The organism is Pedobacter superstes (genome assembly GCF_037622515.1).
Lineage (GTDB): Bacteria > Bacteroidota > Bacteroidia > Sphingobacteriales > Sphingobacteriaceae > Paradesertivirga > Paradesertivirga superstes.
Genome location: NZ_JBBJCN010000004.1, coordinates 173,015 through 403,700, shown reverse-complemented (window position 1 = coordinate 403,700; position 230,686 = coordinate 173,015). Strand labels below are relative to the sequence as shown.

Below are 230,686 nucleotides of genomic sequence, written 5' to 3'. Positions count from 1 at the left end.
AAATCCCTGTGCCGGGATGTACGTAAAGGTTCCGTCTGCCTGAAAATTCAGTGTGCCGGCAGGAGGTAAGGAAACTATAGAGAAGTTTAGATTATCACCATTAGGATCACTGTCGTTTTGTGAAACACTAGCATTTAATGATGTGTTCTTAAGAGTTGTATACGTGTCATTAACAGCAACCGGCGGATAATTAATTGCGCTGATTGTAATACTGGCTGTTGCTGTTGCGCATAAGTTCTGAGCATCGCAGGCCCGGTAATCGAAAGTAGTAGAGCCAACCCATCCTGCATTTGGAGTGAAGGTAAAACCACCATTTGTATTAAAGTTTATCTGACCGTTTTGAGGTTGAGTAACCAGGCTAAACGTTAACACATCTCCGTCAGGATCTGTATCATTTGCAGCTACCGAGTTGGTTAAAAGGACGTCTTTATTACCGTTGAAATTATCGTTAATAGCTACCGGAGTACAGTTACCGGGAAGAATTGTGCCCGATAAAGTTAAGGTGCAGCCTTTGGAATCCGTTACCAGAACCTGGTAATTACCGGCCGCTGCATTCATTAATGCTCCCTGATTCAGTGAAGCAGTGTTGTTCCACTTGTAGGTATAGGGCGCCACTCCTCCGCTAATTGAAGCTGTAATTGAGCCGTCAGCGCTGTTTTTGCAAATAGTTTTGCTTGCCTGAAGAGCTCCTGATAATTTACTGTTTTGAAGGATGGTTATAGATTCGTTCATTTTACAGCCATTTGCATCCGTAATAGTCACTGTGTACGTTCCTGCAGATAAGTTTGTTACGTTTAATCCTGCTTGAACAGGAGAAGTGTTCCATGAATAGGAATAAGGAGCAGTTCCGCCAGAAACGGATATTAAAGCAGTTCCTGTAGCAGAGCCAAAACATTGAACATCGGTTTTAGCAATTGTAGCAGATAGGCCAGCTGTTGGGCCATCGATATTTACTTGCTGAGTTGTTGTGCAGCCTTTGGCGTCTTTAACTATAATCGTGTAACCTCCTTTCATTAGCCCGGTGAATGTTCCGCTTGACTGGAATGTACTACCATCTTTACTGTAAGTATATGGAGCAGTTCCATTTGCTGCGGCAATGCTGACTGTGCCTGTGGCGTCAGAAAAACAAAGAACAGGACTCTGGCTGATTAGCGAGGCTGCTAAAGCAGCAGGTTCGCCAACAGTTATTGAATTGGTTAAGGCAGAGCAATTGTCCGTTGTTGTTAACGTATATATACCGGCAGGAAGATCGTTGACTGAAGCAGTTGTGCCCACTATGGTACCCGAAGCATTTTTCCAGCTGTAACTTACCGACCCCAATGCATTAGTTACCGTTCCGGCTGTCACACTTCCTGTCGAAGAGCCATAACATGAAGCATCTGTTTTAGAAGAAGGAGCAAGCGCTAAAGCTGTAGGTTCTCCGATGGTGACTGAATTACTTAGGGTCGAACAGTCGTCTGTTACGGTTAAATTATAAGTTCCGGCAGGAAGGTTACTAAGGGCTGGAGTATTTCCTACCACGGTTCCTGAAGCATTCTTCCAACTGTAGTTGATTGTTCCCACAGCGTTGCTTACTGTTCCGGCAGTTACAGTTCCTGTTGATGAAGCATTACATAAAGCATCCGTTTTGCTTGACGCGGCGAGTGCTAAAGCAGCAGGTTCAGCGATCGTTACGGTATTCGATATGCCCGAGCAATTATCTGTTACAGTTAAAGTGTAAGTTCCTGCGGAGAGGTTGTTTACCGAAGCAGTAGTTCCTACGAGAGTACCTGAAGCATTTTTCCAGCTGTAGCTGACTGGGCCAACCGCGTTTGTTACCGTTCCTGCGGTTACCGTTCCTGTTGAAGCAGAATGACATAAGGCATCCGTCTTGCTTGAAGCCGTAAGAGCTAAAGCAGCAGGTTCTGAAATTGTCACGGTATTGATTAAAGTATTGCAATTATCTTTAACAGTAAGTGTATAAGTGCCGGCAGGAAGGTTGTTTACATTAGGAGTTGTTCCTACCACCAAGTTTGCTTCATTCTTCCAGCTGTAGGTAACAGTTCCCACAGCATTGCTTACTGCACCTGCAGACACAGTTCCGGTTGAAGTTCCGTTACATAAAGCATCCGTTTTAGAAGAAGGAGCAAGGGTTAAAGCAGCGGGTTCGCCGATTAGAACGGTATTCGTTAATGTGAAGCAGTTGTCTGTTATTGTTAAAGTATAAGTTCCCGCAGGGAGATTATTTACCGAAGCAGTAGTTCCTACGACAGTACCTGAAGCATTCTTCCAGCTGTAGTTGATTGTGCCGACTGCGTTTGTCACTGTTCCCGCACTTACACTTCCTGTTGAAGCAGAATTACATAAAGCATCAGTCTTGCTTGAAGCTGTAAGCATTAAAGCAGCTGGTTCTGCGATTGTAACGGTATTACTTAAGGTAGAGCAGTTGTCTGTCACTGTTAAGGTATAAGTATCCGCAGGAAGATTGTTTACCGAAGCAGTCGTTCCTACCACGGTACCTGAAGCATTCTTCCAGCTGTAGGTGATCGTACCCAAAGCGTTTGTTACTGCACCGGCAGATATACTTCCTGTTGAACTGCCATTGCAGGATGCATCTGTTTTAGAAGAGGCAGCCAGTGTTAAAACAGCAGGCTCAGCAATAGTAACGTTATTGGTCCGGCTGAAGCAGTTGTCGCTTACGGTCAGCGTATAAGTTCCGGCAGGAAGATTAGAAACCGAAGCAGTGGTTCCTACCACGGTATTAGCAGCATTTTTCCAGCTGTAGCTGATTGCACCCACAGCATTGGTTACAGCTCCGGCGGTTACGCTTCCGGTTGAAGAGGCGTTGCAGTTAGCGTCTGTTTTAGAAGAGGCAGCCAGGACTAAAGCAGCAGGCTCGCCGATGGTTACGGTATTGGTTCGGCTGAAGCAGTTGTCTGTTACCGTTAAGGTATAAGTTCCGGCAGGAAGGTTAGATAGGGTTGCAGTAGTTCCTACTTCGGTATTAGCGGCGTTTTTCCAGCTGTAGTTTATTGTGCCCACAGCATTTGTTACGGTTCCTGCTGTAACGCTTCCGGTAGAAGCCGCATTACAGCTTGCATCAGTTTTGCTTGAAGCAGCAAGCACCAGCGCAGCAGGCTGGGCGATGGTAACGGTATTGATTAAGGCAGAGCAGTTGTCGTTTACTGTTAAAGTATAGGTTCCGGCAGGCAGGTTGCTTACTGTAGCCGTCGTTCCCACCACAGTACCGGCGGCATTGGTCCATCTGTAATTTACAGTACCCACGGCATTGCTTATGGTTCCGGCGGTTACGGTTCCGCTTGAAGCGCCATTACATAATGCATCAGTTTTAGAAGGAGCGACCATCGCTAAAGCAGCAGGCTGGCCTATGGTTACGGTATTGCTCAAGCTTGAGCAGTTGTCTGTAACCGTTAGGGTATAGATTCCGGCAGGCAGGTTATTAACGGTAGAGGTGGTTCCCACTATAGCACCTGATTCGTTTTGCCAGTTGTAGTTAACAGTGCCAACAGCATTGCTCACCGCACCGGCGGTAACAGAACCGGTTGCAGCGGCATTACATAAAGCATCTGTTTTAGAAGAAGTCGCCAGAGCCAGTGCAGCGGGTTCTCCAATAGTAACGGTATTGGTTAAGGTGGAACAGTTATCGTTCACAGTCAGGGTATACACACCTGCAGGAAGGTCGCTGACAGTAGCTGTTGTTCCTACAACAGTTCCCGAAGCATTTTTCCAGCTGTAAATAACTGTACCCACGGCGTTTGTTACAATACCCGCAGTTACACTTCCTGTTGAAACGGCATTACATAAAGCATCAGTTTTAGAAGAAGCACCAAGTGTTAAAGCAGAAGGTTCTCCAATTATTACTGAATTTATAGAAGCAGTACAGTTATTAGCATCTATGACTATGAAATTATAAGTGCCTGCAGCAAGAGTGCTGAAGGTACCGTCAGCCTGGAATGGACCATTATTTATGCTATAAGAATATGGAGCCGTCCCAGCATTTCCCTCAACTGTTATCGAACCCGTTTGAGTTCCAAAACAATTAACATCTGTTTTATTTGTTACCGTCGCAAGAAGCAGAGCAGGTTGACTTACATTAATAGTTCCGGTTAGCGGGATACATCCGTTTGCATCGGTAATACTATAAGGAAGGGCCGTTCCAGCTGCAACGTTGTTAAATATTCCGCTTGTATTTGTTTCTCCATTAAAGGTATAAGATATTGGCGCGATTCCACCAGTGGCTGTAAATGTGAGGGTTGCTGTTTCTCCATAACATTTTATCGGAGAAGTAGCAGTTGCGCTGGTTAAAATTATTTCATCAGGTTCAGTGATTGTGACTGATTGCAATGTGCTGCAAGAATTTGCATCCGTAACGGTAACGCTGTAAGTTCCAGCTTTTAAAGCTGTGGCCGTAGCAGTAGTTTGCGCAGGTACGGTATTCCATAAATATGAATAACCGGATCCTGGAGTTCCGCCTGATGCCGTGATAGTGGCGGTAGTAGTGCCTCCGTAACATGTAATAGCCGCACCTTGAGATATGGCAGCGTTGAGAGGAGAGGCCGGACCGGTTATAATTACAGGAATAGTAACAGTACATCCATTGTTATCTTTAACCGTAATGGTATAATTATTAGCTGCAAGACCTGAAAAGGTACCTCCGGCCTGGAAAGTAGTACCATCTTTGCTGAAGGTATACGGTGCCGTTCCGCCGGAAACCGTTACATTAATTTCGCCGTCTGTAAGCTCAGCGCAGCTGATATTCTTTTTAGATACAGCCGATACTATTGGATTCGGTTCGGCAATCACAACATTTTGACTTAGAGAACATCCATTCTGATCAGTTACGGTAACGCGGTAGTCAGTTCCGGAAATGAGTGTGCGATCGGCTGTATAAGGTGCTTTCCCGCCTGTAATGTCTATTATTATGCTGCTTGACGTTGCTGAGCCATTGCACAGAATCGTTGCTGTAGTTATAGAAAGCTGTAAAGCTTCCGGATCCTGTATTACTAAACGATAAGTTGCTGAACAGCCATTCTGGTCAGTAACAGTAAGTATGTGTTCACCAGCAGCTGCGCCTGCGAAAATGGAAGAACCAGGCGTAGGGTTAACCAGACCGTTAAGGCTATACGTATAGCCGGGGGTTCCTCCGGTTGCGGATGCATTTATAGTAGTCGTGCCTCCATGACATAGAATATCAGCTGCTGATGCTGATAGAGCCAACGCAGCGGGCTCTGAAATAGTGACGGAAGATGATATTTGTGTACAGCTATTGGCATCTGTTACAGTTACGATATAAATGCCTGCAGAAAGTGCGTTTTGCTGAGGTGCTGAAATTGGATTTCCGTTTTTTGTCCAGGCATAATTATAGCCAGGGGTTCCGCCGCTGGTTATCATAGATACAGCTCCGTCGGATCCGCCGTTACAGGTTACGTCATGGGTCTTTGTTAAAGTAACTGCCAGTTCTGTAGGCTCGGTAATAGTAACGGTATTTGTTAATGCAGAGCAGTTGTCACTTACGGTCAGCGTATAAGTTCCGGCAGGAAGATTAGAAACCGAAGCAGTGGTTCCTACCACGGTATTAGCAGCATTTTTCCAGCTGTAGCTGATTGCACCCACAGCATTGGTTACAGCTCCGGCGGTTACGCTTCCGGTTGAAGAGGCGTTGCAGTTAGCGTCTGTTTTAGAAGAGGCAGCCAGGACTAAAGCAGCAGGCTCGCCGATGGTTACGGTATTGGTTCGGCTGAAGCAGTTGTCTGTTACCGTTAAGGTATAAGTTCCGGCAGGAAGGTTAGATAGGGTTGCAGTAGTTCCTACTTCGGTATTAGCGGCGTTTTTCCAGCTGTAGTTTATTGTGCCCACAGCATTTGTTACGGTTCCTGCTGTAACGCTTCCGGTAGAAGCCGCATTACAGCTTGCATCAGTTTTGCTTGAAGCAGCAAGCACCAGCGCAGCAGGCTGGGCGATGGTAACGGTATTGATTAAGGCAGAGCAGTTGTCGTTTACTGTTAAAGTATAGGTTCCGGCAGGCAGGTTGCTTACTGTAGCCGTCGTTCCCACCACAGTACCGGCGGCATTGGTCCATCTGTAATTTACAGTACCCACGGCATTGCTTACGGTTCCGGCGGTTACGGTTCCGCTTGAAGCGCCATTACATAATGCATCAGTTTTAGAAGGAGCGACCATCGCTAAAGCAGCAGGCTGGCCTATGGTTACGGTATTGCTCAAGCTTGAGCAGTTGTCTGTAACCGTTAGGGTATAGATTCCGGCAGGCAGGTTATTAACGGTAGAGGTGGTTCCCACTATAGCACCTGATTCGTTTTGCCAGTTGTAGTTAACAGTGCCAACAGCATTGCTCACCGCACCGGCGGTAACAGAACCGGTTGCAGCGGCATTACATAAAGCATCTGTTTTAGAAGAAGTCGCCAGAGCCAGTGCAGCGGGTTCTCCAATAGTAACGGTATTGGTTAAGGTGGAACAGTTATCGTTCACAGTCAGGGTATACACACCTGCAGGAAGGCCGCTGACAGTAGCTGTAGTTCCTACAACAGTTCCCGAAGCATTTTTCCAGCTGTAAATAACTGTACCTATGGCATTGCTTACTGTTCCTGCTGTTATGGTTCCATCATTTCCACCGCGACAGGTTACATCAGTTTTAGAGTAAACTGCCAGGTCTAAGGCAGCAGGTTCAGCAATGGTAACTGTATTCGTTAGGGTAGAGCAGTTGTCTGTTACAGTTAAAGTATAAGTGCCCGCAGGGAGGTTGCTTATCGAAGCCGTGGTACCTACAATAGCGTTGGCAGCATTTTTCCAGCTGAAGCTAACTGGTCCAACAGCGTTGGTCACAGTTCCGGCGGTAATTGTTCCATTACTGGCACCGTGGCATAAAGCGTCCGTTTTAATTGAGGAAGAAAGAACTAAAGCAGCAGGTTCAGCAATGGTTACTGTATTGGATAAACTCGAACAATTGTCAGTTACGGTTAAAGTATATGTTCCTGCAGGAAGGTTGTTCACTGTAGAGCTAGTTCCTACCACAGTTCCCGAAGCATTTTTCCAGCTATAAATGAGTGTACCAACAGCATTTGTCACCGCTCCGGCAGTAACACTTCCGGTTGAAGCAGCATTACATAAAGCATCAGTTTTGCTTGACGCTCCAAGATTTAAGGCAGGAGGCTCAGCGATGCTAACAGTATTAATTAAAGTACTGCAATTATCGTTAACAGTAAGTGTATAAGTGCCGGCCGGCAGATTGGTTACCGTAGCAGTAGAGCCCACTACGGTACCCGAAGAATTTGTCCAGCTGTAACTGATTGCACCAACAGCATTGCTTACTGCTCCAGCGCTTACAATACCGGTTGAAGTAGCATTACATGAGGCATCCGTTTTGCCTGAAGGGGCAAGAGCCAAAGCTGCAGGTTCTCCGATTGTTACTGAATTGCTTAGGGTAGAACAGTCATCGTTGATTGTTAGCGTATAAGTTCCGGCAGGAAGGTTGCCGACTGCGGGACTTGTTCCTACCACAGTACCTGAAGCATTTGTCCATCTGTAGTGAATTGTGCCAACCGAGTTTGTTACTGCCCCTGCAGTTACGCTTCCTGTCGAAGCAGAATTACATAAAGCGTCTGTTTTAGAAGAAGTGGCAAGAGCTAAAGCAGCCGGCTCACCTATAGTAACTGTATTATTTAAGCTGGAGCAATTGTCTGTTACGGTTAAAGTGTAAGTTCCGGCAGGAAGACCATTAACCGAAGCTGTAGATCCCACCACGGTACCTGAAGCATTCTTCCAGCGGTAACTGATTACCCCGACAGCGTTGGTTACCGCACCCGCGGTTACACTTCCTGTTGAAGTTGCGTTACAGCTTGCGTCCGTCTTAAAAGAAGAGGCCAGCGCTAATGCAGCAGGTTCATCGATTGTAACTGAATTGGATAGGGTAGAACAGTTATCCGTTACCGTTAAGGTATAGGTCCCGGCGGGAAGGTTAATTAGAGTCGCAGTAGTTCCCACAACAGTATTGGCAGCATTCTTCCAGCTGTAGCTGATTGTACCAACAGCGTTAGTCACATTTCCTGCAGTCACACTTCCGGTTGAAGTGCCATTGCATGAAGCATCTGTTTTGCCTGAAGCAGCCAGCGATAAAGCAGCCGGTTCGCCAATAGTAACCGAGTTGGTCAGTGTAGAGCAGTCATCCGTTACAGTTAAAGTATAAGTTCCTGCTGGAAGGTTACTTACAGTAGCAGTGGTTCCTACGACAGTATTAGCAGCATTTTTCCAGCTGTAAATGATTGTACCGACAGCGTTTGTCACTGCCCCTGCGGTCACGCTTCCTGTCGAAGCAGCATTGCATAAAGCATCAGTTTTTGAAGAGGCAGCAAGAGCTAGTGCGGCCGGCTCAGCAATGGTGACGGTATTGGTTAAAGCAGAGCAATTGTCATTGGCGGTTAGCGTATAAGTGCCTGCAGGGAGGTTACTTACCGAAGCCGTGGTACCTACAATAGTGTTAGCAGCATTTTTCCAGCTGTAGTTTACGGTGCCCAATGCATTCGTTACTGCCCCTGCGGTTACACTTCCGGTCGAAGTGGCATTACATAAAGCATCAGTTTTAGAAGAGGGGGCAAGCGCCAAAGCTGCGGGTTCATCGATTGTTACTGAATTGTTCTGGGTAGAGCAGTTATCATTAACTGATAATGTATAAGTTCCGGCAGGAAGGTTATTTACCGTAGCTGTAGTTCCTACCACAGTACCCGAAGCATTCGTCCAGCTGTAATTTATTGTGCCAACAGCATTTGTAACCGTGCCGGCGGTCACGCTTCCTGTTGAAGCAGCATTACATAAAGCATCAGTTTTAGAAGAAACAGCAAGGGTTAAAGCGGCTGGCTGCTCTATTATTATTTCCTGATTTATGGTGCAGTTATTAGCGTCTTTTACATGAATATTGTATGTTCCTGCAGGAAGGTTTAAGAATGTTCCGTTGTTTTGGAAATTTATTCCGTCTTTGCTGAATGTATATGGTGCTGTACCATTTCTTCCTTCAATAGTTACTGCTCCGGTTTGAGTTCCAAAACAAGTAGCGTCTGTCACATCTGTCACCAAAGCCAGAAGTAAAGCCGGTTCTGTTACATCAATGGTTCCTGTTACCGGAGTACATCCGTTTGCATCTGTTATGCTGTAAGACAGGCCGGTTCCGGCCGCAACATTATTAAATATTCCGCTTGTATTGGTTTCTCCATTAAATGTATAGGATAATGGGGCAATTCCTCCCGCGGCAGCAAGCGTTACCGTAGCTTTTTCTCCAAAACATTTTATTGGAATGCTAACAGCAGCACTGGTTAAGCTTATCAGATCAGGTTGGGTGATAGTAATTGATTCTGTTTGCGTACATCCATTTGCATCTGCAACAGTGACGCTATAGGTTCCGGCTTTTAAACCTGTGGCGGTTGCCGCCGTCTGGGCGGGTAGGGTATTCCATAAATAAGAGTAACCTGATTCCATTGTTCCTCCCGAAGCAGTTACGGTAGCGGTAGTTGTACCCCCATTGCAGGTAATGGCAGTTCCCTGGGTTAAAGCTGCACTTAACGTAGATACAGGACTGCTTAATGTTACAGGAATTTCGACAGTGCAACCGTTGGCATCTTTAACCGTGACAGTATAATTCCCCACCGCTAAATTTCCAAACACTCCTGATGAGTTTGAGAAGTTCACGGCATCTAAGCTATAAGTGTACGGTCCGGTTCCACCGCTTACCTCTATATTGATTTTTCCGTCAGTAAGACCAAAACAGCTGATGTTTTCCTTAGATACTTCTACCAACATTGGATTGGGTTCAATGATGACAATGTCCTGGCTGGAAGTACATCCGCTCTGATCTGTTACCGTAACCCGGTAAGTGGTTCCTGATAGTAGAACATTAGTCACCGTATAAGGAGCGGTACCTCCGCTCACATTAACAACAATACTGTTTGAAGAACTTGATCCACTACAAAGGATCGGATTGGTTGTGATGGTAAACTGAAGTGCTTCCGGTTCCTGTATAACCAGTCGGTAAGTTGCAGTACAGCCATTCAAATCGCTTACTTTAACGGTATGTTCGCCTGCGGTTATTCCGCTAAAATTTGCCGAAGCCTGGTATGATCCGCCGTCAATGCTGTAGGTATAAGCTGCTGTTCCGCCAGTGGCAGATGCTGTTACTGTTGTAGTACCTCCGGTACATGCAATGTCTGCGGCAGAAGCAGATGCTATTAAAACTGCAGGTTCAGAAACAGTGATGGAATTAGATACTTCTGTACATCCGTTATTGTCTGTTACCGTAACCACATACACACCTGCAGTCAGCATATTCAAATCCGGAGAGGCGATAGCATTTCCATCTTTTGTCCATGAGTAGGTATAACCGGGTGTTCCTCCGTTGGCGGTAACAGTTATTGTTCCATCGTTTCCTCCGTTACAGCCTACATCTTTTGTTTTTACAGCTGAAATCGTCAGAGCTGCCGACGGTTCACCGATTGTAATGGTTTGGGTTACAGGGGTACACGTATTTGCATCGGTTACTGTTACCTCGTATGTTCCCGCTGACAGGGCATTTAGGTCGGGTGAACTTATTGTAACGCCATTTTTTTTCCATATATAGGAATAAGCAGGTGTCCCGCCGCTTACGATTAATTGAATAATGCCTGTACTGGATCCAAAACATGAGGCATCTGTTTTATTATAAGAGACACTTAATTGCGAAGGCTGGTTGATCTGAACGCTAATTGGATAAGTACAGCCCCTGGCATCGGTAACAGTTGCTGTATATAATCCGGATGCTAAATTAGATCTGTTGGCAGAGGTTGCTCCATCGTTCCATAGATAGGAATACGGCGATGTTCCTCCGCTTACTGTTAAGGTGATCGACCCATTCGTTCCATTATAGCAGGTAACATTCTGTTGCGTTGCAGTTGCTAACAGCGGTGCAGAAGGCTGGGTAATTGTTATATCTGTACTTATAGTTGTACAAGCATTCATATCGATAACCTTTACCGAATATGTGCCGGCTGAAAGACCACTTAAGTTTTGAGAAGTTGCGCCGTTAGACCACTCGTAAAAATACGATCCGGATCCGCCTGTCGCGGAAATGGTTATAGTACCTGAGTTGTCACCAAAGCAATTAATGTCGGTTTTTTGGGTTAGGGTAACGCTGATTGGAGTTGGATCAGTAATTGTAACCGAGCCCTGGGATGAAACACAATTGTTTGCATCAGTTACAACAACTGTATAAGTTCCTGCAAGTAGATTAGTTATTTCTGAACTTGTCTGGCCATTAGACCATAAATAAGTGTAAGGAGCTGTTCCCCCAGTTACCATTACGTCTGCTGATCCGATGTTTTGGCCGGGACAAAGATTGTTGGTCTGGCTAATACTTAAAGAAAGATTGGGAGGCGCAAAGATTCTGGAGTTGAAATTATAAGTACATCCTTTTGAATCAATTATTTGTCCAGAATAAATTGCAGCTCCAAGTGAAGTTCTGATATTTGTCTCTTCGCCAGTTGACCATTTTACGGTATACGGCCCTGTTCCGCCCGAAGGGGTTACGGTGATTTTACCCGTTTGAGCACCAAAACATTTAACATCCTCTGTTACTATGCTCGCGCTGATTGGGGAAGCGGGTTGGTTAATGGTAAATGATTGAGTGCTTTGGCAATTTTTAGAATCAATTACAGTAACCTCATAATTCCCTGCTGTAAGATTGGATACGTCTTCCGTTACCTGGCCATTTGACCAGACATATCGATAAGGTGCTGTTCCGCCACTAACTGAAAGGTTAACTGCTCCGGTATTTCCGCCAAAACAATCCACTGGTGTTAAAGTGCCCAATATGGTAACGGCCTGAGCAGGTTCACTGATAACTATGCCCGTAATGGGGAAAGTACATCCATTTGCATCAGTGATTGTTACCGAATACGTTCCGGCAGGAAGCGTGTTTAAATTCGATGTTGTTGAACTATTCGACCACAAATAAGTATATGGTGCGGTTCCGCCGTTTCCACTAATGCTAATCGAGCCATCGGTTTCCCCAGAACAGCTAACGTTTGTAGTTGCAGCGGCGAAGTTCATTGCCGCCGCCGGCTGATTGATGGTGATAGTTAAACTTGCCTGGCAACCTTTACTGTCTGTGATGATCGCAGAAAAAGGACCGGCAGGCAGACTGCTGATATCCAGGTTCGCTGAAATCGTATTTCCCAGATAAGTATACGGCGCAGTACCTCCGCTAATTTCAATGCTTACTGATCCTGTTTGTGCACCAAAACAATTTATATCAACTTGTGTCGACGTAAGAGTTAGGGCGGCAGGCTGAGTTAAAGTTACGGATTTAAAAGCTGTACAACCGGCCGCATCTGTTACTGTGACATTATAAGTTCCGGCCGCCAGCCCTGTGCGATTGCTTAAATTATTCGATCCGGAAGGGAGATCTGCCCATGCATATGTGTAAGTGCCTGTTCCGCCGGTAGTAACTAAGCTTATCTGCCCGTCATTAGCGTTGTTGCAAGTAATATTTACAGCAGTTGGAGTAATAACCAGGGGTGCGGGAGCTGTTATTTCAAATCCTAAGGTTTTTTGGCATAAATGCGCATCAGTTACGGTTAAAGTATATAAGCCAGCCGAAAGATTACTGATGTCTTTTGTAGTCGCACCATTGGACCATGAATAGGAATAATTAACGGTGCCTCCGCTAACATTCACTGATATCGAACCATCTGATCCCTGATTACATGTTACATTTTGTAATGCAGACTGGGTAATCGATAAAGGCGTTGCAGGCTGAGTAATATCTACAACCAGGGAGTTTAATTCGCATCCTGTATTATCAAGAATTTTGATGGTGTAAGTTCCTGCAATCAGGTTATTACGAGTGGATACGTTTAAAGATGCATTATCGCTCCATAGGTATGTATAAGGTCCGTTACCTCCGGAAACAGTTATGTTTATACTGCCTGTATTATCTCCATAGCAGTTAACATTTATATGTGTCGATTCAATGATAATAGGAGGTTCCACAGAATAAGGAACTACTTTCGTTTTCACACAACCATAAAAATCAGTAACTGTAAGCAGTGATGAAGTTGCGTCTATGGGTGAATATGACTTTATATAAGGTGTTGTTCCTCCGCTGATATCAATACTTATACTCGTTGTCGGATCAGCCCCGGCGCAAATGATATCAATTTGTCTTACATCTATAACTATCGGCTGAGGATCATTTAAAACAATATTTTTTATAATAGAACATCCGCTCTGATCAGTAACTGTTACCTGATAGGTACCCGCAGTCAATGCGTTCAGATCAGATGATGAAATCGCAGAACCATTTTTAGTCCAACTGTAAGTATATGGGCCCACACCACCTGTTGTTGGGGTTAATGTTATCGAACCGTTTGTTCCGCCAACGCATGTTGGGTTAACAGATGTAAACGTCGATTGAATTTGGGTGGGTTGAGAAACGCTTAGTGTTAGTGTCTGAACACATCCTTTAGCGTCCGTAACAGTCACTGTATAGGTTCCGGCGGTAAGATTGTTGATGTCTTGACTGAAGTTTCCATTCGACCAATTGTAAGTATAAGGGCTGGTTCCTCCTGTAACTGAGATATCAATACTGCCTGTATTACCGCTAAAACAGCTAACATTTGTTACATTACCCGTAACACTGATTGCTGAAGCCGGTTGTGATACATTAACTGTTAGATTTTTTGTACAGCCTTTTGAATCGGTTACCGTAACCGTATAAGCTCCGGCCGGCAAATTAGTAAGATCCTGAGATGTTGACGCGTTCGTCCACGAATAGGTATAAGGTGCTGCTCCGCCGCTTACCGACAAATTTATAGCTCCTGTGCTTGAGCCAAAACATGTCACATCGGTTGTGGCACTTGTTAAGATTATTTCAGGAGTTTGAGTCAGAGTTACGCTTGTACTTGTTGTACATCCTTTAGAATCTGTTACGGTTACTGAATATGTTCCTGCGGGTAAAGCTGAGAGATCTTCATTCGTTGACGTATAGCCTGAAGAGATGTTTGTCCATGCATACGTAAAGGGTGCCGAACCACCACTAACAGTTAAATTAATGGCTCCTGTACTGCTCCCAAAACAGTTAAGATTCGTTTGAGACGCAGACAAAGAGATAGCAGCAGGTTGGGTGATACCGATGATTTTAACAGCTGTACATCCTTTGCTGTCTGTTACGGTTACATTGTAAGTACCAGCAGTTAGGCCTGAAATACTGCTTGCTGTAGATCCTGTGTTCCAAAGGTAAGTATAAGGAGCTGTTCCTCCCGAAGGAGCTAGGGCAATGGAACCATCACTATTACCGGCACAGCTCAAATTTACAGAAGTGGGAGTTATAGTAATTGGTAAAGGCTGATTTACTACAATGCTCGAGGTAGAAGAGCAGTTTTTATTATCAGTTACAGTAACTGTATAGGTTCCTGCAGTTAGGTTTGACAGGTCCTGAACGGTGGAGCCATTAGACCAAGTATAAGAATAGGGTGCCGTTCCACCAGAAACTGACAAATCAATTGCGCCCGTATTACCTCCGAAACAGCTGACAGAAGTGATTGTATTGGATAAGACAATAGCCGCGGGAGGAACAAGACTTATTGTTTTAGTGCTGGTACAACCTTTTGAATCCGTTACAACCACTGTGTAATTTCCAGCTACTAATCCTGTTTGATTCTTTGACACGGAGCCGTTAGACCAGCTATATGTATACGGACTTGTACCTCCGGAAACGGTTAAATTAATTGTTCCGTCACTGTTGTCGAAACAGGTTGGATTGGTCGTGATTTCTGAGAGAGAAATAGCTGTAGGCTGAGCAATATTTACGGAGGCGTTAGCCGAGCATCCCTTTGAATCTGTAACAGTTACACTGTATGAACCAGTAGAAAGGTTTGAAATATTTTGCGTGCTTGCGCCGTTGCTCCAGGAGTAGGTGTAAGGGGCGGTCCCGCCAGTAATTCCCAATGCAACAGAACCATTGGTTAAGCCGAAACAGCTTATATCTGTCTTTGAAGCAGATACAGCAAGTACGGATGGTTGGGTAATCGTAATGGTTTTTGTTTGGGAGCACAAGTTCGCATCGGTAAGGGTAACCGTATAGGAGCCAGCAGCCAGATTATTAACTGTAGCCGAGCCATTTGTTACCGTAAATGGAACTGTATTTCCGTTAACTGTATATGATCCTGTATAGGAACCTGCACCGCCGGTTCCGCTAACGGTGAAACTTCCGTTTGACTGGTTAAAACAACTAACATTTGTTTGGGATGTTATTTGGGTTGTGAAAGAGGAAAGGATAAAAACATTGTCTATTACCGCTCCGCAAGAGGGGCCGTTTGAAGATGGATCGGTAAATACAATAGTAACAGAAGTTACCCCGACCGGCGTACGAAAACTTATTGCACCGGTTAAAGTTCCACCGCCATTAGTAGCGTTAAAATCAACTAATCCTAAGCTGGTAGTACCATTAAATGCCTGAACCCTGAAGTTTGTTTGCGCATTTGCATTGCAACCGGCTAACAGACTATAGTTAAACGAAAGAGTGTAAGTTGAATCAGATGTTAAATTGGAAAGAGTTTGTTTAAGAGAATAATTTAGAGTTCGTTTAATATGGGCCCCGGTACTTCCGTTTGCGCTCACTATTTTTATAAAATCAGTTTGAGTAGCGGGGCTAAAACTCCCGATAGAGTTATACTGACCGACGGCAAGTGATGAAAAATCACCGGAAGTCACTGCATTATTGCATTGAGCTTTTCCTTTAAGCTGCAAACCGGTTAATAAAACGAATAGAACAATAGTTATTTTCCCACCAAAAAATAGGGCGCTTTGGGCCCGCTGACGGGTGGGCTTCAAAATGGAAAGAAAGGTTAATAAATTAAAGTAAAAAATTCCCATAGAGCGCGTAACTGCGATCTTTATACGGATGCTTATGGTTAAAAGTTATTTTAAAAGCAAATATTATTAGATCTGGGAAAATACCGGTGTGTAGACTAATATGTGAATTTTGTCAGGAAAGCGGGTTTTACTTAATATTTTTTAACCGGCTTATACTTACCTTATCTGTGACGCTGTATATTTAGAGTTTAATTAAATTCATTCTGAGTCAATCCAACTCGCGTAGTATTAGATTGATAAAGCAGTATTTTTGATGGTTCACTACAAAACAACTATATCTTTGTTAAACAAGAATGCTCAACTAATATATCATGAAAACAAGTCTTTTAATTTTAGCGGTTCTTTTAACCGGTGCTGGTAGTACGACACAAGCTCAAATAATTCCAAATTTCGACTTTGGTTTAAAAGCAGGAGTCAATCTCTCAAAGCTCTCTAAGCAAAATGGTTTTAGCAGTGATAATCGTGCTGGGTATCTTGCCGGGATCTGGGCCAGAGCCGGAGCTATGGGCTTGCACCTGCAGCCTGAATTATACTATACCGTTAAGACCGTCGATGTTAAAGACGACAATGGGCAAACCGGAAGTGTAGATTTTACCAGTGTAGATTTACCTATACTAGTTGGCACAAAAATAGGAGCTGTGGGAATAGGGGGTAGACTTAATACCGGACCGGTCATCTCATTTGTAATTAACGAGGAACAGTCTTTTAGTAACGCAGTTAGTGATGCTTCAAAATTTAATTACAAAAATCAGGCAGTGGCGTGGCAATTTGGTGCCGGATTGGATATTAGAAAAATTTCACTCGATTTACGCTATGAACATGGTTTAAGCAAAATCAGTCGGGCTGGGTACCAAGATACTAAATTGAGACTTTTTAATTTTAGCCTGGGATACAAGTTGTACTAAACTCTTTTTCTCAATATTTTCCTGATGAAAGTAAAGTCAAATAATGTTTGATTAGAATATTTTTCTCAAAAAGATATACGAATCAAACAAAAAAAGAAACCTCATTGTTAATATGTAACTTTTTCACAAAGTTTTACAAGAGAAAAGTTTTTTTGTATAAAAAACCTATCTTGCTATTGCACGATTGTAAAAGGTATCTATATAAATTTATAGAAAATTGAGGGAAGAAAATTCTTGCATTTATTGCTCATTTAAAGGCTCATATCCCTTATCTTGGCGGATATGCCTTTCTGTTTTTTTTCGTGATTACCTTACTGCCCGTATCTTTCCAAATCGGATATCGGGCAATTTTAGCCATTTAGTACCGTTTGTCCTTAAGTTTTAAATTTCCCTGTATGGAACAAGATTACCTAGAAACCATAGTCGAAAAACCCGGAAAAAAGTCATCAGTAACAGATGATGAAACTCTCGATCTCAAAGAATTGTTAAAAGTTCTGTCTCAAGTTAAAAATGGAAAACTGAGTGTTAGAATTCCAATAACACAGGCAGGTATAAGCGGAAAAATTTGCGAAGTGATCAATGATATTATTGACATTAATGAGCGCTTGGTTAATGAAATATGTACTGCCGAAAAAACAATTGGTCAGAAGGGTAACCTCTCCAAAAGAGTAGAACTTCCGGATTTTAAGGGTGAATATGCAGTAGGTGTTAAATCACTGAATAACCTAATTACGGATTTAACTTATCCTACATTAGAAATTGCGGGCTTGATTAACTCGGTTGCTAATGGTAACCTATCCAAAGAAATTCCTTTAGAAATTAATGGACAACCTTTAAAAGGCGAGTTCTTGCGTATTGCGAAAGAGTCTAATGGAATGGTCTCACAACTTCGTCTTTTTACCCAGGAAGTAACCCGGGTTGCCAGGCAGGTAGGATCAGAAGGACAATTAGGAGAACAGGCGAAAATTAAAGGTGTTGCCGGTGTGTGGGAAGAATTAACGGATTCTGTAAACCAGATGGCTGGTAATTTAACAGCACAGGTACGTAATATAGCGACGGTGACAACGGCGGTAGCAAAAGGCGATTTATCCAGAAAGATTACGGTGGAGGCGAAGGGTGAGATTCTCGAGCTTAAAAATACCATTAATACGATGGTGGATCAGCTGAACTCTTTCTCATCTGAGGTAACCCGTGTGGCGCTCGAAGTAGGTACAGAAGGTAAGCTGGGTGGCCAGGCCAAAGTTACCGGAGTTGCTGGAACGTGGAAAGATTTAACAGATTCTGTAAACAGGATGGCAGGTAACCTGACATCACAGGTACGTAATATCGCGGGTGTAACAACTGCGGTAGCCAATGGTGACCTTTCCAAAAAAATCACCGTAGATGTAAAAGGAGAGATGCTTGAGCTGAAGAAAACCATAAACACGATGGTGGATCAGCTGAACTCCTTTGCTTCCGAGGTAACTCGTGTGGCACTTGAAGTAGGCACAGAGGGTAAACTGGGAGGTCAGGCTAAGGTAAAAGGTGTTGGTGGGGTTTGGAAAGATCTGACAGACTCTGTAAACCAGATGGGTAGTAACCTTACCGATCAGGTGCGGAACATTGCAGGTGTGACTACGGCGGTAGCGAAGGGTGATTTGTCCAGGAAGATAACGGTGGATGCAAAAGGTGAGCTCCTGGAGTTGAAAAACACTATCAATACAATGGTGGATCAGCTGAATTCATTCTCCTCCGAGGTAACCCGTGTGGCGAGAGAGGTGGGTTCGGAAGGTCAGCTTGGTGGACAGGCAAACGTGCCCGGTGTAGGTGGTACCTGGAAGGATTTAACGGATTCGGTAAATCAGATGGCCGGTAACTTAACCGGACAGGTGCGAAACATCGCAGAGGTAACAACTGCGGTGGCCAAGGGTGACCTTTCCAAAAAAATCACGGTGGACGTACGAGGGGAGATGCTCGAGCTGAAAAACACGATCAATACGATGGTGGATCAGCTAAACTCTTTCGGTTCGGAGGTAACCCGTGTGGCAAGAGAGGTAGGTTCTGAAGGGCAGCTTGGAGGTCAGGCGAATGTACCGGGAGTAGGTGGTACCTGGAAAGATTTAACAGATTCGGTAAATAAGATGGCCGATAACTTAACATCCCAGGTGCGTAACATAGCGGAGGTAACTACAGCGGTAGCAAAGGGTGACCTTTCAAGAAAGATTACAGTAAACGCCAAAGGCGAGCTTTTGGAGCTGAAAAACACTATCAATACGATGGTGGATCAGCTTCGTGGATTTGCCTCTGAGGTAACCCGTGTGGCACGTGAGGTGGGTTCTGAAGGGCAGCTGGGAGGTCAGGCGAATGTACCGGGCGTGGATGGAACATGGAAGGACTTAACGGATAGTGTAAATAAAATGGCCGGTAATTTAACGGCACAGTTAAGAAATATAGCGGATGTATCTATCGCGGTAGCTAATGGAGATTTATCCAAAAAAATTACGGTCGATGTACGGGGCGAGATTCTTCAGTTGAAAGAAACTATTAATACAATGGTGGATCAGTTGAGAGGTTTTGCTTCTGAGGTAACCCGTGTGGCCAGGGAGGTAGGTACAGATGGTAACCTGGGTGGACAGGCTTTTGTACCGGGTGTTGCCGGAACATGGAAAGATTTAACAGACTCTGTAAACCAGATGTCGTCGAACCTTACATCGCAGGTACGTAACATTGCCGAGGTAACTAAAGCGGTAGCATCTGGTGACCTTTCAAAAACGGTGGTAATTGACGTAAAAGGGGAAATGATGGATTTGAAGAACACCATTAACACGATGGTGGATCAGCTGAACTCATTTGCCTCTGAGGTAACCCGTGTGGCGAGAGAGGTAGGAACGGAAGGTAAATTGGGTGGTCAGGCTCACGTAAAAGGTGTGGGTGGAACCTGGAAAGATTTAACGGATTCGGTAAACCAGATGGCTTCTAACCTGACAGGACAGATTCGTGGTATTTCAAAAGTAGCGACCGGTATTGCAAAAGGTAACCTGAAGCAACGTTTATCGATTAATGCTTTAGGTGAGGTAGCTCAGTTAACAGATACGATCAATGAGATGATTGATACACTGGCCGTATTTGCCGAGCAGGTAACCACAGTGGCCCGTGAGGTGGGTGTGCAGGGTCGATTGGGTGGACAGGCGAGTGTACCAGGGGCATCCGGAACCTGGAAAGATTTGACAGAGAACGTAAACCAGCTGGCAGAAAACTTAACGGTACAGGTACGTTCAATTTCTGAGGTTGCATCGGCGGTAACCAAGGGTGACTTAACGCGAACCATTCGTGTGGACGCAAAAGGCGAGCTTGAGGCATTAAAGGATACGATCAACCAGATGATCGCCAACCTTAAAGGCACAACATTACGTAATCATGAACAGGATTGGCTGAAATCTAACCTTGCAAAATTTGCCCAGATGCTTCAGGGCCAGCGTGATAGAAATGCCGTGGCAAATAAAGTATTGTCGGAACTGGCGGAATTGGTTAACGCGCGCTACGGAGCATTTTATATTCTTGAACAAACAGAGGCAAAGGTTGAGCCTAAACTCATATTATTTGCAGGATATGCACAGGATAGCAGAAAAATAATCAATACAGAATTTTTATTGAGTGAAGGCTTAGTCGGTCAGTGTGCTAATGATAAAGAGCGTATTCTCCTGACAAATGTACCGGTAGATTATCTCCAGATAAATTCAGGTATAGGAAGTGCGGCTCCATCAGCCCTGGTTATTCTTCCTGTTCTGTTTGAAAACAATGTGAAAGCGGTAATTGAGCTGGCATCATTTGATAACTTTAGTCCAACTCACTTAGATTTCCTGGATCAGTTAACTGAAAGTATTGGTATCGTATTAAATAATATTGAAACGAATACCCGTACAGAGGAACTTCTTTCGCAGTCTCAATCTCTTTCCGGAGATTTAAAGGCACAACAGGAAGAATTAAGACGGGCAAATGATGAGCTTCATGATAAGGCACAACTTCTTGAAAAACAAAAAGAAGAGGTGGAGCAGATTAACAAGGAAGTTGAAGAGGCACGGCGCTCTCTGGAGGAAAAAGCAGAACAGCTAACTTTAACTTCCAAATATAAATCAGAGTTCCTGGCAAACATGTCGCATGAGTTAAGAACCCCTCTGAACAGTTTATTGATTCTTGCTCAACAACTATTTGAAAACCACGAAGGTAATTTGAGTGAAAAACAAATCAGGTATGCTAAAACAATTCACTCTTGCGGTGATGACTTAATTCAGTTGATCAATGATATTCTGGATTTGTCGAAAATTGAATCCGGAGTTATCTCGGCCGATATTATGCCGGTTAGTTTTAGAGAGATAGCATCTTTTGTGGAATCAACATTTAAGCCTATTTCTGAAACCAAGAATCTTAATTTCGAAATTGATGTTGATCCTTCGCTTCCTGAAATAATGGAAACAGATATTCAGCGATTGAATCAGATCTTAAAGAATTTGCTTTCTAATGCCTTTAAATTCACTGAAAAAGGGAGCATCAGATTAAAAATTCAGCGACCTAAAGCGACTCAAAAAAATCCCTTGCAGAGTATAGGGGATGTTATAGCATTTTCAATTGAAGATTCTGGTATCGGTATCTCTAAAAAAACACAGGGAATTATTTTTGAAGCATTCCAGCAAGCCGAAGGTTCGACAAGCCGTAAGTACGGAGGTACCGGTCTTGGGCTTTCTATTAGCAAGGGATTTGCCGAATTACTTGGCGGTACAATAGTTGTTGAAAGCGAACTTGGAAAAGGCAGTACATTTACTTTGTATCTGCCGCTCAGATATCAGGAAGGAACAAAAGCTATAGCAGAACATTCCAAGCCATATTTGGCAGCAGTAAATAAGGCCAATATGACCGCTGAGATTATTGAACCAATGATTGATGACGACAGGCACAATATTCAGTCGGAAGACAGAGTGATCCTGGTTATTGAAGATGATTTACGGTTCACTAAAATTATGATCGATAAGGCGCATGATTTTGGGTTGAAAGCCATTGTGGCCATTAACTATCTTGAGATCTTTGATAGCATTCAGAACTATCATCCTATCGCTATTACTTTAGATGTAAATATGCCTGAATCGAATGGCTGGAAAATCTTAAAGCTTCTTAAAACGGATTTAAATCTTCGTCACATTCCTATACATTTAGTTTCTGGTGAGGATAATAAGGCTTTAGCCATGAAAAATGGTGCCAAGAGTTTCCAGTTAAAACCTCTGTCAAATAAATCACTTGATGAATTGATTTCAATAATCATTTCGTTCGAAGAATCAAAAATTAAAAAAGTTCTTATAGTAGAGGAGGATAAAGAGGAGCTTGAGCGACTATCAGAACTTATTAAAAATGAAGTGATCTCAACAAGAGCGGTTTCGTCAGTAAAAGAAGGAATGGAAATACTCAAAAATGAGACGTTTGATTGTATCATTATTGATTACGCTTTGGCGGATGCAAAATTACTCCCTAATTACTTGAATTTGAGTAAGAATAATCAAACTTCTATAATCATATATGCCGATAAAGAGTTTAGCCAGGAAGAGTTAATAACGCTTAAGAGATTAAATTATAAATCAATAAGTAAGAGCCCTGATTCCTATGTTGATTTGCTTGATGAAACATTGCAAATGCTTCATGTAGAAACCAGAATGCTTCCTGCAGATAAATTCAAACTGATTCAGGCTGCAAAATATACCGGCGATATACTTGACGGCAAAAAAGTTTTGGTAGTTGATGATGATGTTAGAAACCTGTTTGCGCTGACGGCAGCTTTCGAAAGGTCAAGGCTTGAGGTAATTACTGCCGAAAGCGGTAGAGAGGCACTGGAATTACTCAATGCGAATAAAGATATTGACATTGTGTTGATGGATATTATGATGCCGGAGATGGACGGGTATGAAACCATACAGTGGATAAGAAAGGAAAGCCGTCATAAGCAGTTACCTATAATTGCGGTTACTGCAAAGGCTATGATTGGCGACCGTCAAAAATGTATCGCTTCAGGGGCTTCGGATTATATAACGAAGCCAGTTAAGACACCACAATTACTTTCTTTAATGAGAGTCTGGTTAGTTTAATTAAATTTAACTGGAATAAATTATTCATTGATAAAATTAAAACAGAATATAAGTGGCTGATGAAACTACAATAAAAATTCTTCTGGTTGATGACAGGGAAGATAACCTGATGTCGATGGAGATTGTACTGGAGAATCAAGGCTATACATTTTATAAAGCAACTTCAGGAAAAGACGCTCTAAAAATTCTCCTGAAAGAGGATGATTTTTCCTTGATCCTTTTAGATGTAAGAATGCCTATTATGGATGGGTACGAGACCGCCGAGCTCATATATCAAAGAGAAAAGCTCCGGCTGGTACCCATCATATTTATTACGGGTCAGGATTACGAAGAAGCTGCAATGTTTAAAGGTTACCAGGCTGGTGCGGTCGATTATATACGGAAACCTTTTAGTCCTCAAATACTTCGCTCAAAAGTTGCTGTATTTGCAGAACTTCATCGAAAAAATCAGCTTTTAAGTAAGCAGGAAGAAAAGCTCAGGATAATTAATGAAGATTTAATGCGTCTGAATTCTGAGCTTGAAAATCGGGTTAAGGAGCGGACATTGCAGCTTGAAACTTTAAACTCAGAACTGAAGGATCTAAACCTTTCCAAAGACAAATTTCTGTCGGTAATTTCCCATGATTTACGTAATCCTGCAACAGCTCTCATTGCCACATCAGAAAAGCTAACCAGGGATATAGAAAAATTACAAGTCTCTGATATTAAAAATTTATCAAATATCATTCATAGAACGGCTCATAAAATTGTGCAGCAATTAAACGAATTGGTAGACTGGGCAAAGAAACAACGCGAAAAAACCAGCTTTAATCCGAGGAGGATTAATTTGGTTATGGGTATGAATGATTCTTTGGACTTACTTAAGACCATTGCCGCTCAAAAGGAGATTGATCTTGTAAATAATGTTGTTAATGAACTTTATGTACATGCAGATTCATTAATGCTCCGTTCAATTGTTCAAAATTTGGTTACTAATGCAATAAAGTACACGCCACAGAAGGGCTCTATCACTATAAGTGCTGCCAAGATTGAAAAAATGGTGGAAATATGTATTGCCGATACTGGTATTGGAATAAATGCCGACGCCATGGAACATCTTTTTAATGAAGATAACACATCTTCAAAAGGCACGAATAATGAACATGGTACAGGCTTAGGTTTAATTCTGGTTAAAGATTTTGTTACGCAGCATGGCGGAACGATAAGTGTAGAAAGTGATGAAAAAAACGGTACTTGTTTTAGGTTTACAATTCCTGCTTTTTTATATCAGGATGCACACTCCATTGAGGCATAGGTATTGAATGAAACTTGCGGCACAGATTTTTCTTGGCTTCTCGATTGTTATTGGAATATCATTAACAGACTCCTACGTAAATTACAATCTATCTCACAAGGTTAACAGAAATACAGAGTTCCTTGCCAATTCTGAAGCTGTCATCCGAAATTCAAGTAAGCTCCATAAAGGAATCATTGAAATGCAAAGTGCTTTCAGAGGCTATCTTTTGACCTCTGATAAAACCTTTCTTGACTCGTATTATCTGGGATCTAAAGAATTGCCCTCACTTTTTGAAGAACAGGGAAGATTAGTAGCAAATTTTAAAGGGCAGTCTGCAAAACTCGATTCAATTCGAATTCTTCATAACAGATGGATCAGATACAGTACTTTGTTAATTGACGCCAAGGAATCTTCAATTAATGAGCCTTCGTCAACCTTATACACTGAATTGTTTGAAACTAAATTACGCAAACAGGTAGGAAAGAATCTTAATGATCAGATAAGCGAAATATTCAAACAGTTTGACAGGTCTGAGTACAGGGTCAGAGAACTAAGAAGAAATGCACTTACTGCTTCTATTGAACAAACCAGAACATTCTCCACCATTTTTATATTTTTTACTGTGATTATCGGTATTATCAGTACACTTTATATTGTTCACTTAATTACTAAACGGATTGCTTTAATGGTAAATCTGGCTAATAATATTTCTAATGGACAATTCGCTATAGTAAAGGACAATAAAAATGATGAATTAACGAGTTTGTCGGTTTCTTTAAATTCAATGTCCGAAACACTTAGCAAGAATATTAATGAACTCGAAAAGAGGAACAAGGAATTAAACCAGTTTGCGTATGTAGTTTCTCATGATTTAAAGGCCCCCATTCGCGGTATTTATAATGTAATACAATGGATAGAGGAGGATTTAGGGAACGAAGTTTCTTCTCAAATGCGGAAGTACCTGAACATTATTCCGGAGCGGATAAAAAGAATGGAAGATCTCATTCATGGCTTATTGGATTATGCGCGTATCGGCCGGGAGAAACCATTAAAAGAGAAAGTTGATGTTCAGATTTTAATAGGAGACATTATAGAGCTTATTGTACCCGAAGAATTTAGGGTTGAAATGTTTAATCTCCCCGTTTTAATAACTGAAAAGATCCGGTTGGAACAAGTTTTTAGTAATTTAATTAGTAATGCTGTAAAGTATTCTCAAGCAAACAAACACATTGTTGTAAGCTGTAGTGAACTTGAAAACAATTATGAGTTTAGTGTTCAGGATAATGGCATAGGAGTAGATCCTCAGTTTCATAATAAAATTTTTGAGATTTTTCAAACTTTACGTGAGAAGCACGCTAAAGAAAGTACCGGAATTGGATTATCGATAGTGAAAAAAATAATCGATGATCAACATTGCACGATTAAGGTAAGTTCTGAGCCTGGAAAGGGTTCGAAATTCACATTTACATGGCCAAAAACTTAAATATGAATTCAAAAAATGTTATTCTGCTAGTTGATGATGATGAGTTGGATGTTATAAGTGTTCAGAGATCATTAAAAAAGCTGGATGAAGAGTATGAGCTTTATACAGCCTATAATGGTATTGAAGCACTTGGAATTTTAAGAGGAATTGAAAATTCTGCGAAGCTAAATCAATTGCCTGATGTGATTTTACTGGATTTAAATATGCCTAAAATGAACGGGATTGAATTTTTAAGAGTTCTAAGGGCAGATGAAAGATTAAAGAATATTAAAGTATTTGTAATGACAACATCCGGCGAGGAAGCTGACAGAAGAGCCACAGAGCAACTGGGTATTTCCGGCTACCTCATAAAACCTCTCAATTTTAATAATAATTCCAAAAGAACTGATTCTATGGATGGCTTTGTTCAGTTTCACCTGCGTAAAATATTAGCGTCTAAGCAATTGTAACTAATTTACACTCCAATAGAAAGAGGCTGGCTCATAAGTTGACTTGTATTAAAAATCAGTATGAGATTATTAACATTGATCCCTTTCGGTTATATCAATAACAATAAGGCTAAAAACATTAAAATATCAATAAAAAAAGAGGCTGAATCACTTATGATACAGCCTCTTTTTTTATTGTTTACGAGACAATTTTCTTACACTGCTAGTTCATCAATATAGTCAGCCAGTCTTGGTAAATAGATTATATTGCTTTGTTGTCCAAGCTCCGCAGACCAAAAACTTCCAGCCAGCTTAAAAATTCTGAATAACTGGTTGGATTCATGCAAAAGAAAAAATTCAATCCACTGAGTGATATTCATCTTTCCTAAAACAGAATGAGTACCGACACGTGAAAAGTTTTCATCGGGTAACGATTCAATTTTAGCTATGATATCACTGCGTAAGCGATAAAGTTCATGAAGTAAAGTACCGGTAGATTTTGCACACGTAAAGTGAAATTCCGAATCAGCATCGGGTTTATAGACTTCAAAAAACGGATTTACTTCTTCCATCATTTTAACCAACCTGCTTAGGAAAATATGATGATACCTGGTGAGATAAGATATGGTCTCGTGAATAGAAAATTTATCCGAGCTTAGTCGTGTATAAATTGCTTCAGGCGGAAGATCATCTATATAGCATTTTAACGATTTGTGCTGATGACACAGCCGTTCAACTGTATGCGGATTAAGATTCATATCAGCAAGTTTGTTTTGGGTCGGTTCGTTAGATAACATAAAACATTGATATTTATTTATTCATTTCATGAATAATGCCAAAATACCATAAGGGTATTAAGTAAATGATATGTTAAAGTTAATATAGGATATAAGGTTCCAAAGGTTTATTAATCAGGTATTTAAATAAATATAGCAAAAAAAAAGAATACGGCAAGAATTAAATTGAATATTCAGTATGTCTGTTCAAGCCTTCAAAATACATTAAAACAGACAGTTTTACTAGAAACTATTTAGTCCAGAATTTCGCTCATACCCACTAAAAGATATTTAGCGGTGGCGGGGTTTGTAGCAAGTGGAACGTTGTGCACATCGCAAATACGGAGTAACATTTGAACATCTGGTTCGTGCGGATGTTTACCCAGGGCATCACGGAAAAAAATAATTCCCGCTAACTGACCTTCGGCAGCCATTGATGCAATCTGTGCATCACCCCCTTTAGGGCCACTTAATTTTAGATCAACGTTTAATCCTGTCCGTTGTATATGTGAGCCTGTTGTCCCGGTTGCTACCAGATTAAATTCTTTAAGTATTTCAATATGATCTTTAACAAAAGCCACCATCTCGGCTTTCATTCCATCATGAGCAATTAATGCGAGGGTTTTAACTGACATAATAATTTATTTAAAAAAAATATAGCCTATAAATATAGCAGCAATTAATCCAACAAAATCGGCTATTAAACCGCAGGCAATGGCATAGCGTGTTCTTTTAATTCCAACAGACCCGAAATATACCGCTAATACATAAAAAGTTGTTTCCGTAGAGCCTTGTATAATACAGGCTAAGCGTCCTTGAAAGGAATCAGCACCATAGGTTTTCATCACATCAATCATTAATCCCCTTGCACCTCCACCACTAAGCGTCTTCATTAAACCAACAGGTAAAGCCGGAACAAATGCTGTATCTAAGCCAGCGGCAGCAACTACCGAAGCAATTCCATTAACAATGAAATCCATACACCCCGTTGTTCTGAAAGCGCTGATTGCTACTAAAATTGCAATTAAGAAGGGGATAATCATAACCGCTGTGCTAAAGCCTTCTTTGGCTCCGTCAATAAAGGCTTCGTAAACATTTAACTTCTTGATCGCCCCGTACACTATAAAAAGAATAATGATGGAAAAAATCACGATTCCTCCCAGAAGGCCGGTAGTCGCTTCCATATCTGCTGGAGAAAGGCCTCTCAAAGAATAATATAAGGCGAGCATAATGCCAATAAAGATGGCAATGAATACCAATACAGGTAGTTTGAAAAGATTTATTTTCTGATACATAGCAACTGCTATCATACCCGTTATAAATGATATAAATGTTCCGATAAGCGACGGAATAAAGATATCTGCGGGATTGGCTGCTCCATTCGCCATTCGCAATGCGATAACAGAAGTTGGGATTAGTGTTAAGCCGGCTGTGTTTAACACCAGGAACATAATCATTGCATTACTTGCAGTTTCCTTTTCTGGATTTAACTCTTGTAATTCCTGCATCGCTTTTAAGCCCAGGGGAGTTGCCGCATTGTCAAGCCCCAGCATATTAGCAGAAAAATTCATTATAACTGAGCCATTTGCCGGATGACCTTTAGGAATTTCAGGGAACAATTTGCTGAAAAAAGGGCTGGCTGCCCTGGCAAAAAGACTTATCATACCTGCACGTTCACCAATTTTCATGATACCAAGCCAAAAGGTCATAATTCCGATTAAGCCTAACGATATTTCGGCCCCTGTTTTTGCGCTGTCAAACATTCCTGTGGTAACTGCAGAGAATATGGCGGTATCACCCAGAAAGATGAGCTTGCCTAAAGCAACAATAAAAGCTATGATGAAGAAGGCAATCCAAATATAATTTAAAGCCATTTTAAAAGTTATATCAAAATTTGTGCGGCTGAATTTACATTTTTTTAATGTAAATCAACTTTTAAAGAAAAAAGCAACCTGATTTAAATCCATAAAAAAACCGGCCTTGTGCCGGTTTCTTATTTTATTTCTTTTTCGGAGCTTTTACAGCGGGCTTCGCAGGTAACTCTTTAGCAGGAGCCTGTTTTTGTCTCATATAATCTTCCATTCTTTGCTGGAATTTGGATTTTTTATCTGCGTTTGGCTTTTTCTTATTCTCCTGGATTTGAGAATGTATCTTTTCGTCATTAACAAATTGTTTAATAATGAATTGCTGTGCAAATGTCAGCATATTGGCCAGGAAGTAATAGTAATTTAAACCAGCCGGATAACTGTTAAGTACCCCAAAGAATATAATAGGTGTAATATACCCAATATACTTCATTTGTCCGGTTGCCCCGGAAATCTGATTGTTGTAATAGGTATAAATTAATGTGGAAATTGTCATTAATAAACACATCAAACTGATGTGATTTATACCTATTAATGGAATCCTGGGAAAACTAATTATAGAATCGTAGGTAGATAAATCCCCCATCCATAGAAAACTCTGGTGCCTCAGTTCAAAAAGGTTGGGGAAAAAGAAGAAGAATGCCATGATAATCGGCATTTGTAAAAGCATTGGGATACAGCCTCCTAAAGGATTTACACCTGCTTTTTTATAAAGCTTCATATATTCCTGTTGAAGAAGGGTAGGGTTATCTTCACCAACTTTAGTTTTGATCTCTTCCATCTCTGGTTTAAGCACCCGCATCTTGGCCATTGACAGGTAAGATTTGTACGTTAAAGGAGTTAAGGCTACCTTTAATATAATGGTAAGAGCTAATATAATTAAACCATAACTCCAGTTAAATCTTTCGAGTGAGTTAAATATCGGAAGCACAGCATAGCGGTTAATCCATTTTAATGGGCCCCAGCCCAGATCTATCTGTTGCTCAAGATCGTAGCCCTGATCATTTAAAATCTTAAATTTATTAGGGCCAAAGAAAAATTCTAAAGGATAAATATTGTTATTCTGACTATTTACCGGCAATTGCATATTTGCCGTAATGGTTTTTAAAACACCTGGTTCTGTGGAATTTACTACAGATAAATTTACTTTATCAAACCCGTTTTTAGCAATAAGTACATTAGAGAAAAAGTGTTGTTTAAAAGAAACCCATCTTACTTTTCCTTCTTCGCCTAATTCTTTTTTCTCATCCTTATCCAAGCCAATATGTTTTGGCTCATTATCATCATATTTGAAATAAGCACCAGAATAGCGTGTTCTTTCACTTTCAAGATCCTTTTCTTTCTGAGTTAAAGTGGCAGACCAGTTTAAATTAATGTGTTGCCCCTGGGGTAAAACCGATTGTAATCCGGAAGTGACAATAGTTAATCCTACTTTATAGCTATCGCCTTTTAATGAATAGATATAATCAATAAATTGATTTTGAGAGTAAGCTAATCTCATTGTAACAGAACCGGAATCTGATTTTGATACGCTTAACTTTTGTAACGAAGGACTAAAGTATAGTGTGCTGGTATTTATTGCCGATCCGGCCGCATTAAAAGTTAACCCGAAATTAGTCTGATTTGCATTAAACATAATCAAAGGTTTATTCTGATATGTTTTATGTTCTTTAAGTTCTACAGATTCAATGCCTCCGCCTTTTGAACCAATAATAACTATTAAGTGCTCATTCTCTAACGTAACTTTCTGATCAGAACCGCTATGTGCGGCGCCAAAAGGGCCTTTAAGAATAGTTGAATCAACTACAGGTACTATTGCAGCTGAAGCAGCTGGAGTTTGTGTTTTCGCAGCAGGTTTTGCTGATTTTGATTGTGCTATAGAATCCTGAACAAATTTTTCTCTCTTAACTTCTTGCTCAGAGGGCTGTAATAAATACATCGATCCAACAAGAATAACTAAGATTAAAAAAAGTCCGGTAAAAGTATTTCTATCCATTATAAGTATATGCTCTTTCTAAAAAACTATTTTTTTCTCGCCTGAGCCAGCGAAGCGGCGACAAAGTTAACAAAAAGTGGATGGGGATTTGCCACTGTTGATTTTAATTCTGGGTGAAATTGACCGGCAACAAAGAAAGGGTGGTTTTTCAGTTCGATTATTTCTACAAGGTTGTTTTCCGGGTTTATTCCCGAAGCAAGCATTCCGGCTTTTTCATAATCATTCAGATAGTCGTTGTTAAATTCATAACGGTGACGATGTCTTTCTGTAATGGTTGTTTTACCGTAAATAGCAGCAGCTTTTGTTCCTTTTTTTATTTCACAGGTATATGCACCTAAGCGCATCGTTCCTCCTTTATTAATAACCTTTTTCTGCTCCTCCATCATAGAAATAACCGGATGCGAAGTATTTTCATCCATCTCCATGCTATGGGCATCAGTGTATCCCAAGACATTTCTGCCATACTCAATTACAGCGCATTGCATCCCAAGACAGATTCCAAAGAATGGAATATTATTCTCTCTTACATGTTGGATGGCAGTAATTTTGCCATCAATGCCCCGGTTACCAAATCCTGGAGCCACTAATAATCCATTTAATCCCTGAAGTTTTTCTGCGACATTTTCGGGGGTTATGCTTTCCGAATGAATAGAATGCACTTTCACTTTACATTCATTTCTTGCACCTGCGTGTATAAACGATTCAAGAATTGATTTGTATGCATCCTGAAGCTCGACATATTTTCCTACCAGGCCAATATGCACTTCGGAAGTAGGATTTTTCAGGCGGCCCAGAAAATCTTTCCAGTTTTCCAAATTTGGTTCAAGCTTATGCGGAAGCTTAAGTTTGGTAAGAACAGTTTTATCCAGTTGTTCCTTAAGCATTAGTAAAGGAACGTCATAAATAGTAGAAGCATCGATCGATTCGACTACAGCATTAATATTAACGTTACAGAACAAGGCTATTTTTCTGCGAATATCCTGTGATAAATGATGTTCTGTACGGCAAACCAAAATATCTGGCTGAATTCCGTATTCAAGGAGTGTTTTAACCGAGTGCTGCGTAGGTTTTGTTTTTAATTCGCCTGCAGCAGCCAGGTAAGGAATTAAAGTTAGATGGATTACAAGGGAATTATTATAACCTATTTCCCATCTGAATTGTCGAACCGCCTCGATATATGGCAACGATTCAATGTCACCAACTGTGCCACCGAGTTCTGTAATAACGATATCATATTCGCCATTTTCTCCCAGTATGCGAATATTTCGTTTTATCTCATCCGTAATATGCGGAACTACCTGAACTGTTTTTCCCAGGTATGCGCCTTCACGCTCCTTGTTAATTACATTCTGATAAATACGCCCGGTAGTAATATTGTTCGATTGTGAAGTGGGGGCATTTAAAAAACGCTCGTAGTGACCAAGGTCAAGATCGGTTTCGGCTCCATCTTCGGTTACAAAACATTCGCCGTGCTCATAAGGATTTAAAGTTCCCGGATCAATATTAATGTACGGGTCGAATTTTTGAATAGTAACCCGGTAGCCACGGGCTTGCAGAAGTTTTGCTAATGATGCGGAAATAATCCCTTTTCCTAACGACGAGGTAACGCCGCCCGTAACAAAAATATACTTAGTCATGAATGATGGAATTTTTATGAATTTGCCTTCCCGAAAGGAAGAAAAAACAATCTATTTGTACGGGATTCAAAGGTAAGAAAAATCTCTTCTCCTTTATACAATGTGGAGATTAATTTATTTGTGAAAAAATTGTGGTCCGTAAATTAAACCCTTTGGCTATTATTACCATCATTCATCAAAACTTTTACCTTTGTCCTTCTTTTTATAAAATCGCTTATAAACAATGGTATCATACAACCGCTTTACATTAGATAATGGCCTCAAGGTTATCGTTCACGAGGATTTTACCACCCCTATGGCCGTAGTTAATATTTTATATGATGTTGGCGCCCGCGACGAAAATCCCGAACAAACCGGCTTTGCGCATTTATTTGAGCATTTAATGTTTGGCGGGTCTGTGAATATCCCGTCTTACGATGAACCTTTACAACGTGTTGGAGGAGAGAACAATGCCTTTACGAGTAATGACATCACTAATTATTACATTACTCTTCCTGCTGTAAATCTTGAAACTGCCTTTTGGCTTGAAAGCGACAGGATGTTAAGCCTTGCCTTTTCAGAAAAAAGCCTTGAAGTTCAGAAGAACGTGGTGTGCGAAGAATTCAAACAGCGCTATTTAAATCAGCCTTACGGCGATGTTTGGCTCAAATTACGGCCTATTGTTTACAAGGCACATCCTTACAGATGGGCTACCATTGGCAAAGAACTTTCGCATATTGAGAATGCAAAAATGGAAGATGTTAAGGCCTTTTTCAATAAATTCTACAACCCTTCAAATGCAATTATGGTTGTAGGCGGGGCGGTTACAACTGCCGAGGTAAAAATACTTGCCGAAAAATGGTTCGGGAGTATTCCCTCAACAGACAAACCCGTGAGGTCCTTGCCGGTCGAACCTAAGCAGCTTGCAGAACATCGCGAAATAATTAAGGCAGACGTTCCCTTAAATGCCATTTATACGGTATTTCACTGCCCGGCACGTAATGAACAGGGATATTATGAAACTGATTTAATATCAGACCTTTTATCTAGGGGAAACGCATCCAGGCTTCACATTAACTTAATTAAAAATAAGAAACTTTTCAGCGAAATTAATGCGCATTCTACAGGGAGTCTTGATCCGGGCTTATTTATAATCGAAGGCAAGCCCGTTAAAGGGGTCTCGATGGAGGATGCAGAGGCTGCATTATGGGAGGAGATAGAGAGTCTGAAAACCAGTTTGATAGCAGATGACGAGTTGACCAAAGTGAAAAATAAAATTGAATCCACTATGGTTTTTTCTGAAATGAGCTTGCTGGATAAGGCAATGAATCTTGCGATTTTCGAGCTTCTCGGAGATGCATCTTTATTGAATAAAGAAACAGACAGATACATGACAGTGTCTGCAGAAGATATTAAAAACCGGGCAAACAGTATTTTCCGTAAAGAAAATTCAACTACACTTTATTATTTAGCAAACTAATGGTCGACAGAACTTTAGCACCAGCATTCAGACAAGTTGAACAAATTCAACTAATTAAAGCCGAGCCTTATGTTTTGGACAATAATTTAAAGCTATATGTTATCAATGGCGGAGAACAGGAACTTATTCGTATTGAACTCATATTTAAAAATGTAAACTGGAACCCTTCCAAGCCTTTACAGGCATATACTGTAAATTCTATGCTGGTTGAGGGTACTGATAAATTAAATGCCCAGCAGATTGCAGAAAAAATAGATTATTATGGTGCTTTTCTCCAGGTAGATTATAATTACGATTACTCTTCGGTTACCCTTTATACTCTCACAAAACATCTTGAGGCAACTCTCCCGGTTGTTAAGGCAATTGTTACTGGTTCGGCTTTTTCCGAAACCGAATTGGAAACATTTAAAATTAATCAAAAGCAGAAGCTCATGGTTAGCCTGGAAAAAAATGATTACCTCGGCAGGCGTTTGTTTAATAATGCTTTGTTTGGTGATACCATTTACGGATACAAAACAGATGTGTTTGATTATGACAGGCTGGATAGAACTCAACTTTTGGAATACTTTGAATCGGCCTATCAGCCATCTAACTGCACTGTAATTGCCTCCGGAAAGATTGATGATAATTCAACCAGTTTATTAAATAAGTTTTTCGGTACAGATTGGGATTCAGGTTCTGATGTAACAGAGAATGTGTTTTCTTTTACGGCAGAAAAAGGTAAAGAACATTATTTCGAACGCCCTGATGCCTTGCAGTCGGCTATTCGGCTGGGCGGATTGTCGGTAAACCGAAGCCATGCAGATTTTCCTGGTTTACAAGTGTTAAATACTGTGCTTGGCGGATATTTCAGCTCCAGGCTAATGTCTAATATCCGGGAAGATAAGGGATATACTTATGGAATTGGTTCGGCCATTGTGTCTCTGAAAAATGCCGGATATTTTGTAATTGGATCCGAAGTTGGTGCCGAGGTTTGCACTGATGCTGTTAATGAGATTGAAAAAGAAATAAAAATTCTTCAGACAGAACTTATTTCCCGGGAGGAATTGGAGCTGGTTCGCAATTACATGATGGGATCGCTGCTGGGAAGTCTTGAAAACGCTTTGTCGCACGCCGATAAGTTTAAGAATATTCTCTTTTCGGGATTAACATATGAATACTATAATCAATATATTGATGTTGTGAGAACCATTTCTGCTGAGGAATTACAACAACTTGCAATTAAGTATTTTGATTTCAGTGATCTGGAAAAGGTCATTGTAGGAAAAAAATAATTTTCAGAGACAGGTAAGTTTTTTTACCTGTTTATGTAGATTTTAACCCATAAGTAGCGGTTTATGGTGCGATACACGAAGAATTTGTTATTGAAAAGTAGTCTGTAATTATCAGACTGCTTTTAAGAATTATCATTAGCATTTTCGGATTGTGGCTTACATTTATTTTCGCTAGCTTTGCCCGGCAAATAACACCAATATTTGCTATGCATCTTGATCCCGAAAAATTCGTTGCTGAAGGTCTTACTTACGACGATGTTCTATTAATACCGGCTTATTCTGAAATTTTACCCAGAGAGGTTGATACAAGTACATTTCTGACAAAAAAAATCCGGTTAAATGTTCCGATAGTTTCTGCCGCGATGGATACAGTAACTGAGTCTGAGCTCGCAATTGCTATTGCCCAGGCGGGTGGAATAGGTTTTTTACATAAAAACATGAGTATTTTGCTTCAGGCCGAAGAGGTTAGAAAAGTAAAACGTTCTGAAAGCGGTATGATACAGGATCCTGTTACTTTACATGAAGGTGCATTAATAAGCGATGCTTTCAAAATCATGAAAGATTTCAGTATTGGAGGCATCCCGGTGATTAATGCCGAGAATGTATTGGTGGGAATTATTACCAATCGCGATTTACGCTTTCAAAAAGACATGCGGCGTCCTGTCCATGAGGTAATGACCAAAGAAAACCTGATTACCGCACCAGCGGGAACAACGTTAATCCAGGCTGAAGAAATTCTGCAGGATTACAAAATCGAAAAGTTACCGGTTGTAAATCAGGAAGGAAAGTTGGTTGGTTTAATTACGTTTAAAGACATTCAAAAGGTTAAAAACTATCCAAAAGCTTGTAAAGATGAGCATGGGCGCTTGCGTGTTGGTGCAGCTGTTGGTGTAACTGCAGATACATTGGAAAGAGTTGATGCCCTGGTTAAGGCAGGTGTTGATGTGATTGCGATGGATACTGCGCATGGACATTCTTTAGGAGTTATCAATAAAATAAAGGAAGTAAAATCTAAATATCCCGATCTTCAGGTTATTGCCGGAAATGTAGCTACAGGTGAAGGAGCGAAAGCTTTGGCCGATGCGGGTGCTGATGGTGTAAAGGTTGGGATTGGTCCGGGTTCTATCTGTACAACCCGTGTTATTGCCGGAGTTGGCGTACCTCAGTTATATGCGGTGTACGAATGTGCCAAGGCTTTGCGTGGAACAGGAGTGCCCGTAATTGCTGATGGCGGTATTAAACATACAGGTGATATTCCTAAAGCGATCGCAGCGGGCGCAAATGCGATTATGGCAGGTTCTTTATTTGCAGGCGTAGAGGAATCTCCTGGCGAAACCATTATTTACGAAGGTCGAAAGTTTAAATCTTACCGGGGAATGGGCTCTATAGAAGCAATGGAACAGGGTTCAAAAGATCGTTACTTTCAGGATGTTGAAGATGATATCAAGAAATTGGTACCAGAAGGTATTGTCGGTCGGGTTCCCTACAAAGGATCTATTGCGGAAGTAATGTATCAGTACATCGGTGGTTTAAGGGCCAGTATGGGCTATTGCGGAGCGGCAACTATAGAAGATCTGCAAAACGCCCGCTTTGTCCGGATTACAGCTGCAGGTATGAGGGAAAGTCATCCGCATGATATTACTATCACAAAAGAAGCGCCGAATTATTCAAGATAGAATTAATTTATCACCCCGGTATACTTAAATTGATATCGGGTAATTAGCCGATATCATATCTTATCGGTTAATTACCCGATATTTTTATTTATCGGCTAATTGCCCGATATTTTTATTTATCGGTTAATTACCCGATAATTGTTTCTATTATAAGAATAGTATGGTAGGGATTATAACCGGTGATATCGTCAATTCAAGAAACTCTTCTCCGAAAGCATGGTTATCTGCATTGAAAAAAGCATTAACAACAGTAGGAGAGGAGAAAACCTGGGAAATTTTCCGGGGTGATAGTTTTCAGATGCAGTCCGCCCCCGAGGAAGCTCTATTGAAGTCCATTTATTTAAAGGCATGTATAAAAACGATAAAAAATCTTGATGTGAGAATCGCCATTGGTATTGGTGAAAAGGAATTTTCTCCAAACAAGATTTCAGAATCCAGCGGTGAAGCATTTATTTATTCCGGTGAGAAATTGGACGAATTAAAAGAGGAACGCATCACTTTGGCTATAAGAACCCCCTGGAAAGACTTCGATTATGAAATGAATATATCCATTAGGTTAGCTTTAATAGCTATGGATAACTGGAGTCAAATTTCAGCCGAGATGGTTAAATTGTCTATTGAACATCGCAGTGTATCTCAAAAAGAATTAGCAGAGTTCGCCAATAAATCCCAATCTACGGTAAGTGAAGCATTAAAAAGGGCACGATTTTATGATATCATGGAACTCGATGCTTTATACAGAAAAAAAATAAGCGGTATAATTTAGTCTTATGGATATTCTATTGGTTAAACTTCTTATCGCACATATTCTGGGCGACTTTTTCTTGCAGCCGGATAAATGGGTTAAAGAAAAAGAGGTTAAAAAGCTACGATCACAAAAACTATATCTTCATACTGTAATTCACGGTTTATTGATTTTATTGCTGGTATGGAACCTGAGTCTCTGGCCGCAGGCACTAGTTCTAATGATAGTTCATGGAATCATAGATGCAGCAAAGCTATTGTTTCAAAAAGAAAAAAGTAAGCGACTGTGGTTTTTCGCAGATCAGGTATTACATCTGACTTCAATATTTATCATTTGGTATTTCACTACAACACCCCAATTTAAATTAAGCTTTTTAAATAACCCTGTTTTTTGGACTAATGTGGCTGCGATTTTAATGCTTACATTTCCTTCCTCAATTATTATTCGTGTATTGATTGCTAAATGGACTCCAAATACAAGCACAACGATCACTAATACTGCAGAAACATCCCTGCAAAGTGCCGGGAAATACATTGGCATAATGGAGCGCCTACTGGTGTTTGTATTCATTTATACTAACCATTTTGACGCCATTGGTTTTCTGATAGCTGCCAAATCAATATTCAGGTTTGGCGATTTAAAAGAAGCAAATGACCTTAAGCTAACTGAATATGTCTTGATCGGGACATTTTTAAGCTTCGGAATTGCGGTTTTTATCTCACTGATAGTAAGTAATATATCTTAGAATTTTCAGCTATTTAATTTTTTTGTAAAAAATGTTGCATACGTTAAAATATTCCCGTTATTTAGCCTACTAATTCTATAGACTATATTAATATGATAGACTTTACTTTTTCTTCTCCTAAAACGAATTGTTGTTGCTGGCACAAATCATAAACCAAAACAAAGAATTCACACCTCAAAACAATTAAAATGGAAATTTTTACAAAATCACTTAAGTCATTTTTTAAAAGCAGTTTACCGCTTTTAATATTATTACAATATTCATCCTCTTTTTCTCAGGGGAATAATTTCATTATCGTATCGGGCACTATTGTGCAGCAAAATACTAAAGAGCCTTTATCGCAGGTAAACGTACAGGTTAAAGGAAGCCTTGCAGGTGCGTCTACAAATAATAAGGGAGAGTTTAAACTCCAAACCAAGGCAACCTATCCGTTTACTCTGGTATTTACCAGTGTAGGTTTTGAACCTCAGGAGTTTAATGTAACAAGCCCGCAATCTAAATTGAATATCGCTCTGGTAACCCAAACCGTGTTAGCGAAAGAAGTAGTTGTTACAGCATCTCGTGTCGCAGAAAGCATTTTAAGATCGCCCGTAGCTATAGAAAAACTAGATATCAGGGCAATCAGAGAGAGCCCAGCGCCTACATTTTACGATGCGCTTGAAAACGTAAAAGGTGTACAGATGACTACCTCCAGCTTAACTTTTAAGGTGCCCAATACACGTGGTTTTAATATTCCGAATAATTTCCGGTTTATGCAACTGGTTGATGGTGTTGATATGCAAGCTGCAACTCTTGGCGTTCCTCTTGGAAATGCAATCGGACCAACTGAACTGGATATCGCCAGCGTCGAGATTACTCCCGGAGCTGCTTCTGCTCTATATGGGATGAACGCAATTAATGGTATGTCTAACCTGCTTACTAAAAGTCCATTTAACTATCAGGGATTGAGTTTATATCAAAGAACAGGATTAAACCATACTGACGGTACAGATAATAAAGCAAGTGTATTGACAGAATCTGCAATTCGGTATGCGAAAGCGTTTAACAATAAATTGGCATTTAAAATTAATGCAAGTTACATGCAGGGTACAGACTGGAGATCAAACACTCGTTTGGATCAAAATCCAAATAATTTAAAAAGTGCTAACCCTGCTTTTACAGAATTAAACGGTGATAATAATGTCGTGTTTGATGGATGGAATAAATATGGTGATGATGCACTTGCCGGTAGCAATACCGTGTCTATAACAGGATTAACTATTCCTGGTAAAACTGGCCCCCAAACATTAACCGTAGCCCGCACAGGATATTACGAGGTCGATCTGGTTGATCCGAAAGTAGATAATCTAAAGTTCGATGCTGCTCTTCATTATCGCCTGAATGATCATAATGAACTATCCTATTCTTACCGTGTAGGCAAAATGGACGGGGTTTTTCAAAGGGGGAATAAAATTAAGCTGGATAATGTAATTGTGCAAAATCATAAATTAGAACTTAAAGGGAGCAATTACCTGGTTCGGGGATATATATCAACTGAAAATACCGGCGATTCTTATAATGTAAAGCCTCTTGCAGATAATCTTGACATTGCAAGCGGTGGAAGCGGAAGTGTTTGGGGAGCTAAATTTAAGAGCTCTCTTCAGTCTCACCTAAACGAAGGTATTGATCTGGCAACAGCAACCAAAATAGCCAGGCAGGATGCGGATGCAAGTAGGGTAGTTCCAGGTACGGCCGCATTCAACGAATTAAAAAACACTATAACCGGAATCAATAACTGGGATATTAAATCTAGTCTGATCCCTGACGCACCTGCTTCAGGTGGCGCGGCCTTAGTTCAGAAAAGCCGTATGTATCATGCCGAAGCCCAGTGGGATCTATCTTCAAAAGTAAAAGTGTTTGATTTGCTTTTGGGAGCAGACGGACGTATTTACGAAGTAATTCCAGATGGAAATAACTTTGTTGATTTTTCACGCTCTATATCAGAAAGAAATTCTCCTTTATCTGACGGAAGTTTCGGAGATAACGTTTACTACAAAAAACTGGGAGGTTTTTCTCAGGTAACCAAAACCTTTTTCCAGGATAAACTAAAATTATTTGGGTCATTACGTTTCGACTATAACCCTGAATTTGATCCTAAATTTACTCCCCGCTTAGCCGCAGTTTATACCCCGGTTCCAAATAATAACTTCCGTTTTACTTTTCAACAGGGATTCCGTTTTCCTGCATTGTTTGAGGCACTATCTTATGTGAATAACGGAAGAGTAAAACGCGTCGGAAGTTTATCTTATATCAATGAAGGCCTGGGTTATTTAGACAATAGCTATACTCAGTCATCGGTAACTAACTTTAATGCAGCAGTTAGAGCGGCAGGAAATACAGATGCAGCGGGATTGGCCAACAGGGATTTACTGCAGATTGCGAATTTACCAAAGGCACGCCCCGAGAAAATAACATCCTTTGAAATTGGGTACAAAAGCATATTATTCAATAATAAGTTAGTACTTGATATAGATGCATACACTAATCAATATGATGGCTTTCTTGGACAAGTTCAGGTTTTTGTTCCAAAAGGAGAAACCATCGGTTCTGATGCCGCTGTTATTGCTATGATTGACAGAAACCGCGATGCAACTACTGCAAGTGGTTCCAATTCGGCGAGTAAAGGCCAGGATCGTTATCGTGTATATACCAATGCAAAGAATAATTACAATAATTTTGGATCTGCATTAGGTGCAACATATAACTTCTATCATAAATACACTATTTCGGGTAATGTTAGTTTTAACAAAATTAAGGCTAATGAAACTAATGATATTTTCGTTACAGGCTTTAACACTCCCGAATGGTCCACTAATGTTTCTTTAGGCAATAGAGAAGTGGTTAAAAATGTAGGATTTAGTGCCGTATATAAATGGCAAAAAGAATTTTTATGGGAAAGCCCGCTGGTTACAGGTACAATTTCTGCAATTAATACAGTAGATGCACAAGTAACCTATAAAATACCGAAACAAAAAGCTAGCGTTAAGGTCGGTGGTACCAATATTTTTAATAAACGGTTTTTACAATATGCCGGAGGGCCTTCAATTGGAGGAATTTACTATGTTGCATTAACTATTGAAGGTCTGTTGCAAAAATAATTTTGTCTGCTTATGAAAAATAGTTTCGGTTAGTTTGTTTGAAGGAGGCTTGGGAAGGCCTCCTTTTTAAATGCGCAATCCAGAGGGATATAAAAGGAACTAAACTAAAAAGGGTTAAGCGAATTAATTTGCTTAGTTTTTAATTAAGATAATGGAACATACCAGACGATATACACTTTCCGAACTAATGCTTTATTTCCTTAAACTTGGCACCTGGGGTTTTGGGGGGCCGGTTGCTCTGGTAGGATATATGCACCGTGACCTGGTGGAAAATAAGAAATGGTTGACCGAAGAGGAGTATAAGGAAGGGCTCGCACTTGCTCAGCTAGCCCCTGGTCCGCTTGCCGCTCAACTGGGCATATATATAGGATTTGTCCATTATGGTTTAATAGGAGCCACACTCGCAGGCCTCGCATTTGTAATTCCGTCTTTTATAATGGTAGTCTTATTAGGGATGGCCTACAAACTTTACAGTGGGATTCCCTGGATGCAGGCTATCTTTTACGGAGTCGGAGCTTCTGTAATAGGGATTATTGCAATGAGCGCCTATAAGCTTACCATAAAATCGATTAGCGCCCTGGAGGTACGTGCTATCAGGTCAAAATGGCTCTTATGGGTCTTTTATATTGTCGGAATTATAGTTACAGTAATTACCGAAAGAGAAGAGATATTTTTATTTATCGGTGCCGGGCTAATTTATATGTTAGTTAAAGCAACACCAGAATGGATAAAACGTCCCCGAACAGCTTCATCCATCATACTGGCAGGCTTAGGTTTTTGGCAATATGATGGCCAGACATTGAAAGATATCGCTCTGTTCTTTGCCAAAGCCGGGGCCTTTGTATTCGGTAGTGGTCTTGCTATCGTTCCATTCCTTCATGCAGGGGTTGTGGAAGAATTTGGATGGCTAACTGAACATCAGTTTTTGGATGCCGTTGCAGTTGCTATGATAACACCCGGACCTGTGGTAATAACAGTGGGATTCATCGGCTACCTGGTGGCTGGTTTTCCAGGTGCACTTGTTGCAGCTGCCGCCACATTTTTGCCCTGTTATATCTTTACTGTAGCTATGGCACCTTCCTTTAGAAAGATAGCTAAGAATGAAAGTATCAGAGCATTTGTAGACGGAATTACCGCTGTAGTAATTGGTGCTCTGGTAGGCTCTGTGATAGTTATAGGTATGCGCGCTATAATAGATATTCCTACTGCTCTTATTGCAATAATATCAGTGCTTTCTTTGATGTATATTAAGAAACTTCAGGAACCATATATTATTCTGATCGCTGCAATTGCAGGTATGATAATTAAAGGTTTTTAGAATTTGTTAATTCTCTTTTGATTAAATATCCTTTACCTCGTTAAAGGATATTTATGTTACTTTATAATATCAAACTTTCCTTTATGGATATTGGATTTAACAGAAACGAGGATATTAATAAACGGGACCTTTTTGACCTTAAGGATCGACTTAAAACCATATATGCTGGCGGAGGGGAAAAAGCCGCTGCTAAACAGAAAGACAAGGGTAAGCTTTTAGCCCGGGAGAGGATCTCATATCTTATTGATGAAGATCGTCCATGGCTGGAGATCGGTGCACTTGTTGCTGAGGGGATGTATAAAGAATACGGCGGATGTCCTTCAGGAGGTGTAATTACTGGAATTGGCTATGTATCCGGCAGGCAATGTGTTATAGTGGCTAACGATGCTACTGTTAAAGCAGGGGCATGGTTTCCTATTTCTGCTAAAAAAAATCTTCGTGCTCAGGAAATAGCTATCGAAAATCGTCTGCCGATTATTTATTTGGTCGACTCGGCTGGTGTATTCTTGCCTTTACAGGATGAAATTTTTCCTGATAAAGAGCACTTTGGAAGAATATTCAGAAATAACGCAGTAATGAGCAGCGAAGGAATTGTTCAGATATCAGCTATTATGGGTTCCTGCGTAGCCGGAGGCGCCTATTTACCTGTAATGAGCGATGAAGCGATGATAGTAGATGGCACAGGTTCTGTTTTCTTAGCCGGAAGCTATCTTGTTAAATCGGCAATCGGTGAAGATGTAGATAATGAAACACTTGGAGGTGCATCTACTCATTGCGAAATATCAGGTGTTACCGATTATAAACATCCTCATGATAAAGCCTGTCTCGATTCCATAAAAAATATTATGAATAAACTTGGCTCTCCTTTGAACGCTGGTTTTGATAGAATTCAAGCTTCAGGTCCCGCTAAAGAACCTCTTGATATTTATGGTTTACTTCCTGAGAATCGTGAAAAACCCTACGATATGCTGGAAATTATTCATCGCCTTGTAGATAATTCTGATTTTGAAGAATATAAACAGCTATATGGCCAAAGTATAATCTGTGGATTAGGCAGAATTGATGGGTGGGCTGTTGGAATTGTCGCGAATCAACGAAAGGTTATAAAATCTAAAAAGGGGGAGATGCAGTTTGGGGGAGTAATTTATTCTGATTCTGCTGACAAGGCGAGCCGTTTTATAATGAACTGCAATCAAAAAAAGATTCCCCTGGTTTTCTTGCAGGATGTTACTGGATTTATGGTTGGCAGTCGTTCTGAGCAAGGTGGAATTATTAAAGATGGCGCTAAAATGGTAAATGCAGTTGCTAATTCGGTAGTTCCGAAATTTACCATTATAATCGGGAACTCGTATGGCGCCGGAAATTACGCCATGTGCGGTAAAGCGTATGATCCACGTTTGATTTTTGCCTGGCCCTCAGCTAAAATAGCTGTCATGGGAGGTTCTCAGGCAGCAAAAACTCTTTTGCAAATTCAGGAATCATTTTTAAAAGCTAAAGGAGAAACTATAACTCCCGAAAAGGAAGCTCAATTATTAAAGGAAATAACGGATAGATATAATGAGCAAACCACGCCCTACTATGCTGCGGCCAGATTGTGGGTTGATGGGATAATAGATCCCCTCGAAACAAGAAATGTGATTTCTATGGGAATTGAGGCCGCTAATCAATCTCCAATAACTAAACGCTTTAACGTAGGGATTATTCAGACTTAATTTAGGTGGTTTGTACTTTTTGTAATCAAAATTCGTTCTTTGCGTATGAGATTGATGGGTTGGACGATTTTGATTTTATGCATTTCATTTTTTCAGGTTCAGGCCCAAAAAATTTCATTCTCAGAAAAAAGAAACTCTTCCTTAACGTATGTTAAGGGCAATGATTTTGAAGGGGTCGTTTTTTCGAAAGACTTTGTTTTTCCTTTTCAGTCCAATGAATCGGGCGACAAAAGATTCACTCCCACAATTGTAGAAATTGAGGCTGCAGAACAGCTTCTTCTAAAAGAAATCAAAACCGTGAATGCTGTTCAGAAAAATCAGGGTGGCGACTGTGGGCCTGTTATTCATGATAATCTAAAGCAGTTCGCCCGGCAATATTTTGGATATTATACTCCTTCAGGAGAAAAAGTGGTATTTATAAGTTGTTTATTGAAAGCAAATTATATGTCCTTATCTAAAGAAGTTCCCAATTGGCTTAAAGGGGCTGTTTATGTGCTTAATGGAGGCAGTAATTATTGGCAGGTTCAGGCCAATCTCAACAGGTCTACACTATTCGGCTTAGATGTGAATGGTCTTGATAGATCCGCCTCACGTTAAATTGAATTTATACTGATAAATGTCTGTTGTCTGTAAACGTTCAAAGCATTAGATTTGTCTCCTTGAATTTAAATCAAATGTCAGAAGTAACAGAACACGTTCATTGTCTTATTATTGGTTCAGGTCCGGCCGGATATACCGCAGCAGTCTATGCCGCACGTGCCGATTTGAAACCTGTTTTATATACCGGAATTGTTCCCGGAGGTCAGCTCACTCAAACTACAGATGTCGAGAATTTTCCGGGTTATCCAGAAGGGATTTTAGGACCTGAAATGATGGAAGATTTTCGCAGGCAAGCCGAGCGTTTTGGAACAGATATTCGTTTTGGATACATTACCTCTGTTGATTTTACAGGGCCTGTTCACAAAGTTATAGTTGATGAACATAAAACCATTACAGCAGATACTGTAATTATAGCTACCGGTGCATCAGCGAAATGGCTTGGACTGGAAAGTGAGCAAAAATATAATGGTTTCGGTGTTTCAGCCTGTGCAGTATGCGATGGGTTCTTTTTTAAGGGACAGGATGTTGCAATTGTCGGAGCTGGTGATACCGCAGCTGAAGAGGCAACTTACCTTGCTAAATTATGTAAGAAAGTGCATTTACTTGTTCGTCGTGATGAATTCAGGGCATCAAAAACAATGGTACACAGGGTATTAAATACTCCAAATATCGAAGTCCATTACAATACTGAAACCAAGGAGATTATTGGCAACGGACAAACTGTAACCGGTATAAAAGTATTTAATAATCAAACGAGTGAAGAAAGTCTGATTGATATTACAGGATTTTTTGTTGCTATTGGTCATAAGCCAAATACTGATATTTTTAAAGAGTGGCTGGAAATGGATGATACCGGTTATTTAATTACTAAATCAGGAACTACACAAACTAACATTGAAGGGGTTTTTGCCTGTGGCGATGCCCAGGATAAAATATATCGTCAGGCAGTTACTGCTGCGGGTACAGGCTGTATGGCTGCTTTAGAGGCCGAACGTTACCTTGCGGCTAAAGAACATGCTATGGCTGAGTAAAATACTCAAACATTTAATTTGATTTGATGTTCACCTTTCAAACAATCATTGTTATGGGAAAAGGAGATATCAAAAGCAAAAAAGGTAAAATTACCAACGGATCATTCGGAAAGCGCCGTCCTCATAAGGTAGCCAAGAAAACCGAAACGATTCAGAAACAAAAAACTGAAAGTGCCTAAACGGCACTTTTTTCGTTTATAGAATATGATAAGCAAAATTCTTAAGCTTCGCACAGCAATCATTCTCAGTATTTCCATCGCGACAATACTGTTTATGATATTTATGTTTTTCTACATAAGAAATCAGTTTTTTGTGACCCGAACGGAGATCACTGAAGATGTAATGATTGAAAAAATCACCAATATGGGGAAACTTGAATTAATAAAATATTCCATGAAAGACGTTATTGAGAAGAAAGTAACGAGAACTCTTTTTCCGGATAAGAGAATTCTTTTTGTTGCTGTTGGAGAAGTAGTGGGATGTATTGACCTTACAAAAGTTGCGAAAGATGATATTGTATCTACGCGGGATTCAGTTACAGTTTTTCTTCCTAATCCTGAAATCTGTTATTCTAAACTCGATCACCAACGATCTAAAGTTTATGAATTATCCGGAGTGTGGTCGCCTAACGACAGGCAGAAAATGATTGAGGATATTTACAAGCTTGCAGAGCAGAAGATACTTCAGAATGCAAAAGAGATGGATGTTCTGGGCAAGACAAAAGAGAATGCTACAATCATATTTAAACCAATTTTGGAGAATATTTCAGGTAAAAGGGTTGGCATTCAGTTTAAATAGTTGAGTTTGGCCTAACGGAAAATAGGTATCAGCACAATATCGATAAAGATTTTATCTGTTTAAAATGTTTTTGACCATGCTTCGCCGAAGTAAATGAAAGGGTGTTTGAAAAATGACAGAAAACATTACATTTGGATAAAGTGATGCTATCCGTAAGAAAAGGAACGCATAATATGAAAATCCGGTATCGTTGTTAGTTATAAAATTGAATACCGGATAAATATTGTTTAACCGATTATTCACTAATAATGAAAAAAATTATTGTTTTCGCTTCAGTTACCTTATCAGTGCTAAGTTCATGCAGTTCGGAGGAACCCAAAAAAGCGGAATCATCTATTACGAAGGTGGTTTTGCCTCAACCTTTCCGCTATCAAAAATCAATTGAGGTAACACCTGGATTAACCTTTGATGTGTTGAGCTGGGGGCGGGGTGCAGAGCATATTGGTCAATATATTATTCTTCGTTCCGATTCTTCTAATGCGAAATATAGCACTATTTCCGAAGAGCTTGAAGGTGACATTACTGACGTGTGGAATATGGATCTGGATTCAGATGGAAATCCGGAAATATTTATTCAGGCAAAAGGCCAGGATAAAGATTCCTATTTTAAATTGTATGTGCATGAATTTTCCGAAAGCGGTTCCTCTCAGGAGCTCAAATTCCCTGAATTAACCTCGGCTACAAAGAAGAAATACAGGGGTAAAGACTCTGTTTATACAAAGAATGGGAACCTTTTTAGAGAGTTTCCGCTATATGATGAGAAAGATACTGCGGGAACTAAGCCTGTTGATAAAAAGGTGCTGGAGTATACATTAAGGGGAAATACGTTTGATATACATGAAATAAAAGAAGAAGGAAAAAAGAAACCCTGATTTTTGCTTCACTTTTTTGTAAACTGCTTCTCCAGTCTTTCTAAATTTTCAACCATTTCATTCAACTTTTCCTGTTCTTTACGGATGTAAGTTCTCATTAGAAACCAACAAATAACAAACCATACAACAGTTGCCATCACACCAATAAGGGTTTGCCAGAAGGGAGAGCTGAAATATATTTCAATAAAATACAGGCCAAAAGCTATTCCTATAAAAACGCTGTAAAAAGTATATTTAAGAGTATTAAATCTATAACGTTTAAGACCATATTGCTTTAAATAAGTTATATATTCTTCCGGGTGTTTTAGCAAGTGTTCAGAATTAGAGATACTTCTATAGTCCTTTATTTGTACGAACAGGTAATAGAGACAACACAAAAGGAAAATTAAAAGAGATAGATGTGTGGTCCACATTATTGATTGAATACTGACCCAGATTAAGGAAAACAGAACAATAGCAGCAAGGATTCCAATAATTTCGAACAATAACTTATTTGAAAAGCTGTTTTTTGATTTTCTTATACCCTTAAGAATATCCTCATAGCTAAGCCTGGGAACAATAATCTGACCGTGCCATATATCTTTCAGTGCATCAAAATCTTTCATAACGGTTATATATTTCAGTCAGTTTGTTTTTAATCCGATGTATTTTAACCCGTAAATTTCCTTCCGAAACACCAGAAATCAGAGCAATTTCAGAATATGAAATTTCGTCCAAAACCATCGAAATAATAATTCTTTCAGTTTCTTCTAATTGAGAAATACATTTATATAATAAAGCTACCTGTTCATTTTTTTCGGATAATTCTTCACCTTTTGTTTCAATAATGGCGTCTGTAAGTTCGTCTTTAGCCTGACGTTTTTCTACTCTCAACCAGGACAGGCAGGTATTTACAGCTATGCGATAAATCCATGTAGAAATCATAGCCTGATTACGGAACTTTTCCAGGTTTTGCCAAACTTTCATAAAAGTTTCCTGCATTAAGTCGTTTGCGGCATCATCATCGCCGGTGTAACCATAGCACAAATGATAAATTTTCTTTGAGTTTGACTTAAAGATTTCTTTAAAAAGAGCTTCTTTATCCATTATCCAGATTTTAGATGAGGTTTTAAAGTATCTGTTACAGTCGAAAATCGTTTTTATTGAAAAACCGCACTTTATTATCTGCCTCTTCAATTAATTGATTATAGGCAGCGCCGTAATCAAATTGAAGATCTTCATGGAGTTTAGGAAGTATGCGTCTTATTTTTTCTATCTGGCGGCTAAAAATTGTTTGGAGAGGTTTATGGGAAGAACGGGTGTCGGCGTATTCTAAAAAACAGGTTCCGAACCATAGCAATAACTCTGTTTCAACCTCCTTTGAGCCTGTATATTTTGCGTGCTTGGCCAGTAATCGAACTATTTTCCGAACTTCTTTAGTGCTTGTATAAGACGACTTGTTTAAATTTTGAAAATTAATCAGCAGTGTAGATTTAACTTCTTCGGCATAATTAAGTGGGTTATCTGCATCATAAAGCAAATAGCTCAATAATTCTTTATTGTCTTTTTTATATTTGGCCAGCCTCAAACAAATTTCTGTTAAAGCCTCGGTATTAAGCGACCTCAATTCCTTTTTTATGTCACTTAATTTTTCTACTCTCATTAATCTGATTTGGTGGGTAAATCTAATTATTTACATTTGTTCAATTCATTAAAATTCTCTATGAAGTTAAAACAAGCAGGATATGCTGCTATAATTACAGTTTTTATTGCTGCACTTCTTACTTTTTTTAACTCGTTTAGCATCCTTCCTGTTTCACCTGTTGCATTATCTTTTTCGAGATGGCTGGTTATTGCGGCTTTGATATTGTTCGGGATAAAAAAGAATTCACTTACTTCCTGGATATTGATCTCAATGGTCATCGGTGCAGAAATTGGTCATGATTATCCTGAAATAGGAATAAAGCTGCAGGTACTTAGCAAGGTGTTTTTGAAAATGATTAAAACGATTGTGGCTCCTCTGCTTTTTGCTACCCTGGTTTATGGTATAGCCGGTCATGCAGATTTAAAGCAGGTGGGCCGTATGGGGTGGAAGGCGATTCTTTATTTCGAGGTAGTTACTACAATTGCGTTGTTTATAGGACTGGCAGCAATCAATATTTCTCAGGCAGGGGCCGGAATTAAAATGCCTCCCGCCTCACAGGAAGTTTTACCAAATGTGCCTCCTCAATCTTTCAATGATATAATCCTTCACATTTTTCCTGAGAATATCGCAAAATCTATCTCGGAAGGGCAAATTTTACAGATAGTGGTATTCAGTATTCTTTTTGGAATTGCATTGGCGATGGTAAGGGAAGATAAGCGTTTACCAATGCTCAGAGCAACAGAAAGTCTTTCTGAAGTTATGTTTAAATTTACAAATATCGTGATGTATTTCGCACCGATAGGAGTAGGAGCAGCCATTGCTTATACGGTTGGCCATATGGGGTTGGGCATTTTAGTTAACCTGTTTCAGTTGCTTGCAACTTTGTATGTAGCCCTGACAGTGTTCCTGCTAGGAGTATTATTACCGATCGGGCTTATTGTTGGTGTGCCAATTAAAAAGTTCCTTCAGGCCATTGCAGGCCCTGTTTCAATCGCTTTTGCAACCACAAGTTCTGAAGCAGCATTGCCACGTGCTATGGAGAATCTTGAAAAACTGGGTGTGCCCCGAAAAATTGTCGCCTTTGTGATGCCAACAGGGTATAGCTTTAATTTGGACGGAACAACTTTATATCTTTCACTTGCATCAATTTTTGTAGCTCAGGCAGCAGGCATGAATCTTTCCATTCCACAGCAACTTGTTATTGTCTTTACGTTAATGTTAACAAGTAAAGGGGTAGCCGGTGTTCCGAGGGCATCTCTGGTGATCTTATTAGGAACAGCTGCGTCTTTTGGTATGCCTTCGTGGCCCATCTTTATTATTCTTGGAATAGATGAGTTAATGGATATGGCCCGCACATCTGTAAATGTAATTGGCAATTGCCTTGCAACCGTTGTTGTCGCGAAATGGGAAAAAGAATTTAATCCAACAGAAGAAATCATTGAATAGAGGTGAGTTAATACTTCTTTAATCCATCCAATCATTTCATAATCTATTATTAATAACACATGTCGAATAAATCAAAGAAAATCTTCTTAGCATTAAGTATCATAATTCCTTTTCTCATCTATTGCTTCTATTACTATGGAATGATGGTGAAGAATGCTCCATATAAATTTTCAGAATTTGAATCCTTGACTTTTAAATATGGCCTGGGAGACAGCCTCATTAATCAGTACAATTCTAAAACAGCTATCTACCAATATGTAAATGAGCAGGATTCATTGATCAAAAAAAAGGTAAAACTAACAAAAGATGATTTATTAGTTCTTCATCGCAGGGCAGCGCAATTAGGTTTTTGGAATTTCCCTTCCGAAATCGTTAATAAAGGCGAACCATTAAAAAATACTCCTCATTATTATATAGAATTGACTTATAAAAGAAAGAGTAAAGCTGTGCTTTTTGATTTAGATTACAAGGGTGATCCTAAACTAAAGGATGCGGTGCGCAGACTGATTGAAGAGATAAGCAATACTATTAATGATGCTGAAGACAGGTTGCCTAAATAGAAATTTCATCAAAATATAGCGTTTTGCCCCGAAACGTTAAGTTAATGTTAAGCCCAAATAATCATTAGGTTAAATCAGTATTTCGGGCAATCATTCGATTAACATTAAATGTATTTTCGCGACATATTAATGTTATAATGAAAATTTTTAAAGCAGTTTTAATTACTTTGTTTTTGATAATAACTTCAGAAACATATTCTTATGAATTAGTTAGCGATACTGGAAAAGCGCATACCGATACTCTAAAAGGCAAAGCGGAAAAGCCGGAAGCTAAAAAAACAGAATGGTATCAAAGGATAAATTTAAGAGGATACGCTCAATTAAGGTATAACCGCTTATTGGAAACCAATCCGGATTTACAGTGTGAGCAGTGCGACAAATCCTGGGGGGGAGATGGTGGTTTTTTTCTGCGCCGACTTCGATTGGTTCTTTCCGGACAAATTACCGATCGTTTATATATTTATATTCAACCAGATTTTGCTTCAAGCCCAGATGGTACTAACAATCATTTTGGCCAGATAAGGGATGCCTATTTCGATTTAGGGTTGGATTCTAAAAATGAATTCAGGCTTCGTTTCGGCCAAAGTAAAGTTCCATACGGATTTGAGAATATGCAGTCAAGCCAGAATCGGCTTCCTCTTGATCGAAATGATGCTTTAAACAGTGCCGTAAGCAACGAGCGGGATTTAGGAGTATTTTTTTACTGGGCACCTGAAAAGATACGTGAACGGTTTTCTTACCTGGTTAGTTCTGGTTTAAAGGGATCCGGAGATTACGGGGTTTTTGCATTTGGAGCATTTAATGGTCAAACAGCGAATAAAAACGAAGCAAATGATCAGCCACATATTGTCAGCCGCTTCACCTATCCAATGCAAATAGGAAAGCAGATTATTGAGCCTTCAATCCAGGCATATACCGGAAAATATGTGGTCACCTCAATCACCAGTGGTGTTAGCGCGAATCCAAAAGGGGAGTACAAAGACCAGAGGGCAGCTGCAAGTTTTGTTCTTTATCCGCAGCCATTTGGATTGCAGATGGAATACAATATAGGCACCGGACCTGAATACAACACGGTTACAAACACTATTGAGCAGAAACGACTTCAGGGGGGCTACGTACTTGCTTCTTATGCTTTAAAATTTAATAAGCAGGTAGTGTTCCCTTTTGTTCGTTACTTCCGTTATGATGGTGGTAAAAAATTCGAGCGCGATGCAAGGACGTATAGAGTAAGGGACTTTGAAATTGGCACAGAATGGCAGCCGGTCAAAAATTTTGAGGTAGTAACCATGTATACTATTTCTAAAAGAAGATTTGAAGATGCAGTAAAGCCTTTGAATGATCAGGAAGGAAGGCTTTTAAGAATACAGGTGCAATTTAATTATTAGCAACCAAAAGAATAATTGTTAAAATAAAAAGCCATTCGTTTGTAGCGAATGGCTTTTTTATTTTATAAAACTTTTAAGTTTCTAAGACTTTATAGGTTTTTCTATTACTCAAAATATTCTTTCATCCTTTCAAAAAAGCTTTTTTCATGCTTTCCTGGTTGAGGACGGAAATTGGGTGATTCCTGCAATTTTTCCATTAAATCACGTTCTTCTCTCGAAAGAGCTTTTGGGGTCCAGATATTTACATAAACCAATTGATCGCCACGGTGATAGGAATTTACTTCAGGAACTCCTTTACCCTTCAATCTCAGGATTTTTCCTCCCTGAGTACCTGGTTCAATCTTGATTTTAGCTTTACCATCAATCGTAGGAACTTCAACACTAGCGCCTAAAGTAGCATCAACGAAGCTAATATGTAAATCATAAACAACATTATTTCCTTCGCGTTGAAGCGTTTCGTGAGAAATTTCTTCAATTAATATGATAAGGTCTCCGGGTACGCCTCCTCTCGGAGCTGCATTTCCTTTACCTCCCATAGAGAGTTGCATCCCTTCACTTACACCTGCAGGAATATTAATTGTAATTGTTTCTTCGCCTCTTACAATTCCATCGCCATGACAAACAGTACACTTGGAAGTAATTTGTGTGCCTTCGCCGTTACAAGTAGGACAGGTGCTAGTGGTTTGCATCTGACCAAGAATAGTGTTGGTTACTCTGCGTACTGACCCTGAACCACCGCAAGTAGAGCATGTGTGGAAAGAAGAGCGGTCTTTGGCTCCGCTGCCGTCACAAGTTGAACAAACTACCTGCTTGTTAACTTTGATTTTCTTTTCAGCTCCTTTTGCAATCTCTTCAAGAGTTAATTTAACTTTAATCCTTAAATTGCTTCCGCGTGCAACGCGTTTTCCGCCCCTTGACTGGCCGCCTCCAAAAAAGCTTTCGAATGGACTGCCGCCGCCGAATACATCTCCAAACTGGCTGAAGATGTCTTCCATATTCATATGGCCTCCTCCGTAACTACCGGCACCTTGAGTTCCTGCATGACCAAACTGATCATACCGCTGTTTTTTCTCCGGATTACTTAAAATTTCATAAGCTTCGGCTGCTTCCTTAAACATTTCCTCAGCTTCTTTGTCTCCCGGATTTTTGTCTGGATGATATTTTATAGCCTGTTTACGATAAGCTTTTTTTATCTCATCGGCACTGGAACTCTTTGTAATACCCAGTATATCGTAATAATCTCTTTTAGCCATTTTTTTTATAATGATTGAAGGAATGAATTACTGAAGGAATGAATATTAAATCTCTCATTCTTTCTTTCTCTCCTTTAATCCTTTTTTATGCGCCTACAACTACTTTTGCAAACCGTATCACTTTGTCATGTAAATAATATCCTTTTTCAACTTCATCAATAACTTTTCCTTTTAAATCATTGGAAGGAGCAGGGATATTGGTAATAGCTTCATGGAGTTCTGGATCAAAAACCGTCCCCACGGATTCCATTTCTTTTAATCCTTTTTGAGTTAAAATACTTTTAAGTTTATTTTGAACCAGGACGATTCCTTCTTTAACTGCTGAAACGTCAGACGCCGTCTCCATGGACTTTAATGCCCTGTCAAAGTCATCAACAACTGGCAGTAAACTCGATAGAACGTCTTTCCCTGCAGTTTGAAGCAGCTCTATACGCTCTTTATTTGTACGTCTTTTATAATTATCAAATTCTGCGTACAGGCGTAAATATTTATTGTTAGCTTCTGTCAGATCAGTTTTAAGCTTATCTTCCTGTGAGGCTTGCTGATCTTCAACATCGCTTGCAGGTATATTTTCAGAATTACCACCATCGCCCTGATGACTTAGTATTTCGCTTACCTGTTCTAATTCCTGTTCAATTTCTGATTTTGCTTCGTTATTTTCGTTCATAACTTCTTGTTCCTGGTTTTTCTTCTTGTTTTTCAACATATCTGAAAACTTCATAATAATGGGGTTAGACAAATTTTTTGCCAATTAAATAAAACAGCCAAGCTGTCAGTGATTTGATTGCTACTTAAAACAATTTGACGTATGTAGTAAGATTTAAACGATTTTGACATCTTCTATGACCTTCCCATCTTCACATTTTATAATGCGCGAGGGGAAAGTTCGGATCAATTGGTATGCATGCGTGGCCATTAGAACTGCCGTGCCCGAACGGCTGATTTCTTTCAGAAGAAGCATAATTTCTTCTGCCGTGTCGGGGTCAAGATTTCCAGTCGGTTCATCGGCAAGAATTATTTCCGGATCATTGAGTAATGCACGTGCAATCACGACGCGTTGCTGCTCTCCCCCTGATATTTCATGAGGCATTTTTTTGATTTTTGAACGCAGGCCTACTTTTTCTAATACATCTTTAATCCTGTCAGAAATTAAACCTTTATCTTTCCAGCCCGTTGCATGCATAACAAAACGAAGATTATCTTCTATGGTACGATCGGTTAATAACTGGAAATCCTGAAAAACAATACCGAGTTTCCTTCTCAAATAAGGAACATCTCTTTCGGTAAGTTTTTTTAAATCGTATCCTCCCGCATGTCCTTCGCCAGATGAAATATGAAGATCGCCATAAATGATTTTTAATAAGCTGCTTTTACCAGATCCGGTTTGGCCGATAAGAAACACAAACTCACCTTTATCAATCTTTAGGTTCACATTAGAAAGAACCAGGTGTTTTTGCTGGTAGACGTCAACATTTTCAAGTTTTATTACTGTATTACCAATCATATTAAAGCTCTAATTTTAAAATCTGACCAAATGGTAGGTCCTTAACAAGGTTCATGATGTATTCAGTTTTTTCTCCCAACCCAATTTTTTCAAGAGATTTATCTGGCCTGTCTACTCTGAAATAGGCCAATAAAGTAAATTTATCGTCTCTTAACTGTACGTAATCAGGAATTCTTGCAACACCTTTCACCTTTATGATGTACATAACGCCAAAGTTAGAATTTTCTATGGTTTTCGCCTGCGTTGTTTATAAACTCAGTAAAAATTCAATAGTATTTACTCCATCTGCATAATCCCAAAGTTTTGGCTTCTGACTTTCGCCAAAACCTACCTGCTGGTTGCTGACATTTAGTTTTGATTTAGAAACGATGCATTGTATTTGTTCTGAATGTAACAGAATTAATGCTTCAGCGGATTCAAGTTTATCGTACTCTTCATAATATAAAACCGCCAGGGGAGAGGCCAGTCGTTCATCTTTTTTTACAAGCAGGAAACCATTATCGAAATGCTTTTCCCTGTTTATCAGATAAATAGATTTATTGTATTCGTAATTATTACAGTATTTATTATGATTTACAATATTTTTATAAGTTTCAACTGATTCGAAAAACGTTGTGAAATCATAATCATTTGGAACAAAAACCTTTGATATATTTCTGCATCCCATGCCAAAAAAATCAAAAACGTCATGTCCTAGTAAGTGTAATTCATCTCTTGTTTCCTCTCCGGTTAATACTGCAATGCTATTACGGTTCTTGCGAATAATATGCGGGACTTTCCCAAAGTAATATTCAAAATATCGGGAAGTATTATTACTTCCTGTAGCGATTACAGCATCAAATCCTTCGAGTCTCTCAATGAAATTTATCTGATTTTTAAATTCGGGCTCAAATTCGATCAGTTTATTAACCAAATGAGGAATCAAATCCTTATCCTGTGAAGATGATTTAATTAAAGCAATATGTCCTGAAGCCATCACAGATAAAATATCATGGAAACCTACCATAGGAATATTTCCTGCTAAAACAAGACCGATTTTTTTTGGGGTAAAATTTCCCTGCTGATTCTTTACGTCGTCCATCCATGTATCCAAATCCTCCGCGTTTAGCATATGAGAAATGCCGTTTATAGCTTTTCTTGTTTCTTCCGGAGTAAACCAGGCATTTGAGTAATGTGCATTGCTTATAAGGGTTTTAAGATGCTCATCAGGGTTTTGCAAATAATTTCCTAAATGTTTAAATGCTGCTTTTCGTTGTTCTTGTGTCAAAATGGAAGTCCTTAAAATAAAATCAACAGATTGTATTATATTTGCATTGTTTTGCATGCGTTAACAATTGCAAAATTACGGTTAAGAAATAGAATTTTAGAACATGGCGATAATAATAACAGACGAATGCATTAACTGCGGAGCTTGTGAGCCTGAATGCCCTAATAATGCTATTTATGATGCAGGGGCTGCATGGCGTTTTTCCGAAGGGACAGCTTTACGCGGAATAATAGATTTTGGTGATGGTACAACATTAAATGCTGAAGAGGCTCAAGCAGCAATTTCAGAGGAATTTTATTATATAGTTTCAGATAAATGTACAGAATGTAAAGGTTTTCATGATGAACCTCAATGTGCTGCTGTTTGTCCGGTGGATTGCTGCATTGATGATGTGGACGTACGCGAGACTGAAGAAGAATTACTTGCCAAAAAAGCCTGGCTTCACGCAGAGGATTAATAGAAAGAAAAAATTTGTTAAAGAGCGGCTTCGGTCGCTCTTTTTTTTATAAAAGCTTAATCATCAGATGTAAACTATACATCTGATGATTAGTTTCGTGTTTTATAAAAAAATGCGGTTCTATTTTTTTTCTGCCTCAGCATCCTTGTTTGGAATAATCAGAACCGGGCATTTTGCCTTTCTGACAACTTTTTCAGCTACGCTTCCGGAAATAAAGTGGTCAAATCCAGTTCTGCCATGTGTGCCTAAAATAATGATATCGGCATTCCATTCATCCGCGGTTGCCAAAATTTCGTCTTTAGGATGTCCAATTTTGTGAAACGTGAAAACGGTGATATCATCTCCAATGGAATCAGCAATTTTATTCAAAAGTTTTTTACTTGCGTCTTCCTGGGCATGAACCATTTCAGGCATCATAATGGGTGGTTCGTTAAGCAAAGGATCTGCAACATAAGGAGTAGCTACCGGAAGTTCATTCACATGCAATAATGCAATTTCGGATCCAAGTTTTTTAGCTAAATCAACACCATAACTGGTTGCACGCTCAGAATACTGGCTGTCTTCAACCGCGATTAAAATTTTTTGAATTTGATTAAAGGTTTTCATTATTTGGACGGGTGATTTGATATACTGAATGGATAACTTTCATATGCATTAAAACAATAAAGTAAAAGCTAAGTTTTTTTATTTCCTGAATCTAATCAATTTTCTTTGATTTGTATCCAAATGAATAAATACGGGATTTGTAATCTTTCTATTGTGCCCATCAGGGCAGATGCCTCTGATAAGAGCGAGATTTTATCACAGTTACTATTTGGCGAGTGTTTCGAGATTCTGCAGTTCACTGAAAAATGGACCTTAATTAAAAACTGCTTTGATGATTATCAGGGCTGGATTGACAGCAAACAATATATTTTCTCAAAACAATGTTTAATTGAATCGGGTGAATCCAGCACAATTCTTGGTTTAAATGTAAATCACGAGGTCATTAAATTATCTACGGGAGAAAAACTCCATTTAGCAGCGGGTTCTAGCCTTCCCGAAATGCTAAATAAAAAATTCTTTTTGGGTACAGAAGAATATCGATTGCAATCTGACTCAATACTTTCTACCGATATAAAATTTGAAAGCGCTGTTGTCGAATACGCAAAGTTTTTCCTTAGTGCTCCATATCTATGGGGAGGTAAATCAATTTTTGGGATAGATTGCTCGGGTTTAACCCAGATAGTTTTTAAAATGTGTGGTAAAAAACTTTACCGTGATGCATGGCAACAGGCAGAACAGGGCGAAGTAGTAAATTTCTTACAAGAAGCTAAAGCTGGAGATCTGGCTTTTTTTGATAATGCTGAGGGTAAGGTAGTGCATGTAGGGATAATGCTGGATGATCAGCATATTATTCATGCTTCAGGAAGAGTGAAAATTGATCCGATTGACGGTCAGGGGATTTATAGCCTGGATCTGAAAAAACATACACATAAACTGAGGATTATTAAAAGAGTATGAGTTGAAATATGAATTTAAGGCCTCCTCGGGGGGCTTATGTATTAAAATTTCACATCCCAGACCATTACCCTTGTATCATCACTTACGGAAACTAAAAATTCCGTAGACCGCTCCCAGCAAATCTTATTAACGGAGTGGCTGTGAGCTTCCATTCCTTTCTCACGACTAATCACTTTCTTCAGCTTAAAAGTTTCCGCATCCCAAAGTTTTATGCTTTTATCCCTGCTGCAAGTAGCGAAATAAGGTTTTGTGGGATGAAATTGAATGTCGTAAATAGCAAACATATGGGCTGCGAAATTTTCTTTCATCGAGAAGTCGCTCAGATTCCAAACGATTAATTTTGCGTCTCTGCTTCCGGATAATAAATATTTACCATCTGGTGAAAAACTAAGTGAGGTAATGGGTAAGGTATGTTGATTTAATTCGGTGATTACTGAATAATCGTCCAGGTTGTAAATCCGGATACTATTGTCTTTGCATCCAAAAGCCGCTAATTTTTCATCCTTGCTTATGGCTATACACCGAACGGTAAGTTCTGAAACATTAAAATTATATAAGAGTTTATGTGTTGTTAAATCTACAACCGAAATACTTCCGTCTTCAGAAGCAGCTAAGAGCTCTTTTTTAGAATTAACCGAAACCAGTTCAAAAATGGGTAATTTATGATAATCTAACTGAACGCTTATCTTTTGTTCAGTAAAGCTGAATAGGCTGATCAGTCCACTTCTTTCACCCACAGCTAGAACAGGTGAACAGTCAGGAGCATGTAATGAATAAACAGAACTTTTAACAGGCATCAATACCTTAATAAATGCCATGTTATTAAGACTCCATTCAACAACCCCTTTGTCATTCCCTCCGGTAAATATTATTCCGGGTTTCCGGGAAGGTTCAAGGGCGTAAACCGGATTTTGGTGCCCGGATAATAAGGCTGCTTGCTTAACCTCAACCATTATTTACTGATGTCTATTCTCAAGATTTTTTGCGATGGTTTCCAGGCTTATATTTTTCTCTCTTAGAAGAACAAGTAAATGGAAAAGGAGATCAGAAGATTCATTGATAAAATCCTGTTCGGTTTCATTGAGAGCGGCAATCACGGTTTCAACACCCTCTTCGCCAACTTTTTGGGCGATTTTATTCAGACCTTTAGCGTGCAGCCGGTTTACATATGAGCCTTCTACCGGATTATCGTATCGGTCTTTAACAATGCCTTCAAGTTTAAAAATAAAATTCTGATTGTATGTTGTATTAAAACAACTCCTTGAACCTGTGTGGCAGGTTGGACCTATAGGTTTTGCTTTAATCAGTAAAGTGTCGTTATCGCAGTCGATACTGATGTTTTTTACTAAAAGAAAGTTACCGCTTTCTTCACCTTTTGTCCACAAACGGTTTTTCGTGCGTGAAAAGAAAGTTACCTTTCCCTCTGCGCTGGTTTTATTGAATGCTTCTTCATTCATGTATCCCAACATAAGCACCTCTAACGTTTGCTCATCCTGTATTACAACCGGGACTAATCCGTCGGATTTTGAAAAATCAATAGTCATTATAGCCTTACCTCAATATTAGATTTTCTTAACTCTTCTTTCAGCGAAGGTATAAGGATTTCCCCGTAATGGAAAACTGAAGCAGCAAGAGCCGCATCAACATCAGTTTTCTGAAATACATCAATAAAATGCTGAACATTACCTGCTCCGCCAGATGCAATCAAGGGGATGGAAATTGCATCGTTTATGTTTTTTAAAAGTGAAATATCAAATCCCGCTTTTGTTCCGTCGTGATCCATGGATGTTAGCAGAATTTCACCGGCGCCCCGCTCTTCAGCTTCTTTAATCCACTTCTCTGTTTCAAACTCGGTTGCGATACGTCCGCCATTTAAATGGACCAGATTTCTGCCTTCCACAAATTTTGTATCTACCGCAACGACCACAAATTGTTTTCCAAAAGCTGCAGCTAGTTCATCAATAAAATCGGGATTTCTAACAGCAGCAGAGTTTATAGAAATTTTATCAGCACCGGCGTTCAGAAGAATTTCGGCGTCTGAAATCTCATTTATACCTCCACCGATGGTAAATGGGATGTTGATCTGGCGGGCAACTGATTTAACCAGTTCAACCATTGTTTTTCGGCGTTCGTGAGTTGCAGTAATATCAAGAAATACTAATTCATCAGCACCTTGCTGAGAATATTGCCAGGCAAGTTCTACAGGATCACCAGCATCGCGCAGATCAACAAAGTTTACACCTTTAACAGTACGGCCGTCTTTGACATCAAGACAGGGGATAATACGTTTAGCTAAGCCCCCCCGACCCGCTGAAGGGGGAGATTGTAAAGCGGCTGGAACTATATTCAACACGTGAAGTATTTCTTAAATATTTGGTCAATTGTAAGACTTCAGAGACCCTAGTTTAAATCTTAATTTTGACCTGATTGAATTCTATGTGGTTTTTAGAACGATATCAATGATTTTAAATTCCAATCTTTAATTTCTTCAATTGAAATCCGGTTTTCATAAATCGCTTTACCAACAACACAAGCTTCAACTTTGATATCATTTAATGCTTCAATGTCGGCCATTGAACTTATTCCGCCCGATGCTATAAGTTTTATAAATGGAGAGTGGTCTAATAATTTCTGATATAATTCGATACCGGCTCCGCCAAGTTTACCGTCCTTATTAATGTCTGTGCATAAAAACCGAAAAAAACCCAGATTAAGGCAACGATCCACGTAATCTCTTAGTTTAATGGGTGAACTTTCCATCCATCCGGAGTATTTTATTACTTCATCCAGTACGTCAATCGCTACTACTATCTGGTCAGAACACTGTTCTTTTCCGCATAGTGTCTCACTTAAAGAAGGCAAGAAATCCGGATTCGTTAATGCCTGTGTTCCAACTATAACCCGATGGATACCTGCATCAATAAGTTCTTTAACTTTTTCTATACTTCTTACTCCACCACCGTATTGAACTTTCATTTCAGTTTTTCGGATGATATTAAAGAGGTATTCCTGGTTGCTAAAATCACCTTTAGCTCCATTAAGATCGATGATATGAACAAACTCGGTACCGTTAGACTGGTACTTTTCAATCATTTCTTCAAGTGTAACGTCGTAAAGTGTGGCCTGATCGTAATCGCCTTCTCTCAAACGAACAACTTTTTTGTCAAGAATGTCAATTGCCGGAATTATGTACATGGTTTTCTTTAATTAATGAAAAGTTTTTTAATATCTGTTCGCCAGCTTCTCCAGATTTTTCCGGATGAAACTGAACGCCGTAATAATTGTCTTTTTTTAAGGCGGCTGAAAATCTAATTCCATAGTCGGCCGAAGCTATTGTAAAATTAGGATTAAATTCTATAAAATAGGAATGTACAAAATAGAAATAGGTATCCTTATTTAATCCCTTAAATAATTCATTATCAATTGATGAGTTAACTTTGTTCCAACCCGTATGAGGTACTTTAAGTTTTAAATTTTCTGAAAAAAGGCAGGTTTTTACCGGGGCAATGCCAAGAAGTGTAGAATTTCCTTCTTCAGAAAATTCTGTAAGTAATTGCATGCCCACGCAAATGCCTAAAACAGGTTTTTTAGTGGCCAGAATTTTTTCTACCATACCACTCTCCTTAAGCTTTTGCATAGCAGCTCCGGCATGACCGACACCTGGAATAATATACCTTTCAAATTTTTCAAATTCTTCAGGTGAATCAATCATCCGGTAAGCTATATTTTGCCTGTCGAGAGCCGCAGTTAAAGAAAATATATTACCAGCACCGTAATTAACAATGCCAATTGTATTTTGCGTCTCGGTATCCTGATTCTTTTGCATCTATAAAAGCCCCTTGGTACTTGGTAACTGCATATTATTTACATCACGTTTTGCGGCCATTTTTATTGCTTTAGCGAAAGCTTTAAAAATAGCTTCTATTTTATGATGCTCATTCTGGCCTTCCGCCTTAATATTCAGGTTTGATTTTGAAGCATCACTAAATGATTTAAAGAAGTGATAAAACATCTCGGTAGGCATTTCACCAACTTTTTCCCGTTTAAAATCAGCATCCCAAACAATCCAGTTTCTTCCGCCAAAATCTATTGCAGCCTGAGCCAGGCAATCGTCCATAGGTAAACAAAAACCATAACGTTCAATGCCGCGTTTATCACCAAATGCTTTGGCAATAGCTTCTCCTAAAGCGATTCCTGTATCTTCTATTGTATGATGTTCATCGATATGCAAATCTCCTTCAGCTTTGATCTCTAAATCTATACTGCCGTGGCGGGCAATTTGTTCGAGCATGTGATCAAAGAAGTGCAAACCGGTTGAAATTTTCGCATCACCTTTTCCATCAAGGTTTAATTTAATATAAATATCGGTTTCCTTAGTGGTACGCTGATGCTCTACTTCTCGTTTTCCAACTTTTAAGAATTCGTAAATATCTTTCCAGTTGGTAGTATCTAAAACTATAAACTCTTTTAAATCGTGTTTTTGTTCTGCAATTTCATCAGCTCCTAAATTATCATCCTGTTTGATCCATATGGCTTTTGAGCCCAGATTTTTTGCTAGAGCAACGTCTGTGATCCTGTCTCCTAATACGAATGAATTTGCCAGGTCATACTTTTCTGTATCAAAGTAATGAGTAAGTAAAGCTGTACCCGGTTTGCGGGTTGGAGCATTCTCGTGTGAGAAGGTTTTGTCAATAATAATTTCAGAAAATTGAATGCCTTCTCCTTTAAACGTATCAATGATGAAGTTTTGTACAGCCCAGAAATTTTCTTCAGGATGAGAGTCTGTACCCAAACCATCCTGATTGGTCACCATTACCAAATCGTAATCAAGTTCTTCGACGATTTTAGTCAGATACTTAAAAACCTGAGGATAGAATTTTAATTTTTCAAATGAATCTACCTGGTAATCTTCAGGTTCAAGACATAGCGTTCCGTCGCGGTCTATGAATAGTATTTTTTTCATCCTTGAAAGGATTTTAAAGCGTCAATTAATTTTTCATTTTCATCGGGTTTTCCGACAGTAATTCGCAGGCTGCCTTCACACAATTCAATTTTAGAACGGTCGCGTACGATTATTCCTCTCTCAACCAAATAATTATAAATGCCCTTTGGGTTAGTAGTTTTCACCAGGACAAAGTTAGCGTCTGATGGATAAATTTTAAGCACAAAAGGAAGTTTTGATAATTTATTCACCAGCTCTTCGCGTTGCTCAATAGTTTCCTTTATCCAGGTATTTACCTGTTCGATGTTATTTAAGGCTTCTAAAGCTAATTGTTGTGATGCCTGGTTAATATTATAAGGTGGCTTAACACGATTAAAAACTTCAATGATTTCTTCGCTGGCAAAAGCCATCCCGATACGCAAGCCAGCTAAACCCCAGGCTTTAGAAAGTGTTTGTAAAACAACAAGGTTGCTGTATTCAGTCAGTTCCTGTATAAAAGTTTTCTGGCGCGAATAATTAATGTATGCTTCATCAATTATAACTAATCCGTTAAAATTAGCCAGAATGGTTTCAATATCTTCTCTGTTGATCGAATTAGCTGTTGGGTTGTTAGGAGAGCATATGAAAATCAGCTTCGTGTTTTCGTCTATTGCAGCGGCTATTTCTTCCAGATTTAATTGATAATCGGGAGTCAAAGGCACTTTTTTAATAGCAATATCATTTATATTGGCCGATACCTCGTACATGCCATAAGTAGGAGGGACTGTAATAACATTATCAATTCCCGGGCGGCAAAAGGCCCTGAAAAGAATATCTATTGCTTCATCGCTGCCATTTCCTAAAAAAATATTATGCGGTGGCACGCCTTTTATTTCACTTAGACGATTTTTGACCGCTATTTGCAATGGGTCTGGATAACGGTTAAATGGTGTAGGGATTGGTGATCCGTAACTATTTTCATTTGCATCTAAAAATACAGATGCTTCGCCTTTGAACTCATCTCTTGCAGAGGAGTAAGGAACAAGATTTTTTATATTTTCTCTTAAGAGATTATTTAAGTTGAATTCCATTGTTTTAAGCAATTTTTCATGCTGAAATGTTTCAGCATCTGGCACTTTCAGTTGTTATAGCGATCCTGAAACAAGTTCAGGATGACTTACCCTACGACTGTCCATTAACTAGCAGTGACTGTAATCTAACACTTATCGCATTTTTATGCGCCTGGAGTCCTTCAAGCTCTGCCAGAATTTCTACAGTATTTCCGATGTTTTTAACGCCTTGCGGCGAAAGATGCTGAAAAGTGATTTTTTTAACGAATGAATCAACCGAAACGCCCGAATACGAGCGTGCATATGCACTGGTTGGTAAAGTATGGTTTGTGCCCGAAGCGTAATCACCAGCACTTTCCGGCGTTAAATTTCCCAGAAATACAGAACCAGCGTTTCTTATTTGAGAAGTTAGAGATTGCCAGTTATTGGTTGCTAATATGAGATGTTCAGGAGCATATTGATTACTAAATGCCATTGCTTCCGATAGATCAGAAACTAAAACCGCATAAGAATTTGCAATTGCTTTTGCAGCGATTTCTTTACGTGGTAATACAGCCAATTGTTTTTCAAGCTCAATAATAGTTTGAAAAATGACGTCCTGAGATGTAGCTACCAGAACGGCTTGCGAATCAGCTCCGTGCTCAGCCTGTGCTAAAAGATCAGCCGCAACAAAAACAGGGTTTGCCGTTTCATCAGCAATAACTAACACCTCTGACGGACCGGCTGGCATATCTATAGCAGTCTGTGTTGTAGATTGAATTATGGTTTTTGCCTTTGTTACATATTGATTGCCCGGGCCAAATATTTTGTCAACTTTAGTTATTGATTCGGTGCCGTAAGCCATGGCAGCAACAGCTTGCGCACCGCCAACCATGTAAATTTTTTCAACCTCAAGTAGTTGGGCTACATAAGCAATATAACAATTAATTAAAGGCTGACCTTCTGTTTTCTGAGGAGGAGAGCAAACAACCAGTTCTTTACAGCCGGCAATTTTTGCAGGTATGCCCAGCATCAAAAAAGTACTGGGTAAGACAGCCGTCCCACCAGGGATATATAAACCTACTTTTTCGATAGCACGGGTTTCGCGCCAGCAATCAACGCCTGGCATAGTTTCAACTTTTGCCTCGGAGATTAGCTGGCTCTCGTGAAATTTCTTTATATTTTGATAAGCGGTATTGATCGCCTGTTTTTGAGATTCCCCGATTGTATTAGCGATAGAGCTTATTTCTTCTTTATTTATAAAGATGCGATTGAGCTTTACACCGTCAAACTTGTCAGCAAATGCAAATAAAGCTTTATCGCCATTGAGTTTTACCTCAGATAGGATAGAAAGAACACGATCTTCAATAGTATTATCCTCGTCGGTATTCCGGGAAGTTAAACCTTGAATTTGTGATCCAGATAATTCTTTGAATTTGTGAATTTTAAGCATAGCTAAATTTCTGGCAGTCTGAAAATAATTCCCTGAGGGCCTCTTATTATAAAATTATCTTCTCAATCGGCATTACCACAATTCCTTCAGCCCCGGCAGCTTTTAACTGACTTATTTTGCTCCAGAAATCTTTCTCTGGTATTACAGTATGAACGGCTACCCAACCTTCTTCGGCTAAAGGTACAACAGTAGGACTTTTAATCCCGGGAAGCAATGATTTGATTACTTCAATGTTTTTACGTTCGATATTCAGAACTACATATTTGGTTTCTTTGGCACGAAGGACAGATTGAACCCGGTCGATCAGTTCAACAATCAGCGGATTACTTTCTTCTCCTTTGCGGCCAATTAAAACCGCTTCAGAATACATTACGTCACCGAAAGGTTTTAAACCGTTGCTTATTAAAGTGCCGCCCGTTGAAACTAAATCGCAAATAGCGTCGCTTAAACCCAGTCCGGGCGCAATCTCCACAGATCCTGAAATTGTTCTGATATCAGACTTTACATTATGAGTAGCCAGAAACTTTTCTAAAATAACCGGGTAAGATGTAGCGATCGATTTCCCGTTTAAATCAGAAATAGCCCTGATTTCAGAATTATTAGGTATTGCAAGTTTTAGTGAGCATTTTCCAAAACCTAACTTTTGTAAATAAGCAACGTCAACTTCTGTTTCGTTAATTACGTTTTCACCAACAATTCCTAAATCAGCAATTCCATCCTGAACGTATTCCGGAATATCATCATCTCTTAAAAAGAGAATTTCTAACGGGAAATTTGATACTGGTGATATTAAAGAGCTTTTATAGTTTTCGAAGCTTAAACCGCAGTTTTTAAGAAGCTCAACAGATTTTTCGTTTAATCTACCCGATTTCTGGATAGCTATTTTGAGTGTTTTCAATTGTTATATTTTTATTAATCAGACCAACAAATTATTTCGGTAAAAACAGTTTCACGTAGAAACATACATATCATATCTCGCCATGATGGCGATGGTGAAAATGAATGTGATGTGTTAAAACTGTTACCATAATTTGGATTCCTGATTAAATCGGGAGCCGCAAATATACATATACCTGTTAAAAATTAAAATTTAAACCATTGCTTGTTGTGATTTTATCGAAAGATTGCTCACTAATACAATGATTTCGACACAAGTGAATTGAATAGGGATTCGTAGATCACTACATAACCTTAAAGGATTTAAAACCTTATAGGTTGGTTTAACCACAATGTTTTTAGTTTTGCGGAAATGATTGATGCTGTAATAATTGGCGGAGGTGCCTGCGGATTAATGTGTGCTGTTCAGGCAGGCTTTTTAGGAAAACAGGTATTAGTACTAGAGAAAGGTGAAAAGCCGGGTGCAAAAATATTGATCTCTGGCGGGGGAAGGTGTAATTACACCAATATGTATAGTACGCCGTCAAATTTTATATCTCAAAACGAACATTTCAGTAAATCTGCATTTTCGCAATGGACTGTAGAGGACACAATAAGCTTTTTTGAAACTTATGGCATTATCGGGCAGGAAAAAACTTTAGGGCAATTATTCCCCGTAAGTAATAAGGCGAAAGATGTTGTAGATATCTTTACCACTTTATGCAAAGATTTTGGTCAGGAAATCAGATGTAATTGCGAAGTTAAACGAATTGATAAAGCTGACGAAGGATTTGTAATTGATTATGAGCAGAAGGGTAAAGTCCAGCAGTTAAGAGCATTAAATGTGGTGATCGCTTCGGGTGGTTTACCCATTCAGAAAATGGGGGCGAGTGATTTCGGATTAAAAGTTGCCAGGCAGTTCGGATTAAAGATCATTGAAACGGCACCAGCCCTGGTTCCTTTAAGTGTTACCGGAAAAGATGCAGAATGGTTTTCCAATCTTGCGGGAAATAGTATCTTTTGTCGTGTAAGCAATGAAAAAATAAGTTTTGAGGAAAATATACTCTTTACACACTGGGGTTTAAGCGGACCTGCGATCCTGCAGATATCATCATATTGGCGACCGGGAGAAGAAATTAGTATTGATATGCTTCCCAATCAATCCATTAGCTCAGTTATAGACGAAGAACGTTTGCAAAACGGCAGGAAGTCTTTACTAACTATAATGTCGGGCTTATATACCAGAAAATTTGCGGAAGCCTTAGGGAAATATCTGCCTGTCGATAAAAATATTGCCTCTTTAACCAAACAGGATTTGGAAACCATCAGGGCTTTTATCCATGAATTTAAGGTTAAACCTGCAGGTGATAAAGGGTATGACAGGGCCGAGGTAATGCGGGGAGGGGTGGCTACAGATGAGCTGTCGTCTAAAACTCTTGAAGCCAAAAAAGTGCCTGGCTTATTCTTTGGAGGAGAGTGTGTTGATGTAACCGGATGGCTCGGAGGATATAATTTTCAATGGGCCTGGGCCAGTGGTTTTGTTATAGCCCAAAGCCTGTAGTCAAACATACATCAATATCAAGTGTTAGAATATAAAAGATTATGAATAAATTCTTACTTAGTATACTGGCAATTTCAATTTTTTCGGGATGTAACGCATTAAAACCAGAAACAGTACAATTGAAATTAGATGGTCCCGATTGGCAACTTACAATGATCGACCATAAAAATGTAGTTGCAAATGGTCGTGCATATTTAGTGTTTGACGGTGAAGATCTGGAGGTTAAAGGTAAAGCGTTTTGCAACAGCATAAGCGCAGATTACGAACGGATGGGAGATAGCCAAATCGTTTTTCAGGAAATAGTATCTACTAAAATGTATTGTGATGGAGTTATGGATCTTGAAAATCAGATGGTTACCAATTTAAGGAAAGTAAAACGTTTTGAGATAAGAAATGGAATGCTTTATTTGTCAGATTCAGATAAAGTGCTGCTAACCTTTAAAAAGTAATTATCTTCTCTTTCCTTTAGCGGGTGACACTGCTTTACCTCTGGAAGCTTTTGATGTATTTTTGGCGCTTGTGTTATTTTTACCGGCGCCTTTAATTTTACCTGATTTCTCCTTAGCTTTTTGACCCGCGGTTGGTCTTGCCCTCGAATAGGATTTTGTGGGTGGCGGCGTATTTTGCCGCTCTTTTTTTAAAGTTGGATTAGAAGATTTATCGTTTTTTGATTTGGCAGGCTCCTGCGTGGAACTGGAATTTTTAATCATTTTAAAAATTCCGGACATTTCCTGTTCTGTTAATTCTCTCCATTCGCCGACAGGTAAACCTTTTAAGCTAATGTTCATAATACGCGTACGTTCAAGTTTGGTAACTTCATAACCAAAAAATTCGCACATCCGGCGTATCTGCCGGTTCATTCCCTGAATTAAAATTATTTTGAATACAAATGGAGATTCTTTAGTTACAGTACATTTTTTGGTCATTACTCCCAAAATGGGAACACCCGAAGACATTGAATCTATAAATTCGTTGGTAATCGGTTTGTTAACAGTTACCAGGTATTCTTTTTCATGATTATTTCCTGCTCTTAATATTTTGTTTACAATGTCTCCGTTACTCGTTAAAAATATTAATCCCTGCGAATCTTTATCTAATCTTCCAATAGGGAAAATTCTCTCACTATGATTTACATAGTCAACTATATTGTTTTTTGTACTCGCCTCGCTAGTACTTGTTACACCAACTGGCTTATTAAAAGCTATAAAAATAGCGTCTTCCTCTTTTCTTGGTTCGATAGCATTGCCGTTAACAACTACACGGTCGGCAGGTAAAACCTGATCACCTATTTTAGCCCGTTTACCATTGATAAATACATTTCCGTTTTCAATGAATTTGTCGGCCTGGCGTCTTGAACAGATACCACTTTCACTAATGTATTTATTTAAGCGTGTTGAGTTGAGTGACATTTTTAAAGGATATGATAACGCTCTTAACCAAATTTCAAGCGTATTAGCACTGCAAAGTTAACAATGCTATATTTCAAAACGGAAAATATAATATTATTAAGCTGTAAGTCTGTATAAACATTAAAGAGTATTGGTGGTTAACTAAAATACATCATTATGACTATACCTTTAAATACAAGCGTCTTAGGCTACCTTATTGAAAAAGGCTATTATTTTGTTCTGGCCAAAAACGAGGAAAACGATGAAACAGGAATTTTAACCATAACTCTTTTTCCGATACGAGAGAAACCTGTAGTTGAAAACTTACCTCATGGTTTCGAAACGTACTATCATATAACCCAGGAACCAATGCAAATGGCTTGTGGTATCGATAATTCTACAATAGTGGTGATTGATGTGCCTTTGGATGAAAATATGCCTGATTTAATGCCTGCTGATGTTCTGGAAGATAATACCTTTCGGTTAAGTGAAGATTTTTACAAGCAGGTGGTTGAAAGTTTAGAAGAATATGCCGTTATAACTACCGATAAATTGGGAGATGTAAGCAGCTGGAATAAAGGAGCCGAAAGACTTTTAGGTTATTCTGAAGAGGAGATATTAGGGAAAAAGGCTCATGTTTTTTTTACTGAGAAGGATCAGGAGAGTAAAGAACCCGAGAAAGAGCTAGAAATGGCAATAAAAAATGGTAAGGCTATTGATGAGCGTTATCATGTTCGTAAAGATAAGTCTGTGTTTTGGGGAAGTGGTCTGGTTTTTCCACTGTTTGACACGCATAATGTTCACAGAGGGTTTACAAAAATTATGAGAAACCTGGAAGAAAGAAAAGATGCGGAAAGACACCGGCCTCAAACACGATTATAAATTTTATTCTGGTTTTAACTTCCAGCGTTTGTGCGACCAAATCCAGTATTGAGGCTCTTTTTGAATCATCTGTTCCAGGTATTTTACATGTGCCTCTGTAATTTCACGATCAGCGGTAGCTTTCGGCTCATTTACCAGAGGTATAAATTCACAGCTGTAATGACCGCGTTTTACTACTTTTACATCGCAAAAAACAACAGGATAATTATATGATTTGGCGAGTTTTTCTATGCCTTGAAAAACCGCCGTTGGCTGATTTAAGAAGCTTGTAAAAATATGCGAATCACTTTTTACAGGCGTTTGATCGCTAATAATAATAGATACCGTTGGTTCTTTCCTATAAGATAATATCTCCCGGAAAGATTTTTTCATTGGGATCAATTTCGCACTAAAGCGGGACCGGACTTTTTTGATAAACCGTTCAAATAATTCATTTGATAAAGGTTTATACACAATCAGAATTTTCTTATCTGTGATTAGGCCCACATTACTGGCCATCTCCCAATTTCCGTAATGACCGGCAACCGCAATTACACTTTTATTATTCTTAAAATACTCATCCAGTAATTCCGGGTTCAGGAATTTGAATCTTTCCATCGCTTCGGCTTTGGAAATACTAATCATTTTAACAGATTCAATAATTAAATCGCATAGAAATTTATAGTACTGAATAGTTATTTTTTTCCTCTCCGCTGAATCCTTTTCAGGAAACGCGTTATTCAGGTTTTCGTCTACAACAATTCGACGATACTTCATGATATGAAAAAGAACTATGAATAGAGCATCTGAAAGGACGTATAATACATTTAATGGCAAAAAAGATAGAAGTTTTAATCCAAATATTCCCAATCGGGTAAGCATGGCCAAATCTAAGAAAAAATGAGCTTTGCATTGATCAGATATGCAAAGTATACCTGTTAATTAAACTTCCAGTAAAAAGTAGGCCGATCCGTAACCTTCTCTAATTAAAAGAGGCTTAGCTACATTGTATACATGTACCCCACCAGAAGTTTCACCCTTAAAGGTGCCTATATGCGCGTGACCATGGAATGCAACCTCTACACCCCTTCGGCTTAAAGGTTCTGCCAGGCGCGAGGATCCCAGAAATGGAAATATAGCTTCCGATTCGCCAATAACTGTATCGCGGATTGGGGAATAGTGCAAAATGGCGATTTTTTTGATGTTTGGATTTTCATCTAAACGAGCCAAGGCTCTGTCGAGATGCAAGGCTTCATCAACTGCTTCCTGAACAAAAGATTTCATAGCTCCTTCACCAAACATCGAAAGCATATGATTGTCGAACCCTCCGCCAAAACCTTTAACCCCCGCAAAGCCTACATTACCGATAATAATAGCTTCTCCGTCTAAAATATGTACATTTTCATTCTGAAGTATGCTCCTGATAAGCTTATGCCTGCCTTTTTCGAAATCGTGATTTCCTAACACTGCAACAACCGGTATGCTGCATGAATTTAATTCTTCGGATAAGACCTGTGCCTCCTGTTCATCGCCGGTATCCGTTAAATCGCCGGCAATTACCAGTACATCGGCATGTTTTGAAATATCTTTAAAATACTCAACCCATTTGCCTTTATCTGTTTCCTTAACGTGTATGTCTGCTACAGCCGCGATCCTTGTACGTTTTATTTCTTCCTCCATAACTTATACTGTTTTGATGGTAGTAACTTTGTAATCCCATTCCTTAATGTCGATCATGTATTGAGTTTGGTCAATAACCGGACCACGGCATACTCTTTCGAGAGGCGAGGGCAAGTCATATTGCAAATGTGCTCTGCTCATCAATTCATCAAAAATCCATTTCGGAATGATATCATGAAAATCGGCTGGGTATACAAATTGAAAGTTAATTATTTGTGATAACAGCAAGTGCCAGTGCGGATCTAAACGGGCTAACAGACGTTTCCAGTCAAGTTTTTTTCCATGTTTTAATATAATGTGGTTTATATCAGCTCCGTCAAATCTCTCCCTGTTTTGTACATAAATTTTGCACCAGATTAGGTCTTCGGCTGATAAAAACTTAACAGGCATCCCGGCAAATTCGCCTTTTGAAGCGTGCTTGTACCAGGTGTCGTCTACAGTACAAATGTTATTAACGGTGTCGAAAATTACATCAATAAAGTAGTCACCTTTAAAGATTTTTGCCAGCCATCTCACATCAAACAATTCGATCCGGTACCCCTTTTCCGCAAAAAACTTCAGGATCAGGGAGTATTCATTTGGTTTGCAAAAAATATCCAGGTCTTTTGTATCTCTGTAAATTCCTGTATAGTGCGACATTGCGAAACCTCCACCCAACATATAATTAGTTCCGCATTCTTTTAGTAATTCAAGTGCTTCTCTATAAAAGACACGTGCTTCTTTCTTCTGTTCGTCTGTTTCTATCATATTTCTTCCTGCGAAAACAAGTAAGTAATAAACTTTAAAATGAAACTTCTGTTTTACTGATGCGGAAGCAAATGGTAAAGAATTGTTCTTTGTTGTTACCTTTAGGTTGTAAAATAACACTATGGATTTTGGAAAAGTACCTGTAACCGAACTTGATAAAATAGATTTTAGTTTTCCTCGGGGATTCGGAACTCACAACGGCTGTTTTAAAACAAGCTGTAAAGCCTGAACTACCAGACCTGTATGTTGGCTGTGCAAAATGGGGACGGAAAGAATGGGTTGGTTTGATTTATACTGAAAAAACAAAAGAAGTCAGGTTTTTAAACATTTTAACAGTATTGAACTAAATGCGGTTTTTTACCAGGTGCCTAAAACTGATCAGATCATAGCCTGGAAAGACAAAGCTGCCGGGGAAGGGAAGGACTTTAAATTTTTTCCAAAGATTTCCAGGACAATCAGTCATATCCGCAGGTAAAAAAACGCTGAAGAAGATACATCCCGATATCTTGAAAATATTTCGGAGTTTGGTGAATACCTGGGCCCGTGCTTTTTGCAATTGAGTGATAATTTTGGCCCCAAAAACTTCGATGTTTTAAAAAATTACTTAGAGCAATTGCCCCATGATTTTGATTTGTTTGTTGAAGTGCGTCACACCGAATGGTACAGTGACCTTGCAGCAAGAAAAGATCTTTTCGAGTTGCTGCATAAGGTTAAAAAGGGCGCGGTGATTACCGATGCCTCGGGAAGAAGAGATTGCGTTCATATGGAACTCCCAACACCTTATGCCTTTATTCGTTTTGTAGGTAATGGTTTGGATCCGACAGATTATAGCCGGATTGATGAATGGGTTAAACGATTGGCTGACTGGACGGAGAAAGGCTTGAATTCGATCTGTTTTTTCCTTCATCAGCACGATGAAAAAGACACACCCATCCTTGCCGATTATACTTTCAGAAAATTGAATGAAAGATTGGGGACAAGTTTGCCAGAGTCTAAATTCATCTCGGGGTCAGATTCTCTTTTTTAGTGAAAGAATATTTTTCTTTAAAACTTAAAGCTGTTAGTTTAGTAGATATTAATACTTACCTAAATAATTAAAATCATGAGCTTACGATTAGGCGACACCGCACCAAATTTTAAGGCGCAGACCTCTAAAGGGGAAATAGACTTTTATGAATATCTTGGAGACAGCTGGGCTGTTCTATTTTCTCATCCGGCAGATTATACTCCCGTTTGTACTACTGAATTAGGACGCACTGCGTCATTAAATGAGGAATTTGAAAAACGAAATGTGAAAGTCCTGGCTTTAAGCGTTGATCCGCTCGACAAACATCAGGGTTGGATACAGGATATTAATGAAACACAAGGGGTGGAAGTTAATTTCCCAATTATTGCAGATGAAGATAGAAGAGTATCGGGTTTGTATGATATGATCCATCCGAATGCTTCTGAAACAGCCACTGTGCGTTCTTTATTCATTATAAGTCCTGATAAGAAAATAAAATTGATGATTTCCTATCCGGCATCAACAGGAAGAAATTTTGTTGAGATTTTAAGGGTAATTGATTCACTTCAATTGACTGCTAACTATGGTGTAGCTACACCAGCTGACTGGAAAGACGGTGAAGATGTGGTTGTAACGCCAGCTATCAAAACTGAGGATATTCCGGCAAGGTTCCCCAAAGGACACAGGATTGTAAAACCATATTTACGCTACACTCCCCAGCCTAATAAATAATAGCATCATTTTGAAAAGCAGATAATTTAGATTGTCTGCTTTTTTTTTTTGAGTCTGCCGGTTTTACTTCCATCCTGAATTAGGCTTCTGTTTTGATTGTACGATCCAAAGTGTAAACCATTCTGTTCAAACCTGTCGGAAATATTTATGTTATGCAAATATGGAAGCACAAGGTATTATGAATAAAATAGCTGTCAGTCAAGGTGACATTACCGCACTGAGTGTTGATGCCATTGTAAATGCCGCCAATTCCTCATTAATGGGTGGAGGAGGTGTTGACGGAGCTATACATCGAGCAGGAGGACCGAAAATTCTTGAGGAATGCAAAGAGATAATTGCCCGTCAAGGGACTTGCCCTCCGGGTGAGGCTGTAATCACTACAGGCGGGAATCTTTCGGCCAAATATGTAATCCATACAGTGGGTCCGATTTGGCAGGGCGGCAACCATCAGGAAGCCGAGAAATTAAGTAACTGTTATCGAAATTCTCTTGAAATGGCAGTTAAGCATGAGCTCTTCACGATAGCTTTCCCCAATATAAGCACCGGAGTTTTTGGCTATCCCAAACCGGATGCGGCAAAAATTGCAGTTAACACAGTTAAAGACTTCTTATTGAAGGATGATACTATTGAAAAAGTATACTTTGTGTGTTTTGATGAAGAGAATTATAAGCTCTATATTGACTTATTAAATTAATCAGTTAATCCGCTAACACCTCCGGAAACAACAAACTTCATTGCCGCGCTTGCGGTCATGTTTAAAGGTTTTATTCTTTCAGATTTAACAATAACTAACTGACCCGCAAATGAATAGGCAAATGGTAGATAAACCGCTACTTCGCCTGCAAGTCTTATTTTATTAAGATTTTTATGTGTTACAAAGCCCACCTGTTTAAGTCCGGAATCGTTAAGCTCAACTAAAACCGGTTCACTGAATTTCTTTTCGTCGCCAACGAAGGCCTCTGTGAAATCTTTGATAGAAGAGTAAAAAAAGCTTAAAAGCGGTATTTTTTTTATCCATCGGCTAAACCAGGCCTTAATCGGATCCGTAATAAAATTAGTAACGATAATTCCAGCAATAAAAATGATGACAACAACTGTTAAAATTCCTAATCCGGGAATATAAACAGGCTTGCCCTGAGCGTCCACTCCAATCGCATTACTCAGGTTTAATGCGTTATCAACAGATGATATTATCCAATAGATCAGAAAAATAGCGGCACCTAAAGGCACAACAACCAATACTCCTTTAAAAAAGTAATTCAATAAAACCCTGGCAATATTTCTCATTATTCTGCAAAGGTATTAATGAAGACGGATAAATGGGAATTTCTTTGACTACTCATAGAAATATACTCTTTTTACCCGTTCTGAGATACCGGTTAATATTTCGTAAGGGATGGTATCAATTTGCCTGGCTATATCTTCCACTTTAATTATGTCATTAAATACAATCACTTCGTCGCCTTCATTGGCGTGCACACCTGTAATATCCAGCATGCACATATCCATACAGATATTACCGATTGTTGGTACCTCTACACCATTTACAAGCATTTTTCCATTTCCATTTCCAAGTTTCCTGCTGTAGCCGTCCGCGTAACCGATTTTTACAGTGGCTACTTTTCCTCCATTCGGTAGTACACCTTTTCTATTGTAACCTACAGTATCACCTGGTGCAAGTTCTTTAATTTGCGAGATGCTGGTTTTTAATGTAGTAACTGTTTGTAATGGAGACTTTTTATTTTGAAAAAAATTATCGATCCCGTAAAGGCCGATGCCAAGACGGACCATGTCAAATTGCGCTTCAGGGATCCGGCTGATGGCTGAAGTATTGGCGATGTGGCGCAGGAAGTTATAACCCACTGATTTTTCAATTCTGGCAGTAATTTCTTTAAATAAAGAAATTTGCTGTTCTGTAAAATCATCCATATGCGGATCTTCACTTGCAACAAGATGTGAGAAAACGCTTTTTATTTTTATGGCGGGGCAGTTTTCAATTTCTTTCAGTAATCGCTCAATATCAGCAGGTGAAAATCCCAGTCGGTGCATCCCCGTATCAAGTTTTATATGGACCGGATAACTTTCCTGATTTTTGCGATTCAGGGCTTCTATAAAATCTTTAAGCACACGGAAACTATAAATTTCAGGTTCTAAAGTATGCTCTACCATAACATCAAACGCCATCGAGTCGGGGTTCATCACCATGATTGGTAATGTTATTCCGGCTTTTCTAAGTGTCACACCTTCATCCGCATAAGCAACAGCCAGCCAGTCTATTTTGTTAAACTGCAACAGGTTAGCTATTTCAAAGCTGCCGCTTCCGTATGAAAAGGCTTTTACCATTACCATTAGTTTAACGCCTTTTTTAAGGTGTGACTTATAATGATTCAGATTATACTCGAGCGCATTTAAATTAATTTCGAGCATAGTTTCGTGTACTTTTTTAGTTAGTAAAGTACTTACCTGCTCGAAGCCGAATGCCCTCGCACCTTTAATTAAAATTGTTTCATTGTTTAGTTTTAAAGTATCGAGGTTATTAATCAGGTCATCAGTATCCTTAAAAAAAGATTTTTCAATAACGAATTTATCAGCATGCTTCCTGATTTCTTCTCCCACACCAATAAAACGGTCCACTTCCTTGTTTTTCAGAAGTTTGCCTACCTGTTCATATAGAGTGTCAGAATCAATTCCGGCTTCAGGAATATCGGACAATATTAAGGAACGTTTTAAATGTTGGTTTTGCTGTTTCAGAAAATCAAGGGCAATAGCTAAGGAGGAGATATCTGAACTATAAGAATCATCAATAATCGAACAATTATTAATGCCAGCTTTTAACTCCAAACGCATTTTTATTGGATGAAGTTTTTCCAGTCTGAGATCGGCATCCTGGGGTAAATACCCCAGGGCTAAAATAGTGGCCCAGCAACAAATTGCATTTTCTACAGACGCGGCATCTATAAACGGAATAGCACACTGCACATCCCGGTTTTGGTACTTACCTCTTATAAAAAGATATTTATCCTCCAGAATCTCATCGTCAATAAGCATTAAATCAGCTTCTTCATCCCATGACCAGGTAAATTTCTCTTTCCCGGGGATTTCACCGGTATAGCCTTTCAGATATTTTGGTGAGTAAATAAACAGGTCTGTATTTGCGAATAGTAAAAGCTTTTCTCTGATTTTTTCTTCCCTGTCGGCGAAACCCTCGTTATGCGCTTCTCCAATATTTGTTAAAAGTCCTATTGTGGGCTGGATAACCCGCGCAAGGTTGATCATTTCTCCTGTGTGTGAAACGCCTGCTTCGAATATTGCCATCGAATGATCTTCATTCATTTCCCAGACAGAAAGAGGCACTCCGATTTGGGAATTATAACTTTTGGGGCTGCGAACAATGTTTTTTTCTGGCGCAAGCAATTGATAAAGCCATTCTTTGACAATCGTTTTTCCGTTGCTGCCTGTTATTGCTATTACAGGATATTCAAATTGTTTTCTATGCCAGGCAGTTAGGAGTTGCATTGCCTGAAGGGTATCATGTACAATCAGAATATTGGCGTCGGGGTGATTTTTTAAAACTGCAGAATCTTCAGAGATTACGAAATTCCTGATTCCCTGGTCATATACTTCCTGCAGGTATTCATGCCCGTCTCTTCGACCTTTTAAAGCAAAAAATAAAGCATGTTCCATGTCGGTTAACTTGCGACTGTCGAAAACCAAGGTGCGGATGTTTGCTTCCGGATGGTTCAGAACTCCTTCTGCATTAATTACTTCCTTAATTTCTTTTACCGGGTATAGCGTGTGCGACATATCGCACTAATTTCTATAAATTTTTAGGATTTGAATGATATTTTTACGAATTGATACAGAAAAATATGGACCCCGAAAAAGCACAAAATAAAGTATTGGATAAAAGGACTGCCCAATCCAGGCTGGAAAATTATTGTGCTTACCAGGAGCGTTCCCAGCAGGAGGTAAGGGATAAGCTTTACAGCTATGGTTTGCATTCTTCTGATGTGGAAGATGTGTTGTGTGACTTGATAAGTGCTAACTTTTTAAACGAGGAAAGATTCGCGAATGCTTATGCATTAGGGAAGTTCAGAATTAAACATTGGGGCAGATTGAAAATTAAGCAGGGACTCAAATTTAAGAGGGTGGGGGATAATCTGATAAAAAAAGCATTAAATCAGATTAATGATGATGATTATCAACAGACCTTAAGTGATCTGTTAGAGAAAAAGAATGCTTTGCTAAAAGAAACCGATACTTTTAAACGACGTCAAAAGCTGGTTTTGTACGGAATATCGAAGGGTTATGAAAAAGACCTGATATTTGATTGCCTGAATTCCAGTGGCTTATTAGAAAAATGAAAAAAAACTTCATTATTCTATTGACAAAGATGCTTTTCTGTCTATATTTGCACTCACAAAAAACGGTAATCATTTCTTAAAAAAGATCGACGAAACGTTAAATGTAAATACCAATGCGAAAGTAGCTCAGTTGGTAGAGCACGACCTTGCCAAGGTCGGGGTCGCGAGTTCGAATCTCGTCTTTCGCTCCAAATCCCTTTCTACCAGGAAGGGATTTAGTTTTGAGAACCTTCTCAAAACATGCTGAAGTGGTGGAACTGGTAGACACGCAGGACTTAAAATCCTGTGACCCTTAAAGGTCGTGCGGGTTCGATTCCCGCCTTCAGTACAAAAAGCACGCAGGTACCGAGTTACTTGCGTGCTTTTTTCGTTTATTCCATTCTCCCCAACTTTTCCGCTTGTGCCGGATTGTATCGTAAAAGAGCTTGGAGCGAGCGACACCCTCACTTCTGCAATTGACTTTATGATTTTGCAATCTAAAGCGAAATAAATTTCTTGAAACAACCTAATACGTTAATAAACTATTAAATTGGCTCTATATTAAATCATCATGGCAAAGGAAACATTCGACGTAAAAGTGATATTAGCTTCTGAAGAACGAATTTTAAGGATTCAATCTCATCAGAACGAGGACGATGATACTTTATTTTCAGTATCAGCAGGTAGCGAAACGCTGGGTGTACTTCAGAATGGGAAAGACGGATGGGAGTGGAGAGAAGGCGCGAGATCTCCGGAAGAAGCGAATGCCATCGGATGTGAGATAGACGCTCATTTCTATCAGTAACATCTGCAGAAGCTTTCATCGCTAAAATTAAACTTTTCTGTAGAGTAAATGCTCAGGCCCTGCTAGCATACTTTGTCATGTCGAGAGCAGCGAGGCATCTTACCTTCAAATCAAAAGATTTCTCCTGTCGTTGAAATGGGAAGGGCGGGCCAAGAGCTTAAACGATTCTGTCTTCATTTTTATGAAGAAAACGTTAATATGAATAAGAGCGAAAACCGGATTGTCTATTGGTTAAAAAAAAATCCAATTGCTGGCTTTATAACTATCACGTTCTTCATCTCATACGTAATAGGCATTCCATTCAATATGTTCACTTCAGGCATATTAGGAAATGGTGGTGAAGTGTCGTCTCATGTATTGCCAAGAATAATTACCGTTTATGCGCCGGGATTAACTGCCATCATAATGACGGTAACTTTATCTGGAAGAGATGGTTTAAGTTCTTTGTTAAGGAAACTTCGACCAGAGATAAAGCATGTTCTTTGGTGGTTTATTATACCTGTAATATTCAGCTTTATTACCTTTTATTCCTATTTTTTGGGTGGTCAGTCTTCGGAACATATACTTGATGTGTTAGATAAGGACTGGCAAGTGCTATTTATTCATTTCTTTGGACAATTGTTAACTGTCGGTGTGGGTGAAGAACTTGGCTGGAGAGCCTGGTTATTACCTCGACTGCTAGAAAAGGGAAATGTCGCATTCGCAGTAATCTCAATGATTATTATCTGGGGCTTATGGCATTTCCCAATTCTGTTTAACGGGTATAAAGTGGTATTGCCATGGATAATTCTGTTAATCTCCCTCGGTTTTATACTCACGTGGTTATGGTACAAAGCAAAAGGAAATATTTTTGTTTTGGCCATTGCTCATGCTTCAGTTAACTCTCCTATAGATTTCATGGAAAATAGGCTATTAAGCATTAGAGCAGATCATGAGCCTCTTTTTACAGGTTGGTCTGTACTAAGCCTGGCTTATCTTTTAATTGCTTTTACTATTATGATTTCTAATCCCAAATTTTTATCTGAATATATCAGGAAGGAAAGTACGGATAAAAATTTGCCAAATTTATAACCTGAATTACATGCTCAAACCAGCGCGGGGAAGCGCAAAGATGCTACGCTTTGCTAGCTCGTTTGTCCTGTCCAGAGCAGCGAGACATCTAATCTTTATATTCGACAAGTTTCTCCTTTCGTGGAAAATGACAATGCCGCTTGCTTTTTCTGTCCGCAGAGACGCTGAACCTTAAATCTACCTTTAGATTTACAATAACAAAATATCACTGAATATTAGCTACTGGTAGCCATCAGGTATAACCAGGAGTTAAGAGCCTATTATGAACGTAAACTATACCATGAAAAGAAGAACAAGATGTGTGTAATTAAAGCTAATTTTTGCTTGTGTAAAACAGGATAGAAAATATGAAAAAAATAATCTCAAATTAGTTGCTTGACTCATAGAAATCGGACAGTGAGTGCCTTTTTTATTTTTTTCAGTGGTTTGTCCCACAGACCATCTATATCTATATCATTTGTTTACTAATTCCGATGATCGCTAATCAAATTATTCTTTATCAAAATCGGCCACTGACCGGCCTTTGATCACCACCGGATCTGCACCGTATCTGCTTCGTATCTGAACCGAGAAATCTCGGAGCAGATAGCGTGGTGATTCGGTGCTGATAGGCAACATATAGCGGCCATATCAGAACATGGGTAGACCATGGGTAGAACATTGGAGTTCGGGCGATGAACTCTTTCTCGGTGTTCTGTGTCCCACTTTGCTTTACGGTGATGAATGACAAGGTTTTTTTTATTCCTGTTTTAACTTGTCACATTCTAACTATACACTCGATTGCATGTCGATATTATCGATAAAATGCTATTTTCAGAGGGTTTAGAGATCCATCCCTCTATAATTTCTATCCATTTTATCACAGATACCATTTGGCTAGGTTTAAAACCAATTTGAGCCGAGGTATGCCGATAGACTTTTTTATAGCGCAAAAAAAAACGTCTGAATACGTGTTTTAAAGTCATTTTGCAGGATTCTATGTTAACCAATGCAAAACGGAAACGAAATCAATTCATGTTTTTATGGAGTAACCCGAATCGCAGGTACGGATGGGAATAAATTATAAATTTGGTTAGTAGTTCGCAGGGGCTTTAAACTGGTTCCTGATTCCATTATTAATTAAATAAAGAATATTTTAGCAATTACTTACTCCTTTTACTAACCCGGGACTCCCAGATCAGGATTAAAGACCGATAGATAGATATAAACAAAAAAAACAGCCATTATTATAATCTTTCTATCATGCTACTGGCATGGGTATTAGTGATATGCTCAGGCAGCCTTGCGCTGGGGCAAACAACGAATATCAAAAATGATATCTTCTGGGACACACGTGACGGCATGCCGATCAATAGCCAGGGGGAGGTATTTTCAAATTTGCTGATCCGGCAACCGGAACAAAAAAGTATTATTGGCAAGGTGTTCATTATGCAGAGGTTGACAGCTATCGCGCCGATCCATCGATCACCCGTAACAATTCCAGTACGTTTGAATCAGTGCTTGTTATAGCTCTACCGACCTGCTAAATTGGAATTTTGAAGGGGATGTTCTCCGGCCCTTATTTATTTCCTCTTTGGTTACGATATAAGCCACACCCAAGCGGCGTACCCAGGTTGTTAGGGAAGAACCTAAGGGATGGAACTATTCGTTTTTCAATCATTCATTGGAAACCAAATCCACACGGCTTTTTAATAAAAAGCTCTTTTAACCGAGCCGGATTAACCTGACGAATTGCCCGATCAGCATTAATTTAAAATTCCTCTGATTCTGACCAAGTTATCACAAATCAGCTGAAGCGATCCATATTTCCCGTTTTGATTTAATCAGAAAAGGGACCTTAATTTCGCTTAACCTGCTTTGAACATCTTCAAATTCCTCATCAGAGTTTAAGGTCAGGCGGTCATTCGGTTTGAAGGAGCTCTTCAGATCTCCGTAAATGGAAAACTCGATAAATTCAGGATAGGAATATCTTGTTGGGGTTAATTTCATACGTACTACCAAAGGAAATAAATGATAAATTGTTTTAGGTAGCAGGTCAAGTATCTTATTAATCCATCCCAGGCAGAAGATGTTAAACTTTTCCCACTAGAATATTGTTGCCTTATTAATAGTCTGAAAGCAGTAAATTCAGTGGTACATCTGCTAAGAATGTTGAAGATAACTTAAGAAAATAACCTATGAGCCTGGAGAAATATGTCGGAAAAAGGGATTTTAAGAAAACCTCCGAACCAAAAGCCGGAAAGAGCAGAGATAAAGAGAAACTTCTTTTTGTAATTCAGAAACATGATGCGTCCAGGTTGCATTACGATTTCCGGCTGGAGATGGAAGGCGTATTAAAAAGCTGGGCAGTTCCAAAAGGACCCTCAACCGACCCTAAAACCAAGCGGCTTGCAATGATGGTCGAGGATCATCCGTTCGATTACAAAAATTTTGAAGGCATTATTCCTGAGGGCGAATATGGAGGAGGTACGGTAATTGTATGGGACGAGGGTACCTACGAACCTATCGAAGCGATCAAGGGAAAAAAAGCTCAGGAAAAGCACTTATTACAACAACTGAAATCAGGGTCTTTAAAAATTAAGCTGCATGGTCAAAAGCTTCAGGGTGAGTTTGCTCTGGTGAAGACTCATGGTATGGGTGAAAACGGCTGGCTGCTGATTAAGCATAAGGACGAATACGCATCTATGGAAGATATTACCAAACTCGACAAATCAGTGTTGTCTGGTAAAACCATCGAAACGATGGAAAAAACCAGTGAGAAGGTTTGGCAAAACGGGCATGAGGAAGATTTGAAGGCGTCAGAAAAAAAAGGTAAAAAAAAAGCCCTGAAGGAAACTGAGGAAGCACTGGAGGAATTAACAGAAGATGAAGAAACAAAAGAGTTTGATTTAGAATCACTACTTAAGCAGGCACCGAAATCTAAAGCGCCGGCAGACATCAAGCCCATGAAAGCTACGCTGGTGGATGAGCCTTTTGACGACCCCGACTGGCTCTATGAAGTAAAATGGGATGGGTACCGTGCCATTGCTGTGATAGATAAAAATGGTGCTGAATTAATCTCCCGCAACAACATCACCTTCACTAAATATTATCCCCTCAACAATCTGCTAAAAGACTGGAAGATTAATGCGGTTATTGATGGGGAAATTCTGGTGCTTAATGATAAAGGAATTTCAGATTTTGGAGCCTTGCAAAACTGGCGTAGTGAAGCAGACGGCAACCTGGTATACTATGTCTTCGACATTTTATGGTACGAAGGCAAGAACCTGATGGGATTACCTTTGATTCAGAGACTGGCGATTCTAAAGGAAATTCTTCCTACGGATGACGACCGGATACGACAAAGTAAAGTCTTCGCGACTAATGGAACTGAGTTTTTTAATGCCGCTGAGAGAATAGGCCTGGAAGGTATTATAGCTAAAAAAGCCGACAGCGTATATACCTCCGATCTGCGTTCGAAAGAGTGGCTAAAAATTAAGGTACAAAGACGACAAGAAGCCATTATTGCAGGGTTTACCAAAAATTCAGGCACCAATAAATCTTTTAGTGCCCTGGTTCTTGCCGTTTATGATCAGGATGGCCTGCGATATGTGGGCAAGGTTGGAACAGGCTTTTCCGAAAGTTTGCAAAAGGAAATGATGGCTCAATTCAAGCCGCTGATTACAGATAAAAGCCCTTTTGAAGTAGAACCCGACGTAGACAAACCATCCCGTTTCAGACCACAGCGATTAGGCGCTAAACCCACGTGGCTAAAACCTGAGCTTGTTTGCGAAGTAGCCTTTGCAGAAGTTACCACCGAAGGCATTTTTCGGCAGGCCTCATTTAAAGGATTGCGTAACGATAAAAAAGCTAAAGAAGTAGTCCTGGAAACCCCTAAAGATACTGCCGAGGTGGTGGAGGCTGCAAACTCAGAAGAGCATGAAACTTCGGCGAAGCCCGTTAAGCCACCTAAAAATACAGATCGTAAAACACTTCTTAATCCCACTGATGAAACTCAGGTACGTAAGATTTGCGGACACGACCTTAAGTTTACCAACTTAAGCAAGGTGTACTGGCCCGAAGAAGGTATCACCAAGCGGGATATGTTCAACTACTATTACCAGGTAGCTGAATATATCTTACCCTACCTTAAGGACCGCCCCATGTCGCTGAACCGCTTTCCCAACGGAATAAGCGGTAAAAGCTTTTATCAAAAAGATGTAAAAGGAAAAGCTCCCGAATGGGTCACTAAAACATTTCCCTATACCACCAGCGATGGTGAGCATAAGGAATACCTGGTCGGTTCCGATGAATCGTATCTGTTATGGATGGCCAGCTTAGGTTGCATAGAAATGAATCCCTGGTTCAGCAGGGTGCAATCGCCGGATAACCCTGATTATTGCGTAATAGATCTTGACCCGGATAAGAATACTTTTGAGCAGGTAATTGAAGCTGCACAGGAAGTTAAAAAGGTTCTGGATGCTATTGATGTGCCAAGCTACCCGAAAACATCGGGATCAACAGGCATTCATATTTATATCCCGCTGGAAGCAAAATATAGCTATGATCAATCACAGATGTTTGCACGGCTTATTGTGAATCTGGTTCATAAACAAATCCCTGACTACACCAGCCTCGAACGCATGATCGCAAACAGGAAAGGGAAAATGTATCTGGATTTCTTGCAGAACAGGCCGGGTGCTACAATCGCTGGTCCATATTCGTTAAGACCGAAGCCCGGGGCTACTGTGTCGATGCCACTGCATTGGGATGAAGTTAAGGCAGGTTTGACCATGAAAGATTTTACTATTTTTAATTCAATAGCCCGTTTAAAAGTTGAAGGTGATTTATTTAAGGGGGTGCTGGGGAAGGGGATTGATTTAGAGAAAGTAATTAATAAGGCGAAGAGTGTTTTTGGCTAGTTATTTTAAACCCTGTTTTAAGGAATGTGAGAAAATAAATGTTTATAGTAATATTTTTTTTATTTTAATTTATTTGGTATCAGTATCTGAGATATAAAGCGGCTCATCATCTGAAAAAGTTTTTAACTAAACCGCCACATTACATGCCCATTCAGCGGTATGATGTGCCCGATAGAAGCCGCACGGGTAAATTTATCCGGCGCTATTGGGAATCTGGACATACACTGGTATGCGATGATCAGGGGAAATGCAATACATCATTCAACTGGCTACTAATGTTACCGAGAAAGTGCTTGCTGAATTTGCCACGGAAGAGGCTAAGATTGAGCATCAGCAAACGCCCCCAATTCATCCAGTAAGAGGTATGTACGGTGGATCTGCGAGATTCTATCTTTTAAAAATGTAGCAATATTCCCCTTTCCCGGAATATTGCCACAAGAATATTATTAATTATTATTCTTTATCTCTTCCTAAGGTTCTGTCGAGTTCGATTTTTGCTGACTGGTAATTGAAAACCGCTTCCAGGTAGTTCGATTGAGCGGTAGTTAAAGCCAGTTCTGCATCTATTAGTTCAAGCCGCGAGGCCACACCACGTTCATAGCGGTATTTAGTAATCGAATAACTTTGTGACGCTGTTTCTGATACATTTTGTTGTGTTTGTATTCGTTTTGAAGTTTCGTTCAAAGCTGTAATAATTTGTTTTACTTCTGTTTTAAGAAGTTCGCGGGCATTCTCATAAATCAAATTGCTTTGCTTGTATTCAATTTTTGCCTGCCTGAGCTTGGCTGTATTGGTAAAGCCCGTAAATAGAGGAACAGCTATTTGTGCGCCAACATACACAACCGGCGGATATTTTGAACTTCCATACCTGAAACTATTTGTTTGTGTTTGCACAAGGTATTGACTCAGGAAGTTTACAGACGGCAACTTTGCAGCACTTGCCGCAGCTATTTGTTGTTTGCTTATATCCTGATTAAGCTCCAGTATTTTTATATCCTGTCTTTGAACAAGAGATAGATTATATGCTTTTATTTCATCAAGGATAATATCTGCATGGTTGTAGGCAAGAGTGTCTTTTAATTCTAATTCTGATGAAGGATCAGCACCCATTAAGATGTTTAACTGCTGTTTACTTATCGCAATTGCGTCCAAAATTCTTAGAATATCCGGCTCTAAGTTTTTGTATGAGGTATAAGCTCTAAGTGTATCTACTCTCAGAGCTCTTCCCTGCACTAACAATGAACGTGAATCGTCCAGTGCTTTTTTATTTCGGGCAATACTTTCTCTTTGCAGGTTAAGGCGTTTTTCAAGAACCAAAATTCTTAAATAACTTTGTTTAACCTGTGCAGCCAGGTCAGTCTCATTATATTTAAATCGCTGGCGGCTTTGCTCTTCCAGCAATTTGCTTTTTTTGATTTCAGGAAAAGTAACAGGATTGAATAAAGGTTGTAAAAGCGAAACGCCGGCTTGCGCCTGATCTTCACCACCAAACCTTCCGTACCCGATAGAATTAGTATTGTTTGTTTCCCCAAAACCAAAAAAGATAGGCTTCTGAAAGAAATGATTGATTTGTCCTCCAAGTTCTATAGAAGGGAGAAGCCTTCCTTTGCTAATAATTGTCTGTTGCCTTGCGGTTTCAATACTTAAAGAATCTACAGAAAGCTGCCTGTTTTGCAATCGTGCCCTTCTCAAAGCCTCTTTTAAGTCAACCGATGGAGTTTGGGCTTCTGCTATTGTAGTAATGAGCACAATTATCAGCAGAAGCAGCCATGAGGTAATATGCGCAATGTTCTCTTTTTTCATTAGAATATTTTTTAGTGGATATGAAGCTGACATGAGCTTATCCATCCCGGTTTGTGAGCGGTAAGCTCATGCAGGTTTCTTTGTTTTGATGTTTAGATATCAGAAAGTCTCAAAAGTCATTCTTGTCATGTTGAGCCTGTCGAAAGATTGTTGCTACGAAGTCCGAAAGTCTTCGACAAGCTCAGCCTGACGTTATGATGATTATTTGGGTGAATTTGAGACATCTTAGTAATTTTAATAAGCTGATGCAGTTAAAGGAATTATTTCTTCCACTTTTTGCTCTGCATGTTTGGGTACGGGTATTGAGAAATAAGAATAGATTGCCGGGATAACATACAGTGTTAATATTCCTGCGAAGGTTAAACCGCCAACAACGACTATTCCTAACGATTGCCGGCTTCCTGATGAAGTTCCCAGTGATAATGCGATGGGTAATGTTCCGAAGATCATAGCCAGGGTAGTCATTAAAATCGGCCGAAAGCGAGATACTGCCGCATTTTTGGCTGCCTCCAGGACAGTCAATCCCTCTTCTTTACTTTGATTGGCAAATTCCACAATCAGGATGCCATTCTTAGTGATTAATCCAATGAGCATAATAATGCCTATCTGACTAAATATATTGATCGATTGTCCAGTAACCCACAAGCTTAATAATGCTCCGGTTAAAGCCATCGGCACAGTCAATAAAATAGTAAAGGGGTCTATTAAACTTTCAAACTGGGCAGCCAGAACCAGATAAATCAGGATAATAGCAAAGATGAAAGCAAAAATCAAACTGGAGCTGCTTTCAGCAAAGTCACGGCTTTGGCCGGCAAGTGCAGTATTAAAAACCTTTCGGAAGCACTTGAGCGGTGATATTGTCCATTTCCGCAATTGCTTCACCTAAGCTTACTCCCGGGACAGGGGTAGCAGAAATAGTAGCGCTGTATGTTTGATTGTATCGATATATAGCGGGTGGACTAATACCCTCCTTTAGTTTAACCAGGTTATCCAATGATACCATTTCACCATTACCAGCTTTTAGAGATAGCGATTTTAGATCATAAGGAGCAGATCTGTCCTTACGGTCAAGTTGCCCGATTACCTCATATTGACGGTCATTGTAAATAAAATACCCATATCTGCGGCTGCTAAGAGCGAGCTGCAAAGTTTTTCCAATTTCTTGTGTGGATATACCCATTTGCGCTGCCCGGTTTCGATCGATTGTTAAACTCATTTCCGGACGGTTAACCTTAAAATCAGGATTGGGGAAAGCCAGTTTTTTACTTGAATATACTGAACCCATTAATTTGGGCATCACATCGACCAGGCTTTTTAAATCAGGTGCCTGTACCACATATTCAACAGGTTGTGAACCACTAAAGCCCCCAATGGTTGGTATCTGGATCGGAATACACAGTACATTTCTAAATCTGCCGGAAGCGGCTACTGAGGGAAATTTTTATTTGACATTTTTATAACATCGGTAGTCATCAGATTTTTAGGGGATGGCTGAAGCTCTGTGATTAAGGATTGAATCAGTTACTCTTCTGATTCTGCTTCTACCAGTCTTTTCTCTATACGCGTATCAGGAATGATCCACATTATCGCAACAATAATATAAATTGAAAGACTGACCCATGCATTTATTAAGGCAATTAACATAGCCGATAGATAAAGCAAGATTGAAACTTTTCCTTTAATATCTATGCCGATAGCTTTATTCAACATGGATTCTGCACCATGATGCTTGATTAATAATTTAGAAAGTATGGTATAGGCAACAGCATTCATGAAAAGGATAAGGCCATACAGGGCAACCGGCCATTTGGTGAAATGATTTTCACCCATCCAGCCTGTAACAAAAGGAATTAAAGAAAGCCAAAAAAGCAGGTGCATATTTGCCCACAAGATTTTACCGTTAATTGTTTTCGAAGCCTGCATCATATGATGGTGATTATTCCAATAAATCCCAATGTAAATGAAGCTGAGGACATAACTTACAAAAACCGGAAATAATGGTTTTAGTCCTTCAATAGAATCGTTGTGGGGGATTTTCAGCTCAAGTACCATAATAGTTATAATAATCGCAATTACACCATCGCTAAATGCTTCTAATCTTCCTTTTTTCATTTGAATATATTTTTCCTTTTAGTGGTTGTGAACCAGCCTGCTTTGCGGGCCGTGCCTGCATAAGCCTGCGCGAAAAACAGGCGGGCTTATCCTCTTCTATTTATGAACGATAAGCACCTGCAGCTTTCATAAAACCGAAAGTAATAATTTCTTTTATTCCTGTAAGAACCAAGTTCACGATACAATCTGCTATTCACCCGGCGAGAAATCTAACGTTTTATTCAATAAGTTCTCTCCGTCATCGTGATGACAATTGCCTCAATTTGGGATTCTTATTTGAAAATGAATTTTATATTTGAAAATGTTTGAAGAAATAGACCAGCATATTAGCCGTTGCGCTCCTATAAACCATCAGGAATTAGAAGTTTTTCATTCAAGGCTCAAAAACAGATCGTTTCGAAAGAAAACATTGCTATTACAACAAGGTGAGATTTGCAAGTTTGAAGCTTACATAGTAAAAGGGTGTGTAAAAAAATATTATATAGATCAGAATGGAGATGAAGTGATTTTACAGTTCGCGGTTGAAGACTGGTGGATTAGTGACATCGGCAGCTTTAATGAACAAAAAGCATCGAATCTGTTTATCGAAACAATAGAAGATACCGAACTACTTATTATAGATTTTGAGAGCAAAGAAAGACTTTACCAGGAGATCCCGGGGCTTGAGCGTGTGTTTCGTATTATGTTGCAACGAGCATACTCTGTATTAGAAAGCCGCTTTTATTCAACTGTTTCACATTCGGCAGAAGCACGCTATCTGGAGTTTATCAAGAAATATCCATCCATTCCCCAAAGAGTACCCCAACAACAAATCGCATCTTATCTTGGAATTACTCCTGAATCATTAAGCCGCATAAAAACACAAATTCTCAAGAAGAAGTAAGTTCTTATCCTATATCAAGAGCGAGGTTTCCCGAACCTCGTATTTTTGTTAAACAATTATAAGACACAATAATTTTAATAAGAATAAGATGGAAGATAGAATATTAGGACTTCATCACATCACAGCGATAGCAGGTGAAGCAAAACGCAATTATGATTTTTATACAGATATATTAGGCTTACGTCTGATTAAAAAAACTGTGAATTTCGATGATCCCTATACTTATCATTTTTACTATGGTGATAAAGTAGGTACACCGGGGGCTATTTTAACATTTTTCCCGATGGAAGGGATTCAGTCTGGCAGAAGGGGCACCCGCCAGGTAACTGAAATAGGATATTCTGTACCAGAAAATAGTCTGGATTTCTGGTTAAACAGATTTGAAAAACGTAACGTTATCTACAATAAGGTGTCTGAAAAATTTGGCGAGCAATACCTTACCTTTTTAGACCCTGATGGTTTAAAGTTTGAACTGACCGTTTCCAAAACACCGGACAATCGTTTGCCTTGGGAAACTCAAGAAATTTCTGCTGAATATGCAACAAAGGGATTCCATAATATCACCATTAATACTAATAAACTTCAGCCTACTGCCGATGTGCTGACAAATATATTTGGTTACAAATTATTGGAAACTCATGTAAACCGGTACCGGTTTGTAACAGACGCGGTAGATAATGCCAATATCGTAGATGTGGTGGAAGTTCCGGGAGAAGGTGTAGGTCATGTGGCAGGAGGATCCGTTCATCACGTAGCATTTAGAGTTCAGAACGAAGAGGTGTTGATGAAATTCAGAGACAAAGTTTTGGAAGCCGGCCTTCATATTACAGAGAAGATTGACAGGAATTATTTTTATTCTTTATACTTCCGCGAACCTGGCGGCGTGTTATTTGAAATAGCTACAGACAATCCAGGTTTTGCTACAGACGAATCTGTAGAAGAATTAGGATCAGGCTTAAAATTGCCTGCACAATACGAAGGTCACCGAAAAGAAATTACTGAACGTTTAGCCATATTAGATTAATACGATGTACAGTCATAGCAAGCAAACAGAAGAGAGCGGGCTTCCGCTGAAACAAGCAAATAAAGCTATCATTATGCTTCACGGAAGAGGTGCAAGCGCTGAAAGCATCAGTTCTTTAGCTGACTACCTTAATCTGGAGGACGCGGCTATTTTTGCACCAACAGCGACGAATAACAGCTGGTATCCTTATAGTTTTATGGCTCCGGTTGAGAATAATCAACCGGCTTTAAGCTCAGCGCTAGAACTAATTGATACCCTGGTTAAAGACATCATTTCACAAGGAATTCCGCTTCATAAAATCTTTTTTTTAGGATTTTCACAGGGAGCCTGTTTGGCACTTGAATATGTAAGCAGGCATGCAACTGCTTATGGCGGGGTAATTGCTTATACCGGTGGGTTGATAGGAGAGCATTTGAACAGAGAAAATTATACAGGTGATTTTGCACATACACCCATTCTTATCACTACCGGAGACCCGGATCCGCATGTTCCTCTGTCCAGGGTAGAAGAAACCGTTGAAATTTTAGAGGAAATGCATGCGGAAGTTTCTTTAAGGGTATACAAAGGACGCATGCATACCATACAGCAGGAAGAAATTAAACTCGCAAATCAATTAATTCTGGTATAAATGAAGTACGGAGAAGTCGAACTGATTAACAATATTGAACGGCATAATTTCGAATTGTTCATAGATGGAAAGCGTTCTTTTATTGATTATAAGATGAAAGGTGATAAAGTTTATTTGTTGCATACAGAAGTTCCGAAAGAGCTGAATGGTAAGGGTATTGCGGCTGCATTAGTCGAAAAAACCCTTGTTTATCTTGAGTCGAATAAATTGCAATTGGTTCCTTACTGTGTATATGTGCAGGCGTTTCTTAAACGGCATCCTGAATGGAATCGTTTACTTGCTGAAAGGGAGCACTGATTATGGAAGAATTTATCATCACCAGAATATATGCTGATAACAATGGCGATACACATTTTGAAGATATAGATGTGCCTTTAACCTCTGCCGGACCCATCGGATATTTATCAGGGAAGTTTCCGGTTAAGGATCTGATATTCCGGCAAGTGCTGCCCGATTATGATTATGAATTTCATACGGCTCCCGACAGGCAGTTTATTATTCTCTTAGACGGCGAGATTGAGATAGAAACATCTTTAGGAGAAAAGCGAAGATTTGCCGCCGGTGATGTGCTTCAGCTAGAAGATGTAACGGGCAAAGGTCACAGAACCCGTAATTTGAAGCCAATACTACGGCGATCGGTTTTCATTACTTTTTAAATTTACTGTTGGTATTTCGACATTATCTGAGATTTCAATCAGGTTCTTCTTGTGTTCTTATAGATTAATTGTATTTTAGACAATTGTAAATAAACCGTTCCACCCTAACCGATTTCTTAGTTTTAGAAAGATGCCGAATGCTTTCCTTTTGTAACAACAGGAGGAGTGTATCAGAGCCATCGAAACAATTAATCAGACAAGCGTGTGAAAAGATCTTTTAACAATTGATAAAATCATGAATAAGAATTTATTTCTGCTGAGTTTTTGTGTAGTTTTTGTGACGGCAGCATATGCTCAAAAACCCACATTGAAAACATTTCCCTTAAGTTCAGTTAAATTACTTCAGGGGCCATTTAAGGAGGCTCAGCAGACCGATTTAAAATATATTCTTGAGCTGAATCCTGACCGTTTGCTGTCTCCTTTTTTAAGAGAGGCCGGGATAGAACCCAAAGGAGTTTCATATGGTAACTGGGAAAATACTGGATTAGACGGGCATGTAGGCGGACATTATTTATCGGCTTTGTCTTTAATGTATGCCTCTACAGGAGATAAGCAATTAAATGAGCGATTAAATTACATGCTTACATGGCTTGATAAATGTCAGCAAAAAAATGGAAACGGTTATGTGGGCGGTATACCCGGAGGAAAAGTTCTTTGGGATGATATTTCAAAAGGGAAGATTAAAGCAGGAAGTTTCTCATTAAATGATAAATGGGTACCCTGGTATAATATTCATAAGTTATATGCCGGATTGGTCGATGCATACAGATTAACCGGGAACCTAATGGCTAAAAAACTTCTTATTAATCTTTCCGACTGGTGTGTTAATCTCACCGCCAATTTATCGGATACTCAGATACAACAGATGCTTCGGAGTGAGCACGGGGGTATGAATGAAGTTTTTGCAGATGTGACTGAAATAACCGGCGAAAAGAAATATTTAGAGCTAGCCCGGAAATTTTCTCATAAAGCTATACTTAATCCTCTTTTACATAATACCGATTCATTAAATGGCATCCATGCAAATACTCAAATCCCCAAAGTGATCGGGTTTATGCGTGTGGCCCAGGTTGCAGGAGATAAAGACTGGGCGGGAGCTGCGAATTTTTTCTGGAATACAGTTGTAAACAACAGGACCATTTCAATTGGGGGCAACAGCGTAAGGGAGCACTTTAATCCGTCAAACGATTTTACATCCATGCTGGAATCGAGGGAAGGGCCAGAAACCTGTAATAGTTATAATATGCTTAAGTTAAGCAAGCATCTTTTTTTATCAGATCCAAGTGCAAAGTTCATCGATTATTATGAACGCACGACTTACAACCATATACTTTCATCTCAGCATCCCGAGGGAGGATTGGTGTATTTCACACCGATCAGACCCAATCATTACCGTGTTTATTCTTCTCCGCAGGAATCGTTCTGGTGCTGTGTAGGGTCCGGAATCGAAAACCATGGAAAGTATGGTGAATTAATTTATGCCCATGATCAGAAAAACCTGTATGTGAATTTATATGTTCCTTCCACGCTTAATTGGGCAGAGAAAGGTATTAACGTTACGCAAAGCACAACTTTTCCTTATGAAGAGAAATCTACTCTAAAGTTAGCGATGAAGAGGCCCTCCAGGTTTGCTATTAAATTTAGAAGTCCGTCCTGGTTAAATGGAAAAATGAAGATAATGGTCAATAATCAGGCAGTTAAGGTACAGCCAGATGCGAACTCTTATATATCCATTGACAGAACCTGGAAATCGGGTGATGCAATAACAGTTCATCTTCCGATGGAAACAATAACTGAATCGCTTCCTGATAAATCAAACTGGCTTTCATTCGTTCACGGGCCAATTGTGTTGGCCGCAGCAACTGGAGATGAGGGATTAACAGGTTTAAAAGCGGATGGAAGCAGAATGGGGCATATCGCAAGCGGTCCACTGGTGCCCTTAGAAGAAGCGCCACTGCTTGTGATTGACAATTCTAAGATTTCGGATGTTGTAAAACCCCTTAATACTCAAACACTTACTTACACTGCCTCTGAATTGATTTATCAGCAGAAATACAAGCACCTTAAATTAGTGCCATTCTATAAAATTCATGACTCCAGGTATGTTTTATACTGGCCTTTTACTACAGCCTCAGATCTGCCAAAAGTTCAGAAAGAATTTAAGGATAAAGAAGAAGCGAAGTTAAAGTTAGAGGCCTTAACTGTGGATGTAATAAATCCGGGAGAACAGCAACCAGAATCGGACCATAATTTTAAAGGTGAAAAAACGGAAACAGGCTTATTCAAAGAACAGCATTTTAGAAATGGAGCAGGATGGTTCAGTTATGAGTTAAGAAATTCTGAAGGGTTGGGAAACAAAATCCGCATTACTTATTTTGGACGAGAGCGTAATAAAAGTTTTAACATTTATATCAATAACATGTTATTGTCTGAAGTAAAGACTGATGGTTCAAAAGGAGATACTTTTTATACGGTAGATTATGAACTTCCTTCTCAACTTAAAAGTTCGAAATCTTTGACGATAAAATTTCAGGCGAATGCACCCTCAACCATATCTAATATCTATGAAGTGAGGTTAATGAAGTAACGCTTATGTTTTGTGTCGGTTGTAGTCTCTCAGACACAAAACATAAAAGTAAAACCTGTATTATCCCTCTTAATTCGGATATATTGATCAAAGAAACCAGTCGCTTCTTGCATACTTTCTATGAAAATATCCTATAACAGATGGAAAGGATTCTATAAAAAGCATCTTTCTTGGTTCCTTATATTTGACATTTGGCCTGGCCTGCATTTCATTGTTTTGTAGGTTACACGTAATGAACCAATTACTTTCTAACCATTTAAGTACGAGTTATATCTATGTCAGCAACGGCTTTTACTTATACTTTAAGGACGGATATCAAAGCTGAGGATAGGGTCGTAAGTGCTGATAAAGCGTTTGAGACTTTATTTAAAGATTATTATGTAAAGCTCTCTTTCTTTGCTAATAAGTTTGTGAATGATCTGCAAGTTTCAGAAGAAATCGTATCCGATACTTTTGCTTATTTGTGGGAACATCGGGGACAAATGGATGTTAGTACTTCTGTCAATGCATATTTATACAGGATGGTTCAAAACCGATGTCTGAATTATTTGAAACATAAGAAGGTCGAAAGTGAATATGTGAACTACCTGGCCAAACACAACATGTTGTCAGAAATTCCTGCCGTTGTGAGAAATCCCTGCCTTGAAAAAGAGTTAGAAGAGCAAGTTTATAAAGCTGTTGAGGAATTACCTGAAAAGTGCAGAGAGGTTTTTAAATTAAGCAGGTTTGAACATCTGCAAAATAAAGAAATTGCTCGAAAACTGAATATCTCTCAAAAAACTGTCGAACGTCATATGACTATCGCGCTTGAAAAGATGCGTCATTATTTAAAACACCTGTTTATATTTCTCGCCGTTTTGACGTCTTTTTAAAATAAATAAATTTTTTTTTGGGGGTTCTCTCCATCTTAATTGTCTTATATCTGTTCACATGAAGGAGGATATTAAAAATTCATTAATTAAATATATTACTGGGCAGGCGGATGAAACTGAATCTGCCGAAGTAAGGGAATGGATTAAAAGCACTCCCGGGAATGAAGAGAATTACTTTCAGCTTTATGAGGCCTGGCATAACAGTTTATACGCAAATAAGGAAATATTTGATGTTGATGATGCCTACGAAACCTTTCTTCATAGAATTGCTGGAAAGAAACCACTTTATAAACGGCTGAGTTTCTGGACAAGACTTTCTTCGGCGGCCATTATTATTTTAATGTGTTCAATAGGATATTTTCAGTACAATAAATTCAAAAGATCAGAAATTTTAGTTGCACTGGAAGTTCCAAAAGGTATGACTAAAAAAATAATATTGCCGGATGGAAGTATAGTTTGGGTAAATGCCGGAAGCCAGATTTCTTATTCAAAAGATTTTGGGAAACAAAACAGGACAATATTTTTAAAAGGGGAAGCATATTTCGATATCGCGAAAAGTGACACAGAAATTCCTTTTCTGGTTAAAGCGGGCATTTATACTATAAGGGATATAGGTACCGTATTTAATGTTAAAGCCTATCCCGATGAATTATTTGAAACTACTGTGGTTGAAGGAAAAGTCTCTGTTGAAGGAAAATTAACGGAAGGATCGGACGAGGAGGGAAAAGTGTTCCTGGATGTTAACCAGGTATTGAAAATTAACAGGATAAGTAACACAAATAAGAAGAAGGATTTAGATCTGGAACCTTTAAAAGTAGTACAAATCGAAAACTCCCAGATAAACGAATATAATGGTTGGAAGGAAGACCTATTGATATTTGACGGAGATACATTTGAGGAAATAGCTAAGATTCTGGAAAGAAGATATAATGTCAGTATCGTATTTGCTGATGATGAATTTAAAAAAATTCAGTACTCAGGAACCTTTAAAAAATTAGAAAATATATCTAAAGTCTTTAATGTTATAAAAGAGACAACTCCACTTGAGTACAACCTGGCTAATGGTGTAATCATTATAAAAAAACCTAACTAAACTAATTAAGGATAAACTTAAAACTATATAATATGCCATAGAAAATTTCCGATAATAAAAAACCGGGATGCGCTAACACCCCGGAGTTTCTGAATTAAATAGCTAATACCCATAGCTTGGGGAAGCGTAGTATTAACTAGTATAATAAACCAAATTTATGATTTTTTTGTGTAGAAATTCTCTATTCGCTGTTCCTATTGGGCGAACAATTTTAAGAGCTATGAAGCTTACAACTATTTTGATCTTTTTCGGTGTAATGCAGATTCATGCTGCAGGGTATTCGCAGAATTCATTTACAATGAATGAGGCGAATACAACGGTAAAAGAAATGCTTAAGAAAATTGAGCAAAGCAGTGACTATACCGTTTTTTACAGGCATGATCAGATAAAACTTAATCAAAGGATCAAGGTTTTTGCAGAAGAAGCATCAATAGAAACGATAATGAAACAGGTGCTTCAAAACCAGCCGCTTACGTTTGAGGTTATTGATCAAATGATTGTTATTAAGTCTGTTAATGACAAAAATTCTTTAGTGGATTACACTATCTCGGGAACGGTGAAAGATGAACAGGGTGAAACCCTGCCTGGGGCAAGTGTAAAGTTGAAAGGAACTAATTTAGGCGTTTCGACGGATGTTAATGGTGCTTTTTCATTAAATGTTCCCGGTAATGAACCTGTTGTATTGGTTGTTAGTTATTTGGGCTTTAAACAACAGGAAGTTAGTGTGGGACCGAATCAAAGCCGCGTGGATATTCGCCTTCAGGCAGATGCCGCTTCTCTTGAAGAAGTTGTAGTAATTGGATACGGAACAGTTAAAAAGCGCGATTTGACAGGGTCTGTAGCATCGGTTAAGGCGGAAGATATTACCCGTGTTCCTACACACAACGCTGCGGAAGCAATACAGGGAAGAATTGCGGGAGCTGATATTACACGGTCTTCGGGCGTACCTGGTGCTAGTACAAACATTACCATTAGAGGAAATAAATCCATTGCCACCAGGGATGAACTGGCCAGCAGAAACGGCCCTTTATATATTATTGATGGCTTTCAGGGCGGCGATATATCAACCTTGAATCCGAATGACATCGAATCCATTGACGTCTTAAAAGATGCCTCATCAACAGCTATATATGGTGCTCAGGGAGCAAATGGTGTTGTAATCGTAACTACCAAAAAAGGAGTTGCAGGAAAAACCCGGGTGAATTATAATGCTTATTACGGCGTAAATAATTATCGGTTCCCGGATTTGAGAACTGGTGATGAATATTTACAACTAAGAAGAGAAGCGGGAAGAACTACAGGTATTTGGACGAGTCCGGCGAATGATGATAAAATATTTACCGAAACTGGCGAATTAAGTGCTTATCAAAATGGCCAATGGATCGATTGGTATGATCTGCTTCAACGCAATGGTGCTCAGCAAAGTCATTCTTTAACCTTAAACGGCGGAACGGAGAAAACCAGAATTGTTGGCTCAATAGGATATTTTGGTGAAACCGGAATGTTGCGAAACAGTGATTTTAACCGCTATAACGGTCGCTTTAACGTGGATCAGATCATAAATAAATGGGCGAAGGCTGGGGTTCAAACCCAGGTTACGTATTCAAAGCAAAATCTCCGAAACGACCCCTTAAGTCAGGCCATGTCTGTTAGTCCCTTGGGCACGGCATATGACGATAACGGCGAGGTTGATTTGTATCCGCTATTAGTAGCCGGACAAAGAGGGGGAAATATAAGTCCTTTAGCTGACGAGGCAACAGAATTTGTAGCAAGAAATAATACGTTGGCCACTAATATCATTGCGAATGGATTTGTTGAACTAAGTCCTTTAAAGGGTCTTTCTTTCAAGTCTAATTTTGGCACCAACTTCCTTTTTAATAAAAATGGAATGTTCAATGATAAAGAATCCTTGCAGCGGTATACAACCGGAATTTCTCAGGCATCTGTTAGAAATCGTTTTAACCGGTTTATAAACTGGGACAATGTTTTGACCTACAATAAGCTAATACAAGATCATTCTGTTACACTGACAGGTATTACAAGTTACCTTCAGAGTGATGGAGATATGACTTTTGCTCAAGGCATTAACCAGGTATTGTCCTCTCAGTTGTTTTATAACCTTGGTTCGACCAGTGCAGATGCGGGAGCAAGAACTATAAATTCAGAATATGTGGGCTGGAATAATATGGCCTATGCCGGAAGACTGAATTATAGCTATAAAGGCAAATATCTGCTAACGGTTTCAGGTCGTTTCGACGGATCCTCCCGTTTATCCGAAGGTAAAAAGTGGGATTTCTTTCCATCAGCGGCAATTGGCTGGAATTTAAGCGATGAAGCTTTCTTTACTTCCCTCAAGTCGACGGTATCTAATCTTAAATTAAGAGCCAGTTATGGAGTTTCAGGAAACTATAACATTGCACCTTACGGAACACAAAGCTTACTTGTTCCGTTTAACAGAATGGGCTTTGGAGATGTTGCTGCCCCTGCATATTTATTTGAAGGAACAGTTGCTAATGAAGCTTTAGGGTGGGAGAAATCTGCCGCTACAAATATCGGTTTAGATGTGGCATTTCTTAATAACAGAGTGAGTGCAACACTTGATTTTTATAACACGATTACTTCAGATATTCTTCTTCCTAGAGACTTGCCTTTATCATCTGGTGTTACCAGGATTTATGAAAATATAGGTGAAACACAGAATAAGGGAATTGAACTGGCAATCAACTCAACAAATATCCAGTCAAAGGATTTTAGGTGGTCTTCAACTCTTACTTATTCAAGAAATAAAGAGGAGATTACCAAATTAATCAACGGGACAAATATTATAGCAGCCTCAGGTACAGAAGAGAATTCTTTATTGCTTGGTCATCCTATAAGTTCGTTCTATACTTATCAAAAACTTGGCATTTGGCAGACTGACGAAGAGGCAGAGGCCGCAAGATATAAAGCTGGCAGCACAACATTTAAGCCTGGAGATATAAAGTTGGCAGACTTAAACGGCGACATGATATTGGATGCTAAAGATTATACATATGTAGGCTCTACTGTACCAAAATGGGTGGGAGGTTTTCAAAATACGTTAAGCTATAAGGCTTTTGATTTGAATTTATTTCTTGTTGCAAGAATTGGCCAAACCATAGACGCAGAATTTCTGGGCCGTTATAATCCATCAGGAACTGGTAACAGTCCTGCGATGCTTAATTACTGGACTCCTGAAAATCCTTCAAACGACTTTCCTCGTCCACGTTGGGGAGCCGCACTGAATACCTATACAGGATATCAATCGCTTACCTATGTAGATGGCTCATATGTAAAGCTTCGGAATGTAACGCTTGGCTATACACTTCCTCAAAGCATTACCAATAAGATCTCTGCCGGAAAGGTCAGATTGTATGCAACAGGATCAAATCTGTTTACAATCACAAAAAACGATTTAATTAAAGATTATGATCCTGAAAGAGGTGGCGCAGAATCGTCGCCTTTAAGCAGACAGTTTGTTATTGGACTTAATTTTGATTTGTAATTATTAGATATTAGTCATGAAACATATTATATATATATATACAGGATGTCTTTTTACAGTGCTCATCGCAGGATTTACATCTTGCAGGAAGCTGGATGAATATAATCCGTCCGGAGCTACAGCTGATGCTGCCTGGAATACTCCACAGGGTTTCGTTACCCTCGTAAATGCTGCATATTCGGATCAGCGAAACTGGTATGGGAAAGAGGATGGAATATTTATGAGCGAAAGTGGTACTGACCTTTGGTTTAACAGGGAAAAAAACACCTACGCCCAGCAACTTACTAAATATGTTAACCTCACTCCATTGCAAGGGAATCCGGTAAGGGCAACCTGGACCAATCTCTGGAAAGGAATTAATCTTTGTAATGCAGGGTTAGAGCGAATTGGTGATGCGGGTTTTACTAATGCAACTGAACGGAACAGACGTGAAGGTGAGTTACGTTTTCTAAGAGCTTTTTACTATTGGCATATCGTAGAAACCTGGGGGGGAGTGATGTTACGTACCACTGAAACTAAGGAACCAGAATTAACAGCTACCAGAAGTTCAGTAAATGATTTTTATCAATTAATATTTTCCGATCTGGAATTTGCTGCCGCAAATCTTCCCTTGCAACAGGATTGGGGAAATGAATATAGCAGAGCCAGCAAAAAGTCTGCGCTTGGTTTTTTAGCCCGGGCAAATTTGTCAAGAGCTTATTATTCTTTAGCTGCTGGAAACAAGCCTGAAGCGGATGTCTATTTCGCCAAGGCCAGAGATTTAGCAAAAGAAGTGATAAGCAGAAAATCTGAATTTGGAATTGATTTATGGGCTACACCTGCAGATTTGTGGAATCCTGCGAATAACAAAAGAAACAAAGAGGCATTATATACTATAAGTATATCTTCTAACATAGGATTGAATATAGAAGATAATGCTAACCGTGTGTTCATGACATTCCAAACACCTTACACCGGAGATTTAAAACCCGCCTTAGAATATAGCCTCGCATACGGTTACGATAATGAGCGCCGTTTAATGCCAACCTTAACTTTGCTCGATTATTTTGATGAAAGCAAAGATGCACGCTATGCTGCCTCTTTTCAAGAAATATGGATAGCAAATACTTCTCAGAACTTTACATGGACCTCTGCAAACATTGCAAAGTTTCAAAAAAGCGCGGCTTTAACCGGTAGAGTAATAGTAACTGGGCGTGATACTTCCTTATATATTACTAAAAAACGTATTACTAATGAAGCCCAACGCCCATACGTCGTAATTGACCGGGACAGTATTTACGCTGCAAATGGCTCTATTAGAGCAGGAACAAGAGATTACATTAATTTTAAAAAGTTTATGGACCCAAATAGGGCAACTCCAATCTCTAGAGTAGGAACCAGAGATATTTTGGTGATGCGTTTAGCTGAAATGTATCTCATTGCTGCAGAAGCAGAATATCAATTAGCTAATCCTAATGAGGCGGCAATATTAATAAACGTCTTAAGAACTCGTGCTGCATTGCCTGGAAAAGTTGCAGATATGCAAATTACCGGGGCTACCCTAACTTCAGGAGGAATTGATTTTATCTTAGAGGAGAGGGCCAGGGAGTTATGTGGCGAATACGTTAGATGGTTTGATGTAAAACGAATTAAATATGGGAATAACGGTCAGGATTTCGTGGATTTCATCAGAACCAAAAACTCCGACATCACAGACGTGCAGCCTTTTCATCGTTTAAGACCTATTCGTCAGGAAGAATTAAACTCCCTCCTAAACGGGGCGGAGTTCGGAAATAATCCGGGATATAATTGATCTAATATCTGAATTTAAAATAGAACGGGGAGGGTTTCAGTCCTTTCCCGTTTTTTATTGTTCAGGATTATCCGATTTTGTAACGGTTTAGTTGCATTTTTCGCTAATATCCTATAGTACTTTGAGAAAATGTTACAGAGAATCAGGTTGCTTTAATTCTAAATTTGATATCTAACCATAATACCCAATCACACGCACAATTTTCTAAGCAGAAGATTAGATGAAAAAAATTACGCCCTTTGTTTTGACCTTGATTAGCATCGTGTTTTTTGCTATTCCATCAGCCGAGTCTGTCGAAAAAGTCAAGAATATCACGATAGTTATCCCTTTAAACAGCCATAGCCGATTAATATTCGGAGCAGAAAATCTGAGCAAAGCGTTAAAAGAAATAGGAATTAAAGCGACCGTGCTTCAGCAGAACCAGCTTCCTAAAACATCCGGGGTTATTGTTGTGGGATTAGCCGGCAGCGACTTAATTAAAAAATCGGCATCGGCGTACAAACTTACCTTAAATGCCAATTCGGGTAAAGAGGGCTTTGCAATCGCATCAGCAAAGAATACAATCATAGCCGGAACAGATGCATCAGGTGCTTTGTACGGATGCATTGAACTTGCGGAGCGTATTAAATCTGAGGGGAAGCTTCCTGATAATCTTAATGTTTCTGATAAACCAGAAATGGTTCTTCGCGGTACCTGTATCGGGCTTCAAAAACCATATTATCTTCCGGGCAGAACAGTGTACGAATATCCATATACTCCCGAAACTTTTCCCTGGTTTTACGATAAACAACACTGGACAAAATACCTGGATATGATGGTAGAAAACCGTTATAACTCTTTGTATTTGTGGAACGGACATCCATTTGCATCCCTGGTAAAACTTAAAGATTATCCCTATGCTGTAGAAGTAGATGATGCTACCTTTAAAAAGAATGAAGAAATGTTCCGCTTTCTTACAGAAGAGGCAGACAAACGTGGTATCTGGGTGATCCAGATGTTCTATAATATTATCGTGTCCAAACCTTTTGCTGAAAAGCATAATATAAAAACTCAGGAAAGAAACAGGCCAATTGTTCCTTTAATCGCAGATTATACCCGTAAATCAATCGCTGCTTTTGTAGAGAAATATCCCAACGTAGGTTTACTTATTACCTTAGGTGAAGCCATGGAAGGTGCGGGGCAGGATGATGTGGATTGGTTTACGAAAACTATTATTCCGGGTGTTAAGGATGGCCTAAAGGCATTGGGGCAAACCAATGAACCTCCGATCGTTCTCCGTGCCCATGACTCGGATGCTCCCCGGGTCATGAAAGATGCTTTGCCGCTTTATAAAAACCTATACACAATGGCAAAGTACAATGGTGAGGCTCTTACAACCTATACTCCCCGTGGAAAATGGGCCGAGCTGCATAGAAGTTTAAGCAGAATTGGAACTGTACATATTCAGAATGTCCATATACTGGCTAATCTTGAGCCTTTTCGCTACAGTTCGCCGGATTTTATTCAAAAATCTGTTCAAGCCATGCACAATGTTTATGAAGCAAACGGACTTCATTTGTATCCCCAGGCATCATATTGGGATTGGCCATATACCGCAGATAAAACTAAAGAACGCTTATTGCAGGTCGAACGCGACTGGATGTGGTATAAAACATGGGCGAGATATGCCTGGAAAGCTAATCGCGACAGAAATGAAGAGGTTAATTACTGGGGTAATTCTCTGGCGCAAACATTTGGTTTAAATGCAGATCAGGGTAAACAAGTGCTTGCCGCCCAGGAAGAGGCAGGAGAAATTTCGCCAAAATTATTAAGAAGATACGGAATTACTGATGGTAATCGCCAAACCCTGACTTTAGGAATGTTGATGACTCAACTGATTAATCCCTTCCGTTACGGTTTGTTTACAATGCTTTACGAGTCGGAAGCGCCGGAAGGTGAAATGATTATAGAGTATGCTGAAAAGGAAGCTAAACATGAAAAGCATATTGGAGAAACACCCATACAGGTTGCAGAGGAAGTAGTAATTCATGGAAGGAAAGCCGTGGAAGCCATTGAAAAAGCTGCCCCTTTTGTCACAAAAAATAAAGACGAGTTCGAACGCTTGAAAAATGATATGTATTGTTATAATGCAATGGCAAATTATTATTCAGATAAGGCGAAGGCGGCTGTCGCTGTTTTACGATTTAAATATTCTGATGATGTAAGCGATTTAGACAAGGCCCTTCCATTTCTTGAAAGCAGTGTTAAGCACTATGCCGAACTGGTGAAATTTACCAAAGATTCCTATTTATATGCGAATAGCATGCAAACCTCTCAACGCAAAATTCCAATGCGCGGAGTTGATGCTACCTATATCAACTGGTATGAAATGCTTCCGGTTTTTGAGAAGGAACTTAATACTTTTAAGAAGAGTATTGATTCATTAAAAACTAACAAGGCTGCAGGCAATAACAAGAAAATGCCTTTTAAAAATGCTGATGTTAAACTCTTAAGTAAAACAGGATCATTTTATACCCTGTCTCCGAACCAATCTGTTTTTGCCGACTCAGTTGTGAAGTTGAGTGATGTTGCCGTTGAACTCCAGGGATTAAAAGCAATACGTTTTGTTAAAGCTCAGCAGTTAAAATCAGGTACAAGTCTGAAATTTTCGACTTCAAAGCCTGTTAAATTATTGGTTGGATATTTTAAGGCGCAGGAAACTGCTTTTGCGAAAGCTCCCGAATTGGAAACCGATGCCAGTGCCAATGATTATGGACAGGGGGAAATAAAGATTTCAAATGCTTTGCTAGCTGGAAAATTACCCACAGTAAATGTTCACTCATATTCGTTTAAAGAAGGAACACATACCTTAAACCTTCCAAAAGGAGCATTGCTTATTTTGGGTTTTATTGATGGAAACCAGGAAGTAAAAATTTATAATGCAGGTTTAGGTGCATACGGAAAGGAAATCGACTGGTTATTTGAATGATAAATTTGATTCTAAAGTATATTAGCAATGAATTATAAATATATAAGTGTAGTTTTTATATCGATCTTACAATTTAATATAGGATTTTCTCAAAGTCAGAAGGTATTAAAAACGGAAGATCTGAGTAGGTATGTATCCGAGTTTAACACCCAGGATAAAGAGGAGGCGGTTATTAATCTTGTTCCAAACGCTCAATCATTTGAATGGCTTTCAGCCAATATCCCTTTGTTTGACTGTCCGGATTCTGCCATAGAAAAAATATATTATTTCCGTTGGTGGTCTTACCGGAAGCATATCAAACAAACTCCCGAAGGGCACGTCATTACCGAATTTATTACACCTGCCAATCATGCAGGAAAATATAATGCGATAAGCAGCGGGTTAGGGCACCAGATAAACGAAGGTCGATGGCTGCACAATCAGAAGTATATTAAAGATTACATTAATTTTTGGTTCTATATCGACCCTAAGCATAAGGTTCAACGCTTTCATGCATTCAGCAGCTGGGTACAGGATGCTGTTTACGACCATTATAAAGTTGCTCTTGATAAACCTTTTCTTGCGAATCTTTTGCCGGAGCTTGATGCCGATTATCGCAAATGGGAGCTGGAGAAGCAACTTCCAAATCAGATGTTTTATCAATTCGATGTGCGTGATGCGATGGAAGAATCTATTAGCGGATCCCGGAAGGATAAGAATATCAGGCCAACGATAAATAGTTATATGTATGGAAACGCAACAGCATTGTCGGAAATGGCTAAAATGTTTAATAACGATACTTTAGAAAGAAGGTATGAGAAAAAGGCTTCATTTTTGAAAAAGGCGGTTCACGAACAATTATGGGACGATTCGGCTTCTTTCTTTAAAGTGCAATACGAAAAAGGTGGATTATGCGATGCCCGGGAGGCTATTGGTTTTATACCCTGGTATTTTGACCTTCCTAAAGACAAAGCTAAATATGCGAAACAATGGGATCAATTGCTTGATAAAAGCGGTTTCAATGCTCCATGGGGATTAACCACGGCTGAAAGGCGTCATCCCCTTTTCAGAACCCACGGTTCTGGTCACGGTTGCGAGTGGGATGGCCCGGTTTGGCCCTATGCAACTACTCAGACACTAAAAGGACTTTCAAATTTGCTTACCAATTACAAGCATAAGGGATCGATGACAAAGCAGGTCTTTTATGATGAACTTCATAAATATGCGATGTCTCATCAAATGAATGGCAAAACTTATATTGGCGAGTACCAGGATGAAAAAACCGGGGAGTGGCTCAAAGGCGATAATCCCCGCAGTAAGTTTTATAACCATTCAGGATTTGCTGATCTGATTATTAATGACCTCGTTGGTTTAAAACCCAGACCTGACAATATTCTTGAAGTTAATCCACTTTTGCCCGACAGTCAATGGGATTGGTTTTGCCTCGATCAGGTATCTTATCACGGAAAAATGCTAACCTTTCTTTGGGATAAGGACGGAACTAAATATGGTAAAGGCAAGGGGTTTAGAGTTTTTGCTGATGGCAAAGAAATCGCTAAGTCTGATAAGTTAAAGAAAATTAAGACCAGGTTGATTTAAGAATGAACCCAATAGGTCTAAAATATTAAACAAAATAGGTTTAAGTGCAGCAAATACATTTTGACATTTGACCTTAGCCAGAGATCTAGAATTAATAAAAAGATCACTCCTGCGTCGAAGTGACAAAACGTTCCGTAGAACTGAACGCAATAAACCCTGTAGAAATAAACAAAAGATAATGAAATTGAACCATTTGAGACTTTTCACAATTGCCGCTTTACTGATTTGCTTTTCCTCAATATCTGCATCAGCTCAAAGCTATTACAATGTGGTAAAATACGGGGCCAAAAATGACAGCACTAAGTTAGCAACCATTGCTATTAAGAAAGCAATAGAAGCCGCATCTAAGGCTGGAGGAGGAACTGTTTATTTTCCGGCAGGTAAATACCTTACCGGTTCCATTCACTTGAAAAGTAATATTACTATTTTAATTGATGCAGGAGCAGAGCTTCATTTTAGCGATAATTTCGATGACTATCTCCCGATGGTTAAGAGCCGCTACGAAGGTGTGGATGTAACCAGCTTTTCGCCCTTGTTCTATGCATATAAAGCAGAAAATATAGCAATAGTTGGAAGAGGGTTAATTGATGGTCATGGCAAAAAATGGTGGAATTTTGTTGAGGGGTATAAGGAAGGCCAGCCGCGCTCTAAATGGCAGCTTATGTTTGATGATCTGAATAAGGACATTCTTTTACCTGATGATCCAAGGCAAATGAAGCGCGGATTTCTTCGTCCTCCTTTTATACAGACCATGTATTGCAAGAATGTTCAGATTGAAGGGATCACTATACAGAATTCACCATTCTGGACTGTTAATCCTCAATTTTCAGAAAATGTGACGATCAACGGGGTCACCATCCTTAATCCTAAGTCGTTTGCTCCAAATACTGATGGAATAAATCCTGAATCCTGCAATAACGTTCATATATCTAACTGCCATATCAGTGTGGGTGATGATTGCATCACGATCAAATCAGGTAAGGATAAACCCGGCCGGGCCATGAATACGCCGGCTGAAAACTATACAATCACTAATTCTACAATGTTATCAGGTCACGGAGGTGTGGTTATTGGCAGTGAGATGTCTGGAGGTGTTAGAAAGATCACCATTTCAAACTGCATTTTCGATGGAACCGATCGTGGTATACGTATTAAATCTGCACGGGGAAGGGGAGGAATTGTTGAAGAGATCAGGGTGGATAACATCGTGATGAAAAATATCAGGGATCAGGCTATTGTACTCGATCTTCAATATGCAAAAACAGATCCTGAGCCGGTTTCGGAACGTACCCCGCAATTCAGAAATATTCATTTCAGCAACATTACTGGTTCAGGTATTAACGAGGCCTGTTTTATTAATGGCCTTGTAGAAATGCCCGTTGAAAATATTACGTTCAATGATATTAACATAGACTCAAAAACAGGATTTAATATTAAAGAAGCCAGAAGAATAGAGTTTCATAATGTACAGGTAAATACAGAAATAGGTCCATCAATAAAGGCTGAGAATGTCAGAATTCTGGAGGTTGATAATGTGAAATCCTTCAGTCCGCACGCAAATGTGCCTGTTTTGGATTTTACAAACGTTGAGGAAGCTTTTATCTACGATTCGTTTTCTCCGGCAGGAACAGATGTGTATTTAAAGCTTAAAGGCGACAAAACCAAAAGCATCACGCTTGATGGAAATAATTTTAGAAACGTTAAAACACCGATTGTGAAGGAAAATGGCGTGACTGAAATTGTTCAGCTTGAGCAGAGGAATATTGTTAGATAATTGAGGCGTCAAATTGTTGACATGATATGAACAGATCTAAGAACTTCCAAGTTGCTTCACAAAACCTCTTGCAATCCGCTCATAGCCGCGGGGGCCTAGTAACTTTTGTCTTGAAACAAAAGTCACCAATGCCGAGCCATAGCGAGTCCATGAACACCAATAAAATAGACAACAAGTGAATAAATTCAAGAACAGAACGAAGCTTCAGCCGCACGGGCAAAGCACCCGGCCCGCCGTTCTGCTCGGGCCAGCGCTCCACCGGATTTCATGCCTATGCAAATCGCCGATCAAATTATGTTAAGCGGTCGGCAGTACACTAACAGCAGCGGATTCCGGTGTTGGTGTCTTCACCCGTACCTTGAAAGCGTTCGGACTGGTTTTATCCAGGCATTAAGTGTCAAACACCTCAAAGGTGTCAGACACTTTTCAATTAATGGAATACTAATATTAACCAGAATAAATGAAATACCTCTTAAGTAAAATTTTTCTCGTTTTCTTAGCTTTCGGCTACGTTCTCGTGTCAAACTCATTTGCTCAGAACCAGGCGTATAAACTCTGGTATACTAAGCCAGCAGAGAAATGGACCGATGCTTTACCAATTGGAAACGGGCGTTTGGGTGCAATGATTTTTGCAGGATTGGAAAGCGACCGTATTCAGTTTAATGAAGAGACTTTATGGACTGGTGAGCCAAGAAATTATCAGAGAGAAGGTGCCGGAAACTACCTTTCAGAGCTAAGGAAATTGCTTTCAGAAGGCAAGCAAAAAGAAGCGGAGGATCTTGCTGCGGAAAAGTTTATGGGCATGAAAAGCACTGAAGGCCAGCGTGAAAAATGGCTTAGCGATATGCGTTCTTTTCAGGGAATGGAAGGTAATCCATCACTTGAAAATTACGACGATAGCAAATGGGAACTTTTTAATGTTCCTACTTATGAGGGTTGGGAAACCCAGGGCTTAGAAATCGATGGTGCTGTGTGGTTTCGCACAACGTTTGAACTTCCGGATAAGTGGTTGGGAAAGGATCTCGTTCTGGATCTGAACCGCATTCGTGATCAGGATTTTACATACGTTAACGGAAAGCTTATCGGATCCACAAACAGCACTGAAGGAAGAAAATACATCGTCCCGAAAGGCTCTTTAAAAAAGGGAAGGAATACTATCGCCATCCAGGTTTTAAACTATTTAGATAAAGGAGGGATTGCGGGATATAAAGATACAACCCGTCACATTGCTGTATATCCGCAGAGTGGTACTATGGCAACAGGGATTTCACTGGTTAAGCCATGGAAGTACAAAATACAAAATGATGAACCACCGGCTGTTGCAAAGTTTCAGGCTGATTATCAGCCCTTCGGTGATGTTTTTTTAAATTTCACAGGAGCAGCTTCAGCAACTAATTACAAACGTCAACTGGATTTAAGTACTGCTGTTTCAACAACCACTTATTCTATTGATGGGGTAAATTATAAACGTGAGTATTTCGTAAGTCAGCCAAACCAGGCTATTGTTATCCATATAAGTGCCGATAAAGCCAAGAGTATCAGTTTTGAAACCTTGCTGAGCAGCCCGCATAAAAACTATGCAACAAGAAAAGTCGATGAAAAAACTCTTGGTCTTTCCCTAAAGGTCAGGAACGGAGCTTTACAGGGTGAAAGCTTACTGCGTGTCGAATCCAAAAATGGAACTGCCCTTGTAGAAAAGGACAGGATTGTTGTAAAAGGAGCAGATGAAGTGACGCTTTATCTTACCGCAGGCACTAATTATGTGAATTATCAGGACGTTTCGGGTAAGCCTCTTTCTTTATGTGAGAATGCTTTGCAAAGTTTAAAAGGGAAAACGTACTTCAAAGTAATGGATGCGCATATTAAAGAATATAGGCAATATTATAATCCATTTTCGATTACTCTGGGAAAAGAGGATAACTCCCTGCCGACAAACGAACGTCTGGCGAAATTTTCTCAATCGAACGATCCTTCGTTTGCGGCCCTTTATGTTCAATACGGTAGATATCTGTTAATCTCAAGTTCAAGACCCGGTACACGCCCTGCAAATCTCCAGGGAATATGGAATGATCTTCTTAGCCCGCCGTGGGGGAGTAAATACACGACAAATATTAATGCGGAAATGAATTACTGGCCTGCGGAACTCTTAAACCTGTCTCCTATGCACCAGCCATTTTTTAAAATGGTCGAAGAATTAGCTGAAACAGGAAAAAAAACCGCAAAAGCACATTATAATGCTTCGGGTTGGGTATTGCATCACAACACGGACGCATGGCGTGGCACGGCTCCGATCAATGCGTCCAATCATGGAATTTGGGTAGGAGGTGCAGGTTGGGTTAGTCAGCATTTATGGGAACATTACCTTTTTACGCAGGATAAAGAATTCTTACGAAACAGGGCTTATCCGATTATGAAGGAGGCCGCTAAGTTTTATGTTGATTTTATGATAAAAGATTCTAAAACCGGCTGGTTAATCAGTACACCTTCTAATTCGCCCGAAAATGGAGGTTTAGTTTCCGGGCCAACGATGGATCACCAAATTATCAGGACATTATTCAATGTAAGCATCCGGGCAAGCGAGATATTAAATACTGATGCCGATTTTCGCGAAACTTTAAAATCTAAAGTCAGTCAGATTGCCCCTAATCAAATTGGTAAGTATGGCCAGCTGCAGGAGTGGCTTGAAGATAAAGATGATACTACAAATAAGCATCGTCATGTGTCTCATTTATGGGGAGTTCATCCCGGAAATGATATAACGTGGGACACAAATCCCGCTGTTATGAATGCGGCAAAGCAGTCGTTAATATACCGTGGTGATGAAGGAACAGGCTGGAGTCTGGCATGGAAAATAAATTTCTGGGCTCGCTTTAAAGATGGCGAACATGCTATGAAGATGGTGAAGATGCTATTACGACCAGCCAGTGGGAACGGTGGTTCTTATGTTAATCTTTTCGATGCGCATCCTCCTTTTCAAATCGATGGAAACTTTGGCGGGGCGGCTGGAATTGGTGAAATGCTGTTGCAGAGCCATACAAAATATATTGATATTCTCCCTGCTTTACCTTCTGATTTTAAAGAAGGAGAGGTTAAAGGTATTTGCGCGAGGGGAGGCTTTGAGCTCAATTTCAAATGGAAAAACGGAACATTAACAGATCTTGAAGTTCTTTCAAAAGCAGGTGAAGATTGTGTGGTACGATATGCAGGTAAGGAAATAAGTATTTCGACTAAAAAAGGGAAGAAGTATAAGTTTAATGGGACACTGAAAAAAATGTAAAAGGAGATGACAGGGGGGGCGAGATGATAAAATGGGCAGTTTAAAGCGCTTTGTTATTTCGACCATCAGGAGAAATCTATAGCGCCCCGTAAAAATCGACTTTTAAAAGTGTCAGACACGTCAAAGGTGTATGACACTCAATACTTAATATACAACGGTAACAATCAACCAAACGATAATGAAGACAATAAGATATATTATACTTCTTTTATTATTTATCTTCACCCAAAACCTTTATTCTCAATCCGGCAGAACTGTTATCTCTCTTGATAACAACTGGCAAACGGTTGCTAACGACAGCAACCAAAATGCATTCAGAGGGTTTGAAAAAACTGCTTTCAAAACCAATAACTGGCAAAATGTAAATGTGCCTCATAGCTGGGATCAGTACGAAGGGTATCGTCGTTTAATGCACGGGAACCGCCATGGCTATTCATGGTACAGAAAAACGTTCAGCACTAATTTAAAGAAAACCGGGAGCCGGTTCTTTTTGTGGTTTGAAGGAGTGGGCTCTTATGCAACCGTGTTTTTAAATGGTAAACAAGTAGGTTATCACGCAGGGGGAAGAACATCGTTTACCTTAGATATTACCAATGCGATCAACCTTGATAATAAACCTAATATTTTAGCAGTTAAAGCCGATCATCCCGCACATATTCAGGATCTTCCATGGGTTTGTGGTGGCTGCTCCACAGAGCGGGGCTTTTCAGAAGGGTCTCAGCCAATGGGGATTTTCAGACCTGTGCATTTAATGGTTACGAAAGACGTTCGGATCGAACCATTCGGTGTGCATATATGGAATGATACCACTGTTACCGAAAAGTCGGCTTTATTGCACCTCAATACTGAAGTTAAGAATTACAGCAATAAAATCAGAACTGTTTTGGTCTCCACCCAAATCTTAAATGATAAAGGAGTAAAAATAGCAGAAGTTCAAACCACGCAAAAGATTATGCCTGGCGCGCTTACTAAAATTTCTCAAAATACCCCTGATTTAAAGAACGTCAGACTTTGGTCTATTAAAGATCCTTACTTATATTCCGTTGTTACTACTGTAAAAGAGAATGGCAAAACTATTGACGAACTTCAAACCCCTTATGGAATTCGCTGGATCAGCTGGCCGATTGGTAAAAAAGATCAGAAGCAGTTTTTCCTAAACGGCAAACCGGTATTTATTAATGGTATTGCCGAATACGAACATTTATTGGGTCAGAGTCACGCCTTTACCGGCGAGCAGGTACGTTCAAGAGTAATGCAAATGAAATCTGCAGGTTTTAACGCTTTCCGCGATGCGCATCAGCCGCATAATCTGCGTTATAATGAGTATTGGGATAAACTGGGCATATTGTGGTGGACCCAAATGGCAGCACATGTCTGGTACGATACACCGGCATTCCGGAAAAATTTTAAAGAACGCTTAGTCGACTGGGTAAGGGAGCGTCGCAACAGTCCGTCTATAGTCCTCTGGGGACTCGAAAATGAAAGTACGCTTCCTGAGGATTTCGCACGTGAATGCACGGAACTAATACGAAGTCTGGATCCGACGGCCTCGTCACAACGTCTGGTAACTACTTGCAATGGCGGCAAAGGAACCGATTGGGATGTGCCTCAGAACTGGACCGGAACCTATGGCGGAGATCCTAAAACTTACGACCAGGATGTAGAACGACAGGTATTGATCGGTGAGTATGGAGCCTGGCGTACACTTGATCTGCATACCGAAGGTCCATTTGTTCAGAACGGTGCTTACAGCGAAGACCGCATGACCCAGTTAATGGAACTGAAGGTGAAGCTTGCTGAATCTGCAAAAGACAAGACAACAGGGCATTTTTTCTGGTTGTTTACGTCCCATGATAATCCGGGAAGGGTTCAGGGTGGTGAAGGATTACGAGAACTGGATCGAATAGGCCCTGTAAACTATAAGGGCTTGTTAACACCATGGGAAGAACCCCTGGATGTATTCTACATGTTCCGCTCCAATTATGCTCCAAAAGAGACCGAACCGATGGTTTACATTGCTTCCCATACATGGCCGGACAGGTGGATCTCAACCGGTAAAAAAGATAGCATAACCGTATATTCTAATTGCGATGAAGTAGAACTGTTTAATGATGTTGATCATTCTTCATTAGGGAAAAGAAAGCGGAGTGGAATAGGCACTCATTTTCAATGGGACGGTGTAAACATTAATTATAATGTGTTATATGCTAAAGGATATGTAAACGGAAAGGTAGTTGCTCAGGATTATATTGTTCTGCACCATTTACCGAGGGCGCCGCATTTTAATGATTTTTTAAAGGATGCTAAGCCCCTGACTGCACCACAATCAGGCTATAATTATTTATACCGAGTTAACTCTGGTGGCCCGGATTATAAAGATGAGAACGGTAATTTGTGGTCAGCAGACCGCCAGCAAAGTGGAAATAATACCTGGGGATCTAATTCATGGACGAAAGATTTTCCCGGCACTCCAGCATTCTACGCCAGTCAGCGTCGAACATATGATCCAATAAAAGGTACGTCAGACTGGAGGCTTTTTCAGGATTTTCGTTACGGATTACATAAACTCAATTATGAATTTCCTGTACCCGATGGCGAATATCTGGTAGAGCTCTATTTCACTGAACCCTGGCTTGGTACAGGGGGAGGAATGGACTGTTCTGCCATGCGACTTTTTGATGTTGCTATAAATAAGCAGGTTGTTATCAAAGATCTTGATATCTGGAAAGAGGCAGGACACGATGTTGCCTTGAAGAAGTCGGTGAAAGTAAAGGTAAAAGGTGGGAAACTTGTAATTGACTTTCCGAATATAAAATCAGGACAGGCAGTTATTTCTGCGATTGCCATCGCCAGCAGAAATAAAGCGATAGTTCCGGCGCCTTCGTCCGGCTCGATTATTGAAAATTTCAGAACGAGCAATAGCTTGTCGGAAAAGTATTCTGTGCAAACATGGATGGGTACAGGTGACAAGCAGTTCGAAAATTCGGAAATTGCATTCACTTCCCTGCCATCGAATCTTTTTGGAGCGGAGTGGATCAGAACATCAACCGGCAAGGCATTAAATGGCACCGAAACATTTAAGGTGAGCGCAGACGCGGATGTTTTTATTGGACTGGGTCAATCCGGCTCCAAAGATCTGTTGGCCGGATATGAAGATACCAAAACTCATATAGCAAATTCCAAAAATCAAAAATTTCAGGTTTTTAGAAAGCGATATTTAAAAGGAGAGCAGGTGAGTTTTGGAAATGTGTTAAAGGGGCAGATGTATATCATAGCAGTTGTACCTGCATCAAATCTCGAACCGGCTCACGATCTTAAAAAAGTAACCTCCTATAAGTCAGTTGAAGCTGCTTTCCTGGGTTCTGGCATAAGTAAAGAAGTGCTTATGGGCAGAGAAAGGGCAATATTCAAAAGGGCTTCCGGCGATGTTCTCGAATTTACTATAAACACAGGCGTGGCCGACACCTATTCTTTAACCGTGAAATATCATAATCCTTTTCAGAAGATTCTAAAAGCTAAGATTGAGGTTTTAGCCGCTGATGGTACGGTTATGAAAAGCCCTGAAATATTCGATATGGCGCCTACCAAAGAAGGCAAATGGAATTACTTTACTACAAATACCGGGACAATGATTAATGCCGGGACTTATAAAGTGAAGCTAAGCTCAGTGGATGCTTCAGGAGTTAGTATAGATGCGTTAGATGTTCAGTAATAAACTTGATACAACGGTACGATAATATCCTACATAAACTCGTCAATATGTGAGAATTTAGAGGCTTTTTTTCCCTCTATATTTATATTACTGAAAGATATTGAGCAATTGATATAATTAGTTATAAACCAATTAAAAATCTTACTAAGTAATTTTAGTAATCGTTAAAGCTTTGCGATCATCCCTCTTGTAAGGAAAATTTTGTGCTCGGTATTTTTTTTTTATTCAGTAAAATCTAGATATAAACCAAACATATGAAACAATCTCTATTCTTTCTTTTTTTGCTGTTATTGCAAATTACAGTCCAGGCTCAAACCCAGGGAAAGGTTTTAAGCGCAGATGACAATTCGCCCCTCCCCGGAGCAACTGTTAAAGTGAAAGGCTCCACGAATTCTGCTGTTACCGATCAGAACGGACTATTTACCATTAGTGCTGTAAAAGGCGACGTCTTAGTGATAAGTTTTATCGGGTACCAGGAAAGAGAACTAAGAGTAGGTGATGAGGGTACCGCATTGACCGTGGCACTTCAACCAGGTGATAATTCTCTAAACGAAGTAGTAGTGGTTGGCTATGGTACCACGAAAAGGCGGGACCTTACAGGCTCTGTTGTGTCGGTAAAGCCTGAGGATATCACCGCCAGGCCGGGCCCGAATCCTATGGAATCATTACAGGGAAGAGTGGCCGGTTTGGATATTACCCGTTCATCAGGGCAGCCCGGAGAGGGAGTCAACCTTCAATTACGTGGTAATAGGTCCATTAAGGCAGACGGAGCACCTTTATTTATCATCAACGGCTTACCCGGAGATTACGCGACGCTTAATCCAAATGATATCGAATCTATCGAGGTATTAAAAGATGCTTCTTCCACTGCTGTCTACGGTTCGGAGGGATCCAACGGAGTAATTATTATTACCACCAAAGGCGGAAAAGCTGGAAAATTGAGTATAGATTTTAATTCCTACTACGGGTATAATGGTTTCTCGACTACCCCAAAAATGAGGACGGGCCAATCCTATTTACAGGCTAAACGCGATGCCTATAGATATACATACGATGCGGCGGCTCAAAAATGGACAACAACCAATGCGCTTTGGCAATCTCCGGCAGATGATGAAAAGATTTTTGGTGCTGCCAGATATCAAACCTTCCAGGAGGGCCAGTTTGTAGATTGGGCAGACGTTTTTTTACGAGATAATGCGGGCACGCAGAATTATAGCCTGGGTGTTTCGGGTGGTAATGATGTGACCAAAGGATATATTTCGTTCAACGTTACAGATGAAAAAGGTCAGTATACTGGAGATCAGTATAAACTATATTCATCCACCATGCGTCTTGACCATAAGATCAGGAAGTGGCTTTCGGTTGGAAGTAACCTTCAGGGCTCGTACGTAGACAGAGACAGAGCTCAGGATAAATTAGAAAACGCATTGGTTACTGATCCCCTAGTGAGACCTTACAAGGCCGATGGATCGCTTAATCCCGACCTGGGCAACAACGTTTACAATCTTCTTCTCAATTATCAGCCCGGCGTTTATGGGAATGTTCAGAACAATACCAGGTTAATGATTAATCCTTATGTAGAACTCAGGCCATTAAAGGGTTTAACTTTCTTGACTCGTGCCAGTGCACAGCTTGGCTATAATAACAGCTATCGTTTTGATGGTATCGGTTCTGTGGCATACACTTATAATAATGCCAATGTTGCCACGGCTCAAATCAATCAGAATCGTAGCCAGGAGTATCGATGGGAGAATATCCTTACCTATAATTTAAGCCTGGCAAATAAACACGATTTTACCTTTACCGGGGTAACTTCCTGGATGCATAGTCAGAATACCAATTCTCAAATGAATCAAAAGAACATCACCTCTAATAACTTCCAATGGTACAATTTCCAGGCGGGCGAGAATTCCACCGGTACATCAAGTTATTTAATGGAAAAAACTTTGGGACTGATGGGGCGTGTAAATTACTCTTTTTTAGGTAAATATCTATTTTCGGCTTCGTGGCGCCGCGACGGGGCCTCAGCTCTATACAGAGAAAACCAATGGGATGACTTTCCAGCAGTGTCTGCAGGATGGAGGATTTCGGACGAAAATTTTATGGCAGGTACGAAAGGTTGGTTGACTAATTTGAAACTTCGTGGAAGTTGGGGTATTACAGGCGCAGCCAGTATTCCTCCTTACAGCTCTGTTCAGAATTTGGAGAGCCAAAACATGGCTTTGGGGGGAACTACTCATCCTATTTATCGCAGCTCACAATTCGTTACTAATGCGGATTTAAGATGGGAGCGGTCGACGAGCACGAATGTGGGTATCGATGCGGGACTTTTCAAAAACCGCATTGATTTAGCATTAGATTATTACAGTACCAACACAGATGGAGTTATTTATAATGTAGGCTTGCCTCAAATTTATGGAGGATATACCCCGGGAGTTGGATATCAAACCTTTGTCAACATAGCTGAAACCAATAATAAGGGTCTGGAACTTACGCTGAATACACGAAATATAGTTTCCAGAAATTTTGAATGGACCTCAGCTATTGCTTTCGGGCGAAATAAAGAGAAAATTGTAAAATTAACCGGAGGGACAGCTAATAATATTACCAACACGGTAACAGGAATTGAAAACCGCGCTGAGGGAAATTACTCACTTACTATTGGTCAACCAGTTGCTTCCTTCCGTAATTTTAAATTAGATGGGGTTTGGCAAATAGGCGAAGAAACTGATGCCGCAGTGTTTGGCAGGCGTCCTGGCGACTTGAAAGTAAATGTTCCGGGCATCACCCGTGTTGGGGCTGGAGTATATGTGAAACAAGCTCCAGATGGTACACAAACCTATTATTATAATAATCTTGCCGAGGCTCAGAAGTATAATTCTGCCCTAACAGCAGCCAATTCAATATACAATGCAGGTAACAATGATTTCCAGATTGTGGGCCATAATAGTCCGGATTGGTCCTTAGGTTTCCAAAACAACTTTAAATACAAAGGCTTTGATCTTGGCGTATATACCTATTTAAGGTGGGGACAAACAATAAACTACAATATGATGGGATGGTATCAGCCGAGCGGATTTGCGATTACTGCCAGTCCATCAAGAACAATTCCAGAACACTTCAACTACTGGACACCAGAAAATCCGTCTAACGATTTCCCGATGATGAATTTCGAAGCAGCGCCTTCAACAATGATAGGATTTTCCGGTCTTAATTATGTTGACGGCTCATTCTTCAAAATCAAAAATATTACCCTGGGTTACACTCTTCCAAAAAATCTAGTTCAAAAGGTTTCTATGCAGAGAATGCGTTTGTATGCTACTGTTACCAATCCCTTGGTGCTTGCAAAAAATGATCTCTTAAAGCAGTATGACCCTGAAATGAATGGTGAGCTGGATTATCCATTAACTAAGCAGGTTGTAGTAGGCTTGAATGTAACATTTTAATAATTAGATGATGAAGCCATGGAATGGGCGAACGACGTGATTTATCATATACCCGTTCGCAGTTCTATGTAAACCAATAAAAAATTAGACACATGAAATTTAACATAACAACAAAGAGAGTTTTATACAGGTGTGGGTTAGGATTACTGATTACACTTTCTGTGCCTTCATGCAAACTGGATGAATTTAACCCTGCTGCTTTATCGGAAGAGAATGTATTGAGAGACTATAGTGGTTTTAAAGCCTATCAATCCAATATTTATTCCAATCTCTGGGGGTCCCTTATAGGGATGCCGTATGGTCTTGTTTCCGAACTCGGAACAGATCTTTGGACATTTCCGGCCAATGGTTCGAGTGTAAGAGAATTAATGGCCTATGAGCAGTTTACGAATAATTCTGCACACGTAAGAAATGTTTGGGATTTTGGTTTTGGGTCGATTAAAGATTGTAACAAAACAATCCAGCTTTCCACTCAGCTAAAGGATGGTAACGCGAATGATATCAAAATCCTGGTAGCAGAAGCGAGGTTGATGAGAGCGTATTACTATTCAGTTTTAGTAACGAATTTTGGAGAGATTCCATTGGTTCTAACAGACGATCCTGTTAAGAATTTACGTCCAACACGTGCAAAAGTTCCTGAAATTTATGCTCAAATCGTGTCAGACTTGAAAGCTGCGGCAGCAGATCTGCCTGTAACGCCGTTTGAAAACAATCCTCAGCGGGTAACCAAGAAAGCTGCACTTGGTCTTCTTGCCCGTGTATATGCCCAGGGAGGTGGAGAAGGGCTGACTGAAGAAGGCAAATCGTATTGGCTCCGTGCAAAAGAAGTGGCAGAAGATTTAATTATCAATAAAGCTACATATGGCGCGATGTTATATCCTGACTTTGCTCAGGTTTTTGCCTCTACCAATAACAGAAATAATTCCGAGGCTTTATTTACTGCTTATGGCTTAAACCCGTATGACCCCTCATATAACGTAGCCACAAGTAACACCAAACCCAATCTCTATCTTCATTTTTATCCTAAGTTCGATGATGCATTTGGAACTACTGATTTATTCAAAAGAAGTGTCAACTCAAATACTTCTAATGCGTATTACGGACGTTTAAACCAGGCGTTTGTTGCACCTACGAAATATTTGGTCAATTGCTTTAATGCGACGTATGATAAACGATGGGAGAATACATTTGCAACTGCGTTCACAAATTATTCGTCGGAGCAGGCTCTTGCCAGTCTTGGTTCAACCGTCGCTCCCGCTCCTGCGAGAGTAACATATAGTGCCGCAACCGTCACACTTACCGCTGCAATGTGTACCAAATATGGTATCGATCCCTCTCATATAGGAAAAAAGATATATCCGTATATTGATGTAAACGCCCAATTGGCTCCCTCGTTTGCTACCTGGCAATACATTCCAAAGGTATGGCCTAAAGGTGTTTATACCGGTGCGATTGCAGCTTTGCAGTCTGTTGCAAATGCTAACTTGCATCCTTATCCGCTGGCCCCCGACGAAGACAGATTCTTTGCATATTTGAGCAAGGAACCACTTAGCGCCGCAGACAAACAAGCGCGCCGCTATGTAACGGTGAATATTGATGATTTGTTCGATCCTTCAGATCCTACAGGTGGCACGTACAAAACGAATAATCCAAATAACGGATTAAAACCTTCAGGCATAGCCACTCTTTTTCCGGCAATGATAAAATTCAACCACAATTTCGACGGCGGCTGGCTGGGTGGCAATTTCCAGCAAAAGCTAGGTAATATTATAGTGATGCGTATGGCGGAGGTTTATTTAATTGCTGCCGAGGCCACTCTACGTTCAGGCGGAACAGGAACCGCAGCTGCGGCGCATTTAAACGTATTGCGTCAACGTGCCGTACGGACTCCTGCAGACTTTACGACAGGAACAGGTATGCAGTTAACTACAGCAACTATGAACGATGTTTTTGATGAATATACCCGTGAACTTTGCGGTGAGTTTAACCGCTGGGCCCTATTAAAACGTCATAGAGCCTTCGAGACCCGTTTAGCCTCTTATAATTCCAGGGCTGCTGCAAGTTTTATTCCTTCCAGACATTATAACAGGCCTATTCCGTTTAATTTCCTGAATACTATTCAGAATGCAGATGAATTTGGAAATAATGGATACTAGTGAGAAATAGTTTTCATCAAAATCCAGGTATTAACCAGGACTTTTGAACCTTTACCATAAAAGCTATAGTGATCCACTATAGCTTTTATCATTTGTACCTAAGGTAATATCATATAGTACCTGGAGAAAATGCTACAAAAATAAATGCCTGGCCCATAGCATATTTGTTTAACTAATTATTCTATAAGCCAAATAATCATTCATGAACAACCTGCCCATTTTTGATCTTGCAGTTATTGTAATATACCTGTTGGCAATGGTGCTGGTCGGATTTTATTTTTCAAGAACCAATAAAAATTCACAGCAGTTTACCAAAGCCTCCGGAACTATCCCGGGTTGGGCTATCGGTATGTCAATCTACGCTACTTTTTTAAGCAGCAATACCTTCCTCGGTGTGCCCGGAAAAGCATTTGGTGCAAACTGGAATGCTTTTGTATTTAGTATTTCCATGCCACTGGCTGCCTGGGTAGCATCTAAATATTTTGTTCCTTTTTATAGAAATACAGGCGAAATTTCAGCATATACCCATCTGGAACATCGTTTTGGTGCCTGGGCAAGAACTTATGCTGTAGTTTGTTTCCTGTTAACCCAACTTGCAAGAATGGGCTCCATTTTCTTTGGAATAGCTTTGAGTTTACAGGCCTTGACGGGTTATTCAATGCAAATGATCATGATAACTATGGGAGTCGTAATTATCATTTATACGGTACTGGGAGGTATAGAAGCTGTTATTTGGACAGAAGTTGTTCAGGCTGTAGTAAAAACTTTCGGGGCTGTCCTTATTCTTTATCTTATTGTTACTGAAATGCCTGGCGGTGTTTCAAAAATCATAGAAATAGGAGAGGTGAACGGGAAGTTTAGCCTTGGAAGCTTTTCTCCTGATTTTACACAAGCATCTTTTTGGGTTGTACTTTTATACGGATTCTTTATCAACCTGAATAATTTTGGTATGGACCAGAATTACATTCAGCGTTATCATACAGCCACCTCAGGTAAAGCCGCAGCTAAATCAATCTGGTTATGTGTATGGTTGTACGTACCGGCTTCCTTATTGTTTTTTGTTATAGGATCTTCGTTATTCGCTTATTACCAGCAGCATCCCGAATTAATCGAAACGATAAAATACCAGGTTGCTGTAGAAAGGGCAGGACTTGGCGCTTCTGCGACACAAATTTCTGGTATTGCCGCCGGTTTACAGCCTGCTGATTATGGAGATAAAGTGATGCCGCATTTTATGGTTACTAAAATACCTGCCGGACTGGTCGGGCTAATCGTATCCGCAATACTTTCTGCAGCTATGAGTACAATAAGTTCTGGTATGAATGCATCAGCGACGGTTTTTTCAGTTGATATCTATAAACGGTATTTTAAGCCTGAAATCACCGAAAAGCAAACACTTCGCTTACTGCATTTGGCTACTGTGGTATTTGGTTTATTGGGTCTGATAGCGGGTATCGCTATGATAGGCGTGAAAAGTATTTTAGACGTATGGTGGGAACTTTCAGGAATATTTGCGGCGGGTATGCTCGGCCTCTTCCTGTTAGGGATTATCAGTAAACAAACAAAAAATCATGAAGCCTTGACCGCTACCATCATTGGTATCCTGGTTATTTTATGGATGACTTTTTCCAATAGTATTCCGTTGGAATATGAGTTTCTTAAAAGTCCTCTTCATAAAAATATGATTATTGTTATTGGTACCCTGACTATTTTTCTTGCCGGACTTTTCCTGACCAGGATCAGAAAAGCATCCATGGTAAACTTATAGGACATTATTATCTATTATAAAATATTATCATCATTATAAAATGGAAATGACACAAAAAGGCTTTATTCCGGTAATGCTAACCCCTTTTAAAGACAATGGAAGTATTGATTTTGATACGCTGACCAGGCTGACAGAAGTTTACTTAAAAGCTGGAGCAAAAGGCCTGTTTGCCAATTGCCTTTCCAGTGAAATGTTCGAGTTAAGCGGTGAGGAAAGGATTGATATCATTAAGCATGTGATAACGGTTGCCGGTGGCTCTGTTCCTGTAGTTGCAACTGGTACATTTGGGGGTTCCATACAAGAACAGGCAGATTTTGTTAATAAAGTGAATGATACCGGCACTGCTGCGGTAATTCTGCTAAATGGCTTGTTGGCTGAAGAACAGGAATCGGATGAGGTGTTTAACGATAGAGTTTTCCAGTTATTAGATCTTACACCAAATGTACCGCTTGGTTTTTATGAATGCCCGGTTCCATATAAAAGGCTTTTATCGCCTAAGCAACTGGAGAGTTTTGTTGCAACCGGCAGGGTTATTTACCATAAAGATACTTCCCTTGATATCGATCAAATTAAAGAAAAGCTTGCTCTGACAAAAGGCCGCGAGTTTGGATTATACGACGCTTACATGGGGCATGCTGTTCAATCATTGAAAGCAGGATCGGCAGGTTTATCGTGTATTCAGGGTAATTATTTCCCGGAATTAATTGTTTGGCTCTGTGATAATTACAATAAGGCAGAATTGCAGACTGAGGTGGATATGGTTCAACTATTTCTGATTGAGAACATGGATGTGATGCACAATGTATATCCGATTGTCTCTAAATATTTTCTGCAAAAAAGAGGCCTTAATATATCAACTTTTACACGCCGGAATGTGGGTGAATTTACGTCCGTTATTAAGTCTCAGGTGGATGATTTGTATGTTAACTACAAACGATTACAGGAAGAGCTGGATTTTAATCCAGCGTTGTATTAACAATTGTTAACCTCAGCCTCTCCCGAAAGAGAGGGGTTTTGGTTTTTTAAACTATCGCTTTTTACTTTTTACTTTTCCCTTTTTAAGCTACATTCTGCTTTATCTTATTTAGGTATTTCCTTTTATATTCTAATGGTGTAATACCCGTTACTTTTTTAAAGTGGCGATAAAAATTTGATACATTGTTAAAGCCACAATCAAAACAGATTACTTCAGTAGGAAGTTTATCTTCAACCAAAGCTCTGCAGGCATGACTGATACGTATTTCTATTAAAAAGTCATAATACGTCTTCTTTGTCATTAACTTAAAATACCTGCAAAATGATGTTACACTAAGATTGCTTATTGAAGAGATCTCTTCCAGTGTAATGTCCTTTTTATAATTAGTCAATGTATAATTACAAACTTTGTTTAAGCGTAAAGTATCCGTTTCATTGGACTGATAAAAAGAACTTTGACCCGATACAATTGTTTTAAATTCTACTGTTTCGGCCAGGGTTTTCAAAATCTGCAGCAGAACGATGATTTTATCCAGGTTTGTTGCTTTAAGGGCATCTTTCATTAATCCGGCCAGCTTTTGTTTGGTTTTCCCGGTAATCACCATTCCGCTTTTAGCTTTCTCGAACAACATTGGCAGCAGGTAAGCTTCCGGCAGGTGAAGAAGATATTTCCCCAGGCAGTCGGGCAAAAAATGTATTACTATTACTTCTATCTCATGATCGGGGCTGTTTTGAAAGTACTGATCTGTACAGCGCCAGGTATGGGGTAAGTTTTCGCCCAGCAAAACAAGGTCTCCGGGTGAATAGTTGCTGATGTTGTTACCTATAAACCGTACACCTTCTCCCTTTATTACATAGTGTAGCTCCAGTTCCGGATGGTAATGCCATATACCGACAAAGTTTGGTTTCTTATCATGACGAATACTGAAAGAGCTTTCAAGCTTTACAGGAACTTTATGAAAAAGTGGTTTCATACATATGTGTTAAATAATCCTCTGGCTTACAAATGAATACATCATCAACTGGCTTATACTGTTCCTTGCTGACCCTGAAAAATTGAGCCAGCCTGCCAATAAAAGTAAAAATAGTTAAAAAAAACATCGAATGCTAATATCCTACACTAAGTTGATAAAAATCAGCAGAATTAGCTGTGCCTCAATTGTCACATTTGTAAGGGCTTAAATAAAAATAATCCCATTTATAAACTACAAACGTCCCACTTTTAAATTAGGGGTACAGCAAAGCAAATGTTACAAATCTTAAATAACAGGTATTTGGAATTATTGTCATGAGTAAATCTTACCAGAACGAAGTATTAATTATTGCAAGCGGAGATTTAAGACTTTCAGCCAATCAAAGTTGCTGGGCCGCACAGGAGGAAATGGAAAACCAGTTAAGGGGAGCATTGGAAAAGCAGGGATGGACAGTTAAACGGGCGCATTCATTCGATAGTGAAAAGAACCATGGGTTTATTGATTCTCAGAAAATGGGGATGGAGGTTTTTAGAAATATTGATAAGAAGCAGCCTTTAATTGTAGCGGAAAGTGTTTGGCAATATTCTCATCACGTTTTAGCGGGATTAACTACACATGAAGGACCTATTCTTACTGTAGCTAACTGGAGCGGCCAATGGCCCGGTTTGGTTGGGATGTTAAACTTAAATGGCTGTCTGACAAAAGCGAATGTTAATTATAGCACGCTTTGGAGCAAGAACTTTGATGATGATTTTTTTACGGATGGATTAAAGCAATGGCTGGAAACCGGCCGCATTAAACATGATAAAAGTCATGTGAAAAGCTTTGATCTAACTAAAATACCATACGAGGATGAGCAGAAAGGAAGGGCTTTCGGTAAGCGTTTAAAGGAGAATAAGGCCATCATGGGTGTATTTGATGAAGGCTGTATGGGAATGTACAATGCAATTATTCCTGACGAATTACTACATAAAACCGGAATATTTAAAGAAAGATTAAGTCAATCGGCCCTATATGCATCTATGAAAACCGTCGAGGACAGCGAATCCAGAAAGATTCTGGATTGGCTGCTTCAGAAGGGAATGACATTTAACTGGGGGAATAATCCGGAAACAGATCTTACTGAGGCACAAACCCTCGAGCAATGTAAAATGTATATAGCTGCCACCAGAATTGCGGATGAATTTGGCTGCGATACTATTGGCATTCAATATCAGCAGGGCCTTAAAGATCTTACTGTAGCAAGCGATCTTGTTGAAGGATTATTGAATAACCAGGATCGTCCTCCGGTTTATTCCGAATCAGGCAAAGAATTATATGCTGGTGAAGCCTTACCTCATTTTAATGAAGTGGATGAATGCGCAGGTTTAGATGCCTTGCTCACATATCATTTATGGAAAGAAATGGGTATGGAAGGAGAGAATACGCTTCATGATATCCGCTGGGGCGAGAATTTTAAGATAAACGGCACCGATGAATTTGTGTGGGTATTTCTGATTTCTGGCGCCGCACCTGCTGCACATTTTATCGGTGGATATAAAGGGGCATCCAGTGACAGGCAACCACCGATGTTTTTCCGTTTAGGCGGCGGTACACTTAAAGGAATAAGTAAGCCAGGTCATATCGTATGGAGCAGAGTTTACGTTAAAGATAATATCCTTCAATGTGATATGGGTGTAGGAGAGGCAGTTGAGCTCCCCGAGGCTGAAACCCAAAGACGCTGGAAAGAAACAACCACGCAATGGCCTATTATGCATGCCGTATTGAAAGGAGTGAGCAGGGATCAGATGATGGCAAGGCATCAGGCAAATCATATACACGTAGTTTACACGAGCGATGAGGCTGCAGCGCATAAAGCTTGCAGGATCAAAGCCGCTGCGTTGGCAGAATTGGGCCTGCAAGTTCATTTCTGTGGTGATATAAACCTAAATAATTAACTTTTATAATCTATGAAATTAGCTTTCAAAACAGTATTGATTTATTCTGTAATCAGTACTTTATTCTCAGTTACTGTATGGGCACAGCAAAATCTGGATGATAGCAAGGCTTATAAAAAGGTAGTAACAGAACGCGCAGATAAAATTGTTGTAAATCTGGGCATCACAGAAGCTGATAAAACTGCTAAAGTACGTGATATAATTGCGCAGCAATATATTGATCTGAATGAAATTCACGACACCCGAAATAATGCTATTAAAAACTTAAAGGAGATAAATAAGGAGAATAAAGAAAAGGCAGAACCAGCTATAAAGCGCCTCGAGGAAAAAGCCGATAAAAAGCTGAAAAAACTTCACAAAAAATATATAGCAAAGCTAAATAAGAACTTATCAGCTGAACAGGTTGAGAAGGTTAAAGATGGCATGACCTATGGGGTTTTGCCTATAACATATAAAGGGTATCAGGAGATGCTGCCCAATTTGACAGTTGAACAAAAGAAGCAAATATTGCTGTATCTTACCGAAGCACGTGAATATGCGATGGATGCAGAATCGTCAGAAAAAAAGCATGGATGGTTCGGCAAATACAAAGGTAAAATCAATAATTATCTTTCGAAAGCTGGAATTGATATGAATAAGGCGAGTAAAGAATGGCAGCAACGGATTAAAGACGAGGCTGCGAGCAAAAAGACTAATTAAATCCCCAGGATAATATCGTATAATATCTTGAGAACATGCTATAAAAAAACACTGGCTTTGACCTATAAATTTGATATACAAATCTAACCAATTTTAAAGGCTCGAATCATAGTTCATCTGCACTAGTCATTAAGTAACAGTATGTTGCGCTTTTTGCAGAAATTTTCGTAAAGAAAAATTTAAAAATTAACCAATATATAAATTAACTCAAATGAAAGGTGGAATTAATGACTAGACATCGTCTCAACAGGCTTTTACCCTTGAAAACATTTCTCTCAAGTATTAAACTAAATCAACAAGCAATATGAACTATCGTTTACATAAGCAAGATAATTTAAATAGATGCGCAAAATGCGTATTTGTTTTTTTATTGACGGGGCTTACTTTAGTCAATTTTTCTGCAGCATTTGCAGATCCGACTAAAGAACAAAGCGCTGAAAAAGCTGCTTTAAAAGCACGTGAAAATATTACAGGAACAGTTAAGGACGAGAAGGGCGAGCCTTTGCCGGGAGTAACTGTGAAAATAAAAGGCACAACGACAGCAACAACTACTGATGTTAATGGAGTCTACCGGATTAATTTACCAACTGGAAATGAGACCTTGGTTTTTAGTTTTATTGGTTTTAAATCCAAAGAAGTTCAGGTTGGTACCCAAACAGTAGTAAACGTTGTTTTATCTGAAGATGCAGCAAGCCTTGAAGAGGTTGTTATCAATGTTGGCTACGGGACAAAAAAGAAAAGCGAACATCTGGGTTCTTCGGCAACGGTAAACCCCCAAGATTTACAGGATATCCCCGGGCCAAATCTTGCAGCAGCACTACGTGGCCGTGTAGCAGGGGTAAGTGTGAATGAAGTTTCTGGCCGACCGGGGGCTGGGATTACACTTAATGTTCGTAATTCAACGACAACATCCAATACAAATGCAATAGGAACAACTAATGAGCCTCTGTATATCATTGATGGTATTTCAATGCCTAATAGCGAGGCTTTCAACAATCTTGACGCGTCCATGGTCGAAAGTATGACTATCCTGAAAGATGCATCCGCGGCAATTTATGGCGCGGCAGGTGCCAAAGGAGTTGTGTTGATCACTACTAAACGAGGTCAAGTAGGTAAGCCTTCCATTAATTACAATGGATATATAGGAGTTTCTGACAATGCGAAAAAGGCGGATATGTTATCGCCATTTGAGCTGGCACAGATATTAAACGAAGGCGCTCGCATTGGAAATAGACCTTCCTCTGATTTGTTTAGTACTGCTGATTTCGAATACCTTCAGAATTACCAGGGCAAAAGTTGGTATGACCAGCTTTGGAGTGCTTCGATGATGCAGCGTCATAATTTAAGCGTTTCCGGTGGAAGTGATAAATTGACCTTCTTTGCAGGCGGTAGTTTCCAGAACGAAAATGGTAACTATGAGGGAATCAAAGCGGATAAATATACGTTCAGGAGCGGGATGAATGCTACTATTTTACCCGGTCTGAAAGCAGATCTTGCCTTCAACGTTGATCATAACGTGAATAAGCAGAAAAACAACGGCTCGGATCAAGATCAAATCTTTTACGAAAGGATAATTGCAACTCCAGCATGGGTGCCACTTACTATAAGCGGATTACCTGTGGACTATGGTTCAGGTCAAGTTAACCCTTTGGCCTTGTTAAATTCAGGATATTACGACAACAGATATAGAACAGGCTATCGAGTTAATGCTAGCTTGAGTTATGCACCAGAATTTGTAAAGGGACTAACAGCGAAACTTCAGATTTCACAGGGATCTACTTCCAACAAGTCGAGAAGTTATGCTCCACCCTACCAGGTTTATAACTTTGAGCAATTCGGGAATGACAACCGGTACTATAGCGATGTACCTGTTTCTTCAAGATACTACTTAGATGCAAGCAACGCTCGAACTACCGCTGATCAGGGCTCAGGCAATAATTATCAAGGCTTCTTCACGCTTCAATATGGTAGAACCATTGCAGCGCATACCTTCAATGTACTTTTAGGGGGAGAGCAGACAGAGAATTATAATGAGACTCATTCACAAATCTGGATTAATCAATTAGTTCCGGGGGTGGAAGACCCCTGGGGTTTTAGCAACAACAATATTCCCGTGCCTAACAGACAGGTATTTGAAACTACAAAAAGGTCCTTCTTTAGCCGAATTTCTTATGATTTCAATAAAAAATACTTGATTGAAGGTGTTACACGTCTGGATGCCTCATCAAACTTCGCCAGAAGCAGTCGCTGGGGAATTTCGCCAAATATCGGCCTGGGCTGGATAGTAAGCAATGAAAACTTTTTTAAAGATAATATCCGATTTATTAATTTCTTAAAATTAAAAGCCAATTGGGGTATAACAGGTGAAGACCGCGTAGCACAGAGGCTATGGCAGGAACGTTACGTTGTAGGTTTGAACGATGGATACTTATTTGGAGCTGATAACAATGGTATAGGTCTCAATCCTAACGTTTTACCGAATCCAAACATAACCTGGGAAAAGAAGCGTACCATGAACGTCGGTCTTGAGACCTCTATGTTTAACAATAAGCTTGATTTTGGGGTTGAGGTTTTCCAGAATTACGTTTATGACGGATTTGACGGTGGTGTAGACAGGATATATCCAATGTTTGCTGGCTTTAATTCGGCAATAGTAAATTATCGTGAGGCCTATAACTGGGGATCTGAATTTACGATAGGCTATAAAGCGAAGGTAGCCCGGGAATTGAATTTGAACACCAGCATAAATTTCAGCTTCGGCAATTCGGTTGAAGCCAGGACGTTTTATAACCCAGCCGATCTGCGATTTAATAGGGGTGAAGATATTATTACGGTCGGTTTAGATCCTCGTTATTATAGCAGTAGTAATATTGGTCTTATAGCAAAAGGCATTTTACGCACCCAGGAAGAAGTGGATGCTTTTATTTCAGCAAATCCTAACTATCTTGTAGGATCAGGAGGTAGCCGAACTTCTCCGCAGGTTGGCTGGCTTGTCTATGAAGATGTAAGTCAGGACGGCGTAATAGATGAAAACGACATGGTCCCAATGTTCAAAAATCCTCAGCCATGGCTTTCCTCAGGTATTAACCTTTCCCTCGGGTATAAGAGTTTAAACTTAAGTACAAATATTGCAGCACGTTTTGGAGGAAAGGTATTTTACGACTCCCGGGCGAGGGTAAATCCAACTGACGGCAAAAATGTGTTATCAATTTGGAGAGACCGCTGGACACCAGAAAATCCAATGTCGGGCATGATGCCCCGATTTGATGATCCCACGTTAACCCGGAATTCTACATTTTGGGCAGTAGACGGCACTATGATCAGGGTAAACAATATGACGTTAAGCTATAAATTACCAGAGCGATTATTGAAGGCTTCGGGGCTAGGAAGTGCTCGCCTTCTTGCTACTGGAAATAACTTATGGAATATTATCAATCCACTTCCATACAAAGATCCGTACACAAGTAGCGCATATAATTATCCAACTATACGGACAATATCACTAGGTTTAACTGTTGGTTTCTAAATATTATGAAAATGACTATCCGATATAAAAATATAATTAAAGTAAGTGCAATTTTTGCACTTACCGCAGTGCTTGGCACAGCCTGCGTAAACAAGGACGAATTTTTCGAACTGCCAGACAGGCAAGGTATTGATGCCAATATATGGAGTGTTGAGGGGGCTGTAGAAATGCATCTCAGGGAAACTTATGATATGTCGGCTCCTCGTTTTCCGCATAATGAAAGTTATGATCGTTTACCAATTCACATGGCAAGCGATGAAAACTATTTTTCTGGTAACGATCAATGGGCTAAAGCAGCGCTCGGCCTGGAAGGGGTTCTTGCTAATAACGATGTCCGCTTTGTTGGTAACAGGTATCGAGGCACTACCTACGGTGATAATCGCTATTTTGATATCGCTCGGTCCAATAATGCGATTGCATACATTCCGGGAGGTTCAATTCCGGAGGCGGCCCAGAAGCGAATTTTAGGCCAATATTACTTTTTGCGTGCGTTTACTTATTTCGAGTTAGTGAAGGTTTATGGCGGTGTACCTCTTGTATTGACCCCGCAAGGTCCTAGTAACTTGAATGTAAGTGGTCGTGCAAGTGCAAAGGAATGTTTTGACCAGATACTTAGTGATTTGGAAAGCTCCATTTCTAATCTCGAAGGAGTTGTTTGGGGTAACAGCGACTTGGGTCGCATTAACAAAGAGATTGCTACTGTGATGAAGGCCAAAGTTCTCCTTTATTGGGCAAGCCCGCAATTCAATCCAAACAATGAGGCTGCAAGATGGCAAACTGCGTTAATAGCTAACAAGGCGGCTTACGACCTTTGCATAGCAAACGGAAGGAGCCTGGTGCCAAACTATGCGAACATTTTTCTGTTAGAAGGCACTAATAATAAGGAAGCGATTTTTGTTCGCCCATATTCAGATAAACTTGAACGACGGGGACATAATATAGAGAATAGAGTGCGCCCGAATTCGGAGGGAGGTTCGAGTAATAATGCCTTTATTCCAACCACCATCTTGCTGAATGCATATCCGATGAAAGATGGTAACCTGCCTGGTCAGCCTGGTGCTTATACATATGATGATGTCATGTTTTGGCAGAACCGCGATCCTCGTTTCGAGGCAACTTTCGCTTATAATGGCTCAGTATGGCCTTTGAGTGGCAAATCAGGGCGAAAGCAATGGAATTATGTCAATGCTGTGAATGAGTCTGGAAACTATGGAGTGTATTCAAAGCGGTTTTCTAACCCAACTGTTGCTCAGGCCTCTGTAAGTTATACAAATAACCTTGGCGGTAGCGGTATGGACTGGATCGAACTACGCTTGGCCGAGGTGATGCTAGACTATGCAGAGTGCGCTAATCAAACGGGTGATATTGCAACTGCGAAAAATATGGTACGCCAGATTCGTCAAAGAGCTGGTATTGAAATGGGTGCTAATGATTATGGGCTGGGGTCAATTAACGGTGCAGGTACTGAGATGCTGGATCTGATAACTAACGAAAGGTTTATTGAATTTGCCTTTGAGAATAAGCGCAATGCGGATCTACGTCGTCTAAGGAAATGGCATACGTTAAGCGGTACTATTTCTACCATTAGAATAACGTTAAAAAACACCAATCAAAAGGCTATCTTAGAGGCAGCGAGCACCACAAATCCTGCCGTACAATTCAGAGATCAGCTTGATATTAACAATAAAGCTGTATATACCACGTATTTTCAGAAAGCAATTTTAACTCCATCAAATATTGGTTCATTCGCGATACCTGAACACCACTATTTTTACACCTTTCATAACGATTTCATGGCTTCCAGCCCGCTCTTACAGCATACTATTGGTTGGGAGAATGGCACTTTTGATCCGTTGAAGTAGTATATCTAAAAAAAAATAATATGAAACTCAAATATTTTATAGCGTCATGTCTCCTTGCCTCAATCTCGCTGGGATCTTGCAAAAAGGAGGTAGATAACATTTACAATATGTTTGACGATGTCAAAGTGACTTTCCAGGAAACAAGTCCTCATGCAGTTACTGATTATAGAACATATAACGAACAGGATTCGATTGTGATCGAATACACAATAACTTCTGCCAAAGAGGATATGGCAGCAGTCGTTGTGACGCGCGATGCGCTTAGTCCGGAAACCATACAGATGGTTACGCTTACACCGACTGACGATAAGCGCACGTATTCTAGTGTTATCAAGTTCAAAGCAACTCGTGTAGGAGAAAGTACTTACCGTGTATATGCATTGAATAAGCAGCAGATATATATTGGAGATGGCTATACTAAAGTAACGGTTAACGTTACACCCAACTTCATCTATACTACTCAAAAGAATGTGTACTTGCCAGACAGCGTTGCCAATAGTACAAGGGCGTTTTACTATTCTATAAAACTCGGTAAGGCATTCACGTACGAGGAGGCGAAGGCAGTGTCTGCAGATATTGATTTTGCTATCTATCGTTCGCCTGCTCCTGCGAATACGAGCTCTGCTAATATGATCGGTGGATATTGGTACCATATATACTCGCCTGCAGCAACTACGCTTCCTTTTACAGTGTATGATTTAAGTACCTGGACTAGACGCGCTACAAAATTCAGCCTTCCGTTGAGTGAGGCGAACCAGTTTAGGGATAACTTGATTTCAGGAGCTGCAATAGGGACCTACGTTGGTGGGAAGTCCGTAACTTTAGATCAGACGCCAAAGACACAGGCCGGTCACATTAGAGTCGGATCGGTGGTTTATTTTAAAACACCTGAAAATAAGCTCGGTGCCATTTGGTTTAGACAAATTACCACTGATACAGATGGTAAGTGGTTTGCCAATATTTTTGTGAAGATTCAGAAGTAGTTTATCTGAATTATTGAAAAGAGGATGTCTCAAAAAGGCATCCTCTTTTTTTTAAAATCTTCCTGTCTCTTGTTGTGTTTTTCAAAATGTGTTTTCAAAGAGAGATCTAGGAGCGTTTTTAAGCTGCTTTTTTTTGATATTTTGTGCAATTGCAATTAAACCCCGTTCGATTGCAACTTTTTCCATACCCGGAGCGCGTAATCGTTAAAACCATGATTATGTTTTATGGTGCGCCGGCATGATAATCGACATAAGGTAAGAGTCCTGAACACGCTTTTCATTAGGAACTAACTATTAACAAGAGGCATGGGTGTCGCGGATGACTGCGAATCTGACGGAAGCCGGAGGAGAAGTCGTAGTACAGTTTTTTTACAGCAAGGACTGAAAAAGCGAACAGGCATTCAAGCGTCTGGTAATATTGGTATAATGATGTAGCATCTGGTATTGGATCTTTAACCGAACCACCAAAATGTTTCACCAAAATGCTATTCCTGGGCGAGTCAAGCCATATGATTCATTCTACCAAGTTAGTCTCTCGTTATTAGCAAGTCCGCATATAGTCCGCATTTAGTCCGCATTTTTATTAAAAAGAGCGGACTATATGCTTATTTTCTTTGAGTATGTGGTTAATCACAACCGGAGGAGGTATTAACTATGCAGTTATTACATAAAAAGCACTCTTAAGATTAAATTCATGATAAACAAATGGCCATAAAGGCAAAAGAATTATTCTAATGAACCGCCGTATGCTGAAACGGCTCGTAGGGTGTAGAGGACCGATAGGGAAATTATTCCCGACATCCCGAAGGATGCCTTTTTATGTATAATATTATTCAATGCTAAAATTTCATAACACGCTATAATGTGCTTTTAGTTTGCCTGTTGCATCTGTAACATAAATGAGACATAAATTCAAAGTTTCCTGGCTTTGATAATATCCTATATAACAAGGCAAAAATCCTATATTTAATAATTCACAATTAATTTCATATTTGATTGTAATTAAGTCGAGTACCAATTTATATCTGTTAAACCTTAAATAACTTAAGAAATTTAACGTACGGCTTATTCGAATTTTTAACCAATAATAAACTTTTGCCATAATGAAATGCTATAAACTGTTTGCGATTTCAATACTATTTTCTCTTTTATCTGCGACACTCTTGCAGGCCCAGTCCTATAACGACATAGCGAAAGAAAGAGCGGATAAGATTATCCCTGCACTTGGTATTGCTGACGCTACGCAAGCTCTTCGCGTGCGGGATTATATCGCGGCTCAATATGTTGATATAAATAAGATTCATACCGAAAGAGACAATAAGATTAAAGCTGCGGACAGTGCACCCAATTCTAAAACTAAAATAGAAAGTTTTAAAAAGAAAGCGGATGCGGATATTAGTAAACTACATATTGCCTACCTTAAAAAGCTTTCAAAAGAACTAAATCCTGCACAGATAGAGAAAGTTAAAGATGGAATGACGTATAACGTGGTTCCGCTTACATTCGCTAATTATTTATTGCAGAATCCGTATCTCAGCAAGCAACAACAGGAAAAGATATTGGCTTTTCTGGTTGAGGCCCGTGAATTAGCCATGGATGGAGGCTCGTCCGACGAAAAACACGCATGGTTTGGAAAGTATAAGGGTAAGATCACGAACTTTCTTGCTGCTGAAGGATACGACATGAAGAAGGAAAGCGCAGATTGGGCCAGGAGGCGCGATACTGCCGCTCAAACTATAGCAATTACTCAAGCGGCCAATGTAGTTTCTGCGCTGAACTTAAACGATAAAGCAAAAAGAGAATCGATTCGGAACCTCGTCGCACATCAGTATCAGAAACTCGAAGAGATCCAAAATGCCAGGACAGCAAAACTAGCTGCAATAGATAAACAGCAAATAGCTAAAGAGGAAAAAGACAAAGCAATTACAGATGCCTGGGCTGATGCAAAGCAAAAACTCGACAACCAGCGCGCAATGTACCTGGCTAAACTTTCTGAATATATCAGCAATGAGCAAATCGAAGTTGTTAAAGATGAAATGACCGCACACGGTCTTAAGAAAGAGTATACTAAATTTCAGGCCCTGCTACCGGGTATGACTGACGTACAAAAGAAAAAAGTTTATGACTATTTGATCGAAGCCAGGGAAAACGCCATGAACGTTTTAACCAGCAAAGATCGCAACCAGTGGTTTGCAAAATATCGTGGCCGGGCAAATAATTATCTTGCAGCAGAGGGATATAATTTAAGAAAAGCCACCGAAGAATTAGAGAAACACACAATTAATAGTATAAAATAAGTTTAACCTCAAAAGAAATGATTCAGAAAATGAAGGATAATTTAAGACGGTTGTTATTGCCGGTACTGGTACTGGGTTTAATCCATACGGCAGTGGCACAATACCCCAGTATACCACCCGAAGTTTCAAAAGCCACAAACGCAATGATGGCTGACGCAAATCGTAAATCCGATATCGCCTGGCAAAAAGCATTAGTTGTTATTGAGCAACAAGCTAAAGAAGGAAAGCCTTATATTCCATGGGCAGGCAGACCATACGATTTGCCTCAGGCAGATATTCTCGCTTTTCCCGGTGCCGAAGGTGGCGGTGCTTACTCATTTGGTGGCAGGGGAGGAAAAGTTATTGTAGTTACAAGTCTGGCGGACAGCGGACCAGGCACATTGCGTGATGCCTGCGAACAAGGTGGCGCGCGTACTGTAGTTTTTAATGTTTCCGGAATAATCCGTATTAAAACTCCTTTAATCATCCGTGCGCCTTACATTACCATCGCCGGACAGACTGCGCCCGGTGACGGTGTATGTGTGGCAGGCGAATCTGTTTGGATTAATACGCATGATGTGATAATTCGCTACATGCGTTTCAGAAGAGGTGAAACATTTGTTGGCCGACGTGATGATGCAATTGGTGGTAATCCAATAGGAAACATTATGATAGACCATGTTTCAGCAAGCTGGGGATTGGATGAAAACATGTCGATGTACCGCCATATGTATAACGACAGTACAGGAAAGATCGAAGACAAATTAGGAACAGTAAATATTACCATTCAAAACTCAATTTTTTCGGAGGCATTGGATACCTGGAATCACGCGTTCGGAAGTACACTTGGAGGAGAAAATGCTACCTTCATGCGTAATCTTTGGGCTGATAATGCTGCCCGTAACCCGTCTATCGGTTGGAACGGGATCTTCAATTTTGCAAATAATGTAGTATTTAACTGGGTGCACCGTTCCACGGATGGTGGAGATTATACAGCCATGTACAATATCATCAATAATTACTATAAGCCAGGCCCTCTGACTCCTTTAGATCAGCCAATTAGCTATCGTATTTTAAAGCCCGAATCGGGGCGCAGCAAATTGCCCTATGTGGTGTTTGGAAGAGCATATGTAGAGGGAAACATTATTGAAGGAAATGACAAGATTACGAAAGACAACTGGGCCGGTGGAATACAGGTAGAAGGTAAAGACGGCGAGTTAATGAATTTTGACAAGGCTAAAACTTACTTTGCAGCCATGCGGGTTAAAAAGCCAATGCCCATGCCTCCTATCACTATTCTCCCTGCAATTCAGGCATATAATTTTGTATTGAATAATGCGGGAGCTTCTTTACCGAAAAGAGATCCTGTAGATATACGGATTGTTGAACAGGTAAGGACCGGAAAGATTGTTACTCCAAAAAATGTCAAACTTCCTTCGACACAGTTTGAACATCGCCGTTTACCTATCGACTCGTATAAAGGCGGTATAATTACAGATATCAGCCAGGTAGGTGGTTACCCGGTTTACAAAGGAAGTCCATATAAAGATTCTGATAGTGATGGAATGCCTGATGATTGGGAATCTAAAAATGGCTTGAATCCAAAGGATGCGGCAGATGCAAGTGCAGATAAAAATAATGATGGTTATACTAGTATCGAAGACTATTTAAACAGCGTTGTTTCTGTAGCAAATGTAAAGCCTTAAGAGTTTAGTTTGGTTTTTGGTTAAAAAGGGAGTGTGGTTACTCCCTTTTTTAATTTATAGCCCCAAAGTAACAATGCCTTTATAGATAATATGCTATAATACCATGAGAAAATAATACAGTATATTAAGCTCCGTAAGCCTATTTTTGTATTATAATTATATCTTCTAATCATAATTAAAACCAAAAGATTAACAATTTCGAAATTTTGAAACCTTGCTTAGCAGGATTAATATTAGGTTGTTTTTTATTTTATACTAAATATTCATGATAAATATCTCACTGAAAAAAATTTTAAGCATGGCTTTTCTGGCTTCTCTGTGCCAGCCGGTATTAGCTCAATATCCTGTAATTCCACCTGCTTTAGAAAAGAAAGGTGATTCAGTTTTAAATGAAGTAAAACGCTTATCTGATGTAGCCTGGATGAAAGCTCTGCCGCAGGTAGAAAAGGATGCAAAAAATGGCAGACCCTTTATTCCATGGGCTGCTAAACCATCTGATCTTCCTCAATCGCCTGTTCTGGCTTTTCCTGGTGCTGAAGGCGGGGGTGCCTATTCTTTCGGCGGTCGTGGCGGAAAAGTATATGTTGTAACTAATCTAAATGACAGCGGTCCTGGCAGTTTGCGTGAAGCTTGCGAACAGGGTGGAGCGAGAATTGTAGTTTTTAATGTTGCGGGTATTATACGCTTAAATTCTCCGATTACCATACGAGCTCCTTATATTACTATTGCCGGTCAGTCTGCTCCTGGTGATGGGATCTGTATTGCCGGAGAATCTGTCTGGATCAATACTCACGATGTGGTTATTCGTTACATGAGATTTCGCAGAGGAGAAACAGACGTTCTGCGCAGAGATGATGCCATTGGCGGCAATGGTGTAGGAAATATTATCATTGATCACGTTTCTGCAAGCTGGGGACTGGACGAAAATATGTCAATGTATCGCCACGTGTATGATTCTGGCGACGGGGTACAACAAAAGCTTCCGACAGTAAATATTACCATCCAGAATTCTATATTTTCTGAAGCACTTGATACTTACAATCACTCCTTTGGAAGTACAATTGGCGGCTTGAACAGTACCTTCATGCGTAATCTTTGGGCCAATAACATCAGCCGCAATCCTTCAATTGGAATGTACGGTGATTTTGGTTTTGTAAACAATGTTGTATTCAACTGGTGGAACCGTTCTGCTGATGGTGGTGATAATAATTCTTTATTCAATTTTATCAACAATTATTACAAGCCGGGACCAATCACACCGAGAGATAAGCCTATAGGTCATCGAATTTTAAAGCCGGAGGCGGGTCGTTCACCCGACAAAAAAACGCTTTATGGCAAAGTCTATGTTAATGGCAATATCGTAGAAGGGAATGATCGCGTAACCAAAGATAACTGGGATGGCGGCGTTCAGATTGAGGATATGCCTGATGCCGGAAGACATACCGATAGCATTCGCGTAAACAAACCTCTTCCTATGGCTAAAGTTACTACAATCTCAGCAACAGCTGCTTACGATTACGTTCTAAAAAACGTGGGTGCAAGCTTACCAAAAAGAGATCCGGTAGACACCCGCATTATTCAAACTGTTAAAACAGGAAAGATTTTCTATAAGGAAGACGGAAAAACAGATATTGGAAAGCAATACATTAAACGCCGTTTACCATCAGACTCCTATAAGCAGGGAATCATCAGTGATATCAGTCAGGTAGGTGGATATCCTGAATACAAGGGCACACCATACAAAGATTCTGACAATGATGGTATGCCGGATGCATGGGAGTCTAAAAACAATTTAAATCCTAAGAACGCTGCAGATGCGAGTCTTGATCCCAACAAAAACGGGTACAGCAACATCGAAGAATATTTAAACAGCCTGGTTCCTTTAAATACTGTAAAGCCCCTTAATTAACCTTATTAATGACGGATCGCATAACAAACTTTCGTAAAGTACTAGTTGCATGTTTTATTGGCGTATCTGCTTTTACTGTAAACGGATATGCTCAGAAGAAACCAATTCCAGTTGATCCTATTTCATTAAATAAAGAGGGGAAACTAGTTTATGAGTCAAACGAAAAAGGCGATCGTGTTCCCGATTTTTCTTATGCCGGGTACATGGCGGGAGAGGTCGCAATTCCGGATGTACCGGTTAAAGTAATTGTTCCTGTTAAATCTGGTGATGCTACTTTAAGAATTCAGTCTGCTATAGATCATGTCTCTTCACTGCCTTTAGATAAGAATGGGTTCAGAGGCGTTGTTTTACTTGAAAAAGGAAGCTTTTCTGTGAATGGATCTCTGAATATTAATGCTTCGGGGGTAGTTCTCAGGGGAAGCGGAGCAGGGAAAAATGGCACAGTGATTATTGGGGCAGGGTTTAGCAGGGAAACGTTAATATCCATAGCCGGAAAGAAGGATAAAAAACTATCTGCGGCAGTAAAAATTTCAGATGCATATGTTCCTGTAAACGCTTTGAATTTTAGTGTTTCAACCATTCAGGGTCTTACAGTCGGAGATTACATTCAGATTCGCAGGCCATCCACAAAAGCATGGATTGATAAATTAGGTGCCGATCACTTTGGTGGTGGAGAAACTTATTTAGGCTGGAAACCCGGCCAGCGGGATATTTACTGGGATAGAAAGATTACTGCTATTAAAGGTTCGCGAATAACCATTGATGCTCCTCTCACCAATTCTTTAGACACTGTATTTGGAGGCGGAACTGTAGCCGAGTATACCTGGTCTGGTCGTATCTCAAATGTCGGGATAGAGAATTTGCAGCTGCAATCAACTTATAATCAGTCGAATCAAAAAGATGAGGACCATCGCTGGATGGCGGTCTCTTTCGAAAATGTTATCGATGCATGGGCCAGACAATTAGAGTTTCGTCAATTTGCCGGTTCTGCAGTTTTCGTACAGGAAACAGCCAGACGCATCACTGTTGAAGATTGTAAATCGCTAAACCCGATTTCAGAAATTGCTGCTCAAAGAAGATATACGTTTTATACTAACGGACAACAAACGCTTTTTCAACGCATTTATTCGGAACGCGGCTACCACGATTTTGCTGTTGGATATTGTGCTCCCGGGCCTAATGTGTTTGTGCAATGCGAATCACATTTACCTTACAGTTTCTCTGGTGCCATCGACAGCTGGGCTTCGGGTGTGTTGTTTGATATTGTAAATGTAGACGGACAGGCTTTAAGTTATGTAAACCGCGGACATGACGGGCAGGGGGCAGGTTGGACTGCGGCAAACAGTGTTTTTTGGCAATGTTCTGCAAGTAAGGTTAATAATTTTGCTCCCCCGACTGCTCAGAACTGGGCCTTTGGCACATGGGCGCAATTTGATGGAAATGGTTATTGGGGGATGTCTAACGAGCAGATTGAGCCAAGAAGTTTATATTATGCTCAGTTGAAAGACAGGCTTGGTGATAAAGTGCAACCCCGCATTCAGCTGTTAAATATTGATACTGAAGCATCAAGCAGTCCGCCGGTAGACGTTGCAATGGCTTTAACGGCGAAAGCAGTTTCACCAGCACCAGTGTTGTCAGATTTTATCGATGGCGCCCCATCCCGTAATCCGATATCAATAACTGCAAAAGGGATTAAATCGATCGATCAAATCGGTATTAAAAAACTCATAACTCCGGCGAAAGCCGAGGCCTTCCATATTCAAAATGGCCTGTTGGTTAGAGGAAATGCTTTAGTAACCGGAAAAAGCCGCGACGTACAATGGTGGAACGGAAGTTCTCGTCCTCATGGATTAGCTTCAGCTAAGCCTCATATTACCCGTTTTGTGCCTGGAAAAACCGGCAGAGGATTAACAGATGATCTGGGATTGATGACAGACAGCTTAAAGCTGGATAATGTTGTTGCACTTGATCATAATTATGGGTTATGGTATGATCGCCGACGTGACGACCATGAACGCATCCGTAGAATGGACGGTGAAGTTTGGCCTCCATTTTACGAATTACCATTCGCCCGCAGCGGACAAGGTACTGCATGGGATGGCTTAAGCAAATACGACCTGACTAAATATAATAACTGGTATTGGAACCGCTTAAAGCAATTTGCTGATTTAGCGGATCAAAAAGGATTAGTTTTAATTCATGAGAATTACTTCCAGCATAATATTATCGAAGCAGGGGCGCATTATGCCGATTTTCCATGGCGTCCAGCCAATAATATAAACAATACAGGCTTCCCCGAGCCTGTACCTTATGCAGGCGATAAAAGAATTTTTATGGCAGACCAGTTTTATGATATCAGTCATCCCGTAAGGAGGGAATTGCATAAAGCCTATATTAAAAAATGCCTTGACAATTTTGCCTCTAATAGCGGAGTAATACAGTCAGTTAGTGCCGAGTACACCGGCCCGCTGCATTTTGTTCAATTTTGGTTAGACACCATTAAAGGATGGGAAAAAGAAACCGGAAAAAATGCATTGATTAGCTTAAGCACAACTAAAGATGTGCAGGATGCGATTCTTGCGGATAAAGACCGGGCATCAATTGTAGATATAATCGATATTAAATACTGGCACTATCAGGCAGATGGAAGTACCTATGAACCAAAAGGCGGTCAGAACCTTGCTCCCCGCCAGCATGCCCGTTTATTAAAACCCAAAGCAAGTTCTTTTGAACAGGTTTACCGGGCTGTTTCAGAATACCGCAAAAAATTCCCGGGAAAAGCAGTGACTTATAATGCAGATGGCTCTGATGCTAATGGATGGGCTGTGGTAATGGCAGGAGGCTCTTTGCCGAATATCAGCAATACTCCCGAGGGTTTATTAAAAGATGCTGCCTCTATGGAAGTACTGCCACTGAGCGGTAATCCTGAAAATCAGATAGCTCTTGCAAAAAGTGGGCAATCATATATCATTTATAATACTTCTTCCAAAGCTGTTCAGCTAGATTTAAGTTCAGCTAACGGAACATTTAAAGTTTATCATATCAACCCCAGAACTGGTGCCCGGTTAAAAGCCGAGGAAGAAGTTAAAGGTGGAAATTCAATAAGTTTAAAAAATTCTTCTTCCAGTCCTGAAGTACTATGGATTACCAAAATTTAAAGCTAATGAACAGATTTTTAGGTTTAATTTCAATTCTCTCTATTGTGTTACTTGGCTGCAACACGCAAAAAGACAGCACTAGATCTTCTACCGGTTTGCAGGCTTTAAAAGTTTCTGAAAATGGCCGTTATCTGGTTACCGCAGATGGAGAGCCTTTTTTCTGGTTGGGAGATACCGGATGGTTATTGTTTAATAAGTTAAAGAGGGAAGAAGCGGATCTGTATCTTGACGACAGAGCAAAAAAAGGATTTAATGTTATCCAGGTGATGGTATTGCACGATGTGCCTAATTCGGTGAATGTTTATGGCGATTCGGCCCTGGTTAATTTAGATGTGGCAAAACCAGATACCACAAAGGGGAATTCTTTTACGGATTCCGTGCAGTATGATTTTTGGGATCACATTGATTATGTAATCGATAAAGCAGCAGAAAAAGGCATTTACATGGCATTAGTTCCAGTTTGGGGTTCAAACGTGAAGGGTGGCCATGTTAATCAGCAGCAAGCGAAAGCATATTCTGAGTTTTTAGCGAACCGGTATAAAGACCGGAAAAACATTATCTGGTTAAATGGTGGGGATATTCCCGGTAGTGATTCACTTGCGGTTTGGAAAACCATCGGAAGCACTATCAAACAAATAGATTCTGCACATTTAATGACCTTTCATCCCCGGGGAAGGACAGCATCATCAGAATGGTTCCATAATGAAGAGTGGCTGGACTTTAACATGGTTCAATCTGGCCACAGGAGATACAATCAGGATACTTCCGCTAAAGAAAAGCGTCATTTCGGTGAGGACAACTGGAAATTTATGGATTATGACTACAGTCTGAGTCCTGCTAAACCAACCATAGATGGCGAGCCTTCCTATGAAGGTATTCCACAGGGATTGCATGACACAACTGAGGTAAGATGGGTCGATAAGGATGTGAGAAGATATGGCTATTGGTCAGTGTTCTCTGGTGCATTTGGCTATACATATGGTAATAATTCGGTGATGCAAATGCTTGGTAAAAGTGATAAATCAAGTGCTTATGGTGCCAAAGAGCTATGGACAGTAGCAATCAATAATCCGGGAGCAAGTCAAATGATTCATTTAAAGAATCTGATGCTTTCCCGCCCGTTTTTAGAAAGAGTTCCTGATCAGTCATTAATCAGCGGACAAAATGGTGAAAAGTATAGCCGGGTTTTAGCGACAAGAGGTAAAAATTATGCTTTCATCTATACATATACAGGTAAAAACTTCGGCGTAAACCTCGGTAAGATTGAAGGTGATAAAGTTTCTGCGTCCTGGTTTAATCCACGTGACGGAAAATCTGCTGAGATCGGTGAATTTGAGAATACAGGAACAAAGGAATTTAATCCGCCGGGTGATGAGAAAGACGGAAATGACTGGGTATTGATTTTGGACGGAAAATAAGGAGGAATCTAAGAAGATTAGCAGACTGCTAAAAGATCTCTCCTTAGGTCGGGATGGAAAAGTCGATCGATGATGACTGAAGCGAAGATGTATTTAGCAATAATGATAAAGAACCCTAAATGAAAAAATATCTATTACTATTAATTGTCGTAATTTTCTCTTCCTGCTCAAAAGAAGTATATATGTTCTCTTCTTTTCACGAGCCCGCAGATCAGGGCTTGCGTTTCTTATATAGTTACGACGGCTACAAGTGGAATGATCTGGACAAAGTTTTTTTAAAGCCCGAAATAGGCAGCCAGAAAGTTATGCGCGACCCCTCTATCGTAAAAGGACCTGACGGGACTTTCCACTTAGTGTGGACAAGCAGCTGGAAAGGTGATAAAGGTTTTGGTTACGCATCATCAAAAGATCTTATTCATTGGTCAGAACAAAGGTTTATCCCGGTAATGGAACATGAGCCAACAACGGTGAATGTTTGGGCTCCGGAGTTATTTTATGACGAGGATAATAATCAGTTTATAATAATCTGGGCCTCTACAATTCCGTTCCGTTTTCCAAAAAAACTGGAAGAAGAAGAAAACAACCACCGGATGTATTATACAACAACGAAGGATTTTAAATCTTTCAGTCAGGCAAAGCTTTTTATCGATCCTGAATTTAGTGTGATTGATGCGGTTATTGTAAAAAGAAAGGCGAATGACTTTGTATTGGTTTTGAAAGATAATACTCGCCCAATGCGGAATATAAAAGTTGCTTTCGGCAAAACCGCGATTGGTCCCTACACCAATGTTTCGCAGCCTTTTACAGATAGTTTCACGGAAGGCCCCTCGGTTGCCAAGGTAGGAGAGGAATATCTTATCTATTTTGATTCCTATCGCGACAAGAAATATGGCAGCCTGAAAACTGCTGATTTCAAAACATTTACCGATGCTTCGAAGGAAACCAGCGTTCCGGCAGGACATAAGCACGGAACTATATTTAAAACAAATACTAAAATTTTAAAAGGATTGCAGAAAACTGCTGGTATTGATACAGCAAAGTTGAATAAGTAATGAAGTATTTAAAACGTAACATAATTTTAATTTTTCTTGTGGCATTCAGCTTAACAAAGCTTCGGGCCCAGGATACAGTTAGATATACAGGTACGACTCTGTCTAACGTAGATTACCACCACGGGCAATTAAGTCCGGCAGTTGGCGTGCACAACATCCAGGTTTTTCGTGCAAACCGCGAACACCCGGAACTGGCAAATGGCTTTAGCTGGACCTACAACCATGCTCCCATGCTGGCTTACTGGAACAATACTTTTTTCCTGGAATACTTAAGTGATCCGGTTGGTGAACATATTCCTCCCAGCCAGACTTTATTGCAAACATCAAAAGATGGTTATAACTGGTCTAAGCCAGAGATTATTTTTCCGCCCTATAAAATTCCGGATGGCTGGAAAAAAGAAGGGTATCCTGGAGTAGCGAAAGATTTATTTGCCACCATGCATCAGCGTGTAGGTTTTTATGTGTCTAAGAAAGACCGTTTACTGGCATTGGCCTATTATGGCATTGCCATGGATGCTAAAGATGACCCAAATGATGGAAAGGGAATTGGAAGGGTAGTTCGGGAGATCAAAAAAGACGGATCATACGGGCCGATTTATTTTCTTCGTCACAACTCAACCTGGGATCTGAAAAAATCACAATATCCATTCTATACTAAAAGTAAAGACAAAAGTTTTGTCCAGGCCTGTAATGAAATACTCGCAAATCCATTAATGATGCAGCAAATGGTAGAGGAGGCCGACAGAAATGATCCTTTAATTCCGTATAACCGTCCTGTAAAAGCATTTAGTTATTATCACCTGCCGGATGGCAGAGTAGTGGGTTTATGGAAACATGCATTAACCTCGGTAAGCAATGATGGCGGTAAATCATGGAAATATGAACCTTTACGTGCACCAGGTTTTGTAAATAGTAATGCAAAAATCTGGGGTCAGAAGACTTCAGATGGACGTTATGCTACAGTGTACAACCCTTCAGAATTTCGCTGGCCTCTGGCTGTTTCTACCAGCGATAATGGCCTGGATTATAAAGATTTACTATTGGTGAACGGTGAGATCTCTCCGATGCGTTATGGCGGTAATTATAAATCTTACGGCCCCCAGTATATTCGGGGAATTTTAGAGGGTAACGGCAAAACATTTGATGGGAAAATGTGGCTAACCTACAGTATGAATAAGGAAGATATGTGGGTTGGAAGTGTGCCTGTTCCTGTTACGTCTAAGGTTACTTCAAATGCTAACGACAACTTTAGTCAGTTTAATAAACTATCTGATCTGAAGCTATGGAACATATACAGTCCTCTTTGGGCACCTGTAAAAATTGAAAAGGCTTCGGATGGCAGGAATGCTTTAACCTTACGGGATAAAGACAGGTACGATTATGCCAGAGCAGAACGGGTGATCCCGTCCTCAAAAAAGGTAGCGGTTGAATTTTCAGTAATTGCTGCACAAAGTGATAAAGGAAGCCTGCAGATTGAATTTACGGATGCAAAAGGAAATGCCGCAGCACGGTTAATATTTAACGATCAGGGACAGTTTGAGGCAAAGGTAGGTTATCGTAATTCGGGTATTATGGCATACGAAGCAGGCAAGCAGTACGATGTCAGGATCGAACTCGACCGCGATAAAAGAATTTATAATGTACTAGTTAACGGTCAAAGCAAAGGGGCGAAACTTCAATTTGCACCTGTTGCGGCTTTTGAACGGGTGATTTTCAGAACCGGTGACGTTCGTCGTTTTCCTGATGCCGATACCCCTACTGATCAAACCTACGACCTGGAAAATCCGGGAACACCAGTTCCTGAAGCCATATTTTATATAAAGTCATTTAAAACCTCCGGGTATTAAGATGAGAAATTTATCTGTTTGCATTATTTTATCACTGTTTGCTTTTAATACGCAGGCTGCAATTACTCTGCCCCGTATTCTGGCACATGATATGGTCTTGCAACGCAATAAAAGCTTACCTATTTGGGGTTCTGCGTCGGCCGGTGAACTCATTTCAGTTCAGTTTGCCGGTCAGGAAAAGAAAACTACGGCTGATGCACAAGGTAAATGGATCGTGTTTTTAAATCCCTTAAAGGCCAGTAATAAACCAAGGTCATTGACAATTACCGGTACGAATACTATCAAACTGGATAATATTCTGGTAGGAGAAGTATGGCTTTGTTCCGGGCAATCCAACATGGAGTATACCATGCGCAAAAACAGCAAAGTTGTCAACGCTGGCAAGGTTCAAAACCCTGACGGCCTTCATTCTCCTGTTGATGAATTAAATTATGCGAATAACCCTGAAATAAGGATTTTTCTTGTTAACAGGAAAGAGCTGGCAATACCAGACCCCGCTCATAAAGGCTGGAGTATTGCCCGCGATTCGGCTTTACGCTCATTTTCTGCCGCAGGGTATTTTTTTGCTAAAGAGTTGAATGAAAAACTCGATGTTCCTGTCGGGATGATTTCTTCTGCTATTCCGGGCAGCGCCATAGAACCCTGGATTCCGGTAAATGGATTTACTGCCGGTTTTTTTAAAGATCTAAAAATCAGTGGCGACCCGGGTAAGTTTTACGAACCCATGATTGCTCCTCTGGCTCCGTTCGCCGTAAAGGGGTTTTTATGGTACCAGGGAGAAACAAACTGTTTTCAGAATGAGAACATAGAATATACCTACAAACTGGCAGCCCTGATTAAGAGCTGGCGTAAATTATGGGACGATAAAACTCTCCCATTTTACTATGTCCAGATCGCTCCTTTTTATTATTCAAAGAGTGCCGGAAAGTATCCGTTAACCAAAGAAACCTTGCCGAAATTTTGGGAAGCGCAGCAGCTGGCTATGAAAATTCCTTATACCGGAATGATTACTACTACCGACCTGGTGAATACTCCCGATGATCTACACCCCGGTTTTAAATGGGAGATCGGGAGGAGGCTTGCCCAATGGCCGCTGGCTGAAAACTATGGTGTTAAGGTTAGTCCTTCGGGCCCGGTTTACGAAAAAAAGCAGATAAAAGGCGATAAAATATACCTGAGATTTAAGTATACAGGCAAGGGTTTAACCAGTAAAGACGGAAAAGCATTAACCCAGTTTGAGATCGCCGGAAGCGATGGCAGGTATATTCCTGCAAAAGCAGAAATTAAGGGAAATAAGGTAATCGTTTCTGCAACAGCAATTAAAAATCCGGTTAAAGTACGCTTCGCATGGGATGAAGGCGGCAAAGCAAATTTTTACAATAAAGACGGCATCCCGGCAATGCCTTTCAGAACAGACAACCCATTAATCACACAATTTAAATATACTGATACTAATTAATGAAGAACGTGCTCCGACATATAATCCCACTTGTCATTGGCCTTTTACCTTTTGCATCTATTATGGCGCAAAAAACAGAAAAGCTGTATCTCTCGGGTACCGGGAACGATAATACCGTGCAATGGGATTTTATGGTTAGCGGTGGCATGAATTCGGGTAAATGGTCGAAAATTGCGGTGCCTTCTAACTGGGAATTACAGGGCTTTGGAAAATATGATTATGGTTTTTCAAAAGATTCAGTAAGGGGAAAAGAACATGGATTTTATAAACATACTTTTACAGTTCCAGCTTCTTTGAAAGGCAAAAAAATAAACATTGTGTTTGAGGGATCAATGACAGATACTGAAGTTAAAATTAATGGAAGATCTGCCGGTTCAACTCACCAGGGAGCTTTTTATGTCTTTAAATATGATATCTCTGATTTACTGAACTATGGATCTTCTAATGTACTGGAGGCAAAGGTATCGAAGCATTCTGCCAATCAATCGGTCAATGAAGCTGAACGAAAAGCAGATTTCTGGATTTTTGGAGGCATTTTCCGACCTGTGTTTTTAGAAGTTTTGCCCCAAGATCATATTGAACGGATTGCTGTTGATGCGAAGGCCAACGGACAGTTTACTGCAAAGGTTTTTCATTCAGCCAATGCGGATAAGATTTCGATCCAGCTTTATGCTTCTGATGGGAAAAAGTTTGGTAAACAAATTAACCAGGCTGTAAACGGAGTAGCTACCAGCCTTATTTCTGCGAAGTTCAGCTCTCCCAAATTATGGTCTTCAGAATTTCCAAACCTTTATAAAGCGGTGTTCACCTTATACAAAAAAGGAAAAACATTGCATACCATCGAACAGAAAATCGGATTTCGTACCGTGGAAGTCAAAGAACGGGACGGTGTATATGTTAATGGAGTTAAGATAAAGTTTAAAGGAGTAAATCGCCATTCCTTCTATCCCACATCTGGAAGAACTACCAGTAAAACAGTAAGCATTAATGATGTAAATCTGATAAAGGAAATGAACATGAACGCAGTGCGCATGTCTCATTATCCACCAGACGGACATTTTCTGGATGTATGTGACTCATTAGGACTCTTTGTAATGGACGAGCTTGCCGGCTGGCATGGTCACTACGATACGCCAACGGGTACGAAACTTACGAAGGAAATGCTTTCGCATGATGTTAACCATCCATCGATTGTTTTTTGGGCGAACGGAAACGAAGGAGGTCACAATCGTGAGCTTGATTATTTATTCGCAGAGGAAGATATTCAAAAGAGACCATTGGTTCATCCATGGGAAGATTTTAATGGATTTGATACACAGCATTATCGTGAATACAATTATGGTATAGGTAATTATCGCCATGGCCACAGCATTGTTATGCCGACCGAGTTTTTACATGGTATGTACGATGGTGGTCACGGGGCAAGTTTAGACGACTACTGGAACGATATGCTGATCAACCCGCTTTCAGCAGGCGGTTTTCTGTGGGATTTTGCTGATCAGGGAGTTGTACGTACCGACAAAAATGGAATTATAGATACCGACAAAAATCGTGGTGCAGATGGAATTGTTGGCCCATATCACGAAAAAGAAGGCAGCTTTTACACGATAAAAGAAGTATGGAGCCCTCTTTATTTTGAACCGCGCGAAATGACACCGGGGTTCAACGGAGCTTTTAATATTGAGAACAGGTATTATTTTACCAATCTGAATCAGTGTAAATTTAGCTGGAAGCTTTTGAACTTAAAAAACCAAAGCGCTAAAACAGGAAGTGCTTCTTCTCCAAATATTAAACCATTTGAAAAAGGGTTACTGAATGTTTCTTTACCTGCCGACTGGGGGAATTTTGATGTTTTATATATCAGCGCGACTGATCCTCATAACCGCGAATTGTTTACCTGGAGTTTTCCGATAACTCTTCCAAAAACAGAAGCAAACAGGTTGGTAATTACTGAAGGAAATGAAACAGTACGCTTATCGGAAACCGACACACTTTACAACGTTTCGGCAAACGGAATAAACCTCAGCTTCAGCAAAAAGACCGGAATTTTAAGAAGTGTTAAAAATGCAAAAGGCTCGATTCCTTTTACAAACGGACCGATTGTTCAGGAAGGAGCAACCAACTTTCAAAATATTATACACAGGCTGGATGGTAAGAATCTGATAGTTGAATCCACATTCGATAGAAAAGCTGCGTACAACACCATTCAATGGACAATTTATCCATCTGGTTGGGTGAAGCTGAATGTAAAATATTTCCCGGCAGAATACCTCACAAACTTCATCGGAGTCAATTTCTCATTCCCGGAAAACAAGATTAAGGGGGTTCAATACATGGGAGATGGGCCATACCGGGTTTGGAGAAACCGAGTAAAAGGCAATCAATTTGGCGTTTGGAACAAGGATTATAACACAACCGAAACAGGCGAGCAATGGGTGTATCCCGAATTTAAGGGATACCATTCGAACATGTACTGGAGTAAATTCATTACTACCGAACAGCCATTCACCGTAGTAGCTGAAAATGAAGATGTGTTTTTGCGCTTGTTTACACCTGCATGGAAAACTGATCAATGGCATAATTATGAACCTATATTTCCTTCCGGCGATATTTCATTTATGCAAGGAATTCCCGGAATAGGTACAAAAACGCAAAGGTCAGACAGGAGTGGGCCAAGGGCGGGTAAAAACGTTTTTTACGATTACGAAAAGGAACCTGCAAGGGCTCTGGATCTGACATTATACTTTGATTTCTCAGGTAAATAAGATGAAGATATTAAGATACTTTTTTGTTCTGCTAAGCATCGCCTTGTTCGCATCATTCAAGGGAGAGGAATTGTCTCCTATTAAACTTGAAAATTTGCGTACAGAGTTGTTGCTTAACCCTGTAGGGATTGATGTAACAACACCTCGTTTAAGCTGGGAGATTCCTGTGTTGGCTCGGGGAATAGAGCAAACTGCTTATCAAATTCTTGTGGCTTCAAGTTTGGAAAAGCTTAATGCTAATGAAGGCGATTTGTGGAATTCTGGTAAAGTGAATTCGAGCGAGTCGATTCATGCCAGATATGCAGGTAAGCCATTGAAAAGCAGAGAGAGGGCTTTTTGGAAAGTTAAAGTATGGACAAATAACGGCTTTTCAGATTGGAGCGCACCTGCATTCTGGAGCATGGGTTTAAAGGAATACAAAGATTGGGAAGGCCGCTGGATAGGCTTCGATCGCTATTTTCCATGGGATAACCAAGATCTGCCAAGATTATCAGCCAGGTATTTTAGAAAAGAATTTTCAACAACAAAACAGGTTAAATCTGCAACAGCATCTATCATCGGTTTGGGTTTATACGAGCTGTATATCGATGGAAAGAAGATCGGCGACCAGGTTTTAGCACCGGCACCGACAGATTATACTCAAAATGTTAAATACAATACCTTCGATGTCACAGAACACTTAAAAGCGGGAAAGCATGCGGTCGGAGTAATTCTAGGTAACGGTCGCTTTTTCGAAATGCGCCAAAGCAAAGCGTATAAGCAAAAGACATTTGGTTTCCCAAAACTGCTAATGCAGGTGAATATCACTTATGCTGACGGAACGAAGGAAACTATCAAAACCGATGAAAGCTGGAAGGGTACCGCAGATGGTCCTATATTGGCAAACAACGAGTACGATGGTGAAGAGTATGATGCCCGCAAGGAAATGTATGGGTGGAACCAGCCAGGATTCAATGAGAAAAATTGGTTGAAATCTGAGTATGTTCAGGAGCCTGGTGGAGCTTATGAGGCTCAAATGAACCAGTTTATGAAAGTAATGCAGGATATCAAGCCAGTGTCAATTACAAAACGGAGCAATGGAAATTACATCATCGACTTTGGTCAGAATATGGCCGGTTGGGTGAAACTACGCGTGAAAAGTGAAAAAGGTCGCAAGCTAACTCTCAAGTTTGCAGAATCTTTACAGGGAAACGGAGACTTGTTTATCGCTAACCTACGCGACGCCAAGACTACCGATACCTATATTGTTAATGGAGAAGGCATTGAAGAGTGGGAACCTCGTTTTGTTTATCACGGCTTTCGGTATGTCGAAGTAAAAGGGTATCCGGGTACACCCACCAAGAATGATTTTAGCGCCAGGCTAGTTTATGACGACCTGCAAACCGTTGGCTCTTTCGAAACATCCAATGCTTTGTTAAATCAGATTCATAAGAATTCGTGGTGGGGAATTGCTTCAAACTACAAAGGCATGCCGGTAGATTGTCCGCAACGTAATGAACGTCAACCCTGGTTAGGCGACAGGTCAACTGGCGCTTATGGCGAAAGCTTTTTGTTTGATAACACAGCTTTGTACACTAAATGGTTGGCAGATATCAGGTATTCTCAAAAAGCTGATGGAGCTATTCCTGATGTTGCCCCTGCCTTTTGGCGCTATTACAGTGACAATATGACCTGGCCGGGAACACTGCTTTTGATTTCGGATATGCTTTATCGTCAAACGGGAGATGTTTCCGTTCTTTATACCAATTATCCGGCTATGAAAAAGTGGCTGACATATATGCAATCTCGATATCTGAATGCTGAAGGTATTATGACCAGAGATAGCTATGGAGATTGGTGTGTTCCACCTGCAACTGCCGAAGCGGGACGTGGCGTAAATGCTGATCAGAAACATCCAAGTACCTTAATCGCGACAGCGTATTATTTCCATTATTTGAATATGATGAGCCGTTTTGCTAAGCTCACAGGTAATGATGCAGATATTTTAACATTTGCAGAGCTTGCATCCTCGGCAAAGACTGCATTTAATAAAAAATTCTACAACCAAAAGGGTTTTTACGGTGAGAATAACTTGACCGACAACATACTTGCTGTTCATTTTGGACTGGTTGAACCAGGGAATACTGATAAGGTGCATCGCCGGATAGTGAATATCATTGAGGTTGAAAACAAAAGTCATTTAAGCACTGGATTAATCGGGACTCAGTGGCTTATGCGTACACTTTCGGATATAGGAAGATCTGATCTGGCTTATAAAATTGCTTCTCAAAAAACCTATCCTTCATGGGGATATATGATTGAAAATGGCGCGACAGCCATTTGGGAGCTTTGGAATGGAAACACTGCTGACCCAAAGATGAATTCTCAAAATCACGTGATGATGCTTGGCGATTTAATGATTTGGTATTACGAGAATCTGCTTGGAATACAATCGGACTATGAGAATCCCGGGTTTAAGAGAATCGTTATGAAGCCTGAGTTGATCGACGGATTAAATTATGCAAAGGGAAGTTACCAATCGCCTTACGGTGTAATCAAAAGTGATTGGAAGCGGGATGGAAAAGCTTTTAACTGGAATATAACTGTACCAGCCAATACAAAAGCACTTGTTCATATACCCGCGGCTTCTGCTAAAGAAGTTAAGGAGGGAAACGAAAAGGCATCATCGGCAAATGGAGTGAAGTTTATAAAAATGGAAGACGGCAGGGCTGTTTTTGAAGTCGGTTCAGGTAATTACACATTTAATTCAGGCATTTAAAAAATATCATAATGAAACCTAAAAAACTAAAAACGTTGAGCGCGGCCATTTTCTGTGCTGCTTTACTTACTTCTTCTGCCTATAGTCAGGTTAAGCCTGATGTTAAAACAGAAGCCATGTTAGCAGAAACCAGAGCCAAGTCTGATGCTGATCAGGAAAAAAAAGCAGCCGAATGGGTTACATCCCTTAGTTTAAATGATGCATCAAAAGCGGCTCGTATTCAGGCGATTATAGCTACCCATTTAAAAACTGTCCGCGACTGGCACAATGATCATCCGTTTTCGACAGTTCCCGCAGGAATCAATCCGGTAACGGGAATTAAACTATCTGAATTAGACAGACAGGTTATCGCCAATTCGGCGATGCCTAATACGGTTCATGAAAACTTGATGAGTGGTTTAAGAAAAGATTTAACCGAACAGCAGGTAGAGGCGATTCTTGACAAATACACCATTGGCAAAGTAGCGTTCACGATGAATGGATATAAATCCATCGTTCCGAATCTTACAGCAGTAGAGGAAGCTGAAATTTTAAAGAATTTAAAGCAGGCCAGGGAGCAGGCCATTGATTACAAGAATATGAACCAGATTTCGGCAATCTTCGAGATCTATAAAACTAAATCAGAACAGTATTTAAATTCCAACGGCCGCAGCTGGAAGCAAATGTATAAGGATTATACAAACATGATAAAAGCGAAAAAGGCTGCTGATGCGGCGGCTGCTAAGAAGCAGTAGAGTGCTGACAGAAATTTTATTCTCCTCTTAGTAGGGGCGAGTAACGAAAATAATAAAGAAAAGAAAACGGGGTGTGTTCATTGTAAACTGTTTAACACACCCCTAAGCCCTCTCAAAAGGGGAATTATAGCGCCTTAAGGCATTTGAAGAGATGAAACATTACAAAAACATAAAATTAATTATCCTCCTGTTGATCACATCAACCGGATTTTTATCTGCCCAAACCAAGCCCTGGAAAAAGGGAATTTTGGTGGATGAATTTATTTACGAAACTGCTCCGTTTCCTGAATGTCATTCAGCAACCATAGCAGAAACTCCGAATGGCCTGGTGGCTGCATTTTTTGGTGGAACAAAAGAACGTAACCCAGATGTTTGCATATATGTAAGTCGTCATGAAAATGGAAAGTGGACGGCCCCTCAAAATGTTGCCAACGGTATTATGCCGGATAAAAGATATCCAACATGGAACCCTGTGTTGTATCAGATACCAAATGGCGAACTGATGCTGTTCTATAAAATAGGAGCGAGCCCCGGTACATGGCATGGCTGGTTGAGAACTTCAAAAGACAATGGTTTAACATGGTCGGATGCTCGTGCTTTGCCTCAAGGATATTTGGGGCCGGTTAAAAATAAGCCGGTTTTATTAAGCAATGGAAACTTATTCTGCCCTACCAGTACAGAAGGAAATAAAGGAGCAAACAGCTGGCAGGTTCACTTTGAAGTTACACCTGATTTCGGTAAAACCTGGCGAAAAATAGGCCCGCTTAAAGCCGATTCGGCAATTGACGCTATACAGCCGAGTATACTTGATCATGGCAATGGAAAACTTCAGATTCTGGCCCGCAGCCGTAACAGGGCTGTTTTACAGTCATGGTCATACGATAATGGCGAAACATGGTCCTCACTTTCAAAAACCACATTACCGAATAATAATTCGGGTACAGATGCGGTAACCCTTAATGATGGCAGGTTTGCTTTAGTTTACAATCATGTACTGCCTCCGGGCGATTTAGCTAAAGGCCCGCGTACGCCACTTAATTTATCTCTATCAAAGAATGGTAAAGATTGGTATGCAGCAGCTATTCTTGAAGATTCTCCGATAAGCCAGTATTCTTACCCTTCAATTATTCAAACAAAAGATGGAATGCTTCACGCCATATACACCTGGAGAAGAGAAAGAATCAAGCACGCCGTAATCGATCCGGACAAATTAAAACTGAAGAAAATAAAAAAAGGCATTTGGCCAAATATTAAAGGATACAAAGCACCTGTGGAGGGAGAGATAACTCAAGATTAATATGAGCCAGGAATTAAAAATATATTTTCCGGGAAAACTGGTTTTTGGTAAAGGATCACTCGACTCTTTAACAGAGGAGCTATTGGCTGTGCCTTCGGGAAAAGTGTTGATTATTACCATTGATCCACTTCTTTCCACTTTAGATAAGCTCATAAATACATTGAAAGATGCGGGCCTTTCTGTGTTCACAGATACAAGCATCACCCAGGAGCCGTCTTTTGATGATTTTAAAAACCTGCTGGCAAAAGTCAGTCCTTTTAATGCAGATGTTGTACTTGGAATAGGCGGGGGAAGCGTGCTGGATATCGCCAAACTTTTAGCTGCCCAACTCGGGAATGAACAAAGCCTGGAAGAAATTGTAGGCATTGGTTTACTTAAAGGGCGGAAAAAGAAGCTTATATGTGTGCCTGCTACCTCAGGCACGGGGAGTGAAGCTTCACCGAATGCTATTTTGGTCGATAACTTTGATAATCAGAAAAAAGGCATTATCAGTCCGTTCCTTGTTCCGGATTCCGTGTACGTTGATCCTTTACTCACTATAAGTGTTCCTCCTTCCATTACTGCAGCAACTGGTTTGGATGCCTTAACTCATTGTCTAGAAGCATATACCAATAAGTTTTCTCAAGCTTTTATTGATATATATGCATTTGAAGGAATGCGTTTGATTGCGGCAAACATTGTAAAAGCCGTAAAAGAAGGGACAAATGAAGAAGCACGAACACAAGTAGCTATGGGAAGTTTATTGGGAGGGTTTTGCCTCGGACCGGTGAATACAGCTGGAGTACACGCCTTGTCGTATCCGCTGGGAAGTATGTTTCATCTTGCTCATGGCCTTTCAAATGCTTTGCTGCTGCCTTATGTAATGGAATTTAATATTCCTGCCGCGCCTCAACGATATGCTGATGTGGCCCTTGCACTAGGTTGTACACCAGAAGCCTACCCAAATGATACTGCGTTTAAAGGTGTCGAAAAAATAAGAGAATTAATAAAAGATTGCGGGATTCCGGCAAGGCTTTCGGAATTGAGTATACCTCAGGACGCTATCCCGAAAATGGCAGAAGATGCAATGAAAATAACAAGATTACTAAAAAATAATCCGCGGCCCATCACAATTGAAGACGCCATCGGAATTTATACCGAAGCCTATTAATATGAAAACTCAAAAAAAATATCAGGGAACGATAGTGCCGGTTGTGACACCTGTTACCGCCGACTTTAAGCTGGATCATGAGTCTGTAGAAAAGATATTTTCGCATCTGTATAAGAACGATGCAATTCCATTTATTCTGGGCACCACCGGTGAATCAGCTTCATTATCAAATTCAGTTAAACTGGATTATCTTAAATCAGCGGTAAAGTACAAAAAACCGGGTACTACTTTGTATGTAAGTATTTCTTCAAATTGTTTTGAAGATTCTGTCGACTTCGCCAAACTCTGCTTTGATGAAGGTGTGGATGTTGTGGTGGCTACGCTTCCTACTTATTACAGGCTTTCGGAAGATTCAATGACAAAGTATTATGAACATCTGGCAGAGGAGGTAAAAGGGCCACTGGTTATTTATAATATTCCTGCTACCACTCAGATGTCTATTCCTTTAAGTGTCATAGATCATTTGAGTTTTCACGAGAACATTGTTGCAACAAAAGATTCTGAACGAAGTGTTGAGAGACTTGATAATTCGCTTAAATTATGGGCTCACAGAAAAGATTTCAGTCATTTTCTGGGTTGGGCGGCACAATCTGCTTACTCATTAATTCATGGAAGCGACGGCCTGATTCCCAGTACAGGTAATTTGCATCCGGGCCTGTATTATGAGATGACACAGGCAGTCCTTAATGGTGATCATTCAAAGGCCTACGAATTACAGCGTCAATCAGATTTACTTGGAAATCTTTATCAGGGCGGCAGATCACTCGGTGAATCTTTATGGGCATTGAAAGTGTTAATGAGTGAATATGGTTTATGTAAACCAAATATGCTGAAACCCCTGCAACTAATGTCGGCCGAAGAGGAGTTACAGCTTATTCAATCGTTTCACGAATTGATCAAAAAAGAAGGAATTCAAATAAATATCTCATTAACACATGTCTGATAAACCTATTTTAGGAATTACCATGGGCGATCCGGCTAGTATCGGGCCCGAAATTGCTATAAAAGCACTTTTACAGGATAAAATATACGCCATCTGTAACCCGGTTTTGGTGGGCGACGCAGGTGTTTTCCAGGAAATAATTCAACGGTTAAATCTTAAAGCTCTAATCAATCCAATCAAGGATGTTAGAGATGCGAAGTTTCAGTTTGGAACTATTGATGTTTTTGATTTACAGAATGTTAACCTGGATGAATTAAAGTTTGGAGAGATATCAGCGATGGCTGGAAAAGCATCGTTTGAAGCTGTAAAGAAAGTAATTGACCTGGCTTTGGCAGGTGAAGTTGATGCAACTGTAACCGGTCCGATCAATAAAAAGTCAATTAATGAAGCCGGGCATCATTTTGCCGGACATACCGAAATTTACGCCCAGTTTACCGGGACAAAGAAATACGCGATGCTTCTTGTTGAAGATAACATGAAAGTGATTCATGTTTCCACGCACGTATCTCTTCGTCAGGCCTGCGATCTAGTTAAAAAGGACCGGATAGTTGAGGTTGTAGAACTTTTACATAATGGACTGATTAGCCTGGGAGAAAAAAATCTAAAAATCGGAATTGCAGGTCTGAACCCTCATGCAGGTGATTCGGGCCTTTTCGGAACAGAGGATGATGAGGAAATTCTGCCAGCGGTTGAAGAGGCCAAAAGACGGGGTTACGATGTGGAAGGCCCGGTTCCGGCAGATACCATGTTCTCTAAAGCCGCAACAGGTTATTTCGGTGGAGTGGTGGCAATGTATCATGATCAGGGACATATTCCTTTTAAGCTGACCGGTTTTAAATGGAATGCTGATAAACAGCAAATGGATAGTGTAAAAGGGGTAAACATTACGATGGGTTTGCCAATCATCCGAACTTCTGTAGATCATGGAACAGCTTTTGAAATCGCCGGAAAAGGTGTAGCTAGTGCGGATGCGATGGTTTTGGCAATTGAATCGGCAGTACAACTGTCTAAATATAAAAAATAGTTAAGGACATGATAGCGGTAATCGCAGATGATTTAACGGGTGCGGCAGAATTGGCAGGAATAGGTTTAAACTATGGTTTAAATGTTGAAATTTCAGCTAAAGTGCCGTCCGTATCCCAAATCGATCTGTTAGTTATTGCCACAGATACACGTTCTAAAACTGAAGATGAAGCTGTTGCTGATATGCTAGAAGTGACGAAACAAATTGCATTGTTGAAACCAGAGTTTATTTTTAAAAAAGTTGATTCTGTGCTTCGGGGATACATTGTTTCTGAAATAAACGCTCAATTGAAGGTTTTAGAATATAAAAAGGCCCTGCTTATTCCGGCAAATCCGGCATTAGGCAGAACGATAGAAAATGGTAATTATCTTATTGACGGAATTCCCATTTCGCAAACAGGATTTTCAAGCGATCCGGAATTTCCTGCCAGGCATTCTGTAGTGCTTGACTTGTTAAAATCAGATCCGGCTGTACATGTTAGAAAATATTCTGATCCCGTCATGGAAAATGGGATAACTGTTGGAGAAACAAAATCTGATTCAGATTTACTGGGATGGGCGAAATTGGGCACTAAAGATGTTTTACTTGCAGGCGCTTCAGGTTTTTTCAGGGCGGTATTAAGCAAGGCAGGTTTCATTAAAAAAGCCAATCATCAGTCATCCGAAATTCTTTCCGGTCCTTTGCTTTATGTATTTGGAAGTGCTTTTTCTAAAAGTAAAGATATTGCCAAAAATATTTTATCAGGAGGCGGACCGGTTTATTACCTGCCTGAAGCACTGATAAATGGTAAGGATAATAATCGTGAGCTTGATCGTTGCAGTGATGAAATATGTAACTTGATAAATATTAATGAAAAAGCAATTATTGCAATAGATGCTTTGAAGGAAATTCCAGTAAGTGCATTGGAATTGAGAACCATTATGGCCCAGCTTGTAAAAAAAGTTTTTAATAAAGTAAATATTAAAGAACTGATCATTGAAGGTGGCTCGACCGCATCGGCGATATTGAAGAGTCTTGAAATTGAAACCTTAAAACCTGTTAACGAATATGCGACAGGGGTGATCCGTAGTAAAGTTAACAGCGAAGAAAATTTATATGTTACATTAAAGCCAGGTAGTTATAGCTGGCCTAACCAAGTTTTAACGTTCTAAGAACAAAAAGACCATAAACCTTTTTTTTATATGGATAAATCTCTTTTAAGTGGTATTGATTACGCTATAATTATTGCAGTATTACTTATTACGCTGTATTTTGGTTTTAGATTTTCCCGTAATCAAAATTCAACCCAAACTTATTTTGCTGCTCATGGAAGGGTCCCCACATGGGCAATTGGTATGTCATTACTGGCTACATTAATTAGTAGTGTGACTTTTCTCGGATATCCCGGTGAAGGATATTCATCTAACTGGATCTTGCTGGTTCAGGGTTTAATGGTACCTATTGTTTTATTGGGTACTATCTGGTTTATTGTTCCGCTGTACCGTAAAGTAATAGGCTTAAGCACGTACGAGTACTTCGAAAAGCGATTTGGCCCTGTAGCTCGTTATTACAGTTCAATTGCCTTCGTTCTCCGGCAGTTTTCTGGAATGGGAACAGTGTTTTATTTATTAGCAATAGCTATATCAAGCATGACGGGCGGTAATCCATTTCTTATTATCGCTGTAGTCGGTTTTATAATCATTGTCGTTAACCTTATGGGAGGAATTGAAGCCGTAATCTGGTTAGATGTTTTCCAGGGTTTCATGCTTTTTGCCAGCGGAATATTATGTCTGATAGTTATTCTGTTTTCTGTTGATGGCGGCCCTTCTGCAGTCTGGGATATCGCCAAGGCAAACGGACGAACAGGTTTTGGACCTTATGACCTTGATTTTACACGTTTAACATTCATCGTTATGGTGATTAATGGTGCTTTTTATGCCATCCAGAAATACGGAACTGATCAGACAGTAGTGCAACGTTATTTAACCGCCAGAAGCGATAAATCGGCCATCCGGGCATCCATGATGGGCATTTTACTAACAGTACCCGTGTGGACCATGTTTATGTTTATCGGCACAGCCTTGTTTGTGTTTTATAAACAGCAACCCCTGCCTGCAGGAATTCGTCCTGATGCTGTTTTTCCGTATTTTATCATGACTCACCTTCCAACCGGCGTGATCGGATTTATTCTGGCTGCAATGATTTCGGCTGCAATATGCAGTTTAAGTGCGGATTTAAATTCTCTGGCGGCCGTGGGAATAGAGGATTATTACAAGAAGTTGCGCCCTAAAAATGCTGATATTCAATACTTAAAGGTTAGTAAAATATTAGTGGTAATTTCCGGCCTAATCTCAATCGGTATTGGCGCTATTTATATTAATTTGGGTAATGAAGGGATTTTAGGAATTATTTTCACTCTTTACGCCATCTTTTCCGGTGGCATTGTAGGAATCTTCCTTTTAGGGTTATTTAGTGCCAGAGCCAACAGGCAGGGTATCAATATCGCGATTGTAGTTTGCATTATCTTTACGGCCTATGCCTTTTTGACTTCCACTAAAATTGGTTTCGGAGAAAATAATTTTTTATTACTTGATATGGGAGTATACAACTTTACCCATAATAAACTCATGCTGGGTGTGTATAGCCATCTTGTAGTTATTGTTGTTGGTTACGTCGCTAGTTTGTTCTTCCCAAAACCTAAACTGGATAAGTTTTTACTTTATAGCGGCTGGCAGGAAGCAAGAAAGGAGCGGAAAGAAGAGCAATTACGTGCGGAGGCAGAGAACTTATCTAAATAAATGTTTATGAAGTTTGTATTTGTATTTTGTTTTTCTATCCTCGTAAATCTTTCATTTGCGCAAACTTCTGATAATGCGTTTAAAAAACCTTTAAAAGATGTTATCGCCCAGATAGAGAATCAGTTTCACGTTAAAATCCGTTATCCCGAAGACCTGGTAAAAGACAGGATAGTTACATACGCAGGCTGGCGCTTTCGCCCGGATTTAGAGGAAACTTTAACCAACGTTTTATCTTCTCAGGATATCACCTTTGCCAAAGAAGGCGAGGGGAAATATAAACTTCAAAGTTTTCAATATCATCTCAAAACACCATTACAGGGTAAACAGCAGCTGGATTTTCTTTCTCTGTATTACAACGATACTGCAAGCTGGGAAAAACGCAGGGCAGAACTAAAAAGCTGCATGTGGGAAGCTTTGCAACTTTCGCCAATGCCTGCTAAACCTAAGAGTAAACCTTTTACCAGCAATAAAAGAACATTTGATGGCTATACAGTGGAGAATGTTGCCCTGGAAGTTTTACCTGGGCTATATGTTTCAGGTTCATTGTATCAACCCTTAAATTCTAAGGGGAAAATTCCTGTTATTTTAAATCCGGACGGGCATTTTGGTGATGGCCGATATCGTGCAGATGCTCAATACCGTTGTGCTATGCAGGCAAGAATGGGAGCGATGGCTTTCAGTTATGATTTATTTGCATGGGGCGAATCTCTTTTGCAATTTAAAACCGAAGATCACAGAAGGGCGCTTGCCCAAACTATCCAGTTTTTAAACAGTGAACGGATCCTGGATTGGATGCTGTCCTTGAAAAATGCAGATCCTAAGCGTGTTGCTATAACTGGAGGCTCAGGCGGAGGTAGTCAGACCATGCTGGTTACCGCCTTAGACAATAGAATCACATTAAGTGTTCCGGTTGTTATGCTTTCTTCTTACCATAGTGGTGGCTGCCCTTGCGAGAGCGGAATGGGGGTTCATTTATGCGGTGGAGGAACTAATAACGTAGAAATAGCTGCTATGGCAGCACCGCGACCTCAACTGGCCATCTCCGATGGTAAAGACTGGACGCAGCAGGTTCCGGAGGTTGAATTTCCCTTTGTTAAAAGAATTTATAGTTTTTATGGCAAAGCCGATGCGGTTCAAAACGTTCATCTTGCCTCCGAAGGACACGATTACGGAATTAATAAACGCCTGGCGTTATATGATTTTTTATCGGAGAACTTCAGGCTGGATCTGAGAAAAGTACAGGATAAAACTGGTAAAATTGATGAGTCGAAGGTTACGATAGAGAAATATCCGGCAATGTATGTGTTCGGTGAAAAAGGTGAGAAGCTCCCTCCAAATGCCATAAAAAGCTTTGAAGAATTGGAAAAAGTATTCGCAAACAGTAAGAAATAAATTATGCAAAGCAGAAGAGTTTTTTTAAGAAACACAGCTTTATTAACCGCCGGTTTATGCATTCCGGATGTGCTTGCCTGGGCTGTTCCTCATAAAAATCAGCGTTACAAAATTGCTGTTATCGACCTGATGATTTTAAAGCGTCAGAAACTTAGTGCTTTACCTTTGGCTAAAGAATTGGGTGCGGATGGGCTGGAGGTAGATATGGGAGGTTTAGGAAACAGAGAAACCTTCGATAATCAGTTGGCAAAACCAGAAATTTTACAACAGTATATTGATAAAGCCAGGGAACTGAATCTCGAAATTTGTTCTTTAGCTATGACTGGTTTTTATGCCCAGTCTTTTGCTACCCGCCCCACTTATCAGCGTATGGTGCAGGATTGCATTGATACCATGAAAGCTTTAGATGTTAAAGTTGCCTTTTTACCTTTAGGTATTCAGGGAGATCTGGTTAAAAACCCTGAACTGCGACCAGCTATTGTAGAACGACTAAAAGTAGTCGGAAAAATGGCTAAAAAGGCTGGCGTGGTAATTGGGATCGAAACCGCCCTGGATGCAAAGGGCGAAGTTCAGCTGTTGAAAGATATTGATTGTAAAGCTATCCGGATATACTTCAATTTTTCTAATCCTTTAAAAGAAGGCCGCGATTTACATAATGAACTTCGTATTCTTGGTAAAAAGCGTATTTGTATGATCCATTGTACCGATGAAGATGGAGTTTGGTTAGAAAACAATACACGCATGGATATGCGAAAGGTAAAGCAAACCCTGGACGATATTGGTTATAAAGGATGGTTAGTTATAGAGCGTTCGAGGGATCAGAAAGATCCAACCAATGTTCGTAAAAACTTTTCGGCGAATACTGCTTATATGAAACAGATTTTTCAGGCCGCGAAATAATGGGTTGAAAGTGAATTAGTATATTTTGGGTTTTTTACAGAGATTTTAGAGGCATATAGTGTGACCAATAGCTGTGTTGTCCTTCAAATTAGAGAGTTAGTGGCAGGCAGGACAATATGAATATTTCTTAAAGTAAATCTTTATACTCTAATGATAATATCATACAATACCTGGAGAACTTGATATAAAAAAACACAGTATCCTCCCTATATTTTTGTATAGAAGCTAACCAGTCTAAAGTTTTATTAAAAATTTCCTTGATCCAAAATTGTTTGGCTTTAAGCTTTTGTTTTTAAATGAACATGCACAAACTGCCCGGTATTTTATTTGCCTTGTTTATCTCAATTCAGGCTTTTTCGCAAGATCTGCAAATTCTGGATGTCCGTTGTGAAAATAAGGTAAATCCTTTAGGTGTCGATATTTCTACTCCCCGTTTAAGCTGGAAGCTAAGTTCCTCAGAAAGAAACGTTAAACAAACGTCTTACAGAATTCTTGTTGCCGATGATGCTCTTAAGCTTCGAAACAATATTGGCAATATTTGGGATTCTAAAAAACTCAATTCCTCTGCATCCATTCAGGTAAGTATTGCTGGGAAGCCATTACTTCCTGCAAAAACGTATTACTGGAAGGTAATGATTTGGGATAATAAAAATCATCAGTCCTCATGGTCGCAAACATCAAGTTTTCAGATGGGGCTTCTAAAACAATCCGACTGGAAGGGAGCAAAGTGGATTGCGCATGAAAAACTGCCAGACTCTTTAGTTTACTCACTGGTAACAGATAAGAAGATAGACAAGATTTCTACCAATAATATCTTACCGTTATTAAGAAAGAACTTCGTTGTTAAAAAAAAGGTTAAAAAAGCTTCAGCATTCTTATCAGGTTTAGGACATTTTGAGTTCAGCATTAATGGCAGAAAGGTAGGAGATCATTTTCTTGACGCTGGCTGGACAAAATATGATAAAGAGGCTTTGTATGTAACTTTCGACATCACCAATCAAGTAAAACAGGGCAATAATGCCCTTGGTGTAATGCTTGGAAACGGCTTTTATTACGTTCCTCCTGTAAAAGGACGATTTCGTAAATTAAAAACATCTTTCGGTTACCCTAAGATGATAAGCAGGATCCTTATTGAGTATACTGATGGAACTTCTGAAAATATCATCAGCGATAACACCTGGAAAACCTCTAAAGGTCCAATAACTTTCTCAAGCATATATGGTGGCGAAGATTACAATGCTACTCTTGAACAAAAAGGCTGGGACGCACCCGGCTTTAACGATAAAAATTGGAAATCCGTTCTTATAGTGGATGGCCCACCCCGGCTGAATTCTCAAATGGCTGATCCACTAAAAATATTTGACCGTTTTTCGCCCGTAAAAGCCAGCAGACTTGACAATGGAAACACGGTTTATGATTTGGCGCAGAATGCTTCGGGTATTATAGAGCTGAAGGTTAAAGGAAAAAGGGGAGATACGATCAGGGTAACGCCTGCCGAATTATTGAAGGATGATGGTTCTGTAAATCAGCGGCCAACCGGCAGTCCATTTTATTTCGAATACATTCTCAAGGGTGAAGGCGAAGAAACCTGGCAACCTCGTTTTACTTATTATGGATTCAGATACCTTGAAGTTAAGGGTGGAGTTCGACCAGGAGATAGGAATAGTACAAATCTTCCTCAAATTTTAGAAATAAAGGGATTGCATACCCGGAATGCCGCCGAAAGAGCCGGATCCTTTATATCATCAAACGAGCTGTTTAATAAAACAGATGAATTGATTGACTGGGCTATTAAAAGCAATATGGCAAGCGTATTCACCGATTGTCCGCATCGTGAAAAACTGGGCTGGTTAGAAGAAGCACATTTGGTTGGCGCATCTGTTCGATATAATTACGATATCGTCAATCTTGGCAGGAAAATTATCCAGGATATGAAAGCTTCCCAATTGCCTGATGGATTAGTTCCGGAGATTGCACCCGAATATGTGAAATTTGAATATGGCGATGGTATGTTTCGTGACTCGCCCGAATGGGGAAGCAACAGCATAATCATGCCCTGGTATATGTATCAATGGTACGGCGATAAGCAGGCGCTTGTGTCCAGCTATCCGATGATGCAGAAGTATATTTCTTATCTTCAGACTAAAGCGAAAAATAACATTCTTTCTCAGGGACTTGGTGATTGGTACGACCTGGGTCCTAAACCACCGGGTGTATCTCAGCTCACTCCAATGGGTGTAACCGGTACCGCTATATTTTATTACGATTTAAATATAATGGATAGCATTGCTCAGCTGATGGGCAAACCCGATGATGCTGCAAAATACCGCAAACTTGCGGCAGAAGTTAAAGCATCTTTCAATGCAACTTTCTTTAATAAAGAAACCAAACAATATGCAACAGGAAGTCAGGCAGCTAATGCCATGGCTATTTATATGAAACTGGTGGAACCTGAATATAAAGCTGCGGTATTGGATAATATTATAAAAGATATTCGCGATAGAGGCAATGCTTTAACTGCCGGTGACATAGGCTACCGTTACCTGTTACGTGTTCTCGAAAATGAAGGTCGTTCGGATGTGATTTTTGATATGAACAGCCGCACCGATGTTCCGGGTTACGGTTACCAGTTAGCAAAAGGCGCGACGGCGCTTACAGAGTCATGGGCAGCATTGCCTACAGTTTCAAACAATCACTTTATGCTGGGGCATTTAATGGAATGGTTCTATAGCGGCCTGGGCGGAATCCGGGCAGCTAATGGTTCGGTTGCTTTTAATGAAATAGATATTAAACCGGAAGTAGTTGGTGATGTAACCTTCGCTAACACGAGTTATAATTCTCCTTACGGGATGATAAAATCTGAATGGAAGAAAACAGCAAATGGTTTTGAAATAGATGTTGAAATTCCTGCTAATACTACGGCGATGATTTATCTTCCTGCAAAAGAATCTAGTAGAATTTTTGAGGGAAATGCCGATTTGGCTAAATTAAATTCTGCGAGTTTGAAACAAATAGGATATAAAGAAGGAAGAGCTTTAATAAAAGTTGGTTCAGGGAATTACAAGTTTAGTGTAAGTAATTAAACATGAGAAATAGTATTAACAGCTTTCTAGCTATACAATATATATCCTTCGTAGGTTGGAGATTGCCACGGCTCCATCACACAAAATCTAACCCAAGCCTCGCAGTGGCGAAGAGTGGGCAAGGATACTTTTCCAAACAAAGAAGCAATTCAACATATTACCGTCATTGCGAGGCTGAAGCTATGGCCTTGAGCAAAGAGCCGTGGCAATCTTTAGCCTACAGAGACTCTCACCAAGTAATAAAAACAGTTGCTTATTTATTGATATTTGTCTCAATTCTCTCATCAAACTCCTTCGCACAACAAAAGAACATAGTTTCTCAGTCCGAAATGCAGGCCATTTACAATGAAGTAAAAACGCCTTACAAGTACGGTATGGTGCTGGTTCCTGACGATGATTCTAAGAAAATTGATTGCCCGAGCGTTTTTCGTAAAGGTAAATATTGGTACATGACCTATGTTGTTTTTGATGGCAGGGGTTATGAAACCTGGCTTTCAAAAAGTAAAGATTTGCTAAACTGGGAGAAACAGGGCCGGGTCATGTCATTTGGTGACACCACTAAATGGGATGGGAGTCAGCGGGCTGGATATATTGCATTGCAGGATACTAAATGGGGGGGAAGTTATGCCCTTAAAGAATACAAAGGCAAATACTGGATGTCCTATTTTGGCGGCCAAACTAAAGGTTATGAAGCCGGGGATCTAAGTATTGGTATGTCTTATACAACCGGAAATCCGGCCAAGCCTCATGAATGGAAACGTTTACCGGAACCCCTGTTCACGGCAAAAGATGCAGACGTTCGCTGGTGGGAAAACCGCAAATTGTTTAAAAGTTCTGTGGTTTGGGATAAACAGGAAACTACCGGACATCCTTTTGTAATGTATTATAATGCCAATGGCGATTCGGCGAAAAATAATCTTAAAACCCGCTGGTTCGAGCGTATAGGAATGGCGGTTTCTGATGACATGATCAGCTGGAAGCGATTCAATCCCGAGCCGGTGGTTCATCATCCCGTCGGAATAACCGGCGATGCTGTTGTTCAGAAAATGGGCGATACCTGGGTTATGTTCTATTTCGGGGCATTTTGGCAAGATAGAAAGGGAGCCTTCAACCGTTTTGCGGCTTCTAAAGATATGGTTAACTGGACAGACTGGACAGGGGAGAACCTTGTTCAGTCGTCAGAACCTTATGACGAGTTATATGCCCACAAATCCTTTGTGATAAAACACAAAGGTGTAGTTTATCATTATTACTGCGCTGTTAATAAAAAAGAGCAGAGAGGCATTGCGGTAGCAACATCAAAAGATCTTGGCAAGAGCAAAATCAATTTTATCACATCTAAAAAGTAGATACATGTCGTCGTTTGGAAAAAGAGTCGTTTTTTTTGTGTTTACCTTTTTTGCGTGTACAGCGGTTTCTGCCCAGCCTCGCAGCAGAACGAGCTTTAACAAAGACTGGAAATTCTTTTTAGGAGATGCCGCGAGAGCTAAAGAGGCAAGCTTTGATGATTCTAGGTGGAGAGTATTGAACCTGCCGCACGACTGGAGTATTGAAGGATCTTTTGATGAAAAAAATCCGGCCAAGCCGGAAGGTGGTGGTTTACCTACCGGGATTGCATGGTACCGCAAAACCTTTGCTGTACCTGCAAGTTCATCCTCAAAAAATATAGTTATCGAATTTGACGGAATCTATCGTGATAGTGAAGTTTGGGTTAACGGCAAGTATTTAGGAAAGAGACCCAATGGTTATATCTCTTTCGCATACGATATTACATCCTGTTTAAAATTTGGCCAGCCAAACACAATAGCTGTTCGTGTGGATAATTCTTTGCAACCTAATTCACGCTGGTATTCAGGTTCGGGAATTTACAGGAATGTTTGGCTTACCACTACTTCAAATGTGGCAGTGGACCATTGGGGGACATTTATTACAACTCCTGAAGTAAGCCAGGCGAGTGCCACTGTAAATCTTGCTGTTAAATTAAAAAATACAGGAAGCAATTCGGGCTCGGTAAAAGTGAATTCTATTGTTTATGGACCAAACGGTGCAAAAATCGCAGAAGTGGTTTCTTCTGGAGTTTCATTAAAAGACAAAGTAATCTCGCTCACGCAGACTTTAAGAGTAAAGGAACCTAAATTATGGTCTACGGATAATCCACATCAGTATAAAGCGGTTACAAGGGTATATACTGGAAAAAAACTCTTAGACGAGTATGTAACATCCTTTGGAATCCGGTATTTCAAGTTTGATGCTGCCACCGGATTTTCTCTCAACGGAAAATCTCTTAAGATCTTGGGTGTATGTAATCACCATGATTTAGGCGCTCTTGGCGCAGCATTTAATACCCGTGCGGCAGAACGTCAGCTGGAAATTTTAAAGGAGATGGGTTGCAATGCCATTCGTACCGCACATAACCCTCCGGCACCCGAGCTATTGGATCTTTGTGATAAGATGGGATTCCTGGTTATGGATGAATCTTTTGATATGTGGAGGAAGAAGAAAACTTCGCAGGATTATCATAAAGATTTCCCTGAATGGCATAAAGCCGATCTGGAGGATATGGTTAAACGCGACCGCAATCACCCTTCAATAATTCTTTGGAGTATTGGTAATGAAATTCGCGAGCAATTTGACAGCACCGGAATTGCTATAACCCGAGATCTGGTTCGGATAGTTAAAAATCTGGATACTTCCAGACCTGTAATGTCCGCCTTAACAGAAACCGTGGCCGAAAAAAACTTTATGTATCAGGCTGGTGTTCTGGATCTGTATGGCTTAAATTACAATCATAAGCTTTATAAAGATTTCCCGAAGAACTACCCGGGGCAAAAATTTCTGGCTACAGAAACAACTTCTGCATTGCAAACAAGGGGCTTTTATGATACCCCGCCGGATACTATTCGCCGATGGCCGAGAAATGGTAAAACAAAGCTGACAGAAGGAAATTCAGAAATTGCTGTTTCGTCATACGACAATGTTTCGGCATACTGGGGCTCTACTCACGAAGAAACCTGGAAGGAAGTGAAGAAATACCCTCATGTTTCCGGGCTTTTTGTATGGACAGGTTTTGATTACCTGGGAGAACCTATCCCTTATCCATGGCCTGCCAGAAGCTCATATTTTGGAATTATCGATTTAGCCGGTTTTCCTAAAAATGCGTATTACATGTACAAAAGCGAATGGACCAATACCCCTGTCCTCCACCTTTTGCCACACTGGAACTGGACGGCTGGAAAATCCGTCGACGTTTGGGCCTATTACAATAATGCCGATGAAGTGGAACTTTTTCTTAATGGGAGATCCTTAGGATCAAAAAAGAAAGAAGGAGAAGATCTGCATGTTGAATGGAAAGTGAACTATGAGCCGGGAATACTTAAAGCTATATCACGTAAAAACGGAAAAGTAATTTTAACCCGAGAAGTTAAAACAGCTGGTGCACCCTCTAAAATAGAACTTTCTGCCGATAGAAATACGATCCAAGCCGATGGAAAAGATCTTTCGTTTATTACTGTAAGAATATTGGATGCTGAAGGTAACCTGGTTCCTGACGCTGACAACCTGGTGAAGTTTAACATGACTGGTAACGGATTTATTGCCGGAGTGGATAACGGTTATCAGGCAAGTATGGAATCTTTTAAAACTCCGTACCGGAAGGCCTTTAAAGGAATGTGTCTGGCAATTATACAATCAAAAGAAAAATCTGGTGAAATAAACTTGCAAGCCTCGTCTGAAGGGTTACAACCAATGTCTATAACAATTAAAAGCAAGTGATTATGAAGTCATCCTATGTAACTACTACTCACACTAAGTTTTTTGAAAATATCCAGGTGGATATGCATTCTGCTACACCAAAATATTTACAACTGGCTCATTCTATTCTCGAAGCCATCGAGCTTGGCAAAATCCATAAAAATATTCTGCTGCCCTCTCTTAACGAACTCACGAATAATTTAGAGATTTCCAGAGAGACCGCCGACCGGAGCTATAAATATTTACAGCATTTAGGAGTATTAAATGCAATCCCGGGAAAGGGACATTATATTATTACTACTGAAATAAAACAGGAGCTTAAAATTTGCCTCCTGATTAATAAGATCAGTGACGAAAAAAAGGTTTTCTATGATGCTTTTGTGGCAAACCTGGGCACGCACGTGCCCATAGATTTCTACATTTTCAATAATGATTTCAATCTGTTTAAAAGGCTCCTGGCCCAGAAAAACGATTATTCTCATTATGCTGTAATGCCTCATTTCCGGGATAATGCCGACGAAGCAGAACTTCTAATAAATTCAATACCCAAAGAAAAACTAATTCTGCTGGATAAAGCACTTCCTGGGGTCCAGGGGAAATATGGCTGTGTGTATGAAAATTTCAGAAAAGATATTTACAGAGCACTCGAAAAAGCCATCACTCCACTCAGTAAGTACAATACCATTAAGCTGGTATTTCCCGAGAATAGTTATTATCCGGAAGATATTATTCATGGTTTTAATTCCTTTTGTCTTCAGTATGCTTTTGAAAGAGAGGTTATCCACACTGTTAAAAATGAAATACTTAAAAGTGGTGTTGTATATATATGCCTTACAGAAAGTGACTTAGTTTCGCTTATCGAAAAGATAGATATAACTGATTTTAATGTGGGATCGGATATAGGGATAATTTCTTACAATGAAACCCCAATGAAGAAATTTATACTCAAAGGAATAACCACGATTTCTACCGATTATAAGCATATGGGAGAACTGGCAGCTGAAATGATAGCTAAGGATTACCGGGAGAAAGTTGAGCTTCCATTTATGATTAACCTGAGAGCATCTCTTTAAATCAACTGATTAATGACCATTCTATCTAAACGTTTTGTTCTCGTAGTTTTTCTGTTCGTTTTGTTTAGTATTTTCCCTGCCGACGCCGCGGAGATTTGGGTGTCTCCTAATGGGAATAATGAGAATCCTGGTACCAAGCAAAAACCTCTGGCAGATATTGGGCTTGCATTACGTAAAGCCCGCGAGTTAAGACGTTTATCAGACCCATCAATTGCAGAAGGCATTTCAATTATTCTTAAGGGTGGAATTTACACGCTGGACGAACCATTGTTTATCAGGCCGGAGGATTCTGGAACAGCCGAAAGTCCGACCATATTTCAGGCTGCTCCCGGCGAAAAACCAGTACTTAGCGGCGGCATAAGCGTTAAGGGATGGAACAAAGCTTCTGGAAACATAAATGGTTTACCCGCAGAAGCTCAAGGAAAAGTTTGGGTCGCAAATGCTCCTGCAATTGCGGATAATGTTTTGGATTTCAGGCAGCTTTGGGTAAATAATGTAAAAGCGGTGCGTTCACGCGATGTGAAAATCGGTACAATGAGCCGCATTCTGTCATGGAACAAAAAGGATGAAACCTGCTGGATACCTAAGCCTTCTGCGGATATAAGAAATGCCAAAGGCATGGAGATGTTTATTCATCAATGGTGGGCCATTGCAATTTTAAGAATTAAGTCGGTGGAGATGAAAGGAGATAGCGCAAAACTATCGTTTTATCAACCGGAAAGTCGTGTTCAATCAGAGCATCCTTGGCCGGCTCCCTGGATTTCTAAAGAAACAGGCAACTCGGCTTTTTTTCTGTCTAATGCGATAGAGTTTTTAAATGAACCAGGCGAGTGGTACCTGGATAAGCAGCAAAGGAAAATTTATTACTGGCCAAAAAGTAATGAAAATCTAAATACGGCCAGTGTAACGGTTCCTTATTTAGAAACCCTTGTTAAAATGCAGGGTACTATAGATAATCCTGTTTCATATGTTTCTTTTAGAGGAATATCCTTTCAGCATTCAAGCTGGTTAAGACCATCCAGTGAGGGGCATGTCCCGCATCAGTCTGGTATGTATATGCTGGATGCTTACAAACTTAAAATCCCAGGAACACCTGATAAAGCAGGAATGGAAAATCAGGCCTGGGTTGGCCGTCCGGCCGCTGCAGTTGAAGTATCTTTTGCCAGCAATACAGTATTCGAGGCTTGCCGGTTCGAGCACCTCGCTTCAACAGGTCTGGATTATAAAAGAGGTACGCGGAACGACCAGATAAAAGGCAATCTGTTTAAGGATATCGGAGGTACAGGAATTCATGTGGGTGTATATTCGGATGAAAGTCATGAGGTTCATGTTCCTTACAACCCCTCGGATGAACGGGATGTTTGTACGAATGTATTGGTACGCAACAACCTGGTTACCGATGTTACGAATGAAGATTGGGGCGCGATCGGTATTAGTGCAGGTTATGTAAAGGGAATCAATATAGAGCATAATGATGTAAGTGAGGTTTCTTATACCGGAATTTCTATGGGATGGGGATGGTCTAAGACTGTAAATACCATGCGAAATAATCGAATTGTTGCTAATAAAATACAACGCTATGGAAAGCACATGTATGATGTATCTTCCATTTATACCTTGTCTGCACAACCTTCTTCTCTGATTGCTGAGAATTACATCGACAGTATTTATATAGCGCCATATGCTCATGACCCTAACCATTGGTTTTATTTATATACGGACGAGGGCTCTTCATTTTTTACTGTAAAAAACAACTGGACACCATCTGATAAATATCTTCAGAATGCAAACGGACCCGGGAATCTATGGCAGAATAATGGCCCGCAGGTAGCAGACAGTATTAAATTCAAAGCCGGATTACAGGCTTCTTATAGGTATTTATTAAAAGACAGGCTACCGGTCTCTGCCGACAGAGAAATTAATCATTCCGAGAAAACAAAGGTCTTAGAGTTGATTGGTGCTTCGGGAACAAAACACAATATAAATACTCTCGATCAGGTTGTCCGTAAGTACGGAATCACCCGGGAAAATATCTACCAATGGAACAATCATACGGTAATTTATGGTGCTATTGAGAATCCTGAAAAGATCAGGAAAGACCTGTTAGTTAAGTTTAATGATAGTTATGTAAAAATTTATAACACACCGTTTTATGAATTCAGCAGGAAAAGGAATTGCCCGGGTTCAACAACAGTAAAGGAATGGGATAATATCCTGCTTACAGCAAACCTGGTTAAAGATTCTCTTTTACAAAAAGAATATCTTGATTATCATGCTACCCAGTTTAAACAATGGCCCGAAGTTTCAAAAGGTTTCTGTAATGCAAATTTCCAGCAATTGCAGGTATTTAAAAATGCCGGCCAGCTGATGCTGATTATCAGCATTCCGAAAGGAGCCAGCCTTGATCAGTTAAATCCTAAAACTTCGGAAAATAATCCGCGCGTAAATGACTGGAATAATTTAATGAAGAAATATCAGGAAGGAATTGAAGGGACAAAGGCGGGAGAAACCTGGGTTTTTTTAGAGAAAGTAAAAGGTCTAAATTAAAAAATTAAAAATTAAAAAGGCCGCCGGGATATTCATTAAGCTCACAAAGTTGAGATGGCCGAAGATCAGGGCGGGTGAGGTTATATATGCTAAAACTAGGAATACTGGGCCTTGGTGAAGGCCGCAGCACAATGTCGGCGGCTCTGGCCAGCGAAAAATGGGAGCTTAAAACAATCTGCGATGCAAACGAAGAGATGTGCAGACAACGCGCTAAAGAATTCGATTTCCATAATTACACTACCAGCTACCAAACCATGCTGGATGATAAGGAAATTGACGTTATTGCTATTTACACACCAGACCATCTTCATGCAGAACATGTTAAGCAAGCTTTATTGCACGATAAGCATGTAGTATGCACCAAACCCTTTATTGATGATTTAAGCAAAGCGAACGAATTACTTGAGGTGGCTGCACAAACAGGTAAACGAGTTTTTGTGGGACAGAGTTCACGGTTTTTTGAACCGGCAAAACGGCAGCGGAAAGATTACGAAAATGGTTTATTAGGTGAGCTGATCACTATCGAGAGCCATTACCATGCTGATCATCGCTGGTTTTTAAAAAAGGGTTGGTCTCTGCTAAATTCCTTTAAATGGCTGTATGGTGGTTTAAGCCATCCTGTCGATTTTATACGTTGGTATCTGCCGAATATTGAAGAGGTGATGGGATACGGAATGATCAGCAGTAATGGAAATACAGCGGGATTGAAAAATGAGGATACCATGCACTTTATTTTTAAGTCAAGTGATGGACGAATAGCCCGTGTTAGCGGCGCATATACCGGCCCGACACAGCCTGCGAGCAGAGACAGTGGTATGAGTTGTATTTTGAGATGTACCGAAGGAGCCTCTCAGGCAGACTATCATGAGTTGCGTTATTCGGTTACAGATAAATCCGGAGAGGAAAAAATCGTCCGTTGGGGCGACGATACTATGAAGCACTATTTCCGTTTTGAAGGACAAAGCCATCATGCCGGGGAGTATCAAAACTACCTGGAATATTTTGCCGATAGCATCAACGAAAACTTCACCGCATATCCTGATTTAAAAGAGGGCATAGGCACTATCGCATTGCTTCAGGCCATGGATAAATCGCTGGAAACAGGTCTGCCTGTTAAGGTTGAGGATATGTTAAACGCTCATAATATTTCACGTAAATCAATTAGTTTATAACATGGATGGTCTTGTAGAACGCTTAACGGTTTTAGATTATGCCATCGTGGTAGCATATCTGGTGATATTGTTCATCATCGGCTACAGGGCAAGTTTTTCCAATAAAATAGAAACTGATGAATCATTGTTCCTGGCTAACAAATCTTTAACCTGGCCAAGTATAGGTTTTAATATGTGGGGCACAAATGTAGGGCCTTCAATGCTGCTTGCCTTTGCAAGTATCGGTTATAGCACCGGCATTGTTGCTGTAAATTTTGACTGGTACGCCTTTGTGTTTCTTTTACTGCTGGCCATTGTTTTTGCGCCGAAATACCTTGCCGCCAAAGTTTCTACAATGCCCGAATTTATGGGTAAGCGCTATGGTGGTTCTACTCAAAATATACTTGCATGGTATGCTTTAATAAAGATTTTAATTTCCTGGCTGTCACTCGGTTTATTTGCCGGAGGATTTCTTGTAAGGCAAATTTTAGGTATTCCGATGTGGGAGTCAGTAATCGTACTGGTGCTTTTTGCAGGCATATTTGCCTATGCCGGGGGCCTGAAAGCAATTGCTAAAGTGAACGTTTTCCAAATGATCTTATTAATAGGCGTTTCATTAACCTTAACAATTCTGGGTATAATCAAAGTAGGAGGTATATCTAAAATGTATAGCAGTGTTCCTTCTGATTATTGGAGTTTAATCCATCCGGCAAGCGATACCAAATATCCGTGGCCAGCTATCCTTTTAGGATACCCGGTATCGGCCGTTGCATTTTTCTGTACAGATCAGGCGATGGTACAATCTGTGCTAGGTGCTAAAAGCCTGGAACATGGTCAGTTAGGTGTTAACTTTATCGGATGGTTGAAGATTCTTTCACTCCCCTTATTTATTCTAACGGGTGTGCTTTGCTTTATTTTATATCCGAATTTAAATGATCCGGCAGAAGCTTACATGACTATGGTTACTAATCTTTTCCCTCCCGGGATGAATGGTTTGGTGATTGTAGTTTTAATAGCGGTTTTAGTAGGGACAATTGGCTCGTCGCTTAATTCTTTAAGTACAGTTTTTACAATGGATGTTTATGCCAAGAAAATCAATCCGAATGCTACCAATAAAGAAATCATTAAAGTAGGAAGGATGACAGTTATTGCCGGATGCGCTTTTGCGGTAATGATGGCGCTGGCAATTGATAATATAAAAGGCTTAAACCTGTTTGATGTTTTTCAATCTGTGCTGGGTTTTATTGCTCCTCCTTTATCGGTGGTTTTTCTTTTAACTGTATTCTGGAAACGTACTACACGGAAAGCAGTAAACTTTACCTTATCTATAGGTTCGGCGTTTAGTCTTGGGGTAGGTATTACCTATTTGTGGATTTTAACACCTGATAAGTTTCCTTTCTGGCCGCATTATCTGTTATTGTCTTTTTACATTTTCGCCTTTTTGCTGATCGTGGCCATCATCATTTCTTTGCTGGATAATTCTCCTGAAATATATAAGCCAAACCTGGAAGAAACAAAGAACATCGCTAAGCCAACGCCGAAGGTTAAACTTGCCTGGATACTTTTATGTATTGTTATGGTTGGTTTATATCTTCTTTTTAGCTTTTGGTTATAAGCTTGTAATTATCCTCTTATTCGAATTATTTATGCGTTACAACTAATATATAAGCAATATTCAATCATTATTATGAAACCTGCATGAGCTTACCGCTCACAAACTGAGATTTATAAGCTCATGCAAGCTTCATAGCCACTAAAAAAACAAATACATCCAAATGAAAATATCATTTTTATCCAGTCGATTAGTTCTGTTCTGCCTCACGTGCTTGTCCTTAGTATCGATTGAAACATCTCAGGCTCAGTCTAAAGCTACCTGGATCTGGTATCCAGGTGATTTAGAAGTTTGGTTAAGCAATAAAATGCAGGTAAGGCGTACAGAACGCGAAGCGGTATTTCCACCGCTTTGGCAATATTACAGTCCTTATGCCTTGGTAACTTTTCAAACCGAAGTAGATATTCCAAAACCAGATGAGGTGAAAATCTACTCAGAAGGACCTTTTCAATTACTTTTAGATGGTGTCCAGATCTATGGACAGCCAAAATCAATAACAGTTCCTGCCGGGAAACACAAAATTTCCTTTAAAGTTTATAATCAGGAAGTGCTGCCGGCGATTTATATTGCTGGTAACTATGTCAAATCTGATGCCTCCTGGAAGGTGACCAATGAAGATAAACTTTGGATTGATGAAAATGGAAAAGCACAACAATCCGGTACACCATGGATGCCTGTTGGTTCCTGGAATTTTGACTCACCTGAGAATAAACCTTCTGGATTTAAACTAAGAACCACGCCCTGGAACGCAAAAAAAACAGAAAAAATAGGAGCGGGTCAGTTGGTAGATTTTGGTAAAGAAACTTTTGGATATATTAAAATTCACGGTTTAAAAGGAAAAGGTAAAGTAGCACTTTATTATGGAGAATCTCGTGAGGAAGCGCTGGATTCTGCGAGATGCGAAACATTAGATCATTTATCTTTTGATGGAAACCAGCCTGAAACCTACACACATGATGGATCCAAAGCATTCCGCTATGTTCAGGTGCAGGCAGATGCGGGTGTAAAATATGATTCTATTTCGATGCTTTACGAATATTTACCATTAGATTATCGTGGTTCATTCAAATCTTCGGATCAATTATTGAATAAAATTTGGGATGTGTCGGCTTACACGATGCATTTAACGTCGCGCGAATTTTTTATAGACGGAATCAAACGCGACCGTTGGGTTTGGTCCGGCGATGCTTATCAAAGTTATTTAATGAATTATTATTTATTCTTTGATTCGCCTTCTGTAGAACGAACAATGGCAGCTCTTCGCGGAAAAGATCCTGTGACGGCCCATGTAAATATCATAATGGATTATTCGCTGTATTGGTTTGTGGGTGTTTACGATTACTATTTACATACAGGCGATACGAAATTTATCAAAACTTATTATCCACGAATGAAATCTTTGATGGATTTCTGTTTAGAAAGAAGAAACAAAAACGGATTCTTGGAACCATTAGAAGGTGATTGGGTTTTTATTGACTGGGCGAATGGATTACCAAAAACCGGAGAGGTAAGTTTTGAACAAATGCTTTTGGCAAGAAGTTTGGAAGCCATGGCAGTTAGTGCTGAAATTGCAGATGAAAAGGATGACCAGAAAGAATATCAAAAATTAGCTTCTGATTTAAAAACAAAATTATTCGATGTCTTTTGGGATAAGAAAGAAAACGTGATGAAGCACCAGCGTATCGACGGTAAAATGCAGGATATTGTAACCAGATACGCTAATATGTTCGGTATTTTTTTCAATTATTTTACTGAAGAGCAAAAACAAAGTGTAAAAAATAAGGTGTTACTGAATAAAGATGTTCTTCAAATCACAACGCCCTATATGCGTTTTTACGAGTTGGAAGCCTTGTGTGCTATGGGCGAACAGGATTATGTTTTAAAAGAAATGAAAGATTATTGGGGCGGAATGCTGAATGAAGGCGCAACATCTTTCTGGGAAGAATACAATCCAAACAAAAAAGGAACAGAGCATTTAACGATGTATGGTCGTCCTTATGGAAAAAGCCTTTGCCACGCCTGGGGAGCAAGTCCGATCTACTTGTTAGGAAAGTATTATTTAGGAGTTAAACCATTGTCTCCAGGTTATAAAACATGGGCGATTGAACCAAATTTAGGCGGATTAAAATGGATGGAAGGAAAAGTGCCTACGCCAAACGGAGAGATTTCTGTTTACGCAAGCACATCGGAAGTTAAAGTCAAATCTCCGATAGGAACCGGAACGTTGCGACTTAAAAGTAAAACAAAGCCAAGCGTAAAGGGTTTAAGTGCGCAATCCAAAGGAAATGGAGTTTATGAGATAACTATTCCGAAAGGAAAAGAATATATAGTAAAATATTCAGCGATTTAGGATTTTAGCTTCAAAAATGAACTAAAACCGTAGCGTCATGCTGAGCTTGTCGAAGCATAAAGCAGCTCTTCGACAAGCGCAGCATCACAAATTACACATTGGTACCCTGTTAAAGAGGACTACACCAACGCTTCAGTTCCCGCAGCCTGGAAAAAAGCCGGCAAATATTTATACACGAATATTACCAATGACGAAGGAATCAACCATAAAATCATATTCAGTTTACTCTGCAAAAGCAAAACTAGAAAAACCCATTTCGGATGCTACCCATACCTTAACCGAAATTTCTTTTTTAGTAGTTCGCATTACTCTTGACACAGGTATTATTGGAGAATCCTATTTACTAAGCTTTCAATACAGCCCGAAAGCAATTGCCGGTGCGTTGAAAGATGTTGGAGAAATGTTGCTGGGAGAAGAGGTTTACAATACCGTTAAGGTATTTGAGAAAATAAACCACGCCAACGAATATTTCGGAATGGAAGGGATTAACCGCTGGGCACAGGGCGCCTATAATATTGCCATGTGGGATGCCTGGTGCAAAACATTAAATCAGCCGATATGGAAAGTTTTGGGCACGTCAAGAACCGAAGTTCCTATTTACGGTAGCGGAGGCTGGATTTCTTATACCGTTGAAGAACTGATTGATGAAGTAAGTAATTACAAATCCCGTGGATTTAAGGCAGTGAAAATTAAGGTTGGAAAACCAGATTGGAAAGAAGATCTTGAACGCTTACGCCTGGTTCGCGAAGCAGTTGGAATTGATATCAATATTATGATGGATGCCAACCAGGGAATGGATGTAGCATTTGCCCTGCAACTGGCAAAAGCCGCCCGCGATTTAAATATTAACTGGTTTGAAGAACCTATTGATCATACTGATTTTGCCGGTTATCAATTGCTCCGAACTCAGGCTGGTATTTCTTTAGCTATGGGTGAAAGAGAATATTCTACGGTTCCGTTGCGGGAATTGCTGGTGCGCAATGCTATTGATATCTGGCAACCCGATATCCTGAGATTGGGAGGGGTGGAAGCTTGGAGAAACAGCGCTGCTCTTGCAGGAAGTTTTAACATCCCCGTTCTGCCACACTATTATAAAGATTATGATATTCCATTGCTTTGCACTATTTCAAATGGAGCAGGAGCGGAGTCATTCGATTGGATCGACCCTTTAATTGATTATCCTTTAAAGATAAAAAACGGAATGGCGAGTCCTCACAACAGACCTGGCTGGGGATTTGGATTTAAAGATGAGTTTTTACAGGAGGTTTAAATACCAACTCTTTTTTGAATGAGTTTGGCGCATTTTATTGCCGCAGCTAAAATATCTACATTCACTACGCCTTTTTTAATGGTTAACGTGGTGAGTCGTGATACAGTTAAACATGCAATAATACCAGCAGGAGTAAGTCCGACTGGTACAGAGATATCTGTGACACCTTCGGCAAGTTCACTGGTTTTGATATAATGGCCATTTTGCTGTATTTGTTCAAGTGATTGTGCAAACAAATCTTTTTGATCCTCTATATAGTTTTTATATATTTTGTCAGTTTTAAGTATTGAATTTCTTTCAGGTGCGGGCATAAAAGCAAGTAAAACTTTCCCGGAAGCTGTTAAAGGCAAAGGGAAAAGATTTCCTTCTTCTATTGATAAGGCAATAGGCTCGGGACTTTTAGCATGGAGTACCACCATTACCTGGTTAAGATACAATATACTTAAATGACATGATTGCCTTACAGACTGGGCCAATTCTTCTAATGGATGCTGAGCTGCTTTACACAATTCGTCAACCGGCGAGTGCCTGTGTGAAAGGTGGTATAGTTTTAATGTCAATCGGTATTTTCCGGATATTTCATCTCTTAATACATAGCCCCTGCTTTCGAGGCTCATCAACATTCTGTATATCTCGTTAGAATTTCTATTAATACCAGCAGCAATTTCAGTTTGAGAAAGTGGAATAGATTGGGATGATAGATATTCAAGAATATCTAATCCTTTATCGAGCGCTGGAGCCTGATATTTATTATCCTTTTTTGTCATTATTTAAATTAAAGCATTCGATGGCAACAAACATACAGATTGCAATTAATATAGCTGAGAGACATGTTTTAAAACAAAAAAAAAGCAAAATAGATTTTCATATTTGAAAAAAGTATTTATATTTGAATTATAAACCAATAAAACTACTCAGTTTATTTAAATTAAAGTTTGCGCAAAGATAAGCCTTCGGCTTGTCGGTGTTTTAATTAGATTTTTTTTCAACCAGTTTTTAAAAAATTACTAAACTAAGGCCCGGAAAAATGAAGAAATTTTACTAGATGAAAAAGCAGGAATATAAATTTCCCTGCTTCCAAAAATTTAAGTGCACGATCTGCAAATCTGCGCTTAACAGCCAATTATCGATAAATTAACGAATCAGCAATTTATGAAAACTTTAAAACTAAATTTATTTAGTTATGAAAGGGCCGTGGGAGTATTGTTATTCCTAAGTTTTTCTGCCTTTTTATTAACATTTAAGACAGTCGCGCTTGCCCAGGAGCAGGCTTCGATTACAGTTACCGGAAAAGTTACCTCTGTAGAGGGAGAAACATTACCGGGAGTGGGTATAAAAGTTAAAAACAGTACCTCAAGCACCACAACCGATGTAAATGGTGGTTATAAAATCTCTGTTCCTGACGGGAATTCCACTCTTATTTTCAGCTTCATAGGTTTTGCAACGCAAGAAGTTGCGGTAAATAGCCGTACAGTTATTAATGTACAGTTACAATCAGACACCAAAGCATTGGAGGAAGTGGTTATAGTAGGTTATGGCACTCAAAAGAAGGCTAATCTGACAGGTTCTGTAGCTACCGTACAAGGCGAGACATTAACACAAAGGCCAGCTCCAAACGCAGCCAATTTATTGCAGGGACGAGTAACCGGACTGCAGGTAACTCAACCATCAGGTGAACCAGGAAGAGACAACCCTACCTTTGTAATCCGTGGCAGAGGCTCATTTGGAGGTGGTACCAACACTCAGCCTTTGATTTTAATTGACGGGGTCGCGGGCTCATATAATAATCTTTCGCCGGATGATATTGAAAATGTAACGGTATTGAAAGATGCGGCATCTTCAGCTATTTACGGTTCGAGAGGGGCAAACGGAGTAATATTGGTGACTACTAAAAAGGGTAAAAGAGGTCAGCCTGTATTTAGTTACCGCTTGAATGTAGGCAGACATACACCAACTGAATTACCTGATTTAATTACGAATTCTGCCGATTACATGACCATGTATAATGCAGCTGCAACCCGTCAGGGAATTCCGGCGGCGACAGGTCAGTATGATCCTTTGGAAATCGCAAAATACAGGGATGCAACCGACAGGAATCAATATCCTAATTTTGACAACATCGATTATTACATTAACTCGTCGACTGTAAGCAATCATAATTTTTCTGTTTCGGGAGGCTCAGAAAAAAGCACCTATAATCTTTCTTTAGGATATCTGGATCAAAACGCGATTATCAGAGGATATAAGTTTAAAAGGTATAATGGATTATTGAATTATTCGACCGAGATAAACAAAGTAATCACAATAGGAACGTCTGCAAATCTCACCTATAAAGATAGAAAAGAGCCGCCATTTACAGGTGAAGGCATGGCACTCTCCATTTATGCAGCAGGACCCTTGTATGGTCCCTTTTTACCTGACGGCAGCGGCAGGATAGCTTCAAAAGCATATGCATTTGAAGGAAGAAACCGTAATCCACAAGAGTATTATGCTATGGGTGACCAAAACACTAAAGAGTATAATTTAAATGGCCAGGCCTATATTGATGTTAAACCTTTAAAAGGTTTAACATGGTCGACGAAAGTAGCTTTGAATTATACTGATGAATATTATAAAATGTATCAGCGTCCGTATCAGGCATTTCTTAGTCAAAAAAGTGCCACGGCAACGGATTATACCTTTAATTCATTCGGCCCTGATATCCTGGGTGTAACTGATCAATACGCAAAGGTTCTAAATCCAACTCTTTATTCTACTCTAACTTATAATACTCAGTTTAAAGAAAATCATAATTTTAACTTTCTGGCTGGATACGAGCAGATATCCTTCAAAAATCAAAATTTACGGGCCAGAAGAACAACCACTGTAGCACCTGTGTTACGAGATTTAACAGGATATGCAGGTGGCGAGAGCTTGTATTTTAGTCATCCGAGGTTACCGGGACTACCCGGACCATCTGAGTGGGCTCTGACATCATTTTTTGGACGGGTAAATTATGATTATAAGGGCAAGTATTTATTAGAGGGTAATTTGAGATATGACGGAACATCTAAGGTTTCGCCAGAGTTTCGCTGGGGAACGTTTCCATCAGTATCGGCTGGATGGGTTGTTTCGCAAGAAGATTTTCTGAAAGATAAATTCAATTGGCTCACTAATTTAAAATTACGGGCATCATATGGTGTCTTAGGTAACCAGGATGTAGGGACCTATCTCTATCAGGATAATCTTGTTATTAATAATATATTGTATCCGTTTGATAACTCAACAGCTCAGCAGGGTGCGGTTAATAACGTGTTCAGGGATCAAAGTTTGAGATGGGAATCAACCAGCATTCTTGATTTTGGTTTGGACCTGGATATTCGAAGAGGTTTATTAGGTCTTACATTTGACTGGTTTGATAAAACCACTTATGATATTTTAGCCACCCAGCCAATTCCGTTAAGCCTGGGTCTTGGCGCCCCAACCACTAATGACGGAAAACTGCAAAATAAAGGGATAGAGTTGGGTTTGACTCACCAGAATAAAATTGGTGAGATCTCTTATGGTGCAAATTTCCTGGCATCAACAGCAAAAAATAAAGTATTAAGTATTCGAGTACCAAGTGACGCCGGCTCTAACATAAGAAAAGAGGGCTTGCCTTATGATGAACATTATCTGTATGTATGGGATGGTGTGTTCCAGGTTGAAGACATAGGCAATCCAAATGTTCCAAGGCATGCCTTGAATCCAACTCCAAAGGCAGGTGACATTAAGATGAAAGATTTGGATGGCGATGGCGATGTGGATGTGAATGACCGTCAGGTTATAGACGGTGTTTATCCTGACCTTACTTACTCTTTTGGATTAAATTTAGGTTATAAGAGATTTCACTTTAACGCATTTTTTCAGGGAGTTGAAGGAATTTCCAACAGGGTCTCCGGTTGGGGAATAGATCCTTTTCATCAGGGAACAGCTCCGACTACAAAATGGAGGGATGCATGGACTCCAGAAAACAGAAGCAACACGTTGCCGGCCATTTATATCCAGGGTTACTCCGGTATTCAGAGCTATATAGGTTCAACCTATTATTTACAGGATGCGTCTTATCTGCGTCTGAAAAATGTTATGCTGTCTTATGAAGTTCCGCTTTCTGTAGCTAAAAAAGTAGGGGCAAATGGAATAGGCGTATATGTGTCGGGTGACAACCTCTTTACCATTACTAAATATGAAGGTGGCGATCCTGAAAGATCCAGTCCTACAGGGAACTTTGCTCAGTATCCGCAAACCCGCATTTACAACGTAGGCCTTAATGTTAAATTTTAAATCGAGATCATGAAAAATAAATATATACTATCTGTTCTGCTTTCAGCGGGTTTGCTGTCAGGGACAGTCTCATGTAAAAAAGATTTTTTAGACAGAAATCCTCTAAACAGCGTTTCAAGCCAGATTTTTTGGGCTTCTGAAGATGATGTAAAAACAGGTTTGGCCGGTGTGTATTCAAGGCTTCAGCAAAACTTTCTGGGTTATGAAAGGATCTATCTGGACGGAATCACAGATAACGCCTTTTTATTGGCTGGTAATGGTAACCAAAATAATTTACCATTGTTTGCCACTGGAGGTATTAATGCTGGGCTTACAGGTGCCTTACCGAACTTCTTCAGTACACCCTACAGGGCAATATCCTCATGTAATTACTTTCTTGATAATGTCGATAAAGCACCAGTTAGTGAAGCCCTTAAGAATGGTTATAAAGCTGAAGTTCGGTTTATCAGAGCACTGGCTTATTTTGATTTAGTACAAGCTTTTGGCGGGGTTCCGCTTTACAGAAATTATCTTGAAAAATTAGATGATTATAAAATAGCTAAAAGCACTAAAGAAGAAGTATATGCTTTTATCGAGGAAGATCTGGATTTTGCAATTGCCAACCTGCCCGATATAAAATATAATGGCCATGCTGTTAAGGGTAGTGCACAAGGTATAAAAGCAAGGGTATTGGTTACACAGCAAAAATGGGCTCAGGCGGTACCTCTTCTGGAACAAATAATGAGCACTGCAACAGGCAAATTCGGGCTTTCAAATAACTTTGCTGCTTTATTTAAAACATCTGGCCAGTCCAATGCAGCTGTTAATATCGAAATCATGTTTGCTACCCAGTATCTGGCACCTAACAACCCTCACAGAACAAGTCCTGGAGCTTCGGGCCTGAACATAGAATTTGGTCGGGATATTTTAATTCAGCCTTATAAGGATCTGGTCGACGATTATGAAATGACAGATGGAAAACCTGCTTCAGAATCAATCCTTTTTAATCCATTAAATCCATACGCAAATCGTGATCCACGGTTGGATCTTACTGTAAAGCTTCCCGGAGAAATATGGAGAAACTCGTCAGGAACTGCCTTTGCACCACCTGCAGTACCAGCGACAGGATTTTTAGTGGAAAAATATGTAGATGTCGCTCAAGGGCCTTTTACCGCTGCTTCAGCAACAACAACCGATCAGGATATTATTCATTTACGCTATGCTGATATTTTATTAATGTATGCCGAAGCTAAAAACGAAGTGCTGGCAACTCCGGATGCTTCCATTTATAATGCTATCAATCTTGTTCGGGGCCGTACGGGTATCAATATGCCTCCGGTAGACCAGGTTAAATATAATACTCAAGCCAAACTCCGGGATTATATCCGTCATGAGAGACGCGTAGAGTTTGCCTTTGAAGGTCAGCGCTATAATGATTTGAAACGCTGGAATATCGCACATATTAAACTGCCTACTTTAAAGGATCCTGCAAATACGCCATTGGTTTTTGAATTAAAGAATTATGTATTGCCATTCCCTTCATCGGAATTATCAAATAATCCTCAATTGGAACAGAATCCTGATTATATTAATTAAGTTTTTCATATAAAGGAGGAGAGAAAATCCTCCTTTATATTCCTTCAAGCCGCTTAAGTTCATTGTATTATCTTCATTACCATTTTAATGGAAAGGATTATTTTCTTTTTTTTAGAAGATAATATGCTATAAAACATAGAGAACATTATATAAAAAATCAGCTCAGTCTAAATCTATATTTGTATGCAACTAACCCTTTTCTTCAGATAAATAATTCAATAAAACCTCATTTTTTAATTGTTATAAAAGGTTTTTTGATATGCGGTAAAGAATAAGAGGTTATAATAACACGGTTCTCTTAGATGAAAATATATCTGTCAATTTTAATCTCCTTAGTATTAACCTCTTCCTCTTTCGCTCAATTGGTTGATAAAACTCCGGCGGCTGTTCCGGTAGTGCCAGGCATTTATAACCGCGAGCCCTGGGAAGATCCGCTTATTAGCGGAATTAATCGCGAGCCCTCAAGAGCCACAGCTTATTCATTTGCTACAGTGGCCGACGCCCTTAGAAATAACCGGGATAAATCGACAAGAATGTTATCACTTAACGGCCAGTGGGATTTTTCATTTGCCTTTAAACCATCTGATGCGCCGAAAGATTTCTACAAGACACGGGTTAGCGGCTGGAAAAAAATTGAAGTACCCAGTAACTGGGAAATGAAAGGATACGATAAACCCATCTACAAAAGTGCGGTATATCCCTTCCGACCGGTAAATCCTCCTTATGTTCCGCAGGATTATAATGGAGTTGGATCTTATCAAAAAACGTTTACCATTCCGGATAACTGGAAAAATATGAATGTTACGCTTCATTTCGGAGGCGTTAGTTCGGCATATAAGGTTTGGTTAAACGGAAAATTTTTAGGCTATGCCGAGGATAGTTTCCTTGCTTCTGAATTTAATATATCTCCTTATCTGCATGCCGGTGAAAATATTGTATCTGTACAGGTAATCCGCTGGAGCGATGGCAGTTTTCTTGAAGATCAGGATCACTGGCGGATGAGTGGCATTCATCGTGAAGTGATGCTTTTGGCCGAACCAAAACTGCGTATCGCTGATTTTCATTGGCAAGCCAAACTGGATAAAAATTATAAGGACGCGGTTTTAAGTATCCGCCCAAGAATTGAAAATTTAACCGGTAAAGAGGTAAAGGGTTACAAAGTTGAAGCTCATCTTTTTGATAAGAATGGAAAAGCTGTATTTCAAAAACCCTTAGAAAGAAGCGCGGAAAGTATTATCAATGAGATATACCCACGATTGGATAATGTAAAGTTTGGTTTGCTTGAAACCAAACTGAGTAACCCTGCTAAATGGAGCGATGAAAAACCAAATCTTTATACGTTGGTTCTATCATTGCAGGACAGTACAGGGAATATTTTGGAAGCAAAAAGTTGTAAAGTTGGCTTTAGAAGCATTGAATTTTCTCCTGCGAACGGCAAATTACTTATCAATGGAAAACAAACCTATCTCTACGGCATTAATCGTCCGGATCATCATCCCACAAAAGGTAAAGCGCTAAGCAGACAAGATATTTTAGAGGATGTTCAAACTATAAAACGCTTTAACTTCAACTGTATCCGTACGAGTCATTATCCAATGGATCCGTATTTATATGACCTATGCGATGAGTATGGAATCCTGGTGATTGACGAAGCTAATCTTGAAACGCATGGATTGGGTGGTAAATTAAGTAATGATCCTCAATGGACCGGCGCTTACCTCGAGAGAAGTAACCGTATGGTTATGCGCGATAAAAATCATCCCAGTATAATTATATGGAGTTTGGGTAATGAAGCCGGCCGCGGACCTAATCATGCGGCTATGGCCGAATGGATTCACGATTTCGACATTACCAGACCCGTGCATTACGAGCCGGCAATGGGAAACCCGCGATTGGAGGGATATATGGATCCCAGCGATCCCCGTTACCTGAAATCTAATGACCACTCACACAGGATACAAAACCCACAGGACTCATACTACGTTGACATTGTAAGCCGTATGTATCCGAGTATCTATACGCCTGAACTTCTTGTAAATCAAAGCAACGGAGATAAACGTCCCATCTTCTTTGTAGAGTACGCTCATGCGATGGGTAATTCTGTTGGGAACATGAAAGATTTCTGGGATAAATTCCGGGAGACGCCCCGTATTATTGGAGGTGCCATCTGGGAATTCAAAGATCAGGGCTTATTGAAAAAAGACAGCGCCGGAGTAGAGTATTATGCATACGGAGGCGATTTTGGGGAGAAATACTTTGATAATTTCACGATAAAAGGAGTTGTCGCATCAGATGGAAGACCTAAAGCTGCAATGTTCGAATGTAAGCGGGTATACCAGGGAGCTCAAACGGAACTGGTTGATGCTGCAAAGGGCCTCATTAAGATTACCAATCGTCATGCTGTTAAATCTTTAGGCGATTATATGGTTAACCTGATTATTCGTGAAGATGGAAGGATTGTTGTAAATAAACCTCTGCGTAAAATTGACCTTGCTGCCGGAAAAGATACCCTCATCAGCATAGCTTCTTATCTGCCTCAAATAAAACCTGGTTCCGAATACCTGGCCGATATACACTTTACTTTGGCCAACGATGAACTCTGGGCAGCAAAAGGTCATGAGGTGGCATCTAATCAGTTTGCTATAACTGGTTTGGCCGAAGCAAGAATGATCAAGCGTCCGCCTTATCCTTCAATTGCTCTAAGCAATACCGCTACCGCTTATCAGCTAACAGGAAAAACATTTACCGTTACATTCGATAAAATAAACGGAGCATTAACCTCATTTAAGTTAAACGGAAAAGAGCAGGTTTTTGCACCATTATTACCGCACTTTACCCGCCCTCAAACGGATAATGATAAGCGTGGCTGGAAAACACATAGAAAGTTGAAACAGTGGTTTTCTCCGGAGCTTAAGCTTAAAGAAATAAAAGCAGATCAGCTTACTGAAGGTTCCGTCCAGATTAAAAGCAACTATTCTTTAGTTAACGACAGCGCGTCTGTAAATTTAATTTACACCCTTAACGGGGATGGTGTTTTGAAAGTTGATTATTCTCTGAATGTGAAACCAGGCTTGCCCAATATTCCTAAAGTTGGAATGCAGGGTGGTATTGCAAGAACCTTCGATAACATCAGCTGGTATGGTAAAGGATTGCTTGAAAATTATATTGACCGCAATTATGCTTTCGATGCAGCTATTTATACTCAGCCAATAAATGAATTTATGGAGCCGTATGCTGTGCCCCAGGAAAATGGTAACCGCACGGATGTGCGCTGGATGTATTTATCCGGAAGCAATAAAAGTGAAGGATTGCTGGTTGTTGCCGATAGCCTTTTAAGTATGAGTGCATGGCCCTATACTGAAGAAAATATCAGTACGGCTAAACATACCAACAAACTGAAAGATGCCGGATACATTACTCTGAATATTGATTTAATTCAAATGGGTGTCGGAGGAAATGATAGCTGGAGTGATGTTGCAGCGCCCTTGGAAAAATATCAGATTCCTGCAAAGGCTTATAATTATAGTTTTTACTTAATGCCTGTAAAAGGAAATAAAGATAATGTGAGTGGGATTGCAAAGAATATAAGATTCTAATAATTCGCTTTGTCATCTCGACGACAGGGAAATCTGGTGAGCATTGCTTTAGATTTCTCTCTGCGTTCGAAATGACAAAGTGCTTTAGTAAAAATGATTATATGCCGGAGAGTAACATTCCAAAGGTTTAAATATGCGATTTGTCATCTCGACGACAGGAGAGACCTCTTCAAATTTCTCCCGCCGTTCGAAAGGACAAGATGCTTTAATAAAAATGATTAAATGTCTAAAAAAGTAAGTTTAAAAGGAATAACATGGAACCATAGCAGGGGGTTTGTACCTATGGTTGCAACTGCGCAACGGTTTACTGAATTAAATCCCTCTGTTGAAATAAGCTGGGAAAAAAGAAGCTTACAGCAGTTCGCCGATTTTTCAATTGAAGAACTTGCAAAACGTTTTGATTTATTGGTGATAGATCACCCATGGGCTGGTTTTGCTGCCGGAACAAAATCAATACTTCCTTTAGATGAATACCTCAGTGCAGAATATATAAAAGACCAGCAAAAAAATACGGTGGGCCGTTCATGCGAAAGTTATTCTTTTGACGGCCATCAATGGGCTTTGGCTATTGATGCTGCAACTCCGGTTGCATCCAGTCGGCCGGATCTGTTCAAAAAGCATAATATTCAATTGCCAAAAACCTTTGCCGACTTGCTGAAACTTGCTGATAAAGGCCTTGTGGCTTTTGCCGGTATTCCGATAGATGTTTTAATGAGCTTCTATATGTTTTGCTGCTCGCTGGGTGAAGATCCCTGCCAGTCGGAAGAACGTGTAATATCAGAAGAAATCGGCTTAAAGGCATTACAATTGTTCAGAGAGCTGGCTTTAAAAGTAAATCCGGACAATTTCGACCGTAATCCGATTCAGGTTTATGAAGCGATGACTAAAAGTGATGAGATAGCTTACTGCCCATTTGCTTATGGTTATTCGAATTATTCGCGAAGAGGCTACGCTAGAAAATTACTCCATTTTCATGATATGGTTTCTCTGAATGGAAAATCAAATTTAAAAAGCACGCTCGGAGGAACAGGACTTGCAATTTCCTCAAGTTCAAAAAATATCACGGCAGCGGTTGAATATGCTAACTATGTAGCTTCTCCGGAATGCCAGCAATCCTTGTTTTTCGAAAATGGAGGGCAGCCCGGCCATCTAGGTGCGTGGAAGGATAAAGAGGTGAACCGACAAACACATAATTATTTCTCTAATACCTTACCTGCATTGCAGCGGGCTTTCCTTCGACCGCGTTATCACGGTCATATGTTTTTTCAGGATCATGCGGGAGATATGGTCAGAGATTATCTGATGCAAGGCGGAAACGGAAGAGCAGTTTTAAATAAAATGAACGAACTGTATTTAAAATCAAGAAACTTACAAATGGCATGAAACGACCTTTAGAAGGACTTTTAGTTTTAGAGTTTTGTCAGTTTCTGGCCGGACCTCTTGCTGGTTTAAAACTTGCCGATCTGGGGGCCCGCGTTATCAAAATTGAGCGCCCTGTTAAAGGCGAAGCTTGCCGGCAATTAGCGATTAAAAATCTTTTTGTTGATGGCGACAGCTTGCTTTTTCATACCATAAACAGAAACAAGGAATCATATGCTGCAGATTTAAAAAATCCTGATGATCTTGACAAAATAAAGAAGCTGATTGCCAAAGCAGATATCATGACTCACAATTTCCGTCCCGGTGTTATGGAAAAAATCGGGCTTGATTTCGAAGCAGCAAAAGCGATCAATCCTAAAATAATTTACGGAGTGGTTACCGGCTATGGAGATAAAGGTCCATGGGCAAATAAACCGGGACAGGATCTTTTGGTTCAATCTCTTTCGGGTTTAACTCACTTAACCGGAACAAAAAATGATGGACCGGTTCCTTTCGGTCTTTCAGTAGCTGATACTATGTGTGGTAATCATCTGGCTCAGGGATTACTGGCTGCACTTTTAAAACGATCCAAAACAGGCAAGGGGGCATTAGTTGAAGTAAGTCTTCTGGAATCAACACTCGATTTACAATTTGAAGTTCTGACTACCTACTTAAATGATGGAGGAAAGCTCCCGGAACGAAGCACGGTGAAAGGAAGCGGGCACGCTTATTTAAGTGCTCCGTACGGAGTTTATCAAACAGCAGATGGGTATCTTGCTTTAGCGATGGGTAACCTTTTAAATATCGCTTCTGCTATTGGCTGCAATATTTCTGATATCTATGCCGATTCTGCTTCATGGTTTGACAAGCGTGATGAAATTGGAAGCCTGTTTTCTCAGGATCTTATTAAAAAAACTACTAATGAATGGCTTTCAATTTTAGAAACAGCTGGGATATGGTGTTCTCCGGTTTTAAATTACACAGAAGTATTTGAGCAGAATGCTGTTAAGCAGAGCGGAATGCTTCAAACTTTAAGAACTTCCGGAGGCAGCGAAATTAAAACTACCCGAAGTCCTGTTCAAATTAATAAAGCCAGGTATTATTCAGCAAAACTTGCACCCAAAGTTGGTATAGATACAGATGGTATAAATAAAGAGTTCAATCTCAAAATAAATTAAAATGAAGCCGCTTGAAGATTATCTGGTAATAGATTTTAGTCAGTTCCTTTCGGGGCCTTCTGCAAGCTTGCGCATGGCCGATCTGGGGGCAAGGGTAATAAAGATTGAGCGTCCGGGGACGGGAGATATTTGCCGGACTTTGTATACTTCTAATGTAGTTATGAATGGCGAATCATCTGTATTCCATGCCATTAACCGAAATAAAGAAAGCTTTACCGCAGATTTAAAAAATAAAGCCGACTGTGAGGCTGTTTGGGCTTTATTGAAGCAGGCTGATGTTGTACTTCATAATTACCGGCCGGGGGTTATGGAACGCCTTGGGTTTGATTATGCAAGTGTACGCAAAATAAATCCGGGAGTCGTTTACGGCGAGATATCAGGTTATGGAAATGAAGGTGAATGGAAAGAAAAACCCGGGCAGGACTTACTACTACAATCGCTAACAGGTTTAACCTGGCTAAGCGGAAATGCAGAAAGCGGCCCGGTACCAATGGGCTTGTCCATTGTTGATATGCTTGCCGGTGCACATCTATTACAAGGAGTATTAGCTTGTCTGGTAACTAAAAGTATTCACGGAGAAGGGGCACTGGTTCAGGTTAGCATGCTTGAATCATCACTTGATTTTCAGTTTGAAACCATTACTACTTTTTTAAATGATGGTATGGAATTGCCTGAAAGAACAAAGAGTAATAATGCGAACGCTTATCTGGGCGCCCCTTATGGGATATATCAAACGAGCAACGGACATATTGCTTTAGCAATGGGTTCAATCCCGGTTCTTAGTAATTTATTAGAATGTGAAGAGCTAAAACCTTTCACCGAAATCTCTGAAGCTTTTTATAAGCGTGATCAGATCAAAGAGATTTTGGCTAATCATCTTAAACATGGAACTACAGAAAAATGGCTTTCTGTGCTCGAACCTGCGGATATCTGGTGTGCGGATGTTTTAAACTGGGAGCAGCTCATGAATCATGACGGCTTCAAAGTGCTGGATATGATTCAGCAGGTTGAAATGTCTGATGGCTATACCTATCGAACCACACGTTGTCCCATAAAAATTGACGGTGAAATCTTTACCTCATATAAAGCGTCTTCTAAGTTGGGTGAAGATAATGAAAAGATCATAAAGGAGTTAACACAAGGTTTGGTTTCATCACCCGACACCATTAAATCAAATTCCTTATGAGTATTAATAACAAATTCCGAATAGCTGTTCGCAAGTTTGGCCCTTTTGAGTCGGCCATGGAAAAGCTATGGGACAAATTCTGCAAGGAAACGGGCTGTACCCTACAGGCAGAAATGGTGCCTATGGATTTACATCCTCTGCACGAAGCAACTTTAAAAGACAAGGGTTTAGCTAATGGCGACTGGGATGTTGCACATATCAACACAGACTGGATTTATGAAGCCTACACCAGTGGGGCTGTAGAAAAGCTGAATCAATATATAGATAGAAATCCTCCGGCAAATTATCCGGTTGGATGGAGTAACTCGCTTTTGCGGATGCAGCAGTTTGGTGAAGATATTATTGGATTGCCTTTTCATGATGGCCCGGAATGCTTCATCTACCGAAAAGATTTATTTAATGACCCAAAAGAAAAGGAAGCTTACTTTAAACAATACGGCAAACCATTAGAAGTGCCGGTAGCCTGGGATGATTTTCAGCAAATAGCCCGTTTCTTCAATCGCCCGGAGCAGAATTTATACGGAAGTGTATTTGCCTGTTTTCCTGATGGGCACAATACGGTATTCGATTTTTGCCTTCAGCTCTGGACCCGTGGCGGTTCTCTGGTAGACGATAATGGGAAAGTGAATATACATACCCCCGAAGCCATCGAAGGCCTGAATTTTTACCGGCAGTTGGTAAATGACAGAACTGCCGTTCATCCCAAATCTCCTGAATACGAGTCGGTACAAGCTGGTATGGCGTTCGCCCGCGGCGAAGTAGCCATGATGATAAACTGGTTTGGCTTTGCATCCATGTGCGAAGTATACGAACAATCGGAAGTAAAGGGTAAAGTAGATATCACTTCATTGCCTCATTCAGAAGGAAGTGAAACGGCATCTCTGAATGTTTATTGGCTTTATACAATTGGATCGGGAAGCAGAAATAAAAAGATAGCTTACGATTTTATTCGTTTTGCGGTAAGTCCCGAAAATGATAAGCTTTTAACCCTTGAAGGGGGCATCGGCTGCCGTATATCAACCTGGAAGGATGAAGAAATAAACAAGGTTATTCCCTATTACCACAAATTAGAAATGCTGCATAAGGGGGCCAAATCCTTACCGCAAAAAAGTAATTGGGCTCAAATTGCAGAAATTATTGATGGGGCAGTCTTAAAGGCTATGAATAGCAATGTCGCGGCAGATGAGATCCTTGCGATAGCTCAAAATAAAATCAAACAGCTTAACCTAAGTCATGTCAAATAAAAAATACATTGAATATGATGTTGGTTTTCAATTGTTTACAGGTTTTTGATTTAACTTTTAACTTTTGATTTTTTACTTTTTATTAATAATTACTAAATGCAAATACCATATAAACCTGAATTACCCAAAACAAACCAGCCTGTTATTATTATAGGCGCGGGTGGTATTGTCAGCGATGCGCATCTTCCAGCTTATAAACAAGCGGGGTTTAATGTTCATGGTATTACCAACAGAACAAAGTCGAGAGCCGAGAAGTTAGCTGCGGAATTTGGAATCCCAAATGTTTACGATAGTGTTGCTGATGCAGTTGCCAAAGCTCCAGCAAATGCAGTTTACGATTTAACCATCATGCCCGAGCAATATGTGGAAACGCTGAATCAATTGCCTGATGGGAGCGCCGTACTCATTCAAAAGCCTATGGGCGATTATTTCTGGCAGGCTAAAGAAATCTTAGCGGTTTGCCGGAAGAAAAACCTGGTTGCCGCAATAAACTTTCAGCTTCGCTTTGCGCCCTTTGTTAGCGCGGCCAGATATATGATTGAGCAGGGGATGATCGGTGAGTTGTATGATCTGGAAGTACGGGTTACTTTGAAAACGCCATGGGAATTATTCCCCCATGTGATGATACATCCGCGTCTGGAAATTCAGTACCACAGCATCCATTATGTGGATTTGCTGCGATCATTTCTGGGCGATCCGGAAAGTGTTTATGCCAAAACCTTGAAACATCCGGCAAAAGCTCTTTCTTCTTCACGTTCAACGATTTTGCTGGATTATGGAGATACGATGCATGCGGTTATTAACACCAATCACGATCACGATTTTGGTCCGCATAACCAGGAGAGTTTTATTAAGTGGGAAGGAACGAAAGGTGCGATAAAAGCCAAAATGGGATTATTAATGGATTATCCCCATGGTGTTCCTGATTTGTTCGAATACTGTTTAGTCGAAGACGGTAAAACTCCCGAATGGAAAACTCTCGAATTAGAAGGTTCATGGTTTCCAGAAGCGTTTATTGGTACTATGTCAAACCTGATGCGTTACAAAGAAGGTTCTTCTGATATACTCTATACCAGTGTTGAGGATGTAATTAAAACGATGGCGGTAGTAGAAAGCGCCTATATTTCAAGTGATAAAGGAGGCGTGAAAGTTTCAGAACAATTGAAAGAAGAGGCGTTTAGAACGCTTTAAGTTTTAAACGACCTAAAGCGGTGGTGTCCCTTGCTGGAGTGGGAATTTAAGGGATTAGAAATATTAAAAATCCGGATTTCAGACCTGGATAACTATTGATAGAATAATAGGAAAGATTAGAGATGTATTTTAAATCAACTTTTTTTGAAGATTATATTTTAAACGACAAACGTGTAACCCTTGGTCGCACTATAACAGAAACCGATTTTGTTGTTCACGCCGGCCATACCGGAGATTTCTTTCCTCATCACATGGATGCAGAATGGTGTAAAACTCAACCCTTTAAACAACGAATTGCCCATGGAACTATGATTTTCAGCATTGGAATTGGCTTAACCGCTTCAGAAATAAATCCGGAAGCCATGTCGAAAGGATACGACCGGCTGCGTTTTATAAAGCCTGTTTTTATAGGAGACACTATTCATTCTGAAGTTACTATTTCTGAAAAAGCCGAAGCAAAAAAACCTGAATACGGAACAGTAACAGAACATGTTGAAATAATTAATCAGAACGGTGAAGTGGTACTTGTTTGCGACCACCTGTTACTGGTTAAGAAAAAATAAATCAAATTAAACCAATATAAAATGGCATTTGCACCTAACCAAGAACCTGTTATAGAAAAAACAGGAACCAAAACTACCAGTAGCGGGAATAATTATCTTGTTCCTTTTATCCTGGTAACTTGTCTTTTCTTTTTATGGGGAATGGCTCATAACCTCGACTCCATATTAATCCCACATTTAAAAAAAGCCTGTCAGCTGAACAATCGTCAGTCTACGCTGGTAGATACTTCAGTTTTTATGGCATATTTCCTTATGGCTATCCCGGCAGGAATGATTCTAAAAAAATGGGGCTATAAAAGCAGTATTATTTTAGGATTACTGGTATTCGCAGCAGGGGCATTTTTGTTTGTACCGGCAGCAAATACAAGAACTTACGAGATCTTTTTGTTGGCGCTTTTTATCATAGGCTGCGGCTTAACCATTCTTGAAACAGCAGCCAATCCATATGCCGCCGTACTTGGCGATGCTAAAACCGCTTCAACCCGTTTAAATCTTGCAGCATCTTTTAATGGTTTGGCTGCCATGGTGGCGCCTATTATTGGTACTCTTTTTATCCTTTCGGGAAAAGAATATACCACAAATGAATTAGCTGCTATGCCTGATGCAACACGAATGGCTTATCTAATGGAAGAAGCTTCTTCTGTTAAAATGCCTTATATTATACTTGGCAGCGTGCTTGTTTTGGTTGCTTTATTATTCTATTTCATTCATTTTCCTGAAGTTAAACCTAAAGCTGAGAAGCTGGTAACCGAAGGGGGCTTCTTTGCTGTTTTAAAACATCGTCATTTATCCTGGGCTGTTGCAGCGCAGTTCTTTTATGTTGGCGCACAGGTTTGTGTTACCAGCTTTTTTATCCGGATGGCACAACAGGGAGGTGGATTGGATGAGCATACCGCAGGTTATTATTTGGGGGTTTATGGTTTCTTATTTATGGCCGGCCGTTTTGTCGGAACCGCATTTTTAAAGTTCACCAGTTCTCAAATGCTTTTATCCATCTATTCTGTAATATCAGTTTTTCTTTGTCTGGTTGCTATTTTAGGAGACGGAGCTTATGTTATTTACGCCTTAGGCGGATTAGGTTTCTTTATGTCTATTATGTTTCCAACCATTTTTGCTTTGGGAATAAGCAATTTAGGTGAAGGAACAAAGGCTGGTTCATCATGGATAATCATGTCTATTGTAGGCGGTGCAATTCTGCCATACCTGATGGGAACTGTAATTGATTTAAACGGAGACAATATTCAAATAGGATATTCTATTCCCCTGGTATGTTTTGTGGTGATCTTATTCTTTGGTATTAAAGGGTATAAGCCATCAGATAAGTAGATTGTAATGCGGTGGGGAGCGTGCCATGCTATAATTAATGGTTTGACAGGTGTTGGTGAGGACGCCAACACCGGGTGATTCCGCCGAGGTTGGTGTCTTCACAACCGCCTAACTTGGAACTTGTTCAGCATCTTCATATTAAAATGAGATTATTAAAGATTGTATTTGTTATCATCCTGCTAAGCATCCCTTTAAGACATGGGCTGGCCCAAACTAACGACTCAGCAAAATCCTGGGTTTTCTGGTACTGGATGCAGGCAGGTGTTTCAAAAGAAGGTATAACCGCCGATTTGGAAGCCATGAAGGAAGCCGGTATCGGCGGGGCATATCTGATGCCAATTAAGGGAGCAACCAATCCGCCCTTATTTACACCTGTTGCCCAGCAACTAAGTCCGCAATGGTGGATGATGGTTAAACACGCTCTTAAAGAAGCCGACCGCTTAGGCCTGAAAATCGGGATGCATGTAAGTGACGGATTTGCCTTAGCTGGTGGCCCATGGATTACTCCCGAATTATCCATGCAAAAAGTTGTGTCAACCCAAACAAATATTACGGGAGGCAAGAAATTCAAAATCAGCCTTCCTCAGCCAGAAACTAAGGAAGGTTATTATAAAGATATTGCCGTCTACGCGTTTCCTTCAGTTCCTGGTACCAATATTTCTACACGTAAAATTATTCCTAAAATCACTACAAGTACAGGTATTGATGCTTCTTATCTCGTGAAAGAAGGGAATACGGAGGCTTTACGTTCTAACGATCCGCTTTGGATTCAATATGAATTCGAAAAGCCATTTACCACTCGCACAGTTTTTATACACACCAATGGAAATAATGTCCAGGCCCATCGTTTACTCATTGAAGTTAGCGATGACGGTAAATCATTTCGTTCTATTGGCCGCCTGCAGCCTCCCCGTCATGGCTGGCAGGATACCGATGCAGATATTACGCACAGCATTGTTCCCACAACAGCAAAGTATTTCAGGTTTACATTCGATAAATCAGGTTCCGAGCCCGGGGCTGAAGATTTAGATGCAGCGAAGTGGAAACCATCTTTAAAACTTGTCAGGCTCGAACTTTCTGCTGAACCGCGCATTCATCAGTTTGAAGGCAAGTCCGGAGCAGTTTGGAGGGTGAGCTCAAGAAGCACGGCAAATCAAATCTCAAAGGATCTGTGCGTTCCTTTAAACAAGATCCTTAATCTTAGTGATAAGTTAAATTCTGATGGAAGTTTAAACTGGAATGCTCCGAAGGGCAACTGGACGATCATCAGGACCGGTCATACCTCAACTGGTCACACCAATGCAACCGGAGGCGGAGCAATTGGATTGGAGTGCGATAAATTTAATCCTGTAGCTATCAAGCTGCAATTTAATAGCTGGTATGGTGAAGCTTTAAGACAAGCCGGACCTGAGCTTGCTCCCAGAATCTTGAATACCTTCCACGTGGATAGCTGGGAATGTGGCAGCCAGAACTGGTCGACCGTTTTCAGGGATGAGTTTAAGAAGAGGAGAGGATATGACCTGTTGCCTTATCTTCCAGTCATGTCAGGAATCCCTGTTGAAAGCGCGGAAGTATCTGAAAAGTTTTTGTATGATGTACGGAAAACCATTTCAGAGCTCGTTGTAGATAAGTTTTATAAAACACTTGCCCAATCGGCAAAAGAAAAAGGAGTAGTATTCACTGCGGAAAGTGTAGCCCCAACAATGGTTAGCGATGGCTTGCTGCATTATAAAACTGTAGATATTCCAATGGGAGAGTTCTGGTTAAACAGTCCGACCCACGATAAGCCAAACGATATGCTGGATGCCATTTCAGCCGCTCATATTTACGGGAAAAATATTATTCAGGCAGAAGCTTTTACCACAGTCCGTATGGCATGGAACGAGCATCCCGGAATGCTGAAAACTTTACAGGACAGAAATTATGCCCTGGGTATAAATAAAATGGTATACCATGTTTTCGCTCACAATCCATGGATGGACCGGAAACCTGGGATGACTTTAGATGGTGTGGGTTTATATTTCCAGCGGGATCAAACCTGGTGGAAACAAGGGAAAGCATGGGTGGAATATGCTGAACGATCACAGAATCTTTTGCAACAGGGAAAGCCTGTAGCTGATATCGCAGTGTTTACAGGAGAAGAAATTCCAAGGCGTTCGGTTTTGCCGGACAGATTGGTGCCATTTCTGCCAGGAATATTCGGGAAGGACGTTGTTGAAGCAGAAACCAGGCGTTTGGCTAATGTTGGTGAACCCATGCGACAAATCCCTGCTGGGGTTTCCAATTCGGCAAACATGGCTGATGCGGAGGATTTTATTAATCCCTTACGGGGATATGCTTACGACTCTTTTAATCCTGATGCTTTGCTGTCGGCCAAAGTTCAGGAGGGAAATGTGGTTTTTGAAAGCGGAGCAACATACAAATTATTAGTTATTCCAGGTAAACATCGCTTAAATCCGAATAATGATTGGATGAGTGCGGAAGTGGCGGGAAAGCTTTTAGAATTGGCAAAAGCAGGTGCACATATTTTAATTTCGGAGATGCCCCGTAGCCAACCGGGTTTGCAAACGGCAGATGCCACAGAGTTTAACAGAATTGTGAATGAGTTGTGGACCGGTAATTTTTCAGGAAAAGTACTTAGAGGGGTTTATCAGGAAGAAACTTTTAAAAAGACAGGAATAGAAAGAGATGTAGATATTAGCGATGGTTCGGGTAAATATGCTCAAAATGTTGCCTGGACACATAGAAGAAATGGCTCAGATGATATTTATTTTCTCTCTAATCAGGAAGAAAAGGAAAGAATATTAGAGTTTTCATTCAGACGCCAAAGTAGTATCATAGAATTATATGATGCAGTAAGTAATCAGAAGTGGTTAGCCAAGGACTGGAAATCTGAAAATAATCGCACTGTGCTTTCTTTGAAACTTGCTCCTAACGCTTCTCTGTTTGTGATTTTTAAAACAGGAAGCAATGATACTCAGATTAAAAAGAGCAAAAATTGGACGGATTTAGAAACTTTTCAAACTATTGCGGGGCCATGGCAGATAAACTTTGACTCCAGTGTAGGTGGACCTGAAAAAGCTGTCAAATTTAATTCACTAACAGATTGGAGCAAAAATCCAGATTCATTAATCAGGTATTATTCGGGTACTGCATCTTATTCAAAAACGTTTAAAGTTAGTGTGCCTGGTAATAAACCTGTATGGCTGGATTTAGGGAAAGTGGCGAATCTTGCAGAAGTGAAAGTTAATGGACAAAGCTGCGGAATTGCATGGACGCCGCCATACCGTGTTGATATCAGTAAAGCATTAAAAAAAGGATCAAATCAATTAACAATAGAAGTTACAAATACCTGGGCCAATCGATTAATGGGTGACCAACGATTGCCGGAAAGTAAACGGATAACAAAAACTACTGCTCCCTATCGCCTGGAAGGGCAACCTTTACAGGAAGCTGGATTGTTGGGGCCGGTTGTGTTGATGATGGAAAAATAAGCAGTGTCATGCTGAGCTTGTCGATGCAAAGCGGATTAAAGACGGCGACCTAGTAGGGAATTAACGCAGACAGCGTTCTAAACGCTGTCTGCGTTTTGGAACCATAAAAGGTCTGGGGGGGTGTCCTCTCAACGCAGGAGATCTCTTAGATTTCTCCTGCAGTCGAAATGACAAATCGTTGAAATGACAAGATCCTTCTAGGGACGAAAGAACATAGCAGCACACAAAGTGCTTTTTAAAATAATAAATGGCCTGGTACAATACCAGCTATCTGATAAACATAAAATGAAAAACATGAACCGGATGATCGCAAAAGGAACTTTAGCTTTACTATTCTCTGGCTTTGCATTGAGCATCTCAGCGCAGGATAAAAGCCTTGTTAATACCTCTCTTAGTCCGCACGCTAAACTGCAAAGTTTAAATATGAGAGATGTAACCTGGACTACTGGATTCTGGGCCGACCGCTTTAAGGTTGCCAAAGAAACTATGGTGCCAAATATGTGGCGCATTTATAACGACGCCAAAATTAGCCACGCATTCAAAAACTTTGAAATAGCAGCCGGATTGGATACCGGAAATCATAAAGGCCCTTCTTTTCACGATGGCGATTATTACAAAACGCTTGAAGCTGTTGCCAGCGTTTATGCTGTTAGCCGTGATAAAAAGCTTGACCAAATGATGGACAAGGCCATTGCAGTTATTGCAAAATCGCAACGTGAAGATGGTTATATCTATACGAAAGCAATGATAGAGCAAAGGAAAACAGGTTCTAAAAATCAGTTTCAGGACAGGCTGAGTTTTGAAGCTTATAATATCGGTCACCTGATGACTGCCGCCTGCGTACATTATCGTGCTACGGGAAAAACTTCACTGCTTAATGTGGCGAAAAAAGCGACAGATTATCTTTATAATTTCTACAAACAGGCATCGCCAACCTTAGCGCGTAACGCTATTTGTCCATCGCATTATATGGGAACCATAGAAATGTACCGCACAACCCGCGAGCCCCGGTACCTTGAACTTGCTAAAAAACTCATTGATATTAAAGGAAAAATAGACGATGGTACCGATGATAATCAGGACAGAATTCCTTTCCGCGAACAAACAAAAGCTATGGGACATGCCGTTCGTGCAAATTACTTATGGGCCGGGGCAGCTGATGTGTATGCTGAGACAGGAGATGAAACGTTAATAAAAACGCTTGATTTAATGTGGAATGACATGACCACACGTAAAATGTATATCACAGGCGGCTGTGGTTCTTTATACGATGGGGTATCGCCAGACGGAACTTCCTATAATCCAACTGAAGTACAGAAAATACATCAGGCTTTTGGCCGCGATTACCAATTGCCAAATTTTACCGCACACAATGAAACCTGCGCCAATATTGGCAATGTTCTTTTCAATTGGCGTATGCTTCAGATAACCGGTGATGCTAAATATGCTGATGTAATGGAACTTGCATTGCATAACAGTGTTTTATCTGGTATAAGTCTTAATGGAAAGAAATTTCTTTATACAAATCCAATGGCTTATTCGGATGATTTGCCATTTAAACAGAGATGGTCGAAAGATAGGGTAGAATATATCGGCTTATCAAATTGCTGTCCTCCAAACGTTGTTCGTACTATAGCGGAAGTGGCTAATTACGCTTACAGTGTTTCTGATAAAGGCTTATGGTTAAATCTTTACGGAAGTAATAATGTATCTACCACATTAAAAGATGGTTCTAAAATTAATCTTGCTCAGGAAACAAATTATCCCTGGGACGGAAATATAAAACTGACCCTGAATGAAACTAGCTCAAAGCCGTATTCAATTTTCCTTCGGATTCCTGCATGGACGGACAATGCCAGGCTTTTAATTAATGGAAAGGCTTCAAACGTAAAACTTACATCGGGTCAGTATGCCGAAATTAACCGTGAATGGAAAAAGGGTGATAAAGTGGAACTCGTTTTACCAATGGAAGCTAAATTGGTTGAGTCTAATCCATTAGTTGAAGAAAATCGTAACCAGGTAGCTGTAAAACGCGGTCCCGTGGTATATTGCCTTGAATCGGTTGATATGCCTAACCAAAAAATATTCAATGTTTTTGTTCCTTCGGGCATCGATCTAAAACCTCAGCCTTTAACCATTGACGGGGCAGATGTAATGAGCCTTGAAGGCGAAGCAAAACTGGTTGAAAATAAAGACTGGAAAAATGTTTTATACAGAGAGATATCCGATCAGAATAAAACTGCAAAGATTCGCCTGGTGCCTTATTTTGCCTGGGGTAACAGAGGCCATTCTGAAATGTCGGTTTGGTTGCCATTATCACGGTAGTTATAAGTTCGGAGCTTTTAACTTTTTAATTTTGACTTTTTAATTTGCAACGTGGAAAGAATAACCGCCAGATACTATATAGAAACTCCTTTTGAGCTGGAAAAAGCAGCCCAGGTCTTAGCAGGCGAGCAATCTTCGGGTACTTTTGTAGAGGTGCCGGGAGAAACAGAAGAATTAAAAAGCCGCTTTGCTGCCCGGGTAGAATCAATTACAGCTTTGGAGACAGTTGCGGAACCGGCTATTCCCGGGGCCATCACAACTAACGGGAAATACCAAAGGGCTATGATTGAAGTATCCTGGTCTACTGAAAATTTTGGACATAATCTTCCCGTCCTGATTTCAACTTTGCAGGGAAACCTTTATGAATTAACTCAGTTCACTGGTCTTAAATTAATGGATATCGAATTGCCGGATTCGTATTCGAAGGCTTTTAAAGGACCAAAATTCGGTATCGATGGATGCAGAAAGCTAACAGATGTTTTCGACCGGCCATTAATCGGCACGATCATCAAGCCCAGCATTGGGATGACACCCGGGCAAACTGCTGAACTTGTAAAAACATTAGTTGAAGCAGGGATAGATTTTATTAAAGATGACGAGCTTCTTTCCTCATCAGCAAATTCACCTTTCGAAGACAGGGTAGACGCAGTAATGCGGGTGATTAATGATTATGCTGATAAAACCGGAAAGAAAGTAATGTATGCTTTCAATATCAGTGATGATGTTGATGAAATGCAGCGCAACTACCAAAAAGTTTTCAACGCCGGCGGTACCTGTGCTATGATTAGCTTAAATAGTGTCGGTATATCGGCAACAAAAAAAATGTGTGATATCGGTGAGCTCGCCATTCATGGTCACCGCAATGGCTGGGGTATGATGAACCGCCATCCTTTATTGGGAATTGAGTTTCCTGCATACCAGAAATTGTGGCGGCTGGCTGGTGTCGATCAAATACATGTAAATGGAATTCAGAATAAGTTTTGGGAATCTGACGACTCTGTTGTTCGGTCTATAGAAGCCTGCTTGAAGCCAATGCTTGGAGGCTTTTCTGTTTTGCCTGTGGTTTCTTCGGGCCAATGGGGCGGGCAAGCGCCGGAAACTTACCGCCGTACCAATACCGTGGACTTACTATATATGGCGGGAGGGGGAATTATGGCACATCCTTCAGGTCCGGCTGGCGGCGTAAGGGCATTGCATCAGGCCTGGGAAGCAGCCGTAGACGGATTATCTGTAGCAGAGGCCGCCACTAAATATCCCGAATTTGGAAAATCAGTGGAAAAATTTGGTGTTAAATAATGGCGGTAAACGATAACAGGCTTTTAATCGCTTTCTATGGCGATGATTTTACGGGCTCTACCGATGCGCTGGAATTTTTAAGTCGTGCCGGTGTGAAAACTATTCTGTTTATTGAATCGCCAACCGAAGAACAATTAAAACGATACAATGGATTACAGGCAATTGGTGTAGCCGGTATGACCAGGTCAATGGCACCTGAAGCTATGGAGAGGGAATTACATACAGCCTTTACTGCATTGAAAGCTTTAAGTCCCCGGCATGTACATTATAAAGTTTGTTCAACTTTTGATTCTTCACCATCTATAGGAAGTATAGGGAAAGCTATTGACCTTGGCGCCAAAATATTCGAATCGGAATTTGTGCCCCTGCTAGTAGGCGCACCGATTCTGGGAAGGCACTGTGTATTTGGGAACCTCTTTGCAAAAATGGGTATCGGAAGCGAGGGAAGTATTTATCGGCTCGACCGGCATCCTTCTATGAGTAAACATCCAACAACACCTGCTGATGAAAGCGATTTACGCCTTCACCTCGGTAAACAAACCTCGAAAAAAATCGGACTTATAGATATCCTTCAGATAGAGAAAACCAGTGATGAAACTCAACATTTAATAAAAGAGCTAGTCGGGTCCGGAAATGAAATTATACTTTTCGATACGCTCTATCAGCAACAATTATCTGTCATTGGAGAACTTATTGAAAAAAATACATCAGCAAATAAAACTTTGTTTTCTGCAGGCTCTTCGGCTGTGGAAATGGCCCTGGGAAATTATTGGCAGCATAAACGAATAATCGATTCCCTGCCAGAATGGAAACAAAAGCCAGCAGATGGTAATATCCTTGTTGCTTCGGGAAGCTGCTCGCCTGTCACATCGGGCCAAATAGCTTATGCAGTAGCACGTGGCTTTAAAGAAATTGCAATAGATACTGAAAAACTTGCGTTGGATGGGATTTCAGAAGAGACGTTAGAGGCTTATGCCGTAGAAGCATCATTCTATATCCGGAATAAATCAGATGTTATAATACATACCAGTCGTGGTAATGAGGATGAAAGAGTAAAGAGATCAGACGAGGTTTTTAGAAAAAAAGGGATAGCCAAAACAGAAACATCTGTATTATACGGAACTGTTCTGGGGCGTATTATAAAGCTTGTAGCAGAAAAAACAGCCCTTCAAAGAATTGTAATAGCTGGCGGCGATACCTCAAGTCATGCTGCAAGAGCAATGGGAATTGAAGCTGTAGAGATGATTGCTCCGCTTGCACCGGGATCGCCTTTATGCAAAGCCTATGCACCAGGTTCGGCTATAAATGGTCTGGAGGTAAATTTTAAAGGCGGGCAGGTAGGAAAGGAAGATTATTTTGAAATGCTGAAAGGTGCTTAGGTGTCAGACATTTCAAAAATGTCTGACACCTAAATACGCCATATTAAACTTTGTGCCTTCGCGCCTTTGTGGCCGATAACTTTAAATAAAACAATTAAAAAACTTTGTGCCTCCGTGCCTTCATAGCTAATATAAAAACATATGAAAATAAAAACTTTAGGTCTCATCCATACTTCCGCAACCCTGGTTCCGGTATTTCAAAAATTGTGCAGCGATTATCTTCCGGGCGTAAACGTATTTAATATCGTGGACGACAGTCTAATAAAAGATGTTATCGCAAAAAACGAATTGACCAGTACTACAGCCCGTCGTGTTGTAAACTATGTGGGTTCAGCAGAAGCGGCAGGTGCAGACTTTATCATGGTCACTTGTTCTTCTATCGGATCTGCTGTTGAAGCCTCAGCTGCCCTTACGAATGTTCCTGTTTTACGCGTCGATCAGGCAATGGCAGATATTGCTGTTCAAAGCGGAAGGAAAATTGGCGTTATCGCAACATTACCAACCACTCTGGAGCCTACAAGCGATTTGGTTCGCCGCAGAGCTCTTGCGGCAGGTAAAGAAATTGAATTAACATCCCGCTTATGTGAAGGGGCTTTCGAAGCTTTAATGAGTGGTGATACTGAAAAGCATGATAGTATGGTAGCAAAGGCATTAATTGAACTTTCTGCGGAGGTGGATGTAATTGTGCTGGCTCAGGCATCAATGGCCAGAGTAGTAGATACTTTGCCGGAAGCAGATAAGACGGTGCCAATTCTTGCCAGTCCCGGACTGGCGGTTCAACATATTGCTGATTTAGCTAAAGAATAAAATGAAACAAATTCGTAAACTGTGCCTCGGTATAAGTGCTATATCACTTTTACTGCTGGTTTTTGGCCTAATTACCCAAAATTCAGCTATCTGGCAACCTGCTGCAGTGACTTTTGCCGTAACAGCTTCGATTGGAATAGGTGTGATTCCCGCTCTTGCAAATTACCAGTATACCGCATGGATTATTACAGCGGTAGTGGCTGGGATGATTTATCCCGCAGCCTTTTTAAAATGGGGCGATTTTGACTTGCGTAACAAATGGTTAATCCTTCTGGTTGTGCAGCTGGTAATGTTTGGGATGGGTATCCAGATGAGTCTCAAAGATTTTTCAGGGTTGGCAAGTACTGGCAAGGGTGTTCTTATTGGTTTGTTATGTCATTTTTCAATCATGCCCATAATGGGATGGTTGTTAACCCAGGTGTTTCATTTCGAAACCGAAATTGCTGCAGGTATCATCCTTATCGGTTCATGTTCAAGCGGATTAGCCTCAAATGTGATGGTTTACATAGCAAGGGCAAACCTTGTCTTATCAGTTACTGTAACTGCAATGGCCACGCTTATTGCTCCTTTTATGACGCCTTTACTCATGAAACTTCTGGCAGGAACCCTGATAGAAATTAAGTTCCTCAACATGATGATGGAGATTATAAAAATTGTAATTGTACCTATCGGAGCAGCACTTATACACGACTATTTAAAAACGGCTTCACCTAAAGGCTGGACAAAAATGAAAATCATCTCGGCTATCTGCACAGTATGGCTTATTGCACTTCCTTTGGGCTTATGGACAGCCATCAGCGAAAATCTTTCGGTAGAAGCTCAGCATTCAGTCGAAATCTTAAGCTTCTTTGCCGGGGCTGTATTAGTGGGCTTATTTTATCATCTGGCCACATTAAAGTTTAATACCCTGGACGATCTAATGCCCTATGTAAGCATGTTTGGCATCGTGTATTTTACCACGGTTACAACAGCAGCGGGCCGCGACAATCTTTTGAAAGTTGGATTGATTCTTTTCCTTTCCTCTGTAATCCATAATGCTGCCGGTTATTTCTTTGGTTATTATCTGAGTCGCTGGTTTGGCATGGATAAGCCTTCAGCACGAACCGTCGCTTTTGAAGTGGGACTACAAAACGGTGGTATGGCGTCTGGTCTGGCCGGTTCTATGGGCAAATTAGGGACAGTTGGTTTAGCTGCTGCGGTGTTTAGTCCATGGATGAATATTTCGGGCTCTATCCTTGCCAATTACTGGAGAAAGCAGTCGTTCAAGGAAGAGGAAGCTGCAAAAAAGCTAACAGAAAATGATTTAGTCGTAACACCAAAAACCATTTGACAAAATTATTATGAAGAACATAGCAGTCTTTATACTTTGCCTTTTAATTTCTTTATCCACAGATGCCCAGGTAAAACTTGCCTCTTTATTCACAGATAATATGGTGCTTCAGCAGAATACTCAGGCGCCTGTTTGGGGATGGTCAGGTGCCGGTAAAACTGTAAAAATAATCACTTCATGGAATAAGAAAAGCTATTCTGTTAAAGCTGATGATTCAGGAAAGTGGATGATAAAAGTGAATACACCTTCGGCCGGAGGCCCGTATGAATTGACAGTAAGTGATGGCAAGCCTCTAATATTAAAAAATGTCTTAATAGGGGAGGTCTGGATTTGCGGTGGCCAGTCTAATATGGAAGTTCCTTTGAAAGGTTTTAAGGGACAACCGATATTGGGTTCGAATGACGCCATTCTGAAATCAAAAAATAATAGGATCCGCGTGTATACGGTCCCGCGTTCATCTGTCACAGAATTACAGCAAAATAGCAAACCATCTGTCTGGAAGACTGCTGAGCCTGAATCAATAGCTAATTTTAGTGCTACCGGTTATTATTTCGGGCGCCTGCTATATGAAATGCTCGACGTGCCGGTTGGCTTGATCAATGTAAGTTACAGCGGCTCATTTGTTGAAGCATGGATGTCTCCTGAAAATTTAAAACAGTTTCCTGAGGTTAAAATTCCTGCAAAAGGAGATACCATTAAAGCTGTAAGCCGCACTCCCACAACGTTATATAACGGAATGCTCTATCCAACTGCAGGTTACGGAATAAAAGGGGCGATTTTTTATCAGGGAGAATCAAACTATGAGCGACCGGACAAATATGAAGAAATGTTTCCGGCGATGGTGAAAGAATGGCGGTCCCTGTGGAAGCAGGGAGATTTTCCATTTTATTACGTGCAGATAGCTCCTTACAATTATGCACAGCTTCCGCCTTACAATAAAGGAGGTAAGTTTAATTCGGCATACCTGCGTGATGCCCAACGTAAATCTTTAGCCAAAATTCCTAATTCTGCTATGGCTGTAGTATTGGATGCGGGAGAAGAAAATATGATACATCCTGCCAACAAAGAAGTGGTTGGGAAACGACTAGCCCTTCTGGCTTTGACAAATACTTATTCATTTAAAGGTTTTGGTTCTGCCAGTCCATTATATAAATCACTGTCCGTTAGTGGTGATGTGGCTACCGTTAGTTTTAACAATGCCGCTAATGGATTAACGTCCTTCAGTAAAGAAATGAATACCTTCGAGATAGCTGGCTCAGATAAAGTATTTTACCCTGCAAAAGCTACCGTAAACGGGAGTTCCGTTTCTGTATCTTCCGCTATGGTAAAAGAACCTGTTGCGGTGCGCTATGCTTTTAAAGATTTTGTTGTAGGTGATTTGTTTAGCACGGAAGGATTACCTGCAAGTTCGTTTAGAACGGATGACTGGTAAGGAGTGTCACTCAACCCTCTCCAGGGAGAGGAGACGAAATACATTTGTTAAAAATGAATAGTAATAGTACAATTTAATACACCCAAACTCATCACCTTGGGGAGAGGGTGCGCAAGTCAAAAAAAGCGCAAAGGCGGGTGAGGGTTAATCATAAAAAGAACAACAATTTGAAAAGATCTGTAATACTATTTCTCATCCTGCTCAATTTGACAGCCAATGCTCAGCCGCAGCTGGATAAATTTAATCCGGTTTGGCTGACACAAAGTAAAGATGCCTCTCAATCTATGCCCTGTGGCGGCGGAGACATCGGTTTAAATGTATGGGTAGAAAATAATGAGATTTTGTTCTACGTCTCTCGAAGTGGCACTTTTGATGAAAATAACACCTTGCTTAAACAGGGCCGCATTCGCTTGAAACTGTCTCCGAATCCTTTTGAAAACGGTGATTCCTTTAAACAGGAGCTGGTTTTAAAGGATGGATATGTTAAGATCAATGCTACAAAAGGCAATTTATCTTCAGAAATTAAACTATGGGTCGACGTGCATAATCCTGTTGTAAACGTTGAAGTTAATAGTAATAAACCACTGATAACTACCGCAGTATACGAAAGTTGGAGGTTTAACGACAGAATAGTAAAAGGGTCGGAAAATAATGCAAATTCATACAAGTTTGCACCACCTTCCGAAGTGAAAACATTAAAGGATGTAATTGCTTTTCAGGAAAATGGGGTATTGTTTTATCATCAGAACCAGCCAGAAACCGTTTTTGATGTGACCGTAAAACAGCAGGGAATGGATGCTGTAAAATCTCAGCTTTTCAACCCTTTAAAAGATCTCATTTTTGGAGGATTGCTTCGGGGAGATAATATGATTCCGGCAGGTAATAGCGAAGGGAAGTATATTGATACTGATTTTAAGGGCTGGAATTTAAAAAGCAGTAAGCCAACGCGCTCTCAAAAGCTTAGTTTAAATCTTCATACAGCTCAGTCTTCAGCAGAAGATTGGCGATCAGCTCTGCAAAAGAACATTGCTCTCACTAAAAATAATTATAAACAGACATTAACTAAATCGCAGAAATGGTGGAATGAATATTGGCAAAGAAGCTTCATTCTAATTGATCAGAATGCCGGATCAGAATCTGAAGAATGGCAGGTTGGGAAAAATTACCAGTTATTCCGCTATATGTTAGGCTGCAATGCATTTGGCAAGTATCCGACAAAATTTAATGGTGGTTTATTTACCTATGATCCCTCATTAACAAACGAATCTTTAAAGTTTACACCCGATTTTCGGAATTGGGGCGGGGGAACTCATACAGCTCAAAACCAGCGATTAGTATACTGGCCAATGCTTAGAAGTGGCGATTTTGATTTGATGAAGCCCCAGTTCAGGTTTTATGTGCAGATGCTTAAAAATGCGGAACTGAGAAGCGAATTTTACTGGAAGCATAAGGGAGCAAGCTTTACGGAGCAACTCGAAAATTTCGGCCTTCCAAATCCTGCAGAATATAACTCGAAAAGACCGGCTGATTATGATAAAGGCATGGAACATAATGCCTGGCTAGAGTACGAATGGGACACGGTGCTCGAATTTTGTATGATGATGCTGGAAACGGAACGATACGCTGGCAGAGATATTAAAGAATATATTCCTTTTATTGAAAGTTGCCTGACCTTTTTTAATGAACATTATCAATACCTAGCGAAACAAAGAGGAAGCAAAACGTTTGATGAGAGAGGTCATCTTATTCTTTATCCGGGTTCTGCTGCCGAAACATATAAAATGGCATATAATGCAACGTCGACCATTGCAGGTTTGAAAACGGTTGTTACACGTTTACTTGAGCTTCCGGGGTCTTATTTAACTGACGAAAAAAGGCAGGGATGGCAAACAATGCTAAAACGTATTCCACCAATCAGTTTCAGGGAATTTGACGGTAAACCTACCATTTCTCCGGCTAAGCTATGGGAGAGAATTAATAATACAGAAAGCCCTCAATTATATCCTGTTTTTCCGTGGGGGATATATGGAATTGGCAGGCCAGGGCTTGATACTGCTATTAATACCTATAAATACGATAAGGATGTGATAAAGTTCAGAAGTCACGTCGGTTGGAAGCAGGATAATATTTTTGCTGCACGGCTGGGTTTAAGCAAAGATGCGATGGAGCTTAACGTTTTAAAACTTAAAGATTCAGGCCGGCGTTTTCCTGCATTTTGGGGTCCGGGCTTTGATTGGACACCCGATCATAACTGGGGAGGTTCTGGTATGATCGGTTTGCAGGAAATGTTAATACAGACCGATGGAAAGAAAATATATGTATTTCCAGCATGGCCAAAACAAAAGGATGTCCATTTTAAATTACATGCACCTTATCAAACTACGGTGGAAGTGATTTTGAAAGATGGAAAGGTAGCATTATTGAGAATTTTACCTGAAAGCAGAAAAAAGGATGTGGTTGTAATCAATTGAGCTTGTCTCGTTAAATTATAATACTCCCATCGTAAAACATTAATTGCTTCCTGAAGAATTGGGGCTATATTAATTTTCTGAGAACTTCTGCAGATTAAGCTTTTGATCTGTTTAAAAAATGATTAAAATTCATTACATATGGTTGTGTATAAATTGACAATCAGTTAGTTATATATTTTTTTCTGCTGGGTAACTTGTCTGTTACTGAGAATGAAAAATTTTTACATGTGAAATCTCCTCGTGGTTTTTCTTTTTAAGAGTTAAAATTAACTTAAACTATTCAATAAGTGTATAGAATTTCTCTGAAATGGAAATTCATGGTTATAATAAACGGTTTTTTTCTAAATATTCGCCCTTTACAGGTTTTCACACAACCTAACTTATGTATTGTTGAGGTTAAATGATATCTAATTACTTAGAACGATACTTGATGATTTTGTAAGTCACTGATTGTCTATTAGTTGTGATTTTTTGATATTGACGAGAATCAGGATCGAGGTTAATTTACATCAGGCTTCACATGTTCACAGATTCGGATATTTATATTCTACATCAGACATTTAAATATTAAGCTATGAGTACAACAATCCGAAAACCTCAGAAAATCGTCACGTGAAGCGATGATAAAATGATATTTTTTAAGAGATTATGCTCTAAGACTATCATTAACTGAACAAACTGAATCTATCACTCAATTTTAAATAATATGAAATCACGCTCTACATCCCTCCAATTCCGATCGGAAATTAAAAACTATCTATGTACTCTTCTTATTCCTAACTATTCAATAAAGTCAAAAAGTTGTTGGATGATATCTACATGATAAAAGCAATGTAAATCGCTTTTATTGTCTTATTTAATGAATTTTTTGAACAATTTAAATTAATGGTTATGCAAAAAGGTGAAATTGTAGAACTAGTTATTCGACGCAATCATATTAGTATTAGCGAACTTTCCAGGAAGCTTAAAGTTAGCCGCCGATCAATCTATAATTGGTTTACTCAGGAAAGTCTGAGTCGGGAAATAATCTATAAAATCGGTGAAGTTTTACATCATGATTTTTCAGTGGAGTTTCCTGATATGTTTGATTCGTCGACACTAGTAAATACCCAAATAGACGGAAATAATAGTGCCGCGATAAATGAATTAGAATCGGTCAATTACTGGCGAAATAAATATATTAATCTGCTTGAAAAGCATAATAATTTCTTAATTAATAACATTGAGCCATCGGCCGCTACACTCTAACCTATCAACTAATTCAACACGGTTGAATTAGTTGATTTATCAATCCTCCCTCATTAACCAACCTGGTTATTTTCAATAAAAAGAATACCTGATGTTGATGTGAACTTTGTTCCTGTCAACATTTTTTTTGTTAAAAAATAACACTTCTATTCCTTCGATATTTTAATAATCCCAACACTGATTTTTAAATTATTTCGATGTAATAGTGCCAGATTCACACTAAAAGTTGCTTTTGAAGATGCTTGTAAAAAAAACTTTCACTATTGTGTGAATTTGATTGTAAACATTTCACAATTGATGTAACAACCTCCGGAAATCGATTTTTCTTTTCGAATAGTGTGTAAATTTATCATACAATTCACAGACATATTTACAGAAGTGATGAAAAATATCTACATACTTGTTTCTGCATGCCTGATTGCATTAAGTGCATGTTCATCCAGAAGAAACTTAGTTTACTTCAGTGATCTTAAAGAAAGATCAAACGAGAATTCTGTAATTCTAAATGAAATTGAGCCAAAAATTCAAGAAAGTGATTTGCTTAGTATCACTGTAAACACACAGAGTGCCGAATCAAACGTATTGTTTGCTTTTAACTCAAGTAGTCAAAAAAATAATAATTCTGAGCATGATAGAGAAGGCTACAGGGTAAACAATAAAGGGGAGGTTAAATTCCCTGTTATCGGTAGTACAGTGTTAAAGGGATTAACTCTTGAACAAGCCCAAAATGCGATCGCTAAAAAACTCGAGAAATATGTTAAAAACTCCATTGTGAATATTTCTTTTCTAAACTTCAGAATAACTGTAATTGGAGAGGTTAATAAACCACAAACGTTTACAATATCTGATGAAAAAGTAGACCTTCTTCAGGCACTTGGTATGGCAGGGGATATGACCCCTTATGGGAAAAGGGAAAATGTATTGGTTATAAGAAAAGAGGATGGAAACCGTACCATGGTTAGAATGAACTTAAACAAACAAGAGATATTTCAATCGCCCTATTTCTACCTTAAACAAAATGATGTTATTTATGTGGAACCGGATAAATCCAAAGTTCTGGAATATAATCCAAATAACAGATTAATGCCTTTGGTTGTAGCGACAATATCTGCAGTGGCAGTGCTGGCAACTACATTGATCAGCAGATAGTTTTTTAATGAGGATACCATAATAAAAGTCTGATAATTTTAAAGATTTTAGTTCACGTTCTCACATTTATTACACTCTAAATCTGCTTTTAATTAAGCGCCAATTATTGCCTGGTAGTTTATAGTTCAAACTACTAATAAACAAAATGGTCATGTAAGTGAGATAGCGAAGCTTTATCTGCCCAGCATGATATCAAAAAAGCTCTTACATTGATTTCTGCAATGATCTGAGTCCATTAAATTCTAATTAAAAAAATACTCATGTAACTGAGATGGCGAAGCCTTGTGCTTTTTAATTACCTGCTCGATTTGATAACTAAATACTCGAAAATATGAAAACTGCCGACAACACCACATTCTTAGATTCGAAAACAACTTATAATTCTATAAACGAAAAGAATTGGATGGTAATTTACACCCGTCCGCGTTGGGAGAAGAAAGTTGACCTTCAGTTGCAATCCCAGGGGATAGAGAGTTTTTGTCCGGTACGTAAAGTTGAAAATCAATGGGCCGACAGGAAGAAGATTGTGGACCTGCCCTTATTTTGTTCCTATATATTCGTCAATATACACAGTAGAGAAGAATTCAAAGTAAGACAAACCTTAGGGGTGTTAAACTTCATCTATTATATGGGAAAACCTGCAAAAATCAGAGAATCTGAAATAGATAAAATTAGAAATGCTCTCGTTTATTGTCCGGATTTAGAAGTTGTCGATATGAGAACTATCTCGATAGGTGACCGGGTGAGTATTAAAAACGGAATTTTCACCAACCATCAGGGCAATGTGATTAAGGTGCAGGGAAAAAGCGTTTTAATGGTCCTTGATAATCTTGAATGCGCTTTATTGAGCAGGGTAGAAGCGGCGAACCTGGTTTTGGTAAACTAACGATAATAAAAATAAAATATAGCTTTACTTCTCAGGGCTTAATGAGGCTATAATTAAAGAATTTCTGTAATAACCAGGATTAACAGTATTTCACCATGGAATACTTCCAATAAACCGATTCCACTAACACGCTCTTTTCATAAAACTGGGCTACTTTATGGGCCTTACCGGCCCCTGGGGATAGCCCTTTCCGTTCCTTTATTTCCTTTTCAAACAGCTCATTTTAAGTTCCTTTCCTAAGATTAATTGAAAATCTCCGAAGATAAATAATCAATAAAAGTCAGGATTGACTTCTGATCAATCTCATTCATTCATTTAAATCTAAACGCGATGAAAAAATTTTTACACAAACAAAAACTGCACTTTCTATTTGCTTTCTTTTTGTTCTTCACCTGCTCATCTGTTTTTGCTTTAGAGAAAGGGGAAGTGTCTTCGAACACTTCACTTAAAAATGAGGAAAGTGAAAGAATGCGGATCAGAATGGGTGGAGAGTTTACTGCAGACATCACCGTTAGTGCTTGCAATTCAGCTACAATAACCTATACAATAAAAATTATAAACATCACCGGGAGTCCAAAGCTTAGATCGGTAATGAGCGTAATACCTACAGACGCAGGTGCCCCTTTTAACATTTCTGCTGTTGACAATACAGGGGCAACTTGGACTAATGAATCTACCAGCAGTTTATTGAAACTTACAACTTCCACAAGCGTCCTGAATAAAAATGACTATTTAATAATAACATTCTCTACTCCATCGGTTACTTTTAGTCCGTGGGATATAACAGGTTATACAAATGCCGGCTATACCAGCAATAGTGTCTTTTTATCTGGTGTACTACCATCTGTACAAGGGCCTACAGCCGGAACCCTAAGTCCTTCTCCTGCTGCAGGCGCTATTTGTTCGGGAGGCGTTGTTTCGGCAACAGCTACCGGTGGAACAGGATCAGGACCTATAACAGATAAGCTTCTTTATCGATATGATGGCGGTGCATGGCAACCATATACTTCTAATACCGCACTTGTCACCGCCGGGCATACTTCTGTTGATATTCAAACCTATAGCTTTTACAATTCAGATGCTGGTTGTGCGCCTTCTGTTCCCGTTACAGTTAGCTGGATAATAAACGCACAGCCAACTTCGGGCACATTGTCTCCAAGCCCAACAGCTGGTTCAGTTTGTGCAGGAACTAATGTATCAGCAAGCGCAACCCCCGGAGCTGGCGGGGCGGGAACAATATCAGACGTACTGCAATACCGTTTTGATGGAGGTTCATGGCAGACCTATACTTCGGGTGCCAATTTAAGTACAATCGGACATAATACTGTTGATATACAAACCTATCGTACGGCTTCAGGAAGCAATTGCACTTCATCAACGCCACTTATAGTAAGCTGGACAATAAACCAAAAATCAGCCGCTCCTACTTCGGCATCTGCTTCACCTGCAACGATCTGTAGTGGACAAAGTACAAATCTTACACTTAATGGTGGCGGCGGAGGTTTCTCAGAAATAATCAAATGGTATACCGCCTCTTGCGGGGGCACATTAGCAGGGACTGGCAATAATTTGTCTGTTAGTCCGACAAGTACCACCACTTATTACGGACGCTATGAAAATGCAGCACCGTGTAATTTTAACACTGCTTGTGCTTCGGTAACAGTAACTGTAACTACACCGCCATCTGTTTCAACACAACCAGTAAATCAAACGATTACTTATGGATCTCCGGTAAGTTTTTCAGTTTCTGCAACAGGCAGTACTGGGTACCAATGGCAAGAGAATACCGGTTCTGGGTTTGTTAATATCAGCAATACAGGGATTTATTCTGGTGTTACTACAGCCACATTGAGTTTGTCACAGCCGACTGTATCTATGAGCGGCTATAAATACCGGGTTATTGTATCCGGTATTTGTAGTTCGGTAACAAGTACCCAGGCAGATCTGCTTGTTGGCACCAAAACCGTCACTGTAACAGCAGAAGCAAAGACTAAAACTTATGGCGATGCCGATCCTGCGTTAACTTATGCTTTCAGCGGATTGGTTGGAACGGATTCCTTCAGCGGGTCCCTAAGCCGCACACCAGGTGAGAATGTGGGAACTTATGCCATTAATCAAAACTCGCTGGCACTAAGCAGTAACTATATATTGAATTATACCGGTGCAAATCTGACTATCGGTGCGAAAACCATCTCTGTAACAGCTGAAGCAAAAACCAAAACTTATGGCGATGCTGATCCTGCATTAACCTATACTTTCAGCGGATTGGTTGGAACGGATTCCTTCAACGGGTCCCTAAGTCGCGCAGCAGGCGAGAATGTAGGAACTTATGCCATTAATCAAAATACACTGGCTTTAAACAGCAATTATGTACTGAGCTATACTGGTGCGAACCTGATAATCGGCACTAAAACCATCAACGTAACAGCAGAAACAAAAGCTAAAACTTACGGCGATACTGATCCTGCTTTAACTTATACTTTCAGCGGATTGATCGGAACGGATTCCTTCAGCGGATCGCTAAGCCGCGCAGCAGGTGAGAATGTAGGGACTTATGCCATTAACCAAAATGATTTGGCATTAAGCGGTAACTACATTCTGAACTACACCGGAGCAAATCTGACCATCGGCACAAAAACCATCACTGTAACAGCAGAAGTAAAATCTAAAACTTACGGGGATGCTGATCCTGCTTTAACTTATACTTTCAGCGGATTGGTTGGAACGGATTCCTTCAGCGGATCACTAAGCCGCGCAGCAGGTGAGAATGTAGGGACTTATGCCATTAACCAAAATGATTTGGCATTAAGTGGCAACTACATTCTGAACTACACAGGTGCAAATCTGACCATCGGCACCAAAACCATCAACGTAACAGCAGAAGCAAAAGCTAAAACTTACGGCGATACTGATCCTGCTTTAACTTATACTTTCAGCGGATTGGTTGGAACGGATTCCTTCATCGGGTCCCTAAGTCGCGCAGCAGGTGAGAACGTAGGGACTTATGCCATTAACCAAAATAATTTGGCATTAAGCGGTAACTACATTCTGAATTATACTGGTGCAAATCTGACCATCGGCACCAAAACCATCAACGTAACAGCAGAAGCAAAAGCTAAAACTTACGGCGATGCAGATCCTGCACTAACTTATACCATTACATCCGGAGCATTGGTTGGAACAGATTCATTCAGCGGATCACTAAGCCGCGCAACTGGTGAAAATGTGGGAATTTATGCCATCAACCAAAATACTTTGGCTCTAAATAGCAATTATATCCTGGAGTATACCGGTGCGAACCTGGTTATTGGTACCCAAATCATCAACGTAATAGCCGAAACAAAAGCTAAAACTTATGGCGATTCAGACCCTGCCTTAACCTATACTTTCACCGGATCGATTGGCACAGACTCTTTCAGCGGATCTTTAAGCCGTGCTCCAGGTGAGAATGTCGGAACTTATGTCATCAATCAAAATACATTGGCTTTGAGCGGCAATTACATCCTTAATTTTACCAGTGCAAATCTGACTATCGCCAGTAAAGCCATCACTGTATCGGCGGAAGCAAAAACTAAAACTTACGGCGATGCAGATCCTGCATTAACCTATACCATTACATCCGGAGCAATGGTTGGAACAGATTCATTCAGCGGATCGCTAGGCCGTAAAGCTGGTGAGAACGTGGGAACTTATGCCATTAATCAAAATACACTGGCTTTAAGCAGTAACTATACCTTGAACTATACTGGTGCTAACCTGTCGATCGGTACTAAATCTGTAACCGTAACAGCAGAAGCAAAAACTAAAACCTACGGAGATGCAGATCCTGCTTTAACATATACCATAACTTCAGTTACAGGTTCAGCTGTTAACACATCAAATGTTTTCCTTGATATCTCTAAGGTTACTTCAGATGGGGGCTTTGCTTATATTATAGATGTAGACCCAACCCAGATTGGAGACTCAAATGAACAGCCAACTGTTTCGACAATGAAAGTTTTTGAAAATGGTATTCAGATTGGGTCGGCCCACTCACAACATTCAGATATTCGAAATGCGGGTATGGGTCTGTTCAGCCATTATGGTACAAGGTTGCGTTTTTCTTCCTCTGATAATACTGATCCACGTACCAATGGAAGAGTCTACACGTACAGCATAACTACATCCGGATCATTGGTTGGAACGGATTTCTTCAGCGGGGCATTAAGCCGTGCAGGAGGTGAGAATGTGGGAACATATGTCATTAATCAAAATACTCTGGCATTAAACAGCAATTATGTGCTGACTTTTAATAGTGCAAACCTGACTATCGGTACCAAAGCTATCAACGTAGCGGCTGATGTAAAAAATAAAACCTACGGGGATGCAGATCCTGCTTTATCTTATACCATAGTCGCAGGTCCAGTAACCAGCACAGCAAATGTTCACCTGGATCTTTCTAAGGTTACTTCAGATGGAGGTTTTGCTTATAGTATTGATGTAGACCCCAGCCTGCTTGGCGATTCAAATGGACAGCCAGCTGTTTCGACACTGAAAGTTATTGAAAATGGCCTTGAGATTGGTTCAGCTCACTCACAACATGCCGATATTCGAAATATAGGTAAGGGGCTGTTCAGCCATTATGGTACAAGGCTGCGTTTTTCTTCCTCTGATAATACTGATCCACGCACCAATGGAAGAGTCTACACCTATAATGTAAATATATCAACGACATCCGGAGAACTCGTTGCCGGTGATTCTTTCAGCGGATCATTGAGCCGCGCAGCAGGTGAGAACGTGGGAACATACGCCATTAATCAAAATACACTTGCTTTAAATAGCAATTATGTACTGAACTATACTGGTGCAAACCTGATAATCGGCACTAAAACCATTAACGTAACGGCAGAAGCAAAAACTAAAACCTACGGGGATGCTGACCCTCCATTAACTTATACTTTCAGCGGATTGATGGGAACGGATTCCTTCAGTGGGTCCCTAAGCCGCACACCAGGTGAGAATGTGGGAACTTATACGATTAATCAAAACTCGCTGGCATTAGGCAGTAACTATATACTGAACTATACTGGTGCAAACCTGATAATCGGCACTAAAACCATTAACGTAACGGCAGAAGCAAAAACTAAAACCTACGGGGATGCTGATCCTGCATTAACTTATACTTTCAGCGGATTGGTTGGAACAGATTCGTTCAGCGGGTCCCTCAGTCGCACAGCAGGTGAGAATGTAGGGACTTATGCCATTAACCAAAATGGTTTGGCATTAAGCAGTAACTACATATTGAACTATACCGGTGCAAATTTGGTTATCGGCACAAAAACCATTACCGTAACAGCAGAAGCAAAGGCTAAAACTTACGGGGATGCTGATCCTGCTTTAACTTATACTTTCAGCGGATTGGTTGGAACGGATTCCTTCATCGGATCACTAAGCCGCGCAGCAGGTGAGAATGTAGGGACTTATGCCATTAACCAAAATGATTTGGCATTAAGTGGCAACTACATTCTGAACTACACAGGTGCAAATCTGACCATCGGCACCAAAACCATCAACGTAACAGCAGAAGCAAAAGCTAAAACTTACGGCGATACTGATCCTGCTTTAACTTATACTTTCAGCGGATTGGTTGGAACGGATTCCTTCATCGGGTCCCTAAGTCGCGCAGCAGGTGAGAACGTAGGGACTTATGCCATTAACCAAAATAATTTGGCATTAAGCGGTAACTACATTCTGAATTATACTGGTGCAAATCTGACCATCGGCACCAAAACCATCAACGTAACAGCAGAAGCAAAAGCTAAAACTTACGGCGATGCAGATCCTGCACTAACTTATACCATTACATCCGGAGCATTGGTTGGAACAGATTCATTCAGCGGATCACTAAGCCGCGCAACTGGTGAAAATGTGGGAATTTATGCCATCAACCAAAATACTTTGGCTCTAAATAGCAATTATATCCTGGAGTATACCGGTGCGAACCTGGTTATTGGTACCCAAATCATCAACGTAATAGCCGAAACAAAAGCTAAAACTTATGGCGATTCAGACCCTGCCTTAACCTATACTTTCACCGGATCGATTGGCACAGACTCTTTCAGCGGATCTTTAAGCCGTGCTCCAGGTGAGAATGTCGGAACTTATGTCATCAATCAAAATACATTGGCTTTGAGCGGCAATTACATCCTTAATTTTACCAGTGCAAATCTGACTATCGCCAGTAAAGCCATCACTGTATCGGCGGAAGCAAAAACTAAAACTTACGGCGATGCAGATCCTGCATTAACCTATACCATTACATCCGGAGCAATGGTTGGAACAGATTCATTCAGCGGATCGCTAGGCCGTAAAGCTGGTGAGAACGTGGGAACTTATGCCATTAATCAAAATACACTGGCTTTAAGCAGTAACTATACCTTGAACTATACTGGTGCTAACCTGTCGATCGGTACTAAATCTGTAACCGTAACAGCAGAAGCAAAAACTAAAACCTACGGAGATGCAGATCCTGCTTTAACTTATACTTTCAGCGGATTGGTTGGAACAGATTCTTTCAGCGGATCACTAAGCCGCCCAGCAGGTGAGAATGTAGGCACTTACGCCATCAACCAAAATACACTTGCTTTAAATGGCAATTATATTCTCGATTATACTGGTGCGAACCTCATTATCGGCACCAAAACCATCACCGTAACGGCAGAAACAAAAGCTAAAACTTATGGCGATGCCGATCCTGCGTTAACCTATACCATTGCATCCGGAGCATTGGTTGGAACAGATTCATTCACCGGGTCCCTAAGCCGCACACCAGGTGAGAATGTGGGAACTTATGCCATTAATCAAAATAATTTGGCATTAAGTGGTAACTATATCCTGAATTATACTGCTGCAAATCTGACCATCGACACCAAAACCATTACTGTAACAGCAGAAGCAAAGACTAAAACTTATGGCGATGCCGATCCTGCGTTAACTTATACTTTCAGCGGATTGGTTGGAACGGATTCCTTCAGCGGGTCCCTAAGCCGCACAGCAGGGGAAAATGTAGGAACTTATGCCATTAATCAAAACTCGCTGGCTTTAAGCAGTAACTATATATTGAACTATATCGCTGCAAATCTGTCCATCGGCACCAAAACCATCAACGTAACAGCTGAAGCAAAAACCAAAACTTATGGCGATGCTGATCCTGCATTAACCTATACTTTCAGCGGATTGGTTGGAACGGATTCCTTCAACGGGTCCCTAAGCCGCACAGCAGGGGAAAATGTAGGAACTTATGCCATTAATCAAAATACACTGGCTTTAAACAGCAATTATGTACTGAGCTATACTGGTGCGAACCTGATAATCGGCACTAAAACCATCAACGTAACAGCTGAAGCAAAAACCAAAACTTATGGCGATGCTGATCCTGCATTAACCTATACTTCCAGTCCTCTTGTTTCAGGCGATTCCTTCAGCGGAGCCTTGAGCCGTACAACTGGTGAGAACGTGGGGACATATGCCATTAATCAAAATACACTGGCTTTAAACAGTAATTATATGCTGAACTTTACCAGTGAAAATCTTACTATTGGCAAAGGAACCCTGGTAATTACTGCTAATAATCAAAGTAAATCTTACGGGGCAGATAATCCGGTTTTAACGGCCAGTTATAGTGGTTTTGTTAACGGCGACACCTTTAATAGCCTGACCACTCAGCCGGTTGTTAGCACGACTGCAACTTCGGGTTTTCCAGTTGGGACTCATCCGATAACTGTCGGCGGCGCTTCATCACCCAACTATAACATCAGCTATGTTGACGGACTTTTAACCGTCAATCCTGTATCCTTAGTTCTAAGCACCGATAATCAAGGCAAACCTTACGGTTCAGCATTCACTGCTTTTACCGGAACCTTTAGTGGTATCCGGAACGGGGATAACCTTACCGCAACCTATACCAGTATCGGCTCGGCAGCAACAGCCAATGCCGGAAACTATCCGATTGTGGCCACCCTGATAGATCCTGACAATAAACTGGGTAATTATACTGTAGTAAATAATGGAGCGGTATTAACGGTCAATAAAGCAAGTCTTGACCTACGCCTGGCTGCCGATAATCAGAGGAAAACCTATGGTTCTGTATTCAGCGCCTTTACCGGAACCTTCAGTGGTATCCAGAACGGGGATAACCTTACCGCCACCTATACCAGCACCGGTTCATCGGCAACTGCCCCTGTAGGAACCTATCTGATTGTTGCTTCACTGGTAGATCCTGACAATAAACTGCGCAACTATACTGTAAGCAACCCCGGAGCGGTATTAACTGTGGAAAAGGCTTCATTAACCATCACAGCAAATAACCAAACGAAAGCATACAATGCAATCAATCCAATACTTACAGCCAATTATAACGGCTTTGTAAATGGCGATACCCCTGTTAGTCTTTTGACTCAGCCAGCCATTACAACTACTGCACGTACCGGTTCAGTGACTGGTTCATATCCGGTGAAGGTAAGTGGTGCCTCTTCGGGAAACTATTCAATCAACTATGTAGACGGTACATTGACCATCACGCCAGGAGAGTTGACTTTAGCTAATTCAATTATTGATGAGAATAAGGTTAGCGGCACCCTGGTGGGATTACTAAACACCACAGGAGCATATGGAAACGCAAGCTTCAACTATTCCTTAGTAAATGGTGATGGCAATACTGATAATGAGTCTTTCATGATTACGGGTAAGCAGCTGTTAACAACTCAGTCATTTGATTTCGAAAGAAAAAACTCCTATTCGATCCGAATTCAATCTACTGATAATAGTAGTATGAGCCTGGAACAGATCTTTACCATTACAGTGAACGATGTGAATGAGGTACCGACGATCAATGCCATAGCAGACCAGGTTATATGTACCAACTCCGAGCTGCAAACTGTTTCTTTAAGCGGCATAACAGCTGGTCCTGAAGCTAATCAGACCTATACTTTATCTGTAAGTTCAGATAACAACCTTTTTGATCAGCTGAACATCAAAAACGGTCAGGATGGGACAGCCAAATTAACCTACCAGTTAAAACCCGATGCTAACGGTATAGCAAACTTAACCATTAAGGTTGCAGACAACGGGGGTAAAGCTAATGGCGGCATGGATGAGCTCATACAGAAATTTAAATTAACCACCTATAAATCACCCAACCCGCAGATCACAAGTGACAAGGGAGCTTCCATATCGAAAGGTGATTGGATTAATTTAACCGCATCAGGAGGAGTTAATTATGTGTGGGCAGATGCTTCAGGTGTTATCAGTGGCCAGAATACGGCAACGTTAACCGTTCGTCCGAAACAAACAACCACTTATATCGTCAGCGGCGCCAATGCGAACGGATGTCCTTTTGAACAAAAAATCACGATTGAGGCACGGGAGGATTTCAAATTTATACCTAATAATATTCTTTCTCCTAATGGAGATGGTGTAAATGATATATGGGTAGTAAAGAATATTGACTTATATCCTGACAATGAGGTAAGGGTATTCGACCGGGCAGAAAGGTTGGTTTACACCAAAAAGGGGTATCTCAATGATTGGGACGGAACATCCAACGGTGATGCCTTAACAGAAGGAACATACTATTATATCATAACTCTGGGATCTGGCTTCGACAAAGTAAAAGGCTTTGTATCTATAGTCAGAGAAAAAATCAGGTAAGGCATATTTAACATTACAATAGTTTTTAAACTTTAAAAAAATCAGTCATGAAAACAGGTATTAATTACTCATGTAGTTTCTTAAACAGAGCGCTGATAGTTCTTTTGTTTATCATTTTATTCATTGGTGTAAGCAGTATTTCTGCCCAGATTAATCCTTTAGTATCCCAATATTATCAAAATCAATATTTGGGTAATCCGGCACTTGCCGGAATGGATGATAACTTAAATATTAATCTGAGCTACAGAAACCAGTGGAACGGAATCCCGGGAGCGCCGGTAACACAAACCCTGACAGGAGATTACCGGGTTAAAAAGGTTGGATTAGGACTGAGTATTTATAACGACAAAGCTGGACTTATCAAAGGAACCAGAACGATGGCTACATACGCCTACCATTTACCCCTTAATATTAAAGGAGATGAATTACATTTTGGATGGTCACTCGGTTTTATGCATGAGTATATCAATAAAGAGGATATAATCGGAGATCAGAATGATGTAGCTGTTGAACAGTTTAACCTGCGTGAGATGACTATAGATGGTGATTTTGGCATCGCCTATACCAATGAAAGATTAACCATACAAGGATCTTTACCTAATCTGAAGACCTATTTCAAGAAAGATTATAACATTGGGAACATAGACCGCCCTACTTTTTATTCAGCTATATCTTATATGTTTAAAAGCGGTGTAGATAGGAACGAAGTTGCTCTGGAACCAAAATTTTGCTATAGGGGAGTAAAGGGAGCTGCCAATATGTGGGATCTGGGATCCAGCGTAATGTTCGCTAATAACCTTAATATGATGTGCATGTACCATAGCACTAAAAGCGCCTCCTTTAGTCTTGGAATGAATTATATGACCAGCGTATACTTTCAGTTCATATATACAAAGGAAATGTCAGCCTTAACACATGATACAAAAGGCATTTTTGAAGTAAACCTTAAAATACCCTTATTAAAGCCAAAAGAATAAGGAGTTCACACAAAATCGTGATAGCAGCCATGAGATTTATTAATCTTGATCCGGGATTAATAAGTATGAGATCATGTTTTACCTCTCTGCAATTCCGTGAAGAATTATACAATTACAATCTCTTCCTGCTATTCAATAAAAAAAAATTTATTGGATGATTTCTACATAAAATTCGCAATTGAAATTTTTTTGACGTGTATACTAAATATTTTATAACAATCTAAATTAATGGTTATGCAAAAAGGTGAAATTCTAGAACAAGTTATTCGACGCAATCACATCAGTATTAGCGAACTTTCCAGAAAACTTAATGTTAGCAGGCGATCTGTCTATAACTGGTTCAATCAGGAACGGCTGAGCAGGGATATAGTTTATAAAATCGGAACTGTATTAAATCATGATTTTTCAGCGGAGTTCCCTGATTTGTTTGATTCATCGCCACGAGTAAATACTCAAATAAATGGGAATACTGGAACTGAAGTAAATGAATTAGAATTGGTCACTTACTGGAGAAATAAATATATCACTCTGCTTGAACAACATAATAATTTCTTGATTCATAACATCGATCCATCATAACATCTGGCCCTAAGTCTCACGTCCGATGCTGTGAGCTAATACAATAGTTGCAGGTAAATTATCCTTTCTCCTAATTAAAAGGGTCTGGTTTTTTTGAAGAAATCACATTTTATATTGTTGTGAATTTCTGTCCCTGTCTGATTTTTATATGTGAAAAAATTAGACTCCTATTCCATCCCTGATTATATAATCAAAAAAAAAATATTTTAATAATTTTTTGTTTAATAGTGTAAATTTTCACACTGTAACCCGCTTCTTAGCCCTTTTGTGAACTGCTTTGTGGCCTTATGTGTATTTAAATGTGAATATTTTACAATCGCTGTAACAACCTCCGGAAATCGTTTTTTCATTTCAAATACTGTGTAAATTTGATTATACAATTCATAACTATTTAATTAAAAAGTCATGAAAAATTTCTACCTGTTGTATTTCTGTGCTGTATGTGTGATTGCCTTAAATGCCTGCTCTCCAAGAAGAAATCTGGTTTACTTTAGTGACTTGTCGGAAAAATCAGATGAGAAGTCTATAATTCTAAATGATATTGAGCCTAAAATTCAAGAAAGTGATCTGCTTAATATTACTATTAATACGCCCAGTAAAGAATCCAATATGTTGTTTGCCTTCAACTCAAGTAACCCCGCAAATAATGAAACCTATGAAAAAGAAGGCTACCGGGTAAATACCAGGGGAGAGATTAATTTTCCAGTAATTGGTATTACTAACCTAAAGGGTTTAACCATTGAACAAGCTCAGGATATGATTGCTCTTAAACTTGAAAAATATGTGAAGAGTTCCATAGTCACTGTGCAGTTTCTGAACTTCAGAATCACAGTAATCGGGGAAGTTAATAAACCTGAAACCTTTACAGTATCAAATGAAAAAGTCGATCTCCTTCAGGCTCTTGGTATGGCAGGTGATATGACGCCATATGGAAAAAGGGAAAATGTATTAGTTATAAGGAAAGTTGATGGTAAGCGTACGATGGTCAGAATGAATTTAAACAAACAGGAGATTTTTCAATCACCCTATTTTTACCTTAAACAAAACGATGTGGTGTATGTGGAACCGGATAAATCTAAAGTTTTGGAGTATAATCCAAACAACAGATTAATGCCTTTGGTAGTAGCAACCATATCTGCTTTGGCAGTTCTTGCGACTACCTTAATTAGCAGATAGCTTTTACTAATCAGGCGCTAAAAATCGATAATCATTTAATTCTACACTAAATGAAAACTCTGAAAGAATTAGAAAAATACCTCAAACACTGGAAGATATTCCTGGTGTCTATTGTCTTTTGCTTAACTGTAGCAATTCTATATGTGCGTTATACTCCATCTAAGTACAGAATCAGCAGCACTCTTTTGATCCAGGATGATGCAAAAGGAGAGGGCATGTTGAAAGGAACGGCTTTTAGTGACCTTCAAATGTTTAAAACCACAAAAACTGTAGACAATGAAATGGAGGTTTTGCGTTCCAGGGATTTAATATATAAAGTTTTAAAAGAATTATCACTGGAAACAAGTTATTCAAAAAACAATTGGTTAACCAGGGCTGAACTTTATGGTGAAACTTTACCGGTAAGAGTTATTGTTTACAGGCTTACTAATAACGCCTATATTAAGAAATATACTCTTCAGATTTTAGATGAGAACATATTCGTTATCAAAGAAGGCGATAAAGGCAGGGTATATCATTTCAATCAGGTAATTCAAAATCCAGATTATACCATCCGGGTAATTAAAGGACCAGCATTTGCAAAAAACTACAAACCGATATCCATAAAATTTAAGAACCTCGTTCAGATGGCTGAAGCCTTTAGCCTTGCCAGACTCACTGTTGTTCCCATCATTAAAGATGCAAATACTATCATAATAAGCATGATTGATGAAGTTCCGCAACGTGGTATAGATATTCTAAGCAAATTAATAGAGACTTATAATTATGAGAATGTAATG

148 protein-coding genes, 2 tRNA genes and 1 pseudogene (2 of these 151 cut by a window edge) are annotated in these 230,686 nt (G+C 40.0%); 114 read left to right on the top strand and 37 right to left on the bottom strand.

What is annotated here, in order from left to right:
* Window positions 1-15,909 carry the 5' portion of an Ig-like domain-containing protein gene (locus WG906_RS13705; protein ID WP_339993276.1) on the bottom strand. The gene continues 645 nt to the left of window position 1, outside the view, so the window shows 15,909 of its 16,554 coding nt (coding positions 1-15,909); it begins with the start codon at window positions 15,907-15,909; the stop codon falls past the left edge of the window.
* A 311-nt stretch (window positions 15,910-16,220) separates the two neighbouring features.
* On the opposite strand from WG906_RS13705, the gene WG906_RS13700 reads away from it, so the two are divergent.
* The 5 genes from WG906_RS13700 (at window position 16,221) to WG906_RS13680 (ending at window position 26,129) form a co-directional block, all read left to right on the top strand.
* Entirely contained in the window at window positions 16,221-16,814 is a 594-nt protein-coding gene (locus WG906_RS13700; RefSeq protein WP_339993275.1) for a porin family protein, read from the top strand.
* A 395-nt stretch (window positions 16,815-17,209) separates the two neighbouring features.
* Entirely contained in the window at window positions 17,210-22,921 is a 5,712-nt protein-coding gene (locus tag WG906_RS13695; RefSeq protein WP_339993274.1) for a HAMP domain-containing protein, read from the top strand.
* 52 nt (window positions 22,922-22,973) lie between these two features.
* A complete protein-coding gene (locus WG906_RS13690; RefSeq protein WP_339993273.1) occupies window positions 22,974-24,215 on the top strand; it encodes a hybrid sensor histidine kinase/response regulator in 1,242 nt (413 codons plus the stop codon).
* Between the two features lie 7 nt (window positions 24,216-24,222).
* The gene (locus WG906_RS13685) at window positions 24,223-25,680 is read left to right on the top strand and encodes a sensor histidine kinase (protein WP_339993271.1); all 1,458 of its coding nucleotides are present in this window, start codon (window positions 24,223-24,225) and stop codon (window positions 25,678-25,680) included.
* Window positions 25,681-25,682: 2 nt separating this feature from the next.
* Complete coding sequence (locus WG906_RS13680) at window positions 25,683-26,129, top strand: response regulator (protein ID WP_339993270.1); 447 nt, start codon at window positions 25,683-25,685, stop codon at window positions 26,127-26,129.
* A gap of 194 nt (window positions 26,130-26,323) precedes the next feature.
* On the opposite strand, the gene WG906_RS13675 is transcribed toward WG906_RS13680, so the two are convergent.
* From WG906_RS13675 to pyrG, 5 genes are all read right to left on the bottom strand, one after another.
* Window positions 26,324-26,905: a DinB family protein gene (locus WG906_RS13675; RefSeq protein WP_339993268.1), complete on the bottom strand. Its 582-nt coding sequence runs from the start codon at window positions 26,903-26,905 to the stop codon at window positions 26,324-26,326.
* A 233-nt stretch (window positions 26,906-27,138) separates the two neighbouring features.
* A complete protein-coding gene (locus WG906_RS13670; protein WP_339993267.1) occupies window positions 27,139-27,519 on the bottom strand; it encodes a methylglyoxal synthase in 381 nt (126 codons plus the stop codon).
* 6 nt (window positions 27,520-27,525) lie between these two features.
* Entirely contained in the window at window positions 27,526-28,758 is a 1,233-nt protein-coding gene (locus WG906_RS13665) for a nucleoside recognition domain-containing protein (protein ID WP_339993266.1), read from the bottom strand.
* A 124-nt stretch (window positions 28,759-28,882) separates the two neighbouring features.
* On the bottom strand, window positions 28,883-30,745 hold the full coding sequence (gene yidC / locus WG906_RS13660; RefSeq protein ID WP_339993265.1) for a membrane protein insertase YidC: 1,863 nt from the start codon (window positions 30,743-30,745) through the stop codon (window positions 28,883-28,885).
* 26 nt (window positions 30,746-30,771) lie between these two features.
* Window positions 30,772-32,382: a CTP synthase gene (pyrG, locus tag WG906_RS13655; protein WP_339993264.1), complete on the bottom strand. Its 1,611-nt coding sequence runs from the start codon at window positions 32,380-32,382 to the stop codon at window positions 30,772-30,774.
* A 223-nt stretch (window positions 32,383-32,605) separates the two neighbouring features.
* Here pyrG and WG906_RS13650 point away from each other — a divergent pair, with 223 nt between their 5' ends.
* The 13 genes from WG906_RS13650 to WG906_RS13590 all read left to right on the top strand — a co-directional run bounded on the left by WG906_RS13650 (window position 32,606) and on the right by WG906_RS13590 (window position 47,749).
* Entirely contained in the window at window positions 32,606-33,841 is a 1,236-nt protein-coding gene (locus tag WG906_RS13650; protein ID WP_339993263.1) for a M16 family metallopeptidase, read from the top strand.
* Window positions 33,841-35,115, top strand: coding sequence for a M16 family metallopeptidase (locus WG906_RS13645; protein WP_339993262.1), 1,275 nt, complete (start codon window positions 33,841-33,843; stop codon window positions 35,113-35,115). The genes WG906_RS13650 and WG906_RS13645 overlap by 1 nt, the downstream gene beginning before the upstream one ends.
* Window positions 35,116-35,321: 206 nt before the next feature.
* Window positions 35,322-36,791, top strand: a complete 1,470-nt coding sequence (gene guaB, locus WG906_RS13640) for an IMP dehydrogenase (RefSeq protein ID WP_339993261.1) — start codon at window positions 35,322-35,324, stop codon at window positions 36,789-36,791.
* A 160-nt stretch (window positions 36,792-36,951) separates the two neighbouring features.
* On the top strand, window positions 36,952-37,557 hold the full coding sequence (locus WG906_RS13635; protein WP_339993260.1) for a hypothetical protein: 606 nt from the start codon (window positions 36,952-36,954) through the stop codon (window positions 37,555-37,557).
* Between the two features lie 4 nt (window positions 37,558-37,561).
* The gene (locus WG906_RS13630) at window positions 37,562-38,281 is read left to right on the top strand and encodes a DUF3307 domain-containing protein (RefSeq protein ID WP_339993259.1); all 720 of its coding nucleotides are present in this window, start codon (window positions 37,562-37,564) and stop codon (window positions 38,279-38,281) included.
* A 188-nt stretch (window positions 38,282-38,469) separates the two neighbouring features.
* Window positions 38,470-41,418 (top strand): TonB-dependent receptor, encoded by a 2,949-nt coding sequence (locus tag WG906_RS13625; RefSeq protein WP_339993258.1) that lies wholly within the window; start codon window positions 38,470-38,472, stop codon window positions 41,416-41,418.
* Window positions 41,419-41,569: 151 nt separating this feature from the next.
* Window positions 41,570-42,736 carry a chromate transporter gene (locus tag WG906_RS13620; protein WP_339993257.1) on the top strand — a complete coding sequence of 389 codons (1,167 nt, stop codon included), beginning with the start codon at window positions 41,570-41,572 and terminating at the stop codon, window positions 42,734-42,736.
* Window positions 42,737-42,819: 83 nt separating this feature from the next.
* The gene (locus WG906_RS13615) at window positions 42,820-44,448 is read left to right on the top strand and encodes an acyl-CoA carboxylase subunit beta (protein WP_339993364.1); all 1,629 of its coding nucleotides are present in this window, start codon (window positions 42,820-42,822) and stop codon (window positions 44,446-44,448) included.
* 45 nt (window positions 44,449-44,493) lie between these two features.
* Window positions 44,494-45,045 (top strand): hypothetical protein, encoded by a 552-nt coding sequence (locus WG906_RS13610; RefSeq protein WP_339993255.1) that lies wholly within the window; start codon window positions 44,494-44,496, stop codon window positions 45,043-45,045.
* A 77-nt stretch (window positions 45,046-45,122) separates the two neighbouring features.
* Window positions 45,123-46,079, top strand: a complete 957-nt coding sequence (gene trxB, locus WG906_RS13605; RefSeq protein WP_339993253.1) for a thioredoxin-disulfide reductase — start codon at window positions 45,123-45,125, stop codon at window positions 46,077-46,079.
* 26 nt (window positions 46,080-46,105) lie between these two features.
* On the top strand, window positions 46,106-46,258 hold the full coding sequence (locus tag WG906_RS13600; RefSeq protein ID WP_339993252.1) for a 30S ribosomal protein THX: 153 nt from the start codon (window positions 46,106-46,108) through the stop codon (window positions 46,256-46,258).
* Window positions 46,259-46,283: 25 nt separating this feature from the next.
* On the top strand, window positions 46,284-46,877 hold the full coding sequence (locus tag WG906_RS13595) for a DUF4230 domain-containing protein (protein WP_339993251.1): 594 nt from the start codon (window positions 46,284-46,286) through the stop codon (window positions 46,875-46,877).
* A 248-nt stretch (window positions 46,878-47,125) separates the two neighbouring features.
* Window positions 47,126-47,749: a hypothetical protein gene (locus WG906_RS13590; RefSeq protein WP_339993249.1), complete on the top strand. Its 624-nt coding sequence runs from the start codon at window positions 47,126-47,128 to the stop codon at window positions 47,747-47,749.
* An 8-nt stretch (window positions 47,750-47,757) separates the two neighbouring features.
* On the opposite strand, the gene WG906_RS13585 is transcribed toward WG906_RS13590, so the two are convergent.
* The 3 genes from WG906_RS13585 to WG906_RS13575 are packed head-to-tail and all read right to left on the bottom strand — an operon-like array spanning window position 47,758 to window position 49,391.
* Complete coding sequence (locus WG906_RS13585) at window positions 47,758-48,354, bottom strand: hypothetical protein (RefSeq protein ID WP_339993248.1); 597 nt, start codon at window positions 48,352-48,354, stop codon at window positions 47,758-47,760.
* Complete coding sequence (locus tag WG906_RS13580) at window positions 48,341-48,835, bottom strand: RNA polymerase sigma factor (RefSeq protein WP_431844481.1); 495 nt, start codon at window positions 48,833-48,835, stop codon at window positions 48,341-48,343. The genes WG906_RS13585 and WG906_RS13580 overlap by 14 nt, the downstream gene beginning before the upstream one ends.
* 34 nt (window positions 48,836-48,869) lie before the next feature.
* Entirely contained in the window at window positions 48,870-49,391 is a 522-nt protein-coding gene (locus WG906_RS13575) for a hypothetical protein (protein ID WP_339993247.1), read from the bottom strand.
* 60 nt (window positions 49,392-49,451) lie between these two features.
* On the opposite strand from WG906_RS13575, the gene WG906_RS13570 reads away from it, so the two are divergent.
* The 3 genes from WG906_RS13570 (at window position 49,452) to WG906_RS13560 (ending at window position 52,764) form a co-directional block, all read left to right on the top strand.
* Complete coding sequence (locus tag WG906_RS13570) at window positions 49,452-50,819, top strand: dicarboxylate/amino acid:cation symporter (RefSeq protein WP_339993246.1); 1,368 nt, start codon at window positions 49,452-49,454, stop codon at window positions 50,817-50,819.
* Window positions 50,820-50,878: 59 nt separating this feature from the next.
* A complete protein-coding gene (locus WG906_RS13565; protein ID WP_339993245.1) occupies window positions 50,879-51,379 on the top strand; it encodes a hypothetical protein in 501 nt (166 codons plus the stop codon).
* Between the two features lie 137 nt (window positions 51,380-51,516).
* A complete protein-coding gene (locus tag WG906_RS13560; protein WP_339993244.1) occupies window positions 51,517-52,764 on the top strand; it encodes a porin in 1,248 nt (415 codons plus the stop codon).
* Between the two features lie 104 nt (window positions 52,765-52,868).
* Here the strand turns inward: WG906_RS13560 and dnaJ are convergent, their stop codons facing one another.
* The 5 genes from dnaJ to WG906_RS13535 all read right to left on the bottom strand — a co-directional run bounded on the left by dnaJ (window position 52,869) and on the right by WG906_RS13535 (window position 56,788).
* On the bottom strand, window positions 52,869-54,017 hold the full coding sequence (gene dnaJ / locus WG906_RS13555; RefSeq protein ID WP_339993242.1) for a molecular chaperone DnaJ: 1,149 nt from the start codon (window positions 54,015-54,017) through the stop codon (window positions 52,869-52,871).
* Between the two features lie 85 nt (window positions 54,018-54,102).
* Window positions 54,103-54,738, bottom strand: a complete 636-nt coding sequence (locus tag WG906_RS13550; protein WP_431844480.1) for a nucleotide exchange factor GrpE — start codon at window positions 54,736-54,738, stop codon at window positions 54,103-54,105.
* A gap of 99 nt (window positions 54,739-54,837) precedes the next feature.
* Complete coding sequence (locus WG906_RS13545; protein ID WP_339993241.1) at window positions 54,838-55,521, bottom strand: cell division ATP-binding protein FtsE; 684 nt, start codon at window positions 55,519-55,521, stop codon at window positions 54,838-54,840.
* A gap of 1 nt (window position 55,522) precedes the next feature.
* Window positions 55,523-55,726: a fructose-6-phosphate aldolase gene (locus WG906_RS13540; RefSeq protein WP_339993240.1), complete on the bottom strand. Its 204-nt coding sequence runs from the start codon at window positions 55,724-55,726 to the stop codon at window positions 55,523-55,525.
* A gap of 42 nt (window positions 55,727-55,768) precedes the next feature.
* Window positions 55,769-56,788: an acyl-CoA reductase gene (locus tag WG906_RS13535; RefSeq protein ID WP_339993239.1), complete on the bottom strand. Its 1,020-nt coding sequence runs from the start codon at window positions 56,786-56,788 to the stop codon at window positions 55,769-55,771.
* Between the two features lie 103 nt (window positions 56,789-56,891).
* Between WG906_RS13535 and WG906_RS13530 the strand changes: the two genes are divergently transcribed.
* Window positions 56,892-57,245 (top strand): 4Fe-4S binding protein, encoded by a 354-nt coding sequence (locus WG906_RS13530; protein ID WP_339993238.1) that lies wholly within the window; start codon window positions 56,892-56,894, stop codon window positions 57,243-57,245.
* 120 nt (window positions 57,246-57,365) lie between these two features.
* Here the strand turns inward: WG906_RS13530 and WG906_RS13525 are convergent, their stop codons facing one another.
* On the bottom strand, window positions 57,366-57,851 hold the full coding sequence (locus WG906_RS13525) for a universal stress protein (RefSeq protein ID WP_339993237.1): 486 nt from the start codon (window positions 57,849-57,851) through the stop codon (window positions 57,366-57,368).
* Between the two features lie 120 nt (window positions 57,852-57,971).
* Between WG906_RS13525 and WG906_RS13520 the strand changes: the two genes are divergently transcribed.
* A complete protein-coding gene (locus tag WG906_RS13520) occupies window positions 57,972-58,748 on the top strand; it encodes a C40 family peptidase (protein WP_339993236.1) in 777 nt (258 codons plus the stop codon).
* 41 nt (window positions 58,749-58,789) lie between these two features.
* Here WG906_RS13520 and WG906_RS13515 read toward each other — a convergent pair whose 3' ends face one another.
* The 9 genes from WG906_RS13515 to hisG form a co-directional block, all read right to left on the bottom strand.
* Entirely contained in the window at window positions 58,790-59,701 is a 912-nt protein-coding gene (locus WG906_RS13515; RefSeq protein WP_339993234.1) for a WD40 repeat domain-containing protein, read from the bottom strand.
* A gap of 3 nt (window positions 59,702-59,704) precedes the next feature.
* The gene (hisIE, locus tag WG906_RS13510) at window positions 59,705-60,292 is read right to left on the bottom strand and encodes a bifunctional phosphoribosyl-AMP cyclohydrolase/phosphoribosyl-ATP diphosphatase HisIE (protein ID WP_339993233.1); all 588 of its coding nucleotides are present in this window, start codon (window positions 60,290-60,292) and stop codon (window positions 59,705-59,707) included.
* The gene (gene hisF, locus WG906_RS13505; RefSeq protein WP_339993231.1) at window positions 60,292-61,098 is read right to left on the bottom strand and encodes an imidazole glycerol phosphate synthase subunit HisF; all 807 of its coding nucleotides are present in this window, start codon (window positions 61,096-61,098) and stop codon (window positions 60,292-60,294) included. Before hisF ends, hisIE begins: the two co-directional genes overlap by 1 nt.
* Before the next feature lie 95 nt (window positions 61,099-61,193).
* Window positions 61,194-61,943 (bottom strand): 1-(5-phosphoribosyl)-5-[(5-phosphoribosylamino)methylideneamino]imidazole-4-carboxamide isomerase, encoded by a 750-nt coding sequence (locus tag WG906_RS13500; protein WP_339993230.1) that lies wholly within the window; start codon window positions 61,941-61,943, stop codon window positions 61,194-61,196.
* The gene (hisH, locus tag WG906_RS13495) at window positions 61,921-62,574 is read right to left on the bottom strand and encodes an imidazole glycerol phosphate synthase subunit HisH (RefSeq protein WP_339993229.1); all 654 of its coding nucleotides are present in this window, start codon (window positions 62,572-62,574) and stop codon (window positions 61,921-61,923) included. The genes WG906_RS13500 and hisH overlap by 23 nt, the downstream gene beginning before the upstream one ends.
* On the bottom strand, window positions 62,575-63,711 hold the full coding sequence (hisB, locus tag WG906_RS13490; RefSeq protein WP_339993228.1) for a bifunctional histidinol-phosphatase/imidazoleglycerol-phosphate dehydratase HisB: 1,137 nt from the start codon (window positions 63,709-63,711) through the stop codon (window positions 62,575-62,577).
* Window positions 63,708-64,760: a histidinol-phosphate transaminase gene (gene hisC, locus WG906_RS13485; RefSeq protein WP_339993226.1), complete on the bottom strand. Its 1,053-nt coding sequence runs from the start codon at window positions 64,758-64,760 to the stop codon at window positions 63,708-63,710. The genes hisB and hisC overlap by 4 nt, the downstream gene beginning before the upstream one ends.
* Before the next feature lie 91 nt (window positions 64,761-64,851).
* On the bottom strand, window positions 64,852-66,171 hold the full coding sequence (gene hisD, locus WG906_RS13480; protein ID WP_339993225.1) for a histidinol dehydrogenase: 1,320 nt from the start codon (window positions 66,169-66,171) through the stop codon (window positions 64,852-64,854).
* A 46-nt stretch (window positions 66,172-66,217) separates the two neighbouring features.
* Window positions 66,218-67,069 carry an ATP phosphoribosyltransferase gene (hisG, locus tag WG906_RS13475; protein WP_339993223.1) on the bottom strand — a complete coding sequence of 284 codons (852 nt, stop codon included), beginning with the start codon at window positions 67,067-67,069 and terminating at the stop codon, window positions 66,218-66,220.
* Between the two features lie 351 nt (window positions 67,070-67,420).
* Between hisG and WG906_RS13470 the strand changes: the two genes are divergently transcribed.
* Together WG906_RS13470 and WG906_RS13465 are read left to right on the top strand one after the other, a co-directional pair.
* Window positions 67,421-68,608 carry a BaiN/RdsA family NAD(P)/FAD-dependent oxidoreductase gene (locus WG906_RS13470; protein ID WP_339993222.1) on the top strand — a complete coding sequence of 396 codons (1,188 nt, stop codon included), beginning with the start codon at window positions 67,421-67,423 and terminating at the stop codon, window positions 68,606-68,608.
* Between the two features lie 41 nt (window positions 68,609-68,649).
* Window positions 68,650-69,057 (top strand): META domain-containing protein, encoded by a 408-nt coding sequence (locus WG906_RS13465; protein ID WP_339993221.1) that lies wholly within the window; start codon window positions 68,650-68,652, stop codon window positions 69,055-69,057.
* On the opposite strand, the gene rluF is transcribed toward WG906_RS13465, so the two are convergent.
* The gene (gene rluF / locus WG906_RS13460) at window positions 69,058-70,017 is read right to left on the bottom strand and encodes a 23S rRNA pseudouridine(2604) synthase RluF (protein ID WP_339993220.1); all 960 of its coding nucleotides are present in this window, start codon (window positions 70,015-70,017) and stop codon (window positions 69,058-69,060) included. It abuts the gene before it with no gap.
* A gap of 156 nt (window positions 70,018-70,173) precedes the next feature.
* Here rluF and WG906_RS13455 point away from each other — a divergent pair, with 156 nt between their 5' ends.
* Window positions 70,174-70,878 carry a PAS domain-containing protein gene (locus WG906_RS13455; protein WP_339993219.1) on the top strand — a complete coding sequence of 235 codons (705 nt, stop codon included), beginning with the start codon at window positions 70,174-70,176 and terminating at the stop codon, window positions 70,876-70,878.
* Window positions 70,879-70,881: 3 nt separating this feature from the next.
* Here the strand turns inward: WG906_RS13455 and WG906_RS13450 are convergent, their stop codons facing one another.
* The 3 genes from WG906_RS13450 to WG906_RS13440 are packed head-to-tail and all read right to left on the bottom strand — an operon-like array spanning window position 70,882 to window position 73,284.
* The gene (locus WG906_RS13450; protein ID WP_339993218.1) at window positions 70,882-71,739 is read right to left on the bottom strand and encodes a lysophospholipid acyltransferase family protein; all 858 of its coding nucleotides are present in this window, start codon (window positions 71,737-71,739) and stop codon (window positions 70,882-70,884) included.
* A gap of 60 nt (window positions 71,740-71,799) precedes the next feature.
* Window positions 71,800-72,537, bottom strand: coding sequence for a metallophosphoesterase family protein (locus WG906_RS13445; RefSeq protein ID WP_339993216.1), 738 nt, complete (start codon window positions 72,535-72,537; stop codon window positions 71,800-71,802).
* A 3-nt stretch (window positions 72,538-72,540) separates the two neighbouring features.
* On the bottom strand, window positions 72,541-73,284 hold the full coding sequence (locus tag WG906_RS13440) for a nucleotidyltransferase (protein ID WP_339993215.1): 744 nt from the start codon (window positions 73,282-73,284) through the stop codon (window positions 72,541-72,543).
* Window positions 73,285-73,618: 334 nt separating this feature from the next.
* On the opposite strand from WG906_RS13440, the pseudogene WG906_RS13435 reads away from it, so the two are divergent.
* From WG906_RS13435 to WG906_RS13425, 3 genes and pseudogenes are all read left to right on the top strand, one after another.
* Window positions 73,619-74,311 (top strand): annotated as a pseudogene (locus WG906_RS13435) (DUF72 domain-containing protein); the annotation flags it as partial.
* Window positions 74,312-74,386: 75 nt separating this feature from the next.
* Window positions 74,387-75,022, top strand: a complete 636-nt coding sequence (locus tag WG906_RS13430) for a peroxiredoxin (protein ID WP_339993214.1) — start codon at window positions 74,387-74,389, stop codon at window positions 75,020-75,022.
* Window positions 75,023-75,182: 160 nt separating this feature from the next.
* Entirely contained in the window at window positions 75,183-75,716 is a 534-nt protein-coding gene (locus tag WG906_RS13425) for an O-acetyl-ADP-ribose deacetylase (RefSeq protein ID WP_339993213.1), read from the top strand.
* Here the strand turns inward: WG906_RS13425 and WG906_RS13420 are convergent.
* The gene (locus WG906_RS13420) at window positions 75,713-76,309 is read right to left on the bottom strand and encodes a DUF502 domain-containing protein (RefSeq protein WP_339993212.1); all 597 of its coding nucleotides are present in this window, start codon (window positions 76,307-76,309) and stop codon (window positions 75,713-75,715) included. The genes WG906_RS13425 and WG906_RS13420 overlap by 4 nt on opposite strands.
* Before the next feature lie 48 nt (window positions 76,310-76,357).
* On the bottom strand, window positions 76,358-78,826 hold the full coding sequence (locus WG906_RS13415; protein ID WP_339993211.1) for a bifunctional UDP-N-acetylmuramoyl-tripeptide:D-alanyl-D-alanine ligase/alanine racemase: 2,469 nt from the start codon (window positions 78,824-78,826) through the stop codon (window positions 76,358-76,360).
* 65 nt (window positions 78,827-78,891) lie between these two features.
* Between WG906_RS13415 and WG906_RS13410 the strand changes: the two genes are divergently transcribed.
* The 5 genes from WG906_RS13410 to WG906_RS13390 all read left to right on the top strand — a co-directional run bounded on the left by WG906_RS13410 (window position 78,892) and on the right by WG906_RS13390 (window position 81,241).
* A complete protein-coding gene (locus WG906_RS13410) occupies window positions 78,892-79,386 on the top strand; it encodes a regulatory protein RecX (RefSeq protein WP_339993210.1) in 495 nt (164 codons plus the stop codon).
* A gap of 115 nt (window positions 79,387-79,501) precedes the next feature.
* Window positions 79,502-79,577: transfer RNA gene (locus WG906_RS13405), tRNA-Gly, on the top strand.
* 51 nt (window positions 79,578-79,628) lie between these two features.
* Window positions 79,629-79,714 (top strand) — tRNA-Leu (locus WG906_RS13400).
* A gap of 222 nt (window positions 79,715-79,936) precedes the next feature.
* Window positions 79,937-80,170, top strand: coding sequence for a hypothetical protein (locus WG906_RS13395; protein ID WP_339993208.1), 234 nt, complete (start codon window positions 79,937-79,939; stop codon window positions 80,168-80,170).
* 198 nt (window positions 80,171-80,368) lie between these two features.
* Window positions 80,369-81,241: a CPBP family intramembrane glutamic endopeptidase gene (locus WG906_RS13390; protein WP_339993207.1), complete on the top strand. Its 873-nt coding sequence runs from the start codon at window positions 80,369-80,371 to the stop codon at window positions 81,239-81,241.
* A gap of 1,779 nt (window positions 81,242-83,020) precedes the next feature.
* Here the strand turns inward: WG906_RS13390 and WG906_RS13385 are convergent.
* Window positions 83,021-83,230 carry a hypothetical protein gene (locus WG906_RS13385; protein ID WP_339993206.1) on the bottom strand — a complete coding sequence of 70 codons (210 nt, stop codon included), beginning with the start codon at window positions 83,228-83,230 and terminating at the stop codon, window positions 83,021-83,023.
* Window positions 83,231-83,418: 188 nt separating this feature from the next.
* Here WG906_RS13385 and ligD point away from each other — a divergent pair, with 188 nt between their 5' ends.
* Together ligD and WG906_RS13375 are read left to right on the top strand one after the other, a co-directional pair.
* On the top strand, window positions 83,419-86,142 hold the full coding sequence (gene ligD, locus WG906_RS13380) for a DNA ligase D (protein WP_339993204.1): 2,724 nt from the start codon (window positions 83,419-83,421) through the stop codon (window positions 86,140-86,142).
* Window positions 86,143-86,389: 247 nt separating this feature from the next.
* A complete protein-coding gene (locus tag WG906_RS13375) occupies window positions 86,390-86,548 on the top strand; it encodes a hypothetical protein (protein ID WP_339993203.1) in 159 nt (52 codons plus the stop codon).
* A 47-nt stretch (window positions 86,549-86,595) separates the two neighbouring features.
* On the opposite strand, the gene WG906_RS13370 is transcribed toward WG906_RS13375, so the two are convergent.
* The 4 genes from WG906_RS13370 to WG906_RS13355 form a co-directional block, all read right to left on the bottom strand.
* Window positions 86,596-87,945 (bottom strand): TolC family protein, encoded by a 1,350-nt coding sequence (locus WG906_RS13370; RefSeq protein WP_339993201.1) that lies wholly within the window; start codon window positions 87,943-87,945, stop codon window positions 86,596-86,598.
* A gap of 234 nt (window positions 87,946-88,179) precedes the next feature.
* A complete protein-coding gene (locus tag WG906_RS13365) occupies window positions 88,180-88,719 on the bottom strand; it encodes an efflux RND transporter permease subunit (protein WP_339993200.1) in 540 nt (179 codons plus the stop codon).
* A 49-nt stretch (window positions 88,720-88,768) separates the two neighbouring features.
* Window positions 88,769-89,281 carry an efflux RND transporter permease subunit gene (locus WG906_RS13360; RefSeq protein ID WP_339993199.1) on the bottom strand — a complete coding sequence of 171 codons (513 nt, stop codon included), beginning with the start codon at window positions 89,279-89,281 and terminating at the stop codon, window positions 88,769-88,771.
* A gap of 185 nt (window positions 89,282-89,466) precedes the next feature.
* Window positions 89,467-90,057, bottom strand: coding sequence for a TMEM175 family protein (locus tag WG906_RS13355; RefSeq protein ID WP_339993198.1), 591 nt, complete (start codon window positions 90,055-90,057; stop codon window positions 89,467-89,469).
* Window positions 90,058-90,358: 301 nt separating this feature from the next.
* On the opposite strand from WG906_RS13355, the gene WG906_RS13350 reads away from it, so the two are divergent.
* From WG906_RS13350 to WG906_RS13260, 19 genes are all read left to right on the top strand, one after another.
* A complete protein-coding gene (locus WG906_RS13350; RefSeq protein ID WP_339993197.1) occupies window positions 90,359-90,940 on the top strand; it encodes a Crp/Fnr family transcriptional regulator in 582 nt (193 codons plus the stop codon).
* A gap of 88 nt (window positions 90,941-91,028) precedes the next feature.
* Complete coding sequence (locus WG906_RS13345) at window positions 91,029-91,964, top strand: ring-cleaving dioxygenase (RefSeq protein WP_339993196.1); 936 nt, start codon at window positions 91,029-91,031, stop codon at window positions 91,962-91,964.
* Window positions 91,965-91,968: 4 nt separating this feature from the next.
* Complete coding sequence (locus WG906_RS13340; RefSeq protein WP_339993195.1) at window positions 91,969-92,592, top strand: alpha/beta hydrolase; 624 nt, start codon at window positions 91,969-91,971, stop codon at window positions 92,590-92,592.
* On the top strand, window positions 92,593-92,889 hold the full coding sequence (locus WG906_RS13335) for a GNAT family N-acetyltransferase (protein WP_339993194.1): 297 nt from the start codon (window positions 92,593-92,595) through the stop codon (window positions 92,887-92,889).
* 2 nt (window positions 92,890-92,891) lie between these two features.
* Complete coding sequence (locus WG906_RS13330; RefSeq protein WP_339993193.1) at window positions 92,892-93,248, top strand: cupin domain-containing protein; 357 nt, start codon at window positions 92,892-92,894, stop codon at window positions 93,246-93,248.
* A gap of 235 nt (window positions 93,249-93,483) precedes the next feature.
* A complete protein-coding gene (locus tag WG906_RS13325; RefSeq protein ID WP_339993192.1) occupies window positions 93,484-95,835 on the top strand; it encodes a beta-L-arabinofuranosidase domain-containing protein in 2,352 nt (783 codons plus the stop codon).
* A 275-nt stretch (window positions 95,836-96,110) separates the two neighbouring features.
* Complete coding sequence (locus WG906_RS13320) at window positions 96,111-96,707, top strand: RNA polymerase sigma-70 factor (RefSeq protein WP_339993191.1); 597 nt, start codon at window positions 96,111-96,113, stop codon at window positions 96,705-96,707.
* A 58-nt stretch (window positions 96,708-96,765) separates the two neighbouring features.
* Window positions 96,766-97,800 (top strand): FecR family protein, encoded by a 1,035-nt coding sequence (locus tag WG906_RS13315; protein WP_339993190.1) that lies wholly within the window; start codon window positions 96,766-96,768, stop codon window positions 97,798-97,800.
* Window positions 97,801-98,020: 220 nt separating this feature from the next.
* Window positions 98,021-101,323 (top strand): TonB-dependent receptor, encoded by a 3,303-nt coding sequence (locus tag WG906_RS13310; RefSeq protein ID WP_339993189.1) that lies wholly within the window; start codon window positions 98,021-98,023, stop codon window positions 101,321-101,323.
* Between the two features lie 16 nt (window positions 101,324-101,339).
* On the top strand, window positions 101,340-103,115 hold the full coding sequence (locus tag WG906_RS13305) for a RagB/SusD family nutrient uptake outer membrane protein (RefSeq protein ID WP_339993188.1): 1,776 nt from the start codon (window positions 101,340-101,342) through the stop codon (window positions 103,113-103,115).
* Window positions 103,116-103,335: 220 nt separating this feature from the next.
* Window positions 103,336-106,083 (top strand): alpha-d-galacturonidase, encoded by a 2,748-nt coding sequence (locus WG906_RS13300; protein ID WP_339993187.1) that lies wholly within the window; start codon window positions 103,336-103,338, stop codon window positions 106,081-106,083.
* Window positions 106,084-106,110: 27 nt separating this feature from the next.
* The gene (locus WG906_RS13295; protein WP_339993186.1) at window positions 106,111-107,661 is read left to right on the top strand and encodes an MGH1-like glycoside hydrolase domain-containing protein; all 1,551 of its coding nucleotides are present in this window, start codon (window positions 106,111-106,113) and stop codon (window positions 107,659-107,661) included.
* A gap of 178 nt (window positions 107,662-107,839) precedes the next feature.
* Complete coding sequence (locus WG906_RS13290; protein ID WP_339993185.1) at window positions 107,840-109,435, top strand: glycoside hydrolase family 28 protein; 1,596 nt, start codon at window positions 107,840-107,842, stop codon at window positions 109,433-109,435.
* 460 nt (window positions 109,436-109,895) lie between these two features.
* A complete protein-coding gene (locus WG906_RS13285; RefSeq protein ID WP_339993184.1) occupies window positions 109,896-112,712 on the top strand; it encodes a glycoside hydrolase family 95 protein in 2,817 nt (938 codons plus the stop codon).
* A gap of 178 nt (window positions 112,713-112,890) precedes the next feature.
* Window positions 112,891-116,424 carry a malectin domain-containing carbohydrate-binding protein gene (locus WG906_RS13280; RefSeq protein WP_339993183.1) on the top strand — a complete coding sequence of 1,178 codons (3,534 nt, stop codon included), beginning with the start codon at window positions 112,891-112,893 and terminating at the stop codon, window positions 116,422-116,424.
* 254 nt (window positions 116,425-116,678) lie between these two features.
* Window positions 116,679-119,870: a SusC/RagA family TonB-linked outer membrane protein gene (locus tag WG906_RS13275; RefSeq protein WP_339993182.1), complete on the top strand. Its 3,192-nt coding sequence runs from the start codon at window positions 116,679-116,681 to the stop codon at window positions 119,868-119,870.
* Between the two features lie 92 nt (window positions 119,871-119,962).
* Window positions 119,963-122,026, top strand: a complete 2,064-nt coding sequence (locus WG906_RS13270; RefSeq protein ID WP_339993181.1) for a RagB/SusD family nutrient uptake outer membrane protein — start codon at window positions 119,963-119,965, stop codon at window positions 122,024-122,026.
* Window positions 122,027-122,228: 202 nt separating this feature from the next.
* Window positions 122,229-123,794, top strand: a complete 1,566-nt coding sequence (locus WG906_RS13265) for a sodium:solute symporter family protein (RefSeq protein WP_339993180.1) — start codon at window positions 122,229-122,231, stop codon at window positions 123,792-123,794.
* Between the two features lie 40 nt (window positions 123,795-123,834).
* Window positions 123,835-124,770, top strand: a complete 936-nt coding sequence (locus tag WG906_RS13260; protein WP_339993179.1) for a dihydrodipicolinate synthase family protein — start codon at window positions 123,835-123,837, stop codon at window positions 124,768-124,770.
* An 82-nt stretch (window positions 124,771-124,852) separates the two neighbouring features.
* Here WG906_RS13260 and WG906_RS13255 read toward each other — a convergent pair whose 3' ends face one another.
* A complete protein-coding gene (locus WG906_RS13255) occupies window positions 124,853-125,743 on the bottom strand; it encodes an AraC family transcriptional regulator (RefSeq protein WP_339993178.1) in 891 nt (296 codons plus the stop codon).
* A gap of 314 nt (window positions 125,744-126,057) precedes the next feature.
* Between WG906_RS13255 and WG906_RS13250 the strand changes: the two genes are divergently transcribed.
* The 33 genes from WG906_RS13250 to WG906_RS13090 all read left to right on the top strand — a co-directional run bounded on the left by WG906_RS13250 (window position 126,058) and on the right by WG906_RS13090 (window position 182,151).
* On the top strand, window positions 126,058-127,680 hold the full coding sequence (locus WG906_RS13250) for a fucose isomerase (RefSeq protein WP_339993177.1): 1,623 nt from the start codon (window positions 126,058-126,060) through the stop codon (window positions 127,678-127,680).
* Window positions 127,681-127,692: 12 nt separating this feature from the next.
* Complete coding sequence (locus tag WG906_RS13245; RefSeq protein ID WP_339993175.1) at window positions 127,693-128,379, top strand: DUF3826 domain-containing protein; 687 nt, start codon at window positions 127,693-127,695, stop codon at window positions 128,377-128,379.
* A 304-nt stretch (window positions 128,380-128,683) separates the two neighbouring features.
* Window positions 128,684-131,905 carry a SusC/RagA family TonB-linked outer membrane protein gene (locus tag WG906_RS13240; protein ID WP_339993174.1) on the top strand — a complete coding sequence of 1,074 codons (3,222 nt, stop codon included), beginning with the start codon at window positions 128,684-128,686 and terminating at the stop codon, window positions 131,903-131,905.
* A 5-nt stretch (window positions 131,906-131,910) separates the two neighbouring features.
* Window positions 131,911-133,767 (top strand): RagB/SusD family nutrient uptake outer membrane protein, encoded by a 1,857-nt coding sequence (locus WG906_RS13235; RefSeq protein WP_339993172.1) that lies wholly within the window; start codon window positions 131,911-131,913, stop codon window positions 133,765-133,767.
* 20 nt (window positions 133,768-133,787) lie between these two features.
* A complete protein-coding gene (locus WG906_RS13230) occupies window positions 133,788-134,750 on the top strand; it encodes a hypothetical protein (protein ID WP_339993171.1) in 963 nt (320 codons plus the stop codon).
* Window positions 134,751-135,853: 1,103 nt separating this feature from the next.
* A complete protein-coding gene (locus WG906_RS13225) occupies window positions 135,854-137,047 on the top strand; it encodes a DUF3826 domain-containing protein (RefSeq protein WP_339993170.1) in 1,194 nt (397 codons plus the stop codon).
* Between the two features lie 29 nt (window positions 137,048-137,076).
* Window positions 137,077-138,732 (top strand): pectate lyase family protein, encoded by a 1,656-nt coding sequence (locus WG906_RS13220; protein WP_339993169.1) that lies wholly within the window; start codon window positions 137,077-137,079, stop codon window positions 138,730-138,732.
* A gap of 265 nt (window positions 138,733-138,997) precedes the next feature.
* On the top strand, window positions 138,998-140,641 hold the full coding sequence (locus tag WG906_RS13215; RefSeq protein WP_431844479.1) for a pectate lyase family protein: 1,644 nt from the start codon (window positions 138,998-139,000) through the stop codon (window positions 140,639-140,641).
* A gap of 8 nt (window positions 140,642-140,649) precedes the next feature.
* Complete coding sequence (locus WG906_RS13210; RefSeq protein WP_339993168.1) at window positions 140,650-143,799, top strand: DUF6298 domain-containing protein; 3,150 nt, start codon at window positions 140,650-140,652, stop codon at window positions 143,797-143,799.
* Between the two features lie 5 nt (window positions 143,800-143,804).
* Complete coding sequence (locus WG906_RS13205; protein WP_339993166.1) at window positions 143,805-145,217, top strand: glycoside hydrolase family 140 protein; 1,413 nt, start codon at window positions 143,805-143,807, stop codon at window positions 145,215-145,217.
* Window positions 145,218-145,336: 119 nt separating this feature from the next.
* Window positions 145,337-146,269 (top strand): glycoside hydrolase family 43 protein, encoded by a 933-nt coding sequence (locus tag WG906_RS13200; RefSeq protein ID WP_339993165.1) that lies wholly within the window; start codon window positions 145,337-145,339, stop codon window positions 146,267-146,269.
* Between the two features lie 38 nt (window positions 146,270-146,307).
* Window positions 146,308-148,116 (top strand): six-hairpin glycosidase, encoded by a 1,809-nt coding sequence (locus WG906_RS13195; RefSeq protein ID WP_339993164.1) that lies wholly within the window; start codon window positions 146,308-146,310, stop codon window positions 148,114-148,116.
* A 1-nt stretch (window position 148,117) separates the two neighbouring features.
* Window positions 148,118-149,575, top strand: a complete 1,458-nt coding sequence (locus tag WG906_RS13190) for a sialate O-acetylesterase (RefSeq protein ID WP_339993162.1) — start codon at window positions 148,118-148,120, stop codon at window positions 149,573-149,575.
* 62 nt (window positions 149,576-149,637) lie between these two features.
* Window positions 149,638-152,340, top strand: coding sequence for a glycoside hydrolase family 2 protein (locus WG906_RS13185; RefSeq protein WP_339993161.1), 2,703 nt, complete (start codon window positions 149,638-149,640; stop codon window positions 152,338-152,340).
* Between the two features lies 1 nt (window position 152,341).
* On the top strand, window positions 152,342-155,098 hold the full coding sequence (locus WG906_RS13180) for a glycoside hydrolase family 78 protein (protein ID WP_339993159.1): 2,757 nt from the start codon (window positions 152,342-152,344) through the stop codon (window positions 155,096-155,098).
* Window positions 155,099-155,109: 11 nt separating this feature from the next.
* Window positions 155,110-155,832 carry a DUF3826 domain-containing protein gene (locus tag WG906_RS13175; RefSeq protein WP_339993158.1) on the top strand — a complete coding sequence of 241 codons (723 nt, stop codon included), beginning with the start codon at window positions 155,110-155,112 and terminating at the stop codon, window positions 155,830-155,832.
* Window positions 155,833-155,983: 151 nt separating this feature from the next.
* On the top strand, window positions 155,984-157,129 hold the full coding sequence (locus tag WG906_RS13170) for a sialidase family protein (protein WP_339993157.1): 1,146 nt from the start codon (window positions 155,984-155,986) through the stop codon (window positions 157,127-157,129).
* Between the two features lies 1 nt (window position 157,130).
* Window positions 157,131-158,279 carry an iron-containing alcohol dehydrogenase gene (locus WG906_RS13165; RefSeq protein WP_339993156.1) on the top strand — a complete coding sequence of 383 codons (1,149 nt, stop codon included), beginning with the start codon at window positions 157,131-157,133 and terminating at the stop codon, window positions 158,277-158,279.
* Between the two features lies 1 nt (window position 158,280).
* Window positions 158,281-159,222: a dihydrodipicolinate synthase family protein gene (locus WG906_RS13160; RefSeq protein WP_339993155.1), complete on the top strand. Its 942-nt coding sequence runs from the start codon at window positions 158,281-158,283 to the stop codon at window positions 159,220-159,222.
* Complete coding sequence (pdxA, locus tag WG906_RS13155) at window positions 159,215-160,246, top strand: 4-hydroxythreonine-4-phosphate dehydrogenase PdxA (protein WP_339993154.1); 1,032 nt, start codon at window positions 159,215-159,217, stop codon at window positions 160,244-160,246. Before WG906_RS13160 ends, pdxA begins: the two co-directional genes overlap by 8 nt.
* Window positions 160,247-160,254: 8 nt before the next feature.
* The gene (locus tag WG906_RS13150) at window positions 160,255-161,397 is read left to right on the top strand and encodes a four-carbon acid sugar kinase family protein (RefSeq protein WP_339993153.1); all 1,143 of its coding nucleotides are present in this window, start codon (window positions 160,255-160,257) and stop codon (window positions 161,395-161,397) included.
* A gap of 30 nt (window positions 161,398-161,427) precedes the next feature.
* A complete protein-coding gene (locus WG906_RS13145; RefSeq protein ID WP_339993152.1) occupies window positions 161,428-163,023 on the top strand; it encodes a sodium:solute symporter family protein in 1,596 nt (531 codons plus the stop codon).
* Between the two features lie 6 nt (window positions 163,024-163,029).
* Window positions 163,030-164,415 (top strand): DUF4974 domain-containing protein, encoded by a 1,386-nt coding sequence (locus tag WG906_RS13140; protein ID WP_339993151.1) that lies wholly within the window; start codon window positions 163,030-163,032, stop codon window positions 164,413-164,415.
* Between the two features lie 3 nt (window positions 164,416-164,418).
* Window positions 164,419-165,315, top strand: a complete 897-nt coding sequence (locus WG906_RS13135; RefSeq protein WP_339993150.1) for a sugar phosphate isomerase/epimerase family protein — start codon at window positions 164,419-164,421, stop codon at window positions 165,313-165,315.
* Between the two features lie 302 nt (window positions 165,316-165,617).
* Window positions 165,618-168,398, top strand: a complete 2,781-nt coding sequence (locus WG906_RS13130; protein WP_339993149.1) for a family 78 glycoside hydrolase catalytic domain — start codon at window positions 165,618-165,620, stop codon at window positions 168,396-168,398.
* Between the two features lie 2 nt (window positions 168,399-168,400).
* Window positions 168,401-169,747, top strand: coding sequence for a glycoside hydrolase family protein (locus tag WG906_RS13125; protein WP_339993148.1), 1,347 nt, complete (start codon window positions 168,401-168,403; stop codon window positions 169,745-169,747).
* Between the two features lie 4 nt (window positions 169,748-169,751).
* Entirely contained in the window at window positions 169,752-172,169 is a 2,418-nt protein-coding gene (gene galB, locus WG906_RS13120; RefSeq protein WP_339993147.1) for a beta-galactosidase GalB, read from the top strand.
* 2 nt (window positions 172,170-172,171) lie between these two features.
* A complete protein-coding gene (locus WG906_RS13115) occupies window positions 172,172-173,221 on the top strand; it encodes a GntR family transcriptional regulator (protein WP_339993146.1) in 1,050 nt (349 codons plus the stop codon).
* A 12-nt stretch (window positions 173,222-173,233) separates the two neighbouring features.
* Window positions 173,234-175,768, top strand: a complete 2,535-nt coding sequence (locus tag WG906_RS13110) for an L-rhamnose mutarotase (protein WP_339993145.1) — start codon at window positions 173,234-173,236, stop codon at window positions 175,766-175,768.
* A gap of 86 nt (window positions 175,769-175,854) precedes the next feature.
* Window positions 175,855-176,940: a Gfo/Idh/MocA family protein gene (locus WG906_RS13105; RefSeq protein WP_339993144.1), complete on the top strand. Its 1,086-nt coding sequence runs from the start codon at window positions 175,855-175,857 to the stop codon at window positions 176,938-176,940.
* 1 nt (window position 176,941) lies between these two features.
* Window positions 176,942-178,534 (top strand): sodium:solute symporter family transporter, encoded by a 1,593-nt coding sequence (locus WG906_RS13100; RefSeq protein WP_339993143.1) that lies wholly within the window; start codon window positions 176,942-176,944, stop codon window positions 178,532-178,534.
* A gap of 160 nt (window positions 178,535-178,694) precedes the next feature.
* Window positions 178,695-180,881, top strand: a complete 2,187-nt coding sequence (locus WG906_RS13095) for an alpha-L-rhamnosidase-related protein (RefSeq protein WP_339993142.1) — start codon at window positions 178,695-178,697, stop codon at window positions 180,879-180,881.
* Between the two features lie 37 nt (window positions 180,882-180,918).
* On the top strand, window positions 180,919-182,151 hold the full coding sequence (locus WG906_RS13090; protein WP_339993140.1) for a mandelate racemase/muconate lactonizing enzyme family protein: 1,233 nt from the start codon (window positions 180,919-180,921) through the stop codon (window positions 182,149-182,151).
* Here WG906_RS13090 and WG906_RS13085 read toward each other — a convergent pair.
* Entirely contained in the window at window positions 182,148-182,918 is a 771-nt protein-coding gene (locus WG906_RS13085; protein ID WP_339993139.1) for an IclR family transcriptional regulator, read from the bottom strand. The genes WG906_RS13090 and WG906_RS13085 overlap by 4 nt on opposite strands.
* 385 nt (window positions 182,919-183,303) lie before the next feature.
* Between WG906_RS13085 and WG906_RS13080 the strand changes: the two genes are divergently transcribed.
* The 26 genes from WG906_RS13080 to WG906_RS12955 all read left to right on the top strand — a co-directional run.
* Window positions 183,304-186,453: a SusC/RagA family TonB-linked outer membrane protein gene (locus WG906_RS13080; RefSeq protein WP_339993138.1), complete on the top strand. Its 3,150-nt coding sequence runs from the start codon at window positions 183,304-183,306 to the stop codon at window positions 186,451-186,453.
* 9 nt (window positions 186,454-186,462) lie between these two features.
* Window positions 186,463-188,028 carry a RagB/SusD family nutrient uptake outer membrane protein gene (locus WG906_RS13075; RefSeq protein WP_339993137.1) on the top strand — a complete coding sequence of 522 codons (1,566 nt, stop codon included), beginning with the start codon at window positions 186,463-186,465 and terminating at the stop codon, window positions 188,026-188,028.
* A 302-nt stretch (window positions 188,029-188,330) separates the two neighbouring features.
* Window positions 188,331-191,624 carry a glycoside hydrolase family 2 TIM barrel-domain containing protein gene (locus tag WG906_RS13070; protein ID WP_339993136.1) on the top strand — a complete coding sequence of 1,098 codons (3,294 nt, stop codon included), beginning with the start codon at window positions 188,331-188,333 and terminating at the stop codon, window positions 191,622-191,624.
* 222 nt (window positions 191,625-191,846) lie between these two features.
* Window positions 191,847-193,007 (top strand): ABC transporter substrate-binding protein, encoded by a 1,161-nt coding sequence (locus WG906_RS13065; protein WP_339993134.1) that lies wholly within the window; start codon window positions 191,847-191,849, stop codon window positions 193,005-193,007.
* Window positions 193,004-194,161, top strand: a complete 1,158-nt coding sequence (locus WG906_RS13060; protein WP_339993133.1) for a CaiB/BaiF CoA transferase family protein — start codon at window positions 193,004-193,006, stop codon at window positions 194,159-194,161. The genes WG906_RS13065 and WG906_RS13060 overlap by 4 nt, the downstream gene beginning before the upstream one ends.
* Window position 194,162: 1 nt before the next feature.
* Window positions 194,163-195,347 (top strand): CaiB/BaiF CoA transferase family protein, encoded by a 1,185-nt coding sequence (locus WG906_RS13055; protein WP_339993132.1) that lies wholly within the window; start codon window positions 194,163-194,165, stop codon window positions 195,345-195,347.
* Window positions 195,344-196,591 (top strand): extracellular solute-binding protein, encoded by a 1,248-nt coding sequence (locus WG906_RS13050; protein WP_339993130.1) that lies wholly within the window; start codon window positions 195,344-195,346, stop codon window positions 196,589-196,591. Before WG906_RS13055 ends, WG906_RS13050 begins: the two co-directional genes overlap by 4 nt.
* A 96-nt stretch (window positions 196,592-196,687) precedes the next feature.
* Window positions 196,688-197,782 (top strand): Gfo/Idh/MocA family protein, encoded by a 1,095-nt coding sequence (locus WG906_RS13045; protein ID WP_339993129.1) that lies wholly within the window; start codon window positions 196,688-196,690, stop codon window positions 197,780-197,782.
* Between the two features lie 122 nt (window positions 197,783-197,904).
* Window positions 197,905-198,345 carry a MaoC/PaaZ C-terminal domain-containing protein gene (locus WG906_RS13040; RefSeq protein ID WP_339993128.1) on the top strand — a complete coding sequence of 147 codons (441 nt, stop codon included), beginning with the start codon at window positions 197,905-197,907 and terminating at the stop codon, window positions 198,343-198,345.
* Window positions 198,346-198,366: 21 nt separating this feature from the next.
* Window positions 198,367-199,671, top strand: a complete 1,305-nt coding sequence (fucP, locus tag WG906_RS13035; RefSeq protein WP_339993127.1) for an L-fucose:H+ symporter permease — start codon at window positions 198,367-198,369, stop codon at window positions 199,669-199,671.
* A gap of 143 nt (window positions 199,672-199,814) precedes the next feature.
* Entirely contained in the window at window positions 199,815-203,165 is a 3,351-nt protein-coding gene (locus WG906_RS13030; protein ID WP_339993126.1) for a glycosyl hydrolase, read from the top strand.
* A gap of 228 nt (window positions 203,166-203,393) precedes the next feature.
* Entirely contained in the window at window positions 203,394-205,490 is a 2,097-nt protein-coding gene (locus tag WG906_RS13025) for an aceric acid hydrolase (RefSeq protein WP_339993125.1), read from the top strand.
* A gap of 51 nt (window positions 205,491-205,541) precedes the next feature.
* Window positions 205,542-206,786, top strand: a complete 1,245-nt coding sequence (locus WG906_RS13020; protein WP_339993124.1) for a ribulose-bisphosphate carboxylase large subunit family protein — start codon at window positions 205,542-205,544, stop codon at window positions 206,784-206,786.
* Entirely contained in the window at window positions 206,786-208,165 is a 1,380-nt protein-coding gene (locus WG906_RS13015) for a four-carbon acid sugar kinase family protein (protein ID WP_339993122.1), read from the top strand. Before WG906_RS13020 ends, WG906_RS13015 begins: the two co-directional genes overlap by 1 nt.
* 141 nt (window positions 208,166-208,306) lie before the next feature.
* Window positions 208,307-208,972, top strand: a complete 666-nt coding sequence (locus WG906_RS13010; protein ID WP_339993121.1) for an aspartate/glutamate racemase family protein — start codon at window positions 208,307-208,309, stop codon at window positions 208,970-208,972.
* A gap of 1 nt (window position 208,973) precedes the next feature.
* Window positions 208,974-210,302: a bile acid:sodium symporter family protein gene (locus WG906_RS13005; RefSeq protein ID WP_339993119.1), complete on the top strand. Its 1,329-nt coding sequence runs from the start codon at window positions 208,974-208,976 to the stop codon at window positions 210,300-210,302.
* Window positions 210,303-210,312: 10 nt separating this feature from the next.
* Window positions 210,313-211,734: a sialate O-acetylesterase gene (locus WG906_RS13000; protein ID WP_339993118.1), complete on the top strand. Its 1,422-nt coding sequence runs from the start codon at window positions 210,313-210,315 to the stop codon at window positions 211,732-211,734.
* 167 nt (window positions 211,735-211,901) lie between these two features.
* Entirely contained in the window at window positions 211,902-214,205 is a 2,304-nt protein-coding gene (locus tag WG906_RS12995; RefSeq protein WP_339993117.1) for a DUF5703 domain-containing protein, read from the top strand.
* Between the two features lie 891 nt (window positions 214,206-215,096).
* Entirely contained in the window at window positions 215,097-215,453 is a 357-nt protein-coding gene (locus tag WG906_RS12990; protein WP_339993116.1) for a helix-turn-helix domain-containing protein, read from the top strand.
* Window positions 215,454-215,834: 381 nt separating this feature from the next.
* On the top strand, window positions 215,835-216,602 hold the full coding sequence (locus WG906_RS12985) for a polysaccharide biosynthesis/export family protein (RefSeq protein ID WP_339993115.1): 768 nt from the start codon (window positions 215,835-215,837) through the stop codon (window positions 216,600-216,602).
* A 331-nt stretch (window positions 216,603-216,933) separates the two neighbouring features.
* A complete protein-coding gene (locus WG906_RS12980) occupies window positions 216,934-217,488 on the top strand; it encodes a UpxY family transcription antiterminator (protein WP_339993114.1) in 555 nt (184 codons plus the stop codon).
* Window positions 217,489-217,818: 330 nt separating this feature from the next.
* Window positions 217,819-227,175: an MBG domain-containing protein gene (locus WG906_RS12975; RefSeq protein WP_339993113.1), complete on the top strand. Its 9,357-nt coding sequence runs from the start codon at window positions 217,819-217,821 to the stop codon at window positions 227,173-227,175.
* A gap of 47 nt (window positions 227,176-227,222) precedes the next feature.
* On the top strand, window positions 227,223-228,152 hold the full coding sequence (locus WG906_RS12970) for a PorP/SprF family type IX secretion system membrane protein (protein ID WP_339993112.1): 930 nt from the start codon (window positions 227,223-227,225) through the stop codon (window positions 228,150-228,152).
* 234 nt (window positions 228,153-228,386) lie between these two features.
* Window positions 228,387-228,731 carry a helix-turn-helix domain-containing protein gene (locus tag WG906_RS12965; protein ID WP_339993111.1) on the top strand — a complete coding sequence of 115 codons (345 nt, stop codon included), beginning with the start codon at window positions 228,387-228,389 and terminating at the stop codon, window positions 228,729-228,731.
* Between the two features lie 405 nt (window positions 228,732-229,136).
* Complete coding sequence (locus tag WG906_RS12960; protein WP_339993110.1) at window positions 229,137-229,907, top strand: polysaccharide biosynthesis/export family protein; 771 nt, start codon at window positions 229,137-229,139, stop codon at window positions 229,905-229,907.
* Window positions 229,908-229,957: 50 nt separating this feature from the next.
* Window positions 229,958-230,686 carry the beginning of a GumC family protein gene (locus WG906_RS12955; protein WP_339993109.1) on the top strand. The gene runs 1,527 nt beyond the window's last position, so only the first 729 of its 2,256 coding nucleotides appear in the window; it begins with the start codon at window positions 229,958-229,960; its stop codon lies off the right edge, out of view.

What these genes read in the sequence shown, in the direction of transcription:
- WG906_RS13560 (WP_339993244.1), top strand. Translation starts at nt 51,517, where the DNA reads ATGAAAATTTTTAAAGCAGTTTTAATTACTTTGTTTTTGATAATAACT.
- WG906_RS13305 (WP_339993188.1), top strand. Translation starts at nt 101,340, where the DNA reads ATGAAACATATTATATATATATATACAGGATGTCTTTTTACAGTGCTC.
- pyrG (WP_339993264.1), bottom strand. Translation starts at nt 32,382, where the DNA reads ATGACTAAGTATATTTTTGTTACGGGCGGCGTTACCTCGTCGTTAGGA.
- WG906_RS13100 (WP_339993143.1), top strand. Translation starts at nt 176,942, where the DNA reads ATGGATGGTCTTGTAGAACGCTTAACGGTTTTAGATTATGCCATCGTG.
- WG906_RS13375 (WP_339993203.1), top strand. Translation starts at nt 86,390, where the DNA reads ATGCAATACATCATTCAACTGGCTACTAATGTTACCGAGAAAGTGCTT.
- pdxA (WP_339993154.1), top strand. Translation starts at nt 159,215, where the DNA reads ATGTCTGATAAACCTATTTTAGGAATTACCATGGGCGATCCGGCTAGT.
- dnaJ (WP_339993242.1), bottom strand. Translation starts at nt 54,017, where the DNA reads ATGGCTAAAAGAGATTATTACGATATACTGGGTATTACAAAGAGTTCC.
- WG906_RS13395 (WP_339993208.1), top strand. Translation starts at nt 79,937, where the DNA reads ATGGCAAAGGAAACATTCGACGTAAAAGTGATATTAGCTTCTGAAGAA.
- WG906_RS13010 (WP_339993121.1), top strand. Translation starts at nt 208,307, where the DNA reads ATGAAAATAAAAACTTTAGGTCTCATCCATACTTCCGCAACCCTGGTT.
- WG906_RS13250 (WP_339993177.1), top strand. Translation starts at nt 126,058, where the DNA reads ATGAGTAAATCTTACCAGAACGAAGTATTAATTATTGCAAGCGGAGAT.
- WG906_RS13355 (WP_339993198.1), bottom strand. Translation starts at nt 90,057, where the DNA reads ATGAAAAAAGGAAGATTAGAAGCATTTAGCGATGGTGTAATTGCGATT.
- WG906_RS13665 (WP_339993266.1), bottom strand. Translation starts at nt 28,758, where the DNA reads ATGGCTTTAAATTATATTTGGATTGCCTTCTTCATCATAGCTTTTATT.
- rluF (WP_339993220.1), bottom strand. Translation starts at nt 70,017, where the DNA reads ATGTCACTCAACTCAACACGCTTAAATAAATACATTAGTGAAAGTGGT.
- WG906_RS13045 (WP_339993129.1), top strand. Translation starts at nt 196,688, where the DNA reads ATGCAAATACCATATAAACCTGAATTACCCAAAACAAACCAGCCTGTT.
- WG906_RS13030 (WP_339993126.1), top strand. Translation starts at nt 199,815, where the DNA reads ATGAGATTATTAAAGATTGTATTTGTTATCATCCTGCTAAGCATCCCT.
- WG906_RS13285 (WP_339993184.1), top strand. Translation starts at nt 109,896, where the DNA reads ATGAAATACCTCTTAAGTAAAATTTTTCTCGTTTTCTTAGCTTTCGGC.
- WG906_RS13110 (WP_339993145.1), top strand. Translation starts at nt 173,234, where the DNA reads ATGACCATTCTATCTAAACGTTTTGTTCTCGTAGTTTTTCTGTTCGTT.
- WG906_RS13425 (WP_339993213.1), top strand. Translation starts at nt 75,183, where the DNA reads ATGGAAGCACAAGGTATTATGAATAAAATAGCTGTCAGTCAAGGTGAC.
- WG906_RS12965 (WP_339993111.1), top strand. Translation starts at nt 228,387, where the DNA reads ATGCAAAAAGGTGAAATTCTAGAACAAGTTATTCGACGCAATCACATC.
- WG906_RS12975 (WP_339993113.1), top strand. Translation starts at nt 217,819, where the DNA reads ATGAAAAAATTTTTACACAAACAAAAACTGCACTTTCTATTTGCTTTC.
- WG906_RS13210 (WP_339993168.1), top strand. Translation starts at nt 140,650, where the DNA reads ATGACGGATCGCATAACAAACTTTCGTAAAGTACTAGTTGCATGTTTT.
- WG906_RS13385 (WP_339993206.1), bottom strand. Translation starts at nt 83,230, where the DNA reads ATGAAATTAACCCCAACAAGATATTCCTATCCTGAATTTATCGAGTTT.
- WG906_RS13445 (WP_339993216.1), bottom strand. Translation starts at nt 72,537, where the DNA reads ATGGAGGAAGAAATAAAACGTACAAGGATCGCGGCTGTAGCAGACATA.
- WG906_RS13345 (WP_339993196.1), top strand. Translation starts at nt 91,029, where the DNA reads ATGGAAGATAGAATATTAGGACTTCATCACATCACAGCGATAGCAGGT.
- WG906_RS13320 (WP_339993191.1), top strand. Translation starts at nt 96,111, where the DNA reads ATGTCAGCAACGGCTTTTACTTATACTTTAAGGACGGATATCAAAGCT.
- WG906_RS13165 (WP_339993156.1), top strand. Translation starts at nt 157,131, where the DNA reads ATGAGCCAGGAATTAAAAATATATTTTCCGGGAAAACTGGTTTTTGGT.
- WG906_RS13630 (WP_339993259.1), top strand. Translation starts at nt 37,562, where the DNA reads ATGGATATTCTATTGGTTAAACTTCTTATCGCACATATTCTGGGCGAC.
- WG906_RS13290 (WP_339993185.1), top strand. Translation starts at nt 107,840, where the DNA reads ATGAAATTGAACCATTTGAGACTTTTCACAATTGCCGCTTTACTGATT.
- WG906_RS13420 (WP_339993212.1), bottom strand. Translation starts at nt 76,309, where the DNA reads ATGAGAAATATTGCCAGGGTTTTATTGAATTACTTTTTTAAAGGAGTA.
- galB (WP_339993147.1), top strand. Translation starts at nt 169,752, where the DNA reads ATGTCGTCGTTTGGAAAAAGAGTCGTTTTTTTTGTGTTTACCTTTTTT.
- WG906_RS13265 (WP_339993180.1), top strand. Translation starts at nt 122,229, where the DNA reads ATGAACAACCTGCCCATTTTTGATCTTGCAGTTATTGTAATATACCTG.
- ligD (WP_339993204.1), top strand. Translation starts at nt 83,419, where the DNA reads ATGAGCCTGGAGAAATATGTCGGAAAAAGGGATTTTAAGAAAACCTCC.
- WG906_RS13205 (WP_339993166.1), top strand. Translation starts at nt 143,805, where the DNA reads ATGAACAGATTTTTAGGTTTAATTTCAATTCTCTCTATTGTGTTACTT.
- WG906_RS13600 (WP_339993252.1), top strand. Translation starts at nt 46,106, where the DNA reads ATGTTCACCTTTCAAACAATCATTGTTATGGGAAAAGGAGATATCAAA.
- WG906_RS13280 (WP_339993183.1), top strand. Translation starts at nt 112,891, where the DNA reads ATGAAGACAATAAGATATATTATACTTCTTTTATTATTTATCTTCACC.
- WG906_RS13570 (WP_339993246.1), top strand. Translation starts at nt 49,452, where the DNA reads ATGAAGTTAAAACAAGCAGGATATGCTGCTATAATTACAGTTTTTATT.
- hisIE (WP_339993233.1), bottom strand. Translation starts at nt 60,292, where the DNA reads ATGACTATTGATTTTTCAAAATCCGACGGATTAGTCCCGGTTGTAATA.
- WG906_RS13065 (WP_339993134.1), top strand. Translation starts at nt 191,847, where the DNA reads ATGTCTAAAAAAGTAAGTTTAAAAGGAATAACATGGAACCATAGCAGG.
- WG906_RS13670 (WP_339993267.1), bottom strand. Translation starts at nt 27,519, where the DNA reads ATGTCAGTTAAAACCCTCGCATTAATTGCTCATGATGGAATGAAAGCC.
- WG906_RS13005 (WP_339993119.1), top strand. Translation starts at nt 208,974, where the DNA reads ATGAAACAAATTCGTAAACTGTGCCTCGGTATAAGTGCTATATCACTT.
- WG906_RS13685 (WP_339993271.1), top strand. Translation starts at nt 24,223, where the DNA reads ATGAAACTTGCGGCACAGATTTTTCTTGGCTTCTCGATTGTTATTGGA.
- WG906_RS13700 (WP_339993275.1), top strand. Translation starts at nt 16,221, where the DNA reads ATGAAAACAAGTCTTTTAATTTTAGCGGTTCTTTTAACCGGTGCTGGT.
- WG906_RS13415 (WP_339993211.1), bottom strand. Translation starts at nt 78,826, where the DNA reads ATGTCGCACACGCTATACCCGGTAAAAGAAATTAAGGAAGTAATTAAT.
- WG906_RS13175 (WP_339993158.1), top strand. Translation starts at nt 155,110, where the DNA reads ATGAAACCTAAAAAACTAAAAACGTTGAGCGCGGCCATTTTCTGTGCT.
- WG906_RS13540 (WP_339993240.1), bottom strand. Translation starts at nt 55,726, where the DNA reads ATGTACATCATAAAGGTGAAAGGTGTTGCAAGAATTCCTGATTACGTA.
- WG906_RS13620 (WP_339993257.1), top strand. Translation starts at nt 41,570, where the DNA reads ATGGAACATACCAGACGATATACACTTTCCGAACTAATGCTTTATTTC.
- WG906_RS13370 (WP_339993201.1), bottom strand. Translation starts at nt 87,945, where the DNA reads ATGAAAAAAGAGAACATTGCGCATATTACCTCATGGCTGCTTCTGCTG.
- WG906_RS13260 (WP_339993179.1), top strand. Translation starts at nt 123,835, where the DNA reads ATGGAAATGACACAAAAAGGCTTTATTCCGGTAATGCTAACCCCTTTT.
- WG906_RS13455 (WP_339993219.1), top strand. Translation starts at nt 70,174, where the DNA reads ATGACTATACCTTTAAATACAAGCGTCTTAGGCTACCTTATTGAAAAA.
- WG906_RS13200 (WP_339993165.1), top strand. Translation starts at nt 145,337, where the DNA reads ATGAAAAAATATCTATTACTATTAATTGTCGTAATTTTCTCTTCCTGC.
- WG906_RS13465 (WP_339993221.1), top strand. Translation starts at nt 68,650, where the DNA reads ATGAATAAATTCTTACTTAGTATACTGGCAATTTCAATTTTTTCGGGA.
- WG906_RS13160 (WP_339993155.1), top strand. Translation starts at nt 158,281, where the DNA reads ATGAAAACTCAAAAAAAATATCAGGGAACGATAGTGCCGGTTGTGACA.
- WG906_RS13525 (WP_339993237.1), bottom strand. Translation starts at nt 57,851, where the DNA reads ATGAAAACCTTTAATCAAATTCAAAAAATTTTAATCGCGGTTGAAGAC.
- WG906_RS13470 (WP_339993222.1), top strand. Translation starts at nt 67,421, where the DNA reads ATGATTGATGCTGTAATAATTGGCGGAGGTGCCTGCGGATTAATGTGT.
- WG906_RS13115 (WP_339993146.1), top strand. Translation starts at nt 172,172, where the DNA reads ATGAAGTCATCCTATGTAACTACTACTCACACTAAGTTTTTTGAAAAT.
- WG906_RS13500 (WP_339993230.1), bottom strand. Translation starts at nt 61,943, where the DNA reads ATGTACATAATTCCGGCAATTGACATTCTTGACAAAAAAGTTGTTCGT.
- WG906_RS13310 (WP_339993189.1), top strand. Translation starts at nt 98,021, where the DNA reads ATGAAGCTTACAACTATTTTGATCTTTTTCGGTGTAATGCAGATTCAT.
- WG906_RS13230 (WP_339993171.1), top strand. Translation starts at nt 133,788, where the DNA reads ATGAAACTCAAATATTTTATAGCGTCATGTCTCCTTGCCTCAATCTCG.
- WG906_RS13275 (WP_339993182.1), top strand. Translation starts at nt 116,679, where the DNA reads ATGAAACAATCTCTATTCTTTCTTTTTTTGCTGTTATTGCAAATTACA.
- WG906_RS12985 (WP_339993115.1), top strand. Translation starts at nt 215,835, where the DNA reads ATGAAAAATATCTACATACTTGTTTCTGCATGCCTGATTGCATTAAGT.
- WG906_RS13615 (WP_339993364.1), top strand. Translation starts at nt 42,820, where the DNA reads ATGGATATTGGATTTAACAGAAACGAGGATATTAATAAACGGGACCTT.
- WG906_RS13520 (WP_339993236.1), top strand. Translation starts at nt 57,972, where the DNA reads ATGAATAAATACGGGATTTGTAATCTTTCTATTGTGCCCATCAGGGCA.
- WG906_RS13140 (WP_339993151.1), top strand. Translation starts at nt 163,030, where the DNA reads ATGAAGTTTGTATTTGTATTTTGTTTTTCTATCCTCGTAAATCTTTCA.
- WG906_RS13335 (WP_339993194.1), top strand. Translation starts at nt 92,593, where the DNA reads ATGAAGTACGGAGAAGTCGAACTGATTAACAATATTGAACGGCATAAT.
- WG906_RS12980 (WP_339993114.1), top strand. Translation starts at nt 216,934, where the DNA reads ATGAAAACTGCCGACAACACCACATTCTTAGATTCGAAAACAACTTAT.
- WG906_RS13430 (WP_339993214.1), top strand. Translation starts at nt 74,387, where the DNA reads ATGAGCTTACGATTAGGCGACACCGCACCAAATTTTAAGGCGCAGACC.
- WG906_RS13075 (WP_339993137.1), top strand. Translation starts at nt 186,463, where the DNA reads ATGAAAAATAAATATATACTATCTGTTCTGCTTTCAGCGGGTTTGCTG.
- WG906_RS13610 (WP_339993255.1), top strand. Translation starts at nt 44,494, where the DNA reads ATGAGATTGATGGGTTGGACGATTTTGATTTTATGCATTTCATTTTTT.
- WG906_RS13625 (WP_339993258.1), top strand. Translation starts at nt 38,470, where the DNA reads ATGGAAATTTTTACAAAATCACTTAAGTCATTTTTTAAAAGCAGTTTA.
- WG906_RS12960 (WP_339993110.1), top strand. Translation starts at nt 229,137, where the DNA reads ATGAAAAATTTCTACCTGTTGTATTTCTGTGCTGTATGTGTGATTGCC.
- WG906_RS13450 (WP_339993218.1), bottom strand. Translation starts at nt 71,739, where the DNA reads ATGCTTACCCGATTGGGAATATTTGGATTAAAACTTCTATCTTTTTTG.
- WG906_RS13255 (WP_339993178.1), bottom strand. Translation starts at nt 125,743, where the DNA reads ATGAAACCACTTTTTCATAAAGTTCCTGTAAAGCTTGAAAGCTCTTTC.
- yidC (WP_339993265.1), bottom strand. Translation starts at nt 30,745, where the DNA reads ATGGATAGAAATACTTTTACCGGACTTTTTTTAATCTTAGTTATTCTT.
- hisD (WP_339993225.1), bottom strand. Translation starts at nt 66,171, where the DNA reads ATGCTTAAAATTCACAAATTCAAAGAATTATCTGGATCACAAATTCAA.
- WG906_RS13085 (WP_339993139.1), bottom strand. Translation starts at nt 182,918, where the DNA reads ATGACAAAAAAGGATAATAAATATCAGGCTCCAGCGCTCGATAAAGGA.
- WG906_RS13300 (WP_339993187.1), top strand. Translation starts at nt 103,336, where the DNA reads ATGAAAAAAATTACGCCCTTTGTTTTGACCTTGATTAGCATCGTGTTT.
- WG906_RS13340 (WP_339993195.1), top strand. Translation starts at nt 91,969, where the DNA reads ATGTACAGTCATAGCAAGCAAACAGAAGAGAGCGGGCTTCCGCTGAAA.
- hisB (WP_339993228.1), bottom strand. Translation starts at nt 63,711, where the DNA reads ATGAAAAAAATACTATTCATAGACCGCGACGGAACGCTATGTCTTGAA.
- WG906_RS13000 (WP_339993118.1), top strand. Translation starts at nt 210,313, where the DNA reads ATGAAGAACATAGCAGTCTTTATACTTTGCCTTTTAATTTCTTTATCC.
- hisC (WP_339993226.1), bottom strand. Translation starts at nt 64,760, where the DNA reads ATGGAATTCAACTTAAATAATCTCTTAAGAGAAAATATAAAAAATCTT.
- WG906_RS13440 (WP_339993215.1), bottom strand. Translation starts at nt 73,284, where the DNA reads ATGATAGAAACAGACGAACAGAAGAAAGAAGCACGTGTCTTTTATAGA.
- WG906_RS13150 (WP_339993153.1), top strand. Translation starts at nt 160,255, where the DNA reads ATGATAGCGGTAATCGCAGATGATTTAACGGGTGCGGCAGAATTGGCA.
- WG906_RS13060 (WP_339993133.1), top strand. Translation starts at nt 193,004, where the DNA reads ATGAAACGACCTTTAGAAGGACTTTTAGTTTTAGAGTTTTGTCAGTTT.
- WG906_RS13680 (WP_339993270.1), top strand. Translation starts at nt 25,683, where the DNA reads ATGAATTCAAAAAATGTTATTCTGCTAGTTGATGATGATGAGTTGGAT.
- WG906_RS13145 (WP_339993152.1), top strand. Translation starts at nt 161,428, where the DNA reads ATGGATAAATCTCTTTTAAGTGGTATTGATTACGCTATAATTATTGCA.
- WG906_RS13585 (WP_339993248.1), bottom strand. Translation starts at nt 48,354, where the DNA reads ATGAAAGATTTTGATGCACTGAAAGATATATGGCACGGTCAGATTATT.
- WG906_RS13635 (WP_339993260.1), top strand. Translation starts at nt 36,952, where the DNA reads ATGGTAGGGATTATAACCGGTGATATCGTCAATTCAAGAAACTCTTCT.
- WG906_RS13580 (WP_431844481.1), bottom strand. Translation starts at nt 48,835, where the DNA reads ATGGATAAAGAAGCTCTTTTTAAAGAAATCTTTAAGTCAAACTCAAAG.
- WG906_RS13225 (WP_339993170.1), top strand. Translation starts at nt 135,854, where the DNA reads ATGAAATGCTATAAACTGTTTGCGATTTCAATACTATTTTCTCTTTTA.
- WG906_RS13645 (WP_339993262.1), top strand. Translation starts at nt 33,841, where the DNA reads ATGGTCGACAGAACTTTAGCACCAGCATTCAGACAAGTTGAACAAATT.
- WG906_RS13170 (WP_339993157.1), top strand. Translation starts at nt 155,984, where the DNA reads ATGAAACATTACAAAAACATAAAATTAATTATCCTCCTGTTGATCACA.
- WG906_RS13695 (WP_339993274.1), top strand. Translation starts at nt 17,210, where the DNA reads ATGGAACAAGATTACCTAGAAACCATAGTCGAAAAACCCGGAAAAAAG.
- WG906_RS13245 (WP_339993175.1), top strand. Translation starts at nt 127,693, where the DNA reads ATGAAATTAGCTTTCAAAACAGTATTGATTTATTCTGTAATCAGTACT.
- trxB (WP_339993253.1), top strand. Translation starts at nt 45,123, where the DNA reads ATGTCAGAAGTAACAGAACACGTTCATTGTCTTATTATTGGTTCAGGT.
- WG906_RS13565 (WP_339993245.1), top strand. Translation starts at nt 50,879, where the DNA reads ATGTCGAATAAATCAAAGAAAATCTTCTTAGCATTAAGTATCATAATT.
- WG906_RS13325 (WP_339993192.1), top strand. Translation starts at nt 93,484, where the DNA reads ATGAATAAGAATTTATTTCTGCTGAGTTTTTGTGTAGTTTTTGTGACG.
- WG906_RS13135 (WP_339993150.1), top strand. Translation starts at nt 164,419, where the DNA reads ATGCAAAGCAGAAGAGTTTTTTTAAGAAACACAGCTTTATTAACCGCC.
- WG906_RS13390 (WP_339993207.1), top strand. Translation starts at nt 80,369, where the DNA reads ATGAATAAGAGCGAAAACCGGATTGTCTATTGGTTAAAAAAAAATCCA.
- WG906_RS13070 (WP_339993136.1), top strand. Translation starts at nt 188,331, where the DNA reads ATGAAAATATATCTGTCAATTTTAATCTCCTTAGTATTAACCTCTTCC.
- fucP (WP_339993127.1), top strand. Translation starts at nt 198,367, where the DNA reads ATGGCATTTGCACCTAACCAAGAACCTGTTATAGAAAAAACAGGAACC.
- WG906_RS13185 (WP_339993161.1), top strand. Translation starts at nt 149,638, where the DNA reads ATGGCGCAAAAAACAGAAAAGCTGTATCTCTCGGGTACCGGGAACGAT.
- WG906_RS13595 (WP_339993251.1), top strand. Translation starts at nt 46,284, where the DNA reads ATGATAAGCAAAATTCTTAAGCTTCGCACAGCAATCATTCTCAGTATT.
- WG906_RS13190 (WP_339993162.1), top strand. Translation starts at nt 148,118, where the DNA reads ATGAGAAATTTATCTGTTTGCATTATTTTATCACTGTTTGCTTTTAAT.
- WG906_RS13180 (WP_339993159.1), top strand. Translation starts at nt 152,342, where the DNA reads ATGAAGATATTAAGATACTTTTTTGTTCTGCTAAGCATCGCCTTGTTC.
- WG906_RS13410 (WP_339993210.1), top strand. Translation starts at nt 78,892, where the DNA reads ATGGACCCCGAAAAAGCACAAAATAAAGTATTGGATAAAAGGACTGCC.
- WG906_RS13055 (WP_339993132.1), top strand. Translation starts at nt 194,163, where the DNA reads ATGAAGCCGCTTGAAGATTATCTGGTAATAGATTTTAGTCAGTTCCTT.
- WG906_RS13270 (WP_339993181.1), top strand. Translation starts at nt 119,963, where the DNA reads ATGAAATTTAACATAACAACAAAGAGAGTTTTATACAGGTGTGGGTTA.
- WG906_RS13650 (WP_339993263.1), top strand. Translation starts at nt 32,606, where the DNA reads ATGGTATCATACAACCGCTTTACATTAGATAATGGCCTCAAGGTTATC.
- WG906_RS13105 (WP_339993144.1), top strand. Translation starts at nt 175,855, where the DNA reads ATGCTAAAACTAGGAATACTGGGCCTTGGTGAAGGCCGCAGCACAATG.
- WG906_RS13675 (WP_339993268.1), bottom strand. Translation starts at nt 26,905, where the DNA reads ATGTTATCTAACGAACCGACCCAAAACAAACTTGCTGATATGAATCTT.
- WG906_RS13315 (WP_339993190.1), top strand. Translation starts at nt 96,766, where the DNA reads ATGAAGGAGGATATTAAAAATTCATTAATTAAATATATTACTGGGCAG.
- WG906_RS13550 (WP_431844480.1), bottom strand. Translation starts at nt 54,738, where the DNA reads ATGAAGTTTTCAGATATGTTGAAAAACAAGAAGAAAAACCAGGAACAA.
- WG906_RS13050 (WP_339993130.1), top strand. Translation starts at nt 195,344, where the DNA reads ATGAGTATTAATAACAAATTCCGAATAGCTGTTCGCAAGTTTGGCCCT.
- WG906_RS12990 (WP_339993116.1), top strand. Translation starts at nt 215,097, where the DNA reads ATGCAAAAAGGTGAAATTGTAGAACTAGTTATTCGACGCAATCATATT.
- WG906_RS13125 (WP_339993148.1), top strand. Translation starts at nt 168,401, where the DNA reads ATGAGAAATAGTATTAACAGCTTTCTAGCTATACAATATATATCCTTC.
- WG906_RS13015 (WP_339993122.1), top strand. Translation starts at nt 206,786, where the DNA reads ATGGCGGTAAACGATAACAGGCTTTTAATCGCTTTCTATGGCGATGAT.
- WG906_RS12970 (WP_339993112.1), top strand. Translation starts at nt 227,223, where the DNA reads ATGAAAACAGGTATTAATTACTCATGTAGTTTCTTAAACAGAGCGCTG.
- WG906_RS13295 (WP_339993186.1), top strand. Translation starts at nt 106,111, where the DNA reads ATGAATTATAAATATATAAGTGTAGTTTTTATATCGATCTTACAATTT.
- WG906_RS13515 (WP_339993234.1), bottom strand. Translation starts at nt 59,701, where the DNA reads ATGGTTGAGGTTAAGCAAGCAGCCTTATTATCCGGGCACCAAAATCCG.
- WG906_RS13330 (WP_339993193.1), top strand. Translation starts at nt 92,892, where the DNA reads ATGGAAGAATTTATCATCACCAGAATATATGCTGATAACAATGGCGAT.
- WG906_RS13080 (WP_339993138.1), top strand. Translation starts at nt 183,304, where the DNA reads ATGAAAACTTTAAAACTAAATTTATTTAGTTATGAAAGGGCCGTGGGA.
- WG906_RS13530 (WP_339993238.1), top strand. Translation starts at nt 56,892, where the DNA reads ATGGCGATAATAATAACAGACGAATGCATTAACTGCGGAGCTTGTGAG.
- WG906_RS13240 (WP_339993174.1), top strand. Translation starts at nt 128,684, where the DNA reads ATGAACTATCGTTTACATAAGCAAGATAATTTAAATAGATGCGCAAAA.
- WG906_RS13220 (WP_339993169.1), top strand. Translation starts at nt 137,077, where the DNA reads ATGAAGGATAATTTAAGACGGTTGTTATTGCCGGTACTGGTACTGGGT.
- WG906_RS13235 (WP_339993172.1), top strand. Translation starts at nt 131,911, where the DNA reads ATGAAAATGACTATCCGATATAAAAATATAATTAAAGTAAGTGCAATT.
- hisH (WP_339993229.1), bottom strand. Translation starts at nt 62,574, where the DNA reads ATGCAAAAGAATCAGGATACCGAGACGCAAAATACAATTGGCATTGTT.
- WG906_RS13575 (WP_339993247.1), bottom strand. Translation starts at nt 49,391, where the DNA reads ATGAGAGTAGAAAAATTAAGTGACATAAAAAAGGAATTGAGGTCGCTT.
- WG906_RS13040 (WP_339993128.1), top strand. Translation starts at nt 197,905, where the DNA reads ATGTATTTTAAATCAACTTTTTTTGAAGATTATATTTTAAACGACAAA.
- guaB (WP_339993261.1), top strand. Translation starts at nt 35,322, where the DNA reads ATGCATCTTGATCCCGAAAAATTCGTTGCTGAAGGTCTTACTTACGAC.
- WG906_RS13590 (WP_339993249.1), top strand. Translation starts at nt 47,126, where the DNA reads ATGAAAAAAATTATTGTTTTCGCTTCAGTTACCTTATCAGTGCTAAGT.
- WG906_RS13215 (WP_431844479.1), top strand. Translation starts at nt 138,998, where the DNA reads ATGATAAATATCTCACTGAAAAAAATTTTAAGCATGGCTTTTCTGGCT.
- WG906_RS13130 (WP_339993149.1), top strand. Translation starts at nt 165,618, where the DNA reads ATGCACAAACTGCCCGGTATTTTATTTGCCTTGTTTATCTCAATTCAG.
- WG906_RS13545 (WP_339993241.1), bottom strand. Translation starts at nt 55,521, where the DNA reads ATGATTGGTAATACAGTAATAAAACTTGAAAATGTTGACGTCTACCAG.
- WG906_RS13090 (WP_339993140.1), top strand. Translation starts at nt 180,919, where the DNA reads ATGCTGAGCTTGTCGAAGCATAAAGCAGCTCTTCGACAAGCGCAGCAT.
- WG906_RS13350 (WP_339993197.1), top strand. Translation starts at nt 90,359, where the DNA reads ATGTTTGAAGAAATAGACCAGCATATTAGCCGTTGCGCTCCTATAAAC.
- WG906_RS13095 (WP_339993142.1), top strand. Translation starts at nt 178,695, where the DNA reads ATGAAAATATCATTTTTATCCAGTCGATTAGTTCTGTTCTGCCTCACG.